This is a genomic window from Rhodoblastus sp. 17X3 (assembly GCF_030056575.1).
Taxonomy (GTDB): Bacteria; Pseudomonadota; Alphaproteobacteria; order Rhizobiales; family Beijerinckiaceae; genus Rhodoblastus.
This window is the reverse complement of sequence record NZ_JASHHX010000003.1, coordinates 1-223,478: the sequence shown is the minus strand read 5'-3', so window position 1 is coordinate 223,478 and position 223,478 is coordinate 1. Positions and strand designations below refer to the sequence as shown.

The following is a 223,478-nucleotide window of genomic DNA, read 5'->3' as shown; positions in this document are numbered from 1 at the left end:
TGCCCGGCAAGGCGAGGCCCAGCCGAAGCAGGCCCGGCGCGTCGCCCTCCTGCCGCCGCGCGACAACCAGAGGCCGCCCTTTCTCGCTCCAGCGCGCGAGCGCGTCTTCATCCTCCGCCGCGAGCGGCGCCGCCAGCCTGCGGCGCCAGTCGTCCGGCAGATAGACCCAGTCGTGGCGGCGGTAGAGGTCAGCCTGCCGCATGGCGCACCCTTTCGGCCACGCCGCGCGCCAGCCTGCGGCCGTCGCGCTCCTCGCCCCATTGGCGGCGGCTGTCGCCCTCCGGCGGAACGTCGAGCGCCTCGGCCAGGCGCTGGGACAGATCGCCTTCCCACAGAGCATTGACCGCGCCCATTTTCAGATAATTTCCGACGCCAGGCGCGAAAACCGGCGACGACTTGCTCAATTCTTCCAGCCGTTCGAGCGGGATCTTGGTGATGCGCGACATGGCCGGGAGATTCATCACGCGCACCTGCGACTCGGGCAGCGCGTAGCAGCGGTCGGCCAGCAGGCTGGAGGCGAGGAAGCCGCCGCTCACCGCCTCGGAATAGACGAGGCCGACGATCTTGTGGCCCTTGTTGCGCGCCAGTTGCAGGCATTTGGCGAGATGCGCCATATAGCCGTTGATGCCGAGCAATTCGTCGCGGCGGCTCAGCCGCTGGCCTTGCGTGTCCACCAGCAGCAGGATCGGGCGGGCGGGCAAATCTGGCCTGGCGGGATATTCGCGCACGATGCGCAGGACCTCGCCCGCCATGCGGAAGGCGAGTTCAACGCCGATCGGCGCCGCGTCGATCGAGCCGATGACCGCGACTTTTCCATTCGAGCTCTCGCCCGTTCCGGCAAAATAAAGGCCGTCGAAAGCGACCTCGCTGCCGTTGGGAAAAAGCTTTTCGAGCAGGGTTCTGGCGTCCATGTCAGGCTCTCCTTCCAGCAACCTTGGCTACAAAAGAATCGGCCTCCAGCAAGGGCAGGCCTTCCGGGGCTTCGATCCCCAGCGCCGACCAGATGTCGAGCGCGTCATGACAGGAGCCGAATTTTTCCAGCCGCGCGCCGAGTTTTTCGTGTTCTGTCGTCAGGGCCTCAATTGAGAGATCGGGCTTCGTGTCGAGCAGGCTGATCGCGGCCTTGCGGAAGGCGGCGATATTATCCGCGACGAGCGCGTCGGCCTCGCCAAGCAGATAGCGATGCTTGCCGCCGACCGTGCGCCAGACCAGTGCGCGGTCGCGCGAGTCGAATTCCTCGACGCCGCAGGTCGTCTCGATCACCTCAGGGCCGGAAAGGCCGAGCCGCCCCTCCTCGCTCATCACGATCGCGTCGCAGAGCCGCGCGACAATGCCCATGCCGCCGAAACAGCCGAACTGGCCGCCGTCCAGCACAAGCACGGGAACGCCCGCGCTGCGCAAGGCCAGCACCGCGCGCATGATTTCGGAAACCCCGATCAATCCGGCGTTGGCTTCATGCAGCCGCACGCCGCCGGATTCCACCAGCAGCAGCACCGCGGCGGGCTTTTCGTCGCGCGCCCGCTCCAGCAGGCCGACGAGCTTGGCGCCATGAACCTCGCCCACGGCGCCGCCCATGAAACCGCCCTCCTGCGCCGCCGCCAGTACGGGACGGCCATCGAGAGTCCCCCGGCCGACGATGACGCCATCGTCAAAAGCGGCGGGCGTTTCGAGCTGCACGAGATGCGGGCTGACGACGCGCTCGGTCGCCGGCAGGAATTCGTGGAAGCTGCCCGGATCAAGCAGATCCGCCAGGCGCTCGCGGGCGCTGGCCTCGTAATAGCTGGTCATTGCGCGCCCCCCAGAAAATTCTCCACGGCCTGGTCCAGCCGCAGTGAAACCACCGCCGGCGTCGCGCCAACGTCGTTGATCGAAATGCGCACGTCGGCCAGCTTGTGCCGCGCGAAAAAATCGTCGAGGACGGCCTCCCAGGTGGCGCCGAAACCACGCGCGGCGGTCAGGATCTCGACGGCGCAACGGCCGCCAAGTTTTTCGGGCTCGATCAGGATTTCGAGATTGCCCGAGCCGACGACGCCGACAAGGGCGGGCGCGCGCGTCGCATTCACAGGGGCGCCGCCAAGAAATTCAAAGGTCAGCTTTTCCATGTTGGGCCTACCAGTTGCGGAAACGTTTGGGCGGGTCGTAGAGACCGCCGGAAGCGCGCACGAGGTCTTTGACGGAGCGCGCGGCGAGCAGGTCGCGGGTGGCGTGACGCTTGTCGATGCCGAGGTCTTCGGGACGGCGGATGATGCCGCGGTCACGCAAATTTTCGACCATTCGCTTGTCGCGTCCGAGGCCCACGGGCGTATAGCCGGCGACGCCGCGAATGGCCTGCTCGCGCTCCTCGTCGGTGCGGCAGAGCAGCAGGTTGGCGATGCCTTCTTCCGTCAGGATATGGCTGACGTCCTCGCCGTAGATCATCACCGGCGGCAGATCCATATTGGCGGTTTCGGCCAGCTCCCAGGCGTCGAGCTTTTCCACGAAGGCGGGCTGCATATGCTCGCGGAAGGTCTCGACCATCTGCACGACCAGTTTCTGGCCGCGCGGGATGAGATTGCGGCCTTCGCGCGCCTCGCGACCCGCCTTTAGCCACGCATTGCTGGCATGACGTCTGCCGCGCGCGTCAGAACCCATGTTCGGCGCGCCGCCGAAGCCGGCGATGCGGCCGAGCGTGGCGGTGGAGGAATTGCCCGCGAGATCGACCTGCAAGGTCGAACCGATGAACATGTCGCAGGCGTAATGGCCCGCCGCCTGGCACATGGCGCGGTTGGAGCGCATCGAGCCATCGGCGCCGGTGAAGAAAATATCGGGCCGGGCGCGGATATAGGCCTCCATGCCAAGCTCGGAGCCGAAGGAATGCACGCTCTCGACAAAGCCGGCCTCGATGGCCGGGATCAGCGCCGGGTGCGGGTTGAGCGCCCAATGCTGGCAGATCTTTCCTTTCAGCCCGAGCGATTCCGCATAGGTCGGCAGAATCAGCTCGATCGCCGCGGTGTCGAAGCCGATGCCGTGGTTCAGGCGGTTCACGCCATATTCGGCGTAAATTCCCTTGATCGCCATCATGGCCATCAGGACCTGGATTTCGGAAATCTGGGCCGGATCGCGGGTGAACAGAGGCTCGATGAAATGCGGCTTCGGGCTTTGCACGACAAAGTCCACCCAGCCGCCGGGAATATCGACGCGCGGCAGCGTATCGACGATCTCGTTGACCTGGGCAATGACGATACCGCTCTTGAATGCGGTCGCCTCGACGATCACCGGCGTATCCTCGGTGTTCGGGCCGGTGTAGAGATTGCCTTGCCTGTCTGCGGCCTGGGCGCAGACGAGGCTGACGCGGGGCGTCAGATCGACGAAATAGCGCCCGAACAATTCGAGATAGGTGTGGATCGCGCCGATCCTGATCTGATTGGCGCCGACCAGCTTGGCGAGGCGGCCCGCCTGCGGGCCGGAAAAGGAGAAATCCAGCTTCGAGGCGACGCCGCGTTCGAACACGTCAATATGTTCGGGCAGAGCCAGGACGGACTGCACCATATGCAGGTCGTGGACCGTTTCGGAGTCCAGACCGGCAAGCGCGGCGGCGAGAAAATCCGCCTGCTTCTGATTGTTGCCTTCGAGGCAGACGCGGTCGCCGGGCTCCAGCACGGCTTCGAGCAAGGCGCCGATGTTGGCGGCGGCGACTTCCTTGCCTTTCGCCAGGGTAGCGGCGCGGGCGAGCCGCGCCTGCCGGTTGCGCGCCTGAGCGTTCCAGTCTCGCATGAACATGCCTTTCTGTGTTCGTCCCGTTCTCAGCCGAACAGGGCCTTGACCGCGAGGAAGAGAATGGAAGGGCCAAGCAGGCAGCCGAACCCGGTGTGGAAGGTCGCGACCAGCGCGCCATAAGGCACAAGGCGACGGTCGGTCGCGGCAAGTCCCGCGCTCACGCCGCTGACGGTTCCTGCGAGACCGCCGAAGACCATGGCCGCCTGCGGATTATTCAGCCGCATGAAGCGGGCGAACACCGGGGTGAAGATCATCACCAGGATCGCCTTGATCACGCCAGTGGCGATGCTGAGCGCAATGACGTCCGAGGAGGCGCCGATTGCGGCTCCGGTGATCGGCCCGACGATATAGGTGACGGCGCCCGCGCCGATGGTGGTGAGCGTCACCGGGTCGCGATGCCCAAAGGCGTAAGCCACGCCGACGCCGACGATGAAGGGCAGAACCGTGCCCAGCACCAGAGCGAGAAAGCCGAGCCAGCCGGCCTTTTTCGCCTCATCGACATGAACCTCGCTCGCGGTGGCGACGATGGTGAAATCCCGCATCATGGCGCCGCCCATCAAGGCGAGGCCGCCAAATTGGGCGACATCGGCGAGACCCTTGGCCTTTCCGGTGATCGCGCCGCCCCAATAAGCGAGCGCCAGTCCAGCGAGAACGGCGATGGCGGAGCCTGCGACGCGGCCACGGGTGAGATGGTGGGCCAACTGGTTCGAAACCCAGATCACAGCGCCGACGAAGGCGAAGGCGGTGATCAGCGGATTGTCGAGAATGGTTTTTTCGATCATGTGCAGCATGGCGACGGTCCTCAGCGATGGTCGGGGGCGACGGAGAGGTCGCTGGCGGGATCGTGATCGTCCGAGACCGGCTCGAGCGCCGCGCTGGCGATATGGGCGCGTTCGATGACCCGATTGATCAATGAGATGAACAATATGCAGATCGCGAAGGAGCCGGCGGCGGCGAGCAGGGCGATCGGGCCGCTCTTGAACGCGACGATCACGTTCTGCGTCGCCGCCATCGCGACGACCACGGGGATGTACATCATCGCCCAGAAAGTCACGCCTTTGGCGGTGTCGACAGCGAACAGACCGCGCTTTTGCAAATAATGCTGCGCCGCTATCAAAAGCAGCATCGCGATGCCGACGCCGCCGACATTCGCCTTGACGCCGATCAGCGCCGCAATTCCCTCGCCTATGATGACGCCTGCAAGATAGCAGGCCGCCAATAGCGCGGTGCCAAAAATCACCATCGCTTCCCTCCCCTGTGCTGGTTGGATTTCTGTATTCCAATTCCAATTTATGTATACAGAAAACATTGATGTGGACACAGTGTCAAGCATTTTGTATGAAGGATTCAGAAATCATTTTTTCCAGCGTCGACGCCATGGACCAATCGCCACACCGCCTGTCGGAACAATTGCTCGAAGCCATCGAGGAACGGATCGTCACCGGGGAATATCCGCCGGGCGCGCGCCTCGACGAAGTCGAGCTCGCCGAAGCCTTCGGCGTCTCGCGCACGCCGATCCGCGAGGCGTTGATCCGCCTCGGCTCGATCCACATGATCGAGAAAATGCCGCGCAAGGGCTGGGCCGTCGCCCCGGCCTCGCCGCGCCGGCTGTGTGAAATGTTTGAATTCATGGCCGAGCTGGAAGCGCTCTGCGGCAGTTTCGCCGCCAGGCGCGCGACGCCGTTCCAACTGCAGAAGCTGCTAGCGGCGCATGAGGCCTGCCGGGGCGTGAATGACCCGGACGAATATTACCGTTTGAACGAAATCTTCCACGTCGCGCTCTACCAGGCGAGCGGCAACGAATTCCTGATCGAGCAAACGCTGGAAATGCAGCGCCGCGCGCGGCCTTACCGGCGTCTGCAATTGCGCGTTCCCGCACGCATTGCGTCGTCCTTCGCCGAGCATGAGCAGATTGTCGCCACGATCCTCGCCAATAACGCCGATCTCGCGGCGGAAAAACTGCGCCAGCACGTCATGGTGCAGGGGGAACGCTTCGCCAATCTCATCCAGTCCGTCGAAAAATTATCGACCGCCGACGTCAAGCGGCGGGCCTGACCCCAGCCCGAGGAACAAAATGCAAAGCGCGATCCTTGTCGCGGGCGCCGGCTTGCTCGGCGGCGCCATGAACGCCATCGCCGGCGGAGGCTCCTTCGTGACGCTGCCGGCGCTGGTCGCCGCCGGCGTGCCCTCGCTTTTCGCCAATGCGACCAGCACGGTCGCGCTGGTGCCGAGCGCGCTCGCGACGGCCTTCGCCTATCGCCACGACTTCCGCGGCTTCGACGGCGTGAAGCTCTCGACCATGGCGGCGGTGAGCGTGATCGGCGGCGTGATCGGCGCGGTCCTGCTGCTCAAATCCTCGCAGAAATTTTTCGACAATATCTTCCCGTTCCTGCTGCTGTTTGGCGTCCTGGTCTTCGCCTTCGGCCGGAAGCTGGGCGAAGAACTGCGCAAACGCGTCAACATCCATCCGCACGCCCTTCCCGCGGTCCAGTTCGTCCTCGGCGTTTACGGCGGCTATTTCGGCGGCGCGGTCGGCGTCATGATGCTGGCGGCCTGGAGCGTCCTGACCAAGGCGACCATCAATTCCATGCAGGCGTCGCGTCACTTGCTCAACGCGTCGATGAACGCCACAGCGTCCCTGTTCTTCATTGTCGGCGGCTTGATCTACTGGAGGGAAATGGCGGTGCTGCTTGTCTCATCGACGGTGGGCGGCTATCTCGCCGGGCATTACGGGAGACGGCTGGATCCCGCGAAGGCGCGGATCGTGATCTCCTGCCTCAACGCCACAATCACCCTGCTCGTCTTCTGGCGCGCCTATCGCTAAAAGGCGAACCGCCGCGAGACGCGGCGGTTCGCCTCGGCGCCCGGCCAGTTAGGCCGAAAGATGCGCGAGCAGCAGTTCGTTCACGCGGCCAGCCTTTTCCATCTGGACCATGTGGCCGGCGCCGGCGAGCGTCTCCGATTTGGCGCCTGCGCCCAGAGCCGACGCATGCGCGGCCGGGATGATGCGATCCGTCTCGCCCCAGATCACCAGAGCGGGGATTCCGGACGCTTTCAGGCCTTCAGCGAGCACTGAAGTCTGACGCCCTTCGGGGAACACGCCCGCCGCGAGGCTCCGCAAGGCGGCTTCGACCCCATCGATGCGCTTGTATTTAAGAACCTCGTCGACCAGCTGGCGGTTGACGAGCGCCGGGTCGTCGAACAGTTGTTCAAGCAGAGGCTTGAGATCGCGCCGCGCGCCAGCCGCCACAAAGCCATCGAGGTAGGCTCCATTGATCTCGGGGCCGAGTCCCGCCGAACCGATCAACGCCAGCGATTTGACCCGCCCCGGCTGGTCCAGCGCCACGCGGGCGGCGACGGCGCCGCCCATGGAATGACCGACCAGATGCGCTGATGACTCGCCGACAGCGTCCATGAAGGCGATGACGGCCGACGCCAGCCAGCCAAGGCTCGCCTCGCCAAGCTTCTTGTCCGACTGGCCGTGGCCGGGCAGATCGAGAGCGTAAACCGTCCCTGCTCCGGCCAGTGCCTCGATATTGAAAAGCCAGTTGTCGAGGTCGCCGCCGAAGCCATGAACCAGAATGACGACCTCCGCGCCCTCGCCCCGCTTGGCGTAGCGTAGTCGGCCAAAGGGCGTGGCGACGAACTCATAGCGCGCACCGGAGTCCTCGTCGCCGCCCTCCTCGCTGGCGGGAGCGGAGTAACCGGCGACGAAAGCCTCGATCTCCTCGTCCGCGACGTCATCGCCGGCGATGACGCCAATGAGCGCCTTGACCGGATAGACGACGCCGTCTTCGCCAATGACGCGGCGCAAGGTTCCCGCAGCGTCCGCCTCGACGACATTGACGATCTTGTCGGTCTCGACCTCCATGATCTCGTCGCCGACAGCGATTTTGGCGCCGACCGGCTTCAGCCAGCCGGTCAGCTTTCCTTCCGACATCGACAGGCCCCATTTGGGCATGACGATCGGCGTGATATTCGCATTCATATGGCGCTCCTTCAGGCCGCTTTGGCGCGGGCGATGGTCTTGCCGACGGCGGCGACGATGGCGTCCGCCGAGGGGACATAGAGGTCTTCCAGCGAAGGCGAGAAGGGCGTCGGCGTATGCGGCGCCGTCACCATCTGCGGCGCGGACTTGAGCGCGCCGAAGGCGTGCTGCGCCACATAGGCCGCGACGTCGCTGGCGAGCGAGCAGCGCGGATTGGCCTCGTCCACCACGACGAGGCGTCCGGTGCTCTCGACGCTTTCAAGAACCGTGTCCCAATCGATCGGCGACAGGGTGCGCAGGTCGATCACCTCCGCCTCGACGCGATCCTTGCGGGCGAGTTTTTCCGCCGCTTCGAGCGCGCGGTTGACGGTCAGGCCATAGCTGACGATGGTGACGTCCTTGCCCTCGCGCGCGATATTCGCCTCGCCGAACGGAATAGCGTAGGACTCCTCCGGAACCTCGCATTCGAGGCCATAGAGGTTCTTGTGCTCGCAGAAAATGACCGGATCGTCGTCGCGGATGGCCTGAATGAGCAGGCCTTTCGCCTCATAGGCGTTCGACGGACAGACCACCTTCAGCCCCGGAATATGGGTGAAAAGCGGCGTGAGCATCTGCGAATGCTGGGCGGCGGCGCGGAAGCCCGCGCCGACCATGGCGCGGATGACCACGGGCGTCTTGGCCTTGCCGCCGAACATGTAGCGGAACTTGGCCGCCTGGTTGAAAATCTGGTCGAAACAGACGCCCATGAAATCGATAAACATTAGTTCTGCGACCGGGCGCATGCCGCAGGCGGCGGCGCCGATGGCCGCGCCGACATAGGCCGATTCCGACAGCGGCGTGTCGAGCAGGCGGCCGCCGTGCTTGGCGTAAAGCCCCTTGGTGACGCCCAGCACACCGCCCCAGGCGTCGGCTTCGCCGGGCGCGCCGGAGCCGCCGACAATATCCTCGCCGAGCAGGATGACATTTGGGTCGCGGGTCATTTCGAGGTCCAGCGCCTCGTTGATCGCCGTCTTGAAGCTGATCTTGCGTGTCATGATTTTTCTCCTTCGATCGTGGCGTCAGTAGGAAACGTAAACGTCGGTGAGCAATTCGCGCGCATGCGGCAGGGGCGCGTCCTTGGCCGATGAAACAGCGGCGTCGATCAACGCCGCGACCTCAACATCGATCAGGGCGAAGTCGCGCTCGCTCGCCAGTCCGGCGTCGCAAACGCGCGCGCGAAAGATCTTCAGGCAGTCGCGATTGGCGCGGTTGAACTCATTTTCGCCCTTGGCCTTATATGTCTGGGCGTCGCCTTCAAAATGGCCGTAGAAGCGCGTGACGCTGCATTCGAGCAAGGCCGGCCCGCCGCCCTCGCGCGCGCGATTGATAATCTCGCCCGCCGCCTCATAGACCGCGAAAAAGTCGGTCCCGTCGACGGTGACGCCCGGCATGCCGAAGCCCGAAGCGCGATCGACATAGGAATCAACCGCCGTAGCGTATTCGACCGACGTAGCTTCGGCGTAACCATTGTTCTCGACGACGAAGAGGACCGGAAGATTCCACACGGCGGCGAGATTCATGCTTTCCAGCACAGTGCCCTGATTGGCTGCGCCATCGCCGAAAAAGGTGACGCCTACACCGTGGTCGCCACGGAATTTCGAGGCGAGCGCGGCGCCGCAGATCAAGGGCGCGCCGGCGCCCAGAATGCCATTTGCGCCCATCATGCCCTTGGAGAGGTCTGCGATATGCATCGAGCCGCCCTTGCCCCGACACGAGCCCGTGGCCTTGCCATAGATCTCGGCCATCATTTCATGGACGTCGACGCCCTTGGCGATGCAATGGCCATGGCCGCGATGGGTCGAGGCGATGCGGTCGATGTCCGTGAGGTGCATCATGATGCCGGTCGCGCAGGCTTCCTCGCCGGCATAGAGATGGACGAAGCCGGGAATGTCGCCCTTGGCGAATTCGAAATGCAGCCGCTCCTCGAAATCGCGGATGGTGCGCATGGTGCGGTAGGCCCGCAACAGCTCGTCCCTCGACAAGGGAAATGGATTGCTGGACATCTGTCGTTTCCTCCTTCTTCTGGTTTTGGATTGGTTTTCTCAGGCGCAGGCGAGGCAGCCTTCGCGCAGCAGCCCTTTGGCCGCCGCGTAGCGCATGACGGCCGCGACATTGATGGTGGAGAAGGCGTTTTCGACCAGCTCGATCGAAACCTTCCGCTTCGGGCCGAAGGACAATTCGCGCTCGCCGTCGAGCGCGATCGACCCCGCCGCAAGCGCAGGGGTGAAAGCGCGACCGGCCGGGAGACGGCGCCAGTCTTCCACCCCGATCGACACGACCAGGCCGGGAGCGATCGGCGCCCGCACGATTGCCGCGGCTGCGTGCGCCGGCGCCAGCCGAAGCATCAGGCCGTCCGCCTCGTCCCGCCCCATCGGCTCGACCAGCCCGGCGATCGCGGACATGCCGATGACCTGCGGATCGGCGAAGGTCACGTAAAGTTCGCGGAAGGTGTCGGCCCGCCACAGCGCGCGGGCGCCGAGGTTCTGCTCGGTGACGACGGCGACATCGACCAAAGCGATTTCGGACGGCGCGCCTTCGATGCTCACCTTCAGCCATTTATTGGCCGCGATCGCCACGTCCTTCGGGACAGCGCCGCTCGCGGCAAGGCCGGTCGCGAAACCCGTGACGGTCGGCTCGCGATATTCTGGAAAGGCGTTATTGGTGCCGGTCGAAATGCCAGCGATGGGCGTGGCGCCGCATTCCGCCGCAACAGCCCGATGCGTGCCGTCGCCGCCGAGAACGATGATCGCGGCGACGCCCTCGCCGGCCAATTTTCGCGCGGCGAGGCGCGAGTCCTCGACCGTGCCGGTGACGGGCATTTCGAGGAACGACAGGCGCGGAAAGCGGGTCTCGCCGCGATTGGCTGACTGCGTAAGATGGCGCAGGACATGGCCGGCGACGCCGCCGCGTTCCAGCATCATCACGGCCTCGGCCACGCCGCAGGCGGCGAGGCCGGCGAGCGCGCGCAGAAGCATGTTGGCGCGATCCGCGACCTGCAGGCTGTTGGCCTGAGCGATGACGCGGCGGATGTCGCGACCAGAAACCGGATTGGCGATGACGCCGACTTTGAGCGGCATGGGTTTCCTCAAGATTTTTTTCTTGAGGAGTGCTCAGCAAGCGCGGCGCCAGCGCGGCAAAGGCCAGCATCTAATTGAAATAGTTATATTTCAATAAACGGCGCTCTGCGGTCCGGCGGGGCGCCGCGCCACAGCTGTGGCGTCCGGCGCCACAGGTCGGCGCGCTCAGCCGGGGTTCCTGAACGCCATCAAGCCGTGGCGGCGAATCTGCCGGTGGATCGTAGTGCGGTCCACGCCGCGAAGCCGCGCGACCTGGGAGACGTTCCAACGATTGCGGCGCAATTCGGCGAGGAGTTCTTCAGCCGAGCCGCTGACCTTCCGCTCGTCGGCGTCGCCGCAGGCGATCCGGTCCGGCAGATCGTCGAGCTGGATCAGATCGCCTTCCGCGATCGCGCAGGCGTAATCCAGCGCATTGATCAACTCGCGAATATTGCCCGGCCAGTCATATTGCCGCATCCGCGCGAGCGCCGCAGGCGACAGGGCGAAGGCGCGCGCGAATTGCGCCCGCCGCTCGGCCAGCATCTTCTCCACCAGCCATTCGAAATCCAGCCGCTCTCGTAGCGGCGGCAGTTTCAGCACCGCGCCGCTGAGGCGGAAATAGAGGTCCTCGCGGAAATTGCCGCTCTTTATCAGCTCGACCAGATCGCGATGGGTCGCGGCGATCACGCGGATATCCACCGGGATCGGGCGCGTCGCCCCGACTGGGGTCAGCTCGCGTTCCGCCAGCACGCGGAGCAGACGGGTCTGCGAGGCCAGCGGCATGTCGCCGATCTCGTCGAGGAAGAGGGTGCCGCCATTGGCCTCAAGCACCAGTCCCTTCTTGCCCTTGGCTTTTGCGCCCGTAAAGGCGCCGGACTCATGGCCGAACAATTCGCTCTCGATCAGGGCTTCAGGCAAAGCCGCGCAATTCACGGCGATGAAGGGCTTGCCCGCGCGCGGGCTGACGCTGTGCAGCGCCTTGGTCAGATGTTCCTTGCCGGTGCCGGTTTCGCCGTGGATCAGCAGCCCCATCTGCGTATTGACCAGCTTGGTCGCACGCGAAAGGACATTGCGCATCGCGTCGTCATCGCCCGCCAGCGCCGCGAGCGCCGCCGGCAGAGGACGCTCGCGCAGCGGCGCTCCCGTCGTCTTTTTTGGCGGCGGCGGCAGCGCCTGGCCGAACAGAGTCCGACCGCTTCGACGCAGCCGCAACCCGCGCTGTTCGCTCGGCCGCGAGTGAACGTAAAACGGAAAGTCATCGACGCTGCACTCGAAGATGTCTGAAATCGACACCCGGCGCGGCGGCCTGGACGGATCGGGCGCCGGCATTTCCTGCTGCAGCATGATGCGGGCCTGATTGTTCACGCCGATGATCCAGCCGGAACCGTCGACGGCGATGACCACATCCGGATCGACGTCGGCGAATTCCGGGCACACCGCGAGCCGCAGAATCCATTCGTTGCGGAAGCGGTTCAGGAGATTGGCCGTCTCGATCTTGTGCGCGAAGGATTTCACCAGTTGCTGGGCGAGCAATTGGCCCTCCTTCGGCTCGGGCGACCGCAGGGCGGAAATATCGAGCACAGCGGCCATATTGCCCGAGGGATCGTAAATCGGCGCGGCGGTGCAGGTCAGCGGAATGTGAGTGGCGTCGAAATGATCGGTCTGGTGAACGGTCAGCGCCTCGCCCGTCGTAATGCAGGTGCCGACGGCGCAGGTGCCGGCATAGCTCTCGTTCCAGTCGGCGCCAAGATAAAGCCCTGCCTTGCGGCAATTATTGGCGAAGGTCGGATCGCCCATGAAATCGACGGTGACGCCATTGGCGTCGGTCAGAAGCAGGACATAGCCGAGGCCTGACACCTGCCGATACAGCATCTCGACGCCGAAGCGCGCCGTGTGCAGGAACTCGTCCATCGCGTCGCGATGCTCGCGCAATTGCCCCGGCGTGACGATGCGCGCCTCGCGCAGCACGCTCGGGTCGAGCTTGTGCTCGGTCACGCAGCGCAGCCATGAATCATGGATGATCGCGTCGCGCCGCGAATTGCGCTCCGCCGCCGCGCGCACGAGTTCGTCGATATGGGCCGATTGCGCGCCGCGCATCACCACGTTCCTCCCGGATTCCGCTGTTTTTTTTCGCGGATGATTTTTTGGATTTGTTAATCGGGGAATTTCGCATGTAACGGCTCAACCTTCAACCTGAGGCGTCCCCGGCGCCACACATGTGGCGCCGCCGCCGCGCCTCCGGCTTTGCTGCAACCGCGTTAACTTATTGACTTATTTTCATATTTTTCGAATCCTCTCTCTGGCGCCGCCTTTGCTCTCCCTTTCCGCAGGTTCGGTCCCAAAACCGAATCCCAGAAAATGAAGATTCGCCGGCAATCGGCGACAGGGAGTTTGCAAATGCGAGACAAGGCGTCGGCGACAGCCGTTGCGACGGATGTTCTGAACCGGCTTGGCGAAGCGCTGGCGGCGGGCGATGTTCCTGCGGCGCTCGAATTGTTCCAGGCGGATTGCTATTGGCGCGACCTCGTGGCGTTCACCTGGAACCTCAAGACGCTGGAAGGCAAGGAGCAGATCGGCGACATGCTGCGCGCCCAGCTTGCCGAAGCGCGCCCGGAAAACTTGCGGATCGCCGACGGCGAAGTGGCGAGCGAGACCGGCGATGTCATCGAAAGCTGGATCGAATTCGAAACGGCGCTGGCGCGAGGCTATGGCCAGATCCGCATCAAGGAGGGGCGAATCTGGACCCTGCTCACCACGATGCAGGAGTTGAAGGGTTTCGAGGAGCCGATGGGCGTCCGGCGCCCCGCCGGCGCCAAGCATGGCATCGACGCCAGCCGCAAGACCTGGGCCGAGGAGCGCGCGCAGGAACAGGCGGAGCTAGGCGTGTCGCGCCAGCCCTATTGCCTCATCATCGGCGGCGGACAGGGCGGCATCGCCTTGGCGGCGCGCCTGCGCCAGCTCGACGTGCCGACCATCGTCATCGACAAGCACGCCCGCCCGGGCGACCAATGGCGCAAGCGGTACAAGTCTTTGTGCCTGCACGATCCCGTCTGGTACGACCACCTGCCCTATATGCCCTTCCCGGACAACTGGCCGGTTTTCGCGCCCAAGGACAAGATCGCCGACTGGCTCGAAATGTACGCCAAGGTCATGGAGATCAATTACTGGGCGTCGACCGAATGCGTGAAAGCGTCCTATGACGAGACCGCGAAGGAATGGACGGTCATCGTCCGCCGCGAAGGCCGCGAACTGGTTCTGAAGCCCAAGCAGCTCGTGCTCGCCACCGGCATGTCCGGCAAGCCGAACCTGCCGAAATTTCCCGGCATGGAGATCTTCAAGGGCGAGCAGCAGCACAGCTCGCAACACCCCGGCCCGGACGCCTATCGCGGCAAGAAGGTCGTGGTCGTCGGCGGCAATAATTCGGCGCATGACATCTGCGCGGCCCTTTGGGAAGGCGGCGCCGACGTGACCATGGTCCAGCGCTCGTCCACCCATATCGTCAAATCGGACTCCCTGATGGAGATCGGCCTTGGCGCCCTCTATTCCGAGCGCGCCGTCGCGTCCGGAATGACCACGAAGAAGGCGGACCTGACCTTCGCCTCCATGCCCTACAAGATCATGCACCAGTTCCAGATTCCGATCTACGACCGGATCCGCGAGCGCGACGCCGATTTCTACAAGCGGCTGGAGGACGCCGGCTTCATGCTTGATTTCGGCGACGACGGCTCCGGCCTGTTCATGAAATATCTGCGACGCGGCTCGGGCTATTACATCGACGTCGGCGCCTGCGATCTGGTCGCGGACGGCCGCATCAAGCTCAAGAGCGGCGTCAATGTCGCGCGCCTGACGGAGAACGCCGTCGTCCTCACCGACGGGACGGAGCTTCCCGCCGATCTGGTCGTCTACGCCACCGGCTTCAGCTCGATGAACGGCTGGGCCGCCGATCTGATCTCGCAGGAAGTCGCGGACAGGATCGGCAAGGTCTGGGGCCTCGGCTCGAACACCAGCAAGGACCCCGGCCCCTGGGAAGGCGAGCTTCGCAACATGTGGAAGCCGACCCAGCAGGAAGGGCTGTGGCTCCACGGCGGCAACCTGCATCAGTCGCGCCATTATTCGCTCTATCTGGCCCTGCAGCTGAAAGCCCGGAAGGAAGGACTTCCGATCCCCGTCTACGGACCGCAGCCCGTTCATCACCTGTCCTGAGTTCAGTGACGTCAAAGGCGTTCCAATCCTGCGCGAGCGATCGCGCAGGCAAGGCGCCGCAATGCCTAAACCAAACCAAAAAAGTCAAAGAGGAAGCGCTCAATGAAGTTTCAGTCCAATATCCGCCTGCGCCTGTTCGCCCTCGCCCTGCTCACGACCACGGCTCCTTTCGCGGCGCGCGCCGAGACGGTCCAAGCCATGGGCATGGCCTCGCCCAACGACTGGCCGCAATATCACCGCACCGGCGCCGCCTGGCGCTACAGCCCGCTCGACAAGATCAACAAAAGCAATATCAAGAATCTGAAAGTCGCGTGGATCGCCCAGCCGGGCGACATCACCTCAGGCCTGCAGGCCACGCCGATCGAAGTTGACGGGGTGCTCTATTACATCGGCCCGTATAATCACGTTTACGCCCTCAACGGCGAGACGGGCCAGATCATTTGGCAATACAAGCCCAAGCTCGCCCCGATTTCCAACGATTCATTTTACGCCGCCACAAGTCGCGGCGTGACAGTGGGACGGGGAAAGGTCTTCATCGGTTCGCTGGACGGTCGCTTCATTGCTCTGGACCAGAAGACCGGCAAGGAAGCCTGGTCGCAACAGCTGATCGACCAGAAGAACATGTATGCAGCGGTCTTCTCGTCGCCGCCGCAGCTCGCGGGCAATGTCTTGTATGGCGGCTCGACCGGCGGCGACCAGCCCACGCGCGGCAAGATCTGGGCGGTCAACGCCGACACCGGCGAACCTGTCTGGACCTTCGACACGATCGTACATGATCCGAAGAGCTGGCCCGGCAAATCGGGCGATGTCGGCGGCGGCGCCGCCTGGCTGCCCGGCAGCTATGACGAAACGACCGACACGATCTATATCGGCATCGGCAATGCGTCGCCGGACTTTTGGGGCGCGGACCGCGAGGGCGACAACAAATATACCAGCAGCCTGCTGGCGCTCGATCCCAAGACCGGCAAGCTGAAATGGGCCCGCCAGGAAATTCCGCATGACGTCTGGGATTATGGCGCTCCCTACGAGGCGGTGCTGCTGCCCACGGGCGACCAGAAGTCGCTCGTCCATCTCAACAAGAGCGGCCATGTCTTCGTCATGGACAAGGACAACGGCGATCTCAGGAACGTCTGGCAGCTTATCGACGCTCAAAACACGATCAAGGAGATCAATCCGAAGACAGGCGAACTGATCGGCCGCAACGAACCCTCAGCGACCGAGACGAAGCTGCTCTGTCCATGGCTGCTGGGCGGGCGCAGCTGGAACCACGGCGCATACAGCCCCAAGACCGGCTTCTGGTACACGAACACGATGGAAGCCTGCAATACGGCGATCGCGAAGAAGGACGATCCAAATTCCTTGAAAACGGTCACAGCCTTGTCTCTTGGCGCCGCCGAACTGGCGACCGTGGCGCCTCCCGGCGCCAAGCCGCTCGGTCGGCTGGTCGCGCGCGACCCGGTGACCGGCGCCAAGAAATGGAGCGTGGATTATCCCATTCCCGGACTGTCGAGCGTGCTCGCGACTGCGGGCGGCCTCGTGTTCAACGCGGATGTAGAGGGCAACATCTTCGCCTACGACGACGAAACCGGCAAGACCTTGTGGCATTTCAATGCGGGCTCGGGGGCGCGCGGCGGTCTGATCAGCTATTCGATCAAGGGCAAGCAATATATCGCCGTGCCCACCGGCCTCGGCTCGGCCGCCGTTGGCTTCATGGCCAACGCCTTCCCGAAAGTGAAGGAGCTGCCCGCGGGCGCCGCGCTCGTCGTTTTTTCCGTGGACTGAAGAAGGGTCGGGACGGCGCGCGAAAAGCGCCGTCCCGGTCTCCATCGGAGAATAAATATGGTTCGTAAATTGATTCAGGTCGTCTGTCTTTGCCTGGCTGGTTTTCCAGGCGTTGCATGGGCAGGCGAAACGCCGCCGTTCGATCTCAACGATCCCGCTCGGATAGAGGCTGGCCGAGTGCGCTTCAGCGGCTCCTGTACTGGATATTGTCATGGCAACGAGGGAAGGGGCGGAAGGGCCCCGGACTTCATCAATCGCAATGACTTCGACGCCGACTATTTCTTCCGCACGATAACGAACGGAAAACGGGACTCCGGTCTCATCATGCCGCGCTGGGGAGATACCTACTCGCCCGAAGAGATCTGGGAGTTGGTGGCCTATCTGCAATTCCTGAGCAAGAAGAAAACTTGACATTTTTGGAGGGAAACCGATGAGAACAAAATCGACGACAATTCAGAGCCTTGCATTGGGCGCGGCGATGCTGATCCCGCTTTGCGCAACTACGAACGCAATCGCGTCCGATATCACCTTCGCGGTGATCGGGCCGCAGGAATATAATCTTCCGGTCAATTTCAAGGACCCGTTCAACGTCTTCGTCCAATATGGCGAATTCAACAGCACGAACCAGGCCTGGAGCCCGTCGGGCGGACTGTACAAGACTCCCAACACGGACCTTTTCGTGGGCCTGTCCAAATATGTCCGGTTCTGGACCTTCGACAGCATACCGAACGTCGGCTTCGCCTATGAAGTGATCGTGCCGGAGGTGATGGTCACCGGTCCCTTCGACGCCGTCAAGGGCATTGGCGACCCGCTGACCGGCCCAGCGGTGTGGTTCAAGCCCACCAAGGACACAACCCTCGGCCTGCAGAGCTTCGTTCAGATCCCGATCGGCCAGACCGAAGTCAGCAATCACTATTGGGCGAATTATTCGTCCATCTTCTTTGACTGGCAATCGCCCCTGCTGGCATTTACCGGAAATGCGGGCGCGGTTTTCCGCTCGATTCAAAGCGCCCCCGGATCGCTCCGCGTCAATGAGGGCACGACGTTACATACCAACCTGCGTCTTAGCTGGAAGGCGACGACGTTCTGGGAGCCCTTCGTGGCCTTCGACTGGCAGACGACGGGCGGCGCCAATTACGCGTATGGCGGCGGCGTCGCTGCGCTGGCGAACCAGGAAACGGCGCTCGGCGCCGGCGTCATGGCTCATTTCTCCCCCGTTGCGTCGCTCACGTTGCGCTATTCGCGCGGCGTGGAAGGCTACAACACGGGCTTGACCAACGCGGGCTACCTGAAATTCGCCTATGTCTGGTGAGGTCGCCACTCCCCCGGCAGGTTGATGCGACGGCCCGGCGACTGCCTCCTCCCCCCTCCCCAGTCGTCGTGGCTGCGCATCGTGAAATCCCGGCTCAGGCCGGGATTTCTTCATTGAGGCCTCGAGGCCCTAAAACGTCTCGACCCAGGGCCGCAGCTCGACCTCGAACGACCAGGCGCTGCGCGGCTGGCGCAGCACATCGACATAGGCCTGCGCGATGGCGTCGGGATCGAGAAAGCTGTCGGGCCTGCCGGGCGGGTCGGCGCGTCCCGGTCCACGCACGGCGCCGTCGATGATGAAATGGGCGACATGGACGCCTTTCGGCCCAAGCTCGCGGGCCACGCTCTGGGCAAGGCCGCGCAAGGCGAATTTGCTCATCGCGAAACCGGCTGAGAGCGGAAAGCCTTTCACGCTCGCCGTCGCGCCAGTGAACAGGATCGCGCCGCCGCCGCGCGGGACCATCCGTTTCGCCGCCTGCTGCGCCACCAGAAAGCCGCCGAATGCGCCTATGGCGAGCGCCTTTTCGACCATCGCCGGATCAAGCTCCGCGATCCCGCCGCGCAGGCGGGCGCCGGCGTTGAAGATCACGACGTCGGGCGCGCCGAGCCGCGCTTCGACCGCGTCGAACAGGGCCGCGACCGATTGCGCGTCCGAGGCGTCCGCGCCAAAGGCGACGGCCCCCGTCTCGGCGCACAGGGCGTCGAGCTTGCTGATGTCGCGCGCGGCCAGCGCCACCTTGACGCCGAGCGCGGCGAGCTTGCGCGCGACGGAGGCGCTGACGCCGGGTCCGGCGCCCACGATCAGGGCCGTGCGATAAGGAAAGTCGCTCATTTTCGTTGCCTCGTTCAGTCGGCGTTCTGTCGGGTTTTACGCCTCCCGCTGGCGGCGCGCCTCATAGGCTTTGGCGTGGGCGTAGGCAATGCGCAGCAGCATAGGCTCGCCGGCCTTCCCATCGGCGCGGCGCAGCAGGTCGCCCAGAATCTGGTCAGCCTCGATGCGCGCGCCAGCCTCGATATCGCGTAGCATCGAGGCGGTCATCGGCGACCCGTGTTGCGTGAGGATCTGTCGCGTCATCTCGACATGGCCCTGCCGCGGCGGAAAGCCGTTGCTTTCCGCGATCAAAGCGCATTCGTCGAATAGACCTGCGGCGATATCGCCGGCGCCGGCGGCGACGATATCGCCGATCGCCGCGCGCATCAGGCAGGTTGCGCCCGCCAGCGCCGCGATGAAAATCCACTTCTCCCACATTTCCTGCCGGACGGACACGCTTTCCCGCGCATCGAAGCCGACGCCGGCAAAGAGTTCCGCCACCGCCGCGACGCGCGGCGAACGCGCGCCATCGAGATCCCCGAAGGTCAGGCCATGCGTCGTGTTGAGGTGCGAAATGACGCCATCGCCGCTGAGCGTCGCGGAAATCATGCAAAGGCCGCCGAGCACTTTTTCGGCGGAGAAACGCGCCGACAGGGCGTCGATATGCCTCATGCCGTTGAGAAGCGGCAGAATGGTGGTTTCGGGTCCGACCGCGGCGGCGAAGGACTCCATCGCGGCTTCGAGATCATAGGCCTTGCAGCTCAGTAGAATGAGGTCGTAAGTCCCGTCCAGGTTCTCCGCAGTCGCCAGTTGCGGCGCGGCGAGGCGCCAGTCGCCAAGCGGGCTCAGGATCGTCAGCCCGTTTTGCCGCAATTCGGCGGCGCGTCGGGGACGCACGAGAAAAGTGACGTCGCGCCCGGCCTGCGCCAGCCTGCCGCCGAAATAGCCGCCGACCGCGCCGGCGCCGATCACAAGAATCCGCATGCTGCGCGCCCTCAATTTTCAGCCGACGCGCCACGGCGCGGCGCAATCAGTTTCGCGGTCAGGATCTGCACGATTTCTCCACGCTGGTTGCGGGTTTCGCTGCGCACTGTGACCATGCCACGATCCGCCCGCGAGCGCGACGGGTTGATCTCGACCACCTCGCTTTCGACGGTCAGTATATCGCCGGGCCGGGTCGGCCTCGGCCAGGCGATCTCGCCGCCCGCCCCGATGATCCCATTGGCGATAAAGGCGCCGTCGCCGACGAGAAGCCTCATGGTGACCGCCGCGACATGCCAGCCCGACGCCGCCAGCCCGCCAAAGAACGTATCTTGCGCCGTCGCCTCGTCGGTATGAAACGGCTGGGGATCATATTGCCGGGCGAAGGCCTTGATGTCCTCGGCGGTCAGCTCGCAGGACGCGCTGACCACCCGCTGTCCGACAGACAGGTCTTCGAGAAAGGCGGGGGGCTGATGAGCGATCGTAGCGGACATGGCCAACCTCGGTCGGATAAACACTCGTAACTTGCATGATGATAGTGACGGACTAAATTAGAGCGGAATAAGCGCATCCTGCAAGCTCGGACAGATTTCAAATGAAGCGAAAGCCCTTTGGAGAAATGCAATGTCCAATTGCCCGCAGCCTTGAGCGCGTCGGCGAATGGTGGAGCATTCTCATCTTGCGAGACGCGCTGAACGGGCTGAAACGGTTCGACGAGTTCCAGCGCAGTCTCGACATCGCGCCCAATATGCTGACGCGGCGGCTGCGCGCTCTGGTGGACGCCGGCCTGCTGGAGCGCCGCCTCTATCAGGAGCGTCCTGCGCGCCATGAATATGTGCTGACCAATTGCGGACGCGACTTCCGACCGGTCGTCATCGCGCTGCTCGCCTGGGGTAACCGGCATTTCGCGCCCGAGGGGCGCGCGGTCAGCTTGGTCGACAGGGAGACGGGGCTCGAGGCCGATCCGATCCTGGTCGATGCGGTCAGCGGGCGCCCCATGAGCGACCCGATCTTCAAACTTGTCCGAAGTCCAAAGGAGGCGGCGCGCGGCCGCCAGTCGTCATGAAGAGCTCACGCGACCGTCAGCCGCCGGAACAGAAAAAGCTTCACATTGTCCAGAACCAGCGCAAAAGCGACGGCGGCAACAAACAGACCGGCGAGCACGGCGAAGGGCAGCGGGGCCATGAGGACGCCGTTCAGCGCGAGCCCGCCGATGAGCGTGAGATCGATGGCGGAGGACAGAATGAGCCAGCGGCCGGGGCGCGAACTCCAGAGGCGGCGCCTTTCGCGCGCGACGTAAAACACCGCCTGACTGCTCAACACAAGAGTCGCGACGGTAAAGGTGCGCAGCGCCAGAATGTCGAGGCCAAGCATATATTTGCCGGTTAGCAGGCAGGAGACGCAGAAAAGCAGGTCGACGAAGCCGAGAATGATTCCAGCGATCGTCAGATGGCGAATGCGCCAGACATTTGGAGTTGATGATGGCCGCACATTATCCGTGGAAGAGGACATGGCGAGGAAATCGCCGGTAATCATCATCAGCACCATCAGCATTGGCGTCAGGATGGCGTGACCGGTGATCATCAGCCCGGCGGTCAGAAACAGCACCTGCACGACCTTGTGGATGATCGAGCGGAGCGTATAGGTCAGGATGCGCTGGAAGGTCGTGCGTCCTTCCTTGACCAGGGCGACGACGCCGCCGAGGCCCGGCTCGGTCAGAACGGCGCCGGCTGCGGATTTGGCGACGTCGGTCGCCGCGGCGACAGCTATGCCCATCTGCGCCTGACGCAGGGCCGGCGCATCATTGGCGCCATCGCCGCACATGCCGACGATCCGCCCTTCCCGTTGCAGCGCCTTGGCGAGACGAAACTTGTCCTCCGGCAGCACGCCGGCGAAAATGGCGTATTTTTCCGCCGCAAATTGATCGGGCAGCGGCGTTTCCGCCCAGGTGGGGCCGACAATGCCGACGGCCGCCGCGACAAATTCCGCCGTCGTCCTGGCGTCGCCCGTCGCCATGACAGTGCGCACGCCCAGCGCGCACAATTCGGCGACCAGCGCTCCGGCGTCGTCGCGCGGCGCGTCGTTGAGCGCGACAAGCCCGGCCAGTTCGAGCCTGTCCGGCGCGCCGGACGCGACGGCGAGCACCCTGAACCCCTTGGCCTGCAAAGCATTGACGCGCGTTGCGGCGCCTATGACTGGCTGCGACAGTCCGGCGACGACCTCATAGGCGCCTTTGACAATGCCAATCGCGTCTCCATTGGCCAGACGCGCCGTGGCGCCGGAGCGTTTCAAAGCCGGATCGAAGGGCGAGAAAGCCTCCAGTTTCAGGCCATCGGCGATGGGTTGCCGGGAGGCGGCAAGGCGGATGGCGGCGTCCACCGGATCCTTGCCGCCATCGGAACTCGCCAGAGCCGCCAACGCCAGCACATGCGCGGCGTCATGTCCCGCCATGGTCTCGACCGAAGCCACGGCCAGTTCGTTGCGCGTTAGGGTCCCTGTCTTGTCCGCGCACAGGACGTCGATGCCGGCGGCCTCGTCGACCGCCGACAGCCGCGTCGGCAACACGCCCCGCGCCGCCAGCGACCGCGCGCCGATCGCCGAGGCGAGCGTGAACATGGATGGCAAAGCCACCGGGATCGACGCGAGCACGGCCACGAGCAGCAGTGGGATCACTTCCGCCAGAGGCAGCGGCAGCCAGAGCGCATAGGCGCCCAGCACGATCGTCACCGCGCCATTGAACATCACGAGATTGCGCACGATGCGCAGAATGGCTTTCTGCTGCGAGCTTTCGACCTTGGCCGTGCTGACAAGCTCCGCTGTGCGCCCGAACCTGGTGCGCGCTCCCGTCGCGGTGACTTCCGCCAGGGCTTCGCCGCGCCGCACCAGCGCGCCCGCATAGGCCTCGGCGCCCGCGCCCGCCTCGACCGGAATCGACTCGCCCGTCAGCATGGACTGGTCGAGCAGGATCGATCCTTCGATGATCCGCACATCGGCCGGCGCCACGGCGCCGAGCGACAGCTTGACCACATCTCCCGGCGCAAGTTCGGCGACGGGCAGATTGGTCCAGGCGCCATCGCGCTTGACCGGGGAGATCAAGGCGAGTCGCGCCTTGAGGGCTTCGAGCGTCGCCTGCGCCCGGCTTTCCTGAAAAAAGCCCAGCGCGGCGTTGAAGACGAGCAGGAAGGCGATGATCGCCGCCTCGACATAATCGCCAAGCGCCAGTTGCAGCAGGATGGCGGCTTCGAGCATCCAGGGAACCGGGGCCCAAAGCTTTGTGATCGCGCGGCGGAGCGGATGTTGCGCGACGTCGACAAGCGCGTTGGGGCCGCCCTCCGCCACGCGGCGGCGCGCCTCGTCCGTCGTCAAGCCAATCGACGGATCAACCATGAAACATTCCTTTGCCGATCGCCGGACGCCTTGCTGGCTCGCGCAACGGCCGCCGCGCGCGTGAAATTACGCAACGCGAGGGATGGCGCCAAGGCTATCTCTCGCGTCCGAACCAGGCGTTTTAATCCTCCCTCTTGACGCCGATCATTTCCATCCTATATCCATCCATATGGATGGTGGCAGGATGATTGTGATGACCGGAAATATTCAGGAGCTTCGCCCGCGAACGCCCGAAAGCGAGAAGATCACGATCAATTTGGGCTATGTCGATCTTGGCCATATCGACTTGCTGGTGGAGGAAGGCTTTTTTTCCAACCGCACCGATTTCATTCGCACCGCAATCCGCAATCATCTCGACCGCCATCAGGAGGCGGTGAAGCAATCCGTCAGCCGGCACAAGCTCGACCTCGGCTTGCGGCGATACAGCCGCGAGGACCTTGAGGCCGCCCGGGCGCGCGGCGAAAGGCTTCATATTCAGGTCCTCGGGCTGGCGGTGATCGCCAATGACGTCCCGCCTGACCTCGCGGCCGAAACCATCGCCTCCATTCACGTCCTTGGCGCCTTGCAGGCCAGCCCGGCGGTGAAAGCGGCGCTGTCCGGCCGCGTGACCTAGCCGCCCCATCTCGAAATCACAGCCCGCGCCTTCCCGCGCCGCTATTCCCGCTGACCGAGGAATTCAGATCATGAACGCTCCATCGAAGATCGACATGCTTGCCGCAGCCCGCCTCACCCGCGAGGGTCGACTCGAAGAGGCGATGAGCGTCTTGCGCCGCGCGCTCTCAAGCGCTCCGCCCTCCAACGCCACGCCGGATTTCGAGGCTCCCTCCCCGTCCCGAACGCTGGCAGGCCTGAGCTTGCCGCGGATCTCGATTCCCGAGGCCCTTGGCGGCCTCGTCGAGCGCCTCGGCCGCCTTCGTCCGGCGCCCGGACTCGACGAGGCTTTGGCGCCCGGCGCCGCCCCCGCGCCTACCCCTCATCCGGGCGGATCGCGTTTCGAACAGCGCAGCTTCGCCAATGCCGCCGGCGCTCGCGCCTACAAGCTCTATGTGCCGGGCGGCTATAATGGCCAGCCCCTGCCGCTTGTCGTGATGCTGCATGGCTGCGCCCAGTCGCCCGAGGATTTCGCCGCCGGCACACGGATGAATCATCTGGCAGAGGAGCAGACCTTCCTGGTCGCCTATCCGGCGCAACCGCAGTCGGCCAATGCCGGGAAATGCTGGAACTGGTTCAAATCCGGCGATCAGCAGCGCGATCGCGGCGAGCCCTCCCTGATCGCGGGAATCACGCGCCAGATCATGGAAGAATTTCCGGTCGAGCAAGGGCGCGTCTATATCGCCGGCCTGTCAGCCGGGGGCGCGGCGGCGGCGATCATGGGTTCGGCCTATCCTGACCTTTATGCGGCGATCGGCGTCCACTCCGGACTGGCCTGCGGCGCCGCCAGCGACATGCCGTCAGCCTTCACGGCGATGCAGAAAGGCGGGGCGCCAGCCGCAAGATCGTATAGGCCCGAAAGCGCTGTCCCGGCCATCGTGTTCCACGGCGACCGCGACACCACGGTCCATCCGCTCAATGGCCATGAGGTGATCGCGCAGGCAAAGGCCGGGGCGAAGCTTGAGCCGAAAGTCACCGGCGGCGTCTCGCCCAGCGGGCGCAAATACACCCAGACAGTTCATGCGGACGCGAGCGGGCGGCCAATGGCGGAGCATTGGGTTCTCCACGGATCCGGCCATGCCTGGTCCGGCGGAAGCGCCGCGGGGTCTTACACCGATCCGCATGGCCCGGACGCCAGCCGGGAAATGATGCGCTTTTTCGCGCATCATCGGATCAGATAAACGCGCTCAAGACCAGAGCCGGAGGCCGCCGCCGCCCCGGCTCTTCCTGCGTCTAGCCGGCCGACCCATGCCGTTCGGGATCCGGCGTCACGGCGGGGTGCAGACGCACCACATACCAGCACAGCAGCGCGACCGGGATGCCGATCAGCGAGGTCGCCACGAAGAACATCGTGAAACCCGTATGCGCGATGACAAAGCCCGACGAGCCCGCGAGCAGGCTGCCGGGAAAGGCGCAAAGCGAGGTGAGCAGGGCATATTGGCTCGCCGCAAGCTCGGTCGCCGTAAGCGACGACATGTAATTGATGAGAACTACCTGCGCGAAGGCGTAAGCGAAACCTTCGATGCTGACGGCGACGGCGAAGCTCCAGAAATCGCCGCCGCCATCGGCGGCAAGCCAGGCGAGGCTCAGATGCGCGGCCGATCCCGCCACCGTGCCAACCAGCAGACTCGGAATCAGGCCGATCCTGCGAATGACATAGGCGCTGAAGAATGTGGCGGCGAGCGCGATCCAGAAGCCGAATAATTTGGTCACCGTCGCAATCTCGGTATCCGAATAATGCAGGCTCTTGAACAGCGGAATGGCCATGGCGCTCGAAATATAGCCAGGCAAGCGAAAGCCCGCGATCATCAGGAAGATCGGCAGGGCCAGCGGCCCGAGCCGCGTGATCATTTCCTTGATCGGCGCGATGACCGTGGCGACAAATCCCGGATGCTTGTGGCTGACCGTAAAATCGGACTCGGGCTCCGGCGCGGTGAAGGCCGAGACCGCGCCGATCAGCATCAGGCCCGCCATGAAAAAATAGGCGGTGGACCAGCCATATCTGTCGGCAAGCAGCAAGGCGCCGGCGCCGGCGGCGAGATTGCCGAAGCGATATCCCATCTCGCTGATAGCCGTCATCACGGATTGCTTGGCGACGGGAACGGAAGTGATGCGCCAGCCGTCGATGGTCACGTCCTGCGTCGCTCCCGCGACCCCAAGCGCCAGCGAAAAAGCCACGGTGTAGCCCAGGAAATGCGCTGGATCGCCAAAGGCGACGCCCATCAGCGACAGCATCACAGCAATCTGCGAGAGGATAATCCACCCGCGCCGGCGCCCCAGCAGCGCGCTGAAAACCGGCGCGTCATATTTGTCGAGGAACGGCGCCCAGATGAATTTGAGCTTATAGGCGATGGTGAGTTCGCTCATCAGCCCGATGGTCTGGATCGGAACCTGCGCGTCCGACAGCCAGGCGGCCTGTGTCGGATAGACCAGCAGATAGGGCATGCCCGCGCTGAAACCGAGCCCCAGCATCGCCAGATAGCGCCGGTCCGCCGACAAATGGGCGAGAAGGGTGTCCTTTTCGGGAACGGTCGTCATACGCATTTCCTTCGCCAGCGGCCGAGGCCAGGGAAGGCTACACCGCCATGCGCGAACCGTCAGCCATGGCGTAACGCGACCAGAACAACTCCGGCGAACCGAAGCGCGTCAGGAGACGCGGTCGCGGTAAAAGCGCCCCTCAATTCTCGATTTTGCTTTAGAAGAAGTTTTTCAGAGCCTTTTTCAGCGAGCGCGGCGCCAACGAACATGACCAACTTTCCGCCCTCGTGGCGGCCAATGGCCGCCGCCGATCTTGAAACGGTCAGCCGGATCGCAGGCGAGGTTCACGCTTCACTGCTGGAGCGTCCTGACGTGCTCGCGGAAAAATTCCGCCTCTTCCCGCAAGGCTGTTTCATTTTTGAAAGCGACAAGGCCATCCTTGGCTATGCGATTTCCCATCCGTGGACGCTGCGCGCGATTCCGCCGCTGGATGGGTTTCTCAATGAACTGCCGAAGGCGCCCGAATGCCTGTACCTGCATGACGCCGCCCTGCTCCCGGAGGCTCGGGGACATTCCGCATCGCCTCGATTGATCGAAGAATTGCGACGAGTCGCAACATCGATCGATCTGCATTGGCTCGCGCTGGCGTCTGTCTATCAAACCTATCTTTTGTGGGGCCGTTTCGGATTTTCAACCGTCCAGGATCCGGCCCTGGCAGACAAACTGAGTTCTTACGGCCCAACCGCGAAATATATGACAGCGCCGGTCTGAGACATTTCCCGGACCAGACCAAGCGTCGCGACACAGGCCCGGATCTCGCAGCCGTGTCGAATGAGCGACAACAAAAGAAGAAAAAGAATGGTGGGAGAGGTAGGACCAGCATACGAAACGAACTTCAATAACTTACGCGTGGTGCGACAATCAGAAGGCGACCATATGACATGAATGGTTCCCATAGAGCGTTGTCGCACCTCTGGGAGGTCTGATCCGAGCAGGCGCGACGCTTGAAAAAGACATCAATGTCGGGGGGACCTTGCCCCTTGGAAGGCCCTCTTTCCGAGCTCGCCCCGTCGGGAGGAGATGGAGATGAGGAAGAGCCGTTTCAGAGACGAGCAGATCATTGCATTCCTGAAGGACCGTCTGGTGGGAATTGCTGTCGTGGGCGTCCGCCGCAAGCACGAGATCAGCGACCCGACTTTTTTTTATGGCTGGCGCTCGAAATACGGCGTCATGGAAGTGTCGGAGGCGGCGCCAATCGGTTGCCGGGCCGGCCTCTCGCGCGATAATTTTCGAGCGGGCGGCGGACCCTTGGCGGCGCCCTGGTTTGACGGGAGGCGATCATGCCGTTCAGAAACAGATCGGATGCGGGAAAGAAACTCGCGGTGGCCCTCAAGCGATATGACGGACAGAATCCTGTCATTCTCGCCTTGCCTCGCGGCGGCGTCCCCGTGGCGGCGGAAGTCGCCGCCGCGTTGCGCGCCCCTCTGGATCTGGTGCTCGTGCGCAAGATCGGCGTTCCGATGCAGCCGGAACTGGCCATGGGCGCAGTGGTCGACGGCGTCCCTCCCATCATCGTCCGCAACGAAGAAATAATTCGGGAGGCCATGATCAGCGAGAGCGAATTCAAGCAGGTTTGCGATGTGGAACTTGCTGAAATTGCCCGCCGGCGTCGCCTCTACCTCGGCGATCGCCTGCCCGTCGAGGTGAAGGACCGCATCGCGATCGTGGTGGATGACGGGATCGCCACCGGCGCGACGACAAGGGCGGCTCTCCGCGCGACCCGCATGCGCGCGCCGAAGAAACTTGTTCTGGCGGTCCCGGTCGCCGCCGCCGAGACTTTGAGAGAAATTCGCCGCGACGCGGACGACGTGATCTGTCTGGAGGATTACGATTTTCTCGGCGCGATCGGCCTGTATTATTCCGATTTCCGGCAGACGCGCGATGAGGAGGTGATCGACGCATTGGCGCGCTTACCCCCTGCATTGGGCCACGGTGGAACCAACAGCGCCCTCTGAACCAAAGGTGGGGCGCGCCTGCCCCCCAAAGTGTCGCGCCGTCTTTTCACCCGTTTCCGGTTTCGTCGTCCTCAAAGACGGGCGGACCCGACTGGTCGTTATTTTCGACGCTTTCAACCGGGACGTTTTCTTCCTCGGGCGTTTCCGTCTCGGCGTCGACGGGCTCGCTCTCGATCAGCTTCGCCGGCTCGTCGAGATTTTCGTCATGGGAATGGCGGCGTTTTGGTTCTCTGGGAGCGTTGGCTGCGCTCCTCTCGCCTGAAATGGTTTTCATGCGCTTTCTCCTTGGCTGTGGCGTGCGATGAGAGGGGCGCGCGTCCCGTCGGCGTTTGCGGCGAAGTTCAGACGGCTTCCGAAGAGCGGATCGCCTCCCTCCTGCAGGCAAAGGCAGTGATGAAGGCGGCGTAGCTCCACGCCAGGTTCTTCGCGGAGGTCGGGGCGCCGTCGATCTGGGAAAATTGCTCCGACAGTTCTCCCGACTCCGGCGCGTGGGCGCGCACCATGGCCATGAACATGTCGCCGTAAGCGACCAAGGCCTTGCAAAGCGACGGCCTGTAGCCCGTTTCGAGCGTCGCCGCGGCCAGCGCCTCCGGCGGCAGCCCTAGCCAGCCCGCCAAAATTGCGCGGTTTTCCGACGAAACCGCAACGGCCGCGCCAGTCCCTACGGCCTCAGCGAAGCAATAATAGAATTGTGCGGCGGCCAGCGTCGAAAAATAATAGGCGCCGCCGCTGAAATATTTGTCGTTGGCATAACGCCCGATGGCGGGAGCGCAATCCAGGGCCCGACGCCAGTTGATGGGATAGTCCATGGCGAAAAGCTGTTCGAGCGCGACCATTGTGGCCAAAACCTTCGGATCGAGCACGCTATGCGAACCGTCGCGGCGGTCGGCGTGGATCACGCCAAAAATCACCGCGATGTCGAGCCTCATGGCGAAGGGATGGCGCGGCTCGCCCGGATCTTCATTCGCGGGCGTGAGATAGACGCCGGCATCCGCGTCAAAATGATCGTCCAGGCCGCGGGCGATCGCCTCCGCCGCCTCGCGCCATTCTTGCGCGCGCTGCGCCTCGCCCAACTCTTGCGCCCATGCCGCCCCTTCCCGCAGCGCGGCGTGCTGAACGAGGCGGGTGTAATAGTGGCGCCCGTAATTCTCCTCCCAGAGATCGTAACAAGGCTCCCGCCAAACCGCGCAGGTAAAGGCGATATCGCGTTCGAGCAGCGCGCGCATTGACGCCGGACGCATGCGCGAACGCAAGGACTCAAGACGCCAGAAACGCAGAACGGCGAGCGCGCGCAGCGCGGGACCGTCGTTCTGCGGGCGCGACCATCGGAAGATGTCGAGCGTCCCGTCAGGGGTGAAGCGCACCTCGCCGAGAACGCGGTCGCCGACGACCGAGCTAAAATCTCCATCGTCGCGGACGAATTTCAGAACGTCCGGATCGACTTTTTGCCGAAAATCGTCAAGCCGCAGCAATGCGGGACCGTCAAGCTTATTGAGGGCGAGGCTGAATTCGACGAAATCGTTGAAATGGTCCAGCGCGCCCGGCCCCAGCGTCCGGTCCTCGATCAATTCGCGCAAGGCGTCGATGACGAGAGCGGAATCGCGCAGCCAATGGAAAAAATAGTCCGGATTGGGATCGTCTTCGCCGAGTTCGGGCGAGGCCAGCACCGAGCCGCGCGCGGGCCGGACCGTCTGTCCGAAAGCGAGGCGCTGCTTGACCAGATGCGTCGCCGAGACGGCGCGGAGCATGGCGGTCGCGCTGAATCGATATTGCCGCTGCATCCATTCGCCCAGAGACTCCTGTCCGTGCGCAGCGTGCATGATTGGCCTCAATTCAGGCGCGGGCTTTGAAAGCCGAGCCGGCGCAACGTGAAGGCTAGCCGTCGATCATGGCGACGTTGGGGCCTGAGGAGACGGGCCAGGCGTCGTCGCGAAATTTCGCGCCGCAGGAACGATCAGGCATTCGCCTTGCGGCTCCCGGTTCAAGTACAGAATTCGCGTGAAAAAGGCTTCGTCGGCTTGCGAACCGGAAATGCAGACGAGGCCCGCCGTCGCCAACTCGTGCCTGAAAATGTCGAACACGGCACGGCGCGCCACCGGCGAAAGCGCGTCGATCGCCTCGTCGACGAACACCCACGACGGCTTGTGCAGCAGCAGGCGCGCAAAGGCGAGGGCCTGTTGTTCGGGACCGGTCAGATCCGTGTCCCATCGTGCGGCGCGATCGAGCAAGGGGGCGAGATGACCCAAGCCGATGCGCGTCAGAACGGCGAGGAACTCCTGCGTCGTGAAGTTTTTCGCCGCTTCGGGATAAGCGAGGACATCGCGCAAGGTTCCGTCGGGAATATAGGCGCGCTTGGGCATGAACATGACGCCGTCGGTCGCCGGCAAGCGGATTTGGCCACTTCCCCAGGGCCATAGGCCGGCGATCGCGCGGAACAGGCTGGTCTTGCCGACGCCCGGCGATCCAACGATCAGCACATGCTCGCGGGCCGCGATTTCTATCCGCGGGTTATCCAGAATCGCGCAGCCGGATGGCGAAATCACTCTGAGATCGTCGAAATGAAGATCGCCGTCGGCGCTTTCGACAAGTTCGATGCGGCTTGCATGCTGGCCGAGCCGGTCCAACTCCTGCAGGGCCTGGCGAAAGCCGCCGACACGAAAAAGAGTGGCGCGCCAATCGGCGATGGCGCCGACATTGTCGACAAACCAGCGCAACGACTGCTGCACCTGATCGAAGGCGCCGACGGCCATCAGCAATCCGCCGAGCGATAGATTGCCGGCGAAATAGGCGGGCGAGGCGACGATGACCGGCGCAACGATCAAGAACCATCCATACCCCGCGGTGATCCAGGTCAGGCCGGTCGTCGCCCCGACGATCCCGCGCAAGATCACGAGAAGGCGCCCGAGTTCCTGCAGCAGCCGATTTCTTTCACCTGCCTCGCCGCGATAGACGGAGATGCCCTCGCTGTGCTCGTTAGCGTGCACGAGGGCGAAACGGAGATTGGATTCGCGGGCATAGCGTTCGGCGTTGAGAGCAACGAGCGGTCGGCCGGCGCGCCAGCCCGCCAGGGAGGCGGCGCCCGCCAAAAGAAACGCGCACCAGACCATGTAGCCTGGAACGCTGAAACTCAGGCCGTCGATTGAGAACACGACCCCGGACGACAGGAACCAGAGCACGCCGACGAAGCAAACCAGCAGCAGCAAGGCCTGAAACAGGCCGACGCCCAGATCCGTCGAAAGGTCCGCCAGGTGGCGGGCGTCCTCGTGGATGCGCTGGTCCGGATTGACGCCGATCTTGCCCGCGCCGGCAATAAGAAAGGCGCGTTTGGAGTTGAGCCATTGTTCAACGAGATCGCGCGTCAGCCCTTCCCGCAATTTCATTTTGGCCGTCAGGTTCAGCCACATCTGGCCGACGTTCAGAACGAGCAGGACGCCGGCGAGCGCCGCGAAGAATTCAAGCTGGACAACGAAAGCCGCAACGTCCTTGCGCGAAAGGGCGTCGTAGAACTCTCTGGTCCACCGATTGAGGCCGATCTGCGCGGCGGCGGTTGCGCCGACCACGACGACGAGCCCCGCGACCAGCCCCATCAGCTTCGTCCGCTCGGGCGAATGGCGAAAGAGCTCAAGCAACGACTTCAATTGCGAAGCGAGGCTTACGCGCGAGGTACGGCTATCGCCCGCGTCCTGAAGCGCCGTGTCGGGCTGTTCCACCATAAATCCTCGACCGGAATGCCTTCGTGGCCTATAACATCACCGACATGTCCCATCGGCAAGATCGATCGCCATGCCACGCTTTCTCGCCGCCTCCCGCCCCTTCGGATTTTCGCCGCTCTTGAAGACGAATGGTCGCGCCGGGTCGATACGGACGCCGCGATGAACCGGATCGACAAGCTGCTCGCCAGCATGACGCTCGACGAGAAGATCGGCCAGCTCAACATGGCGACAGCTGGTCAAGCCGTCACCGGACCCATCGTCGGCGCCCCGACGACCGAGGCCATTCGCGACGGCAAGGTCGGCTCCCTGCTCAACCTGTTTGGAAGCGAGGCCACGGCGCGCTACCAGAAGCTCGCGGTCGAGCAGACGCGACTGGCGATCCCGCTGCTTTTCTGCGCCGATGTCCTGCATGGTCACAGGACGACCTTCCCGATCCCGCTCGCCGAGGCGGGCCTGTTCGATCCCGAAACGTGGGAGCGCACGGCGCGCGCGGCGGCCGCCGAAGCCGCCGCCGAGGGAATCGCTCTCACCTTTGCGCCAATGCTGGACATAGCGCGCGATCCGCGCTGGGGGCGGATCGCCGAGGGACCGGGGGAAGATCCTCGGCTGGGCGCACGCTTCGCGACGGCGAAGGTCCGCGGCTTTCAAGGAGCCGATCTGGCCGCGCCGGAGTCGATCGCCGCGACCGCCAAACATTTCTGCGCCGGCGGGGCCGCGGCGGCGGGGCGCGAATACGCGGCTGTCGATGTTTCCGAACGCACGCTGCACGAAGTCTACATGCCGCCTTTCCGCGCGGCGGTGGAAGCCGGCTGCGCCGCGATCATGCCCGCCTTCAACAGCGTCGCCGGGGTTCCGATGACGTCGAACTTGCGGCTGCTGCGCGACTATCTCAGGCGGGAGCTGCGGTTCGATGGCGCCATCATCAGCGACTATGACGCCATCGCCGAACTGCTGATCCACGGCGTCGCCGCCGACCGCGCCGAAGCCGCGACGCTGGCGCTGAAGGCCGGCGTCGATATTGACATGGTCGGCGGGGTTTACCTTGCCCATCTGCCGGAGGCCCTGGCTCGGGGGCTGGTCGACATGGACGACATCGACGCCGCCGTGCGGCGCGTGCTGACGCTCAAGCAAAAGCTGGGCCTGTTCGACGATCCCTACCGGCGCGCAGCATCGGCGGCGCACCAAATGCATCCAGAGGACGAACTGTCGGCCGACGTCGCACGGCGGTCAATCACCCTGCTCGCCAATCACGACAATATTCTGCCGCTGGCTGCCGATCTGCGTCGCATCGCGGTCATAGGCCCGCTCGCCGACGCGCCCGCGGAAATGCTCGGGCCGTGGTCGCTCGCTGGCGACCCCAACCGTTGCGTCACGATCCTCCGGGGCTTGAGAGCCGCCCTGCCCCTGTGCGAGATTGCTTACGAGCCGGGCGTGAGCTCCAAAGGCGAAGAGGAAGGCGACATCGCCGCGGCCTGCGCTCTCTGCGCGCAAGCGGAGGTCGTCATCCTGTGCGTCGGCGAGACGGCGGACATGAGCGGCGAGGCGGCGAGCCGGGCGGCGCCGGGCCTGCCGGGCCGGCAGCGCGAGCTTGCCGAGGCTGTGCTCGCGACCGGCGTTCCGGTCGTCGCGCTGATTTCGTCCGGCCGTCCGCTGATGGTTTCCTGGCTACGGGACAAGGCGCGCGCGATGGTCGCGACCTGGTTCCTGGGCGATTTCGCGGGACATGCGGTCGCGGACGTTCTGACGGGGCGTTTCAATCCGACGGGACGGCTTGCCGTCACCTGGCCGCGCGAGGTCGGACAGATCCCGATCTATCATGCGGAAAAGCCGTCCAGCCGGCCCGCCAACCCGGCCGAGCCCTTTTCCAGCAAATATATCGATCTCCCGGTCGAGCCCTTGTTCCCCTTTGGCCACGGCCTCTCCTATACGCGGGTGACCTTGCGGAACCTGCGCGCCAGCCGCCACGAATTTTCACGAGGAGACAGCCTCGAATTCGAAATCGACGCGGTCAACGAATCCGCCATCGCCACCGAAGAAACGATCTTCCTGTTTGCGCATGACCTCGTGGCGAGCACGGCGCGCCCGCTGCTGGAACTGAAAACCTGGGCCAAAGTCACGCTCGCGGCGCGCCAGACGAAAACTGTCGCGCTGACGCTCTCCGCCGAAAGCCTCCGCTGCCTCGACGACGATTTCAGGCCGGTGCTCGAACCGGGCGAGTTCGACATTCTGGTTGGCCTGAACGCCGATCGCAGGACCTTGCTGACGACGCGTCTGCGCGCTCTTCCGCACGGCGCCCGGGAAAGCTGAGCGGGCCGCGAAACTTCCGTTCCCTCGCGCGCCAAACCACGGCCATCCGGAAGGCGCTCCGATCGCGGCGCGATCATTTATCCGCGAGACGAGTCTCAAGCGCAGCGTCAATGGCGTCGTCGACCCGCTCCAACCAGATGAACTCCAGTTTCCCGCGCGCTTCGTCCGGGATGTCATCGAAATCCCGACGATTGCGCGCGGGCAGCATCACCCGCCTGATGCCGGCGCGCGCCGCCGCCGTGACCTTCTCCTTGATGCCGCCGACAGGCAGCACCAGCCCGCGCAGGGAAATTTCGCCGGTCATCGCCGTATCGCTGCGAACCGTGCGATTGGCGAGGAGCGAGACCAAAGCGGTAAAGATCGCGACTCCCGCGCTCGGCCCGTCCTTCGGTGTGGCGCCGGCGGGCACATGAATGTGTATATCGCTCTTTTCAAGGACTTCCGGCTCAATCCCGAAGGACTCGGCCCGGCTCTTGACGAGAGTCATCGCCGCCTGCGCGCTTTCGCGCATCACCTCGCCCAGCTGGCCTGTGAGGACCAGAGCGCCACGGCCGGGCGAACGCGCGGCCTCGATAAACAAGATGTCGCCGCCAACCGGCGTCCACGCCAGCCCGGTCGCAACGCCCGGCACGCTGGTGCGCATCGCCAGCTCGTCCTCGAAACGCGGCGGCCCCATGATCGAAGCCAGGTCTCCGGCGCCGATGCGCACTTGAGCGACGCTGCCTTCGGCGATCTGCACCGCCGCATGGCGAAAGGCGCGCCCGATCTCGCGCTCAAGACCGCGCACGCCTGCCTCGCGGGTATAGTCGCGGATAATGCGCCGCAGGGCCTCGTCGTCGATCTCGACCTGCTCCGGCTTCAGGCCATTCGCCTCAAGCTGGCGGGGCGCCAGGTACCGGCGGGCGATCTCAAGCTTCTCCCCGTCGGTATAGCCGGCAAGGCTGATGATCTCCATGCGATCGCGCAGGGGACCCGGCACAGTGTCGAGCATATTGGCGGTGGCGATGAAGACGACGCGCGACAGATCAAACGGAACGCCCAGATAATTGTCGCGGAACGTGGCGTTCTGCTCGGGATCGAGAACCTCCAGCATGGCCGCCGCCGGATCGCCATGAGCGCCCTGCCCCATCTTGTCGATCTCGTCGAGCATCATCACGCAATCGCGCGCTCCCGCCTTGCGGATCGACTGGATGATATTCCCCGGCAGGGCGCCGACATAGGTGCGGCGATGGCCGCGAATTTCGGCCTCGTCATGCACGCCGCCGAGACTGACGCGGACGAAGGCCCGTCCCATCGCCCGGGCGATGGACTGGCCGAGCGACGTCTTGCCGACGCCGGGCGGCCCGGCGAAACAGAGGATGGGCGCCTTGCCGCCCGGCGCGAGCTTGCGCACGGCGAGATATTCGACGATCCGCTGCTTGATCTTTTCCAGCCCGAAATGGTCGGCGTCGAGAATTTTCCGCGCCAGGGCGATGTCGATCGGCTTCGGCTCCGGCAAGGCCCAGGGAAGTTCGATCAGCCAGTCGAGATAGGTCCGCGCCGGACCCGCCTCGCCGGCGCCTTCGGGCATTCGCTCGTAACGGCGCAATTCGCGCCGCGCCTGCTCCTCGATATCCGCCGGCATGCCAGCGCGCGGAATTTTTTCGGCCAGTTCGCGCACTTCCTCGCCGCGTCCGCCCTCTTCGCCAAGCTGACGCTGGATCGTCGCCATCTGTTCACGCAGCACCGCCTCGCGCTGGCGCTGATCGAAGGCGGCCTTGGTCTGCTGGCCGATTTCATGGGTCAGCCGCAACACGCCAAGCCGTTCCGCCAGGAATTTCGTCACCTTGTCGATGCGCGCGGCGAGATCGATGGTTTCGAGCAATTCCTGCCTGTCATTGGCGCCGATGTCGATATAGGCGGCGACGACATCGGCGAGCATTCCCGGCGCCTCGATCGCCTGCACCGTCTCGATCAGCTCGCCCGGCGCCTGCGGCATCAATTGCAGGGCTTCCAGCGCATGCCGCTTCAGATTGAGGAAGCGCGCCTCGACATCGGGCGTGCGGGTCTCCGGCTCGTCAATGCGCTGGATGCGCGCGACAAAGATGGGCCGCTCCTTTACGAAATCCGTCACGCGGAATCTTTGTTCGCCCTGCAGGACCAGATGGTGCGTTCCGTCGGGCGCGTTGATGTAGCGCAGCACATTGGCGACCGTGCCGGCGCGATGCAGATCGACGGCGGAGGGCTCCAGCGTTCCGGCGTCGCGCTGCATCAAGACCCCGATCTGGCGTTCTTCACGCACGGCCCGTTGCGCCGCCGCGATCGAGCGTTCGCGGCTGATGGCGATCGGCATCACCGTCCCAGGCATCAGCACCGTATCGCGCACCGGCAGAATGATCAGGCCGTCGGGCGGAACGGGTTCCGGGCCGCGCGCGGGCCCTGTTCCGGTTTCAGTGTCTTCGGCTACAGCCATCTCAGATTGCGAAACCATGCGAGCCTCCTCAGATGGCCTTGCGAAGGCTGATCAGCAGGCAGCCATTGCTGACCGCCCGGGCAAGCCCATCATAGCGGCCGGGCGGAAGGCGAACCCGCCGCTCGAAACAGCCTTGCGGGAGTTCAAGGCGATGAATGAAAGCCGTGCGCAACTGTGGCGGCAGGACCCGACGGCCTGCTATGACCAATTCTCCGTCCTCGATCGCGGCTTCGACATTTTCTTCGCCAACGCCAGGCAGGGCGATGAAGATCAGGACCTCTTCCTCGGTTTCCAGCACATCGACCGGAGGCTCCCAGACGTTTCGGCCCTGGGCGCGCCTGGGCGGAAAGGCGAGGCTGCGCAAACGCTCCGCACGGGCGAGCATTTCCATCGCCTCCGACCACATCCAACTCGTCGGATCGCCTGCAGCCATGATGACGAACTCCTCGGGTCCTGGCGCCAACGCGCGCCTGTCCGCAGCATATCGGACGGCGGCGTCAACGAATGCCGGCTCAATGTAAGGCCGCAATCACGTCGAGAAAACCGCGATGTTTCAACCCCTCGCCCTGCTGATATTATTCTGGCGCGGAATGGCCTTTTCTTGCCTTGATATGACGCAATCGAAGGCTGCGCGCTCCGACCGCGTTCGCACCGGCTTCGCGTCGGCGCGAGGTTTGACGGCGATCATTTCTCGCCGTCCGTCATTGGCCTATGAGATACAAGCACAGCCGGCCCGGCATCGGGAGGATTTCACCATGGATCTCGACAAGGCCATCCTCGGTCGCCGCTCGGTCCGGGAATATAAAGATCAGCCGCTCGACGCCGGGCTTATTTCCACCTTGCTGCTCGCCGCTGTGCAGGCGCCAAGCGCGGTCAACGAACAGCCGTGGACATTTACGGTCGTGCGCGACCAAAGCTTGCTGAACCGTATCTCGCAAGGCGCAAAGGCTCATCTGCTTGCGACAATGTCCGAGGCCCCCCACGAAGACCATTTTCGTGCGCTTCTGGACAATCCCGATTTCCAGATCTTCTACCATGCGCCCGCGCTCATCCTGATTTCAGCGGCCGCTCAGGGACCATGGATCGTCGAGGATTGCGCTCTGGCCGCCGAAAATCTCATGCTGGCCGCTTACGCCGCCGGCCTCGGCTCATGCTGGATCGGCTTTGCCCAGGGTTTCCTCAACACGCCCGAGGGCAAGGAAATGCTCGGCCTTCCGGAGCCATGGGCGCCGGTGGCGCCGATCATCCTCGGCCATCCCAAAGCGGCGCCGGCGCCGATTCCGCGCAAGCCGCCGGAGATTCGCTGGGTCGGCTGACGCCAAGGTCGGCGCGTCAGGGCGCCGAGAAATTCGCGTTGCCTTCGACGCATTGGCGCACCGCTTCGCCAATCGCCGTCAACTCGTCTCCGGCGAGCGTTTCCTTCTCGAGCAGCCGCTGCGCGGCCTCGCGATGCACGGGCTCGCACAAGGTCAGGATCGTCGTGGCGCGCGAAAATGCGCTGTCGATGAGGCCGCTCACTGCCTTGTCGATCGCCGCGCTGGTTTCCTCGCTCATCGCCGCAGGATTGGCGCTCGTCCCCGGCAGTTCGAGAAAGCGCGGGCGTTCGGCGGCAAATGACGCCTGCCCGACCTCCGTCGTCATGCCGTATCGGGAGACCATGGCGTGGGCGATTTCGGTCGCCCGTTGCAAATCGTCCGCGGCGCCGGTGGTCGGCTGGTGGACGACGGCCACTTCCGCCGCCCTCCCCCCAAGCAGAACCGTCATCCGGTCGATCAATTCGGAGCGGGTCATCAGGTAACGATCGTCGGCCGGCATCTGCATCGTATAGCCGAGAACGCCGATTCCTCTCGGAATGATCGAGATTTTCTTCACCACATCAGTGCCGGGCAGCGCCATGGCGACGATGGCGTGGCCCATTTCGTGATTGGCGACAATCGTGCGTTCCTGCGGGTTGAGCAGGCGCTTGCGCTTTTCCGGACCTGCGACGACCCGCTCTACCGCGGCGGTGAAATCGTCGCTCGAAACCGTTCTGGCGCCGCGCCGTGTCGCCAATGTCGCGGCCTCGTTGACGAGATTGGCGAGGTCCGCCCCGGTGAATCCCGGGGTCAATGCGGCGATCCGGTCCGGCTCGACATCCGCGTCCAGCTTGACCTTCTTGAGATGCACGTTGAGAATTTCAACCCGACCGCCCCGGTCCGGCCGGTCGACCGCGATCTGCCTGTCGAAACGGCCGGCGCGCAGCAATGCCGGGTCGAGCACTTCCGGCCGATTGGTCGCCGCCAGCAACACCACGCCGACGCTCGGATCGAACCCGTCCAGTTCGCTCAACAACTGATTGAGCGTCTGCTCCTTTTCGTCATTGCCGAAGGGGGTCAGGCCGCGCGCTCGCCCCAGCGCATCAAGTTCGTCGATGAAAATGATGCAGGGCGCGCTCGCGCGCGCCTGAATGAACAGGTCGCGCACCCGCGCCGCGCCGACGCCGACGAACATTTCAACAAATTCCGATCCATTGATCGAAAAGAACGGCACGCCGGCCTCCCCGGCCACCGCCCGCGCGAGCAGCGTCTTGCCGGTTCCGGGCGGGCCGACCAGCAGAATGCCTTTGGGAATTCGCGCGCCGAGGCGGCCATAGGTCGCCGGGTCTTTCAGGAAGGCGACGATCTCCTTGAGTTCGTCTTTCGCTTCATCGACGCCCGCCACGTCGGCGAAGCCGATCTTGATGTCCTTTTCGACAAAGACCTTGGCCTTGCTCTGGCCGATGGACATGGCGGCCCCAAATCCCTGGCCCATCCTGCGGCTGAGAAAACTCCAGAAGGCAAAGAAAATCGCGACGGGCACGATCCATGACAGCAAGGTCGCGAGCCAACTGGTGTCGGGCGCGCCAGAAAATTTGACCTTGGCCGCCTCGAGGTCCCGCGCCATGGTTGGATCGACCCGCAGGACGAAAAGGCTCTTGCGTCCATTGGGACGAGCTTCCTTCAAGGTCGCCGTCAACGACCGGTCGGCGACCTCGACGCTCTCGATCCTGTCCTGCCGCAGCAGATCGACGAACTCGCTATAAGGCGCGATTTCAACCTGTTGCGCGGCGGTCCACCATTGCTGCAGCAACAGCAGGACGATCCAGGCGAAGAGCAAATAGCCGATGTTGAAATGCCATTTGTTGTCCATGGGCTCCCTGCGCCCTGCCATTCAAGCGTCGGGCGCGGCGGCCCGACAGCCCGTCACCCGGGAGAAGGGCCTTCCGCATCGCATTCTTGGCGCTAATCGAAGTGATGCTTGCCGATCATGCGCACCGTGCTCGCCTGTGCGCCCTTTTCGCCGGCCTCCTCGACGAACCGGACATCCGAGCCGACAGTAAGGCGGTCAAAGTCTCCGTCGAGCACCGCGTTGCGATGAAAGAAGATCTCGCGGCCATCTGGCGTCTCAATAAAGCCGCAATCTTCGCCGGCCAGGAAGCGCGCCACGCGGCCATGTTCAGGCTCGGCATGCTGCTTCACCTCGTCGCGTAATTCACGGACAACGTCTTCGACCTGCCGGATCGCCGCATCGAAGGCGTCTCTGATCGCAACCGCCGCATGTTCGTGTTCTGGCGCATCGCCATGCGACCTATCGACAATGACATCGTTGTGTCCCGGCATGGCGATGCGCACGTCAATCCGGAAAAGATCGCCGTGCCTGTGTCCCACCGACGATTTGGTCACCGCGACATGGCAACTCGTGATCCGGGAGCTGAATTTTTCCAGACGTTGCGTCTGCTTTGCGATCTCAGCGCGAATAGCCTCCGAGGGTTCGCAATGTTGGAAGGCGATTTCCGTTGGCGTTTGCATGGCCTTGCCCTTCCGCGCTGAATATTGTCTTGATATCGTCTTGGACAGAAGACTCGGATGCGGGCGGGAATGTTCCCGATCCTGGAGCGATCACCGAGGTCGAAGAGGCTCATTGCCAGCTGGGCGAAACATTTCCCGCCTCCAGTCGCCCCCGCCAGAAATCAAAATGATGACGAGATGTCCCGCAAAGCGCATTGACCTGTCGCAACTGCGATTGAGGCGCTCGGTTTCGTGCGGGGCAATGGCTCAATGCGCCGTGCGCACGCCCGCCCCTGTCAGTTCGTTCAGCGCCGCCGCTCCCCCCGCGGCGTTTACTGGCTTGGTCGCAGCGGTGACCAGAACCGTGGAGAACCCCGCCGCCACGCTTTCAAGCGCCGTCGCCCTCACACAAACGTCGAGAGCCAGACCGCAAAGCCAAACTCGGCGGATGCCGCGCCTTCGCAATTCGTCGGCCAGCCCCGTTCGGTCAAAGGCTGAATATTGATCTGAATCGGACCTGTCCCCCTTGCTGACGATGATGGCTCCCAGCGGCAGATGCAGAGCCGGATGAAAATCGGCGCCAGCCTGGCCCTGCACGCAATGGGCGGGCCACGGACCGCCCTGCCCCGCAAAGCTCAGGTGGTCTCGCGGATGCCAGTCCCGCGAAGCGAAGATCGGGGCGCCGGCGCTGGCCGCCTCCTCGATCAAGGCGTTGATGCGCGGAAAAATCGTTTCGCTTCCTTCGACGGGAAGCGCGCCGCCGCTGCAAAAGTCCTTCTGCACATCGACGATGAGCAGCGCATCGCCACTTGAAATATGGTCGCTGGCGTTCATGAAAAATCCTTTTGCCCGCCATTGGGAGGCGGCCCTGGCGTCCGCGAAGCGTCTCACGCCATCGAGGGTCAACGCTGATAGGTGGCGACCAGAACGGCTTCAGCGATCAAATTCTTGTGCGCCTGACGTTCGACGTCGACACAGGACGCCCTCGCGCTGACGACAAGGCGATCGATCGAAAGCGCAAGCAGACGGAAACGATAATGGTGACGCCCATGGCCGTGCGGCGGGCACGGCCCGCCATAGGCCGCCTCGCCGAAATCATTGACGGCCTGGCGCAACCCCTTTCCGTCGCCGCGTCGTCCCGCGCCCTCCGCGAGATCGGTTCTATCGGCGGGAATGTCATAGACCGCCCAGTGGCGCCATACGCCAGCCGGGGCGTCGGGATCGTCGCAGAGAAGGACGAAGCTTCTTGTTCCTGGCGGCGCTTCGCTCCAGTAAAGCGGCGGCGACAGGTTTTCGCCGTCGCATGTGAAGCGTCTGGGAATGACGCCGCCTTCGGAAAAGGCGCTTGAACTGAGCCGCATGGGCCGCCTCCGTCGTGCCTCGACAAACCATAACACCGTCGCCATCAGCTAGCGCGCTCAGGAAACGAGCCTCAAGGATCGCGGGCAAGGATCGCGGGCAAGGATCGCGGGACTGACAGGCGCTGGCGCTAATCCATCGGCGGAGGCTCTTCCTCGTCTGTGGCGAGAAGTTCGACGATGGCGCTGGCCGCGCTCGTCAGCGCGCGTCCGTCCCTCGCAAGAACGTCCCTGTTCCCGATCAGCCAGGCCGCAGCCTCTTCGAGATCGTCCAAACTTGGGTTGAGGGCAAGTATCTCTACGACCTTGACATCGTCAATGTCGCCCAAAATACGCGTCAGTTCCGCTCGCCCGATGACGGACATCTGCGCCTCCAAATTGAACTCTCGCATGAAAACCAATTTCCGGCGTTGATCTGGCGCATGCGCAATTGAGCTCCCTTGCCGCCATGGCGCTCGCGGTTGAGAATGAATCCTCATCGCAGAGGGATTTCAGGTTTGGCGCCATCGTCTTCAAACGGCCTCGCAGGCTTGCCGCCTGCCAGCGGCGCGAGCGTCGCCTTCGCGGACAAGGTGCGGTTTCTGTCGAGTCCGTCCGCCTATGGCGACGCCGCCGTCTCGGTCGAACGCGTCGAGACCCATATGTCCATGATCTTTCTCGCCGGCGACCGCGCCTACAAGATCAAAAAGCCCGTCCGCCTGCCCTTTGCCGACTATTCAACCCTCGAAGCCAGAAAGGCGAATTGCGAGACTGAGGTCAGGCTCAATCGGCGCCTCGCGCCGGAAACTTATCTACGCATTGCGCCGTTGACGCTCACGCCGACCGGCGCGCTTTCGCTCGACGGCGTCGGCCCGGCGGTCGAATGGGTCGTCGTCATGCAGCGCCTGCCGAACGGGCTCATGCTCGACCAATTGCTCGCGACCGGCGCCTTGAAGCCAGAGAACGTCAATCGTCTCGCCAGGTTTCTTGCCGAATTCTACCAGCGGGCGGACCGCCCGGATGTCTCGCCGCCCGATTATTTCGCAAGGCTTCTGGCTGAACAGGACGTCAATCGCGAGATCCTGACACGCCGCTCCTTCGCGGTAGACCATGGGCGGCTGCCCCTCGTTCTCGACCGCCTGGACGCCGCCTTGCGTCTATATCGGCCGTTGCTGGAGGGTCGCGCGGCCGGCCAGTGTCTTGTTGACGGCCACGGCGACCTGCGGCCGGAACATATATGCCTCACGGCGCGCATCGTCATTTTCGATTGCCTGGAGTTCGATGCGCGGTTGCGCCTGGTCGACCCCGCCGACGAACTCGCCTTCCTCGGCATGGAGTGCGAATTGCTCGGCGCGCCATGGCTCGGACGGGCCCTGTGGGACTCCATTTCGTCCGAACTTGGCGACGAAGCGCCCGCCAGTTTGTTTCATCTGCACTTCGCACGCCGGGCGATGCTGCGCGCGCGGCTCACTCTCGCGCATTTGCTTGACCCGTCTCCACGCCAACCGGAAAAATGGGAGCCGCTGGCGAAACGCTATCTCGCTTTGGCGGAACAGGCGCTCGACCGTCTCGGATAAGGCTAAGAGGCCGCCTTGCCTGAAAGGAGACTGTCGCGCAGCGCCTGCGTCTTTTCCCGAAGCCGATCCGACACGACGACGGGATAGGCTCGGCCCGCAGCGGCAAATGCGCGAAATTCAGGCGGCATCTTGCCGATCAGCCGCATGGCCTGGTCTCGAACCGCAGACAGACTCGCCGCCGGCGGGCTCAGGCGCGCTCCCCGGCGCATCACCGGCTGCAAAAGAGGCGTCCCGGCGCAGGACTCGTCGGCGCTCGCAAGCACGTCTCGAACGGCGACTCCGTCCACTTCCTGACGGAAAACCTGCTTGCGGCCGGGCATGGTGCTTTTCAGGCTTGAGAGCTTCATTCTGCCTGCGCCCGCATATTCGGTCAGTTTGTAAACGATATCGAGACTGGGCGCGTCGCCCGACACGCTCATGTCGGTTCCGACCCCAAAAATATCGATTGGCGCGCCGGCTCTGACCAAAGCGTCGATGCGGAATTCGGTCAGCCCGCCGCTGGCGATGATCTTCAGGCGTCCAAGGCCTGCATCATCCAATATGGATCGCGCGCCGCGCGAGAGCGCATCGAGATCCCCGGAATCCAGACGAACGCCGGTCAACCGGCAGTCCGAGCCAAGGCTTTTGGCCAAAGCGACGACGTTCCGCACGCCCTGCAAACTGTCATATGTGTCGACGAGCAGGACCGTGCGCGGGTAAATCCGCATCATGGCGGCAAGGGCTTCAGCCTCGCTGGCGAAGGCCTCCACGAAACTATGCGCCATTGTTCCAGTGACGGGAATTCCATACCGCTCGCCAGCCGCGAGCAGAGACGTTCCGCCGACGCCTGCGATCGCGAAGGCGCGCGCCCCCTTGAGCGCGGCGTCGAAGCCCTGCGCCCGCCTCGCGCCGAAATCCATCACCTGCCGGCCGGACGCCGCTGCCACGACGCGGTGGGCTTTCGACGCTAAAATGCTTTGCAGGCCGATCTGGTTTAGGATGAGCGTCTCAAGAATCTGGCCCTGCCCGATCGGCGCCGCCACCTCCAGTATTGGCTCGTCCGGGAAGAAGGGCGTCCCCTCCGCCATGGCGTAAACGTCTCCGCGAAACCGGAATTCCCGCATCCCGTCGAGGAACTCTCGCGAAAACATCCCCAGAGAGCGAAGATAGTCGATGTCTCCGCGCGAAAAACGGAAGCGCTCGATCTCGGCAAGGACGTCATCCAACCCGCAGGCGATCAACAGGTTGCGGTCCGCGGGCATGTTTCGGACGAAGAGGCTGAACACGGCCTCTTCCGTCATGCCGCACTCCCCAAAGGCGCGCAGCATCGTCAGTTCATAAAGATCCGCGAAGAGGCCGCTGCCCGCCGTTGCGGCTTCCGATCCGTCAAAATCCATTGGCTCCTGCCTTCAGCCGCTGATCCCCGCCATCGGGCTCAGTTCATGTTCGAGCAGTTCATTGATCGAGCCGCCGGAATGGCAGGCGCGAATGACGCCGGCGAGCAGCTTGCCGAGAGGCGCGACTTTCATCCGGCCGCTCCGCACACGGGCTTCTAACGCAGCCCCAGGCATGACGCTGTCGGTGATCCAGATTTCATCGATCGAGGGATCACCGAACAAATTTTCCGCCCCCCCGGTAAACAGCCCATGCGTCGCAACTGCGAGGACCTCGCGTGCGCCGGCCTGCCGGCAGGCCTGCGCCGCCCGCGTCATCGTTCCGCCGCCGACAATCATGTCGTCGAAAATGATTGCGACGCGTCCGGCGACATCCCCGGCGAACAAGTCGCCCGTAACCTTGCCCATGCTGCGTTTCTTGTCGACAAGTCCCTTCGTGACCGGCCTGTTGAGAATGCGTTCGAGCATTTCCCGGAACAGCTCCGCGCGTTTCTCGCCGCCCGGATCGGGCGAAACGACCGCGACCTCCCGCCCCGACAGACGCTCCGCCAACGCATGAGCGAACAGGGCGTTGGCGTCCAGATGTTCGGCGCCGCAACGGAATGCGTTCTGGAACGCCGCCAGATCATGCGCCGTCATGGTGATGACGCAATCGACGCCGACCGCCTCGAACATCTGGGCGAGATAGCGCGTCACGACCGGATCGCGCGGCTTGGTCTGGCGCTCCTTGCGCGCATAGCAAAGGTAAGGCGCCACGACCGTGACCCGCTGCGCCGCCGATTGCTTCAACGCCCCGACGAAGAACAGCAATTTGCAAAGCTTGTCGTTGACGCTCTCGCCCGCGGAAGCGGCCAGGTCGGCAAACACATAGACTTCTCGTCCGCGAACGCCGACCAGCGGCCTGATCTTGCATTCCCCGTCCTCGAATTTTCGCTCTTCATGCGCCGCGACGGCGCATTCGAGCTGCGCTGCAACGGACTCAGCCAGCGCGCGAGAATTGGACAGCGCAAAAATCACGGGACCGCTTTGCGCCGCCCTATGGCTCGGGCGCCGCGCCTCTCCGCCCAGCTCCGGGCGCATTGCATAACCGCCGAGAACGCCGACGATCCGGCCTTGTTCGTCAGCCAGAGGCGTCGCCAGCAAATCAACCACCGAAGCGGGCTCGTCATGGCCCTCGATGGAAAACTCCGCCAGAACCGGCTCTCCCGTCTGGATGACCGTGTCGAACAGCCGACGCAGCCGCGCCGCCTGCCGTTGTCTCGGCGCAAGGCTCAATCTGTCCCCGGCTTTTCCTGTTCCCAGAAGCGCATTGAGGCAGGAGCAGGGACGCTGCAAAATAAAGTCATGTTCAAGGTCGATCCGAACAAGCATGAAGGCGTCCGGCGGGACCGCTCCCTCTTCCAGCGGCATTGTCGGCGCAACCCGGCCATCCCGTAGGGCCTCCCATCGCTCGAAGAGGCCGAGCAATTTTTCCTGGCTCGGCCGAGGGGCGAAGTCGAGGCGCGTGAACAGCCGCCTCAGCGGCGGATCGGCGAAAGCCAGCGTTGTCATGTCACGCCTCCATTCCTTGTCTGGCGCCCGGCGGCAAGCAGCGCCTTCGATCCGGGGATCAGCCGCGTATTGATGTTATCGTCCGCCTCAAGCCAGCCGCGCCGCGCCTGATCGGTTCCAAACGCCAGAGTGGCGAAATCCCCGATCCGGTGTGCGTCAGAGCCAAGGCTCAGCTTGGCGCCTTCTTCCCGGGCCATTCGGCAACACACGTCGGAAAGATCACGGCGATCGGGCTGCGCGTTGATCTCCAGAAAGCATCCGCGCGCTCGCGCCGCGCGAAAAACGCGACCGAGGCCGATGTCGAAGGCGTCGCGCTCGAGCAGCAATCGCCCCGTGGGACGGGCGAGAATGCTGACGTATTTGCTGTCCAGCGCGCGCAAGATGCGTTTGGTCTGCTTTTCGCGCGGCAATCCGAATTCCGAGTGGATGGCGGCCACGACCAGGTCGAGCCGCCTGAGCGCGTCGTCGTCGAGATCGAGCATTCCGTCGCTGAGAATATCGACGCGAAGCCTGTCGAGTTTCGTCATCGCAGCCATCCTGGCGCGCGGTCCTTCGGCATGGCCCCTGTTGGTCCGTGCGATCAACCATTCAATACATTCCCCCGAGGTCGTCCATGATCAGGATCAGGCCGGCGACGGGCGGGCCGAAATATTTCCATAAAAATCGCGCAGACACACGACTTTCACCCAATGATATGTTTCTCGATTTCCCAAACAGGATGTTTGGTGAAGTCCTTGTCGATTTCAGCGACGATCCGCGCCTTCACATCCGCATGAAGCGCGTCCCGCAAACTGGCCAGCGCGCGCGGCGGCGCGACAATGACCAACTCCCGCATGTCACGCTTTCGCACCAGCTCTTCCAGCGCGGCCGACACAATCTGCACGAAATGGCGCTCCTCGAGCTCATGCCAATCCGTCGTCTCCATGGCGCTGCGGCTGCTCGAACCGACGCCCCTGAAGGCCCGGCCAGGACGGTCGCTCCCTTGCTCATGCGTCGCAGGGTTCTCGTCCCTGAAGACGCGCTCGGTCACCAGATTGACGAATTTCTCATCGCCGTCATTGCGAAGAAACAGAGCCTTGCGGCCATCGCCGACGAAAACGAAAGCGTCATGCGCTATTGCGAGCTTGCTCATTTCGCTCTCCTTCGAGAAACCATAGCATCAAGCTGCGAAGGCGCTTTTCGTTCCTTCGCCATCGAAAGCCGCTCTCGCGCGGAATGCAGGGTGATCCCCGTCCGGCTCACAATCCGAACGGATAGACGTCCGGAGCGCCTCCGGCGCGACCGCCGGGAATGCTGTGGCGCCGAACGTTCTGGATCGCCAGTTTGTCGCCGAACGGCCGAACCAGACCCGAAGGGCCGTGAAGCGAATTGGATCGCCGACTTCACCTACATCTGGACGGCCGAGGGCTGGTTGTATGTCTCTGCCGTGATCGAGCTGTTCTCGCAGCGTGCCGTTGGCTGCTCGATGAAGGCGGAAATGACCGCCCAAATGGTCGCCGATGCGCTGGTCATGGCGATCTGGCGGCGCGGAAAACCTGACGCCTTGCTGCATCATTCCGATCAGGGCAGCCAATACACGAGCGATCAGTTCCAGCGCCTCATGACCGACAATGGCGTCACCCGTTCGATGAGCCGGTAGGGGAACGTCTGGGACAATGCGGCGATGGAGTCGTTCTTCTCGTCCGTGAAAACCGAGCGCATCGGCAAAAAAGTCTACCGGCCCCGCGACGAAGCCAGGGCCGATGTGTTCGATTATATCGAGCGCTTCTAAAACACGGTTCGTCGTCACTCGACCATCGGCTATCTCAGCCCGGTTGAGTTCGAGCGGAAGGTGGGATTAGCTTAACCGGGTGTCCACGAAACCGGCAGCCGCTCAATATCCTTCAGCCGGCCCTCGCGGGGACGAGCTTATTTTTGATCGCGCGTTTCCGCTTGATCGTTTCCGCGAACACAGGGCCAAGCCAACGATCGCCCCAAGCTTCGAGGTCGGCCTGTGGATGGGGGCGCTCGAACGGCACGGTGTTGAGCACTTGGCCGTCGTCTTCGACCAACCAGTCACGCAAAATGAGCCGCTCCAGACACGCCTCGGCGTCGACCGGGCGATAGCGACGGTCTCGCCCGACGAGATGGACGAGCGTCGAAACCTGCTGCGGTCTATCGCAAAGCACCATGATCGCGCTTTCTAACGGGGTGAGCGTCGAGACTCCGAATTGGGAATCTCGGATTTCGAGAAAGCCGGGACCCAAGCGGGCGCTGACTCGGCGATCGGACGCAAGCCAGTCACGGACCGCCTCGTTGATTAGATCGAGGTGATCCGCGAAGGCTTGGACCGCGGACGGGCGATCGAAGAAATAGGCGTATCGGTCGGGCGAGAGGACTGCTGGCGGGATCAGATGACGATAGCTCCATGCCGGTTGGAACTCGCCGACGCCAACGCCTTCAGGGTCGTCATGAAAAGGCGAGAATCGGTGAACTTGCGCAAGAGCGGCGAGACCAGACGGCCGCGGCAAATGAAAGATTCGTCGAATAAGCGCGCCGATGCGGTCATAATCCGCCATGGTTTCGCCGGGAAATCCAACAAGCAGGTTATAGGACGCCCGGATGCCAAATTCCTGGCACAGACGAAGGCACATCACGTTTTGAAGGCTGGAGACGCCTTTCCGCATCAGCCTGAGGATGGGCGTTGAGAAGCTCTCAATTCCCGGCTGAACCCAGCGAATCCCTGCCGCCGCCAGCCGTTCGGCCTGGTCCCGGGAGAGGTTGGATTTGATTTCATAGAAGAGGCTCAGGTCGAGGGTCTTCTCGATGAGTTTGTCGCATAATCCGTTCCATGACGCGTGCGGCAGGATGTTGTCGGCCGCCATCAATTCGGTCGTGCGGTAACGCCTGGCGAGACATTCGATTTCCGCCACTATTCGATCCTCGGATTTGCGTCGGTAGCCGATCCCTTCGTTGTTCAGACCACAGAACGTGCAGTGGTGCTTCTCGCCCCACCAGCATCCGCGCGATGACTCGAATGGGATCGCCTTGACGATCCCAGGCTCGAGCCCAAACGCGTTCAGCTGGCGGAAATAGTCATCGTAATTCGGAATGGCCAGCGCTTCGATATCCAGCGTCATTGGCGGATTTGACGTCGATTCCCCCCCGACCGTTATGCCGCGCACATTCTTGGGATCTTCGTGATCGCGTAGCGCGACGATCAGGTCGATCAAGGTCGTGTCGGCTTCTCCAAGGAATACATGGTCGACATAGGCGCGAAACGCTTCTGCGAGCGCCGCCCCCATGGGTCCATGGACGCTGCCGCCGCCGAACAGGATCGTGAGCTGTGGATCCCGCGCCTTGAGCTGCCTGGCGACAAAAAGCGACGCCATGGTCTGGTTGAACGTGCAGCCGAAACCGACAATGCGCGGACGTCGTTCGAGAATTGCGTTCACCGTGCGCTCGACGAACGGAGCGACGTGAGTCGCGAGGATCTGTTTGAACGGGTTCTCGCCGGTCGAGGTCGTGTAGAATTTCAAGAACTCGTCGGACGCCAGCTCATCGGCCGTAAAAATCTGCCGGGCGAAAACATGCTCGCACGCTGCGAAAAGACCGGGAGCGTCGCTCAGCTGCTCGTAGGCCTCAACGCCGATCGATGTGGCCAGATCCATGCAGGGATAGATCACTTCGCAAGGAAACCCGGCCTTCGACACCTGGCTCGACAAGGTCGAAAGACCGAGATTTGGTATCCGGATCGACGCCCAGGGCATCGACACGAGAACGGTTCGCATCGAACCAGCGCCACATGGCGCCTCATCGCCAAGGTCTTGCGCCGGACTAAACAAGGCCGAACGCCTCCAACGGAGCGTCATCCTCGGCCCATATCCGATCGTCCCCTTCGACACGCCGCTGCGCCTCGTCTTTGATCTGGTCTTCGAGCCACGGCTCACGAAAATCTCGCTGAAGCGCGATGGCCAGGAGGATGCGATGGTCGAGCCGGTTTGCTCGCCTGTTCAAGCGATCGACCAGGACAGGATCGGTCAGCATGGCGACGCATTCGTCGCATGTCTGACGGCGCCAGAAGCGCTCCGATCGCTCACCCCATTCGTTCAGCCAGGCCTCCAGGGGCGCAAACCCCCAGAGCCGAATGGTCTGGATCAGGGGGTGTACGCGCCAACGCGACACCATGTCGCTCAGGCTTTCCGTGAAAGCATTGCCGACAAACATCGGCGACCTGATCGATTCATGGCTCAGCGGCGCACAGCATGGCGCACCCGCGCCGTTATTCTGAATCAGCAATCCTGTCGAAGCGCAGGCCGTGCGGTCACGCTCGCTCTCATCGACCTGCGGCGAAACGACCAGAGCCTTGCCGCGCCCAACGGGCCCGATTGGCTGAAAACCGATCCTGCGTCCCGCGAAGCGGTGCACGAAGTCGATCAGCGTCGCTTCCTCAAACGACATCTCGTCGTGATGGGCGACGCGAATGCGCGCGGAGCGGCCCCGGCTCTCAAGCGCAAGAAAAGCTGTCCTGACATTTTCGGCGGGCACAAAGGGAAGGTGGTAAATGTCGGCGGAGATGTCCCAATTTTCGATATTGGGAAATTTGTCGATCAAGGCGTGCGCTTTCGCCGTGTCGCCTGCCCAATGCGCGGCCGTTACAAGGCCGCAAGTCATTCCGGCATTGACAGCCGCTTCGCTGACGATCCTCACGAAGGAATGCGCGAGAACAGGCTCTCCGCCGGTGAAATCAATGAATCGCACGCCGATTTTCGCGAGGTCCGGCATCTGCTCGGCGACATGGTGCGCAAATGCTGTGGTGAAGGTTGTTTTAGCGAACTCCGGCGCTGCGTTCACGCTGCAGTGCTGGCATCTCAATGGGCAGGCGCGCGTGACGCTAAAGCCGAGTCGTTTCGACGCCACCCTTTGCGCGTCGAGAAAAGATCGTGCATGGCGTGGTGACGGTTCGATGTCGTTCATTGGCGTCCTCCGTATTCCGCGCGACGCGTCGGGGATGAATGCCGTTCGACTCTCGATGCGCCGACGTTGAGCGTATCGGCGCCCTCTTTCACTCGCGCCCGGCGGGATACAGCGTCATCCGGAGCGCTTCGGAACGGCGGGGATGACAAGTCGCCCCCGCCTTTTTGATCAAGAACTCTATCAACCGCCGCCAGTCTTGGCTTGGATAGCCGCTTGGGCGCCGCTTGCGAGGACGGTGGAGACGCGATGCAAAGTGGCCTCGTCGAACGCCTGATCGCCGGTGATAATGGAGGTAATATAGGCGCCCGCGGCCTGCTGGCCCGGAGCCGTAGCCGCCGCTGCGGCCGAAGTGACCGCAGAGTTCACCGCGCTCACGCCATGCTGCGCAATGAGCGCAGCTACACTGTCTTTCAAATTGGCTGGCATGGGTTCCTCCTCCTAGAAATGGTGTGTCCGACCAACTTCACGGATGGCGTCGCATATGCCTTGCTTGGATTTATGAAAGGGGCAATCTGCTCCGCCTCATTCATCGGGAATACGATATTTTTTGGCATCGCTCCCATCATCAGACAGATATCCACTCAATAGGCGCTTCGACCTATTGTTTAATAATTCTAAATTCTCTGGATATAAGCTGAAATGACGATATTTATATTTCATTAATTCCCGTTTCTGTCAATAAATATGGTTATATCATAACAGATACGGTTATCGCACCTTAATACAAAACGATAAATATTTATGAACACACCCATCCGGGCGACTCGCGAGCCACTGTCCACTATTGAGCCGCCTCTCACGCTTGAACTCATCGCGCAGGATCGGAGCCACTTATGGGAGCGTTTGGCGTCCAGAGCATCGCTCATCCTCGCGGCGAGGTCGGCCAACAGACCGTATGAAAGCAACCGCGTTTGATGATCGAAGACAGCCGAAGCGATGATGAGTTCGTCGACCTCTGTCCGATCGACAAAGTCCCTCAACTTCGCTTCGACGGTTGTGGGCGACCCGACAAAAGAACAGGACAGCATATTGGCCGCCTGCTCCCGTTCCGCCGCCGAGGCATAATCGAGCAAAACGATGAATGGGCTGTGCAGCGCGCTCGCTACATGACGCTTGAGGCAATGGAGCCCTTAAGCGACGATCCACTCGTCAGCCTGCCCGTCCCGGCCGCCTGACCCATCCCGGCTCAGCCAGGAAAACGACGGCGCCACCGTCAGCTACACCACCATTTGGGACACGATCGCGCGTCTTGCGGAAAACGCCCACCGGCGTGCGCGGTATTCGAACCTCGGCGACGATCAAACGTGGCGCCCGGGCAACCTATGCTGCATTGCGAGATACACTGCGGCCGCGCAAAGTCATTTTGATCCATATCGCGTCTTCCGAAGATGAGTTCGGAACGCGGTCATTGAGACTGAACGCAGGAAAAGAATTGGGCCTATTGGCGGACCGGCATCTCATCATCAGGAGACTCCGCTCGCAAATCGCTGCGATCCCGCAACTGGTTGTCGCTTCATTGTAAGAAATTCGTCATTTTCTTTTCGTCTTCATATTCTTCGCAAAGCAATAACTGCCGCAAATACGCGGCTTTCCGCGCCTCTAATGCCCTTTACCGCATTTTGCTGCTCTTTGGCCGGCATGACGTGTTTAACAAAAGTCAAGATGCATTCCCCGCAAGGCTCCTATGTTTGAAACGGCGAGCCAAACTTGCCGCTGTCAACAACAACTATCGGGGAAAATGCGATGAATTGGATCGAACCCGCCTATTGCGACGTCCGTCTCGGCTTTGAAGTGACCGCCTACGTCTTCGTGCGCTGACCAAAGTTGGAGAGGCTGCAAGGTCTCTCCTTCCCGCCCAACGAGGAGCCGATGGACATCGAAAAGCCTTTGCGTCTGGAAGACGTGGTCGAACTCAATCCCACGCATCATTTCCGTTGGGAGGAGCCGCAGCAGGCGCATGTCCTGCTCTATCCGGAAGGGATCGTAAAACTCAACGAAACGGCCGCCGCCATCATCGAATGCGTCATGGGATCGACGTCGATCGCCGCAGCGGCGGGCGTGATCGAGGCGCGTTACGGCCGTGCTGATCTCATGCCGAAAATTCTTGCATTTCTGGAGGATGCGCGTGCCAAAGGATGGATCAGGATTAAGTCTTGATGGTTTGGGCATGCCTTTGTGGCTTGTCGTCGAACTGACTTACAAATGCCCGCTCAAATGTCCCTGGTGCAGCAATCCGGTGGAGTTCGAGCGCTATCGCAACGAGCTCTCCACCGAGGAATGGAAAACCGTGTTGCGAGACGGCCGCAAGCTCGGCGCCCTGCAACTCGGCTTCACCGGCGGCGAACCGATGCTGCGGCGCGATCTCGAGGAACTGGTCGAGGAAGCCGATCGGCTCGGCTACTACACCAATTTGATCACCTCCGGCGTGGGGCTGACGGTCGATCGCCTGCGCGCCCTCAAGGCCGCCGGTCTCAAGCAGGTCCAGCTGAGCTTGCAGGCGCCCGACCGGCAACTCAACGAGGCGCTGGTCGGTCTCGACGTCTTCGACCACAAGATCGCCATTGCGCACGCCATCAAGGCGGAAGGCCTGCCGATGGTGCTGAACATTCCGATCAGCCGCTACAACATCGAACGAACGAAGGAATTCATCGAACTCGCCGAGGATCTCGGCGTCGAATATGTCGAGTTCGCCAATCTTCAATATTACAATTGGGCGCTGTTGAACCGTGCTGAGCTGCTGCCCACGCGAGAGCAGATCGAACGGTCGGAGCGGCTGGTTCAGGAGGCGCGGCAACGTCTCGGCAAGAAGCTGACGATCTATTTCGTCGTCCCCGATTATTACGACGATCGCCCCAAAGCCTGCATGAACGGATGGGGCGCCATTCACCTGACAATCGCCCCGGATGGAACGGCGCTGCCATGCCAGGAAGCCCGCTTGATCGAGACCATCGATTTTCCAAACGTGCGCGAACGCGATCTGGCGTGGATCTGGCGGGAATCCCCGGCGTTCCAGACGTTTCGCGGCGATTCCTGGATGAAGGATCCGTGCCGCAGTTGCCCGGAGAAGGAAAGGGACTTTGGCGGCTGTCGTTGCCAGGCGTTCCTGCTGACGGGAGACGCAGCGAACACGGATCCGGTCTGCGCGAAATCGCCCAATCGCAGCATTATCGACAAGCTGGTGGGTTGTGCAAAACACGAAAAGCCGGACGGCTCCAACCGTCTGATCATGCGCGACATTCGCAAGCGGCAGTCTCACGCCGATGTCGAGTGATGACACTTCGCAAAATTGAATCGTGAGAAGCAAATGCAATTGGCGATCGTCGATATGGCGGCGCGATGGCTGCATATAGCCGGAGTTCTCGTCTGGGTCGGGCATAACTGGGCCAATGTCGTGAACCATCCGGTCTACCGGCGCATCCTGCCGCAAGATCCGCCCGACGCCGCGCGCGAGGTCTTCCTTGCCGCGTCGAAACGCGAACACGGCGTGTTCCGCCATGCATCGCTCCTGGTCTGGGCGACCGGCCTGCTCATGTTGTGGAATCGCGGCGAGATCGTCGATGCCTATATGCTCTCGGGCGCGTCGCTGTGGATTGGTATAGGCGTGTGGTGCGGCACGATCATGGTCCTGAACTTGTGGCTGATCCTGTGGCCGCACCAGAAGAAGGTGTTGGGCTACATCGAAGCGACAGTCGAAGAACGGCTTCGCTGCACGCGTGTCACCTTTCTCTCGTCGCGAACGAACAGCTTTCTGTCTCTGGCGACGCTGTTTTTCATGGTGACAGCCGCGCATGGGGCATGAGGGCGCGTGCGAAAGGGTGTGGCGATGACCTCCTTCAGTTTCGCCTCGGCTCAGGCCTCTCTCCCGCCTGACGTTCGTGAGGAACTGGAGCAGGAAATCCGTCAATGGCGCGGCAGCGGTCTTTCGCTGCTCGAACTGCCTTTTTCCGATCATGATTTCGAGGCGATTCGAGCCGGGGCGGAACAGGACCTTCGCGAATTGCTCGGCCTGAGCGCCGAGCATCATGTTCTTTTCCTGCAAGGCGGCGCCACCGCACAATTTTCGCTGGCGCCGCTGAATCTGCTTCGCGACGGCGACTGCGCCGATTACGTCGAAACCGGATTATGGTCGCGTCGCGCCCGGGACGCAGCCTCCCCCTGGGGCGCAATCCATGTCGCCGCGACGGGCGACGGACGATCGCTCCCGCATCCGCAGAACTGGCGGCTTTCTCCCAGCGCCATCTATTGCCACGTCACGTCCAACGAAACGGTCGAAGGATTGCAGTTCGAGACATTCCCGGACCTCGGCAGGATTCCGCTGGTCGCCGACATGACCTCCGACTTTCTCACTCGGCCGATCCCGCTGGGCCCGTTCGGATTGATCTACGCAAGCGCGCAAAAAAACCTGGGAATTGCGGGACTGACCATTGTCGTGGTTCACGGAAAAATGCTCCGAAGCAGACGCCAAGCTGTTCCCGGGCCATTCGATTATGCGCTCCAGGCGGCGGCGCGCAGCAGGGTCAACACGCCGCCGACCTTTGCCGTCGCCGTCGCCGGCAAGATGATGCGTTGGCTGATCGGCGCCGGGGGGCTCCCGGCGGCTGAGGCGCGGGCCGCCCAAAGATCCGCCTCGCTCTATTCCATCATCGATCAGGACAGTTTCTATTCCTGTCCAGCGTCCGCGCCAGATCGTTCGCGCGTCAGCGTCCGCTTTCATCTGGCGGAGCCCAGCCTGGACGCGACGTTTGCGGCCGAGGCCGAGGCCAATGGCCTTCTGAATCTGCGCGGGCATCCGACTGTCGGGGGATTTCGCGCTTCGCTGTACAATTCCGCGCCGCAGAAAGCGGCCCAGGCGCTGGCGGAGTTCATGGACGATTTCAGGTGTCGCAAGGGCTAGAGGTGATGGCGCAAACACGGTCCCGGGACGTCCCCATATCGGCCATGGGCCTGTTGTTTTCCAGTCCGCTGGGCGTGGCCGCAGGCGTCGATCGCAACGGCGAAAAACTCGCCGCGCTCGATCTCGCCGGATTTGGCCATATCGAACTCGGAACCATAGCGATCGGCGAGACGCTGACGATTGGATTGCGGCCGCAAGGCCTGCGCATTGGAGTGAATTTCGGCAGTTTGCGGCCGGGAATGGACGAAGCCGTCATCACTGACTACAGCGCCGCGCTGCGACAGGTTTATGGCAGCTCCGATTACCTCTGCGCCAATCTGACCTCGCCCCGCCATGGTCGCGACGGGAATAGCGATGGCGTGGATGCCTTGATTTGCAGACTGCGAGACGTGCGCGACCTTTGCGCCTCCGAGACCGGACGACGCGCGCCGCTCCTGATCAAGGTGGACGGCGGCTCGCCCGGCGATCCGTTGCCAAAGGCGATCCTTGAGGCGCGGCGCCAGACTCTGGACGGCCTCGTCCTTGTCTGCGAATCTGCGCCGCGGATCGCTGCGATCAAACGCCATGTCGGGACGATGACGCTGATCTCGGTCGGTGGCGTCAGGACTGCGAGACAGGCGAGGGAACGGATCGACGCGGGCGCCGCTCTGGTTCAGGCGCACAAGGCCTTCGTGGACGGCAAACTGCGCTCCGTAAGTGGAAACGGTCGCATGTTTGACGACAGGCGGATACGAGCAAAGCGCGTCCCTCGAGGAAAGCCGGAGGACGGCGACGCCTTGTCGCCCTTCGCACCCAGGACCGGCTCCGACCCCTCCTCCGTTCTTGACGGAGTTTTGGAATCGGCGGCCTTCCAGGAAGTCGGATCACGACCCGCCATGACGACAAGCACTCTCTCGACGATCACCTGCCCGTCCTGCGGCCATCGCGCGACGGAAATGATGCCAGTGGACGCATGCCAAACGTCCTATGAGTGCAAAGGATGCGGGATCGTTCTTCGGCCAAAGCCGGGGCGTGATTGCATCTTCTGCTCCTATGGCGACGTTGCCTGCCCGCCCGTTCAGGCGCGGCGCGCCGCCAGCGCCGAGGCAGGAACATGTTGTGGCGCCTGCGGCGGCTGAGCCGTTCTGACGATTTGCGCCAGCGTTTGCGGCGGCGCAAAGAGGACAATCGCGCCCTGCCTCATGTTGACCGCCTGCCGCCGGCGGATGTCAGACCGCCGCGAAACGCGTGCGTCGCGGGACAGCGCGGCATGCAACGGAACCGCCCGTTCGATGGGGAGACCGCGAATTGGAACAAGGTTCCAAATTGACGCCCGCCGATGACAAAGCCGGCGCCTGCGCGATGGATGACAACGCAATCCTGTCGCGATCGCCCCTGCTTCGCGCCATGGGCGCCGACCTCATGCGCTCGATTGTGCAAAGCCGCCCGGCCCGGCGCTATGCCCGTGGAGAGTCGATTTTTCAGCAGGGCGATCCGGCGGAATCCTTTTTCGTGGTGATCGAGGGCTGGGTCAAACTCTATCGCGAGCGCGAAAACGGCGATCAGGTCGTGGTCACGATTTTCGCGGCGGGTGAGTCCTTTGCGGAAGCAGCGATGTTCCTCGGCGGCCGCTATCCGGCCTCCGCCGAGGCGGTCTCGCCCGCGCGGGTCGCCAGGATCGATGGAAGCGCCCTTCGTCGCGAGATCATCGCGCAACCGCAGCTTGCCTTTGACATGCTCGCCGCCGCCTCACAGCACCTCAAGAAACTGGTCTTGCAAATCGAGCAACTGAAGACGCAGTCTGCGCCGCAGCGCATCGCTGAATTTTTTCTCGATCAGATCACGACGGCGAGCGGTGCTGCGGTTATCGCGCTTCCCTATGAAAAGGCCTTGATCGCCAATCGCCTGGGCATGAAACCGGAAAGCTTTTCGCGCGCCTTGTCGAAATTGAGCGAAGTCGGCGTGACCGTCTACCGCGACACGATTCGCGTCAAGGACGTCGCGCACCTTGCATCGTTTTGCGAACGATCACCGAAGCCTGATCCAATCTGATGGCGGCTTGAACCAGCGCGGAACCCGCGCCGGCCGGCACTTGGCGTTCGATCGAGCCTTCAGAATTGGCGGCAGCCTTGCGAAGCGGCTCGCTACCCGAAAATGCTCCCGTCGCGCGCAGCGCGCGCGCTGTCGCGCAGACGGTCCAGCAACGCCGGTTCGGCGGACTGGTCGCCCCATTGCTCGAAGTGAACGAGGGATTCCAGCGGAAGGCGCGAGCGCCAGCCCGCCGTCTCCAGTTCAGGTCGCGGATGATAGCCTTTCACCTTGCCGATGCAGAGATAGGCCACCGGGACAACTCGCTTTGGAATGTTGAGAATGCGCTGAACCGTTCCGTTGTCGAAGATGCTGACCCAGCCGACGCCGAGCCCTTCAGCGCGGGCGGCAAGCCACAGATTCTGCACCGCACAGACGGAACTGAAGAGATCCATGGCGCGGATATGCGTCCGCCCGATCACCGCCGGTCCCGCCCGGTCGCGATCGCAGGTCACGCAAATATTGATTGGCGCCTCCATGATCCCCTCGAGCTTCAGCGACCGGTAGACGTCGCGCTTGTCCTCGGGGAACATCAGCGCCGCCTCGCCATGCGCTTTCAGAAAGGCGTCGTGAACCCGGCGTCGAACGCCCCTGTCGCGTATGACAAGAAAGCTCCAGGGCTGCATATAGCCGACCGACGGAGCATGATGCGCCGCGACGAGGACGCGGCTGAGCGTTTCGTCGGAAACCGCATCGGGCAGGAATTCGCCTCTGGTGTCGCGGCGCGTCAAGATCGCGCGATAGAGCCCGGCGCGTTCGGCGTCGGGCAGTGGCAAAGCAGGAAGCAAAGCAGACTCGTCCATCGTCATTCCCCTTGATGGCGCTTTCGTCCCGCTGTCCATGCGCGACGAAATGGTGCTTGCCGGCCGGTCTTCTGACTTGGGCTCCCCCCGACGAAACGCCTTCCCGGCAACGCCAGTGGCTCGTGCTCCGTCAGTCCCCCTTACAGCGCTGGGCGCGTCGCGGATTGTCACCGCGTTCCCGATTCTCCCGCGCGATTTTTTTTCGTACGAGCACCGGCAAGATGCGCTCTCCTATCAAGTCCCCGCGTCGCCGCCAATGGCGAATGAGGAGGAGTCCGAGCGCATTCCCGGCCCCACCCGGCGCATGACGTCCGGCGACATGACGCCCTTGAACACGAAATCCGCGGTCCGGCGCGCCAGCGAAGGCGCAAGCAGGAAACCATGACGGAACAGGCCGTTGATGAAGATCGTGCGTTCACGCACCATGATCCGCGGCAGGTTGTCGTCGAAGGCGGGACGCAAATCCGATCCGATCTCGACGACCTCAGCCTCTGCGAAAGCGGGATGGATGGCGTAGGCGGCATTGGCCAGCTCCACGATCGAACGGGCGGTGACGCGGGCGCGTTCCTCGTTTTCGATCTGGGTGGCGCCGATCATGTACCGCTTCTCGTCGCGCGGCACGACATAGACCTGATGGCGCGGATGCAGCAACCGGATCGGACGCGAGAACGACAGGTCCTGCGCATCGAGAACGAACATTTCCCCCTTCACGCCGCGCAGCCCCGACAGGTTCTCGCGCGCGGCAAAGCCGCGGCAGTCGATGGTCCAGTCGGGCTGGCCTTCGGCGTCGGCCGCATCCACCCCCAGCCGAAGGCGCACATTCGCCATGCCGACCAGCCGCCGGGCCAGAACGTCGAGCGCGATGCGCGGATCGAGATGAGCCTCGCGCGGAAAATACAGTGCGCGCGCAAAGCGTCCGGCAAGATCAGGCTCCAATTCGGCGATGCGATTGGCGCCGATCTCCTCGAAATCCTCCGTGCGCCGGGCAAACTGGATGAGGTCGGCGCGGTCACGTGCGGTCGCGACGACGAGGCTGCCGCGCGTCTGGGCGACGGGAACGGTTTGCGTCCAGTATGCCAGCGCCTCCATGCCCAGCCGCGCGACCAGAGGCTCGGTCGATTCCATCTCGCACCATGGCGCGACCATCCCGCCCGCATACCAGGAGCAGCCGCGTCCCGGCGCCTCTTCGCGCTCGATGATTTCAACCTCCGCGCCGCGTCGCGCAAATTCATAGGCGGCTGTCAGTCCGGCGACGCCGGCTCCGATGATTCTGATTTCCATTCGAGCGCCCCTCCGGCTGATGTGGCCAGTTGCGTAACGCGAGAAGGCTCGTGAATGGCGCGCAACTCTCTGCCGCCGCAAGCGCCATCCCTCCGCCAGCATGAACTGGATCAGGTTCTAAGGATCGCCGAGCCGCACGAGCGCCATCGGCCTCTCAGCTTCTTGTCGAAGCTCTCCTTGGCCATCAGACCATGTGCGAACGCCACCAAACGCGCGTCAAGGACGCAGCCGCGCGCCGCGCCGGAAATTCGTGCGGCAATTTGCGCTGTCGCAAGCATCCCCGGAAAACAGCGCTGCCCGAGCGCCGCTCGTGGCATAGACCGGGACGCGTCATCGGCCTTCCAAATGTGGCTTCAGAATGAAACATCCAGGCGCTCCGCCAGAGCAGGTCCCGGCGCAGCCCTTCGCTCCCTTTTTCTCATTCGCGGCGATCGACGCCATGATCGGAGCTGGCGCCTGGCTGCTGGCGCTCCAGCCAGGAGGAGCGTCGTGGCCGTTGCCGGACGATCTTGCAGTCTGGCATGCGCGCGAAATGCTGTTGGGATACCTCGGCGCCGCTCTCGCCGGTTTTTTCCTGACCGCCTTGCCCCGATGGACCCGAAAAGCCGCCCCCGCCTGGGCGCCCGGCTGTGTTCTGGCGACGTGGCTGGTCGCGCGTTTCGCGCCTCTTGCGCCGCATCCCTTCGCCTTCCTCGCCGCCCTGCCCTGCGTCGTCCTTGCGGTTGCCGCCGGCTTTCAGGTCGCCGCCGCGAGAGACGCGCGCAACGTCAAGACCGTCGTTTTGCTGGCGCTCTACGCAGCAGCGGGGATGGGATTTGCAACCTCCACCGACAGCGCCGCGCAGGACGCGGCGCTGCGACTGGCTGTCGCAGCCCTGATCGGCCTGGTCATGCTCATAGGCGGCCGTGTCCTGCCTGAACTGACATCCCGTTTCGACGCTCTGTGCGGCGAAGCGCCGTCCCCGGTCCGCGACGAGGCCGTCGAGTTTTTCACGGCGCTGTCAGCGGGATTGGCGCTGATCTGCTGGCTGGGACAAATGAGCGGCCGAGCCGCCGCTTTCGCGTTCGTGTGCGCCGCCGCGGCGCAGGTCTGGCGCATGGCCGTTTGGCTTGGACGACGAACCGCGTCGTCGGCGCCGCTGCGCGCCCTGTATGGCGCCTACGCCTCGCTGCCCGCCGGCTTCGCCCTGCTCGGCGGCCACGCGCTGGCCCCGGAGGCGATTCCGGAAAGCGCCGGACTGCATCTTTGGATGGCCGGAGCTTTCGGCGGCATGACGCTGGCGATCATGTCGAGCATGATCCGGCGACGTAACGGCCTTGCTTTCGTCGCCTCGCGCGCCGGCAACGCCACGGCGCTGTTCTGGCTCGTCGCGGTCCTGTGCCGAACCATCGCGACGTTCGTTCCCGCACGAGGCTATTGGTTGACTGCGGCCGCCTGCGCCTGGTCGGCAGCTTTCGCAACGTTCCTTTTCGATTTCCGCGCCCCCTTGCTGCGCGGATTATTCAGGCGCCAGCAAGCGGCGCTGCGCCAAAGTCGCCGAACAGGAAGCCATCGGAAAACGCCGCTTCCGGCGCCGCCCGCCGCACCCGTAAGAGCCCCTCCCGAGGCGAGACGGCCCCCGACGCCGCATCGGCGAACGCGCGGCACACCCCAGTGAAATCGCCGCTGTGGGGAGAAAGACGCAAACCGGTCACGCCGGCTTTGGCAAGCCGGTCGAGATCGCCGATCAGGTTGCAATATTTGTGCGACAGGGTCTGGACGCCGTTGATCGCCAGAAAATCGACGCCGTCGAGCGTGCGCGTCGTCAGCCCATCGGCGTCGCGCGCGCAGACAAACTGGCAGGAATCCTTGGTCAGCCCATGCGCCCGCGCATGATAGCATCGTCCGGATATGGCGAGCGGAATTCGGCCATAGGCCCAAAGTTCCGACGCGGCGCCGCATTTGGCCGCCGCTGCGGCCAGAACTTCGACCGATGCGAACGGCAACTCCGGCGGCAGGCAAAAGCGACGCGCGCCTTTTCCCGCCAGGAACGCCAGCGTGGCCTCGTTATAGACATTGACCATCGGCCCGATCGAAAAGACCGTTTCCGGCTTGACGTAATTCATCAGGGTGAGATCGTCGATTTCGACCTCATGCTCTGCCTGAGCGAACAAGTCCCGCGCCGCGCGCCGTTCCCGCTCCAGCGTCACCAGGATGAGTGAAGACAACACCACGCTCTTGCCGCCACGCTGCAGTCGTTCGATAGCGTCCGGAATGCGGTTGGCGTAAAAGGGCGCCCGCTTCGAGCATACGCTCTCACCGATGACAACCCGATCTACCGGCGCCTCGTCCGCGACACGCGCATAGAAATCGGAGAAAGCGTCCGCAGGCCAGTTGAATTGCAGCGGGCCGACGGTCAGCGTGAATTTTTTCTGCTCCAAATGTCGGGCTCCTTATCCAGAGGACCTTAGCGCCAGGTCTTGCGATAGGCGCCCGAGGTGGTTTGCTGTCCCTCGGTCAGGTCACGCAGTTCGCTGGCGGGGATCGGCCTTCCCTCGGCATGGGCGTCGAGCGCCCGACGAAAACTGCGCACAACCGCCTCGGTATAGGCCCGGCTTCTTTGCCGCCCTTCGATTTTCAACGCCGTGACGCCGGCCTTGGCAAGCGCCGGAATCAGGGAGGCTGCATCGAGACTCGCTGGATCCTCGAAGACATGGCCGCGATAATCGCCAGCTTGAAAGCATCCCTTGCAAAGCGTCGGATAGGGCGCCGCCTGCCCCGCCGCGACACGATGAATGGCGAAACCGCCGAGACGCGACACCAGTTCGCCGCCTTCCTCGCGATAGACGACATGGCTGGCCGGCGAACAGGCGCCGTTCATGTTGGGAGATTTTCCGGTGGCGTAGGACGACAGGGAGCATCGCCCCTCGGCCATCACGCACAGGCCGCCGAAAATGAAGACCTCGGTCTCGATCTCGATATCGCGATTGATCGCTGCGATTTCCTGCACCGTCAGCACGCGAGGCAGCACGACGCGCTTGACGCCGAACGAACGCGCGTAAAAGGCGATCGCGTCGGCGTTGGCCGCCGCCGCCTGGACGGAAAGATGCAGCCGCAGCGCCGGATGGCGTCGCGACGCATAATCGAGCAGCCCGAGATCGGCGAGGATGACGGCGTCAGCGCCCAGGCGCATGGCGTCGTCGACAGCGGAACTCCAGAGCCTTGAAGCTCCGGCGCGCGGAAACGTGTTGATGGCGATCAGGGTTTTCGCGCCATGACGGCCAGCGTATTTGATTGCCTCGGCCATTTCATCGCGCGAAAAATTCAGGCCGGGAAAGTTGCGCGCATTGGTTTCATCGTCGAAACCGCAATAGACCGCATGGGCGCCCGCGTCGATTGCCGCGCGAAAGGCGGCCGGCGTCCCGGCCGGGCAAATGAGTTCGAGTGTCCGGCCAGCGCTCATTCCGGCCACTCGCGCTCGATGCGGGTCACGGCGACGCCGCTCCACCGGCCGACAAGCGCGGCCAGTTGACGCACAGGATTCGCGGCCATGGACTCCAGCGGCCCCAGCATGGCCACCGCCTCGCGCGTCAGATCGATCTCTTCGTTGTCGATGGCGTTCCGCAGGGCGAGCACGGCCCCGGTGTCGCCCTCGATGATCAGATCGCGCGAGAAGAAGAGCGCGTCGCCGTCGAAAACGCCGTGCACCATTCCGAGCATGGCGGCAAGCGGGCCGGCGATGCGCGCGTCCCAGACGCCAGCCTCGCCCCGGCGGAGGGCCCGCAGGCCAGGCGAGCCGGTTCGAGGCGCGAGCAGAAAGACGAATGGCAGATCAATCGGATCGATCAGGAATTTTTTCCCCGCCTGTTCGCCGAGACGCGAAAACAGCCGAGGATGCCGCCGCCCGAGGCTCGCGGCCAGACTCGCGCCGGCCAGAGACAGCGGCGCCAGCGGCGCAAAGCGCAGCACCAACGCCCCCACGCGCGGGAAATGTGGAATCGTTCGTTCATTCGACATGACCCCATAAACCAGATGTCTTTTTCACACGCCTTAACAATGGTTAAGGCGCGAGGGCGTGTTTCGGGGCACGAGACGCCATGAGCTTTCGAGATTTGCCCACGTTTCGCGATTTACGCGCCTTTGCCAGCTTCCTCGAACAGCGGAAACTCTTGACGCACATCGGTGAGCCGATCGGCCTGGTCCACGAAATGACCGAGGTTCACCGCCGCGTCCTCGTGGCGGGCGGCCCGGCGCTCTGGTTCGACAACCCGGTTTCGGAGCGCGGCGCCGGTGGGATGCCGGCGCTCGCCAACCTTTTCGGAACGCCGGAACGTGTCGCCGCGGGCTTTGGCGTTCGCCTTTCGCGCATCGCCGAACTCGGCGAGATGCTGGCCGCACTTCGCGAGCCTGCGCCGGTCGACGGCTTTCGAGACGCGATGAACCGCTGGCCGATGCTGCGCGCGGCGCTGAGCACGCGCTCGCAAAATGTCGCGCGGCCGGATTGCCAAGCGGAAAGCTGGCGTGGCGACGATGTCGATCTCGGCAGACTGCCGATCCAGACCTGCTGGCCGGGCGAGCCGGCGCCGCTGATCACGTGGCCCCTTGTCATCACGCGACCGCCGGACAGCCATGCCGACGAAACGGCGCGCATGAATATCGGCGTCTATCGAATGCAGGCCCTGGGAAGGGATCGGGCGATCCTGCGCTGGCTGGCGCATCGGGGTGGCGCGGCGCACCATCGCGCCTGGCGGCGACGCGGCGACGACATGCCTGTCGCTGTGGCGATCGGCGCGGATCCGGCGACGATCCTTTCGGCGGTCCTGCCGCTACCCGAAACCATCTCGGAATTGCGTTTCTCCGGCGTGCTTCGTGGCGAGCGTCCGCGCGTCTCGCCCGCCCTGACCATCCCCATGCTGGTCCCGGCCGACGCGGAAATCATCCTGGAAGGCTACGTGTCCGCGACCGAAACCGCGCCGGAAGGCCCCTATGGCGACCATACCGGCTATTACAACAGCGTGGAGTCGTTTCCGGTCATGCGGATCACCGCCATCACCATGCGGCGCGATCCCGTCTATCTGACGACCTTTACCGGGCGGCCGCCGGACGAACCTTCGATTATCGGCGCCGTCCTCAACGATCTGGCGTTGCCAACCATGCGTCGGCAGATGCCGGAAATCGTCGATGTCTGGCTGCCGCCGGAAGCGTGCTCCTATCGCATGGCGATCGTTTCGATCCGCAAATCCTACCCGGGGCAGGCCCGGCGCGTGATGATGGGGCTATGGGGCATGCTGCCGCAATTCAACTACACCAAGACGATCATCGTGGTCGACGAGGATATCGATGTTCGCAAATGGCAGGACGTTGCGTGGGCGATGGCGACGCGGATGGATCCCTCGCGCGATCTGACCGTTCTTGCGGGCACACCCATCGACTATCTCGATTTCGCCTCGCCCGAATCCGGCCTGGGCGGAAAGCTCGGCATCGACGCGACCAACAAGATTGGCGGCGAAACGCACCGGGAATGGGGACAAACGCTGAAAATGTCTGAAGCCGTCCGGCAGCGGATCGACGCGATATGGCCACGCATCGCCGGCAGTTTTGCGCCCGGAGACCCACGATGACTCATGTCGTGGTCGGGATAAGCGGCGCCTCCGGCGCGGCAATCGGATTGCGGATCGTCGAAATTCTCGACGATCTAGGCGCCGAAACCCATCTGGTCGTTTCGCGCGCGGCGAAGCGCACGCTGGCGGAGGAAGTCGGCCCGGGAGCCCTGTCCCGATTGCGCGCCCGTGCACGCCACTGGCACGGCGTCGACGACATTGGCGCAAGCGTTGCCTCCGGCTCGTTCCCGACGCGCGGGATGATCGTCGCGCCCTGTTCGATGCGAACGCTGGCGGCGATCGCGCATTGCCTCGCCGATAACCTGCTGGTGCGGGCGGCGGACGTTCATCTGAAGGAACGACGCAAGCTTGTGCTGGTGGCGCGCGAAACGCCGCTCCACCTTGGCCATTTGCGCGCCATGACGGCGGCGACCGAAGCGGGCGCGATCGTCATGCCGCCGGTTCCGGCCTTTTATCTGAAACCCGCCAGCATCGACGATATCGTCGACCAGATCGCGCGGCGCGCCATCGACCTGCTGCAGGTGTTCGAACCGGTTGCGGCGCAATGGCATGGCGGTCTGGAACGATCCGAAGCCGACGACGTTATCGAGGCCTTGGCATCCACGACCGAGCAGATCATTCGCATGGAGCGCGGCCAATGACGCCCGGTCATCGCCTCATCGGCGTTCGAATCCGAAATGACCTCTCGATCAGGGTCGAAGCCGTTCTGGTCAGGAAGGAAAGAGAAGACTCTTGGCGCGCGCGGCTTCATCCCGCGGACCTGATCGAATCGGGCGATCGTTTGAGATTCGGAGACGCGACCGAGAACCCGACATGCCTTTTGGCTTTCCTGGATGCGGATGTCATCGAAAAGAACGGCGAAACCGTCCTGCTGTCATTTCACTTCACGGGAGCCGCGCTTGACGACGCGCTCGACAGGCTTGGCCAGATCAAGCCTTGATCTTCGCTGCAACTTCTTGCAGAGCGCCGACGGTTAGCGGCATTGGCGAGCATGACATTTCGTGGACGACGATCACTTGCTCCTGAAGCAATCCCGCAAGGACGCTCTAATCGCATCAAGCAATTCACGATCACGGCGCGCCGCATAGACGACATAAACCGAATGCGAGAATTCAGGCGCGTCCGCCACGCGGCGCAACCGCCCCTCGGCCAGATGCGCCTGGACGCTTCCGAGCCGGAAATAGCCGGCTCCCCCGACCGCCATCATGTACGAGCGCGCGAGCGGCCCGAAATTGACCGAGAGCGGCGCGTTCGCGGGGGTTCCCGCCGCTGCGCGAACATTCACCATGAAGGCTGGCCCCCAATCAACGAGAAAATAATCGTCGGGGTTGAGCTTTCCGTCTTCTGCCGTCGTGACGAGAACCAGCTTCTCTTCGCAGAGTAGTTCGACGACAAGATCCTGCTGTTGTGGCGGATTGTGCAAGACCGCAATATCGAGCGATCCGTCCCGGATTGCGTCGAGCAGCCGCAGGGCAGAATCGACTTCAACGCGAACGGCGACATCCGGGCGCTGATGATGCATCCAGACGAGCCAATTCGTCATGGCAGGCTCCCATAGACTGAGCTCTGCCCCAACGCTGACGCCTTCTGCACGGCCTGACGGCAGCTTTATCTGCTGACGCGCCGTTTCCCAGGTCTGCACCAAATTCGTCGCGTGTCGGAGAAAACGTTCGCCCGCGACCGTGAGCCGCGCTCCGCTCTTGTTGCGGACGAACAACGGGCGCCCGAGTTGGTCCTCGAGGGCTTTGATGCGGGCGCCAACCGCCGTCTGGGTAACGAACAGCTTGTCTGCCGCAGCGACGAAGCTCCCCGTCGATACAACGGCGAGGAATGTTCGAGCGAGATTGACATCCATCGCCTTGAGCTTTCTGTTCCCCAAATTCTGGCGCGGTGGTTGACTCACCTGACGACAAAATTCTCCAAGACCACATAGGAGCGCCCGCTTTCATCGCGCGCCACGAAGCGCAGGCGAGCATCGTTCGATCGCGTACTCGTCACTGTGGCCCGCAGAATTCGGGACTCACCGGCAGGGATGTCAATTTTCTCGTTCGCGCGCCCCCCGACGATTTCGAACTTGCCGTCATCGATTCCCTCGACGGCGAGAGAATAGGCGTGCAACCTTCCGCTGTGGTTCACGATCTTGACGTCGAACGAATTGCGAATATCGCCCTCCGCAAGCATGACAAAACGCGGATTGCGATCATGCTCGACAAAGAGCGCGCCCGTCGATCGCGTGGCGAACGCATATCCCATGACGCTCGTGAGAACGATGCAGGTCGCGGCCAACGCAAGCGTTTTCGGTCTAACCAGCCGGCTCAAACGGGGTTCGTTGCTGCGCCCACGTTCGATGTTGGTCCAGGCTTCGTAATCGATCAGTCCGCGCGGTCGATTGAGCTTCTTCATGACGCCATCGCAGGCGTCCACGCACAGACCGCAATTGATGCAAGCGATATTGGGGCCTTGCCTGATGTCGATCCCGATGGGACAGACGGCGGCGCATTGGCCGCAATCCACGCAATCGCCAACCTGTTCGCCTCGCGCCCGTAAATCGGCCGCCTTTTTCGCGGACATGCGCTTTTCGCCACGATAATCCCGGTAATTCACGCTCAGAGCTTCCGGGTCCCAAATCGCGCCTTGCAGGCGCGGCCATGGACACATGAATACGCAGACCTGTTCACGTGCAAAACCTGCCAGGCAATAGGTTGTCCCCGCGAAAATCAAAATCCACGACCAGACCAGAAGCGACGCCTCCCCATGCGCGATTTGATGGACGAGCATCGGCGCATCGACGAAGTAGAAAACGAGCGCGCCGCCAGTGGCGACGGATATCGAAATCCATGCCAGATGTTTGGCCGTGATTTCCGCCACGCGCCGCAGCGTGATCGAAGCCTTTTGCTTCAGAAGCCGTTCGCGACGGTCACCTTCGATTTTTCGCTCGACCAGAAGGAAAAGATCGGTCCAGATCGTCTGGGGGCACAAGAAGCCACACCAGATTCGTCCGGCGACTGCGTTCATCAGGACGAGAAGGGTCGCCGCCAACACCAGCAATCCGGTGAGATAGTAGAGCTCCTGAGGCCAGATTTCGACGAAGAACGCGTAAAGGCGACCGTGCTCGAAATCGAGCAATACCGCCTGCGTCGGTTCGCCCGGGCCGCGATTCCAGCGCAAAAACGGCGTGAGGTAGTAGACGCTCAGACACAGGCAGAGCATCGCCCATTTGATGCGCCGTATTCTTCCCGAAACGGATTGCGGCACGACCCGTTTCTGGCCGAGCGCTCCGGTTTTCAGACGGATGCGAGAAGCATGGCTAATATCGAGAGCGACCATTCGAGCGCGCCATCCGGGATTGAGAGGATTGACCGTCGATCGATAGCCGTTGTTCGACATGACCTTGTTGCGCAAACGCAACCGAAATTGCAGTCAATTAATCACATTTCGCCGATGCCGGGGGTCACGCGCGAGGCAGCGCCGCATTGCCATTTTCTTTTTATTGACTTTTTTCTCCAGACGACAAATTCCGACGGAAACTTTGACAACAATTTTTTTGCGCCATTCCTCCGAAATTATTCGGTTGCGCAGCGCTGCTACGTCGCAAAATATCCCTCAATCATTCGACGCAACGTTCGAAGAGGAACAAAGCCATGACCATCCATGACGAAGGCCGCGCGCAAGCGATGCCGGATTCAAGCACGCGACTGCCGTCCCACCCCACGAACGTACAAGCGATGCAGCAGAAATGGTCACGCCGTCGCTGGGCGGGCGTGCTTGTCATATCCGTCAGCGTCCTTTTGGGACTGTGCATGGACGAAATCAGCGCCCGCACCGCCCTTATGCTCGGGGGGATGCTTCTTGCCTTCGCGCTGTCCGCCGATCGCCTGGACCATCCCGAAACCTGAGAGGCGTCTGGACAGGGCTCGCCGATCGCAAACCGTGACGCCGGCCCAGCCGCGACTTTGCTGGAGGCCGACGACGAGTCGTAACACCGGTTCAGAACCCGCGCCCCGGACACGCTCGGTTCGCAACAGACTTCAAGCGCCTCGCAGTCGCCAAGAATCAAAGTATCTTTGATCTTCGACTCAAGCCGCCAGCGGCGCGGAACGCCATGCAAACTGCCAGTAAGCCATCTTGATTGACGATCTCATCCTGGCGCGCGCCCTCCACGTTCTCGCCATTGTCCACTGGATCGGCGGAGTTGGATTCGTGACGCTCGTTATCTTGCCTTAGCCATGCCTTGGAATATGCATCAGGCGCAACGGAGATTTTCTACGGGCCAGCGACCACGACGAACTTGCGGCGCGAGTCGAAGCAACACAAATCAGAGCGCAGGAAAGGGCGGCGCTCGTGCGTCAGTTCATCTGGGTCGCGCCGCATGCGGGACAGTGGGACGCCGCCCGTAGCGCCTTTCAGTTAAAGGCGCTCGAACTGCTGAAGTCCTGTCCGCCCGCTCAGGAGGCGGCTAAGGACATCACCCCGGCCGTGACCTGAGCGGGGATAGAGGGAGATGCAAGCGCGCTCTCACAGATTCGTCACTTGCCGCCCGCGACCAGCAGACTATTGCTCCGCGCGCCGCCAGCTATCGCGAGACGCGCGATGACTGTGCTCGCGAGATTTTGCGCTTCCGCGACCAGCGCTTCATCATCCGATCGCTCGGCGATCGACGCATAGCGATCAAAACATTCTTCAAGGATTCGCAATCCGTCGGCGGCGCTTCGAAGGACCGACGCCAGGTCAGCATGGACGCCTGCCGCGCAGCGCAACTCGTCTTCCGCCAGTCGCTGAAAAGTGGCGGCGTCCTCCTCCTCGCCATTGGTGCGAAGAGCGTCGGCCAGCCCCGCATGCGCGACCGCCGCTTCCGCATCCCAGCGTCGCGCGAGCGCTCTCAGCTCATCGACATTGGTGGGAATTTCGAAGGTCGCAGGCCGTTTCGCATGAAAGGCGCGGCGGCGATGTTGACGAAGCAACGCCGCGTGCTGCAGTTCGTCACGCGCGAAATTTTCCGCCATGCCGCGGATTTCGTCGCTTTCCGCTTCGGCCGACAGATAGCTGTAAAAGGCGAAGGCGCGCTCCTCGTTGCGGACCGCGAAGGCCAGCGCTTCGTAAGCTCCCAATTCGGCGCCGCGCGCTTCGTCCTCATCATAACCGGGCGGCGTCTCCCATTTTACCTGTGCGATATCCGGCCGGTGGCCGAGAAGCTCCAAACTGCGATCGCCGATCTGGCTCGCATGCCGATCCTCCATTCCGGCAAGAGTGTCGAACAGGGCGGTCATTTCCATATCGCCTTGCCGCGCCATCCGCGCCGACAAACTGCGATAACGGGCTGCGGCCTCGAGTTCCAATGCCTCCGCCACGGCAAGGAGATCATCGGTTGAGCGCACTCGCACGTTGATTTGCCCCGTGTCGCCCATTGTTTGTCCTTCCGAAATTTACGCAGCTGGGCCAGCCCGTTATCGCGACTGTGCGTTTACGCTCTCTGCACGAAGCGAGAGCCATCGGGGCGGACAAAATGAGCGACCAGTCCGAGTTTGCGAACAATGGGCGCCGTCGCCTCTTCCGGCATCAGGGCGAAGGCGGTCGAAAGCGCGTCCGCCTCGGTCGTCGTCGCGGCCTCGACCGAAACCGATAGCCAGCGCCAGCTGGTGCGGCCGGTTCGCGGCTCGAACAGATGATTGAATCGTCCGGCCGGATCGAACATTGTGCCGTAGCCGCCCGACGTCGCCACCGCGCGATCGGCGAGCGGAATTCGCTGGTCCATATGCTCGGGGGCGCGAGGGTCCTCGAGTCCGACGGACCAGGGCTCCCCCCTCGGATGAGTCCCCAGCGCATAGATTTCGCCCATATTGACCATCGCGTGCTCGACGCCGCCCGCGCGCAGCAGGTCCACGACGCGGTCGGTGACATAGCCCTCGCCGATGCCGTTCAGGGTGACGCTCATCGCCGGCCGCGTCAGACGGACGCTTTCGGCGTCCACCACCAGCGCGTCCTGTCCGATGCGCGCAACAGCGGCGGCGATCGCCTCGGCGGAAGGACCTCCCGGCGAGGCCCCAGGCCGCGAAAAATGCGCCGTGTAGAGATCCCAGAGAGGCTGCACCGTCACGTCAAAGGCGCCGGTCGTCAATTCGCCATAGCGACGGCTTTCGGAAAGAACCCTGACCAGATCGAACGGCGGATTATCAACGAATCCGTCGCGATTGAGACGCGACAACGCGCTGTCCGGACGATAGAGGCTCATCACCTGCTCCAGCCGCTCGACTTCCGCCAGGCTCGCCGCGATCAGCCGGTCGGCGATCGCCGGGTCGGGATGGTGAATCTGCATGGTGGCGTCGGCGCCCAGCGCCGCGCCCGACCAGACGCGGAGGAGAGAGTTTGTCGCGGGCGCGGCGCCGGCGGCCGCGAATGGAAGGAGAGGCAGTCCGCCAGCAGCGGCCGTGATGGCGATGAAGCGCCTGCGCGTGGCTTGCATCATTGTTCTCCCGAGTTTGAAGCCAGAATGTAATCCCGCGGCATATCGTCGAACCCGACGATCCTGCCCCCCTCCGCCTCGACGAATTTGCGCGCGGCGTCCGCGCTCCCGAATGGAATAGCCTCGTCGGTGTTCATCCCGCTGCGGCGGCGGCTGCCGATCACGAAAAAGGCCATCCTCGCCTCGACCCACATTCCGGGTTCCGGCTGCTCCCAGCTTTTTGCCCGCGCCATGTCGTTGACATAGACCGCTTCGATCGCCTTCGGCATCTCCGGCAGCATGACAAACGCAAACGCGTCGCGAACTGTGGCGAACCAATAGGGGGCCGCCAGACCCCGAATGAAAATCTGGGCTTTGGGCCCGGCGTGTTCGCTTAACGACATGCCGCAGAACTGCGCGACCGACGCGTCGGAGATTTCACGAGGCGGCGGCGCGTTGGCCGCGTCCCGATTCTGCTTGCAGGAAGCAAGCAACGGCGCAGCCAGCAACGCGAGCAAGAGCGTGCGGCGTTTCATACCTGTCTCCGTGCGAACAAGGCGACGGATGCGACCAGCGGCGCGACCATCCATGCCGCAAGGGCTCCCATAAGCGTCCACGAGCCGAGGCCGGCGCCGGCGCCAAGGCCAGCGACGCCCGCAAAGCCGCTTACATCATTGCTCGTCGTCAGATTGAGCAGCCGATAAACATCGGCCGGGTTGAGAAGCAGCAAAACGTTCAACATTTGGGGCGTCACATTGCGGCCCTGATCGACGACAAGTCCGCCCAACAACGCCATATCGTAGAGCAGCACAAAGAACAGCCAGACGCCGATGGCGATGCCGCCGGCCGTCCCGCGATCACGGACCAGGGTGCTGATGAAATAGCCGATGGCGACGAACACGCCGCCGAGCAGAGCAGAGGTCCCGATCATGAACATGAAGGCCGACCAGGCGCCGGAATTGTCGCTTCCTGCCAATTGCAGGGCCAACCCGGCAAAGCCATAGCCGATTACGGTCGCGAAACCCAAAATTGCGAGATGTCCGAAGAATTTGCCGAACACCACCTGCCAGCGCGCAACCGGATAGGAGAGCAGCAAGGCCATTGTGCCGCGATCGATCTCGCCGACAATGGCGTCATAAGAAAGCAGCAAGGCGATCAAGGGGATCAGGAAAATCGTCAGGCTCGACAGGCTGACGATCGTCACGGCGAGGGCGCCGGTCTTGACCGCGCCAGTGGGAGCCGAACCCAGGAACGCCAAGGTAAGCGCCAGCGCCGCGAGCAAAGCCGTTGTCGCCAGCACCCAACGGTTTCGCATCCCGTCGCGCCATTCCTTGCCCATGATGATGAAAACCTGCCTCACTCCGCCCCCTTCTGGAATTGCGCATAGAGTTCATCGAGCGTCGGGCGCAGAATCTCGATCTGGCGCGCGGATTTGGGAAGCTCGCGCAAAATGGCGGCGACTTCGTCCTCGGCGCAGGCCCGCTCCAACCGTCCGTCGAGCATCGTCGTCCAACCAGCAAATTTATCGATCTCGACGCCATCCGCACGAAATCGAATTCGCGGTGGGATTGCGGCGAGGCTGCGCAGCTCGGGGATGCCGCCGTCGGCGACCTTCCGTCCTCGATTCATCACCACGACGCGATCGACCTGCCCCTCCAGTTCCGCGAGGGCATGCGACGACAAAAGAATCGTCGCGCCATCCCGGCGGAGCTCGCCGATGATCTCGTAGAAACTTTGCCGCAGCGCGGGATCGAGGCCAGTCGTCGGTTCGTCAAGCAACAAGGCGCGCGGATTTCCGAGCAGAGCCTGAGCCAGTCCGAGACGTTGCCGCATTCCCTTCGAATAGGTTCCGACGCGCCGATCCGCCGCCGCCGCAATGCCGACCCGTTCCAGCAACGCCTCGTTTCCGGCGGCCGGCTGGCCTTTCAGGCGCGCATAGAAGGCCAAGGTTTCGGCGCCCGTCAGCGACGGATGCAACGCGACGTTTTCCGGTAAATAGCCCAGCTCGCGCCGGGCCTTCGCGGCCGCCCCGGCGGACGGATCTTCTCCAAAAACCTGAACGCTGCCGCGCGTCGGGCGGATGAGTCCGAGCATCATCTTGATCATCGTGCTTTTGCCCGCGCCATTATGGCCGACAAGCCCGATGCATTCCCCGGCCCGCAGGTTCAAATCCACGGCGTCGACGGCGAGTTGCCGCCCATAAGTCCTGCTGACCGCCCGCAGAACCACCGTGTCCCGGTTCACGAATTCATGTTTCATGGCGTCAGCCGTTCCAGGGACGATGGCTGAACCGGCGTCATCAACGGCGCAGAATCGATCACGCCGCCAGGGTGGATCGCCGGAAACCGCGCCTGCGCCCAACGCACGATCTGGACGGCCGGGCTGTTCAGCAAAAGCTTGGCGGCGGGCGCGCGCCAGATCACCTGGTCCATAAGGTTGTTCGGTCGGTAGGCTGTATCGGCGATTCCGTCGCCATTCAGGTCGAAGGCCGGATTGTCGCTGTAATAATTGCCGCGCCCGCGCACCGACCAATCGAGCAGCCGCGTGCCGACATACATTACCTGGGTGCGATTGTTGACGAAAGCGTTTCCGCTAATTTCATTGCGTTCAGAGCCTGCGGTGAAGTGGATGCCGATGTTGCATCCCTCGAACCAGTTGCCGGTGAAACGATTCTTGTTCGCATTGTAGATAAAGACGCATTTGTCGCTTCCGCGCGCGACATTGTCCTCAACGCCCGACAAGTTGGCGTAGTTGAAAAGCAGGCCGTGATCGCGGTCCCGATCAGAGACGTTTTCACGAACTTCCAGGCGATCCGAAAACATCAGGACATAGCCGACTTCGTTGCCGGCGGAGAAGTTGCCGACGACTTCGCTGTCGTTGGTGTACATGAAGTGCACGGCGAAACGGAGATCGTGAAACGTGTTGCCGCGCACGATATTGTGACTGCTGGACACCGAAAAAACGCCGTCGCGGCCGGAGCGGATGTCATTGTCGATGATCGCCGAGCCCGGCGTGTTCCATAAGGAAATGGCTGGGCCGCGTTCGGTCCTCCGCAACTGTCGCAAGCCGGCAATCTCGTTGCGCCTGACCATCGCGTCATGCGGCCCGTCGAGATAGATCGCGATCAGATTATCGGAAAACCGATTGCCCTCGATATGCGCACGGTCGCCCGTGCGGTCGACAAAGACGCCGGAGTTCTTGTCGATCAGCGTCTGGCCGGAGCGTTGAATGGTCAGGCCGCGAAGGATCGTATCCGGCGCATTGATGGTGACGACGTTTCCGACCTGGGCGCCGTCGAGAATTGCGCCGGGCTCGCCCTCGATCGTCACGCCAGGCCGGTCGATGACAAGGCCTCCCTTGAAGAGGCCCTTCGCCAGATGAAGCGTGTCACCGGGCGCAGCGCGGGAGAGCGCCTCTGCAACGCTCTCTCCCTGGGCCACAGGAATGACGGCCGCCCGCGCATCCGCCGCCGCCAAAGCGGCTGCGACGACGAGCGCCGCAAAAGCGGGAATGCGCGGGCGGAGCATAATCAGCCCTGCTTCGGATGAACCAGCATTCGCCCGGACATTTCCATATGCAGAGCATGGCAGAACCACTGACAATACCACCAATGCACGCCGGGACGGTCCGCTTTGAACGTCACCGAGGCCGTCATTTGCGGGCTGACCTCCATCGCGATCCCGTAGCGCACGATGGTGAAGCCATGCGTCAGATTTTCGATGTCGTCCATATTGGTCAGGAAGACCGTGACCTCGTCGCCCTCGTTCACGTCGAATTTGTCGAGACTGTATTTCGGCGCATTGGAGTGCATGTAGACGCGAACCTTGTTGCCGTCACGAATGACGTTCGCCGCCTCTTCGAGCTTGACGCCGTCCTTTTCGGCCCATTTGCGCGCGTCCGCGAACATCGGATCGTCACGCTTGTAGATGGAGATCGGATTGATTTTCGAACGATGGACGATGCAAAGGTCGTGCGGCTCCGCGAAGGCTGGCCCATCATGAACGATCTTCATTTCATCGCCGGAAATGTCGATGAGCTGGTCATTGTTCGGCTTCAGGGGGCCGACGTTCAGGAACCGGTCCTTCGAGAATTTATTCAGCGACAGAAGCCATTTGCCATCGGCTTCCTTCGTCTCGCCCATCGAGGTGTGATTATGGCCCGGCTGATAATGCACGTCCATTTTCTGGACGATTGGATCGACCTTCTGGCCCGCAAAAGCCTTTTTCGCCTTGTCGATGTTCCATTTCACCATCTGACTGTCGATGAACAGCGTCGTATAGGCGTTGCCGTTGCCGTCGAAAGCGGTGTGCAACGGCCCAAGGCCCAGTTCCGGCTCAGCGACAATGACATCGCGCTCCTTGATCTTGCCATCGAACAGATCATCGAGCTTGCGCACGTCGATCACGCTGACGGTCGGCGAAAGCTTGCCGTTGATGACCACATGGATGCCGTCAGGCGCCGTATTGACGCCATGCGGCGAATTGGGGATCGGAATGTAGCGGGTATATTTCGAGCCATGCCGTCCGTCGACGATCTTGACGCCATTGGTGGTCTTGAAATCGCCGTCCTTGATCGCCTGTTCGATGCGCTTGATGTTGAAAACGACGGCCCAGGCTTGCTCATGGTTGGTCATCTCCTCCAGGGTCGTGCCCTTGGTCGGATTGTAGCAACTTGAGAACGCATACTTCCCCTGATAGTCGCAGTCGGTATTGTCGAGATTGCCATCGACCAGCACCTGCCAGGCGATTTCCATCTTGTCGCCATCGATTGCCGTAAACACCGACCAGTAGTTCTTCGGATCGTCGAGGATGGCGCCATCGTTGGGAATTGGGATGATGTGTTCGCTATTGGCGAAGACATAGCCCGTGCGAGGATATTTCTGCGGACGCAAGCCGTGGATATCGGAAGCGTTGGGAACTTCAATGATCTTGTCGGTCTTGAAAATATCCAACCTGATGCGCGCCACCTGACAATTCGCCTTGTCGTTCACGAACAAATAGCGCCCGTCGTAGGTTCCGTCAGTAAAGGAGACGTGCGGGTGGTGCAGGTCGCCATTATGGTAGACGCCTTCTCGCGTCTCCAGGAACTTCTTGGTGGCCGGCGTCAGCCCTTCCGTCAGGATCTTCCGGCTTTCATTGGTGATGCCCCACCCCGTCGCGCTGTCGCGATTGAAGACGGGGATGCGCACCAGTTCGCGCATCGACGGCATGCCGAAGACACGCACTTCGCCGGTCTGCCCCGAACTGCCGAAGCCGTAATATTCGTCGAGATCGCCAGGCTTGACCTCGGCGCTCTGTGACTCGCCTTTGGCCGCTCGCGCCTCCTGCACGAAGTTCAGATAAGCGCCGCCTCCCGACAATGCGGCGGCGCCGGCCACTGCCGTTCCTCCCAGCAGGCCGCGACGGCTGACGCTCGTCTTGGGCGCCTCGTCCTTCGGATCGTTATGCTGTTCGGTCATGATTTCCTCCCTGGGTATCGGTTCTGCGAGAACCAAATTGAAAAAGCGTCGCGGCGACTGCCGTGTCGCTCACGACGGCGCCCTCTGGTCGGCGCCTTGCGCCGAGACTTTCGGTTTTGGTGGAAGAGAAGCATGCGGAACGCCCGCGCCTGATGAGGCCGAATGCCTTTCGCGCTTGAGACGACGCTGGATCATCACCGGGCATTTCTGGTCGTGGTGATAAAGCATCTGGCAATGCAGGCATTGGATGCATTCGTTGGGATTGATGTGCCCTTCCGGATGGATCGCCTGGACGGGACATTCGTTGCCGCATCTTTGGCAGGGGTTGCCGCATTCCCGATAGCGGCGGAGCCAGTCGAACAGGCGCAGACGCGCCGGAATGGCGAGCGCCGCGCCCATTGGGCAGACGTATCGGCAGAAGGCGCGCTCGACGAAAAGGCTCGATGCGACCATTGCTCCCGCGTAGAGCACAAACGGCCATTGGCGGGCGAACTTCAGGATGATCGCGGTCTTGAAAGGCTCAACTTCCGACATGCGTTCGGCAAGCCCGAGATCGCTCAGCGAAATGCCGAACAGCACCAGGAAGATGATGTATTTGAGGGCCGTGAGCCTTTGGTGGACTCCAAAGGAAATTTTCAGCTGCGGAATGTTCAGCCGGCGCGCAATTCGATTGGTCAGTTCCTGCAAGGCGCCGAACGGGCATAGCCAGCCACAATAAGCGCCACGGTTCCAGAACAGCAGTGAGGCGGCAGCCGCGAACCACAAGATGAAGATCAACGGGGCCATCAAGAAATAGTCCCAGCGAAAATCGGTCCGCAGTGCGCTCAGAAAGGCAAGGACGTTGACGATGGACAGTTGCGCCTGCGCAATCCATCCGATCCAGACCAAAGTGAACACCAGAAAGCCCAGGCGAAGGCGGTCATAGAACACCGGGCGCCGCACGAGCCAATCCTGGAAGAAAAAGATCAGCGTGAGCAAGACGAGCGCCCCGACCAGCACGCTGATCTGGCCGGTCTTGGCTCTCCACATGGCGTGCCACATCGGCGGTTCGGATGATTGCGCGCCTGTCGCTGCGGATGGCGCCGGCGGGTTGGCCGCGGCGGCGGCCGGAGGGGGAGGCACGGGCTTGAGATAAGCTTCCGGCAGCTGATAATTCACATCGAAAGTCAGGAACGCCTTGTCCCGGGACCCATAGGCGCGCTGCGCCAGCAATTGGAGCCGCCATGGCTGCGCGGGGTCGAGCGTCGTTCCCGGCGGCACGCGGAAAAGATCGACATCGCGGAAATTGGGGGCGCCGACGGCATGAACATCGCCGATCCGCGTGTGGTCGCGATCCCGGAAGCGGATGCTGCTGTCGCCCTGCAAAACCTCGAAACGATCGAATATACCGCCGCGCACATAGCCGGAGCCCTTGAAGGAATAGGCGCCGTTCGACGCGACCAGGATCGCCTGCTGGCCCGGCGCGAGCGTCTTTTGCAATGACGCAAAGCCGTCCGCGCCGAGCAGGCTCTTTCCGATCGCGGGAATGGAAACGGGTGCGACATACAGATCAATGAAGGACGTCGCCGGATCGGCGTCCTCGGGGTGTTCGACGCCATTTTCGTTGCCGATGCGTCGGAATGCTTCCGTGACATCTCCCACGGACAGGCTCAACCTGCGCACCGCGCCCTCGCTCACGAGCGCATTCCAGTCGGCGGGAGCCGCATGTGACGGATCCAGTTCGCGAACCGCTGCAACGGCTCCAACCGGGCCGCCCATGCCTTCCGCATTCGCTACCTTGATTGCCGCCCGCACCATGCTTTCAGCGATCACAGCGACGGTCACTGTCGCGCCGCTGACAATATCCACGGCCGGGCGATCCGACGGCGCCGAAGAGCTGATGGCCAGCACGTCCCGACCGACGTAACCGCGAATGAAGGTTTCGATACGCTCCAGAGGAATGCCAATCAGCACGATCGGCTCGTGATGCGCCATCAGCCGCGCGCCGGAAATCTTTCCATCCGTCGACAAGCCTTGGAGGATTTGGATCGGCTGGCCAGAATAGCCGGTCGAGTTGACCCAATCCGCATTGACGAAAGCGTAGCCGAGCAGCTTGTCGCCCGCGAAGATTTTCGCGGTCGGCGGGCTACCCTGAACTGGTCCATAACGATCCGCGCCCGGTACGAGTTCGCCCGCGGAAACCTGACCGATAAACTGTTGAAGTTGACTGTCGAGAGCGAAACATGGACCCGCCGCCGCCAGCCACGACAGCACGCCCAGAACTGCTCCGAAGAGCCTTGCGATTGTCAGCACGGTCCATTCCGCCTAATCGATGCCACACGCGCGAAGACACCCCTCGCGCACAGGATGCGCGCGTGAACTCGCGTGACAGTCCCCGAATGAAATGACGGTCGCGCGCGTCGAGCGCACGCGACCGGTTTCGCGGGTTATTTAAGAGTCGCGAGATAAGCGATTACATTCGCGCGATCGTCCGGATTGGGAAGACCGGCGAACGCCATCTTGTTGCCAGGGATCGCCGCTTTGGGATCGGTCAGATATGCGGTCAGCGTCGCCTCGTCCCAGGTCTTGTTGGCGGCCTTCATCGCATCGGAATAATTGTACCCGGCGACTGTCGCCGAAGGACGGCCGACGACGCCGAACAACGACGGACCCAGCCCGTTTTTGCCTGCGACCGCCGTGTGGCACACTGCACATTTGCTGAACACTTTTTTTCCCGCGTCAGCATCGCCGGCTGCCCGCGCGGCAGTGGCGAGGCCGAGACTAGCGAAGGTGACGGCGGCGGCGATGACGAGCTTCATTTCCATGGCTTCCCTGTTGTTATAGCGGCCAAATCGTCGCTTCAATCGGCCCTCGGCAAAAGAGCGCAGCCGCGACGGCTGTCGCGCGACCGACCGTGATTTCGCTCCGTTTTAGACGCTATGGCAAGCGCGCCGCGGGGGCGGACGCAGCGAAATTCTCGTGTTTTTTGCGCTGGAACAAACAAATAATCCGACGGTTGATTTCTGTGGAAATGGAGTTGATCTATGCGATACAGCGAAAGGCAATCGACGCAATCTGACTTGATAAAGATCAATCGAAAATTGCAGGACGATTTTCCGAATTCGAGCCGAGGAAACGAGTCGAACGATGCGGCAAGAAGAAAGGAGGGAGCTCGAAAACCACAAGTTTTTCTTGGCTGGCGCCCGCAAGCCGTGGAGCTTTTGCTCGGCGCCGCGTTCCTGCAAAAATTTCCGGCCCATCTTGAACTGGCCGGGGAAGGAGGCCGCGGGATTTCCTCCATGTCGTGACGAACGGATCGGTCAAGATCTTCGCGACCCATGCTGAACGAGAGACGACACTTGAAATTGTAAGGCCGCCAAACACGTTCATCGTCGCGAGCGTCGTACTCAAGCACATTTATCTCAAATCGGCGCGCATTCTCGAACCAGCCAAAATCTTGACGATTCCGGCCATCTTGATCCGAAAGGCCATGGTTCACCAAGCCGTATGAGAAGAATGTCCTTGCGGCCTATATGGGGCCGGGCCGTAAGGCGAAATATAATGTCGTGAGCATTGGCGTCGAAATTGAAATCCGCGAACCCGACGCTTTGGAACGGCTCGCCAGGTTCAACCCTCTTGTCGACGATCCGGGCGCGTGAGAATGAGGCGCGGCCGCGCGCACAAAACGGGGGATCGTTTTGCGCCAAGCGTAAATTCTAAGGGTTCATTCCGGTTGTCTGTCTGCGTGCATGCCGCTCACGCCTTGAATCCGTTGGTGAGAACGTCGCGAAGGACGACGGCCTGGTTATGACATTCGTCGCGGGCGGCAAAGACCAGAGTCAAACTGCCCCGACGCGCAATGGCCCGAAGTTCGTCCAGTAGCGCCGTTTTGCCTGCGAGTTCAGACTGATATCGACGCCGGAACTCGTCCCAACGGCCGGGATCGTGACCGAACCATTGACGAAGCTTCGTGCTCGGCGCCAGCTCTTTGAGCCAAAGATCGATGGCGACGTCCGATTTGAGCACGCCACGTGGCCAGAGGCGGTCCACAAGAACACGGACGCCGTCGTCGCGGGACGGCGTCACGTAGGCGCGCTTCAGGCGGATATCCAGACGCGACACAACCCCCTCCCCGCGAGCCTCCGGCACGGGCGCGCCGGCGTCCGGTCATATGCTGGCGCCTGAACTTTCTACTTCATCCATGGCGCTCAACGAGATGGCGGAATGCGCATAGGCGCCCCCCGCCCGCATTTCCGCCGCAACCCAGATGGCCTCCATGAGTTCCTGCTGAGTCGCCCCATGGCGGAGCGCCGCTTTGGTATGCCCTTTGATGCAATAGGGGCATTGCGTGACGTGCGCCACCGCGACCGCGATCAACTGCTTGAGCTTTGCCGGAAGCGCGCCATCAGCGAAGACCTGCCGGCTAAAGGCCTGAAAGGCCTTCTCGGTGTCGGGGGCGAGAGCCCGCCGCTTATGGGAGAGCTCTCGCGATATCGGCGGGTAAAGGGATTCTGGCATTTTCGACACTCCTTGTCGCTGCGGCCTCGAAATGGAGCCGCCTATCGGCCATTGGCGCGCTCACAATTCAAACCGCCTGGCTGCCGGTTCGCGCATTTGCGCTTAGATAAGCATCGAAAGCCGACGCGACCGTCCGAACAAGAAAACGTGAATTCTCCGCGATCCGAACCAAATCGCCGTCGATGTGAACGATGCCGTCGGCGACCAGCGCCTGAAGCCGCGGCGCGGATTTCTTGATCGGCTCGGGACTCCTCTGATGAAGAGCGCCAACTCGCGCAAGGTCGACCTCGAAATCACACATCAGTCGCTCGATCAGATCTGCGCGCAACCGATCGTCCGCCGTCAGCTGGTATCCCTTCGCCCCCGGGAGTTCTCCGCCGAGCACGCGCTCAGCATGACGTCCCAGGACAATTTCATTTTGCACATAGCCTTGCGGGAAGCGGCTGATGGCCGACGCGCCGAAACCGATCAGAACATCCGCCGGATCGGTGGTGTAGCCTTGAAAGTTTCGATGGAGGAGCCCGGCGGATTGCGCTCGCGCCAGGCTGTCGCCCGGCAAAGCGAAATGATCTAGGCCAATTCGCTCATATCCGGCGGCGACCAGCGCTTGCGCGATCGCCTCGGCCTGTTCGAGCCGCTCAGCGGTGTCGGGAAGGGCCGCCTCGTCGATCTTTCGCTGATGTTTCTTGAAAGTCGGGACGTGGGCGTAACCGAATACCGCAAATCGATCTGGCCGCAGGTCCACACATCTTGCGACGGTTTCGACGCAAGATCGGATTGTTTGGTGGGGAAGCCCGTAGATCAGATCGAAATTGACGCCCCCCACGCCGGCGGCGCGCAGGCCAGCCGTCGCCATTGCCGTCTGCTCTATGCTCTGAAGACGGTTGATCGCTTTCTGCACAATCGGGTCGAAGCTTTGGACGCCAAGACTCGCGCGATTGACGCCGGCTCTACCCAGCGCGGCGGTCATGGCGCTGGTCAACCTTCTGGGATCAATTTCGACAGCGATTTCGGCGCTCGCATCGACGAGGAACTTTTCGCGCAGCAGGTCGATAAGGCCGCTGAATTCCTCGGGGGCCATGATGGTCGGCGTTCCTCCGCCGAAATGCACGTGCCGCACATCAAGCCTGGGCGAAATTCTCGTCGTAACCAACTCTATTTCCCGGCGCAGCACGGCCAGGTAATCAGCGATGGGAGCGTCACGCTGGGCAATCGTCGTGTGACAACCGCAATACCAACACATGGATCGGCAGAATGGAACATGCAGGTACAGTGAAGCCGTCGCGGTTTTTTCGATCGACGAAAGCCAGTCGCCGTGGAGCGCGGTGGTGACAGCGCCAGTGAAGTTTGGCGCGGTGGGATAGCTTGTGTAGCGCGGCAGCCGTTCCTCGCGGTAATGCTCGCTCAATCCCGTTTTCAAATCTAATCCCTCCCGCATTTGCGAGGCCGGTCACTCTGGATCGTCGAGAGCGCGCAGGTTCGCCAATAGCCGAGCGCACACTAGATCCAGCGCCCTCGTCCATCTTTGCGACGCGTCAATCAAACAAGCATTTAAAATATTGCTTTTTGCAGAGATGGATTTAACATGCATTTATAATGCCTGATAACCCGTCTGCGAGGCAGCCGAAGAGACCGCCGACGGCGCTGCGAAGGATCCGAAATGACCCATGTCGTGACCGATAATTGCATCAAGTGCAAATATATGGACTGCGTCGAGGTGTGCCCCGTCGACTGCTTCTACGTGGGCGAAAACATGCTCGTGATTCATCCGGATGAATGTATCGACTGCGGCGTCTGCGTTCCTGAATGTCCGGCTGAAGCGATCTTTCCGGATACCGACCCCATGGCGGAAGGTGGCTGGCTCGACCTGAATCGGAAATTTTCCGAACAATGGCCAAATGTCCTGGCCAAGGGCGAACCACCCGCCGACGCTGACGGTTGGAACGGAATTCTGAATAAATTCGCGCAATATTTCAGCGAAAAGCCAGGTGCGGACTGACGCGGAAAGCAGGCCGCCGGTCGGTGGAATCCTGCGCTTTGGCCGCCGGAAGCGAACTTTTTCCCATACTGGGCCCCAATGTTATTTCGTTACAGGTCGATAGCTCCGCCGCCCTTCATTTCAGGCGGAGCCGAAGCGCTCAAAAATTGAATAAGATGCAAATCCAATATATGTTTTGCAGGAAAATGATTGCCGCCGCCCGGGCTTGCGGGCCATGACTGCGGGAGGGCAGGAATGAGGCTTACGAATTTTTCCGATTACGCCTTGCGACTATTGATGTTTGCCGCCGCCCAGAACCGACAGGTCACCATCGAAGAGGTCGCCGAGGTATTCGATATTTCGCGGAATCATCTCATGAAGATTGCGACCGTATTGACCCGGTCAGGCTATCTAAAAGCCATTCGCGGAAGATCGGGCGGATTGATCCTGGGAAAACTTCCGGAGAAGATCCGCCTCGGCGACGTCGTCCGCACGACCGAGCCGGACTTCGCTCTCGTCGAATGTCTTTCGTCCAGCGATCACTGCGTCATTACTCGCCGCTGTTGTCTCAAGGGCGTTATCCACGAGGCGCTCGACGCATTTTCGGCGACGCTCGATCGCTACACACTCGCCGACGTCATGCTCCGGCCAGGTGATTTTGGCGTCGCACCCGCGGCATAGCCGAGTTGAATCGAAAGCGGCGCGACATGATCCTCGCTTTCTGTTCAATGTGCGCCATGACGACCGCGACCGCCGGGGCGATCGCCGGTCCCCGCCTCTTATTTACAACCCGTCGGCGTCTACGATGTCGGCGACCAGATCGCGCGGCGCCCCATCAACCTCCCACACGCGTTCGAACCGGCCGCGGCTCAACGGCATGCCGAGTGAATAGCCCCCCGATTCATAGACGCCTTCTTCCCTAAATTTGAGGCAAGGCGGCCATATGGTCCTTGGCCCGAAACATTTGCTCGACCTCGAACGCAACGATCCGAGCCTTCCGGATGGCTTCACGATAATCAGACGTTCGAAGAGATCGGCTCACGAATTCCCGTCCGACCGCGCCAACAAATTCGCGTGGCGCCCTCATTCGAAATTGCCACACCGTTGCCCGGAGCCGTAGTCGGGTTGCGCGATGTTTTCCACGATATGCGACAGGCTTGTGTCACAGTCGGCGCGGCTGTTTCCGCCACGGTTACAATCACTTATGGCCGATTCAGCGGCCACAGCGTGCGACACCGTTGTGCGACAGCCTGGCCCGACTGTTGCTGAAAGTGTTTTTAAATCAGTGTGTTGAAGAAAAATGGTGGGAGAGGTAGCGCCACCATATTTTAAATAAATCAAATAGTTATAGCGAAGTGGGTCACAAGTCAGTTGACGTAATTTATCAATGGCTTAGGCCGGGCGCTGACCCACCTTTCCGGCTATCTTTGACGACATGCCATATGAACAGCCCCTTCGCATCCGCCAGGTCGCCGAGGCCTTCGTCATCGAGGACCCCGGCGGCATGCGGCTGGCCTATGTATATTATGACGATCGACGCGACGGATCGCGGATCAGGACGCTGCCTATGAAAGCCGAGGCGATGGAAATAGCCCAGAGGATCGCACGCGCGCTGACTTTTCCACAACCTTCACACAATGGCTAATTGACGATTCGAATGAATGATTTCTGCCGGCGCAAGGGGGTAATGGCGTTGTACACGTTATCCCCAAAATAGTTGTAAAACCGTGACTTATCTAAAAATTGATCGACTTAGATCAACGAATCGCGTCCCCTGCATTCGTCGATGCACATCCCCGTGATCGATGCACGAAAAAAGGGTGGCCAGATGAAATGGCACACCCCTTCTCGTGGTCACTGAAACGCTGTCTCGATTGCTCGAAGAACATCGCAAACAATGCCGCCTAGACAACGGAACATTGGCATGTGGTGCGTCTTAGGGCAAGCGGAACCGCCTGATTTCTCGAAGGGAAATCATCCATGCCAGCCAGCAAGAATCAAATGGAGCTGACGCACATTAACCCGTTGCGGCGGCGCCGGCGCGCGCCTAACTGTTCGGCAAAATTGACCGCCGAATTGGCGTCAAAAGTGAAGACCATGGTGCTTGAGATGGGAATGGCGCAGCACACGGCGGCTGCCAAGCTCAATCTCAACCCCGGTCGGGTCAACGAGGTCGTCCACGGGAATAGGTTCCAGGACGCACCGTTTGCACCAGTTCAGGACGTCATCGCTCTTTGACGGCTTGCGCCGACAAAATTTGGGGTCGCCTCTTTGGCGGCCCCTCCGTCATACTACATCCCGTCGCACCAGCCCATCCAGCGCCGCCCTGAATTCGTCTGGATCGCCGCTGTTCACGATTCGCGCGTCATAATGCAGCGCCTGGTTCTCGCTGGCGTGCGCCGCGCAAGCGGCCGAGGCCGGCGCGGCGGCGCGATCGATGCGGATCAGGACGCCCTTGCGCCTCCAGATCGCGGCGGCCTCATTGGCGAAGCGGACGTCGTCCACCACCACCGGCAGCCCTTGAAGCAGGTAATGCGCCGATGCGTGGGCCCAGGCGTTGATCCACAGTTCCGAACTGATCAGCTGGCGTCCCCACTCGGTGCCCAAAGCCTGCATGGCGTGGCGCGGCGTGCGGCCTCCGAGCAAGGCGCAGGCCTGCTCCTTCAGCTCACCGTCGACCTCAGCCTCGGTCAAACCGAGCGCCCGTAGCATCGCCTTGAGCGGGCCGGCGAACCGCACGCGCGAATAGCCATAATGGGATGCGAGATGATTGGCAGCGAAGGTCTTGCCCGCGCCGGCCGGCCCGCAAAAGCCGATCAGCCGCGGCCGCATCTTCCGCGCGTCCGCTAGCATGGCGTCAAAGTCGAAAGTATCGCCGCCCATATCACAAGGACCCCGCGACATCTTGCGGGGCGGCGACGGGCGCTGGCCGGCCCTTCGGGCGCTTCAGCTTCGCGATCGTGCGCAGCTGCGCCGCGACGCGTTCGATCGTATTGGCCGAGATATCGTCGAGCCGACCCGCGACCCTCAGGATGTCGCGCGCGGCCCGGTCCAGCACGCGGGCGGCGTCCTCGGCCGCGGCGGCGCGGACCAGATTTTCATGATCGATCATGCCTGCGCCCTGCCCTGATAGATCGAGCCTTCCTCGGGTCGCCCGAGGTAGATCTTCCAGCGCCGCGCCACGCCGCGCACCGGATGGAAGGTCAGGAACCATTGCGAGGCGGGATGAGACCGCATGCGGCCCTGCATCGAATATTCCGACGGACCCGGCACGGAACCGTTGCAGAAGCCATATTCCAGCTCGATCGGCGTGTGGAAATGGCCGGTGACGACATAGTCGATCACGGTCCCGATCGCGGCGTAATCCTGAATCACCCGCTGCATGCCGCGCGAGATGGTCGCGGCCGGGCCGACCATGCCCATGCCGCCGCGCGAGCCGATATTGTTGCCGTGGGTGAACAGCACATTCCAGCCGCAGATCGAGATCAGGGCGTCGCCGGAGAGCGGCGCGGAGAAGGACAGGCGCTTTTCGCCCTTGGCGCGATACCAGGACTCGATTTGCCAGGCGACGAGCGTGTCATAGGAATTGATCGCGTGGCCCTTGGCCTCCGGCTTCCGGGTCGTGCGGCCATGATTGCCCGGCAGCGCGACGACGCGGATTTCGCAGGAAAAGCTCTTGAGCAGCAGGTCGAGCCCGGAAATGAGCAGGCCGGACAATTCCCGCACCGCGGGAATCGAGAGCAGATCATTGGTTTTCGCCAGCTCGTCGTGGATCTCGCCGGTGATCAGATCGCCGAGCAGCACGACATAGATCACCGCCGGCGCCGGGCCCTCCCAGTGCGTCGTCCCGAGCTTGACGGCGGACTGGAACAGCCGCTCGAGCCGTCGCGCGGCGATGCTTCGATTGTAACTATTGCGGCCGCCCATCTGGTCGAGGTCGATCACCTCGCCCATATGGACGTCGGAGATCGGCAACACGATGGCCTCGCGGTGCTTGCCCTCCGGCGATTTGTCGGGCGCCCAGGCGAGAGGCGTCGGCGGCATCGCCGCCAGCTTGAACACGCCCTCGCGCAGGGCTGCCCCGGAAACCGCGGCGCGCTCGGCTGAGGCGCGCAGATTCTTTTCGCGCGTGAGCTGGTCGGCGATGCGGCGCAGCGTCAAGGGCTCGACCGGCGCTTCGGACGGCTTCTCGGGCGCGGGCGCCGGTTTCTGTGGCGGCGGCGGCGGCGACTTGTAGAGCGACCAGTCCGGCTTCAGGTCATAAAGCCGATCGGCGGTTGCGATGGAATCGCGCAGGCTTTGCGGGTCGACGCCGAGTTTTTCCGCCGCGACGCGAAAGGCGCCGGGCTTTCGGCTGCCGAGGCTGACGCCGGGCGGCGGCGCGCCGGCGCGCAAGGCGGCGTTGACCGCGGCGACGCGGCGGCGGGCTTCTTTTTTCGGGAGTTTCATGACTTTGCCCGCCCTTCGATGATGCGATCAAGGCGCTCGGCGATCCCTCGCAATGAAGCGTCGGACCGTTCGTCCTGCGCGTCCATCCGTTTCAGGATGCGGTTTTCCATCTGGTCGAGATGCTCGCGCGGCACGAATTTCTCGACCGCCGTGACCTTGTAGGCGGCGAGGTCGTCCGCGACGGCTTTCGCATCGGCCTTGGCCTCTTTCGCTTTTTCCGCGTTTTCTTCCGCGCTCCGCGTCTGGCGCCCATGCAAGTGGAATAGCCCTCCGACCGTAATCAGGAATGTCCCCCATCCGCCGATGGAACTCAGGTCCGCTATCGTCCAGCCGCCATCCGCCGCCATGATTCCATTCCTTCCGGCGGGACAGCCGCCCGCTCTTGCAGAAAAACCGGGGCGCATTGGCCCCGGCGTCAGTCTTATTCGTTCGGCCATTCCTCGATCTTCGGCCCATCGCTCCGGTCCAGAATAACCGGCCGGGGCGCCTCCCCCTGCGGGATGATCGCGCGTGGAATATCCAGCACATCGCCGCGCGCGATCAGGATCTGATCGATCGCCTCGTGCAACTGCGCCGCCTCGCGCGCGGAAACTGCGCTCAGCAGGCCGACCCGCTGCAGCACCGCCGAGAGCGTGTGAAAGCGCGCGCTCACTTGCCGCCTTCCCCTTCGATCAGCGCACCGATCGATCGAAGTTTCTGGCGGCAGTCGCGGCCCGCACGCTTGAGGTCGAGGACGTAAGTCGCCACCTGGCGATTGGTCGCGACCTTGGCCCCGTCCGGTTCAGGCAGGCAGGTCCGCAGGCTTTGCGGGATTGTATCGCGCAACATGGGCCGGGAGACTTGCGGCGGGGCGGTGAGAACCGCGGGCGAGCTGGCGCAGCCGGTCAGGGCCAGCGCGACGAGAAGGAGAAAAGCGCGCATTATTTCCCCCGGATGGCGTCGAGAATGACGGAATGCGCCGGGGCGTCCGGGCCGTCCGGCTTGGCGTCCGGCGGCGCGGCGTCGATCAGGGCTTGCGCGGCGGCGAGATCGGCGTCGCTCGCCGCCTTCTGCCGGGCGAGATCGTCAAGTTGGGCTTTCAGATTGGCGGCGTTGGCGGCGGCTTCGGCCCGCGCCTTCTGCTCGGCGGCGATTACGGCTTTTTCGTTTTCGTCGTTGATCGCGGCGATCTGCCGATCGTATTTTGCCTGCCATCCAGCGTCAGCGTTATGATAGCCCTCGGCATAGATCTGGCTGGCGAGCGCGGCGCAGAGGCAGGCCGCAACCGCGTAATGCTTAAGCGGGGAAGGCACATAGACCAAAGCCGCCACAGCCGTCGCCATGGCCAGGAGTGAAACAATCGTGCCCGCATGGCCGATCACGTCGAAAAGAGAGAGCATGGCTTAATCCTGGAGGCAGAGCGCGCGTTCTTTTTCGCGCCGGCGTGTGAGGCCCGGCATGACGAAGCCAGCAGCCCGGTTGAAATGCAGCAGCGCGTCGCAGCCGCCGCGGATGTCGCCCGCGTTAAGCCTGGCGACGACGGACGAACGGCAGACGCCGCCGACGCCGATGTTGTGCGCGAGGCTCAGGACAGCGACATATTGCCCATCTGTCAGCGTGACATGGATACAGCGTTCGATGCCGTCAGCTTCCTTGTCGAGATCGGCCAGTAAGATCGCTTTGCATTGCGCCACGCTTTCACGAACGCCGGGTTTTACATCCGGCCCCGTGTGCCCATAGCAATCGGTCCAAGGCGCGCCCCGCGTCGCCGGATCTGGATAGGCACTCTGTCGCAGCCCCTCGAACCCGCCGACGACCGAGACGGCCAGCGCCGCCGCGACGCCGCTCTTGTGCAGGCGGTTGCGTTTCTTCGGCGCGTCAGCCATTGGCGTCGGCCCCCGGCTGCTTGGTCAGCCGCGCGCCGACAATCGCCGCCGACATGATCGCGGAAACGGCGGCGAAGACCGGCGCCGGGATGACATCCTGAAACGAAGGCCATGCGGCATAGAGGCCGGACACGGTGCCCCAGAACAAGGCGACGCGGATCGACCACAGTCGTTTGAACGCGCTGCGCCAGTCGTCGATCATGCGGGCGTTGGCCGCAGCCAGAAGTTTCGTCAGCGCGAGCATGGGCGCCCCTTTTCAGTTTCGGATGGCGGAGAGGAGGATCCAGAGCGCGCCGCCAAAGAGCGCCGCGAGCAGGCCGCCTGAACGGGCGAAGGACGAGCGCACGAACTCCAGCGCGAGGCCGCCGAGGGCCTCAAGCGCGAGCATCAGGACCGTGAAGATGATCCCGGCGCCGCAGGTCAGGGCGATCAGGAAGATGCCGAGGCCCTTGACGGCGACCAGGGCGGCTTTGCCGATCATGGCGCGAAGATCGCCCAGATGGTGCAGGCGGCGGCGAGACAGGCAAAGGCGGCGAGGCCTTGTTCGGGCGTGATATGCATGGGCTCAGACTTTGGCGTCGTCAGGCGTGACGCATTCCGCGACCTTGAAGGTCAGGTCCGGATGTTTCGTCGCCCATTCGGTCACGACGCCCATCAGCATCATGGCGCAGAGGCCGGTCTGCGCCGGCAGCCGGTCCTCGCTGAGACAGCGCGACGGTTCGTCCGTGTGGCAGGCGGTGATGCGGATTTTGCAATTGTGATCGCAGGGCGAGGCCCAGACTGGCGACGCGCAAAGGAGCAATGCGGCGAGCAAGACGCGCATGGAAGTCTTCCTGAATATTTTAGGAGAGGAGGCGGCCGGCTTAGGGGGCCGGCGTGGCGAGTATCTTGAGCGTTCCGGTCATGGCGTGCGCGGGCTTCGCGCCGGCTTCGATGATCACGGTCTCGTGGTAATAGCTGACAGAGAGCGCCGTGCCGGACGGCTGCTGCGCGCGCGTTTCTGTCCCCGTGAGCGGCGCGTCGACAAACCATTGGCCGGTCGAGGAATCCTGCCGCCAAGTCGCCGAGCTGTCGCCGGTTGACTTGGTCAACAGGATGTCGGCGCCGGTGGAATATTGGGTCTTGGCGACGCGATAGATCCCCGTCGCGCCGGTCGGATCGAAGGTCGATCCATCCGCGACCTCAATTGAAGTCGAGATAATGATCGCGTCGCCGGCCGGAACTTCTTCGTTCTGATTCTTGTTCATGAGCCGCTATTCCTTCGGTGGCAGGACGCCAGTCATCACTTTTATCCGGTCGATCACGCCCTCGATGGCGTTCGACCGCATTATGACGCCCGTGGCGGTCTTCGACCGTTCGATGACGCCGCGCAGGACAGCGACGCGGAGCACGGTCTTGTTGACGAGGGATGCAGACGCGGCGCCCGCCGATGCGCTAAAGGCCCGCGCCGCCGCGCCGATGCCTGCGACGCCAGACGAGAGCCCCTGCGCGACGGCCGAACCGAGCGCCGCGCCAAAAGTCGCGAGGCTTCCAGACGCCCTCGCGGCCGATTTCGCCTCGGCTCGCGCCGAAAGGTTGATCAGAACGACGCCGGACGACCACGCCATGGTTCTGACTGCGCCGCGGGCCGCGCCGGCCAGGCTGGCGAAGCCGTTTCCAATCGCGCGCCCTTGCGCCGCTGTCTTGCCGAGCGCAGAACCGGTGATCGCGAGCAGCCCGGAGGCGGACGTTCGCGAGAATGCGGCGGTCTTTGCCCCTGCCGAGACGAAAGCCGTTCCGGCCAGCCGCGCGGCCGCGCGGCTCGAACCAAGCGCCGAGGCGGCGATAGCGGCGCGCGCGGCGGCGGACGCCAAGGCGCTTGCTTTGGCCCGCCCGCTAGCGAAGGTTTGCAGGACGCCCGTCAGCCGCGCCAGAGTTGCCGCCCGCGCGGACGCCGCGCCAGAGATCGCGGCAAGCGGGGATGCCTGGCCCTTCGAAAGGGATTCAGTCGTCGCGCCGCCGAACACGGTTCCAAAGCCGATTGTCCTGGCTGAAGAGACAACGGCGGTTTTCGCCGCGCCGATGATGGTCGCAACGCCGGCCGTCGGGTCGCGCAACCGAATATTGGTTGCGGTCGCCTCACCCGTGCGGAGATAGACGTTAACCACGGATCAGACGCCGGTCAGCGTGTTAACAGTCGTGCCGGCTACGTCAGGGCTGCCCGGTTCGTAAGCCACGACGAAGCACGCGACGCCGTTCGGGTCGGAAAGCTGGTAATTGCCGCCCGCGTCCGACACCTGCGTATCGACCAGAAGCCCCGTCGCCGTGTTGAACAATTGCACCGTTGCGCCGGCCAATGGAGCGCCGGATGAATCGAGCGTCTGACCGATGACCTTCTTTTCCACATGGCCGCCGGTTGCGGGAAAGTTCCACTCCCAAACCTGGTGCATTCCCTCGATGACGTAAGGGCAAGGGGAATTGGCGTCGATCCCTCCGGTAAACGACGCGCGCGGCCAAAGCACGTCGCTAAACCGCAAATTTGCGGAGACTGGCGACGAATATCCTGGCGGCGAAACGCGATAGTCATTCGGCTGCAGTGAATCATCATTGCCGCCATAGCCTGGAGAGCCAAGAACAGGACATCGTGAAAAGAGCGAGGGAGGAAACAAAATCGCGCTCATCCATCGATCTCCATCGATACCGTGAATTGCTGAGGCGCCGTTGTGACGCCGCCGGCTATCACCCATAGACTCAAAGCTGAATTTTTCGCGATCTTGATGCCTTCTGGAAACAACAGTCTGGCGCTTGCGTTTTCGAGGTTGCTTCCGATCGTGAACCGTCTGAAAAAGGCAGCCGGCATTGTCGGGACGACTGACCAATTCGTGGCGATCGAGATGTTTGGCGCCGTTGCGGCGTCTTCTCCGATCATAGGAATTCCGCTGGGCAACGCCGCTCCAAGAGCGGAGGGCGTAGCCAGGCCGAAAGAGATGGCCGCGGTGCCGCTAGCAGCATCGATCTCAAGTTCAAGCATTTTAAGGATGGCGTAATCGGTCGCGCTTGTCCTGATGTCGAACAAGGGAACGGAATTATATTGGACGGATGCCGGTTTGAAGGTCGTATGGTATTTAGGCATGGAGACGCCCCTCCTGCGCTAAATCATTCGTCCAAAACTACCCACACGTCAGCCGCCGCCACTGCGGACAGGTTCCACAATACCAGAGACGTATTTTTCGGAACCATGATGCCACGCGGAAAAGTCCAGATGATGCCTGCGCCAATGGTCGCCGGGAGGCTCACGCGGCGGAAGAAAGCAGCCGGAACCGTGGGAGCGGTTCCCCATGCCAGCGCGGTCTGGGTGTTGCCCGCCGTGGTGTTGTTCTGGTCTTCCGCCAGCACCGTCACGGGCGAGGTCGGCGTAATGCCCTTGGCGGCGGGAACGCCGAGGCCGAAGGCCGAAGCGGTGGCCGCATTGATCGTGATGCCGACCTCGAGCAGGCGGAACCCAACGCCGGACGCCGCGATGATTTCGAGATTGGCGGCGCCGGTCGTAGTGACGGTGGTGCGATTGGCAAGCGAATAGATGGCCATGGGAAACGATCCTTATGGAATTCTGGTCAAACTGCGATCGTCACGCCGCGGTCATGATCAAATTGCCCGACGCGAAGGTGTAGACCGTATTGATCGGGATCGGCTGCTGGATCAGCTTGCGCACCATGCCGGAGCCGGTCGAAGAGGTATTGACCGCCGTGCTGGCGTTGGTGACGGTGAAGGTGTCGGTCGCCGGCGAAACCACGGCGAGAATGCCGGTGAGATTCGATTGCGAGAACGACGGCGCCGTGCCGCCATATTCTGTCGAGAACATCACGCTGTCGGCCGCCGCATAGCCATGCGCCTTGGCGGTGATGACGCCGGGCGAGGCGGAGGAGATTTCGGCCGGCAGCCACGAATAATTGCCGAGATAATCCCAATAGAGCAGGTTTCCGGAAGTCGCTGCATCATAGACGCCCCAGGCGATGACAGTGCCCCAGGACGCGGTCGATTGCGGGAAGGAGATGGCCGAACCCGACGCGATCTGCGACGGCGCGGAGCCGGTTGCGGTCGAATAAGCCGAAAACAGGATGACGTCGGTTCCGCCGACGCCGGCGCCGGTGGCGTTGGCCGACATGACGACCGTCGTGCCAGTCACCGAAAGCACCGTCGTCCCGGCCGGGATCACCGACGAGGCGGTCTTGTCATAGATCGTCATGCCCGCCACGATCCACGCCGGCGTCGAGGCGAAATGCAGCGTGGCGTTGCCGGCGGCGGTGGCGCCATTGGTGGTGGCCTGGCCGGAGATCTGGGCGCGGGCGTAGGCGCCGCCGGAGACTTCGGTAAAGCCGGTGTTGGCGTCGGTCCCGACGGCGGTGAACAGCGCGAGATAAGTGCCGCCAGTCAGGTCGGGAGGCGCGCCCGCTCCCGCGAGATAGTTCAGATCGTTTTTGGCGGTGTAGTCGGATTTTCCAGTCATAGAGACGGCTCCCTGAAGGGCGTGGAATTTTGCGATGCGAGGAAAAATGGCGCGGCTTGCGGCTGCCGATCAGAGGGGGTCAGAACGCGTAGAGCCCATTGGCCGTGCCGTCCGCGTAGAACAGCTTGATCGTTCCGGCGGCGATCGTGAACGAGGCGGTCCCGATCTTGAAGCTGAACGATTGCGTGTTGGCGGCAGCCGACTGCACCGCGATCAGGCGCTTGGACGCCACGCCCGTCACGGTGCGCCCGGCTGTCGTCGCTCCGGTGACGGAGACGACCTGCGCGCCGGTCCATTGCGCCGCCGTCAAGGTCACATTGCCGGCAGAAACATCGACGCTGGCGAGTTCGCTGATCGCCGCGTCATATTGGCCAAGCGCGCTGTTGATCGCGCCTTCCTTGTCGGTCATCGACGAGACGACCGGCGTGATTCCGATATTATTCGACATGTCGGCCTCAGAGGGTGATGGTCGCCGTCGCCTTGAACCCGCGTCCGACGATCGCCGACTTCTGGTAGACGTTGAACGACAGTTGAGACCCCGCCGTCAGCATCGATCCGAAATCCGCAACGATATTGGCGTTCGTGTAGGTGTAGGACACGGCGCTTTGCGACGGCGTCGGCGAAGGCGTCCAATCGGTGATGGTGCGAAGCACCGACATTCCCGCCGCATTCAAAATTTCGACGTCATATTTCTCAGCCGCCTCGGAAAGCGGCACGGTTCCCGTGCCCGCGACGATACCGAGATCAAGGCGATCACGGCGGTTCCATCCGAGGTGAATATCGGAGCCGGAAACCGCGGCCGTCAGATGGGCCGGCGCCAGCGGTTGCTCAGCGCGGCCATATTCAGTGTAAGTCGAGACCGCCGTCACATCGGAGAGCGTTTGTCCGGCGCCGAGCGCCTTGAGATAGATCGTGTGATTATATGCCGCCAACGGGATCGACGCCGCCAGCAGACCGGCGCCGTTAAGCAGGACGAAATCATCGCCGACCGCGTGCGTCCCGGTCATCGGCTCGGAACCTTTCAGCCCGCGCACCAGCCCGGTGATCGCGAAGGAGCCATCGCTGTTTTGCGCGATCGTGGTGAAGGAAATGATCTCCCATCGGCCTGGCGCTCCGATCGCCGCCAGATTGCCGCCGGAGAACGCCGCCTGCCGCGTGATATTCGACAGCGCGGTCGGATCGCCGCAGATGAAGGAGACATTCAGAACGCTTGTCGCGTCGAAGCGATAAGGATCGGCGTCCGGCAACGCCGAGAGGCACGCGCCGATCGTCGGCTTGAGGCTGGCGCCATTGGCCAATGTGAAAGTCACGTTGTCGGTCGAATAATAAAGCGAACCGCCAGGCCATGAATAAACCGGCCGCGTCGGCCACAGCACGAAATAGGTGCGTAATGCGGCTTGCGCCAGATCGTCGCCGACGAACAGCAGCGGGCAGTCGATCACGATCGCCCGCGCGGTGTAATCGATCGTCGAGATGAATGGCGGCGGCAAGGACGGGGTGTCGACCGGGATTGTCAGGCCTTCATCGGTCCAGAGATTGGCGAGCGTAACCGCTATTGATAAGTCGGCGCCAATGGTGGTCGACGTCACCTTGCCCTTGAAATCGAAATCGATGAAGGCGAGGTCGACGACGTCATTGGGATCGAGCACCAGCCATTTGCGCGTGAGAACAAGGCTCTGCGAAACCGATTGCGACCATGCCCGATAAAGCGCCTTCGCGGCGTAGCCCGCGGCCTGCGATCCCGACAGGATCAGCGGCAGCTGCACCGAGGAAATCCCGACCGATTCCGTCGAGCGGATCGGAAAGGCCGGACGCTTCGCCGATTGGGTCGAATACTGGTAGTCGCGCTGGGCGTCGATATAGTTGATCTGGAACGCATAAGGCACTTCGAGCTGCGAGGCGCGGCTCAGGGTGACGCCGGCAAAGGCCGTGGACGTGACCGACCGATTGTTCTGGACGATGCCAAGCGAGCCCGCGCCACCGGCCACATTGGCCTGCTGGTCGATGATGTCGCCATTGGCGATGGTGGCGTTTATGACCAGCGACGGCCCGGTGACGACGCGCTTGCAGACGAGATTGGTCGGCGTCTGGACGATGTCGAAGCCGGTCCCGGCGCTGACGCTCGACAGGAAAGAGCGAAAATCCGACGCGTCATACAGGATCGCGCCGACGACCGTATCGTCGATGTTTTCGCACACAATGTCTGTCGGGCTGTAGCCACAGATCATCGAGGCGTCCTTGATGATCTCCTGAAGCGCTATTCCGCTCGAGCCCGACGCCGCGCCGGCGAAGGGAAGATAAACCGGGCCTTGCAGATAGCCCCTGGCGGCGTCCCCTCCATAATCGCTATAGAGGGTATTGTCGGCATCGATGAACGCCCAGTCCCAATAAGTGCCGCTTGTATTCTGGATAACACGCATTTCTCCGGACTGATTGCCAATCGTCAGGATGTTGTGACTTGACGATGCTTGCGCGGCATAATAATCGCACCGCAAATTGTCATATAAGCCATTGCCGAACGGCGAATTTGCGATCATCCCGCACGGGCTGGAGAAATCAGTAAAACTCGACGGAAGCGCAGCGCTCCATCTGATCGATCCGGAGACGGCGTTGATCTTGTCGGCGTAATGCTGGCTGCCGCTCGTGCCGTAGATCAGCATGATCTCGTTGCGCGCGCCGTCATACATCATCGACACTGGCGCGTCAGAGGTCGCGCGCAGATAGATTATGTTGACCTGACACCCAACGCCATTTGGCAAGAACGTGACGCGCCAGACGCGAATTGCGCCATCGTCGCAATAATTGGCGATGAAAATATCGCAGCCGCCGCGGTAGGACGCCCCGCGAACCACTTTCGGGCCGCCGTAATTGGCGACACCTGCGCCTTGCCAGCCGTTCGTCGGCCATTCGGGCAACGAACTGATCACGATCGCCGGAGACGATGAAAGCGCTTTGGCGACCGGATCGAAAATGCCGGCGACGATCACCGGGCTGAACAGCGACCAGACATAAATGGTTTGATTTCCCGCCGTATCATAAGCGATGTGGTGCGACGCGCACATCAATCCGTCGCCGTTCACATTGTTGTTCAATTGCGGATATTGCCTGGCGTCCAGAACGGTCCCGACGCTGTCCCTGACGGTCAATTCCGCCTGGTAGCCGAGGCCGCTGGCGTAAAAGCTGGTCGTCAGCACGAAGCCATTGAACGCCGAGCAAATGTCGAAACTCTGATAACCGCCATTGACGCAGAGGTTGCGTGAAATGATCGACTTGGCGTCAAGCGACCACGCCGTCAGATATTTCGGCGCAGTCCCTCCTGAGCCAGTGCTCGAAAGCGTCGTGTAAAGCGTCCTCGACGACCAGTCGATCTGAAGGCCGTAAAGGCCATAGGTGTTTTCGAGATCGCCGACGCCGGAGAATTGTTTTAACGTCCCGACCTCGCCAGACCTTCCTTCCAGGATCTCGGCGGTGATCGTCGGCACTTTCTGGCCGTAGACATCGACCTGCAAAGCTTCGATGACGCAATAGATCAGACCGCGATAGGCCGGGCAATAAATGCCCTTGTCCGCCTGCATCACCGGATCCGGCAATTGATCTTCCGACCCGTCGTAAAGCCTGAAGCTCCCGCTCCCGGCCAGCCAGCCGATCTCGATATCGTAGATCAGCGTGCCATCGGCCCAAAGTTTCGAGATATATTGCGACGGGACCGATCCCGTGCTGCTGAGAATGGTCGTCGTGCTGGTCGCCGAGCCGGACGGCGACGCGAAGGGATCGTCCGGGCTGACGCCGCCGACGAGAATTTTCGTCCGATAGGCGGTCTGCGCCGCGCTGGCCCCGGGGCGGCCGAAGGCCACGGCGAAAGTGGCGTAGGTCCGGTAGATGATCTGCGACACCGAATCGCCATTGTAGAATTTTCCGGCGACCCCGCTCGGACCATCGGGGTTGATGGTGACGATCGTGTCCCATTCGCCCTTGGCGTCGGTGAAAACCGACGTCGTCGATTGAATCAGCGGCTTGGCCCAGATGACCGCGCCCACGATCCGGCGCGCGCCAAAACTCACCGGGATGACGGTCCCGTAAGTATTGGCCGAGACCGACGCGTCCTGCAGCAGCTTGCCATAGACGACCGGATTGGACTGCGCGTCGCCGGCCGGGTTCCAGCCCTTGCCCGTGACGGTCGGCGTGATCGTCTGCCGGCCGAACAGCGCGCCATTGAGAAAAAAGCCGTCGGTCGTCACGTCATGCGCCTATCGACTGCGGCGTCGGCACATGCGGCTCGCCACGATAATTGTTGATGTTGTTGAAGCGCCCGACGCAGGTCGACGGCTGCAGGTCGCAGCCGGCGTAAATCTCGCATTCGTCGCCGATGGCGACTGCGCCGGGCGCCGGCAACATGATCGTGACCACGCCGCCGGAGGCCTGCCAGGCGCGCGTCTCGACCATGGTTCCGGCATTCGCGCCGGAGCGCCAGATGACGCCGCCAAAGGCGAACCAGCCGTCGACCGCGCGCGGCTCGAAGACGTTCAGGGCGATGGTGAACGTCCCCGTGATCGCCGCGACCGTCGCATAACGCAGCCAGGCGTCTTTAGCGACGAATTGAGCGTCGCCGTCCGTCGTGACCGAGCCGACCGTCGTTCCGTAAGCCGGAGCGGTCGCGGCGGTCGCGCCGGTCGAGGCCGTGCATGTGTAGTAGAGGTTATTGTAGTTCGCCCAGCCGGTCCCGCCGCTCTGCGCGCGCACGTTATCGCCGACATTGTAGGTGGTCGAACGCTGGACGTCCGGCGGCAGGATCGGGATCTTGCAGCGCGGGTCGCCGAGATCGGCGCGGCAGGCCGGCTGATATTTCTCGGTGATCTGGCGCATCGCATTGACGATATTGCCACGCAGCTGCATTTGCGCGACGCCGCGGTCCGTCAAGGTGATCTGGCCGACGCGGCCCTTGAAAATAATGCCGACGCCGCCGGCCGGATTGGCGTAATCGATGACGCCGACCGCGAAAAAGGCCTGATCGAACTGGCCGGACGCCACGGCGTTGAAATCGATCGTCCCGCCGATGATCGACGAGACCGTGAGGGAGCAATTGGCCGCCGTGCCGTCGTTGCGCGACTGGATCGCCGAAATTTCGACGCCGCGGCCGGGGACATAGGTATTGGTGTTCAAGACAAGCGGCAATTGCGCATCGGTGAAGCGCACGGCGAAGCCGCTCTTGCTGATCAGGATGGCGACGCGCGCCAGCGTGGTGGTGGTCCCGCCGATCGCCGTCAGCAGCGCGCTCGGGAACGCCTTCACTCCAGCACCTCGACCAGTTTGATCGCGCTGATCGCGCCGGCCTGTCCGGTCTGCATCGCGACCGGCAGATTGTCCTGGTCGAAGCGGACGGGAACGAAGAATTCGAAATAGGTCGCCATGACGACGACGCCGGACCCTGGCGCCGTGGCGAAGCGGATCACGCCGCCGGGCTGGAGCGACCAGGCCGACGACGACACGCCATTGAGCGTGATCGCGATCGTGCCGGTCTTCGGCTGGGTGATGTTGCGGGTATAGGTGCGCCCGGAGGTGTTGGAATAGACCTTGATCAGCTGGAAATCGGTCGTCGCGCCGTCGCCGAGGCCGAGCGTCTGGCTGGTCGCGAAATAATCGGACCAGTCCTTGAACAGGAAGGCGTAGGCGCGGCCCCGTTGCGCGATGAAGAAATCGCGCACGATCTGCCAGTTGCCATTGTCCTGCAGGCCATAGCCGATGGTGTATTGCGCGCGGCGCAAGGCCCAGTCGACATTGCGCTGCTCGACGCCGGACAGCCCGGACAGGATCGTGGTCTGGAACAAAGGGCCGCCTTGGGCGCCTTTCTCGACCTCGTCGGGGAGTTGGGCCTGATCGACCATTACATGCCCGCCACGGCGTGCTGCATCGCATAAGCCAGGCCGGCCATGATCTGCTCCTGCGAGGCGTTGAAGGAATTGGGATCGGAGACGCCATTGACGGTCATGTTGACGGTGACGTTCGACCCGGCGCTCTGCTTCGACGTGTCCCTGGTCGACGCCTTGACCGCGTTGGCGGAGACGAGCTGGACGACATTGCTGGAGGCGATGTTTTGCGGCGCGCCGCCCCATTGGTTGACGTCGGCGGGAACCGCGCCGGTATATTGGCCGGAATAGCCGAAGGCGCTGATATGGCCGAAGGAGTCGGTCGCGGTGCGCAGCACGCCGGTATTCGCCATCAGGGCGTCGACCAGGTTCTGCATCGGCTGCTTCCACGGGCCGTCCGGGATCGAATCGAGATAGCCCTGCAGCGTGTTGATCTGGCCGCCGAAGGAATTCAGCGTCTGGATCATCGCAATGGTTTGCGGGTTCGCCTCCTGTTTGGAGGCCAGCAATTGCTGGAACAATTGCTGATTGGCGCCCGGAATTTCCTCGAGCGCCTTGAGCAGCGCGGAAAACTGCGGCGCGTTCTGAAGATCGATCCCCTGCTGGGTGATGTCGAGCGCGGCCTGAACCGGCGAGGCCAGGCCGCCCTGATAGGCCTGGTTGGCCTGCTGGGCGGCGTAGAGATGGCCCTGCGGCAGGACATCCCCGGCGTAAGGGTTCTTCGAATAATTATAGCCCGTCATCTGGGCGGACAGCAGCCCGACGTCTGTCTCCAGCGGCACATAGCCGGAGCCATAGAGACGCTGCTGATTTTCATTTGTGATCTTGTTTTGAGCCGCCGCCCTGGTCGCCTGCAGCCCTGCCGTGGTGACGAACGAGCCGCCGCCGGACGGCTGGTCCTTGGCGTTATAGGAATCCAGGCTCATCTTCTGGCTGTTGGCGATGTCGCCGAGATAATTATTCGCCTGCGACGCGTCGCTGCTCATTGACTTCGTGCTGGCGGAGATGTCGCGCAGCAAACCGTTTTGGGTGTTCAGTTCCGGCGAAATATCCGACGCCGAACCGCTCGAACCTTGGTCAAGGCTCATGCCCGGGATGGTCTGGACCGCTTTATAGACGTCGTTCTGGCTCGTGAGGCTCGCGCTGATTTGATCGAGCATTGCGGCCCGACCATTATCGTTATTCTGCCGCACCATCAGATCGGTGTTGCGGGCAATGGTCGTTAGCGGATCGTTCGTCCCCGCCGAAGCGAACAGGCCGAGGCCGGAATTGTCATTGGCGACGCCGAGATTGGCGACGCCCTGCGGCGTCACGCTGCGCTCGAGCTGCGCCTGCCGCCACAGCGAGGCGTTGTCATTGCTCGCCGGAGGATAGAGCTGCGCGCCAGCCGTATAGGTCGTGAAGGGAGCGGAGCCGACAGTCAGCGCCGCGCCCCCGGTCGGGTTCTGAAACAGGCCCGACGCGAATAATTTGGCCGATTCATAGGCCTGGTTGACCTGATCGGCGGCGCGATCAAGGAAGGGCGCGCCGGCCGACGCCTTGTTGGGCTCGCTCACGCCTTGGGACGCCCGCTGCGCCGCCTGGCTGGACCGCTGGCCGACTTGATCGAACAGGCCGAGCAAACCGTTCAAGGCCTGACCGATGACGCCGGAGACACCCCAATCGTCGGCGACCTTTCTGGCGGAGGCTGCGGCCTGATCGACGGCGGGCGCCATCATGCCGGCGAATTTGTGGGACATTTCGCCGAGGGCGACGCCGATCGGACCTCCGGATCCGAGTTCGGAAGCAAGCCGCAACGCCGTCGTTCCGGCCTCGGCCGCCATCTCGGAAAGGCTTTGCTTCGTCGTCGCGAGTTTGGCGCCGAACCAGCCCATCGCCGCGCCGGCGATCCCGCCCTGGCTGTAGCCGGCGAAAGTCGCGACCGAGACCGCTTCCTCGCGCTGCATGTCGTTGAGGCCGTGCGAAATGTCCTTGGTCAGTTCATTGATATGGGTCAGGCCCTCGGCGGCGTTCGACGCCAGAACCAGTTTGATCGGATCAAAGGAGCCCGTCGCCAGCATGGCGAACATCTGGATCTTGATCTTGTCCCACCACGACGCGACCTGTTCGCTCTTGGCTTTGACGTCGTCCAGCGGCCTGGACAGGCTCGCCGCGGCTTGCGCCGTCCCGCCAAAGGCCGAGGTCAGGTCAGAGACTTTGGCTTTGGCGTCCGAGATTGCAGCGCCGGCGGCCAGCGCCACGAAGTCGCGAGCATTCGAAGGCAGTCCCTGCAAAGCCGCCTTGCGATCCCTGAGCGTCGCAGCGGCTTTATCCGCAATCGACGATCCTTCGCCTTCGTCCTCGCCGGCCGACGGCCGATCGGAGCGCGAGCCGAGATGGATCGTCTCGTTCTTGCTGTAATAGTCCGCCAGGCTGTCCGCCATGGCGCTCCGGCTGGCGGCGTGCGCGGCAGATTTGGCGGCGGCGAGTTTGGACGCCTCGCTTTCGATGCTGGCGCTCGCCTGCTTGGCCGCCGGGGCCGCGCTTTCCATCAGACCAGAGACGGAGTCCCGGGCGGATTTCGCCGCTTCTCCCAGCTTTTCATAGCCGCCGGCGTTGCGCATAGTCAGGTCGAACAATTGCGCCAGCGCCGCGCCCTGGGTCGGAGACAGTCCCAGCATTTCGCCGATCTTGGCGCCAGCCAAGGTAACGCCGATGCCGCGGATCATGTCCTGAAGGAAGTCCGGCAGTTTGCTCCAGGTCTCGGTAACGAAGGTCCAGCCGTCAAGCGCGGCCTGCTTGATTTTTTTGAAGACAGAGCCGACCGTATCCAAGGCGCCCGAAAACGCGGTTTCAAGCGACTGGCCGGCCGCATTCGCCTGGCCGGAGACATAGGAAAAGAACCCGGATGCCTTGGCGCGGGCGACATCGAACAGGCCGCCGAGGCCATCGATCTGGCCGCCGGAAACCGACGCGATCCATTGATCGACCGCGTCGCGATTGGTGACGATCAGGGCGGTCAAGCCGCCGATCACGCCGCCGACCGGCCCCAGCGCATTCCAGCCGGCGAGCGCCGAGCCCAAAACCAGCGCCGCCTTGCTGGCCGTATCGGTCGTTTCACCGAATTGCAGCAGCGCCGCAGCCATGCCGAGAACGCCGGCCAAGTCCGAGCCGCCGACGAAAGGCGCGAAATAGCCGGTCAGCGCGACGGCGCCGATATTGGCCAGCCGCGTCACCGTGTCGATATTCTGGATCAGCAGCGTGAACGCCTGCTGTCCCAGACTATTGGCGTCGCCGCCGCCGCCGAAGATCGAGCTCGCGATCGCGCTTTCGGCGTTGAGAAAACTCTGCTTCAGCCGCGCCGCCATCTGGTCGCCGGTCAGCGCGGTTTTTTCCGCCGCTGCGGCGATATTGCCGGACATGTCCTGCGCCCACTGGCCGAAGGTCGCGGCGATGTCCTTGTTGGCCAGGGCCAACTGGTCTTCGACGTCCGAAATCTGCTTTTTGATCTGGTCCGTGCGGAAGCGCTCGACCGGAGTATCGCCGCCGCGCGCGCTCATGAGCGCGAGCCGCGCCTGCAAGCCGCTCAACTGCTTTTCCAGCGCGCCGGAATCCTGCTGCGCCGCCTGCAAAAAGGTCTTGAGGCTATCGCCGCTCTTGTGGAAGGCGTTCTCCATCGCCAAAGCGATGCCCGGCGCCTGGTTCAGCGCCTTGTCATAGACCTCGGACCAGCCCGAGCCGTCTTTCATCGCCCTGGCGAGGTCGCGGATCACCTCCGCGCCTTCCTTCGGCCCGGTCAGATAGACCGTGTTGAGGTCCTGCAAGGTCGTGAGCAGCGATTTCGCGCCTTCGGTCCCGTCGGCGGCCGAGGAATTATAGATATCGGCATAGGCGCGCTTGAGATCGCCGACGCTCGATCCGGAACGCCCGGAAAGCTCGACGAGGTCAGTCATAGCCTGTTTGGCGTCTTCGGCGGAATGCAGCAGGACTTGCAGCGAGCCTTCGGTCTGGCGCAAGCTGTCCTGATAGGAGCCCAGCGACGCGACCAGCGAGCCGGTCGCCGCCGTCGCCACGCTTTTCAGCGCCAGCGCCACGCCATTGCCGACGCTCGAAAGCTGCGCCATCTGCTGCTGCAGGAAGGACAGATTGGAGCCGGAGGCTTGCGCCGCCGCCCCGGTTTCTTTCAGCGCCGAAGACGCGCCGGCCTGCGACGCGGAAAGCTTGTCTGTCGATCCGGCCGCCTGGTCCGCCGCATCCGCGACGCGGCCGATGCCGGACGCGGCTTGGTCCGCGCCCTGCTGCTCGACCGATATGACGACGTGTTCTTCTTCCGCCATCAGATCGTCACCTCACTATCGGCGGCCATCGGATAGATTTCAACGATCCGGTTCAAACGCTGGCGTCCGTAACGTTCCGTCTGAATTTTAAAACCGACGTGCGGATATTTCTTGCCTTTTTCAGTAGCGCAGAAATCAGGCAACGCATCCCCTGTGATGATAAAACGGATTGTGCCGTAACAACCGTTATGTGGGGAATCGAGACTGCACAAAATTTTAAGACCACCGTCATCGATGATCTGCGAAATATCTGGCAATAACTCGATAGTTACATCGATAATGGCACATTTTTCAACCATCACGCCACCTTAACGCCAATGCTTTTGGACGATTGCTGCTGCATGCCGCGCGCCACGCCGCGCTTGACCGCCTCCTCGACCCAGCCGGGAGGCGCCTGCCGGCTCTCGCCATGCAAAAGCTTCAAGATGTAAGGCACGGCGTTGTCGATATAGATCGCGCCGCCCTGCCCGGGGCCGGGCTGAATGCCGAGATCGCGCAATCCGGACCGGATGATGCGCGCGGCCGCCTTGCGATGTTCCTCGGCTGCGGACCGAAGACGCTTGCCGGGCGTCGCGTCGAAGCGGTCGGCCGGCGCGCCGATGGCGACATGCCAGTTTTCCTGCGCGCGTCCGGTCAGGACCGGCGTCGCGCTTTCCAGTTCGTTGAGAATGGCCTCGGCGATATCGATCTGCACTTGCGTCACGGCGGACGAAACAGCGGCCGCGCGCTGACGCAGGGACGAGGCGAGCATGCGGAAATCAGCCATCGCCCGTCCCCTTGTTCATATGTTCGAGATAGACGCCGTCGAGCGCGCGGATCATCGCCAGGAAATAATCGGCGTCTTCGTCGTCAAGCTCGCGGTCCTGCGCGAAGGCGCGGATCGCGAGCCAGGGGATCTGGCCGACAACGCCGAACCCGATCGAACGGCAGGAGGACAGTTCCAGAAACGCGGACCAGAAGAAGGCGAGGCCTTCCCCGAGTTTGGGGCGCGTCAGGGCGGGAGGCAGCTCAACGCCCTGTTCCTCGAGGCTCCGGATATGATCGCCGTGGATCAGATCGAAGTCGAGGAAGTCTCGGAGTTTTTTGCGTCGGCCTCGCGCTGCTCCGCGATGAAATTGTCAAGCCGCGCGGCCTCGGCCTGGACATGGCGCTGCAGGTCGGGCAGATCGGCCAGCATCTTTTCGCAGGCGTCCTGCGAGAACGGAACCGCGGCGCCGTCCTCGCCCTCGATGAGGTGGTCGCCGAGCTCGGAGCGCCAGTCAGTGACGATGGCCGCCGCCAGGATGCGGGCGATGATCGGGCCCGACACGCTGTCGTCGAGCGTGCCGGCGTTGACCGCGCGGGCGTAGGGCTTGAGCAGCAGCTTTTCCATCAGATTGGCGTAAGCCTTGTTCGACGGATTGGCGCGTTTCAGTTTCAGCTCGAAGCCGCCGAAATCGACCCAGGTTCCTTCCGTCTCCTTGGCCTTGTCGGTCTTGAAGCGCGCATAGGGTGACGACATGCTGTTTTCCTTTTTCGGAGCAATCGCGTGTTTTGCGGAGACGCCTTACGGCGCGATCACGGTCGGCAAATAGGGGAACTGGACCGCCAGCATCGAGTGCAGATAGGTCGGGTTTTCCGCGCTATCGAGTTTCAGCGGCAGCGTAATCGGCTTGTTGAGCTCGACCTTGATGGTGGCGTCGGAGCCGACGGCGGTCGGAAGATCGAAGATCCAGCCGGCGTTTTTCGCCGCCATGCCAAAACTGGTCGAGAAATCGACATTGTTGATGATCGCGGTCAGCGCGGCCTCGGTGGTGTAATAGGCCGTGGTCTGGGCCCCCGCCTCGAAGAAGCCGGCGGTCTGGTCGATCGAGCCGAGCACGCCGACCGCCTTGACCGGGGTCAGGTTGTTTTTGACGCTCAGCGTGGTGTCGGTGATATAGGCGAAGATCGGCGCATTGGTGTCGTTGCGCACCATTTGCACCAGCGAGGCGTTCGAGGTGGCGTTGAACGCCGATTCGACCACCAGCGGCACGCGCGTGCCGGAAGCGGCGGAAGCTGACGTCGTGCGGGTCTTGCCGGCCCATTGCAGGTTGAAGGTGATCTTCTGGCCGGCGCTGATCTTGATGTCGGCGCCCGAGATGAACATGCCGGTCAGGGTTTCATAATCGCCGGAGGCGATCTGGCGCTCGAGCGCATAGGACTGCTTGGTGATGAGCGCCGCAGTCGGCTCATTGCGGATGACGTTGCCGAAGAAGATCTGAACGGTCTTGGACGATCCGGTGTCGGTCGCCATGACGGTCGAGGCCATGATGCCGGGCCAGCGGTCGAGCGTCAACGCATGCGCGGCGATGGCCGAAACGCGCGCCCAGCCGTTGTTGGCGGCGTTGGCGAATTGCATCGGGGCGGAATCGCCGCCGATATAGATCCATTCGCCGGGGAGCAGCCCGAGCGTGGTGAAATCCAGCGTGGTCGAAGTGATCTGGGGCAGTGAGCCAGCGGCGTTGATCTGCAGATCGCCGGACACGCCCTGGACGCCGCAGACCGAGAGCAGCGCGGTCGAAGGCGGCGTTTCGACGGCGAGGCCGGAACAAGCGATGGTCGTGCCGGTCACGGCGGTGACGAGTTTCAGGCCATTGTTGCCCGCGACGCCGAACCCCGTTCCGACCACCAGCGAATTGGTGACGGCGCCGGTCGCCGAGGCGACGGTATAGACCGTCGACGACACCGCCGAGGGGACGTTGACGCACTTGTTGCGCCAGGCCGCGAAGAACAGGCCGGGCATGAAGGGAATGAAGGCGTTCTGGCTGAAATCCACCTCGAACGAGCCGGCGGCGTCGAGATCGACCAGCGGGCCCTTCAGGCGCTGGCGCCCTTGCGTGATCGGCATGCGCGGCGCGGTTTTGATCTTGGCGCCGAAATCGGAATAATTGTTCGGCTGCAGCACATACCAGACCGGCGTCCCGGGCAGCGTGCCGGGCGAGCCGAGGACTTCGGCGGCGCCGGAGAGCTGGGTTGAATTGGAGTCGAGTGTGATGGTCATGAGCTGCGTCCTTTAGGCGAGCGAGGTGTATTGGCCGTAAGCCGCGACATCGATTTCCCAGTAATTGGCGTAGGCGCCGGCTTCCTTCGGATAGACGCCGGTGAAAAAGGCGTCGCCGCCCTGAAGCGCGACGCCCTCGAAGGCGGCGACGGCGATTTGCGCCAGCTCGTCCGCGACCCGTCGGCCGCGGCCGCGGGGGACGTAGATTTCGACGGAAACCGCGAAATTATTGGTGAAGCGCCGGCCGCCCGGCGGCCCGAACGAGGTCTGGCGCCCGGAGAGCGTCAGGAATTTCACCCGGGCGAAGGCGTCGTCCTTGTCCTTGAGATCGGCGTCGCCGACAGCGTCCCATTCGACGCGGGCGACGGCGCCGCCGTTCAAGGCCGGGCTCCCAGCCTGCCACGCCGTCCAAAACAGGGCGTTCGCCGCGTCCTGGGTTTGTTGCGCCGTCATCGGCATCGGTCGGTGACGCCTATGGTTTCTCCATGGGTGAAATCCATGACTTCACCATTGTCGGCAAAGATTATTTGCGCGACCGGCCGGAATTTTCCGGTATTCAGATCGCGGACGACAACATTTACTTCGGCATGAATGCTCGCATTGAGGAGCTCAATTCCGATTTCCGCGCGGTTCGGCTCATTTGGGCGCAATGCGATATTTACGTGGCTTGCAGCCAGAAATTCATTGCCACCTTCGTCAATGATTTTGACGGTGTTAGCCGTTCCGTCTGTCGAACTTATCGTGACATATTTCATGGCGTCAGGCCCGGATCACAAGGCGCCACAGCTGCGCATTGAGCGGAACCACGGGCGTCGATTGCAGGATGGAATATTTCACGCCATTGGCGTCGGTCAGCATGTCGCCCGGGGCCGGGGTAAAATCGGGCGCTGTTTCGAAGGCGATCAGAGCGCCGCCCTGCCCCGAGAGATCGGCGCCTTCCTTGAAAAAGGCGATGTCCAGCGGCTGCAGGATGACCTTGGCCGGGGCTTCATTGACCTGCGTCTGGGTCTTCCATGGCGTCGAAGGGTCCGCCGCGACCTGGGCGTTGCGGGTCAAGGTCATGTCGCCGCCGCCGGCGACCACCGCCTCGACCGCCATCGCCTGCATTTGCGCCATGCCGCCGGCGATATCCATCAGCCGACCACCGGGACGCGATAATTCAGCAAGGTCGGGGCAAGCATATCCATGACGTTCATCGCGCCTTTCGCCGGGTCGCCCCAATATTGCGCCTGGAACACGCCGGTCAGCGTCTGGGACCGGACCGTGAGGTCGCGGCCGCGCGCCTTGTAGCGCGAGAGAACATGCATTTCGCAGGCCTCGACGACGTCATTCGGGATCGGCGCATAGCCCGCGGAATAGGTCACTGCGATCGGCTGGGCGCGCCAGCGCGTCGGATAACCATTGGCGTCAAGCCGGATCAGCCTGGCGTTTTCCGGGTCGGACAGGAAATCGACGCCCTCGACCAGCGTGACGCCGTCCTCGACGACCGAGACGACCGCCGGGGCGGCGGATGTGGCCGGCGGCACAATGGGCAGCTGGCACAAGGGCCAGCGGGCGAGCTGAAGCGGCTCCTCGCCGCCGATCGACGCGCGCGGCCAGGAATCGCGTTCCGGGAAGAATTGATCGAGATAGGTCTGCGGCACGAGATCGCGGTTGCAGAATTGCACGATCGCCGCCGAGGCCCGAGAAATGAGCCGGTTCAGAAAGGCGTCATCGTCCTTGATCTTGACGCCAAGATCGCTCTTCAACGTCGTCAGGTCGATCAGTCCGAAGCTGGACGCCGGCGTGACGATCGTGGTGAGCGGCTTCTGAAAGCCCGTCATGATCAGAGCACCGGCCGCACGACGAGAATGATCGCCGCCAGCGCGCCCTGGTTGACGGGCGCGCCGGACGTGCCGGAGCGCAGCTTGAGCGAATTGACGCCGCGCCAGAGCGCGGGATCGACGGCGATATATTGGCTGGCCGCGACGGTGAAATTGGTCGCGGCTCCGGCGCTGTTGGTGTGCTCAATGAAAGTCGCGCCGCCATCCGGCGAGACCTGAAAGGTGAGGCCTGCGGCGGTCCACGCCGCCGGCATGATGATACCGACAAGGGTCTTGTCGCCGAGATCGATCTGGCCCGACAGCGCCTGCCCGCTGGCGATCGGCGCGGGGATCAAAGTGGGGAAGCTCATGACTGTCTCCGATCCTGCGACGGCCGTCCGGCGCGCGTGGCGTCATGGCGCGGCGGCTGTTCCGCCTGCGCGGGGCCTTCGACGGCGCCGCCATTGGGCGCCTTGCGGTTCTCCGCCCCGGGCGGAACGCGGCCTTGTTCAGGCCGCGCCATCCGGTTTATCGTTCTTGGCTGCATCAGCGGCCGGCCCAGACGTCGACCTTGTCGATCAGCGCCGTCGCTAGCCCCGTGCCCGAGGGTTTGTAGACCGAGACATAGGGCTGCAGGATCGCGTTGGCGCCGGTGGCGGCGAAGGCGACCGACTTGGCGGCGTTGACGCGGGCGCCATCGAAGTAGAAACCGACATCGGTCGCGTCCGAGGCGTCGATGCGGAACAGGTGGAACGCCGTATCGAGAGCGACCGCCGCGCCAGCGTTCGACGCGGCGAGCGAATTGGTCGTCACGCCATCCTTGGAGCGCACCAGAAGGCTGTTGTTGGCCGTCGCGCCAAACTCGACATAATAGGAGTTATTGTCCGGCCCATCGATCCAGCTCGAGGCCAGGCCAAGCACGAACTGCACGCCGGCGGCCGAGGGCGGAACGGTCAGGGCGGCGCGGATCTCGACCACAGCCTTCTTGGTCATGTCGATCGCCAGCGAATCATTCCAGTAGAGCGTCGCCTCCTGCTTTTCCGAGGTCGCCGTCAGGGCCGACTGCACCTGGCCGCCCGCCGCATTGGCGACGAGCGCCAGCGTCGGCGGCGCCGCGCCGACGATTTTCTTGACCCAGGGATAGCCGACTGACGGCGACCCCGAGGCAGGAATTCCGCCGTGGCCGGCGCCGATAAAATCTTCCTGGAAGAACAGCGCCGCCATCGAAAGCGAGGTTTCGAAACTGGCGTCGTCGAAGAAGCGAAGAACCCCGGCTTCGTAGCGCGAACGAGTGCCCATGATTGTCAGTCTCCAGAACCGGCCGTTGAACCGGCCGCCGCAAAGGCGATTCCGTGAAAGGGGACCGGAGCGGCGAAAGGCCGCTCCAGCGAGGTCAGGCGTAGGTCGAAGGAGCCGAGGCGCCCTGATATTGCTCGAGCACGATCAGCGTCGCCTCGGTGATGTTGGCGGCGTTGGACGCGCCCGTGGTGAGGGCGATGGTCTTGAAGCCATTGGCGACGTCGAGCACGGCCTCGGGCACGATTTCGAAGATGACGATCTTGTCCTTGGTCGTGGCGTCGGTGGTGAAGCTCGCCGCGGCGGTCTGGACGGCGTTGGCGTCGGAGACGGACGTGTCGGCCTGCAGCCAGATCGGCATGGCCGTGCTGATGGCCTTGGCGCCCGTACCGGCGACGTCCTTGGCCTGCGTCAGCGTCAGGGCGACAGTGGCGGCGTTGCCCTGATTGACGTGGGCGATGACGTAGGCCTTGTGGGCGTTCTTGAGGTTGCGATAGGCGCTGGTGCGCCCCGCGGCGTCGGCGGCCGGCGCAAGCAGCGCGACCGGCGGGAACTGATAGGGAAGCGAAGTCTGGCGAGCCATGTCGGCGTCTCCGAAAGTTTGAATTGGGAGGAAGCGCCCCGGGCGTCAGGCCCGGGGCGAGCAGCTGGACGCCAGGATCAGCGCGCGGCGAGCGCGACGAAGGGCGATTTGGTCAGCGAGCCCTTGAACGGCGTGACCGGCGCGGCCCACATGGGCTTGCCATCGACGCGGTAGGTGATGCGGAAGCGCATTTCATCGGTATCGAACGCGACATGCATCGAGGTCGCCATCTGCACGCCGCCCTTGTCGACGATCGTGTATTGGCTGAGATCGACCAGCGCGATGTCGCCGACTGCGCCGAGCGCCGAGTTATATTCGGTCGCGACCAGCTCGCGGCCGTAGAGGGTGGCGTTCGGGGCGTTGGCGATGCCGCCCGGCGGCAGATAGACCAGCTGGCCGCCAGTGCCGACCGCCTGGTTCATCTGGTTGAGCTGCGGCTCGATATCCTGGTTGATGAGCCAGATGGCGTTCTTGCGCGAGCGCGGCGCCATGCGCGACCACATGGCGTCGATGTTTTCCTTGACGATCGTGGCGGCGGCCTGGCCGGTCTGCTTCGCGACGGTCACGAGCGCGCCGGAATTGATGATGCCGAGCGGCTGGCCGGCGCCGGTGCCCTCGAAGATGGCGTCCTCAGTCATGAACATGATTTCTTCCGAGAAGGCCTGCGAGGCGATCGCGGTCAAAGCGGTCGAGTCCTGCAGGAGCTCGTCCGTCATGGTCATCTTGGAGATGAGCTTCTTCAGATCGAATTCGATCAGGCGGAATTTCGGACGGCTTTCCGTTCCCGCGATGCCTTCGGCCGCCCAGTTCGACTGCACGCCGCCCCAGCGCGAGCCGGTGGCGCGGCTGGTTTCGTCGACGCCCGGGATCTTCAGCCCGTTGGCGTTGGCGGAGATCGGGATCTTGTTCACGCGCGAAAGGATTTCGCCCATGTTATGCGCGATCATGAAGACGGCGGCGGCGAAATCGACCTGGACGAGGAAGCCGCCGCCGGTCGGATCGACCTCGCCGGCGCCGGTGGGGGCGCGCACCAGGCGGCCATCGGTGTTCGAACCGCGGCTGGTGTAATAATTGGCGATGGCCTGCAGCTGTTCGCCGAAGCTGCGGAAGTGCCGGGACGTATCGAGGCCGAAATTGAGGCCGCGGCGAGCGACCGAAATGGCGTCGGAGAAATCGGGCTTCTGGCCGGAGCGGCGCGGCAGCGCGGCGAGCTCATTGGCCATGGCCGACATGGTGCGCGCGCCGGCGTCGGCGGCGGCCTCGGCGCCGGATGCGGCGGCGCCATGAACGCCGATGGCCGGCTTGGCGAGTGCGGCGGCGCGCTGCTGGGCGGTTTCCAGACGCGCGATGGCTTCGGTCGTCGCGCGGATTTCGGCCTCCTTGGCGTCGAACAGGGCGGCGTCGGAGATGATGGCGTCGGAATTCAGTTCATCGGTCAGCGCGCCGAGTTTACGGCGCAGCTCAGCGAGCTTATCCATGTGATGTCCTTGTCAGGTCTAGAGAGCCCGCTCGGGCGAGCAGGATGGCCCTCGTTGAAGCGAGGGATTGGCGAAAAAGGTTTTCTAAGTCTCAGGCCGCCGTGAAGGCGTGGCGGCGGGCGCGGGCGCGGCGGGCGCGCAGCGCGCGGGCCTCGGCGTCGTCGGCGTTCGTGTCGTCTGTATCCTGGGTGTCGTCCTGCGGGGCGCCGCACGCTTCGTCGATGAAGGCGCGCAGCATGGCGCGGCAGCTTTCCGCCGCCCCATGGATCTCTTCCAGCCTGGACGCGCTTTCGGACGACAGCACCTTGCCGGCGCGCTTGAACGCAACCGGCGCGGCTTTGGCGCGCGAGAAAGCGACGGTCTCGCCGCGCAAATGGGCGGCCATGGCGCTATTGACTGCGGAAAGTGCGGCGGGATCGAGCCGGCGCAGGCGGCGGAATGCGGCGCGGCGCAGGCCCGCGGCGCGCATTTCGACCGTCTCTTCGGCGCCCTCCTGGCCCGGCGCGTCAAAACTGGCGAGCAGTTCGGCGACTTCCTCCTCGGTCATCGCGACGAGCGCCGCGCCAAGCTGCTTGAGAGCCTCCTGCAGCATGGCCGGCACTTTCGAGCCGTCGCCTTCCCATGCGGCCTCGTCATCGGTCCAAGCCTTGACATAGCCGAGCTCGGACAGGATCGAGGCCAGCCAGGAGACTTCGTAAAGCCCGCGCTTCGGCAGTTTCGCCGCGCCCGCCGAGCCATTGGCGGCAATATTTCGCTTCCCGGCCATTGCCGCTTTCCTTCCATTCGATCCGCCATCGCCGAACCCGAACGCATCGGCGACGCGCTGTTCCATATTTTGGCCCGCTTCGAACGCCCACTGCTTGAATGCATCCTTGTGCGCGCCGGGATCGATGAAATGGTCGATCGCGACATGCGCGATATCGGTGCAGGCGCTGACCATTGTCGTGGCGCCGGAGAACAGGGCCATTCCGACAACCGCGCCAACCGGGCCTCCTACAACGGCGCCCTCCGCAGTTCCTGCCGCAGCCCGTGCGATGGCCAAGGCAATATGGCCCGCCATCACCAAGGCGGTTCCTTTGGCGAGCTTGTCGACCGCCTTTTGCATCCGCTGTTGCTTTGTCAGCGGCTCAGAAGAACTTTCGGAATCTCCTGACGAACTAGACGATCCGCCTCCGGACGCAAATTTTCCATTTTCGTCGCGCGGCTGGTCTTCGTTGAACCGCTTCCTGTTCTGCTGAATTTCCGTTTCGGAATAAGCAGCCTTGGCGATTTCACCGACCGTCTTGACGGCTGCGATCGCATCGATGCGCTGGTCGGCGTCATAATGGTCGTCATTTTCGATATCGTCGCAAAGATGGCCGATGATCGCATCCACGCCATCGACGACCTGTTGTTTCACCGCATCGAATTCGGCTTGATCATTCGCAACGGCGTCATCCGCGCCGCGCTTGTTCCGAAAGACCGGCATTTTGGCGGCGCGGCGCAGCTGCTCGACTTCGCTGCGCGGGATCAGGATCCTGTCGCCGCCATCGAGGACGCGTTCAGCCCATTCATAGAGCGGGCCGGTGTCGATCCCGGCGGTGCGCGCCGTCGCCAGCGCCGTCGGCGCGGCCGGAACCGGGACGGCGGAGATTTCGAGCATTTCCTGCCGTTTGAAATCGATGCCGCCGGCGCGCGCCTTGTCCGAGGAATAGGCCCAGGAGATCGGCAGCCAGGACACCGAGCAGGCGTTGAGGAAGCCGCCCTTGTAGAGGCGGAAGATGGTGTCGGCGAAGGGATAGGTTTCCGCGTCGGCGAATTCGACATCCCCGCACAGGCGCGAGCCCTGCGCGCCAATCGAGACGACCTTGCCGACGGGCGGATTGCTCGACTCGTGACACCAGAGAAAGACCGGATTGGCCAGAAAATTGGCCAAATCCCATCCGTCCGTCGCGATAGTGTGGCCGTCGCGCGCGACGGACTGGTCCGAGAACTGGAAGCTGATGAGGCGGCTGTCCGGAGCGGCGGAACGAGCGACCGAAGCGCCGACCGTGCGGACCTTTACGTCGCGCTGTCCTGTGCCGCCGGCGGACTGCGCAGCCAGCCATTTGCTGAAATCATCCGGCATCAGACATTCCCCAATCCATCGGCGGTCGCGCCGTCCGGCCTGCCGCCGCCATCGGCTTTGGTTCCGGTCGATTGCGACCCGCCGGCGCCCATGTTCGTCGGCTTTTGCAGCTTTGCGGCGTCCCCGCCCATTGGCATGAGGCCGTCATCGATGCGCGCTTCATCCGGCGTCAGGAACATCGACATGATGCCGGTGCGATAGGCGTTGTAGCGGCTGGCGAGATCGGCGCGAGTCAGGGCCGCGTAATCCCAATCCATGACGAGGCCTTCTTCCTCAAGGTCGAAGGTCACGTCGAATTTCGACGTCCAGCGGGCGGTGAACCCGGACAAGGTATAGTTGGCGTATTCCTGGCTCTGCTGCGCGATATTGTTGTTCGTCGATTTCGCCAGATCGCCGATCATATGCAGCGGCACGCGGAAGATGCGGGCGATTTCCTGCACCTGGAATTGGCGCGAGGAAATAAATTCGAGATCCGACGCGGACAGGCTGATCTGCTGGAACTTGAGACCCTGTTCCAGCACGGCGATCTTGCCGGCGTTCATCAAGCCGCCATGCAGTTTTTTCCAATCGTCGCTGATGCGCTTGGCCGCCGGTTCGGTCAGCTTCGCATCGGTCGTCAGGATGCCGGAAGGGCGCGAGCCATTGCCCATCCAGCGGGCGGCCTGCTGCTCGTAGCCCATAGCAAGGCCGATGGCGTCGCTGGCGAGGGCGATGCGCGACGAGCCGACCAGGCCGTTCATCGAGAAGCCGCGAATATGCAGCATATCCGAGGCCGGGATCAGGAACGGCTGGCCCTCCAGCATCGCCAGTTCATGCAACCCCATCGGCGTGACGCGGTAGAAAATTTCGCCGGTCGGCGCTTCCCAGAGACAACAGCGGTCGGCGTTGATCGGCACGAGGCGGATGGGATCGCCGCGCCGGTTGCGGATGATCAGCGCATAGGCGTTGCCGCGCAGGACGAGGCTCACCTGCATCATCTCGCGGAATTCGAAGCCACTCTGCCAATCGTTCGGGCGGCGCAACAGCCTGGCGATCGGATGATCGACGACCTTGGTGCGACCGCCGTCGTCACGCAGACGGAACAGGCGCGGCGTCAGCTTGGCAAGGTCTTCGGCCAGCATGGTGACGCACGCCATCACGGCGGTGACGCAAAGCGCCGTCTGCTGGTTGATCGCGACGCCGGCGAGCGACGTCGTCGACATGCCGAAACTCGACCAGGCCGACTCATCGTCGGTCGCATCGGAGCGCTGAAGGCTCTCGCCGCGGAATGGACCGCCGCGCGCCATGGCGGTCATGAACCCCATCGGTCAGGCCTCAGCGCGACAGGCGGAAGGCGAAGGCGAACAGCCCGGCGCCCGCGACGGCGACGGCCAGGCCCCAATGGATCGTCGCCGCGCCGACAAGGATGAGCAGGAGCCCGGCGCCGCCGGCGAGATCGCGGACATCGATGCGGATGTGCCAGTTTCTGGCCTGCGGCTGCGGCGCTTCGGTCATGGAATTTCCTTGAGAAACGGAGGGTCAGCCAAAAACGACGAGGCCGCGATCTTCCGAATAAATGCTTTCGTTGGCGGCGCCGTCGGCTGGCATCAGATGCGCGGCGTCAAAAAGCGCCATCACCGGGTCGATTTTGGCCGTGCCGCTGGCCTGCTTCGTGACCATCGTCGCGTTATCGGAGCCCTTGAGCATGCAATTACCGACACACCACGCCATCAGCTCCTGGCCGCAATGGGTCAGGTCGCCATCGGCCAGCTTGTTGGCGACGGTCTTGATGGTGCCTTGCAGTGTGTAGCCCTGCTTGACGCCCTCGACCTGCCCGCTCTCCTGGGAAATTCCGCGCCGGGCGATCCGATCGATGATTTCCTTGACCCCTACCGGGTCGAAGCCGAGTTTGGCGAGTTTTCCGGACTGGTTGATCTCGTCGATGAGATCCGCGACCTCTTCGAAAGCATCGTCCATCGCGTCGACAATGGTAAGGTCGCCAGTCGCCTCAAGTTCGAGGAACTTCGGCGCCACGTCCTTTTGCTGCTCGAGCGCGCCGCGATGCAACCAGGCGCAGCCCCAATGCAGCCAGCGGGTTTTTTGCCTGACCTCATAATCGCCGGAGCCCGGCTCAACCGGAACGAGAGCGTCGTAAATTTCTCGGCCGAGCAGCGAGAAGCCAAGCAGATCGTAAAGGCCGCCGCCGTCGACGCCGATCGTCAGCAGGTCGCAGCGTTCGATGATCTCGGCGAGCGTGAGGCTCTTGTCGCCGTTTCGCTGCCAGTATTGCGCGCCGGGCCAGTTATCGGTCTTGAGCCCGACGCCGATCTGGATGTTCAGATGCTGCGAGGCCCAGCGGATGATTTCCTCGCGCCCCTTGGTCTCGGCTTCGGCCCGCGATTCCTGCATGCGCGCCACGGTGATCGAGCGCCCGTTATTGGGCATCACCATTGGCCAGTTCTTAGGATCGCTCCATTGCGATTCGTCTCGGGCGATGGCGTCCGGAAACTCGTAGAGCACCGGGAGCGTCTTGCTCGTCTTGATACGCCCGTCGCGGATGCCGCGAGCCGCGTTGAGATCCGACTTGAAAATGCCCGTCGGCGCTTCGTCCGATTGCGTCGAGATGATGATCCCGAACGCTTCCGGGATCGACACCATGCCGCCGCGCAGCTGGCCGACCGCGGAAGCTGCTTTCGCTTTCTTGCCGATAACGTGAAGCTCGTCTAGCAGCCAGAATGCGGCTTTCTGCCCGGTAAGCACATTCGAATCGAAGGTGAAGATCTCGAGCGTCGCACCCGTCATCCGGTTGGTGATCTTCTTGAGATGGTTTTGAACATGCAGCCGGACGTCGCGCAGGCTCGGGTTGAGCTGGATCATGCCCTGCGCGGCTTCGAAGGCGATGTCGGCGATGTCCTGCGTCGGCGCCACGATGATGCCCGATGCTTTCGGGCGCTTGTTGAGCAGCAGCCAGGTGAGGCCGAGGCCCGCGCTATAGGTGGTCTTGCTGTTTTTCTTGCCGACGAGAGCGAAGAGCTCGCGGATGTGACGGATCTGAGCCTGTTCGTCCCACGAGCCGAAGATGGCGCGGACGATGTCGCGGAACCATTCGCCCGCGGCGTCGGCCAGCAGCGGGTTGCCCTGGACGTCGGGCAGCCGAAGTAGGTTGAAGACCTGCACCGCGCGCTCGGCCGCAGCGTGATCGAGCGGAAGATCAGGAACGAGGGAGCGACCTTCGCGAAGGCGCTGCTCCCAATCCCGGCAAGAGAGATCCCAGCCGCTCAATGCAGGAACTTGTCGAACTCATCAGGAGCGTTATTTTCCGCTGCCGGTTGCGTCGCCTGCGGGCCGAATAGGTCGCTCTGGACGACCTGTTCGGCGTGGCGCTTGGCCGGCTCCTGCGTTGCGGTGAATTTCTGATGGACATACGGCGCGGCCCGCTGAGCGATCATCGCCGCCTCCGCGAATTTCTCTTCCTTAAACAGCTGGCGCATCGACGCCAGCATGATGTCCAGCGGCGTGTCGCCAGCTGCTATGACCTTGGCCGATGTCACGCGCGAGCGCTTGTTCACCGATCCCGGTTTCCGCCCCGCGCCAAGACGTTTGCCGCCTCGCGCCATTGATAACGCTCGCTTTGATTGATGTTTGATTGTTTATCGAAGGCAAACCAGACGGTGAAAAATCTCCGGCTGGGATTGAATGCGGTCGCGTGCTTGCCTTCGCTTGGGGAATTAAACCCCCTACCCCTCCACCGAGAAAGGACGCGCCAGACGCTTGGCCTTCTCTTGGTTGGTCTTCAAGGTATGACAGGAGCCACACAGGCATTGGCCATTGGCAAGGTCAAGCTTCGCGCCGCCGTCTTTCACCTCGATGATATGGTCCGCGAACATACGCCGCTCGGCGCGCCCGCATTTCTCACATCTCCGCCCTGCCCGTCCGATGACGATCTCACGCCAGGCCTTGAACTCTGGCGTAATATAAAAGCTGTCCCGCACCTTTGGGGGAACGCGCGCCGCCGACCTGTCGGCGCAAGCCAATATCGGCGGCCTGCACTTTAGCGCCATGACTGGCCCAAGCCTGTCACGCCGCCGGCGGAGCGGGGTTCGCCGCGACAGCCTGATTGATCGCGTCGGTCGCAGCCTGCACTTGAGCGGCGAAGTTGGCGAGTTGCGCGGGATCTACGGAAACCGCGGCATGCGCCGAAATCACATTCACCGCAGACTGCGAAGCCGCCGAGAGGTTGGCGACGGCCTGGGCGAGAGCTTCAAGCTGAGGGGAAGCCATGTCGGGTAATCCTTCGATATATCGGAGAAGTTCGAGCTCAAGCCGAACGCGGCGGCGAATGAAGGCGAGCGCGTCTTTCACTTCCTCGCCCTTGGTCGCCTCTGCGCACGATTTTCGGCGCTGCGACGCATGACGGAAGCCTCAGGTGGCGATGAACGTTCTACCCAGGGAGGGTGAACCGTTTTCCAAAAGCAAAACCCGCCTCGTTGCCGAAGCGGGTTTTCTAAACCTGTTTGTCTGTGACTGAGACTGCACCAAATATCTGTCGCAAGTCAAGCGACGCTTGTAATCTTTTTTTGGCCGCCGCGCACTTTTCCCGAATCGCGAGCGACGCGCCGCGTCAGATCAGGCAGCACCCGCCCCAGCTGCGGCGCAGGCTCCTCCCACGGGCGCATCGACCGAGGGCTTGCCACCACGTCAAACCGCTCCAGCCGGCCATCGAGATCGGCGACCAGCGCGTCAAGCGCATAGCGCCAAACCTCATATTCGGCCCGCGCCACGCAGCCGTCGGTCGGATCGGGCGAAAGTTCGGTCTTGCGATAGGCGAAGGGCTTGGGCATGCGCCGGACATGGTCGAAGCCGTCGAGCTCGACCTCGAACCGCGATGATCCGAAAGCGCCATCCGTCACGATCACCTCACGCACAAACCACTTGTCGGCGCCATATTCCTGCACGAAGCGCACCTCCGGCGGCTCGATCTCCCAATCCGGCGCGCCTCCGAGAATGGCGTGGCGCATCAGCAGGCGGCGCGGCGTGCGGCGCAGGCGGCGCTGGCCCTTGTCGTCGATCGACGTGAGCCGATCCAGCGCCTTGGCCGCCACAGCGCCGGCATGGCCGCCCAGATCGCCCAGATCCTCCAGCGGCGACCAGTCGTCGGGCAGGCTCAGGCAGAAGGCGTCAAGCGCGCAGACCGCATCGTGGACGATCAGCGCGTCGTTATGCGGCAGATCCTGCGCAAAGAAATCAGGCACGACGCCGAAGCGATTATCGTCGAGGCCAGCCAGCGACAATTCCTCGCCCATCTGGCTCACCTTGTCCCAGGCGCGGCGAAACTCCTCCGGCGCATTGGGAATGCGCGGCACTTTCGGCAGCTCGCGCAGATAGGCCCAGGCGAGCAGCGCTTCGATATCGATCCGCTGCTTCGGCGTGGCCACGACCGCCGCCCGCATCGCCCCGCCCCATTTCCGGGCCAACTCGATCACCGCCATCCGCTTCAGTTTTTCGCCGCTCATGGTCAGCCCCTCAGGATTTCGGCCATTTGGTTTCGCCGGACACGGAGATGTAGGCGTTGAGCGACCCGGCGATCGGCTCGACGACAAACCCGAGATGCAGCGCGGCGGCGATCAGCGCGCCGTTGCTGACATAGCCGCCCGCCCAATGCTCGGCGGCGTGTTTAAGCCGATAACTGTCGAAGTCGCGGTTGACCGTCAGGCGCGGCGGAACGCATTGCAGCCAGTCCAGTGCGCGGCTGAACTCTCCGATGTGATCAGGCCACGCCTTCCGCAGATTCTGAAATTCCGCACCGGCCGCGCCCGTCTCAAATCCGCGCCACGTCAGAAACGCGTGCCCGTTCACGACCTGCAAAAGCGCCTTTTCCATTTCGCCCATCGCTCGCCCCTTTTGGTCCAACCTATCCAACCTATGACTTTTCAAAACACCAAAGGTTGGACCAGAATAAGCACTTGTTTTCGTTTGCTTTTTTTATATCTGGTCCAACCTGTCCAACCTGTCCAACCTATAAAGCAACTTTCTGGAATTTTTCTTCGCCGGGTTTCGCGCCCGCCTGCGCGCGCGCACACATGAGGCAAAAAGGTTGGACAGGTTGGACAGGTTGGACCAAGCATTGAAATAAAAGAGTTATTTTGGTCCAACCTTGTTTTTGAGGTTGGACCAAACCGGCAAAGGTTGGACCAAACCCCGAGAAAAAGCGTTTTACCCCTCCCAGTCCGGTCTCTCGCGGCCCTCGTCTTCGCCCGCGCCATCGTCGTCCGGCCATGTCACGTCCTGACAAAGCGCCTCGGCGAAGGCCTCGCGGCAGTGGCTGAGCGAGGGCAGCAGGTAGCACCAGGCGCGGCGTCGGACGGAAATGCCGGTCTTGTCCTCGATATCGACCCAGGGCCGCTTTTTCTCCAGCCCCGCCACCAGCTTGGCCAGCTTCATCCCGAAAACGGTCTGCTCCTGTTTGCGCTTGACGCCGATGCGTTCGGACGCCGCGATATAATCGTCGAACAGACTCTCGCACGGCATTTCCTGCCGCCATTGGCCGCCGCCGCGCGTCGTCGTCCCGGCCATCAGGCGTTCGAACCACCAGCTCTCGACGGAATCGAGCGAGCGTATTTTCTGTTCCAGCAGCGCCTCGGTGCGCGGGATCTGGCGCAGATTGACGCTCGAAAGGTCGAAATCGAGCAAATCGCGCAACAGCGCCTCTCGCCCGCCGTTCGCCAGTTCGAGATCCATTTCAGCGAAATACTCATGGTTCTGGGAGCAGCGCGGGTCGATATCGAGGACGCAGAAGCGCCGCTCGTCCTTGCCGGCGGGCACGACCCATTCCTCGTTTGATGTCATGATCAGCCGGACGTAGTTTTTCAGCCGGATCGGATCGACGCCCTTGGCCTCGATCTGCTGGATCGGCGAGGTCACAAGGCCCTTCAGCCGCCCTTCAGCCGCCTTGTCGCCCGCCCAGACCGCTTCATCGGCCTGCAACAGCAGGCACGTCGCCATATGGGCGTTGAACTGCCCGGTGACGTAGCGCGGGTCGTCGACAAGGAAATAGTGGCGCGGCGCCAGCGAGCCGAACACTTCGCCGACCTTGGTCTTGCCGGAGCCCATCTTGCCGCGCATCACCAGCGCCACGCCGAGCCGCTCGCGCGGCCGCTGGATCATGTGAGCGAAAAAGCCGAACACCCATTTGTAGAGCCCAGGATCGCCGCGACAGACGTTGTTCAGAAGATGGTCGGCGAAGGTGCCATAGGCGCGCGGGTCGCTCCTGGGCAGCGGCAGGCAGACCAGCCCGCTCCACAGGTTCAGATAATCCTTGGTGCCCGGCGCATTGTTTGGGTCCGGGAAGAATTCGACCCCGCGATAGGAGCGACGCAGCTTCGACGACAACCACGCCTTGGCCCAGGTGACGGCCTTGATCTTGCCGTCGGAGCCGCAGATTTCGGTAAAGCGATTGGCAAACCACGCATTAAAGGCCTCGATCGTCAGGATGCGCTGCTGGTCCTCCACCATGGCGTCCGGCTGCTCAAGAAAGACGACCGCCTTGGACCCCATCAGGACGAGCGCGAACTCCCGGTTGAGGCTGTCGATATCGAACCCAAACTGGCGCGGGGCGAGAGCCGGCTCATCTTCGGCCGGGCGAGCGGGAGACTTCGGCGCAAAATTGTCAGCCATGTCCTCTGCGCATAGCGCGCCGGAGACGACAGCCGCGCCTTCGACCATATCCGCGATCAATTTGGAGGGATCGGTCAAGGCGCGACCTCATCGAATTTTGTCGCCTCATTGCCCCAATTGGTCCAGCCCGGGCGGTTCTGACGCGAGAACAGGTCGAGCCGGAAAGCGTCGGGCGCGAAACCCTCGATCAGCGAAAAGAACTCATCCGGCTTGCGCGAGTGCTCGCGTGCGACGCCGTCGAACAGCGAGTTGAGCGCCTTGGCGCGGCGCGGATCGCCAATCTTCCCGATCAGAATGTCCTCGTGGAGCGTCCGAACGACATAGCCGGGGCCGAGCCGCTTCTTCCCGTTCACGGTCTTCTTCGCCCAGGAAAAACGCGAGCAATAGGTGAAGCGCCAGGCGCGCAGAACGTCGAATGCGCGATCGAGCGAGGGCGCGCAGGTCCAGAGAAACAACCAGCAGTCGCCACGCGCGAGATCGCCGACAGGCATCGCGGCGATATCTTCGATCGACATGCAATCATAATGCGCCTGAGGCGATTTGCCCTCGCCGTTCTCCGAGCGCAGATCGAACAACCATGGCGGATCGGCGACGATCACGTCGAAAGAGAACGGGCGCAGCGGATCGAAAGGCCAAATCTCACGCATTCCCGACCGCGCCTTCCTCGGCCGCGCAGATCGCGGCATGGCGCGTCGCGATGTCGCACACCAACTGCAGCGCCCGGTCTGACGGCAGAGGCGTCGCCTCAGCGACGTCGAAGGCGCAGGCGACGAGGATCGACAGCAGCGTCGCGCAGACATCTTCCGGCTCCGTTCCCTCGGCTCCGGCTTTGGCGCACAGATCGGCCACAGCGCCGCGCACGGCCTGGTCAGCCTGTGTGAAAAAATCATCCGCGCTCATTGATGGCTCTCCGCGCAAAGCCCGGCGGGCGAGGACAGATAGCTGGCGCTGGCGCCCGCCTGGCGCATCAGCCGGCGCGTGTTCATCACCGCCTGCCCGATGTCGCAGGGCTCGATGTTCAGCTCGCCGGCGCCATAGGCGTGCTCGCGCTCCAGATCGCGCAAATGCCGCACATTGGCCTCGATGCAGGGCCGCGACTCGTCGTCGTCCAGCTCGAAGGGCGTGGCGGCGCTGACCTCGACCAGATCGAGCGGCCAGCGGCCCGCGCGCCGCATCTCGTGAATGATGGTGGCGATCGAATTGCGCTGGACCCCGAGCGCCTCTGCGGCCGCCGCCCGGGTCTTGCCGTCGCGCAGCAACTCGACCAGCGCGCGCTCGGTCTCCCGCCGTGTTCTCGATTTCGTCATGCCGCGTGCTCCTTGCTTTGGGCGCTCGCCGCGCTCACCAATAAATCGTTGAAATCCAGCCCCGCCGGAGCCATCACGATCCGGATCGACAGCCCGGGCCGGGCATAGCGCGCCGCCGCCCGCTGCATCGCCAGCCCGGTGGTGAAGGCGTCGGAATCGCCGTCGCCGAGCAGGACCAGCTCGGTCACGCAGGGGGGAAGAGCGATCCCCGGCGCGGAAAAATCCGGCTCCGCGCCGGGAACCCGCTGCGCCTTCCCGCCGGGCGTCTTCAGCGTCGGATGCGCCACGCTCGAAACAGCCTTGCCGCCGAGATTGCCGAGATCGACCGCAGACCAGAACGCGTCCGAGCCGCGCATCCGGCCCTCGCGCTTCAGGGCCGTGGCGACCGAAAGCACCGTCTCGATCCCCTCGCCCAAGAACAGCCTTTTGGGATCTTCCGGCAGGCGAAGCACGATATGGCCGCCCGCCTTGGCGCCGCGCACCTTTTTCGCCGGCAGCGCCTCGCCGCCGTCCGGGTCGCTCACCTTGGCTTTCCGCGTCAGCGAGGCGTCGAGATAGGTCACATGGACGGCGCAGAAGGCGCCGTCATTGTCGCGCACTGCGGACACCATGGCCGGACCGCGCATCAGCACGCGCGGCGAGCGCCGCCCGAGCTCGTCAACCGTCTCGCCATGGAAATAAGGCACGGCGCGCGCGCCGCGAATGTCGGCCGTCCCGGGCAGCAGGCAGCCCCGCCCCCGCAAATAGCTTTCGACGCCCTCGCGGCCGAACAGTTCGGCGTGATCCCAGAGCTTTTGCGCCCGCGCGATTTCCTGCGCGCGAAAGAAGGCGGCGGCCTTTTCGCGCTTCTCCTGCTCGGCGGCGCGTTTGCGTGCCAGCCGCGCCTCGTCCTCGGCCGAGAGCGACGCCGCGCCGCCCAGGAATTCGACCGCCGCGCGGAAATCGCCGCCGCGCGCCTTCTGGACGAGCGCCAGGGCGTCGCCGCCCTCGGCGCAGACCGCGCACAGCCAAAGCGCGCCATTGTCCTTGATCTCGAACCGCGTCGCGCGCTTGCCGCCGCCGCACAGCGGGCAGGAGCCGATCAGGTTGCGGCCGGATTTCCGCAACGTCGCGCCAAATTGAGCGGCCAGCGCGCCGAGATCGGCGCGGGCGTTGAGCTCCTCGATCTGGGCGTCGCTCAGGCGCATGCTGCGGCCTCCCTGCCGACGCCACGGAAGGAAGCTTCGTCCTCGGTCAGAAAGTCATGTGCGCGCGCCCGCGCGATCACGGCCAGCGCAACTTCGGCGTCGCATGTCTGCCGCGCGCAGATCGCTTCGAAAGAAAATCCGGCGCGGACGTCGTTGACAATACGATCCTCAAAGGACGGGAGGATCCAGCCAAAGAGCGGCTGCGGCCGGCCAACTGGCTCGAATTGAACTTCCTGCCCCGCATCCATCAGGAAGCCCTCCGCGCGGCCTGAACCATCTTCTCCGCCAGCACCGCGCGGATTTCATCGGCGAGCGAAAAGCCATCGCGACGTTTCGCCTCCGTCACCACGGACGGAAAATCGACGCGCCGGAAAAAGACGCGGATCACGTCGATCCCGAGCGGCTTGGCCGCGAACAGCGCGCACAGCCCCCGCAGGACAGGGGGCGAGACATAGCCGCGAATCTCGCCGCCCGAGGCGGACAAAGCCACAAAGGCGCGCAACAGGTCGGCGGGACCGAAGCGGCGGAACAGCGAACGCAGCTCCTGGGGACAGGTGCAGTCGCCGCGCTTCATCTGAGCCGCCGCGAGCGGATAGCCGAGGACGCGAATGCCGGCCTCGCGCGCCAGCCGGTCGATCTCGACCGCTTCCGGCTCGCCGCCGGCCAGCGCGGCGCGGAACGTCGCCAGCGCCGACATCCGCGTCACCGCGCCATTGATCGCGGAAAAGGCGATCGCCTGCTTGCGGGCGTCGGCGATGACGATCTGGCAGGGAACCTCCTGCTTGCCGGCCAGCAGCGCCCCGGTGGAGCGGTGCTGGCCGTCGATGATGGCGTAAAGGCCGCCCTCGATCGGAGCGACGATCACCGGCGCGAAGCAGGCCCAGTCGAACGCCGCCGCGATGCGGGCGATCTGCCTTTGGCCATTGCGGAGGATATCGCGCTGATAGGCGCGATCGACCCGCAGCAGGGCCAGCTTGATCCATTGCAGCTGCGGCGCGGGGCCGGACTCCGGCGGCGCGGGCGGCGTGAAGCCGTCGATGGACAGTTCGGTCAGTTCGCTCACGCCACCCTCCGAAACTCGATTTGAATGGCGCGCCAGATCCCGTCGGGATTTCTCCGGCGCCGCAGCGAAAACACCGCCACGCGCCGGCCGCCTTTGAGATAGATCCAGCGCAGGAAGATCATGGGTTGGCGCCCGGCTCTTGCGAGCGCTCCAGCATGCGCCGGGCGCGGCGCCGCTCCGCCCGCGCGTCGTGATCCTTGGCGCGGGCAAAGCAGAATTCGGCGACGTCGAAGGCGCGATTGGTCGTGGCGCGAAAAAGCGCGGAGAGCCAGCGATGCGCGAGCTCGCGGAAACCGGACATGAAGAACCTCGGGCCAGGCGCGCCTAGTCGTCGCGCCGCAATCTGGATTTCAGAACGGCGCGACGCCGCTCCAGTTCGGCAAATTCTTCGCGCGCCACAGCCTCGCGCGCCCATCCGGGCGGCGAAGACATGACGGCGACAAGGAATTCCGCGCCCCAGCGGTCGATCATCGCGCCCGTGGTCAGAAAACCGGGCGAGGCGCGCAGCGCCAGCCAGTTCTCGACATTGCGGGGCGAGATGTTCAGCGCCGCAGCCACGCTCTTGGCGGTGTCATGCGGGAATTTCTCGCGCAGGAAGACCACCAATTTTGCGGGATCGAACCCGCAAAAATGCGTAGCGGAACACGTAGATTTGCTCATCCGATTGCCCGATTGTTGGGTCGTCGAATGGCTCTTTCGAAAGGATGAAGACGACAATGCAGAGGACGTCATCACACGCTCCCCTGCGGAATGAGGCCAAAGGCGGCTGGGAAGACGCCGAAGGCTTGGAGAGAGACAGACAGACACAGACACAAAAGCTGAACGAACGAAGCGAACTTGAGCGCAAAGCCCGGCTTGGCAAGGCCCGGGCGGCGCTCGCTCTCGCGCTGGCGAGATTGGCGAGAGCCCAACAAAGACGGGAGAGCTGACGCGCGAACCATCAAGCCGCCCCCGCGCCTTCCTTCGAAGGCCGATCGACCCCCTCCGGCCAAACAGCCCCCTCCGGCCAATGATTGGAAAAAGCCTGCAAAGCCTTGGCGATGGTCCGGGCGCCCATGTCGCCGCCGGCCCGCAACTCGCTCATGCGGTTGCCGCGTCCGAGGAATTTGGTCGCAACGGTCGCCTCCGCCTGCCGCGAGAAGGCGGCATAGGCGTCGAACACGGCGATGAGGCTTTCAATCGAAGTCATGTCGCTGACTATAGCGTACAACTGTCCGCTGTCAACAGACGTATTCCGGCTCGCATCGCGTACGCAATTCCGCAAGAATTGCGCATGCCCTTGCCCAAAGACCCCGTCATGAACAAGCTGATCGGCCTCGCGCAGGAGCGCGGAATGACGCTGAGCGCCTTCGCGACCGCAGCTGGCCTAAACAAGGACACGTTGACGCGTACGATCGGGCGCGGCGGCACGCCCAGCATGGAGACCCTGCGCAAGATCGCGGCGTGGCTTGGCGTCCCGGTCAATGATTTGCTGGCGTCTGGCGGCCCCTTCGGCGAAACGACAGCCAAAAACTGGAGAAACCGCGAGATTGCGCCGGCGCCTGTCAAACGCCCCGCCGCCGAATCAATGCGCCGCGATCTCCCGGTGCGCGGCACGGCGGCCGGCTCAGCCGTCAACGGCTTCGAAATTTCGCCGAACATCATCGAATATGTGCGCCGGCCGCCGGCGCTCGAAAGCGTGCTGGACGCCTACGCCATCCAGGTCGTCGGCGAATCCATGTCGCCGCTGCACCGCCCTGGCGATCTTTGCTTCCTTCATCCCCATCGGTTCCACCGCCGCGGCGATTCGGTGGTCATCCAACTCAAGGCCCATGACGGCGCGCCGATCGAGGCCTACATCAAAACCTTCAAGCGCGAGACCCAAGACGAGATCATCGTCGAACAACTCAATCCGAAGGCTGAAATCCGCTATAAGAAAAACACTATCCTCAGCGTCCATAAGGTTCTGACGATGAGTGAACTATTCGGCATATAAAAAACCACTAAGTTTAATTGGCGTTTCCGTAGTGGCGCGGCGAATTCAATCGGCGAAGCTCGGCGGCTCAAAATGCCATCGGACAAGCGTGGCGCCATCTATCAGAACAACCTTGTCAGTTAGCGCCGCCGCGCTGATCGCGTCCGTAGTGAAGGACGAGGTGGTGACGATATAGCCGCGAAACGCCCCGCTTGCTTCGATTGATCCCCAAAATTCGCGAATAGCTGGTCCGCCAACCTTATTGTCCATTGCATAGCGCTTGCACTGGGTGGCGATGAGGCCTTTGGGATGCTTCGCAAAGCCATCGACGCCATAGTCATTGGCCTTGCGCGTGACCCAGGCGACGAGGCCGGCATTTTGGAAGAATGCGACGACATGGCTCTCGAACTGGAATGGATCCATCGCGAGCAAAAAGGCCCGCAACTCGGCCTCCTCAGGCGGGACGGGAGTAAAAGCGGGCGCCGCGGGCTCCGCCTTCATAGCCGCTTTCATTTTCGCATTCAGGCGGCGTGAAAATTCATCCTCCGTGATTTTGGCGATGATCGCGGCGATCTGGCTTCGTGTTTCCGGAGATTTGACGGCGCCTTCAATGATCGAGGTGACGCCAGCCGCGCCGATGAATAGCAAAAGCAGAACCGGAAGACCGATCGCACCGCCAAACGCCGCTAACCCCGCCGCCTGCCCTCCAACAAAAGGCGCCGCAGCCAGCGTCGCCGGGATTGCGAGTTTGACAGGAAGCGGGAGATTCGACTGTTTGTAGTTCCGGACGGTCGTCGCGACACTGTTGGCGACGATCTTTGCTGTCGCGCGATATTCGATGCTGGCGTTGAGAGCCTTCGCCTTTTCGATCATTGTCGCCTGCGAGCTCAGCGTATCTCGCGCATTTTCAAGCCACTCGATGGCCGCGCGCCTGTCGGCTGCGTCCGTCAAATGCTGAATCGCCAGAACGAACTGATTGATGATCCATTTCCGGATCGAATCGCCAACGCTCTTGATGGCGGTGGTATGGAACATCATGGGAATAATCCCCAAAGACTAAACAGGAAAAGGGCTTTTGGCATTGGGAGGCCTCCCCAATGCAGGCAGATTATCGCGCGGGGACGGCCTGCCAAGACCCAGTCAACGCAAAAACGCCCAGCAGCGTACGCGTGTCAGATATGACTTGACAGCGTACATCTGTCCGCTATTCTCTCCTCCATCGGCCTTCCCACCGATGGAGCCTTGCCTTGTCCCAGCTTTACGCCCTCGACGGCGCGCGATCGCATTTGACCGATCCGCGCGAAATCACTGCGCTGATGGCGCAGGACCTGAACGACCTTCGCCGCGAATGCGGCTCGGTCACCCAGCCCCAGCTGCTCGATCGCGGCTGGACGGCGCGCCAGGTCAAAGACCATTTTCTCCACGCGATGGAAGAGGCCTTCCGCACCTATTGCGAGACATCGACCCCGCCGCATGAAGCCGCCCAGGCCGCGCCTCTCCTCGAATTCGACCGCGAGATGCGGGCCCAGCTCGCGCGCATCGAGGCGCCCTTGTGCGAGCGGTCGGCGCATGCCGGAGCGAGCGCCAACCTATGCCAGAGCGGAGGCAAATAATGGCGTTCTTCCATGTCACCCTCAACGTCCGCGAAGCCGGGCGCTCCCTCAAACTGATCGTCGAGGTGCCCGGCGCCGACGTCGACCAGCTGTTCTCCTTCCTCGACGGCGACGACAAATGGCTGTTCGGCCTTGAATGGCGCACCGTCCGCGATGGCGACCGCCGCCGCTGGATCAACCACGAAACCGCGATCAACCTCGCCAATGTGGCACGGGTCAACCTGATCCAGTCGCCAATCGACCGCGAGCAGGAGAGTGATCAGCCGGAAGCCGCGCCGGAGATCTCTATCCATGCGTCCGGCGCCCAAAGCCTCGCCTCTGGCGATTTCGCCTCGCTCGTCACGCTGACGAAGGCGCGCGCGGAGTCCGGCCAATGACCGGGACCTTCGCGCCGCGCTCTGGCGTTCGCCAACCGCTTGGCGAGACCAGGCCCACCACCGCCGCCGCGGAAAGCATCCTGCGCCATGCCGACGACGCGCTCGCCCAGGGCGAGAAAAGCGCCGCCCGCCTCGCGCTGGCCCTGCTGGAGGAAAGCGCCACTTTCGGCGCCATCGCCGCCGCGCAGATCCTGCGCGAGCGCCTCAGCCCCGCCCGCCCCGCCTGCCGCGATCGCGGCGTCACCGGAACCGGCCAGCACAGGAGGGCTGCATGAGTCCTGAACAACGCGAACTTGCGCGCCATGCGCTCGGCTTGCCGAACCCGCGCCGCAAATCCTATCGCAACCACTTCGTGACCGGACCCGGCGGCGATGACTACGCGATATGGATGGCGATGGTTGGAGAAGGATACGCCAGACGCCGTGCGGGCAACGAACTCACTGGCGGCGACGACCTTTTCACATTGACGCAGACAGGCGCAGAGGCCGCACTTAACGCCCACGAAAAACTAGACGCTGAAGATTTTCCGGCGAAAGCGGCGGAGGCGCATTCATGAGCCGCGCCCTCGCCGTCCTTGAGGAAGCCGCCGCCGCGCTCTGCGTCACGGCCTATGTCCTCGCCGTCATCATCTGCTGCCTCGCCGCCGATCCGGCGCCAGATCGGGCCGCGCCGACCTCCCCGGCCGCCCGCCACTCCGCTGCTTCCGGGCCTGTTTCGCGGCCCGGAAGCAGCGGCTTTTACAACCCGAGCCGCGATCCCATCGGCAAGCTGCTCGCCCGCCTCGAGGAGACGCGCCCATGAAACCGACTTCCCCCATGCCGGAAAGCCGCATGAGATATGCTGCGACTTCCCTCATCCGCGCGATTCACGATCTCGAGCGCCTCAAGGAGCGGATCGAGAACGCGGATTTCATCGCGTCCGACAATGTAGTGGGTCTCGACGGATTGGCCGGCGCCGCCTTGCTCGCCAAGCACCACGCCGAGCGCGTGGTCGAGATGAGCGAGGCGTTTTTTCATGAAACGCGCCACTTCGTGCACGTCGCCTATGAACAGGCCGAGCAGGAGCCCAGCCCGTGATCTGGACCCAGACCCTGCGCGGCAAGGCCTTCGACCTGCTCAACCCCGACCCGAAGCTGGTCGATTTCAAGGAAATCGCCGACCAGCTGTCGACGATCCACCGCTACGCCGGCGCGGCGGAAAAGCCGGTCTCGGTCGCCCGGCACACCCTGATCGCCTTCGACGCGGCCCAGCCGCAAGACCGCGCCGTCGTGCTGCTGCATGACGCGCATGAGGCCTATATCGGCGACCTGACCACGCCGGCCGCTCGCGCGCTTGCCGCCAGAATCAAGCGGCAATCGGGAACGAAAGCCGCCGAGTCCTTCGAACTCGGCCTTTATTCTCTCAAGCTCGAACTCGACGCGGTTATTTACGCCGCCGCCGGGCTGGCGATGCCCCTCCCCGCCCAGCGCGCGCGCATCAAACGCGCCGATTTGATCGCCCTGCGCACCGAGCGCCGCGACTTTCTCGCCAAGCCTCCGCAGCCCTGGGCGGCGGAGATCGAGGCGCTCGCGCCGCTGCCAAAGAAATACAAGCTGCGCCCGGCGCCAGACCTCGCCGAAGAGCTGTTCGAAAAGTTCAAAACCTACCTCCCCGCCCTGCGCCAGAGCGCGGCGTAACCACACGGCCGGCGAGCGGTTGGCGCACGCCAGCGCAACCAGGCGACAAGAAAGGACTCACAATGGCCAAGATACGCGATGCTTCCACGCTGCTCGGAATGATTGACGGCGGCGATATCGCCGCCGACCTCACCACCGAGATCACCGACACGCTGGCCGCGATCGAAGCCAGCCGCGCCGGCCGCAAGAAGACGTCCGTCTCCGGCAGTGTCACGCTGAAAATCAAGTTCAAGGCCGAGAACGGCGGCGTGACCATCGACGCCGATATCGATTCCAACCGCCCCAAGAAGGTGCGCGGATCGACCTATCTCTTCGTCGACAGCGACGGCTCGCTTTCGACCGAACACCCGCAACAGACCGACATGTTCAATGGCCCGCGCGATCTCTCGCGCGCGGTCTGACCCTTTTTTGACGGAGCCCGCCCAACATGAGCAATGAAATTCCCAACGCCGAAGCGCTAACCAAACTGACGCAACTCGCCGCCGAAGCGCGCGGCGGCGAAATCGTCCACCTCTCCGCGCCGGATGGCGTCAAGGGCGTGCCGTCCACGATCCCGGCTCTCAAGATCGCGGGCGCGACGCCGCAGCTGGTCAATGTTCAGGGCTTGTTCGAACATTGGCGCACCAAGCCTTCGGCCAAGCGCGGCGTCGCCCGCGCGCTGACGCTCGACAGCTTCATCGCCCTGACCGTCCGCCACAAGACCGGCCATTCCGCCCTGTTCGCCGATACGACCTGGACGAAGCCGGGCCTCACCGCCGTGATCGATTATCACGAGGCGGTCAATGGCGGCGAGCCGGACAATGGCAAGCACCGCGTGGCCTATGAATTCCCGCTGTCCGAGGAATGGAAGGCGTGGGTCCAGACCAATGGCGAGCCCTTCAAGCAGATCGATTTCGCCGCCTTCATCGAGGACCGCATCGCCGAACTGACGGCGCCGACACCCGACGAGGCCAGCTTTTACGAGGACCTGTTCGCGACCAGGATCGCGACGCCGGCGGAACTCGTCACCCTCTCGCGCGGCCTCCAGGTCAATGTCGATTCCCGCGTCAAGAACGCCAGCGTGCTGCAGACCGGCGCGGCGCAGATCGTGTTCGAGGAAGAGCACCGCGACGCCAATGGCAATGTGCTGAAAGTGCCGGGCCTGTTCATGCTGGCGGTCGCGCCCTTCTTCATGGGCGAAAAGGCGCGCATCCCCGTGCGCCTGCGCTACCGCGTCTCGGGCGGCTCGATCCTGTGGTTCTACCAGATCTATCGCCCCGATCTCGCCGTGACCCAGCGCGTGCGCGAAGACCTCCCCCGCGCCGCCGAACAGACCGAGCTGCCGGCCTTCGAGGCCGCGCCGGAAATGTCCGCCTGACGCAAAGGCCGGGCCCCGCGCCCGGCCGCCCCTTCTCCGAGGCGACACATGAAACTCACCCTCCCCCGCAACGCCCTGCTCAAGGCGCTCGATTTCGTCACCCGCGCCGCGGCGCGCAAATCGACCATTCCGATTCTTGGCCATGTCCGGCTGGAGGCGACATCTGCCGGCTTGACGCTCTGCGCCACCAATCTCGACCTGGAGGCGCAGACCCGGATCGACGCCGAGGTCGCCGCGTCCGGCGCGCTTACCGTCGCGGCGACGACCCTGCACGACATCGCCCGCAAGCTTGCTGACGGCGCCGCCGTCTCGCTCGACGCCGCGGGCGAAAATCCGCGCCTCGCCGTCAAATCGGGCCGCGCGCGCTTCGCCCTGCAGACCCTGCCCGTGACCGACTGGCCTGACCTCCAGGCCGGCGAACTGCCGCACCGCTTCGCGCTCGACTCCAAGATCCTGCTGCGCGCCCTGCAGAAGACCGCCTTCGCCATTTCGACCGAAGAGACGCGCTATTACCTCAACGGCGTCTATCTCCATGTCGCGCAGACTGACGCCGGCCCCGAACTGCGCTTTGTGGCGACCGACGGCCATCGCCTCGCCCGATTCGGCATGCCCGCCCCGAAAGCGGCCCAACAGATGCCCGGCGTGATCGTGCCGCGCCAGACCTGCGCCGAAATCGCGCGCCTCGCCCAGGCCGCGCCCGGCGGCGCCGTCGCGCTGGCGCTCAGCGAGAGCAAGATCGCCGCCGAGGCCGGCGACATGCGCCTGCTGTCCAAGCTGATCGATGGCACGTTCCCGGATTACGAGCGCGTCATCCCGCGCCAGAACGACAAGACGGCCATTCTCGACCGCGCCGGCCTCGCCGCCGCGATCGACCGCGTCTCGGTCCTTTCCAGCGAACGCGGCCGCGCCGTGAAGCTGGATTTCGCCGACGCGGCGCTAAAGCTTTCGGTCGTCAACGCCGACATCGGCGACGGCAGCGAGGAGCTGGAGGCCGATTACGACACCGATCCGCTCACCACCGGCTTCAACGCCAAATATGTCAACGAGGCGCTGGCGGCGCTGGACGGCAAAAAAGCCCTGTTCGAACTCGGCGGCGCCGGCGATCCGGCCCTGCTGCGCGACCCTGCCGCGCCGGACCTGCTGATTGTGCTCATGCCGATGAGGGTGTCGTGATGGCAGATATCAAACGCGGGCGCTTGTCGCAGGAGGAGCGCGGCAAGATCGAATCGCTGGCGCTCAGAAATCTCAGAGCCAGCCAGATCGCGGCGCGCCTCAATCGTCACCCAGCGACGGTCAACTTCGCCATGCACAGCATGGGGATGAAGGCGCCCAAGGACCGTCGGCCGATCTCCTACACGCGCAGAAACGGGACGCAGGTCCACTCCTTCACGCCGGACGAAGACGTGCTGATCGAGGACATGCGCGCCGCGGGCGCGGTCTGCCGCGAGGTCGCCGAAACGTGCCTGGCGCGGTTCGGGCGCAAGCGGAGCCCGGCGACGATCATCACGCGGCTGAGAATGCTGGCGAACAGGGACGATGCGCAATGAGCGCGGTTTTGAAAGGATTGACCATGCAGCCAGCCTTTGACGACGCCGTCACCACCCGCCTGCACTCCCCGCTGCCGGCCACGGGCGATTTCAACCGCGTGGACGATCCGCCGCTCAACACGAAGTTGCGCCTCCTGGTCGAAGACAGCTACCGCGAATATTCGATCCCGTGGCCCTATGAATTCCGCGCGGACGAGTCCGGCAATCTGGACTTCTACGCCTGCGCCACCGGCCTCGCGCCGCACGATTCTATCGCCGTGCGCGGCTGGCTCCTTTGGGACCGGGAGGCGCATTGATGGCGCCGCCCCTCACCCGCGAAGCCGCCCGCGAGCAGATGCTCGAACTTGGCGCGGCGCTTTCCACGGCTTACCTGCTGCTCAAGCCCTTTGAGCCTCTGGTCCTGCAATTTCAGCGCGAAAGCCGCGACATAGAGTCCGTGGGCCGCATTCTGAACCCGACCCTGTTCATCAGCTCCGAACGGCGCGCGACCGAAGCAATTCTGAAGCCGATCTACGACGAAGCGCTGCGCTTTATCCGGATCTACGAAGCTCAGCGCGCTCGCGGCGCCGCGGCGCTCGACGAAATCGGTAGAGGCGATCATGGCCGATAAAATCCGACAAATGGTCGTCGCCGCGCTCCAATGCGCGGAGGAAAACGGCGCGGACTTCGCTGGCTGGACCCCCGAGCAGATCGCCGACGATATGCTTGATTATGACGCGGACCTCGCGGCGCTTACCGCCGCCGACGAAGGGTTCGACCCTTCCGCGCGAGCGAAGATCGTTGAAGCGATCAAGGCGGAAAGGCCCGGGCGATGATCCCAGCCTTTCCTCTCCAGTGGCCCGAAGGCCTCCCCCGCGCCAGAGCGCGCGAGTCCGGAAAATTCAAAATGTCGCTCGCTGGCGCGCTGAAAAACGTCTACAGCTCGCTCGTTTCGTTCGGGCGCGATAGCGGGCGTAAGCTCGAGCACATCGTCCTGTCGTCCAACGTCACGCTCGGCGCCGAGCGGCCGTCAGATCCCGGCGTCGCGGCCTGGTTCCATTGGGACGGGCTGCAGGTTTGCATTGCGGTGGACCGCTACGCGACCGTCGAGGCGAACCTTCAGGCGATCCACCACATCATCGAGGCGCGGCGCGTCGAGCTCCGTCACGGCACGCTCGCGCTGGTCCACGCGACCATGAAGGGCTTCATCTCCATTCCGGCGCCTGCTGGAAAGAAGCCGTGGCGCGAGGTCTTCGTCTTCTCCCCCAGCTTTTCCGGAGATCGCTTGCAGATCGAGGCGCGCTATCGCGAGCTCGCCAAGCAGCGCCACCCCGACGCCGGCGGATCGGTCGAGGCGATGGCGGAATTGAACGCGGCGCGGGCCGAAGCTTTGAGGGAAATCTGATGAGCGCGCACGAAATCATTCTCGATTCCTTCGCCGGCGGCGGCGGCGCGAGCCTCGGAATCGAGATGGCCTTCGGCCGCTCGCCCGACGTCGCCATCAATCACGACGCCGACGCCCTCGCCATGCACGAGGTCAACCATCCGGCGACGCAGCATCTCAACTCCAACATCTGGCAGGTCAATCCCGACGAGGTCATGCCCGGCCGGCCGATCGGGCTGATGTGGGCCTCGCCCGATTGCAAGCACCACTCGAAAGCCAAGGGCGGCAAACCGCTCTCGCGCAACATCCGCGATCTGGCGTGGGTGGTCGTGCTATGGGCCCAGAGGCGCCGGCCGCGCGTGATCTGTTTGGAGAACGTCGAGGAATTTCGCGATTGGGGCCCGCTCTGCGAAAACGATAGGCCGATCCCCGAACGCAAGGGCGAAACCTTCGCCAAATGGACCGGCGAACTTAAAAAGCTCGGCTACAAGGTCGAGTGGCGCGAGCTGCGCGCCTGCGACTATGGCGCGCCGACGATCCGCAAGCGCCTGTTTCTGGTCGCGCGCTGCGATGGCCGCCCGATTGTCTGGCCGGAGCCGACGCACGGCAATCCGAAATCGGACGAGGTCAAGCGCGGCAAGCTCCTGCCCTGGCGCACGGCGGCGGAGATCATCGACTGGTCGCTGCCCTGCCATTCGATCTTCCTGACCAAAGAGGAAGGCCGCGCCGTCGGCGTCAACCGGCCCTTGGCCGAAGCGACGATGGCGCGCATCGCCAAGGGCGTGCAGCGCTATGTGATCGACGCGGCGGAGCCGTTTATCGTCACCTGCAATCATGGCGGCGACCATTTTCGCGGCCAGGGCCTCGACGACCCGTTCAATACCGTCACGGCGGCGCGCGATGCCCATGGGTTGGTCGTTCCGGTCGTCACCTATGCCCAGCAGGGCGGCGCGACTCGTCCGGCCGACCCGCCTTTGCACACAGTCACTGCCTCGAAGAAGGATCAGAATGCGATCATCGTCCCGGTCATTGCCGGATGCGGCGGCAGGGCTGGACAATCGCGACCGCGTCCGGGCGACGAACCCTTGCAGACGATCACGGCGAAGGCCGATTCTGTCCTCGCCGCTGTCCATCTGACCAAGTTCAGCGAAAACAGCACCGGCCATCTGCCCGCCGAGCCGCTCCATACCGTCATGGCCGGCGCGCCGCGCCATGGCGTCGTCGCCGCCTTTCTCGCCCAGCACAATGGCGGAACCTGCCCCGGCTCGCGCGCGGCGGACGAGCCGGTTTCGACCGTCACGGCGACCGGCGCGCAGCAGGCCGTCGTCTCCGCCGGGCTGCTCAGCCTCAAAGGCTCCGACCGCCGCGCCAGCGATATCGAAGCGCCGCACCCGACCGTGACGGCGCAGGGAATGCATAGCGCCGAGGTCCGCGCCTTCCTGGTCAAATATTACGGCAACGACAAGGACGGCGTCTCGCCGGCCGAGCCGATGCACACCGTTCCGACCCGCGACCGCTTCGGCCTGGTGATGGTCAAGGGCGAGCCTTACGAGATCGTCGATATCGGCATGCGGATGCTGCGCCCGCGCGAACTGTTCCGCGCCCAGGGCTTTCCGGACTCCTACGTGATCGACCGCCGCCCCGACGGGTCGAAACTGACCGGGACGTCATCAGTCCGCATGTGCGGCAATTCGGTTTCGCCGGTGATGGCGCGAGCCCTTGTCGCGGCGAATTTCATCCTGGACGAAGTCGAGATTGCTCGCGGGAAAGCGAAACCAACCACCTCCAGCGCCGATTTGTTCGTGGAGGCCGCAGAATGAACGCCGTGCGCAAGATCCGCCCATGCCCCCGCGATCCGATCGGGCTCGGCGCGGAAGAGGCCGCCGCGTTCATCGGCGTTTCAGCCAGCACCTTCGCCAAGGCCGTCGAAAACGGCCTTATGCCCGCGCCGTTCGAACTGTTCGGTCGCAAGATATGGTCGGCCGGCGAGATCGAGACCGCGCTAAACCGCTTGCCACGTCGTGGGGCCGGGAGGCAGGATGACGCCGACGGCTCCGACATTTGGAGCGACGTCTCAGCATGAGCGCCGCCATGGCCGAAATCGACCTGAAATATATCTTCCGCGACCAAAGCCGCCACGGCCAGACGCGAACTTATGTCCGCGTCAGCGGCAAGAAAAAGCGCCTGCGCGCGCCGGAAGGCTCGGTCGAATTCTTGCAGGAATACAGCGCCGCGCTCGAAGAACTTCGCTGCGAAAAGCCAGAAAAGCCGGCGGGCCTCGAAAAGGTCAGGCAGAACACGCTGGAATGGCTGGGTGAGGAATACATGCGCTCGGTCGAATTCCGGCGCCTCGACGCGAAGTCGCAGCGGGTCCGCCGCTCCATCCTGGAAGGGTGTTTCGCCGAGCCGCGCAAGCCTGGCGCGCCAGAGCGCATAGGGCAATGCCCATTGGCGCAGCTTGAGGCCAAGCATGTCCGTGTCCTGCGCGATCTCAAGGCCATCGCGACGCCCGGGGCCGCGAACAACCGCATCAAATATCTGTCGGCCATGTTCACATGGGCCGTCGAAAACAATCACCTTAAGGCGAACGTCGCCCGCGACGTGAAGCCGGTCCATTATAACAGCGACGGCTTTCACGCATGGGAGCCGGAAGAGGTCGCGCAATTCGAGGCTTATTGGCCGGTCGGATCGAAGCAGCGCCTCGCTCTCGCGCTGTTCCTCTTCACCGGCGCCCGGCGCGGCGACGTCGTCCAGTTCGGGCGCCAGCACATCAGGCCGACCGAGATCGAAGACGAGGACGGGAATCGCGTCACTGAGGACTGGCTGAAGTTCACGCCGAAAAAAACGGCGAAGTCGAGCGGCGTGACCTTGGAGCTGCCCGTGCTCGACGAACTCGCGGCCGTGATCGAAGCGACCAAAACCGGCCACCTGACCTTCCTCACGACGGACAAAGGGAAACCCTTCACATCGAACGGCTTCGGCAATTGGTGGCGCGAGCAATGCGATGCGGCCGGTCTGCCGCAATGCGCCGCGCACGGCTTGCGCAAGGCCGGCGCGACCATCGCCGCCAACCGCGGCGCGACGACGAAACAGCTCATGGCGATTTACGGCTGGTCAGACCCCAAGATGGCCGAAATCTACGTCAAGAAAGCCGACCAGAAACGCCTCGCCGGAAATGCGCGAAAACTGCTCGCGCGAGGCGAAAAGCAGAACAAGGTCTGACCCACCGTTCGCCGGGTGGCTGACCCACCTTAAGCAAACCATTGATTTTTAAAGGGAACAAAAGTGGTTTGGTGGGAGAGGTAGGACTCGAACCTACGAAGGCATAGCCAGGGGATTTACAGTCCCCCCCCTTTGCCGCTCGGGACACTCTCCCATCCGGGAAGGCGCAGGGCCTTCCGGCGACGAAAAAGCCCCGTGACAACGGGGCCGTTCGACAGGGGGGCTTATGCTTATATCCGTCCTTTGTGTCAACTCCAAAAAAGAGCGCGCCAGTCGCGGCCGATTGTCAAAGCGGCGCGCGCATGAGAGGACAGGGCCCAGAGGGTCGGCTGCGACCGGTCCCGGCGGAGGCGTGCATGAAGAAACAAGGCGGGAGGCGAACGGATCGGCCTTTTGGCGAGGCGCGGGGCGAGAAGCCCCCGCGCAGGTCGCCGAAAATCGCGCCCGGCCCGGCGGCGAAAAACGCGCAGAAGGCGGAAATGCGCAGCTTTCGGCGGCCTTCCGCCGAACTCGCCACACTCTATGGCTATCACGCCGTACGCGAGGCCCTGCGCAACCCGGACCGCGCCTGCCTCGACCTCTTCGCCACCCCCGCAGCCGCCGAAAAGCTTGCCGGGGAGATCGAGGCGCGCGGCGTCCCGCTGCATCTGGTCGATGGCGAAACGTTGTCGTCGCGCCTCGGAGCCGAATCGGTGCATCAGGGCGTGTTGCTCGAAGCTCGCCCTCTGCCCACGCTCGACGTCAGCGAGATCGAGAACACGTCCGGCCTGGTGCTGGCGCTCGACCAGATCACCGACCCGCATAATGTCGGCGCCATTCTTCGCACCGCCGCCGCCTTCGCCGTGGACGCAGTGATCGTGACCGAGCGCAATGCGCCCGAACTCTCGGGCGTACTGGCCAAGACGGCCTCCGGCGGGCTGGAGCATGCGCCGCTTGTCGAAGTCGTCAATCTCGCCCGCGCGCTCGATCGGCTCGGCGCGGCGGGCTATCTGCGGGTCGGCCTTGATTCGGAAGGCCCCGAAAGCCTTGAAAAGACGCCGCTCAGCCGTCCGGTCGCGCTGGTTCTGGGCGCCGAGGGCAAGGGCCTGCGCCGCCTCACGCGCGAGAAATGCGACGTTCTGGCGCGGCTCGACATGCCCGGCGCGATCAAAAGCCTCAATGTCTCAAACGCCTGTGCGGTCGCGCTGGCGCTGACGCGCTCCCGGCTCTCCGAATAGGATACATACTTAATACCGAATATAACTGGTGCGAATCCAGGAACGAAGGCTTGCCCTCGTCCGCGCGAGGACGGCATATTGACCTGAATCAATAAGAAGAAATTCAGGATATGAACATGATCGCGGGAGGAGAATTCAAACCATGACACAGGCCGCTCTGGCGCAGGCGGACGACCGCAGCCGCCCCATGACCGCGCAGGAAAAGCGCGTCGTCTTCGCCGCCTCGGCGGGGACGATCTTTGAATGGTATGATTTCTTCCTTTACGGATCGCTGGCCGCGATTATCGCCAAGCATTTCTTTTCCAATGTGAATCCGACCGCGGGCTATATTTTCGCCCTGCTCGCCTTCGCGGCAGGTTTCGCGGTGCGCCCGCTCGGCGCTGTTCTGTTCGGCAGGCTCGGCGACCTCGTCGGGCGCAAATACACCTTCCTCATCACCATTCTTATCATGGGCGTTTCGACCTTTCTGGTTGGCCTGCTGCCCACATTCGCCGCCATCGGCTTCACCGCGCCAATCCTGCTGATCATCCTGCGCCTCCTGCAAGGCCTGGCGCTCGGCGGCGAATATGGCGGCGCGGCGATCTTTGTCGGCGAACATGCGCCCCAGCGCCGCCGCGGCTATTACACCTCCTGGATTCAGACCACGGCGACCCTCGGGCTACTGCTGTCGATCCTGGTCATCGTGGCGATGCGCGCGATCATCGGAGAAGAGAATTTCGAGCTTTACGGCTGGCGCTTCCCCTTCCTGCTGTCTTTCGTCCTGCTGGTCGCCTCGGTCTGGATGCGCCTCCAGCTCAACGAGACGCCGGCCTTCCGCCAGATGAAGGCGCAGGGTCGCGGCTCGCGCGCGCCGGTCTCGGAAGCCTTCGGCAAATGGGGCAACGCCAAGATCGCGCTGATCGCATTGCTCGGCGGCACCGCCGGACAGGCGGCGGTCTGGTACACCGGGCAGTTCTACGCCCTGTTCTTCCTCACCCGCATCCTGAAGGTTGACGGCGCCACCGCCAATATGCTGATCGCGGGATCACTGGTTCTCGGCGCGCCCTTCTTCCTGTTCTTCGGCTGGCTGTCGGACAAGGTCGGCCGCAAGCCGATCATCCTGGGCGGCTGCCTGCTCGCCGCCCTGCTCTATTTCCCGATCTTCCACGGCCTGACGGTCATGGCCAATCCGGCTCTGGCCCATGCGCAGGACACCGCGCCTGTCACGGTTATCGCCGATCCGGCCCAATGTTCGTTCCAGTTCGATCCCATCGAAAACGCCGCCTTCACCAGCTCTTGCGACATCGTCAAGAACGTGCTCGCCAATTCCGCCGTGAGCTATTCCAACGTCAAGGCGCCGGCGGGTTCGATCGCGCGGATCTCCATCGGCGGCAAGGAGATCGCCTCTTTCGACGGAACCAACTTGCCCAAGGATCAATTGGCGCAGAAGCGCGCCGCCTTCGAGGCCGAAGTGCTGTCGGCGATCGAGGCCGCGGGCTATCCGGCTTCGGCCGATCCGGGGCGGATCAACAAGCCCGGCGTGCTTGGGCTGCTGACCCTGCTCGTGATCCTCGTCGCCATGGTCTATGGGCCGATCGCGGCGCAACTGGTCGAATTGTTCCCGACCCGCATCCGTTACACCTCGGTGTCGCTGCCCTATCACATCGGCAACGGCTGGTTCGGCGGCTTCCTGCCGCCCCTCGCCTTCGCCATGGTCGCGGCCAGCGGCAATATCTATTTCGGCCTGTGGTATCCGGTCTGCGTCGCGCTGATGACCGTCGTCGTCGGCCTGGTGCTGGTGCCGGAAACCAAGGATCGCAACATCTACGCCAGCGACTGATCCCTCTGGCCGAAGGGGCGGCAGTCCGCCGCCCCTTGCGCCTGCGGCGGCGGACTGCTAGCAGATCGCCGTTCCGCCCAATGCGGAAAGCCGGATTAGCACAGCGGTAGTGCAGCGGTTTTGTAAACCGAAGGTCGGGGGTTCGATCCCCTCATCCGGCACCAAATCCCCATCCCAGACAATCCAGAAACGTCTAGAAGTTACTGAAAAGCAAGAGCCTTACTTAGATTTTCAGTCCCGGCGGGTCCAACGGGGTCCGTTGGTATCCGCCGAATTTGTTGGTATAAATATTGGTATGCACCAGATACCAACAATTGAGATACCAACATGGCTCTAACCGAGTTTCAAATCCGCAACGCCAGACCGGCCACGAAAATCGTCAAGCTTTCCGATGGTGGCGGGCTGCAATTGTGGATTTCGCCCGATGGCGCGAAGCGTTGGCGACTGGCGTATCGGTTCAACGAGGCGCAAAAGACGTTGGCAATCGGCGTCTACCCCGCAACCGGCCTCAAGGAAGCGCGCGTGGCCCGCGAGGAGGCCAAACGACGCCTAGCCAATGGGCAAGACCCGTCCCTGGCGAAAAAGCTGGAAAAAGCCGCCAAGGCCGCAGCATCGGCCAACACCTTCGAAACGATAGCCGCCGAATTCTTGGACAAGAAGCGGCGTGAGGGAAAAGCGGAATCGACCGTTTCCAAACTGGAATGGCAGTTGCGCTTTGTCCCGCCGGCCATTGGCGCCCGTCCGATTGCCGAATTGACCGCCCCTGAAGTTCTGGCGGTCCTGCGTCCGGTTGAGGCGCGTGGGCGAAGGGACACGGCGCACCGCCTTCGCGGTACGATTGGCCAGGTCTTCCGTTATGCTGTTGCAACAGGCCGCGCCGAAAACGACCCGACGAGCGCGCTCAAGGGCGCATTGGCCGCGCCAATCGTCAAGCATCGTGCCGCAATCATCGAACCGAAAGGGTTCGGCGGGCTTTTGCGCGCCATCCAAACCTATGAAGGAACGCCAGAGACACTTGCAGCCTTGGAATTGTTGGCATTGACCTTTGTCCGTCCCGGCGAGCTTCGCGCGGCGGAATGGGTGGAATTTGATCTGGAGGCTGCTACTTGGGCCATCCCGGGCGAACGTATGAAAATGAAGCGCCCGCACCGCGTCCCACTGGCGCCGCAAGCACTCGAAATTCTGGGCGCCTTACGCGAAATAACCGGCCAGGGAAAATTCCTGTTCCCTTCCATCCGGTCGGCGAGCCGTTGCATGAGCGAAAACACCATCAACGCCGCCCTGCGCCGCCTCGGCTTCGGCAAGGACGAAATGACGGGACACGGTTTTCGATCAGCCGCGTCGTCGATCCTCAATGAAAGCAGCCTCTGGAATCCCGACGCCATCGAAGCGCAATTGGCCCATGTCGAGAGCAACAAAATCCGCAAAGCCTATGCCCGCGCTGAATATTGGGATGAGCGCGTAAGAATGATGGACTGGTGGGCCGACCGTTGCGAGGAAATGCGGCGCGGCGGCCTTGTTCTCAAATTTAATGCATCGGTTTGAAAATTCGGCCTGGCGCAAGTCCAAAAAGAAGAACGCACGAAGAACATAAGAGGGGCTGTGGAAAACAGATTTTGACAGACGCGACCGACGATAGTGAACTAAAGTACAAACATGAACCGCGCTGGTTCATGCCGTGCCTCACGGGATTGAGGCGGACGAGAACAAGAGAGCCGCACCAACCCCTGCCAGGGTCGATACGGCTCGTAGGGTTTTAACCCGCGCTCAGTTAGGAGCGGGTCAACCTTACCCGGCATTGCGAAAGGCGTAAAGATTTTCGGATGCCGGCTCGTCGTCGAATGCGATGAGAAAATAGAATGGTTGAAACCAACGGTGGCGCAAACAAGCGCCCCGAAACGAAAATGCAAACTCTCCCCCAAACTGGATTTGTTCGCCTAAGCGCCATTCTCGCGCCGAATGGCCCCATCCCCGTTGGTCGGTCGACCTGGTGGGCGGGCGTCAAGGAAGGGCGCTTCCCGAAGCCTGTGAAGCTTGGCGCGCGCATTACCGCGTGGCGGGTCGAAGACATTCGCGCTTTCATCGAAAACGGCGGCTGACGCATGGCGAGGCGGCACAATGTCCGCCGCGTCAAGATCCATCGGAGCTATTCAGTCTCGGAGGCCGCGAAGCTTCTGGGCGTGAGCAAGCACACCCTAAGCCGATGGATCGACGCCGGCCTTCCGCTCATTGAGCCAAAACGTCCGTTCCTGATTCTCGGGAGCGAATTGCGCGCCTTCGTGAAAGCGCGCCAGCCGCGCAAGCAGCCTTGCCGCCCTGGTGAAATCTATTGTGTGCGATGCCGGGCGCCGAAGCGTCCGGCTTTCGACGAGGCGGATTACATCCCCAAGACCCCGACGACGGGACAACTCGCTGGACTCTGCCCGACCTGCGGGTCGCTGATCTATCGCCTGACGAAAACCGCCACGCTCGCCGTAGCAAGCGGCGATCTGAAGGTTACGCGCCGCCCTGCACAGGAACGCCTAAGCGATAGCGCCCACCCCTCCCTGAATGTTCACTTCCGAAGGAATGAAAAATGACCGCGAAAAGACACCCCGCAAACGAGCGTGTGAAGCGTCGTTACCTGCAATTCCTCGCCGACGTCAAAGGGCGGGACGAGACTTCGCTCGACGCCGTGGCCAAAGCCCTGGAGCGTTTTGACGACTACAATCGCCGCCGCGATTTCAAGAAATTCCACATCGAACAGGCGCGCGGATTTAAGGCGCATCTAATGGAGCAGCGCAACGTGCGGACGGGCGCGCCGCTCTCGGCGTCCACCATCAATTCGACTCTCGCCATTCTCAAGGCGTTCTTCATCTGGCTGGCCGGGGAATCCGAATATCGCTCGTCCTTGAAATACGCGGACGCCGAATATTTCAACCCGCCCGAAAATTTGGCGCGCATCGCCTCGGCCCATCGCCACCGGCCTTGCCCGACGCTGGACCAAATCCGCATCGTTCTCGACGCTATGCCGACCGAAACGGAAATCCAGCGCCGCGACCGTGCGCTGGTCGCCTTCGCCATCCTGACGGGCGCCCGCGACAGCGCCATCGTTTCTTTCAAGCTCAAACACATTGATCTTGAGCATGAATTGCTGGAGCAGGACGCGAGGGACGTACAAACTAAACGCGCCAAGACCTTTTCGACATGGTTCTTTCCAGTCGGCGACGACGTCAAACAGATTGTCGTCGATTGGGTCTGCTATCTGCGGCAGGAAAAGCAATTCGGCCCCGCCGATCCGATTTTCCCGAAATCTCGCGTTGAACCTGGCCCAAACCTTCACTTTGTCGCCAGCGGTCTTGATCGCGCCCATTGGGCCAATGCGCATCCCGTCCGCGCGCTTTTCAAAGACGCCTTTGCCCAAGTCGGGCTGCCCTACTTCAATCCGCACAGTTTTCGCAACACGCTGGTTCAACTGGCCTATGAACTCAAACTCGACGCCGAGCAATTCAAAGCATGGTCGCAGAACCTTGGCCATGAACATTGCCTGACGACTTTTTCCAGCTACGGTCACCTTCCGCCGCATCGGCAGGCGGAAATCATTCGCGGCCTCGCGAAGCCCGCTAATTCCGGGCCGGGGGAATCGACTTCCGCCATCTTGCGGCAGTTGGCCGACGAATTGGAGCGAGGCAAGAAATCGAGCTAAATCTGAAAGCCCCCTGCGTTTTGGGACTATTGTCACTATTTAGCGCCCGCCGGCAGAAGACCGCTCGCGGCGGCACGCGGTCGTAGACCGAAGGGCTGGAGACGGCCGAAAAGCGGATGCTCGCTCGGTTTGGCTCTTGGCTGTTGTCCGCCAACTGGGCCGCGCTTGCTGCGCCGACAAGCGGTTTGCAATCTTGGCCCCCCGAGCGGGTTGCTGAGTCAGGGGTGAACTTTGCAATCGCGTTAACACTCTTTACCATTCCTGCTTTTACGTTATGGGGCGCTACGAAAATTGCTGAGGCGCATGCGCCGGTATCTACCGGGCGCCTTCGGCAAATTAGAGGAAGAAAAATGATGCAGCGCCCGGACGGAGGGCACGGCATGACGAATGGCCAGGCATGCATGAGAGAACACGAAGCTCGCTCCGCCATCCTTGCCGAACTTCACGCGCGCCCTTTCCTTCCCGTTGAGGCGCCCCGGCGGGTCTATCATTTTGCTTTTGCAACCAATGACGCGGAAGTGCGCGCGGACCGCCGGGCACTTATCGCGCTATGCGAAGCGAGTGGAGCAGAAAGCCCCCCGGAGGATGCCAAATTTTGCCACTTGGCAGTGGGCGATTGGGAGCTGCGCTGGGAGCAGCATACCGAGTTCACAACGTACACCTGGTCCACCTCGCAGGACGCAGCCGACCCCTTTGCGCATCCCGATCCGCTCGGCGAAGGCGAGATCGCGTTTCTGGCGCCGGGCCGTCTTGTGGTGGCAGCGCATCTGGCGATCATTGCGGGCGGCCCTTCGCCCGAATCCCTAGCGCCGCTGTTCAAGCCAGAAAGCCTGTGCGTCGTCCGCGTATCGAACGCTGCAGCGCACATGCTGACCGATTTTGTTGCCGGCCCCTATAAATTCACGCGGCTGCTCATCAGAATGGATAGGGGCGACGCGCTCCGAGCCGGCCGGGTCGTCCAGCGGCTCCTCGATATAGAAACGTACCGCACCATGGCGCTGCTCGGGCTCCCGGAAGCGCGGCGCGCCAGCCCTGAACTCGCGCGTATGGAGTGTGAAATTGCGGAGATTAACTACGCGCTCAGCCAAACCGAGGGAGCGCGCACCAGCCAGCACTTGCTGAAACGGCTGAGCGATCTGCTGGCATCGAGCGAAGCGCTTTCGACGCGCACGGCATTCCGCTTCGGCGCCAGCCGCGCTTACCACGCCGTCGTCAAGAACCGCCTCGAACTCATCCGTGAGGAAAAGGAAGGTTCCTACACCACCGTCTCCGGCTTTTTCAGCACCCGGCTCGACCCCGCGATTGAGACCTGCAACGCTGTGGAGATGCGGCTCGCGCGCTTGTCCACTCAAGTGCAGCGCGCCATCGATCTCATGCGCACCGGCATCACCTTTGAACTGGAACAGCAAAACCGCGACTTGCTGGAAGATATGAACCGCCGCGCACGCTTGCAGATGCGCCTGCAAGGCATAGTCCAGGGCATCTCCATCGCGGCGCTGGCCTATTATCTCTCGGGCCTGACGACCTATCTTGCCAAGGGCCTCAAGGATGCCGGCTGGCTGCCGAAAGGCATCACCGCTGACATGATGGTGGCGGCGGCGCTACCCCTTACGATTCTCGCATCCTGGGCTTTCATGGAGCGCGTCCGGCGTCTCAGCATCAGGGCGCGAGAAGAGGAAAAGGTAAAGTGAAGCCAAATCTATCGCCAGAGCCGGCGCTAGTTATGAACTCTGGGGAGGTTGTTCATCTGGCGGCTCAGTTTTGAGCGTTTTCCACGCGTTTGGGCGCCGGCGTTCTCTATGAGTTCATTCGGCACCTAATTGGGTCCGCTGGATGTGAAGCGGCTTGGTTGGAATCGCAGCCGGTCTGCGACCAAATGCTACAGAATTTGCCCCGCCTTTCACTCCCTCACTCGGGCGTCGCTCCCGCTCGGGAGCTCGGTTCGGCCTCCTTTCTGGGAGTCGCTGGCGGTTTGGTTGGCCTACGTCCCGTCGACTTGTAATACGCAATGCAAACCACGGCGCGGCGGCTTTTTTGGCGCCGCGCCGCTCGAGAAACCAGGACGACTTTTTACTTGATCAGTGGCCGCCGCTTCGCTTGCACTTTTCGCGGAAGGTCTTGCGAGCCTTGCCGTGCAAGCCCTGCGCATCAGCCTGCTGCGAGCAGCTTTTCGAAACCGCCTGCCTGGTCGCGTCTGCCGCGGGAGCCTGGGCAGCAGCTGGCCGGGCGGCGGGCCGGGGATTTACCGCGCCGCCAACGGCGGAGCCTGGCGCCGGCCGATAGGCGCCCGCGCCGGCGCCAGCCGGAATGTTAGCCTGACCGAAGGCCGCACCGGCCAGCACGGTCAGAACGCCGGCGAGGGGAAGAATTCGATTCAATTTCATTTTTTGCTCCTTCGTTAAACAGAATTCCGCTCCTCGCGCCCGGCGTGTCCGCGAGCGAGGCGACACTCGCAGGCTCAGAAACGGATTCCAGCGGAGAAGTTCACGAATTGACGGTCGGACGTATTGTCGTAAGTGGCAATCTGAAGCGCCGGAGCCCACACGACTTCGGCAAAATATTTCTTGCCATATTCCGCTCTGACCCTGAGCGGCATCACCATGCGGCCCTGATTGAAGACGCCGTCGTAGGACCAGCCGCTGACATCCTGGATCAGTCCGATCGCCGGCATCACGCTCAGGCCCGGCGTCAGGACATTGTCATACCGGAGCTCGGCGGTCAGGCGATAGCCTGTGGCGTTCGCCGTGACGTAACCCGCCTGGGTGCACTGGACTGCGGGGCCTTTGCACAGATGGCCCGGGAGTGGGCCTTGTCCGAACGCTTCCGAACGACCAAAGCGCAAACCCGGCGGCAGATCGTAAACCTGCTTGAGACCGAATTCGGCGCCGAGCGTCAGCGTCGAGGCGTAAAGGATCGGCGGCAAAATCTGGCGCACGCCAAGGCCAAGATTGCCGACCTCAAGTCGATGGTAGCCGTCAAAAACTCCGCCTGGAGGCACAGAATTGTATATATTGCGCAAAGGCGTCGGATACTGAGGCCCGACTAGCGGATAGACGAGGTCCGCGGCGTTATAATTGACGGGCTTGTTCGGGCTAAAAACATATTCGCCGTAGAGTGTCGTGGCCTTGATTTGCGTCGTGAAGTTGATCGTTCCCGAATCAACTGCGCCAAGATATGCGACATTGTACGCAGAATTGAGTCCGCCCGGATTGCTCGGAAGCCAATAATTGGGGCCGGGACGCAAGGTCTTGACGCCATTGCCGACCGGGGTGGGTTGATCGACGTGAGCGTAATAGAGCCCGAACTTGGTCAGCAGCGAATCGGCTGTATACGTGCCGCCGGCGCCAAAATTGATGTCGTTGGGCTGCGCCGCTGCTTTGCGATTGAGCGCGTAATCGGTTCGGTAGGACGTCGGATCGGCGAACAACGGGTTGAAAAAGACATTGTTGCAACCGGGCGCGGCCCAGTCGGCGTATGAGAAGAATGTGCCGCAGCCCGCCACCACGCTTCTGGGTCCCTGGAAGAGCAGAAAGCTTTCAAAAATGGCCTTGTCCTGCAGGAAGCCCATGCGTGTGAAGACGCCGGGCGTCGGGATCGTTAATTCCGCGGCCTGCGCGCCGGGCCGGACGACCGCCGAATAATCGACGGCGTTGACGGCGTAGAACAAGCCGCCCGGGATCGCGGTCGACAAGCCCCATGGGACGTTGATTTCGCCGATACGGCCTTCGACGCTCACGCCCTCGACCTTCTGCTTGGTATAGGCGTAGGCTTGCTGAATCGCGAATCCGGCAAATTTTTCTCGCGGATCGAAGCCCATCTGGCCGAGCGGCGTCCCCGCCGCGTATCCGTTAGCGTAGTTGCCCCACGGGACATCCTGGTAGAGTTGGGTAGCGTCGCCCCAGATCTTTCCGGTCACGAAGACGCCGAAATTCTGATTATGCGCATCGATCGTGGCGTAGGCCTTGGCGACGCTCGAAACGGCTTGCCCCTGCCCATAGTTCAGGTTGCCGTCATCCTGGTTCGGACCGCTGATCGCCGTCGCGGGAACGCCCATTCTCCGGCCGTTTGCCGGAAAGATCAGCGCCGGATCGCGCGGGGCCGTCCTGATTTCGGAGCCCATGGTCGCGGCGCCGGAAACATTGACGTCGATGTCGCCGACCTTGAATTCCTCGGCGCGCGCTTGCGGCGCCAGGATCGCGAGAACCGTGCAAGCGACGCCCGAAAGCAGCGCTGCGCGCAGATTCGCCGCGACCCAATCATTTTGAATCCCGCCCCTCTTCATTTTTCCACCCTGAACTATTTTTTGCTTATTTTCGGCGCGCGGCGCGTCTTGAAGCATCTTGCGATTTCCTCAATGTCCGGCGACGGCTTTGGCGAAATTTTCCGTGCCCAAAGGCGACGAGGCGTTCCGCTCCTTATCCTGCGCGGCGATCTGCTCGCGAACATGTCTCACGTCGTCCTCGTAGGTTTGGACGGCCAACAGGAACATGACGGCCGCGACGATGCAGAACGACGGCATGAACATCATCGCCGTCTCCAGACCCCAGCGGTCGGACAAAGCGCCGGCGATGAACGGACCAGCGGCAAGGCCGAAGAGGTTCTGGAATAGCGACAACACGGACGCCCCGGTTGCGCGCACCGAGGGGTGCATCACATTGAGGACGACGGCGGCGACCGGGCCAACCGTGGAAGCGGCCATGAAACCGCCCAGCACGATGAAGACAAGCTGCGCGTTGGCGGTCGTCACGATGCCCCAACGTGGAGCGGCGAAGGCGAACACCAGCGTAACCATCGTCGCGAGGCTGATTCCTGCAACGACGTGCAGCTTGCTGGTCAAGGCTCTCCGACCGGCGCGGTCGGCGACATTGCCCCAGATCACGCTGCCGAACGCACCGGCGAGGACGACGAGGGCCGCCTTCATGCCCGCCTGATCGGCCGGCATGCCGTAAGTCCTGTTCAGGTAGCTCGGAAGCCAGGCCCAGAGCGTGGCGACGACGATCAACTGCGCGGCACCGCCGAGGCAGACCCACAACATGGTCTTCGGCCGGAAAATGGCGTGCGCGATCTGTTTGGCGGTCGCAACCGCGTCGCGACGCGCCGATCCTTCATGGGCGACAAGTCTGACCGTTCGGTAGTCCTTCACCGCCAGATACAGGAGAGCAAGCGCGAGGCCGGGAATGCCGACGACCCCGAACGCCGCCTTCCAGCCCCAGCGGGCGGCGATAAAGCCGCCGAGAACGACGCCAAGTACAGATCCAACCGAGGCCGACGCGAAGAAGCCGCCCAGCAACGAGGCATGCATGCGCCGCGGGAAATGACCCGCGATCACCGCGGCGCCGACGGATCCATAGCCGGCCTCGCCAAATCCAACCATAGCCCGCGCAGCGAACAGCTGAGTGTAGCTTCCCGAGAACATGCAGGAGATGGAGGCCAGGCTCCACACGATGGCCATGCCCGCGATCGACTTGACCCGGCTGAAGCGGTCGGCGACGAGAGCCGCCGGAGTTCCGAAGATGGCCACGGACACAGCAACAATCGAGACGAGCCCGCCAAGCTGGGCGTCGGACAGCCCCCACTCCGCCTTGAGGTGCGGAAAGATCGTGACGATCACCTGCCGGTCGACATAGTCGAAGATCATGAGGCTGATGGTCATCGCATAGGCGAACCAGGCCTGGCGCGGTCCGAACAAATAGCTGTCCGGCTCCGCGCGACCGGAGTCTGCGGATTGAATATGCATGGCGTTCCTCCCGAACGTTATTTCTTGTCCGAATGTCAGGGCGTCAGAACTGTGGCGCCGATCGTCTTGCGCGATTCCAGCACGCGATGCGCTTCAGCCGCCTCCGCCAGAGAAAGCAACAGGCCCGGCTCGCGGGTTATTTTGCCTGCTGCGACCAGAAGGCCCCCCGCCGGACTTATCGGCGGGGACTTTGCTGTTGCGCTTTTAGGCGGCGACCGCTCGCACGGGGAACCCTCGCTGGCCTGGCGCGCGGTTCGGAACCATGCCGAGCTTGGCGAGCGTCTCCTCGGTCGAATTGTACTGCACGCCGATCTGGTAGATGTCGCGCGCTTCAGGCCCGGTCGCGACATCGCGCCCGAGTTCGCGAGAGATGCGCACCATCTGTTCGATCTGCTGCACGGAGGTCATTTTCTCGCCCTTGCGGCGCCAGAGATTGTCCTCGATACCTACGCGCACGTGCAGGCCGAGCGCGATCGCGATCGTGTTCATTGGAACCACGTTACGCATGATCCCCTCGATCGTCAGGACGGCGCCGTCCGGTGTGCGTCGAGCAAATTCCAGGAGATCGGCCGGATGCGTTCCGGCCATGCCGCCGCCGATGGCGACGTAGTTCAGGATAAGGGGGCCCTTGTAAACGCCGCGGCGTATCAAACGCTCGACCGTTTCAAGCTGCGCGATGTGCCCGAGCATGAAATGCGGCTGGATGCCGCTCTCCTGAAGACGCTTGAGGTGCTCGAGATAGAATTTCGGCCCCGCCTCCAAATGCATGTCGCGATAAGCCATGTAATACGCCGCGTTGGCGATTGAGGTGCCGGCGACATCGTCATCGGTCAGAAGTTCGGTGATGTTCATCTGCGACGTATTGATCGCGATCGTCACCTGGTCGGGCTTCGGCGTCAGCTCGGTCAACATATGCCGGGTGTCGTCGCCGAGCCACTTGGCTTCCTTGCCTTCGCCCTCGGGCGCGAATGAGATCGAACCGCCGACCTGCAGCACCATTTTCGGAACCGCCGTGCGCAGGCGGTCGAGCAACTCGTTAAACATGCTTATGCGCTTTGACCCCTTGCCGTCTGCTTCTCGACAGTGGACATGGAGCACGGTCGCGCCGGCGTTATAGCAGTCGACCGCCTTCTGTACGTGCTCGGCCATGTTGACGGGAATGTCTTCGGGAAAATCGCTCGGAAGCCATTCGGGGCCGTAGGGCGCAACCTGGATCACGAGCTTCTGCTGGTTCTCCGGCAGGAGTGAATCGTCGAGAAAATGCATAACGTGGTTCTCCGCTGAGTTGAGTGTCGCAGTGGTCAGGCTTTGCCTTTGGGGGCGTTCTTGGCGGCGAGTTCGTCAAGGAGGATCGGTGCGCCGAGGCTCATCGAATGGATGCCGAGGACGCTCGCCGCCTGCAGGACGGCGAGGATTTCCTCTTTCGTGACGCCGAGTTCGAGCGCCTTGGCGATGTGACGTCGGACCCCCGGCGCGTACATATGTGTGCAGGACGCGTCGACAGCGATGGCGATCAATTCGAAGGTCTTGGCGTCGAGCGCGCCGCGTGCGACTGGCGTCATCGCCATGTCCATGAATTTCTCGGTCCAGATCGCGTCAAGCTCGGCGAACGGATCCCAGTTCGGGTTCCATGCGCCTGTCGCCCGCAGGTGGTCGGTGATGGGCGTATGGGGTTTGGTCTGCTGATCCGACATAATTATCTCCAATTCCTGGGCGCAGGCCACCGCGGCCGCGGTGTCGACGATGTTCGCGCGAACTCGGACGCATCTATGCGATCCTTGGTTGGCGTGATTCCTGTCGACCTTCGTTATCTGGGTGCGACAATCTGTCTCGTGATCGCCAAACTATCCCGCTTTCGGCGAAACTTTTTGACGGATTAGGACATTATTTTTACAATTTGGGACGTCGTCTAAATTATTCCGGCATGGCGTAGTCTGCTGTGTCGCTTAAATCATTCCGCCGTTCGGGCTGATCGTCTGCCCGACGAGATAATGGCCATCGCAAGCGAGATAGAGAGCGAGTGACGCATACTCATCCGGCGTTCCGAGCCGACCGAGCGGAATCATCTGAGACAGCTGGTTGCGTCCCTGTTCGCCAATACTGTTCAAATAGGCGTCGAAAATTTCGGTGTGCACGCCGCCGGGGGCTATAGCGTTGACAAATATGTTCGCGCCGGCGACTTCCGCGGCTACCGCTCGCGTGAAAGCAATCACCGCCCCTTTGGTCGCAGAATAGTGAGGACTGTGGGCGCTAAAGGCCGACAGGCCCGCAATCGAGGCGATGTTGATGATCTTACCGTCTTTCTGTGGCTCCATGCGCCGCAGCGCTTCGCGCGTGCAGTAGAAGACTCCGTGAACGTTGACGTCCCAAAAGCGATGCCAGTCCTCGTCGGTCATCGCGCTCGTGAATCCTAGCGACCGTCGTGGCAGCGGCGTTGTCAGATATGCGTAGTGCATATTGCGCCGCGCCTCATCTTCGGGCCGCGCGGGGATCGTGGCGGCATTGTTGACGAGAACGTGCACCGTTCCAAATTGGGTGCAGACCTGTTCGAACATTGAAGCGACCGCTCCGCTTGATGACACGTCGCAATGGACCGAAAGGCATTCCGCGCCGAGCGCTTTCACGGCCGTCGTGGTTTCGTCCAGCGCGTGGTCATTGATGTCGCATACGACGAGACGAGCGCCAGCCCGCGCATAGGCCAGCGTGATCGCGCGGCCCAAACCAGCGCCGCCGCCTGTGACTATGGCTGTCTTGCCATTGAGGTTCATCGTCGTCTCCCGTCGATTTGCAAAGCGCGACAACTTGCGCTCGACTCCGCGAGATATACCGATTATGACAAGAGCTGTTTGACGGATCGGGACATAATTTTTACAATTTGAGACGCGAGGATGGATTTTGCGACATGACTGATCTAATCCGCAGCGGTTGTCTCACGCATTTTGCCGACGTGGCGCGCTCTGTAGGCATCGATCCGGCGCTGATGCTGCGTAATGCGGGGTTGCCACCGACGAGCCTTCAGGCCCCTGATATCAAGATCGCTGCTGGCGGCGTGGGCCGCCTGCTCGAAGCTTCCGCCGCTGCGGCTGCAATCGATGATTTCGGATTAAGGCTCGCAGAGCGCGGAGGTCTCTCGAATCTTGGGCCGGTCGCGCTCGTTGTCCGAGAGCAGCCAACCGTTGGCGCCGCGATGGAGGCGATCGCCCGTTACATTCATATCCATAATGAATCCCTCAATATTCGCATCGAAGATCACGGCGATTTTGTCGCGATCACACCTACGATGCTATTCGGTCAAGCCGCGCCTGCGCGCCAAGCGATCGAACTCACTCTTGGTGTCTTGTATCGCATCCTCAGCGCTTTTCTCGGTCCGGGCTGGCGACCGCTAGACGTGCAATTCACCCATCCGCCGCCCAGGAACCGAGAGACGTACCGACGATTTTTTGCCTGCAACGTCGCCTTCGGCGCGGAGTACGACGCGATTGTGTGCCCCATTTCGGACATGGATCGGCCGATGCAGGCCGCCGACGCATTGATGGCGCGTTACGCGCAGAACTATGTAGAGGCCATCGCCGCGGGTTCGCCCGACATGGCGGGCAAGGTGCGCGAACTTGTCGCCGCGCTCTTGCCGACCGGGCGCTGCTCGGCGGAGATTATCGCCGGGCACTTGGGCTGTGACCGGCGTACGGTCCACCGGCGGTTAGCAGCTTGCGGCACAACGTTTTCGGACATTCTCGACGAGCAGCGCGCGGCGCTAGTGCTTCGATTGATCGAGGACTGCGGCCGCTCCCTGCAGGCCGTGGCTGAGATTCTTGGCTTTTCTGCGCAAAGTGCATTAGCGCGATGGTTTAAAGAGCGCTTCGGCTGCTCCATGACGCAATGGCGCGCCGCGCACTTTCAAATCCCGCGACCGGAGACACTGAACCACCCGGCAAGCAATGAACTATCGGAACGTCCGCTGAGTGTGCGATAGCCGCCGCCGGCACCTGCATGTCCTAAGACCGAAACGAGCCGAGAGGCGACTTTGCTTTGGCGGTCGAGATCAGGCTGAAATCGGCGGGAAGCGGACCGATGCCGATGTCGCCGGCAAGGTCCCTGCCGGGCGGAAAGCGGCCGCAGGCCAAAGGGAAGAAATGAGCCGGAAAGCGGTCGGTGCGCCAATAAATTCGGAATTTCATATTATGTCGCCGGAATTGGAACGAAGGATAACAGGGATTGGATCGAATTGCGCGGCGGCCGCGTTGCTGATTGTGCGCGGCAACTGTTGGGCAGTTGGTTCCTACCCGCTAGTTTTCCGGGCGAGGAGAGCGACAAGCTGGGCGGGGCGTGAATTAAAAAATTGTATCACGTCATTGTAATTCGAGTTTTCATCTCGGCGTTCCCCCGGATGCCTATCGAGCCGCCAGAAATCGTTAGCGTCAAAAAACTGATTGGAAGCCTGTTCGTTCTGGCCGACTGCGCTGTCACTTATGGATGGGGGCTGGAGCGGAGCAATTACTCATCGAAATCCGACGGCTAATTTCACGGGAAATTGATCCGTCGCGACCCTGCAATCGTCGACATTCGCTGCCGTGGCCGACGGGTCAGGTTTAAAATCGCGCCAGTCCGACAGGCAACCATTCTCGTCGATCGGTCGCACATGGAGTTTGCGATACGATCTATTGAGTGGGAGGATCACATGGCCATCGACGCCTATATGTATTTCACCGGCCTGAACTTCTCGGTTGACGATGGTTTGGATACACCGATCGGCCTTGCGCAAGAGGCGGCGGTCCCGTTCACGATCACCGGGCTTGATCCGACCTATGCGGGTGTGGTGACCTTCACTGACATCAACAACCAGAGCGTGACAGTCGATATCACGGGCGGCCAGACCGGATACGTTGTCGATCTGTCTTCGCTCGCAGACGGCGCCATCATCTCAAGCTTGCAGCTCAATCCCAATGCCCAAGGCGCCTTTGCTCCGGTCGCCGGAAATATTGTGGTCCTGGACACTCGCACGAACGAAAGCGCAATATCGGACATCGCGGTGATGACCGGGACAGACGGCCAGAACTACCTCAACGCCGCCAATTTTAACAATGGGACGAACACGCTGACGGGCGCGGCGGAAGCTGGCGACACCGTCGTGGTCAGCGTCAACGGGGGCGCGGCTCAGGCGGCGACGGTGGCGGAGGACGGAACTTGGGCCTTCGTGCTGACAGGTCTGACCAACGGGCAGACCGTTTCCGCGGCAGCCACCGCGACTGACCTTGCCGGAAACACGGCGACGAGCGACACGTTCAGCTTCACCGTCGACACTACTCCGCCGACCGAGAGCGCGATCTCCGACAGCGCGGTGACAACGGGCGCGGACGGCCGGAACTACATCAGCGCCGCCCATTTCAGCGACGGCTCGACAACCCTGACCGGCCATGCCGATCCGGGTGATATTGTCGAGCTCATCACACCGATAGGTTCGTCCAGCAGTGGCGCCGGCGCGGGCAAAGCGTTGCCGGTCTATCCAATTGTCGCCGGGGACGGATCCTGGAGCTATACATTGGCGGGCCTCGCCGACGGCCAGTCCTATACATTGGTTGCAGTCGCGACCGACACCGCCGGCAATGTCGCGGCGAGCGACCCCTTCAGCTTCACCGTCGACACGACGACGAGCGAGAGCGCGATCTCGGACAGCGCAGTGACGGTGGGGACGGACGGGCAGAACTACATCAACGCCAACCATTTCAACAACGGCTCGACCACTCTGACCGGCCAGGCCGAGGCTGGCGACATTGTAGAACTCAATTTGCCGACCAATATCGGATCGTCGAGTTCGGGCGCGGGAGCGGGCAAGGCGGCTTTTGCCACGGTCGCGCCAGATGGATCCTGGAGCTACACTTTGGCGGGCCTGGTCAATGGCCAGTCCTACACGGCGACGGCGACCGCGATCGACCCGGCGGGAAATATTGCGACGAGCGCCGCATTCAGCTTCACCGTCGACACAACCCCGCCGACCGAGAGCGCGATCTCCGACAGCGCGATCGTCGTCGGCCCCGACGGCGTCAACTACATCAACGCCGCACATTTCAGCGACGGCTCGACCGTTCTCACCGGCCAGGCCGATCCAGGCGACGAGGTTTGGCTTTCCGGCCCGCCGGGCTGGAATCTATCCGAAGGCGGGGGCAACACGTTTAGGTTCTATCCAGTGGTCGCCGCGGACGGATCCTGGAGCTATACGTTGACGGGCCTCGCCGACGGCCAGTCCTACACGCTGACAGCGGTCGCGATCGACGCCGCCGGCAATGTCGCGGCGAGCGACCCCTTCAGCTTCACCGTCGACACGACGACGAGCGAGAGCGCGATCTCGGACAGCGCAGTGACGGTGGGGACGGACGGGCAGAACTACATCAACGCCAACCATTTCAACAACGGCTCGACCACTCTGACCGGCCAGGCCGAGGCTGGCGACATTGTAGAACTCAATTTGCCGACCAATATCGGATCGTCGAGTTCGGGCGCGGGAGCGGGCAAGGCGGCTTTTGCCACGGTCGCGCCAGATGGATCCTGGAGCTACACTTTGGCGGGCCTGGTCAATGGCCAGTCCTACACGGCGACGGCGACCGCGATCGACCCGGCGGGAAATATTGCGACGAGCGCCGCATTCAGCTTCACCGTCGACACAACCCCGCCGACCGAGAGCGCGATCTCCGACAGCGCGATCGTCGTCGGCCCCGACGGCGTCAACTACATCAACGCCGCACATTTCAGCGACGGCTCGACCGTTCTCACCGGCCAGGCCGATCCAGGCGATATTGTCGAGCTCACGCTACCGACCAATATCGGGGCGTCGAGCTCTGGGGCGGGAGCAGGCGAGCCGGTTCCCGTCATGGTCGCGCCCGACGGGTCCTGGAGTTATAAGATGGCAGGTCTGGTCAATGGCCAGTCCTATACGATATCGGCGATCGCGATCGATCCGGCCGGCAACACAACGACGAGCGAGCCTTTCAGCTTCACCGTCGACGCGTCTCAACCGCCTCAGCCGTCGATCACCAGCGCGGCCTACGCCGGCAACGTCTGGAGCCTGACCGGAAACGCCGAGGCGGGCAGCACGGTCACGGTCTACGACGGCGGAGCCAAACTCAATACGACATTAGCAGGCCAAAACGGCGTCTGGACCTTTGCGACCGGCGAGAACAACAGCCTCGTCCGCAATTACCAGGTCACGGCCACCGACGCGGCCGGCAACACCAGCGTTCTCTCCGCGCCTTATTACGAGGGAACGCCGGGCAATGACGTTTTCAGCTTCGCCACGGAGTCGGCTCTCGCGGCTGCTGCCGCGATCACCGGCAACGGCGGGACGGACACGATCATGCTTGCAGCGCCGGCGACGCTTACCGACGCCGACTTCGCCCGGGTCTATAATGTGCAGGATCTGGCGCTAACCGGCGCCAGCAATGTGACGCTCGGTGCGAACGCGGCCGGCTTGGCCGCTGTGATCGTCGGCAATGGAGCGACGAGCGTCAACGATGGCAATGCCGGAACCCTGACGGTCAACGCCGCCGCCATGGGGATGAACATTGCCCTGACGCTTGTCGGCAGCGCGAATTTTGTCGTCACTGGTCTGCGCAGCAATCTCGCGGCCACGGCGGTCTCGGGCGGCTTGAACGTCACTACGGGCGTCGTCGCCGCGCTGTCGATCGCCACCGGAAGCGGCGCCAACACGATCAACGCTGGCGCGATGACGCAGGGCGAAATCCTGACGCTGACCGGCGGCGCCGCCGCCGTCACCATTGGCGGCGATCTCGCCGCGGGAAGCGACAGCGGCGCCCTGAAGGTGACCGCCGCAGGAACGGGACGGCATGTCATCACGACGGGCGGCGGCAATGACACCATCGTCGCCCTGCAGGGCGACGACACCATCGCCGCTGGCGGCGGCGCCGACGCAATGAATGTCCTGGGGCATACAGTCGCCGACACATTCGTTTATCGGGCGCCAGGCGACTCGACGCCGGCTGGCTACGACACGATTGCGGGGTTCAGCGCCACGGGCCAGCATGGCTCGGTCAACGATCTGCTCGATTTTTCACAGATTGCGGGGGTGACTGGCGTGTACGGCGGGCTGAGCAGCGCCAGCCAACTGGTGCCCGCTCACGACGTCGCCTGGCTTTATGACCCACACTCCAACCAGACGTTGGTGTTCGCCAACGCCACCAGCGGGGCGCTCAGCCAAACGAGCGCCAGCTTGTTGGCAGTCGACCTTATCGGCGGCAACTACCATCTCTTTGCCGGGATCAACATCAAGGCCTGAAGGAACCGACCCCGAGTTTCGTTCTTAAGCGGCCATGAAGTAATGTCGGGCGCGGAACGCCGTCGCCCATCATGAGTCGATGGCTACGCGCGCAGCACGGCCTCTACTGACGTTCATCCCAAGCCATTGACGGTCCGAAAAGGGTCGTGATGAGACGGTCGTCAATTTGATCGCGACGGGCCGGTATGAGCCGAATGCCGCCGCCGCTTAGCCGAAGCCAACCGGCTGCCACACAGGCTCAGCACTGCAAATTGTTGGTATATTTGTTGGTATAAAATTATTTTCTTTACAGATAATCATAATATTTCAATAAATTATGCGCGCTTTTCGATCCCCTCATCCGCACCACTTAAATCAACAAGTTAGCGATATTTTCGGGTAACAAGAACCGACGCTCTCGATCAGGGGTATCGTCTGGGGCAACGAAAAACGCCTGTCTTGGATTGGCGTCACCGTGAACCCGACCGCCCCTACGACCCCATGACGATTGAGAACGCCATCGAGCTAGGCCTGGCGGGGGTGATTCTCTACTGCCGGAAATGTCATCGCGAGGGCGCCGTCAGCTTTGACGCCCTGGCGCTGCCGCGGGCGACGCCGGTCCCGGAGATTGCCCGCGCTCGGCGGCTTGTCTGCTCAGGCTGCGGAGGGCGCTCCGTGGCGTCGCTGCCAGATTGGGCGGCCTATACGGCGCCGGGCGCGGGGCAGGAATAGGGAGCGCCCGCGAATCCCGCGTCATTGAAATACTGTCTGGCAATGGAAGCTTCTCGGCCGGGCGCAGGGGAGACTTATCGTTGAGGACAGTACGGCGGGCACCACAAGCCCGGTCTTGTGTCCAGGTAACAAAAATCCCACGTCGTTCGATAAAACCATTCGCCGGGGCCTGCCCGCTGCGCAGCCAGTTCCGCAGGCGTTGCCGGACGGCATTCCCGGCGGACCCAGGCCGGAACTCCCGCGCCAGAGGTCGGCCTTTCCGATGGCAGAGGATTATTACCGGCATTGGCGCTCGTTGATATTGCGATCGCAAGCAGTATTGCCAACGCTTCCGCCTTTATGACGCGGCGCCGACACATATATCGTGGCTTAGCTAAGCGTAACATTGGCTTATTCCTGAGTCTTTCGGGCTTCGTCAGGCTTAAGCGTGTCGGAAACGTCGACGTCGCCGTCAGGCAGGCGATGATGTTACCTGAAAAAGGGTTGCGCCTCAGTTTTAAGTTGGCTGGCCTTCGATCACTGGTTCGCGCGTAGGAACAGAAACGCCCGCCAGTGCATCCGTGGCGGGCGTTTCATTTCCTCAGGCCCTCGGGAGGACGCTGAATTATGATCAAGATGCGGGGCGCCTGTGACCTTTTCAAGTCAGAGCTAAGGCTCCTTTGCAGGAACGCTGTGGCCACTCTCGTCGCATCGCCCCATAATCGGGCGCTGGTCCATTTCGAACGGCGGCCCATAATCCGGAAGGCCACAATGGCCCTCTTCGCCCGGATCGCTGTCCTCGTTATCCGGCCCGGCCTCAAGGTCGGCGTCGCCGTCGCCGTCGATCTCGTCGAGCGGGAGGATCAGCGCCTCGATGGCGTCGGCTATCAGCGTCCGCATGGCTGGCGTGAAGCCGCCGAAAGCCGTGAAATATGAAGCCATCACCGGAATTCTGAAAGAATGCGACGAGGTCGTTGAGGATTTCGGCGACAGCACCGCCCTTGACGCTGGGATGATCGCGGCGGCCCAAACAGTCGAGCGTTATGAAATGGCCAGCTACGGCGCGCTCAGGACATGGGCCGAAGAGCTCGGAATGAACGACGCCGCGAAGTTGCTGGAAGAAACCCTTCTGGAAGAGCGCGGCGCGGACCAGCTTCTCACCAGGCTCGCGGAAGCGAAGGTCAACCTGAAGGCGGCATGAGGCCGAGACTCTTCATTGCGGCGGAAGCGCGAGTTGGAACAGCTCATCCCGAAGCTGCCGCTGACCGAACGATCTCGCCAAACCCTCAAATCTTTAGACGGGATCGTCGGATGCGGCTTTTGCGACCCTTCGCCGTGATCCGCGAGAGAAGCGGTTTGAGGCGAATGTCGCCTCAGGCCGGTTCCGTCTAGTCGAAAAGAAATTTGAGATGGTGCGGCTGCGACCGCAAATATTGATTGGGCGCCCGAACATGGGCGCCAAAATGGGCGGCGGCGTGCCAGGGCCAGCGCGGATTGTAGAGCATGGCCCGCGCCAGGGCGATCAGGTCGGCGTCGCCGGCCTTGAGGATGTCCTCGGCGTGATCGAACTCAGTGATGAGGCCGACGGCGACGACCGGAATTCCAACAGCCGCCTTGACCACCCGCGCAAGCGCCACCTGGTAGCCCGGCCCCAGCGGGATTTGCGCCGGAAGCAGGCCGCCACTCGAGACGTGAATGGCGCCGCAGCCGCGCTGTTCCAACGCCCGCGCGAAGACGACAGTCTCCTCGATCGACCAGCCGCCTTCGATCCAGTCCGTGCCCGAAACGCGCATCGTCACCGAGCGTCCCGCCGGGAACGCCTCGCGCACCGCGTCGAAGACCTCCAGCGGGAACCGCATGCGGTTTTCGAGCGGGCCGCCATATTCGTCGTCGCGTCTGTTGGAAAGCGGCGAAAGAAACTGATGCAGGAGATAGCCGTGGGCGCCATGCAATTGCACGGCGTCGAGGCCCAGACGGGCGGCGCGGCGCGCGGCGGCGACGAAATCGCCGCGAATCCGGGTCATTTCCTCCCGGCTCAGCGCGGTTGGCGCGGCGTCGTCCGCCGCGACGGCGAGCGAGGATGGCGCGACGGTGCGCCAGCCTTGGGGCGATTCAGGCGGAATTTGCGCGCCGCCCTTCCACGGCAGGTCACAGGACGCCTTGCGCCCCGCATGGGCGAGCTGGATCGCAACGGGAATCGGCGACCACTGCCGGACGCTGTCAAGCACGCGGGCCATGGCGACCTCGTTGGCGTCGGAATAGAGCCCGACGTCGGCGTAGGTGATGCGGCCCTCCGGCGCCACCGCTGTCGCTTCGATCGTCAGCAGGCCCGCCCCGGACAGGGCGAGCTGCCCGTAATGGAGAAGATGCCAATCCGTCATGCAGCCGTCGGCGGCGGAATATTGGCACATCGGCGCGATGACGATGCGATTGTCGAGCTTCAGGTCTCCGACCTGAAAAGGAGAGAAAAGCATGGTTTCGGACATGATGGCGTTCCGGGTGGCGGGGCCTTCAGCATAACGCAAGCCGTGGCGCGGCGTATCCCCGCGAGTCATGCGGAAATGCAATGGACCGCTGGCGGGCGGGAACAATTCGGCCCGCCGGGGATCATGTGGACGCACGCCGAATTTCCGGGACAATCTCGTCGGCGTCATTCAAACTGCGTTCTCGGACGGTAGCTTGAGAACTTCGATTTCGGAGGAGCGCGCCATGTCGGATTGGGTTGTCATTTATCGGACCTCGCCGGGCACAAGGGAAACGCGCTCGCCGAGCGCGCCCACCGAGCGACGCGCCCTGGCCCATGCACGAGCCCTGCATATGCAGGGCTGTGAGGTCATCCGCATCAACGGGCCGGATAATAAAACCGTCTCGGACACGCGCATCGACAACTGGATCGTCAATGGACGGGACAGGCTCGACCGCGCCGATTGACCGCGAATCACGGCGATGAAGGCGAGGCGCCCTCCGGCGCCCGCAAGGAGGCCGGCATGCGTCATCTGACGAAAAAGAACCCCTTCATGAGCCTTTGGCTGAGCGGCGCCAACAAGGTCGCCGGCACGGGGCGAGCCCTCTGGCAGGCCGCCGCGCGCAAGCAGCAGACGGCCATGATCCAGGAGGCCGGCAAGATGTCGACCAATTTCGGGACCGCTGCGCTCAAGACCCCCAAAAAGCTCAAGCGGCGCAAAAGCGGGAAATAATGGCGCGCAGCTCGAAGCAGATTCGGCGGGCCATGAAGGGCGCGGCGGCGTTCTGGACGGCGGCCTGGCTGCCGCTCGTGAAGGCCATTCCCGCGCCCAGCCCCGCAGGACGCGTGGTCGAAGTCGAAGCGTTCGGCTCCAATCCCGGCGCCCTGCGCATGTTCGTCTATGCGCCGCCGAAAAAGCAGCTCGCAGGCGCGCCGCTGATCGTGGTGCTGCATGGCTGCGGGCAGAGCGCTTCTTCCTTCGCCCGCAATTCCGGCTGGATCGCTCTGGCCCAGCGCATCGGCGCCGCCCTGCTGCTGCCTGAGCAGACCTCAAAGAACAGCCATGGGCGCTGCTTCAATTGGTATCAACCCGGCGACGTCCGCAGGGGCGGCGGCGAAGCGATGTCGATCCGCCAGATGGTGCGCGCCGCGACCATCCGTTTCAAATCCGACCCACGCCGGGTCTTCATCGTCGGGCTTTCCGCCGGCGGCGCCATGGCCGCGGCGATGCTGGCGGCCTATCCCGCTGTTTTCGCGGCGGGAGCGGTGGTCGCGGGCATGCCGGTCGGCGCCGCCTACAACAGCGCCTCGGCCTTGTTGCGCATGCGCCGCGCCGACGGCCTGATGAACCGGCGGACGCTGGCGGATTCCGTCCGGCGGGCGGCGCCACCGACGGTCAAGCCGCGCGCATGGCCGCGTCTATCAATCTGGCAGGGCGGGCGCGATCAACTGGTCGATCCGCATAACGCCGAGGCCCTCGCCATCCAGTGGAGCGAGGTCCATGGTTTCGGCGGACCGCCGAACGCCGACACGACGCCGCGGCCGGGGGTGCGGCGCCGCGTCTGGAGCACGCCGAAGCGCGCCGCGGTCGAATTCTGGACCGTCGCCGAGATGGGCCATGGATTTCCCGTCGATTCCGCCGCCGCCGACGGCGGGCGGGAAGGGTTCGGCGTGGTGAACGCCGGCCTGCCCGCCGCGCGGCTCATCGCCGACTTCTGGGGGATCGGGGCCTGAGCGCGGCTTTCTCTTAGAAACGCCATAGCTCCCCTTGGGGCCAAACTTTAGCGACCTTCGATGCGTTAAAGAGATTGGGAGAAGGCGGCAATGAAACGAAGCACACGCATGGAACTCGCGCTGGCCTGCGCGCTCGCGTTCGCCGCGCCTTCAGGGCAGGTCCTCGCGCAAGGCATGCTGGCTGGCGTCGATCTGTCGTCGCCCGCCTTCACCAAGGCCGAGTTGACGCGCGCCGATGTCGAGGCGCTGATCGCGGGGCGCGGCGTCGGCGAGGCGCTGGACCTTGCCGACAAGAGCCTGAACGGGCTCGATTTGTCCGTTTTGGACCTCTCTGGCGCCAATCTGCGCGGCGCGCGGCTCAACCGCGCCAATCTCCGCGGCGCCGACCTCAGAGGCGCCGTGCTCGATCAGGTCTGGGCGCTCAACGCCGATTTCAGCGACGCCCGCCTGTCCGACGCCCATCTGTTCGGCACGCAATTGCAGGGCGCGAAAATGGATCGCGTCAATCTCGCCGGCGCGCGTCTGGCTGGCGATTTTTCCGGCGTCAGCATGGTGGCCGCCAATCTATCCGGCTCTGACGCCTCAGCCGACATGAAGAACCAATCGATGGGGCTGATGCACGCGATCATGCGCGGCGCCGACCTCCGGCAGGCCGATATCTCCCGCGCCGATTTTTCCCGGGCCGACCTCGAATTCGCCAAGCTGAACGACGCGAACTTTTCCGGAACCGATCTCTCCGGCGCCGACGCCGCGGGCGCCGATCTTCGCGGCGCGAATCTGGCCGGCGCGAAACTCACGGGCATGGACGTCGCTTCGGCGCGGATCAGCGAGGAGCAGGCCTCCCTCCTCAGCCAAGCGCTCAATCTCGACCGCGCGGTGAAGGAATGATCCGCGCCGATCCCGCACTCGTTCACGAATCCATATCTGACGATCAGATGGGGCCTTGGAAAACGTCGGGGGGCGCCTCCAACATCGGCTGCGTTCGGATCTAACGCGTCACCCGTCGGCAACGTGAACGACGGCTCGGCGCCGTTCTCGGAAATTCGGTGACGGCGGATCGAACTCGCCATCCCGGCCGAAACACTGCGCGGCTCGCTCGACAATCTTACGGTGAGCCGCGCCCGCCAAGCGTTGCGCCTGCCAAGCGTTCCGCCTGGCAGGCGTTTACCGCGAACGAATTCGGCGACGCTAACCAATCCCTTGGATGATTATCCCCGTTCCGTCGCAGCGTTCGCAAGTCTTGTCGGTCGGCTTGCCCGTTTCCTTGTCGAGCTTCTTGCCTGTCCCCTGGCATTCGGGGCAGACGTCGTCCCCGGTGCCGGGTGTGCCCTGCTCCGGATCGTCGTCGGGTGTGTGATGTCGGAATGGGTTCTTGGACTGCATGGTCTCCGCCCCTTCTTGCGTCGAAGGATTGCGGTCGATGAAATTCAGCGACGGCATTCATAAGCGACGCCTTCGACGACAGCGGCGCCCGGTCACAATAGCAAATTCGAGCCTACCGAACCATTCCGCACTTGATGCTGTCCTCGCGATGGGCGGACGATGTCGATGATGGAAGGAATGGCCAGCGCTTCGAAGAGGGCGCCAACATCACAATGATAATGGTAGCTTTGGCGCCGGGCCTCTCAGGGTCAGAACCGCCCGCACGGGCATTGGCCGCAATCCGCCTGCTGGTGGGAGTGGCGCGAGATCAAGGTCTGAGCCTGACCTCGGGATATTCCGCCGACGGCGCCAAGCGGATCGGCAAGATCGATCCTCACCGTCGCGCCAGCACGACAATCAGCGCCACCGCGAGCAGAGCGCAGAGCGCCTGCCAGAACAGCAGCGGATTACGCTGGTAGAGCGCGGTCTTCTTCGGCGCCTCGGGGCGTCCGGTACGTGCGCCATTTTCGATCTCGAAGGCGAATTCCAGCACGTCGCCGTAACGTTGCGCGGGATCGACCGCGATGGCCTTGGCGATCGCGCCTTCCAGCCAGGCGGGCAGGTCCGGGCGGCGAGCGGCGAGCGAGGCGGGCGCGCCGAAGCGCGGCTTGGTGAAAGGCTCGATCTCGCCATAAGGATAAGCGCGCGAAAAAAGGCGATAGACCGTGACGCCCAGAGCGAACAGGTCGGACATTTCATCGCCCGCCGCGCCTGCGAAAAGTTCCGGCGCCATGAAGGACGGCGTGCCCGGAATGTCTTGCGGCGCGAAATCCTCCAGCTGCGGCAGGCGCGCGACGCCAAGGTCGATCAGGCGCAAGCCGCCGTCCTTCAGCAGCAGGATATTGTCCGGCTTGATGTCCCGGTGGATGATCCCGGCGCGATGCAAAGCGACGACGGCGCGCGCGATGCGGGTGGCGAGCTGGGCGCCTTCGGCATAGGAGACGCGCGGCTCTCGGTTCAATCGCTGTTCGAGCGTTTCGCCGTCATAAAAGGGCATGACCGAATAGAGCCGGGTCTGGCGCTCCACCGGCTGTTCGATGACTTCGCCGATCCACGGGCTGCGGACGCGGCTGGCGACGAAGGCCTCGTTGACGAAAGCGTGGCGATAGGCGGCGTCCTCGGTCACGCGCGGCTGCGGAAATTTGATCACGACCTGGGCGCCCGTGCGCAAATCTTCCGCGCGCATCAGCCGGCTGTAGCGGCCTTCGGCCAGAAGCGAGTCGAGGCGGTAATCATCGACCAGCACGCCCGGCGCAGGCGGCGGCAGGATCGGCAGATCGTGGAAGAAATCGCGCAATTCGCCCGCTTCGGCGGGCGGCGTGTCGAGGATATCGACGACCATCGCAGTGCAGTTGTCGGCGCTTCCGGCGTCGAGCGCGGCGGCGACGAGGTCTTGCGCGGTCTGCTCGGGCGCGGCGCGACGGGCGAGGATTTCACGCAATTTCGCATCGCTCAAGGCGCCATGCACGCCGTCGCTGCACAGCAGGTAACGTTCGAGTGGACGCAGCGAAAAGGCGCTGTGGTCCATCCGCACGGATTCATCCATCCCGACGGCGCGGCGCAGCATATGTTTGAAATCGCCGCGCCCCATCACATGGTCGTCTGTCAGCTGCTCCAGCGCATCCTCGCGGAATCGATAGAGCCGGCTGTCGCCGACATGAACGCAATGGCCGGAGCGGCCAGAGAGGATGAGCGCGGTAAAGGTGGTCGCCATGCCGGCGAGTTCGGGATCGACCCTACCCTGCGCCACGATCCAGGCATTGATGGAATCGAGCGCGCGCGACGCGGCCTGCCTGACGCCCAATGATCCCGGCAAGGAGAAGAAGCCGTCTAGAAAGCTGCGGACGGTGAGCTCCGACGCCTGGCGCCCGCCCTTGTGGCCGCCGACGCCATCCGCCACGGCGACGACCACCCCCGTGCGGGAATCGACGCGCGGCCGTCCGATCCGCGCGGCGCCATAATCCTGATTGTCGGCGCGGCGCCCGCATTCGCTGGCGAAGCCGATCTCGTAGCGCAGATCATGATCGAAGCGGTCGAGGCGGGTCATTCGGCAGACTCAAGAGGAGGGACGGCTTGTCAGATTAGCCCATTTCTCGCCTATCGTGGCTCGCCACGACAGGCGAATCCGTCGCATCAGCTCGGCGTCGCATTCGCTCCTGAGAGCCGTTTCCTCCTCAAGTGAAGCGGAAACTGCTCGAGCCCCTCCCCGCCTTCGCGGGGAGAGGGAATGTTGCGGATCAGATGCGGGCGCCGGAAACCGCGCCCCAAGTGGTGCGCCAGCGGTGCTTGACGAGACTGAGGCCGCCCACGCCGAGCAAAGCGAGGAAGCCGAAGAACAGGAAGCCGGCCATGAAGCCACCGGTCATGCCCTTGGAGGTCGCGAGCGCCTTGGCGAGGAAGAAGCCGCCGAGGCCGCCGGCGAAACCGACCAGACCGGTCATCACGCCGACTTCATTGCGGAAGCGCTGCGGCAGCAGCTGGAACACCGCGCCATTGCCCATGCCGAGGCAAAGGGTGCCGACCGAGAATAGCGCCACGGCGACCCAGCCCATCATCGGCAGTTCGGTGAGCATCCAGCCCGCCGCGCCGACCGGGGCCGGGCCCTCGGGCAGCTGCGACACGGTGAAATAGCAGGCCGCCACGACCAGGAACATCACGGTCAGAGACTTGATGCCGCCAACCCTGTCCGCAATCGCGCCGCCGACAGGCCGGAAGGTCGAGCCGAAGAACACGATCAGCGACACCATCAGGCCCGCCGCCACCGGGGTGACGTGGAACTGCGCGGTAAAATAGAGCGGCAGCGCCGAAGCGAGGCCGACGAAGCCGCCGAAGGTGATGAAATAGAAGAACATGAACCAGCGGCTGTCGGTGTCGAGCAGCAGCTTGCCATAGGCCGCAAGCGGGATGCGCTTGACCGAACCGGGCGCGTCCTTCACCGTCAGCATGTAAATGGCGAGGATGATGACCATCGGGATCAGCAGTGCGGCATAGACGCCCTGCCAGCCGAAATGTTCGGCGATGGTCGGCGCGAACAGGGTGTCGAGCACCACGCCCATGTTGCCGGCGCCGGCGATGCCCATGACAATGCCCTGCAAATGGGGCGGATACCAGCGGCTCGCCTGCGGCAAGGCAACGGCGAAGGAGGCGCCGCCAAGGCCGAGAATGGCGCCGAAGATCGCCACCGATTGGGGGCCGCTGAGGCCAAACATCCAGACATAGGCGCAGGCGATGATCATGACGATCTGAGCGATTGTGCCGGTGAGCTTGGAGCCGATCGTATCGGCGAGAATGCCCAGCGGAATGCGCAGGATCGCGCCCGACAGCACCGGAATGGCGACCAGCGTCAGCTTCTGCTCAACCGGAATATTCATGGCCTTGGCGATATAGACCATGAGCGGGCCAAGCGAGACCCAGGCCATGAAGCTGATGTCGAAGTAGAGGAAGGCGGAAAGCAGCGTCGGCCAATGGCCGGATTGCTTCAGGTCGGACAGTTTCATGCGTTCACCCTTTCAGTTCAATATCACGATTTGACAGCGACAGCCGCCCGCTGCTGGCCGAGCAGGCGTTCGATTTCAGGCTTGCAGGAGCCGCAGCCGGAGCCGGCGCCCGTGGCGTCGGAAATGGCCGCGACATTGCCGAGGTTCTTCTCGGAAATGGCGTCGAGAATGATGTTGGCGCCGACATTCATGCACACGCAGACCTTGCGGCCCGGGTCGCGGCAGGCGCGCGGCGGGCGCCCGGCGAGCAAGGCCAGCGGCTCGACCTCGACCTGCGCGAATTGCTCGCAGGCCCAGGATCGGGCGATGCCGACCGGCGTTTTCGCCACAAAAATCGCGCCGACGATTTCTTGCGCGCGCTCCGGCGTGCGCCGACCGCTTGCGCTTGTCGAGCCTTCACGGGTCGCGACGCAGCTGTAAGAGCCGGAGCGCGCATCGCGCAGGACGGTCAACTCGCCCTCCCCCGCGCCAAGGCCGAACAGGCTGCGCGCGAAAAGCTCCCAGTCGTCGGGATCGTTCAGCCCCGCGAGTTCGAGCCGCCAGCCGCCCGCGATCCGCGCCCGCGCCCAATAGGCGCAGTCGAGATGTTCGGGCTTCTCGCGGCTCAGGGCGAAGGCGTACCAGGCGGGATCGACCGGCTCGACCTCAACTGGCGTTCCCTTGGATTCTGGCTGGCCGGAGATGGCGTCGACCACCGGCGCAACCAGAACATCCACCCGCGCGGCGGAGGCGAATTGTTCTGTCCAGTGGATCGGCGCAAACACGCTGCCGCGCCGCTGCCGAGCCGTGATCTGCGCGCGCAGCAGCACGGCGCCGCGCGCGTTGGAAAGCCGGACGAGGCCCGCAGGCCCCACGCCGAGAAGCGCGGCGTCGAGCGGATTCAGTTCGGCGAAAGGCTCCGCGATATGCTGCGACAATTGCTCGGCGCGGCCGGTGCGGGTCATCGTGTGCCATTGGTCGCGCACGCGGCCAGTATTCAGCACATATTCACCCCGCGCCGCCTTTTGCGCGAGGCCGCGATAAGGCGTCGCCACGAAATTCGCGCGGCCGTCGGGCGTGAAGAATTTGCCATCGGCGAAGAAGCGCTTCGGCGCGTCGCCGCCTTTTTCGCCCTTGCGCAGAGGCCATTGGAACGGCGCCAGGGCCTCGTAGGCGGCGTCGGAAAGTTCGGCGCAGCCGGAAATGTCGAAATCGCGCGTTCCGTCATTGCCCGCGCCAGACAGCGCGGCGTGCTCGCGGAAAATCTGCGCCGGGCCGTCATAGGCGAAAGACTCACCGAAACCCATGCGCCGCGCGACGTCGCAAACGATGTCCCAGTCGGCGCGCGCGTCGCCCGGCGCCGCGCGCAAGGCGCGCTGCCGCGAGATGCGGCGCTCGGAATTGGTCACCGTGCCGTCTTTCTCGCCCCAGGCGAGCGCCGGCAGCAGGACATGGGCGAGCGCGCCGGTATCGGTGTTTTCCGCGACGTCGGACACGACGACGAAGGGGCATTTCTTCAGCGCGGCGCGGACGAAATCGGCGTCGGGCAGGCTGTCCACCGGATTGGTCGCCATGATCCAGACCGCCTTGACGCGGCCGTCGTCGATGGCCTGGAACAGCTCGACCGCCTTGAGGCCGGGCTTTTCCGCCAGCGTGGGCGCGCCCCAGAAATTCCGCACCAGCGCGCGATGGGCGGGATTGTCCAGCTCCATATGGGCCGCGAGCATGTTGGCGAGGCCGCCGACCTCGCGTCCGCCCATGGCGTTGGGCTGGCCGGTGACCGAGAAAGGCCCGCAGCCCGGCTTGCCGATGCGGCCGGTCAGCAGGTGCATATTGATGATGGCGTTGACCTTGTCGGTCCCCGCCGCCGACTGGTTGACGCCCTGCGAATAGACCGTGACGGTCTTCTCGTTTTCGATGACGAGATCGAAGAAGCGTTGCAGGTCGGCGCGGCTGAGGCCCGTCTCGGCGGCGACCTTGTCGAGCGTCCACGGCCTGGCGGCGGCGAGCGCCTCGTCCAACCCATTGGTGTGCGCAGCGACGAATTTTTTCGCGCGCTTTCCGACGCGGTTCAGTTCGCCCAGCAGGCCGGAAAACAGCGCGACGTCGGAGCCCGGCGCGAGCGAAAGATGAAGATCGGCGATCTCGCTGGTCGCGGTGCGGCGGGGGTCGATATTGACCACGCGCGGCAGGCCGCCGCGCCTTTCGCGCGCCGCGACGAGCCGCTGGTAGAGGATCGGGTGGCACCAGGCGAGATTGGAGCCGACAAGCACGACGAGATCGGCGTCTTCGAGATCCTCGTAGCAGCCGGGCACGGTGTCGGCGCCGAAGGCGCGCTTGTGGCCCGCCACCGAGGACGACATGCACAGGCGCGAATTGGTGTCGATATTGGCCGAACCGACAAAGCCCTTCATCAGCTTGTTGGCGACGTAATAATCCTCGGTCAGCAACTGGCCGGAGACATAAAGGGCGACCGAATCCGGCCCATGCTCCGCGATGGTCTGGCCGAACACGCGGGCGACCGTCTCCAGCGCCTCGTCCCAGCTCGCGCGGGCGCCGCCGATGCGCGGATGGAGCAGCCGCTCCTCCAGCGTCAGCACCTGCGCCAGAGACGCGCCCTTGACGCACAGCCGGCCGAAATTGGCCGGATGCGCCTTGTCGCCCGCCACGAGCGCTTTTGCGCCGGATGCTTCTGCGCTGACGCCGCAGCCGACGCCGCAATAGGGACAGGTGGTTGAGATCGTCTTGGTCATTTCGGGCTCATTGCGCGGGACGGTCAAGGTCAGGCCTGGGCGGCGACATCCATGTCGAGATAGATGCGGCCGCGCTCGATCTTGACCGGAAAGCTCCGCGCGCAGCCCTGATCGGCGCCGGTGGCTGCGCCGCTTTCGAGATCGATGATCCAGTTGTGCAGCGGACAGGCGACTTTGCGCCCGTGGACGATGCCTTCGCTCAAGGGCCCGCCCTTGTGGGGGCATTTGTTTTCCAGCGCGAAGATCTCGTTGGTCGCGGTGCGGAACACGGCGATCTCGCGGCGCGGCGTGCGCAAGGTGCGCGCACCGCGCAAGGGAATGGCGTCGACCGGGCCGCAGTCGAACCAGAAGGTCTTGTTTTCTTCCATGGCGAAATCCTCGGAAATGGTCATTCGGCTGCCGCGCGGGAAATCGGCGACAGCACGGCGAGCGGCATGAATTCGTGGAGATCCTTGCCCGCGGCGCGCTCCGCCCAAGGGTCGCGGCGCGCATAGCGCTGCGAGAGCATGAAGCGCTCGTAGAGCGCCTTTCGGGCGGCGTGATCCTCGAAGATCGTGGCGCGAAGTCGCTCCAGCCCGGTCTTGTCGACCCATTTGTAGAGACGGTCGAGATAGGCGCCTTCCTCGCGATACATCTGCATGATCGCGGCGCAATATTCGAGCGCCTCCTCCTCGGTGGCGACATGGCCGAGCAGGTCGGTGGCGCGCACGTGCAGGCCCGCCGCGCCCCCCACGTGGATATCGTAGCCAGAATCGACGCAGATCACGCCGATATCCTTCACTGTGGATTCGGCGCAATTGCGCGGACACCCGGAGACGGCGAGCTTCACTTTCGCCGGGGTCCACGAGCCGCACAGCAGCTTTTCGAGCTTGACGCCCAGTCCGGTGGAGTCTTGCGTGCCAAAGCGGCACCAGTCCGTGCCGACACAGGTCTTCACGGTGCGCAGGCCCTTGGCGTAGGCGAAGCCCGAGACGAGGCCCGCCGAATTGAGCTGCGCCCAGACGGCGGGAAGGTCTTGCTTTTTAACGCCGAGCAGGTCGATGCGCTGGCCGCCGGTGACCTTCACCGTCGGGATGCTGAAGCGGTCCGCGACATCGGCGATGGCGCGCAATTCGTCCGGCGTGGTCACGCCGCCCCACATGCGCGGCACCACCGAGAAGGTGCCGTCCTTCTGGATATTCGCGTGGACGCGCTCGTTGATGTAACGGGCCTGATAATCGTCGGTATATTCGCCCGGCCAGTCGCAGACGAGGTAGTAGTTCAGCGCCGGCTGGCAGGACGGGCAGCCGCCCGAGGACTTCCAGCCCAATTCCTGCATCACGGCGGGAAGCGACTTGAGCTGCTTGGACTTGATGAAGCCGCGCACTTCCTCATGCGTCAGGTCCGTGCATTTGCACATCGCCTTGCGGCCAGATTTTTCATAACCGTCGCCGAGCGTCGCTGCGAGCAGCAGCTCCACCTTGCCCGCGCATTGACCGCAAGAGGCCGAAGCCTTCGTTTTGGCGCGCACGTCCTCGAGCGTCGTGAGGCCGTCCCCCGTGATCGCCGAGACGATCGAACCCTTGCATACGCCGTTGCAGCCGCAGATTTCCGCATCATCCGGCAAGGCTGCAACGGCCGCCGTAGGGTCCAGCGGGGACCCTCCCTGATAGGCCTGGCCAAAGATGAGCGTGTCGCGGATCGCGCCGACGTCCTCGCCCTTTTTGAGCAGGTCGAAATACCAGGCGCCGTCCGCCGTGTCGCCGTAAAGCACGGCGCCGACAATCTTGTCGTCGCGCAGCACGACGCGCTTGTAAATTCCGCGCGCAGGGTCGCGCAGCACGACTTCGTTGTTCTCATCGTCGTCGGAAAAATCGCCCGCCGAGAACAGGTCGATGCCGGTGACTTTCAACTTGGTCGAGGTGACAGCAGGAACGAAGCCCCCCGGATTCTCGCCCGCGAGCTCGCTCGCCAGCACCTTGGCCATTTCGTAAAGCGGCGCGACCAGGCCATAGCACTGGCCGCGATGCTCGACGCATTCGCCGACCGCGAAGATATCGGGATCGCTGGTGAGGAGCTGGTCATCGACGACGATGCCGCGGTTGCATTCGAGGCCCGCCGCCTTGCCGAGGCCGAAATTGGGCCGGATGCCGACGGCCATCACGACGAGATCGGCCGGCAGGACGGTGCCGTCCTTCAGCCTGACGCCGGTGACGCATTGGTCGCCGAGGATGGCTTCGGTATTGGCCTTGGTATAGACGTCGATGCCGCGCGCCTTGATCGCCTTTTCGAGCAGGTAGCCGGCGCTGGGGTCGAGCTGGCGCTCCATCAGGGTCGGCATGAGATGCACGACCGAAACCTTCATTCCCTTCAGGGCGAGGCCCGCCGCCGCTTCGAGGCCGAGCAGGCCGCCGCCGATCACCACCGCGCTGCCGCCCTTGTCAGCCGCGCCGTGCATCTTCTCGACGTCGTCGAGATCGCGGAAGGTGACGACGCCTTCGAGATTCGCGCCCGGAACCGGAATGACGAAGGGCATCGAACCCGTCGCGATGATCAGCTTGTCATAGGGGACTTTCTCGCCGGACGCCGTCTCGACGGTTTTGGCCGCGCGATCGATCCCGACCACAGGTTCGCCTGAACGAAGCTCGACCCCATGCTTCGCATACCAGGCGTGGTCATGAATGATGATGTCGTCAAAAGTCTTTTCGCCGGAGAGCACAGGCGAAAGCATGATCCGGTTATAGTTCACGCGCGGCTCGGCGCCGAACACCGTGACCTTCATCGGCGCGTGCTGTTTGGCGAAAAGCTCTTCCATGGCGCGGCCCGCGGCCATGCCATTGCCGATGACGACGAGCTTGGTCGGCTGCGGAAATTTCTCGATCTGTCCCATGACGGACCCTTTGCTGCGACGAATCCGAGCAGAGGTTCACGAGTGAGACTGACGAGGGAGAGTTTGCCTGACAACGCCCGCGCTTCCGGCGCCTTGTCCAGTTGGAAAGGCGCCAGTCAGTCTCACGCAAGAGCCAGCGTTGGCTCCGCGAACCGATGATCGGGGTCGTCATTGACCTGACGCTCTATAGGCAATTCCGGCGCCAGAGGACCGTCATCGATTTAATATACTGTTTTTAAAAGCGCTTTATCGCATTTCAGTCATTGCTCAATTTTGTCGCAATGTATATTTGAGCGGCAAAAGGCGCCGTGAAAAAAGATATTGCGCCGCAAAAGAAGGCAGCGGGCCGCCGTTTCAGAACATGCGCCGGTTGAAGGCCGCGAGCCATTCGCGCCATTGCGCGGGGTTGAATGGACCCTCGAAAAAGGCGGGCGCGGAGGGCGGCGGCGAGGCGCCGTCCTGCGGCCAGAACGCCCGCTGAGCCAGCTCGGCTTGAGCGTCCGACGCCTCGGTCTGGCCGCAGGCGGCGATCAGCACATAGAGCCAGAGCGCCTGCGGCGCGGAAAGCGCGGTGGATTCAGCGTCGAGCCGCAGCCAGGGCGAAGATTTGCCATTCTTGCCCAGCACGGCGACGACCATGTCCGGCGTGACCGCGCCGCCCAATCCCTCCGCGATCAGCCGGCAGAATTCCTGCGCATTTTCCGGCTGCTCGCCCCAGAGCGCGGCGCGGCGCACGGCGCGGGCGGCGGCGCGCGGCCGCTCCGGCTCATCGCGCGCGGACTCGCTGAGGAAGGCCAGCACCTTTTCGGGGCAATCCGGCGTCAGAGCGCGGCAGGGGTGGAGAATTTCCGCAGCGCCCGATTGCCGCGCCAGCGAATTCCACGGCTCGCCGACGCAAAAACCGTTGACGAAGCCGCCGCGCAGGCTCTCCTCCATCAGCGGCGGCGGCGTCACGGTGAGCCGCACGCCCTCGGGGTCCACCCCGCCTGAGCGCATCCACAGCTTCAGTTGATAATGATGGGCGGAATAGGGAAAGACATGGGCGAAGCGCAGCGCCGGCAAGCCTTTGCCGCGCCGAAAAGCGACCAGCGCGGCCAGCGCGCGCGCCGTAACGACGGGATCCGCGGCGTCGCCGTAGATTTTTTCCCGCAGGGCGTCGGCGAGAGCCGGCGCGACGGAAATGGCGTTGCCGTCGAGTCCCAGCGCGACGGCGCCGATCATCGGCGCGGCGAAACCGTCGAGGCCGAGCGTCGAAGCGACGACAGCCGGCGCGAGCATATGGGCGGCGTCGTAAATGCCAAGCGCCAGCTTGTCGCGCAGATTCGCCCAGGAGGTCTCCGGGCAAAGCTCAAAAGCGAGCCCTTCGTCCCGGTCGAAGCCTTTCGCGGCGGCGACGAGGAGCAGGCCGGCGTCCGTGAGCGGCATGAAGCCGATGCGCAGGGTCTGGGTCATTTCAGCAATTCCGCGGCGGTGATGATGGAGCGGGCGATATCGACGATCTTCTTGCCTTCATTCATGGCGACCTTGCGCATCATCGCATAGGCCTGCTCCTCGGAAATGGACTTTGCCTTCATCACCAGCCCCTTGGCCTGGTCGATGGCCTTGCGGTCGGCAAGCTGGCTGCGGGCCTGCGCCAACTCCTCGCGCAGCCGCGCGAAGGCGTTGAAACGCGAGACGCAGAGATCGACGATGCTCTTCACGCGCTCCTTCTTGAGCCCATCCACGACATAGGCCGAGACGCCGGCGTCGATGGCCGCCGCGATCATGCTGGTGTCGGAGCTGTCGGCGAACATGGCCACCGCCCGCGCCTCGGCTCCGCTGATGCGGATCATTTGTTCGAGCACGTCACGATTCGGGTTTTCCAGATCGATCAGGACGATATCGGCGTCGATGGCGCGCAGGCGCTGTTCGAGGTCGAGCGAGGATTCCAGCACCGTGACCTGATGATGGCCCGCCTCGCGCAGGCCGTCGCGAAGGATCGCTGTGCGCACGGGGTTCTGGTCGACGATGACGATGCGGAAGTCTTTGTCCGGCACGAGGATCCTGAATCTGTTAGGCCCGGATTATAGCCGCCGCGCCAGCTAACGCCAATCGCGGCTTGCGCCGGTCAGGAAGGATGCGCCGCCTGCCGCTCGGCCAGCGCCCAGTCTTCCTCGGCGAGGCGACGCAGCGCCTGAGCCTCGCGCAGCACTTCGTCGCAGCGCTGGCGCAGGCCGGCGAAGGCGGTTTCGTCAACTCCCCCACCCGGTTCGTCGGGAGCGCAGGGCGCCGGGGCGGGAAGCGCGAGATCCAGCGCGGCCATCGCCGCACGGCGGGTTTGGTCGAGCAGTTGCTGGCTCGCCAGCGGATCGAGATCGTCGCGGCGGTTGCGGATCAACAGGCGCACGGTGACGATCTGCGCCGCCGCGACATAAGCGGCGGCGATCAACTTGCTATATCCCGGCCAGAGATCGCGCCGCGCCGCCGGGTCCGCGCGCATCCGGCCCGCTGATTCGCCCAATGCGGAAAAAGCCTCCATCAGATTCTTGCGCGCCAGCCGGTAATCCTGTTCCGGCGCGTCCCAGCGCAGGGCGCGGTCGGCATAGCGATGCAGCGCCCGCAAAAAGCCCTTGGCGACGCCGGGCGCGGTCTGGCTCTCCCATTGCGGCAGCAGGAAATTGAACAGGAAGGCGACGCCTGCGCCGACCAGCGTGTCGACGAGGCGCGCGGCCACAGGCGGAGCCTCGACCGGATCGATCAGATGCAGGCCGAGCAGCGCCATCACCGTCGCGGCGACGGAGGTCACACGGTAATCGACCTTCACATAGGCGTGCGCGACGGCCACCGCGAATAATTGCACTGCGAGCAGCAGCGGAGAAGAACCGATCCACAGCAGGACGCCGGCGAGCCCACAGCCCAGGATCGAGCCGAACAAGCGCTCATCACGCCGCTGCCGGGTCGCGCTGTAGCTCGCGCGCATGATCACCGCGATGGTGAGAAGGATCCAGTTGCCATGTTTCAGACCCGGGACAAGCTCAATCAGCGCATAGCCGAACCCCAGCGCGAGCGCGAGGCGCAGGGCGTGGCGGAAAATCGGCGAGGACCAGCGCCATTGCAAGGCGATCGCCTGCAGCGAGACGCGCAGCGGCGGCGCGAAGGCGCGCATGTCGAGCCCGGCCATCGCCTGCTCTGCGAGATCCTGGCGATTGAGCAGGCACGGCAGACGGGCGAGGTGCGAGAGCGCCAAAGCGACGCGGGCGCGGGTGAGCCGCGCCGCACGCAGCACCTCCGGATCGGCGCCATGCGTCGTTTCCAGCGCCGCGATCTGGCGCGAGAAGGAATCGAGCGCCGCCGCGCGGTCGGGGAAGGTCAGATTGTCGCCGCCCACGACCAGATCGAGCGCCAGCGCGTCCAGATCGTCGGCGAGCCGCAGCAGGAACAGCTCCATCTGCGCGGCGAGGCCGTTGGGAGAATCGGCGAGGCGCAGCGGCGCGTGGTCGGCCAGCGTCGAGACGACGCCGTCGAACGCCTCCAGCACCGCCGCGAGCGCCGCGATGAGGCGCGTCGCCTCGGCGCGGTCGGCGGCGGAGACGATAAGGCTGCGCGCGGTCTGCAAATGATCCGAGAAGGAGGCCTGGAGCTCCACGACTTTGAGACAGATTTCGCCCTCGTCGGCGTCCTTGCGATAGAACCCGGCGACGCCGCGCAGGAAGGACGCGAATTCGCGCAAGACCTCGGCGAGCGTCAGCCTTCGGCCGGACGTGTCGGAAACCCGCGTCAGCGCCAGCGCGACAGGCACATAGAGCGCCCCGCCGAACGCCGACATCGCCGCGTAATGAAGCCGCCCGACGAGATCGGCGGCAGGGGCGCCGAGGGTGAACACCATCGACAGCAGGGTCAGCACGGAAAGGGGAATAGCCCAGCGGCCAAGCGCGATCAGCAGCCCGCCGGCGAAGCCGGTCAGGACCACGACCGCGCCCTCCAGCAGCGGATCGCCGCCGGCCAGCGCCGTCGCGAGCGCCGCCGCCGCCGCGCAGATCCAGGCGAATGGCAGGATGCGCAGCTTGGCCGCGAAGGGCGTCGAGGTGTCGGCGATGGAGACGCAGAGCGCGCCCGAGGCCGCCGCCATGCCGGGCAGGAAGCCGAAGGCGGTCGTCGCGATCAGGCCGACGAGAAAGACGCCGACCGCGACGACGAGCCCATTCAGGATGTGATGCCCGAACAGATATTTGAGGAGCCTGGACCTTAAGCGCATCGGCGTTCCAACCTCGATGCGGCGGTCAAGCCTTCTGGTCGATCAGCTTCGCCAGCCGCAGCAGGGCCAGTTCGTAACCCTGCGCGCCGCAGCCCGCGATGACGCCGTCCGCCCGCAGCGAGACATAGGAATGATGGCGGAATTCCTCGCGCTTGTGGATGTTGGAGACGTGCACTTCGATCACCGGCCCCTCGAAGGCGTTGAGCGCGTCGAGCAGCGCCACGGAGGTATGGGTGTAGGCCGCGGGATTGATAACGATGCCGCCCGCCCTGCCGCGCGCCTCGTGGATCCAGTCGATCAGCTCATATTCGCGGTTGCTCTGGTAAAAATGCAGCTCGAGACGCAGCTCGTTCGCGCGGGCGCGGCAGGCGCGCTCGACGTCAGCGAGGGTCTCGACGCCATAAATATGCGGCTCGCGTTTGCCGAGCAGGTTGAGATTGGGTCCGTTCAGCACATAGACGAGGCGGCTCATCCGCAAACCCTCCCTGCGCCGCGCGTCCAGCCGCGCGACATTGATTTCCGACCGGCGCAAATTCTTCCGAATGAGTCGTCGCGGCTGGCGCAGTCTATAAATATTTGTCCCGAAACCAAAGGCGTTCGGCCGTCCGGCGCTGCCGCGGCGGATCATTTGTCGCCCAGCGGGAAGGCTGAAGCGAAGCGCTCACGCGGCGCTGGAGGCGCCCCGCGCGAACGCAAGCTTTGCAATAATCGCCGACGTCTCGCTCCAGCAAAGCTTACGCAAGTAATATTCGCTGAATTTGTTGCGCAGTTTAATTACAAATAAACCATATTTTATGGCGGGAGTCCAAATTAACTATCGGTTATGACAAATGGTCAACCTTAAATAAAATCAAACAATTGGGAGGCATGCGATGTATTTGGCCCTGAATATTCTATTTGGAATGCTTGTCGTCGGCTGTTCCGCGATGACGACTTATCTTATCAGCATCTCGCGCGAGCGGCTGTGGCTCAGAAGCAAGAAATCCGAAGAACTCTACCACAAGGCGGAAGAAGCCTATTTCGACCTCAGCGCTTTTTTCAGGGAGCGCTACGAACTCAGCCAGATGATCGTGAATCCGCATGATGCGCGCGAGATCACCGCGATCAATCGTCACATTGTCGATCTGAAAATTCTGGTCGGCCTCTACTTTCCCGCGCTCGGACATCATCTTTCAGGCGTCGTTGCAGCAACCGCAACGGGATTCGACCAATTGCGGCTGGCCGAAGCCAGCGATGAATCGAACCGCGCCAACGCAATGCAGATGCTGGACTATGCCGTCAGCGGCCTCAAGGATTCGTTCGATCACTTCAAAGAGGAAATCCTGCGCGCCGGTCAAACCGACGGCGTCGGCAAGATTTCCGATGTGCTGTTCAACAGGAGCCACCGCCGCATGTCCGAACGGGTCTTGTCCGGCGCGGCATAGCGTTTTCGTTTCTTGGAATTGAGCAAAATCGGAAACGACTGCAGAAAAACTCGCCGGCCGCCGCAGGTTGCGGCCGGCGAGAAAGACGTTCGCAGCACCCCCGCCCGATCAGGCCGGCGCGCCCTCGCCTTCAAAGGCGCGCACCCACATGGCGCAAAGGCCGGAGCGCACGATGTCGTCGAGTTCGAACTCGATCACCGGCACCGGCAAGCCATGCGCGCGGATCAGGTCGATCATCCGGCGCAGGCCGGAAGCCTGCTGGATGTCGGTTTGATTGACGTCGCCATTGACGACGCTCACGCAGTTCTCGCCGACGCGGGTCAGGAAGGTCTTGATCTCGGCGACGGAGGTGTTCTGCGCCTCGTCGAGCAGGATGAAGGCGTTCTTCCATGAGCGCCCGCGCATGACTTCGAAGGGCACCATTTCGATATCGCCGCGCTTCAGCGCGATGTCGAAGGGCGCGTCGCCGATCCGCTCCTTGATGGCGTCCGCGATCGGGACGGCCCAAGGCGCAAATTTGTCCTGCAGGGAGCCAGGGAAGAAGCCGAGCGAGCGGCCGCAGGGCACATTGGGACGGGTGAGGATGATTTTTTCGATCTGGCCGGCGCGGTAGAGGTCGGCGGCGTGGGTGGCGGCGATCCAGGTTTTTCCTGTTCCGGCCGGGCCCAGCACCACGATCTGCTGGCTGGACCTGAGGGCGGCGAGATATTGCGCCTGCGTGGGGTTGAGGGCCTTGATGGGAGGAAGAACGCGAGTGTTCTGGAACTTGTTTCCTTTGAACTCGATGATTTCAGCATCTCCGTATTGACGGGAATTGCGGCTTCTCTTTCGGTCCAGTTGCTTGCCCACGCGCTGACTCCTCAAGATGTGAATCGACGGGCGCGCAATCCGCTCAAGGCGGACTGCACGATGGAGGGATATGCGACACGACTGGGAATAAAGCGGGAGCGACTAGTGCGCTGATATTGTTGAGTGACGCCATCGTCTTCTCCTCGCCAAGATCAGGATATGCGATTCGCTCACAATACAAAGTAAATATTTCATGGATTTTTCGAACGCCGCCGCACTGTGGCGGCGGAGTCTCATACCATTTCTCCTCGACCGCGACCCATCGCGGTCGAGGAGCCCCTCGCGTAAGCCAAAAGGGCGTCGGAAGACGCCCGTCTTTCGACGGGCTATCGGGCGCAGCCGCGCCTAACCAAGACTCACAGGTCCTCACCTGTGAGTCTTGGCATCAGGCGTTGGGAAGGTTGCGCGCCAGCGCCTCCAGCACCGCCATGCGGACGGCGACGCCCATCTCGACCTGCTCGCGGATCAGGCTGTGATCGCCATCGGCGACGCTGGAATCAATCTCGACGCCGCGATTCATCGGGCCGGGATGCATCACCAGGGCGTCCGGCTTCGCATAGGCCAGCTTGTCCTCGTCGAGGCCGAAGAAATGGAAATATTCGCGCGTCGAGGGAATGAAGGCGCCCTGCATGCGTTCGCGCTGCAGGCGCAGCATCATCACGATATCGGCGTCGCGCAGCCCGTCGCGCATATTATTATAGACCTCTACGCCGAGCTGGCCGATCCCGGTCGGCATCAGCGTCGAAGGCCCCACCACCCGCACCCGCGCGCCAAGCGCCGAGAGCAGGATGATGTTGGAGCGCGCCACGCGCGAATGCAGCACGTCGCCGCAGATGGCCACGACCAGCCCTTCGACGCCGCCCTTGGCGCGGCGCATGGTGAGGGCGTCGAGCAGCGCTTGCGTCGGATGTTCATGGGCGCCGTCGCCGGCGTTGACCACGGCGCAATCGACCTTGCGCGCGAGCAGATGCGCCGCGCCGGCCTGATGATGCCGCACCACGATGATGTCGGGATGCATGGCGTTGAGCGTGATCGCGGTGTCGATCAGCGTCTCGCCCTTTTTCACCGACGAGGTCGCGACCGACATGTTCATGACGTCGGCGCCGAGGCGCTTGCCCGCGAGTTCGAACGAGCTTTGCGTCCGGGTCGAGGACTCGAAGAACAGGTTGATCTGCGTGCGGCCGGAAAGCGTGGCCTTCTTCTTCTCGACCTGACGCGAAACCGAGACCGCCTCCTCCGCCAGATCGAGCAGATGGACGATGTCGAGCCGGGACATGCCCTCGATGCCCAGGAGGTGTTTATGGGAAAAGGAATAGCCGGGGATGAACATTTTTCAGGCTCTATCCGAGGAAAAGGCCGGCTGCAAGCGCCGCCCAAGTCCTGCGCAAATTTGAGGCGCGCCGCAAGGACCATTTGACAGATCAAGCCCGCTCGCCCATTTTCCGGGCCATTCCGGCTGCCGGGGGGGTAGCCCGAGAAGAATTGCGGGCCAGTCGCCCGCCCCTTGGGGTCACAGCATGGACGTCGTCATCGTCGAATCGCCCGCCAAGGCCAAGACGATCAACAAATATCTCGGCAAGAATTTCGAGGTCATCGCCTCGTTCGGCCATGTCCGCGATCTGCCGGCCAAGGACGGATCGGTCGATCCCGCCGACGATTTCAAAATGCTGTGGGAAGTGGACGGCAAGGCGGGCAAACGCCTGTCCGACATCGCCGCCCTGGTGAAAAGCGCCGACCGAATCGTCCTCGCGACCGACCCTGACCGCGAGGGTGAAGCAATTTCCTGGCATGTGCTGGAGGTGTTGCGCGGAAAACGCGTGCTGAAGGACAAGCCGGTCGAGCGCGTCGTCTTCAACGCCATCACCAAGGACGCCATCCTTGAGGCGATGAAACACCCCCGCCAGATCGACGAAAGCCTGGTTGAGGCCTATCTTGCCCGCCGCGCGCTGGATTATCTGGTCGGCTTCAATCTCTCGCCGGTGCTTTGGCGCAAGCTGCCGGGCGCGAAATCCGCCGGCCGCGTGCAATCGGTCGCGCTGCGGCTGGTCTGCGACCGCGAGCTGGAGATCGAGAAATTCGTCGCCCGCGAATATTGGTCGCTGGCAGCGCATCTGCGCAATCAGGCCGACGCCCCCTTCATCGCCCGTCTCGTCGGCGCGGACGGCAAGAAGATCACCCGCCTCGACATTGGCGCGGGCGCCGAGGCCGAGGCCTTCAAGCGCGATCTGGACAATGCGGCCTTCAGCGTGGTTTCCGTCGAGGCGAAGCCCGCCAAGCGACATCCCTACGCCCCCTTCACGACCTCGACGCTACAGCAGGAAGCCTCGCGCAAGCTCGGCATGGCGCCGGAAATCACGATGCGGGTGGCGCAAAAGCTCTATGAAGGCGTGGATATCGGCGGCGAGACCGTCGGCCTCATCACCTATATGCGCACCGACGGCGTCGATGTCGCGCCCGAGGCCGTCGCCGCGGCCCGCGCCGTGATCGGCCGCGAATTCGGCGACAAATATGTGCCCGGCGTTCCGCGCAAATATCAGGTCAAGGCCAAGAACGCTCAGGAAGCGCATGAGGCGGTCCGCCCCACCGACATGTCCCGGCTGCCCAAGGACATGGCGCGCCATCTCCAGAGCGATCAGGCCAGGCTTTACGAGCTGATCTGGACCCGCATGGTGGCGAGCCAAATGGAATCAGCCGTGCTGGAGCGCACCACGGCTGAGATTCAGGCGAAAGCCGGAGCGCGGACGCTCGACCTGCGCGCCACGGGACAGGTCGTGCGCTTCGACGGCTTCCTGAAGCTTTATCAGGAAGGCAAGGACGACGAGGAGGACGAGGAGTCCGGCCGCCTGCCCGCCCTGTCGCAGGGCGAGGCGCTGAAAAAGGACCAGATCGACGCCACCCAGCATTTCACCGAGCCGCCGCCGCGCTATACCGAGGCGACCTTGGTCAAGCGCATGGAAGAATTGAGCATCGGCCGTCCCTCGACCTATGCCTCGACGCTGGCCGTGCTGCGCGAGCGCGACTATGTGAAGCTCGACAAGAAGCGCCTCGTCCCCGAAGACAAGGGCCGGCTGGTCACGGCCTTTCTGGAAAGCTTTTTCGGCCGCTACGTCCAATATGACTTCACCGCCGCGCTGGAAGAACAGCTCGACCGCGTTTCCAATAGCGAGGTCGACTGGAAGGATGTGCTGCGCGATTTCTGGCGCGACTTCTCCGCCGCTCTCGACGGCACCAAGGACCTGCGCACGACGCAGGTGCTGGACAGCCTCAACGACCTGCTCGGGCCGCATATTTTCCCGGCCAAGGAAGATGGCTCCAGCCCCCGCGCCTGCCCGTCCTGCGAGAACGGACAGCTGTCGCTGAAGCTTGGCAAGTTCGGCGCCTTCATCGGCTGCTCGAACTATCCCGAATGCAAATTCACCCGCACCCTGTCGGATCGCGGCGAAGCCGCCAAGGGCGCCGAAGGCGACCGGCCGGGCGTAAAGGTCCTGGGCGAAGACCCGAAGACGGGGCAGGAAATCTCGCTGCGCGACGGCCGTTTCGGGACCTATGTACAAGAGGGCGAAGGCGAGAAGCCCAAGCGCTCCTCCCTGCCCAAGGGCCTCAAGCCCGAGGACATCTCGCTCGAAAAGGCGATCGCCCTGCTCTCGCTGCCGCGCGAAGTGGCGAAACATCCAGAGAGCGGCGAGCCGATCCTCGCCGGCATCGGCCGCTACGGCGCCTATGTGCAGCACAAGAAGACCTACGCCAATCTGGGCAAGGACGACGACGTGCTGGAGATCGGCGGCAATCGCGCCATCGATCTCATCGTGACCAAGGAAGCCGGCGGTGGTTTGCGCGGCGGGGGCGGCGGCGATATCCGCACCCTCGGCGACCATCCCGAGGGCGGCGCCATTTCCCTCAAAGCCGGGCGGTTCGGACCCTATCTCGCCTGGGGCAAGGTCAACGCCACTTTACCGCGCGGCACGGACATGACCGGCCTGACGCTCGACGCGGCGGTCGAAATCATCAAGGCCAAGGCCGCAGGCGCCCCCTCCGACGGCCGGATCCTCGGCGACCATCCAGAAGGCGGCAAGATCGCCGCGCGCGCTGGACGTTTCGGCCCCTATGTCTCGTGGGAAAAGCTCAATGCGACCCTGCCAAAGTCCGTGACGCTGGATGACGTCACGCTGGAGCAGGCGATCCGCTTCATCGAGGACAGGATCGCGCAGGGCGGCGGCAAAGCCCCGAAAAAGCCGGCGAAAAAGGCGCCCGCCAAGACGGCGGCCAAGAAGACGGCGGCCAAGAAGCCCGCCGCGAAAGGCGCGAAGACCAAGCCGGACATCATCGATTCCGACGAACCACCCTTCGAGGCGGACGAGCCGGCGAAAAAACCAGCAACGAAAAAGGCGGCGGCGAAGAAATAAGCCGCCGCGTTCAGCCGCTCGTCCGCCCTTTCAGCTCGCTTCCGCGCTTTCCGCCTCGGTTGGGTGGGCGCGGAAATGATCGCGGGCTTCGTCCTCGTCCAGGCTGAAATGAACCAGGCGGCTGTTAACGCCATGGGCGACGAGCACGCGCCGCACCTCGCGCGAGGCCCCGCTGACGTAAAGCCGGACGCCGCGCCGGCGCTCGCGCTCGACGAAGCCGTGCAGGGCGTGAGCCGCAGCGCCATCGGCGAGCGGCACGCGAGTGAGATCGAGCACGAAGGCCTTGGGGCGGCGCCCGATCTGGTCGAGCGCGGCGGCGACCATGCTGACGGCGCCGAAGAAAAACGGACCCGAAATCCGATAGACGACGAAATCCGGGTCGCGGACGCGCTCCGACGTCTCGGTTTCGACCTCATCGACCATGTCGTCGTCGAGGATCGCCTCCTGCTTCTCGACCGCCACAATGCGCGCCATGCGGTGCATGAAGATCAGCGAGCCGAGCGTCACGCCCGCCGCGATGCCGAGCGTGATGTCATGGGCCACGGTCAGGATGGCGGTGGTGAAGAGCACGACCGTCTCGCCGGAATCATATTTGATGATGGTCGCGATCTGGTCGCGCTCGATCATGTTCCAGGAGACGATGACCAGCACCGCCGCAAGCGCCGCCAGCGGAATATAGCCCGCCAGCGGCGCCGCCAGCAGCATGAAGCCCAGCAGGAAGAGCGAGTGCAGAACGCCCGCGATCGGACTGCGCGCCCCGGCGCGAATATTGGTCGCGGTGCGGGCGATGGCCCCGGTGACGCAGAGGCCGCCGAACAGGGCGGAGGCGATATTGGCCCAGCCTTGCGCGGTCAGCTCGCAATTGGAGCGATGGCGCCGGCCGGTCATGCCGTCGGCCACCACTGCGGAGAGCAGCGACTCGATGCCGCCGAGCACGGCGATGGCCATGGCGGCGGGAACGAGGGCCAGCCAGTCGCTCACATTGACACTGGGCAGGCTCGGCGCAGGCAGCATGCGCGGCACGCCGCCGAAGCGCGTGCCCACCGTCTCGACAGGCAGGCTGAAAAAGTAAGTCGCCGCCGCGGCCAGCGCCACCGCGATGAGAAAGCCCGGCAGGCGCGGCGCGACCATGCGCAGGCCGATGATGAGCGTCAGACAGACTCCGGCGACGACCATGGCCTGAACATTGGCGCTGTCCCGCGCCGCCCATAAGGCCTGAACCTTCGGAACGAATTCCGCCGGCTCGTGGGCGAGCTTCAGGCCGAACAATTCATGCAGCTGGCTGGCGAAAATGATCAGCGCGATGCTGGCGGTGAAGCCGACCGCGACCGAATGCGGGATATATTTGATATAGGTCCCGAGCCGCAGATAGCCGATCAGCAGCAGGAAGGCGCCGGCCATGATGGTGGCGGCGAGAAAGCCGGAATAGCCGAATTTCTCGATCGTGCTGGCGACGAGAACGATGAAGGCGCCCGCCGGCCCGCCGATCTGGTAACGGCTGCCGCCCAATACCGAGACGACGATGCCGCCGACGGCGGCGGCGAAAAGCCCGGCCTGCGGCGGCGCGCCGGAGGCGATGGCGATGGCCATCGACAGCGGCAGCGCGACGATGGCGACGGTCAGGCCGGCGATGACGTCGGCGCGGAAATCCTTGCCGCGGTAACCCTCTCGGAAAACGGTGACCAGTTTCGGCGTGAACAAATCGGCGAAAGATTCCGCGGCGACGATCCTCCGCGCGGACGAGGGAGACATGGCGTTCATGGGGCGACTCAATGGGAGTGGCGCCATGTTCGCGCCTGCGAAGCAAAATTGCCAGAAAAAGAATGCTCTCGCCCACCGCGCTCAAGGCTGCGCGCGCCCGGCGGCGGGCGATCACGATGATCTGTGCGCTTGCGGCTGGAACCCCGCCGCCGCTGCGCCGTTGATCGAAGTGGCCGGCTGGCCGGGGGGAAAACCCATGCGCACGCGCGTCATTCACCTCATCAATCCCAAAACCGATTCGCTGACGACCAGACCTATCTATTTGAATCGGGCGCTTTATTCGCCGCTCGCGGGATTGCTCGCGGTCGCCGCCTGCATTCCGCGCGATCAATATGAGGTCGTGCTGACGGACGAGAATATCGAGCCCATCGACTTCGACCTGAAGGCGGATCTCGTCGGCATTTCCGCGATGACCAGCTATGTCAATCGCGGCTATGAGATCGCCGATTCCTTTCGCGCCAGGGGCGTTCCGGTGGCGATGGGGGGCGTGCATCCCAGTTTCATGGCCAGCGAGGCCCTGACCCATTGCGACGCCGTGGTCGTCGGCGAGGCCGAACTGGTCATGGACAAGCTGCTCGACGACCTCGGGCGCGGCGCGATGCGGGGGCTCTACAAGTCTGCGACGCTGCACCCGATGTCCGGCATGGCCCTGCCCCGTTACGACCTGCTCAAAAAAAACCGTTACGTGAACAAGACCTTCGTGCAGACGTCGCGCGGCTGCCATACCGGCTGCACCTTTTGCGCGGAGCCGCTGATGAACGGTCTGAAGTTCCGCTACCGTCCCGTCGACGAGGTGATCGCGGAAATCGAAAATTGCGGATCGCGCACGATCTCCATCAATGACGCCGATTTTTTCGGCACGCCGGAGCGGCCCAAGGAACTGATGCGCGCCATGAAAGGGCGCGGCCTTCACTGGCAGGCCGGCGTCACGTCGAAACTGGCCGAGGACGACCGCATGCTGGAGCTCGCCGCGGAAAGCGGCTGCACAATGCTCAGCATCGGCTTCGAGTCGATCAATCGCGAAACGCTGAAAAGCGTGCACAAGATGGTCAACCGGCCCGATCATTTCGCCGCGCTGGTGCGGAAGATCCAGTCCTACGGGATCTCTGTGTTCGGCCTGTTCATGTTCGGCTTCGACGGCGACGACGCGAGCGTCTTCGACGAAACCGTCAAGTTCAACATCGGCGCCGGATATGACGCCTGCGCATTTTCGGCTTTGACGCCCTATCCCGGAACGCTGACCTGGTATGAGTTGAAGAAAGCCGGGCGCATCGTTTCCTACGACTGGACGATGTATGACCAGGGCCATGTCGTCTATCGCCCCGCGGGCATGGCGGCGGACGAATTGCGCCTCGGCCTCAGCGGCGCCTACAAGGACTTCTATTCCGCACGATCCATCGCCAGCCGCTTTCCCCTGTCGGGCAGGCGCAGCCGCGCGCAATGGATGATCTACAATCTCTTCATGCGCAAAGCCTCGCGGACCGAAAACATTCAGTCGATCGCCCCCGCGACGCCAGAACCCGATCTTGCTCCGAATCCGCCGATTCTGCCGGTCAAGCGGGAATGGCGGCAGGCCGTGCTCGAGGCGATCGAGCCCGAGGCGGCGGCCCGGCATCTGGCGGCTGAATGAGGCCGGCGGAACCGCCAGCCCTCGCCCAACGAAAAACGCCGCGATCAGGGATCGCGGCGCCTTTTTTTTAGCGGAGGTCGAAGGCGTCAGTAGATCGGGAAACGATTGGTCAGCGCCTCGACGCGCGCGCGCACCGAAGCCTCGACTTCCGCATTGCCCGCATCGCCATTCTTCGCGACGCCGTCGAGCGTCTCAACGATCAATTCGCCGACCTGCCTGAATTCGGCGATTCCGAAGCCGCGCGAGGTCGCGGCGGGGGCGCCGAGACGGATGCCCGAGGTGATCCAGGGCTTTTCCGGATCGAACGGCACGCCGTTCTTGTTGCAGGTGATTTCCGCGCGGCCGAGCGCGATTTCCGCCGCCTTGCCGGTGAGCTTCTTGGGGCGCAGATCGACCAGCATGAGATGGTTGTCGGTGCCGCCGGTGACGAGGTCGAGCCCACCCGCGAGCAAGGTGTCGGCCAGAGCCTTGGCGTTGGCGACCACCTGATGGGCGTAGGTCTTGAACTCGGGGCGCAGGGCCTCGCCGAAAGCGACAGCCTTGCCGGCGATGACATGCATCAGCGGGCCGCCTTGCAGGCCGGGGAAGATGGCCGAGTTGATCTTCTTGGCGATCTCTTCGTCATCCGTCAGCACGAGGCCGCCGCGCGGGCCGCGCAGGGTCTTGTGCGTGGTGGAGGTCACGACATGGGCGTGCGGGAACGGCGAGGGATGCGCGCCGCCCGCGACGAGGCCGGCGAAATGGGCCATGTCTACGAAAAGATAGGCCCCGATGGCGTCGGCGATGGCGCGGAAGCGCGCGAAATCCCAATGACGGGCATAGGCCGAGCCGCCGGCGATGATCAGCTTCGGATGATGCTCATGGGCGAGCCTCTCGACTTCGTCCATATCGAGGCGGCCGGTTTCGCGGCTGACGCCATAGGAGATTGGCTTGAACCAGCGGCCGGACATATTGACCGGCGAGCCGTGGGTGAGGTGGCCGCCCGCGGCGAGATCAAGGCCCATGAAGACGTCGCCCGGCTGCAGCAGCGCGAGGAACACAGCCTGATTGGCCTGGCTGCCGGAATTGGGCTGCACATTGGCGAAGCGGCAGCCGAACAGCCGGGTGACGCGCTCGATGGCGAGATTTTCGGCGATATCCACGAACTGGCAGCCGCCGTAATAGCGCTTACCGGGATAACCCTCGGCATATTTATTGGTGAGAACCGAGCCCTGCGCCTCCAGCACGGCGCGCGAAACGATGTTTTCGGAGGCGATCAGCTCGATTTCCTTGCGCTGGCGACCAAGCTCCAGCTCGACGGCGCGGGCGATTTCGGGATCGGATTCGGCCAGCGAGGCGCTGAAAAAGCTGTTCGAAAGGTTTTTCGCCGCGGCGGCGGTGGACTGGCTCATTTCGGGCTCCTTCGAAAAACAGTCTATTTCCGCGAAAAGCAGGAAATTTCGGGCGGCTTATCACGCGCGCGCCGCTGAAGAAAGGCCGGAAAAGCAAGGCCTAAAAAACAAGACCCCGGCGGAGGGTCCGCCGGGGCGCAAAAAGCGTGAAAACTCGCCTTATTGCTCGTCGGGCGCGGCGTCCGCGGGAATGCCCCGGCCGGCCTGCTGGGCCACCGGCTGGATCGTCGGCGCGCCGCCGGCGGCGGTCGAGAAGCCGTCGCGCTTGTAGATGTCCTCCCGGAACTGGACCACGCCCTCGGGCGTGCCCCAGGCGGTGATATAGACCCAATAGACATTCACCGGCGGCTCGATCTTCACGTCCAGGCGCTCGCCCGAGGCGATGGCCTGGTCGATCCGGTCGCGGTCCCAACCGGGATTGTTCTTGAGCAGCCAGGCGACATAGTCGCGCACGTTCTGCATGCGCATGCAGCCCGAGGAGACGAAGCGGAAATCGTCGCCGAACACGCCCTTGGCCGGCGTGTCATGCATATAGACGCCGTAGGGATTGTTGATGTTGATGCGCACGACGCCGAGCGAGTTCTCGGTGCTGGGATCTTCGCGGAAGCGGTAATTTGTCGCCTCCAGCGTATTCCAGTTGATCGAGCTCGACGGGACTTCGTTGTTGTTCTTGTCGAAGATGCGGATGTGATTGTCTTTAAGATAATTCGGATCGGCCTGCATCTTCGGGATCAGGTCCTTGCGGATGATCGAGGCGGGCACGGTCCAGTAGGGATTGAAATCGATATCGAGCGCGCGGGTCTGCATGACCGGCGACTGGCGGTCGATCTTGCCGACGCCCGCCGCGTGGCGGGTCGCGATGGTGTCATTCTCCACCGTGTCGACCATGGCCGCCGGAATATTGGCCTCGACGAAGCGGTCGCCGAGATTGGTCGAGAACGAGCGCAGCCGCACGATATTGGTTTCGAGCTGGCGCAGGCGGTAGTCCGCCGGCACGTTCATCGCGTCGATGGTCTGGGGCGAGGCGACGCCGGTCTCGATCAGGCCGTGGCGGGCCTGGAAGCGCTTGACGCCCGCTTCGACGTAGGAATCGTAAACGCCGGAGCTGGAGGCCGCCGAATCGAGGTCGCCGGTGACGATCAGGCGCTTGCGCAGCGCCAGCACCGCCGGGCCGGTGGAGCCGATCTTGAGAGTCGCCCCGGTCGGAACCTTGCTCCAGCCGCCATTGGCGACGATGGTGCGATATTGCTCGATCGCCTGTTCGGTCGCGGCGAGCGTGCGCGGCGACAGCAGCGGGGTGGTGCTGCGGGAAACGGTCAGGCGGGTGTCGGAATCATAGCGCTGCGCCCATTCCGCCTGGCCCCAGCCATCCGCGGCGAGGGCGGGAGCGGCGCAAAGCAGGGCGCCCAGGGCCAAACACGCGACCGCATCCTTGCGGCGCGGCAGGAAAGCGTGGCGCAGCCAAAGGGCGCCGCGATGAAACGACAGGCGGCTTCGCGTCAAATCGGCGGTAATCAACGGCAAAACTCCCAATGGGAAAACTCCGGGTCTCTTCTGCGCCCACTCCGCGCGCGGGCGCGTGAGAGGCGCAATTCGAACCGGAGCATCAATGACGAGAGTTAACAAGGACCGAATAGCGCGGCGATTTTAAGGCGCGGGAGGCAGGAATGCAAAAAAGCCGAGCCTTTCGGCCCGGCTGAATCTCTGGAAAATCGAGGAAGGCGCGTCGGTCGCAACGAAGCGCAGCGATCTCAGAGGCGATATTTGATCTGGTCGGTCCAGAAACGCTCCAGACGACCGAGAGCGTTGTTGATGACCTTGAACTCATCCGCCGAGACGCCGCCGATCTGTTCGACCGTCACGACATGCTTTTCATAGAGGTTGGCGATGATGTCGCGGACTTCCTTGCCCTGGGGGGTCAGGCTGATGCGCACCGAGCGGCGATCGATCCGGGAGCGGGCATGATGGAGATACTCCATTTCGACCAGCTTCTTGACGTTATAGGACACGTTCGAGCCGAGATAATAGCCGCGGGTGCGCAGCTCGCCGGCGGTCAGCTCGGAGTCGCCAATGTTATAGAGCAGCAGGGCCTGGACGGCGTTGATGTCGGAACGGCCGCGGCGGTCGAATTCGTCCTTGATCACGTCCAGCAGGCGGCGATGAAGCCGCTCGACCAGGGTCAGAGCCTCAAGATAGACCGGGCGGACTTCGGCGCAACGCTCGGCCCTCGGCGCGGACATTTCGGTCTTCATGACTTTGGACATTTTCGTTTTCCCTGCGATCTGTTTGCCCGCCGATTATTGCCCGGCGGCCTCGATGTATCGCAATCTAAACAATGCGAATGAAAACCGGTTTAAATAAGAAGCTGAATCCCGGGTTACCGCGGTTTGCGGCAATTGAAGTGAATCTTGCGTGAATTAAATCAAGTATTTACGTTGACGTTTGTTAAGGCTCTCGCGCAGGGGTCTGCATCTCGCGCAAACAGCGGCGGCGCGGGCGGGGCGTCAGCCGCGGCGCAAAAATCCAAGCGCCAGTTCGCGCAGCCGGGCGATGGTCCGATCGACCGTCGAGCCTCCTTCGGAAACGGAATTCGCGCGCCAGGATAGAAAAAGGTAAAGCGCCAGCAGCACGCCATCGGCGATTTTCAGCGTCCCGCCAAAGGGGAAAAAGGACGGCTTGGCGACGATCACGAAAACCTGCGCGAACAGCGTCAGCAGCCAGACCACGCCGCCCCAGGGCGCGACCAGCCACAGCCCAACCGCCGCGATGGGGTTCAGCACGGCGAAGAAGATCGTGGCGGACATGGCCGCGGGCGAGAGATCGAGAAAGGAGCCGGTCGCGGGCGCGACGATGCGCCGCCATTGCTCCAGCCCCTCGATGATCCACAGCAGCGAGACGGTGCGGAAGAAGAAGGTCAGCGCCAGCGCCCAGCGCGCCTCGGCGGCCTCCGGGCCGGGTTTCCCGCCGACCCTGATGATTCCGGACGAATCGTTTTCCAAGCTGTTTCGTTCCAAGCTGTTTGGCGTGACGCCAGACCGGCGACCCTGCAGCAGCGATAGTCCATTTCACCTTTCCCGGCAAAATTTTTCGCCCGCCCCGCGCGATATGATATGGGAGGCGAAACCTCCGGATCCCGACAATGACTGATGCGCCCCGCCTCCCGCTCGACCTCTCCCTCAACCTCACCCATCGGCCCCGCCGCAATCGCAAGGCGGACTGGGCCCGGCGGCTGGTGCGCGAAAACGTTCTGACGACGAACGACCTGATCTGGCCGATCTTCGTGGTCGAGGGCGAGAACGTCCGCACGCCGGTCGCCTCCATGCCCGACGTCGAGCGCCTGTCGGTCGATCAGGCGGTCGTCGCCGCGCAGCGCGCGGTCGAGCTGTCGATCCCCGCGCTCGCGCTGTTTCCCTTTACGGACCCGTCGCTGCGCGACCCCAATGGCTCCGAGGCGCTCAACCCGGAAAATCTGGTCTGCCGCGCCACCCGCGCGATCAAGCAGGCCTTTCCCCAGATCGGCGTCATCACGGATGTCGCGCTCGATCCCTACACCAGCCACGGCCATGACGGCGTGATGGAAGGCGAGACCATCCTCAATGACGAGAGCGTCGCCATTCTGGTCGAGCAGTCGCTCAACCAGGCGCGCGCGGGCGCCGACGTCATCGCGCCCTCCGACATGATGGACGGCCGCGTGGCGGCGATCCGCGCCGCCCTCGACGGCGAAGGCTTTCTGGACGTCCAGATCATGGCCTATGCGGCCAAATACGCCTCGGCCTTCTATGGGCCCTTCCGCGACGCCATCGGCACGAAGGCGGTTCTGGTCGGCGACAAGCGCACTTATCAGATGGACCCGGCCAATTCCGACGAGGCGCTGCGCGAAGTCGCCGACGATCTCGACCAGGGCGCGGATATGGTCATGGTCAAGCCCGGCCTGCCCTATCTCGACATTATCTATCGCGTAAAAGACCGCTTCGCCGCACCCACCTTCGCCTACCAAGTTTCCGGAGAATATGCGATGATCATGGCCGCGGCGCGGAACGGGTGGCTGGACGGCGAAAAGGCGATGATGGAAAGCCTTCTCGCATTCAAAAGGGCGGGAGCCGACGGCATACTCACCTATTTCGCGCCCAAGGCGGCGGAAATGCTGAAAAAGGGCGTATAAGCCATGTGACGATCGCCGCGACGGGGTCCGGTCCCGCGCCGCAGGTCTCGCGCCAGACATTTCCGCCTGTTCGTGGAGGGGATGGACATGGGCGCGCCAAAAATAGAAAATTTTTGCGAGAGGCTCTTCCCGCAGGGTCAATTCGCGACCGAGCGCCTGGTCCTCAAGCCGCTCCAGCCCGCCGACGCCTTCCAGCTTGTCGTCCTGACCAACGATCCCCTCGGCGCCGCCGGCTTGTCGCGTCTGCCGCAGCCCTTCACGCTCGCCGACGCCCAGGATCTGATTGACCTGCCCCGCGCCAGGAAGGGGTGCTTCGCGGCGGTCCGCGCCGGCGCCGACGGCCCTGTCGTCGGCTGCGTCGGGGCGCTCGCGCATGGCCCATCGGACATCGAACTGGGCTTCTGGATCGGCGTTCCCTATCACGGCAAGCATTACGGCGCTGAGGCTGCGCGCGCCATGCTCGGCCTGGTGCGCGAAGCCTTTCCCGACTGGCGGATCGTGGCGGAATGCCCCCGCGAGAATTCCGCCACCTGGCGCCTGCTGCACAGGCTCGGCTTCTGCCCCAGCGGATCGGCCGGCGCGCGCCGGGGCGCGCAGCTTCTGTTTTTCGATGCTCCGGCGACGGTCGATTGATCGGCTTTCGATTAATGCCTGTTCCGCGCCGGGCGCCCCTCATTCCGCGCCAGGCGCCCCTTGCGCGCCGCCATGGGAGCCGCCAAATTAGTTTCTCGCGGCAAGTTCGCAACGCGAGTCCGGTTTCGGAGCAGGAGACTATGAGCAACGCCAACAGCTGGAGCGGAACCGCGCGGCCCGCCGTCTATCCTCTCGCCCCCCTGCCCGCGAGCGCCTTGGCTGGCGTGCGTCGGCGGCGCATCGTCGCCGTCCTGCTCGACTTGATCCTGGTGACGATTCTCTCCGGCGTCCTCTTCATCGTGCTGGGCCTGCTGACCTTTGGAATCGCCTGGCTGTTCCTTCCGTCGCTGTTTCCCTTCGTGGCCTTTTTCTACAATGGCCTCACCATTTCCGGCTGGCGCAGGGCCACCCCCGGCATGATGGTGATGGACCTCGAAATGCGTCTTGTGGACGGGTCGCCCGTGCCCTTCCTCTATGCCGCGGTCCATGCTGTACTGTTCTACATCAGCTGGATGTTCCCGCCGATTTTCCTGTTCTCGCTGCTCTCCAGCGACAAGAGATGCCTGCACGACGTTCTCGCCGGAATTATCGTGCTGCGCCGCGCCTGATAGGGGAAGGACTTGACCAGCGAGCCGCGCGACCCGCCGCAATTCTACCTGACCTCGCCCGCGCCCTGCCCTTATCTTCCCGGCAAGGAAGAGCGCAAGGTCTTCACGCATCTGGTCGGGCGTCGCGCCTCGCATCTCAACGACGCCCTGACCCACTCCGGCTTCCGCCGCTCCCAGACCATCGCCTACCGCCCCGCCTGCGAGAACTGCAAAGCCTGCGTCTCGGTGCGCATCCTGTGCGAGGAATTCGAGCCGGGCCGCACGCAGAAGCGCATCATCGCGCGCAACAGCGACATCGTCTCCGCAGTCTGCCCCGCGCGTGCCGATTCCGAGCAGTTCTCCCTGTTTCGGACCTATCTCGACTCGCGCCACAGCGACGGCGGCATGGCGGACATGGCCATGCTGGATTACGCCATGATGGTCGAGGACAGCCATGTCGAAAGCCGGCTGGCGACCTATCGCCTGCGCTCGGAGGATGGCCGGAGCCGGCTCGTGGGCGCCTGTCTCACCGACGTGCTCGATGATGGCCTGTCGATGGTCTATTCCTTCTATGATCCGTCGGAACCGCAGCGCTCGCTCGGCGCCTATATGATCCTCGATCATATATTTCGCGCCCGCGCGCTCGGCCTGCCGCATCTCTATCTCGGCTATTGGGTCCAGGGATCGAAGAAGATGGATTACAAGGCGCAATACATGCCGCAGCAGCGCCTTGGCATGGACGGCTGGAATCGCGTGGGCTAGGGCCGGATTCGGCTCGAAGCCGACCATTATAAACCGGCAGCGGCCGTCCCAAGCCGACCCGAAGGGGCCACAGAGCAGCGCGGTGGAGCCTCTCCCATGACCGTCGAAGCGGCCGGTTTCCAGAAAATCGCGCCGGCAGCCCGATCCGGGGAACGCCAAGTATTTTCTGGTGTTCCGCACTGAATAAACTTACCTATTCCACTTTCCTTTGGCGTAACTGTCGAGAACCCCCCCTGCGTCAATCCGCGGGAAAAACGTTGGACCTTTGCTGATTTCATGAAGCACAGGGATCGCCAGCTCGGGGCTAACCTTGAGAAGAAAGGCGGCGGCGAGAACCCGTACCCCTTGGTCGGCATCGTCAAGGAAGGGTATCAAAGCGAGGCGGCCTTGGGTCCCAAAAGCATCGAGTTTCCGGACGATCTCACGTCTACGGTCGACGACTTTTTTTTGCTTCGCGAAATTATCGTCGTCACACGCCGAATAATAGTCAATCGCAGATTGCTTGAAATTTTCAGCCAGGTCCTGAATAGGCTGCTGATAGCCTTTCTCTACCATATGGATCCTTCCCCTTTAAGAATTCCGATTTCCCGCATGACATTTATCCCTGCGTCCCACCTTTCGCCAAAGCTTGCGTCACTGAGGCTCGTCCGTAGGGAACTGTCGAATTTGTCTTGCCACCGAGAATATTCGCCGTTGATTTCCTCATGCAAAAGCCTAGGGATACGCACAATATTTGCTGTCGATTGCAGTTCGCTTTCTGGAATGTCTCCACTCGAGCTCTGCTCGACGATGTGGTGATATTCGTAGCCGTCGCCGGCCGGACCAAAATATTTGGCAAGATCGATCTTTTTGAATTCACTGAATGACAAAAACGATTTGTCGTCGGGACTAACGCGCAATTGCTCGAGGCTATAGGGGCCTTTTTTGGACAAATTCGATCGCGGCGGCGGCATCCCGTTTCAGCGTCGCATTTTCCTGGGCCATGGCGGCAAAATCGGCGATCGTCGCAGCGCCGGCGAAGGCATCCAGGCCGGGAACGGCGTCGCCTGCCACTTCGACGGCAAGACTTGCCGCGTGATGCAACAGCATGTGAACGAGCGCCCGGCGAAGCTGTCGCCGCACCGCCAGACGCGCAAGCTTCTCGGCTGGCGTCGTTTCCGCAGACACACCATTCTTCGGCCGGAATTGCCCGCCCTTGCCACCCTCCGTCCCCTTGGGCCATCCTGGATGTTCCGGATCGTCGGGCGACGCCTTGACCAGTCTTATCGCCGCTGCCGCGCGCAGAGCTTGATCTTCTGACAGGGAAGGAAGATGCATGAACAATGTGGCGAATACCGCCCGGGCGGGCTCCCCTTCGTTTAAGGCTGTCGCGACGCCCTTCAATTTCTCGACGAGATCGGAACAATCGACCGGGCTTTTCATGACATGGGCGAAAAGTCTGTTCAATTCCTCGACCGGACGCGGCATGAAACCGCTCGCTGTCTTGGTCAGGAGTCGGATTGGGCCGACGGCAGGACCGTGCCGGTCGCAAGAAACGCCCCTCGCGTCTCCGGGAGGCGCAAGACAATGAAACGATGTTCCAGGAAAAGCTTCAGCAATCATCAAAACGAATTCCCGCAGCGACAATTCACACGAAAGAAGAACATAACGCGAACATTATGTCAAGATCGCGAACCATCAAGCGAACCATGATCGATTAAAACTCTCGTCCGCGCGGTGCTTGGCTCCAGTGGTTTTTTTGCGCATTGCGGACGTTCGGCAAATGGCCGCTTTCCCGCCCTTTGCCGTCATTCACCGCTCGAAACGAAGCATCGGGTTGGCGCGGCTAGGCGTCTAGGCCAGGCTCATCTGGCGCCCCCGGCTTCGCTGCGTCCGCCTTGGGCTGCCTGACCCTTTTACGCGTCTGCGGCGTCTCGCGCGGTCCTTCCACCAGACGCACGATCGCGCCCCAGAGCGTACGGACGTCCTGCTGGGTCAGGTCCATCCGGTGGAACATGTTGCGCATGTTGCGCTGCATGACCGGACGCTTGGAGACGGGCCGGAAGAAGCCCGCCTCTTCGAGCTTGCCTTCGACGAATTCGAAAAAGGACAGGATCATCTCGCGCTGGGCCGGCGGCGAACGCTCCTCGCGCTCGTAAGGCAGGACGCCGCCCTCGCGCGCCTTGAAAAATTCATAGCCGCACAGCAGCACGGCCTGGGCGAGATTGAGCGAACCATAGGCGGGATTGACCGGAAAGGTCAGGATCGCGTTGGCGAGGGCGATTTCGTCATTGTCCATCCCTGTGCGCTCGGGGCCGAACAGGATGCCGCGCCGCTCGCCGGCCGCGATCGCCGCCGCCGTCTCGGCCATGGCGACCGCCGGAACCTCAACCCGCTTGAACTGGCCGCGCTCGCGCGCCGTGGTCGCCCAGACGAAATGGAGATCGGCCACGGCCTCGGCGACGCTGTCGAACACCCGCGCGCTTTCCAGCAGATGCGCGGCGCCGGCGGCGGCGGCATAGGCGGTTTCGCGGTGTTCGCCGGTGCGCGGCCAGCCCTCGCGCGGGCTGACCAGACGCAGGTCCGACAGGCCGAAATTGGCCATGGCGCGCGCGCACATGCCAATGTTCACGGCGAGTTGCGGGCGCACCAGAATGATCGCGGGGCCGCCCTCGAACAACGTCTTCGTTTTATCAGTTCCGGCCCCGACCACTGCGCCTTCCCCTCTTGTCCAGCAAGGCGCCCTTTTCGCGTGATTGCAGGCGAAAATGCAAGGGAATTGGCGAAGCCCGGTTCAGGCGCCGGCTGGCGCGCCGGACGGAACGCCCATGTCGAGGATCCGGCGGGCGATCTCGACCAGTTCTTCCTGCGTGTTCGGCTTGCAGAACACGGCGTCGGCGCCCGATGCAAGCGCCTTGGCGTGAACCGGCTTCTCGGTCGAGGTGGTGAGCACCGCGGCGGGCGTCCCGCCGAGCTGCAGATCCTCGCGCAAGGCGCTGAGGAAGCGGTCGCCGTCGACCAGGGGCATGTTCAGATCGACGATGATGACGTGGGGCAGCCGGTTCAGGACGTCGCTACGCGCCACGCTGCCAAGGGCGTCGAGCCCATTGACCGCATGGGTCACGCCGAGCGTGAGGTTGCGCTCCGCCGCAGCGGCGTTAAGGGCGCGTCGGATCAGAAAAGCGTCGTCCTGATCATCCTCGATGATCAGGACCTGACAGATTTTTTCGCCGCCATCCGCCTGCTCGACCATCACAACAACCTCTCCTGGCCCGTGGACCAAATAGAATGCCTGAAAATTCATCATATTACGCCGCTGTCTTTTGCTGCGTCGCAGCACAATTACTCTCTTTTCAAGACTTTCGATCCACGTAAACTGTAACATATCTTTCTCGCCAATGGCAAAAGGCGTCGAGTCTGACATGAGCGAAGCAAGTCGGATGAACAGCGAGCTTTTGCGCCTTGCTTTCGAAGCGAGTCCGGCGGCCATGTTCATGGTCGATCCCGAAGGCGTGATCGAGCTGGCCAACGAACAATGCGAGCAGATCTTCGGCTATGCGCCGGGAGATATGAACGGCCTGCGCGTCGAGCGCCTTGTTCCCGCCGGCATTCGCGGCAAGCATCGCCACCTGCGCGAAGAATATGGCGAGGCCCCGAGCAAAAGGCAGATGGGCGCCGGACGGGATCTCCGGGCGATCCGACGGGACGGAAGCGAATTTCCCGTCGAGATCGGCCTCACGCCTGTCGCCACGCCGGAGGGCATGCGCGTTGTCGGCTTCGCCATCGACATTTCCGCGCGGCTGGAGAGCGAAGCGCGCCTGAAACACTCGCTCGCCGAGCTGGAGCGCGCCAACGAAAGCCTGTCGCGCTTCGCCTATGTCGCCTCTCATGACATTCAGGAGCCGCTGCGCAAGATCGCGGCCTTCGGCGACATCCTCCGCGCCGCCACCGCGCAAGGAAACGTCGAGGAAATGCGCTATGCCGCCGAAGTGATGACGGCATCGGCCCAGCGCGCGCGCGTTCTCGTCGCGGACCTGCTCTCGCTGGCGCGCTCGCTCAATAACGCCTATCGGCTGGAGACCTTTTCCCTGCGCGAGACTGTCACCTTCGTGCTCGAGACGTTCTCGCACGTCATTCAGGAGCAAGGCGCGCAGGTTGAATGTTCAGGCGAGGATTTCCGCGTCGACGGCGACCTCTCCCAGACCGCCCAGATGGTGCAGAACCTCGTCTCCAACGCGCTCAAATATCACAAGCCGGGCGAGCCGCCGCGCATCCGAATCAAGCTCGCGCCGGGGGACGCGGAGCATCGCCTCAGCGTCGAGGACGACGGCATCGGCTTCGCGTCCGCGCAGAGCGATGAAATCTTCGAACCCTTCCGCCGCCTGCACAGAAACGCCGATATTCCGGGCAGCGGCATAGGACTCGCCATCTGCAAGACCACGGCGGCCCGCCACGGCTGGCGTATTTCCGCCGCCTCGACCCCGACGGTGGGTTCGACCTTCGAAATCGTCTTCCCGCGCAAAGGCGCCTAGCGCGCTTTTTGAGGGCGCCCAGCCGAAAAACTCGCCAAAAGCCTCACTAGGCGCGCGCGCGGGCCGATGCTATAGGGCGGCGGATTTGGCGGCGGACCGCTCGCCAAGGACGCCATTGTCTAGGGAAAGGTTCACCGCATGAACAAGATCAAGGTCGCCAATCCGGTCGTCGAAATGGACGGCGACGAAATGACCCGGATCATCTGGCATTTCATCAAGGAAAAGCTGATCCATCCCTATCTCGACATCGATTTGAAATATTATGACCTTTCGGTCGAGAACCGCGACGCCACCAATGACCAGGTGACCATCGATTCCGCCGAGGCGACCAAGAAATATGGCGTCGCCGTGAAATGCGCGACCATCACCCCCGATGAAGCCCGCGTGAAGGAATTCAACCTCAAGGAAATGTGGAAGTCGCCGAATGGCACGATCCGCAACATCCTTGGCGGCACCATCTTCCGCGAGCCGATCATCTGCAAGAACGTGCCGCGCCTCGTTCCCGGCTGGACCCAGCCGATCGTCGTCGGCCGTCACGCCTATGGCGACCAGTATCGCGCCACCGATTTCAAGGTTCCCGGCAAGGGCCGCCTGACCATCAAGTTCGAGGGCGAGGACGGCACGACCTTCGAGAAGGAAGTCTTCAAATTCCCGAGCGCCGGCGTGGCCCAGGCCATGTACAATCTCGACGATTCGATCCGCGATTTCGCCCGCGCCTCGCTGAACTACGGCCTGCTGCGCAAATGGCCGGTCTATCTCTCGACCAAGAACACCATCCTCAAGGCCTATGACGGCCGCTTCAAGGACCTGTTCCAGGAAGTGTACGACGCCGAGTTCCATGACAAGTTCGTAGAGGCCAGGATCACCTACGAGCATCGCCTGATCGACGACATGGTCGCCTCGGCGCTCAAATGGTCGGGCGGCTATGTCTGGGCCTGCAAGAACTATGACGGCGACGTGCAGTCCGACACCGTGGCGCAGGGTTTTGGCTCGCTCGGCCTGATGACCTCGGTGCTGATGACCCCCGACGGCCAGACGGTGGAAGCGGAAGCCGCCCACGGCACCGTCACCCGCCATTACCGCGAGCATCAAAAGGGCAAGGAGACCTCGACCAACTCCATCGCCTCAATCTTCGCCTGGACGCGTGGCCTCGCCCATCGCGCCAAGCTCGACGACAACGCCGAATTGCTGAAGTTCTCGCTCACGCTGGAAAAGGTCTGCGTCGACACCGTCGAAAGCGGCTTCATGACCAAGGATCTGGCCCTGCTGGTCGGCCCGGACCAGAAGTGGCTGACCACCGTCGGCTTCCTCGACAAGATCGACGAGAACCTCAAGAAGGCGATGGCCTGATCCGCCACGCGTTCCGGAAAATAGAAGCGGGCCGAAGGGCCCGCTTTTTTGTTGGCCACAGCCCGGATAAAATCAATAATTCAGGAGTCTCGATTCGCCGTTATTCGCCGTTTGCCGGGTTTCTTGGGAAAATGCGAACACGGGCGAACGCAAGGAATACCCAGGTGGCTCAGACGCAGGCGCTACAGCCGAAACCTTTCCGCTTTTCCTCGCCGCTCGTGGCCGTGATCTCCCATTTGCGCTTCGGATTGCAGAACCTATTCCTGCTCGTGATCCTCGCCGGCCTCCTGCTCGGCGGCCATTGGATCTGGATCGCATTCCTGATCGTGGTGGCGACGATCAATGTCGGAAACGCCCTCCTTCCCTGCGACCTCGACGAGCCGGAAAACCCGCCCCACGCCCTGCACGACTTCTTTGCGCGCGCGGGACTGCCGCTCATGCTCGCAAACGGCCTGCTGCTGGTCCATTATTTCACGGACGGCGATCCGCTCCACATCGTCGCAGGGCTGAAACATTTCGGAATCGGCCTCGACGTCGCGCGGGCGTCCAGTTCCGTCTTTGACAAAGCCGTCGCCATCGTCGCCGTCAGCCTCATGTGGGTCCTCGGCCAAAGCAACGCCCACGAATTATCCCACCGCATTCATTCGAAGCTCGATCTGTCGGTTTCCAGATGGATGAACGCGCTGGCGCTGGACCCGGCCCACGCCCTCCATCATCCGTACTGCCATCATCGCCTGGCCGGCCTCCCGCACGACCCGGGAACCGCAAGGCGCGGCGAAAGCCTTTACGCCTTCACGCGACGCAGCTTCGTTGAAATCAACGAATTCGCCGCAAAGGCGGAGGCCGCGCGACTGAAACGCCGCGGCCTCCGCTGGCTCTCCGTCAGGAACAGGTTCCTCACGGCCTGGGCGATTCCGGTCTTCTATGTCGCCGTCGCCTTCGCGATCGGCGGGCTGCCCTCCGTAGCCGCATTTCTGGCCGCCGCCGGCTATGCTCACCTGACCTTCGAGGGCATCACCTATATCCAGCATTACGGACTATTCCGTCTGGAGAGCGAACGCATCGACGAGCGCATCAGCTGGGACGTGTATGGCGCGATAAGTTCTGCCGCGACCTATAACGTGAACCGCCACAGCGACCACCATCTTCATCCAATGCGTCACTGCGCCGATCTGAAAGTGTCGCCGGGCGCGCCCAATCTGCCCTATGCCTATAGCGCGCTTACGACGATGGCGATGATCCCCCCGCTTTACAGGCGGATCATGCAGCCATATCTCGACAACTGGGATCGCAATTTCGCAACGCCCGCGGAGCTTGCCTACATGCGCGAACACAGCATTCCGCACGCGGAGCCGGCGACAATCTTGCGGGCCGCCTGACCGCCCGAAGTGAAGCCCCAGGGCCGATGATTACCCGCCGGCCTTTTTGGCGAAAGCCCGGGCGGCTTCGACGAATTCGCTCGGCATCATCACGATCGTCATGGAGTTCTGTTCGGCGCCGACTTCGGTCAGCATCTGCATGCGGCGCAGTTCGAGCGCAGCGGGCGAGGTCATCATCTGCTCTGCGGCCTGACGCAGTTTTTCCGCAGCTTCCGTTTCCGCCTCGGCCTTGATGAGGCGCGCGCGCTTCTCGCGCAAGGCTTCGGCCTCCTGAGCCATGGCGCGCTGCATGGTCGGCGGAATTTCGACGCTCTTCATCGCGACGCGCTCGACTTTGACGCCCCACGGTTCGGTGACGGTGTCGATGGCGTTCTGCAGCACGCCCGCCAGAGCCGATTGCTCCTTGAGAATATCGTCGAGCGTGTGCCGGCCGATCACGTCGCGCAAGGTGGTGATCGCCACCTGGGTCACCGCGTCCTCGACATTGCGGACTTCGAATACCGATAGCTCGGCCTTGACGATGCGCCGCCAGATCACCGCGTCGATCTTGATCGGCACATTGTCGCGGCTGATCGCCTCCTGCCCCGCAACTGCAGTGGTCACGACGCGCAGATCGACCCGGATCGCGACATCGACCAACGGAATGATCCAGAACAGGCCGGGACCGCGCGTTCCGACATAACGGCCGAAGCGCAGCACCACGCAACGCTCATATTGCCGCGCGATGCGCAGGCCGGCGAACAGAACGGCCAAAGCTAGAATGACAATCGGGATAAGAAAGTCCATCGGCGCGGCCTCCGGAGATTTGGACGCATCCTGCGCTCTTCGCGCCAGAACGGAAAGAAAGCCGGCGCCTCACACCGCCTGGCGGCGCGCGCGCTCCATGGTCGAGAGCGCATAAAAACCCCGTGCGGTTGAAACCAGCCGCCCCGCCTTGAGCATGCGGTGTAATTTTACAGAGAGATTGCCCTTTGTAATTTCGAAGCCCATTTCGATCAAAAGCTCGAAAATGGCGTCGACATGCATGCCGCCCGGCTCGCCTTCGAGCATTTCGACGATCATCGGCTCGATTTCACTGGCGCGTTCGCTCGGCGGGCGCCCCACCACCGACAGATAAGTCTCGCCTCGCCGCGCCTGGCCGTCGCCCGCCGCAGCCAGGAACTCGACGGTCGACCGGCGCAACTCCAGCCCCGCCGCGGGGTCCTTGGCGGAAAGGCCCGCGATGACGATCTCAAGCCGCGACAGCAGGCGCCGCGTCTCGTCGCGCGCCTCGCGCGCCGCCAAGGCGAGGAACTCCGCATTCTGTTCGAAAGTCGCGCTCATGCTGACATCCTTGCCGTCAAACGGGCCGTTCGCGGATTGCAAGCGGGCAGTCCGGAACATACAGAAAACATCCACAGTTCCGATAAAATTCTAGCGAAGCGCGCCGGAAATTACGAATGAAATCTTTACATTTCATTTCCTATGATTAACATGAATAACTGTAAATTAATTGTTCTTATTGAAAAGTTTACACACTCCGCCTGCCGCCCGAACCAGAAGGAAAAAAAATGAAAAAAAGACGATGGTTCCGTACCCCGGGCGCCGCCAGCGCGAGCGATCCTTTTGTCGCCACCCTGCTCCGCCTGCTCGTTGGAACGGTCGCCGAAAGGCCTGTGGCTTCGACGCTGGCGAAACCGCGCCCGAACGCCTCGGACTCGCTGGATTCCGGCGCCGACGCCTGCTGGACGGCCAGCCTGCGCCGCGGCGACGATCTGCCGCCCTGCCGCCTGTCGATCCTCATCGCGTCAGGCGCCAGCTCGGCCATGCGGCTGGAGCCCTTCCGGCGCGAGGCCGAGACCGCTTCGCGCATCGTGGAGCTTTGACCGGCTCAAAGGCTGCGCCGGCCACCGGGCCAAGGCGGCCAAGCCCGTCCTGCCCCGCCGTTTGGAGGCCTCCGCTCTATTTTCAGGGATTCTCAAACGCCGGATTGTGGAGTTCTGCGCCGCGCTATATATAGGCCGCGCAATTCGTTGGGGAGATTTGAACTCATGGCCCCGGCCAATGAAACGGACACATACCGCCCGACTGACGACGAACCGTTCATGAACGAGCGGCAGAGAGAATATTTCCGCCGTAAATTATTGAACTGGAAAGATGAAATCCTTCAGGAGGCGCGCGAAACCCTCGCTGCCCTCCAGGCCGAAAGCGAGAATCACGCCGACATCGCCGACCGCGCCTCGTCGGAAACGGACCGCGCCATCGAATTGCGGGCCCGCGACCGCCAGCGCAAGCTGATCTCGAAGATCGACGCCGCCATCGGCCGGATCGACGACGGCACCTATGGCTATTGCGAGGAAACCGGCGACCAGATTTCGCTGAAACGTCTCGACGCCCGCCCGATCGCGACCCTGTCGATCGAAGCGCAGGAACGCCACGAACGTCGCGAACGCGTCTATCGCGACGATTGAAATCGCCCGGACTCCGGTTCGAGCCCAAAGCCGCGCTTCCACAGGAGCGCGGCTTTTTTGTTGCGCCCGGACCTTATCGCCGGGCGCCCCAAAGAATTGCGGCGCGGATGGCTTCTGGCGCCTTCTCGCGCCGTTTTTCTCAATAACAGGCCTGATTATTTTTTCAGCGGACGGCCCAGCAGCTTGGCCATTTCCTCTTCGAGCGAGTCGAGCGGCTCGAAGTCCAGATCGGTCTTCGATTCCGGTTTGGCTTCGGCAGCGGAGTCCACGTAAGCCTCCGGCTCACGCTCCGGCTTGACGTCCACGGGAGACGACGGCGGAGTGAAGGGCGGCAAGGGCGGAAGCGGCGGCATATTGGCCAGAGGCGAAGAAGGCGGCGGCGCGCCCGGCGTTGCCGCAGGCGGCGCCGAGGAGGCCGTCTCGGACGGCGGCAGATCTGACGGCGGAGGCGGCGGAGCGCGACGGGCCAGCGGCGGCATGACAAAGCGCGGCTTCCCGCCCGGTTCGCCGCCCGCCGGATTCGGCGGCGTGAAGCGCGGGGCCGGCGTGAAGGACGGCGGCCGCGAGGGGCCGACGCGCGGCGGAAGAGGGAAACGCGACGGCGGACGCTCGGGCTGCGACGGGATGGGCGCGGGAGCCGGCGCGGGCGGAACGAAGGGCGCCAGCGGCGGGGGCGCAGGCTCCGGCGCTGGCGGAGGGGCGGGCTCCAGCTCGGCGACGAATTCGGGCGCGGGAGCCGGCGGGGTCTCCGGCTCCGGAGCGCGCGGCATGGAAAGCGCCGGATCGAGCAGCGGATGCGGCGGCAGCGACGGCGCCGGCGAAGGGGCCAGATGCGGTGGCAAGGGCGCAAAAGACGGCGCGGGCGATGGTGCGGAAACGACCGGCTCGGCGGGCGGCGGCGGCTCGACCGGCGCCGCATGATGCGGGATCGTGGGCGGCGGCGCTGGCGGAGCCGCGACGCCTCCGGCGGCCTCGGCGACGCGCGGCTGACGCGCCTCGCGCGGCTCGACCCGGACGATGCCCGACTCGACCAGAACGTCGTTCGGGCCGCCGATCATCAGCAGATGTTCGAGATTGTCGCGGCGCACCAGCAGCAACTGGCGCTCGCCATCAAGATCGAAGGATTCGACGAAGCCGAGCCGCAATTGGCGCGAACGCGACCCACCCGGCAGGCGCCGGCGCAGATCGACCACGATCTCCACGATCTTGAGGATCAGAACGAACGCAACGAGGAATGCGACGCCCGCCAAAATCCAGGCCAGCATGCGATTGTCTTGAAAAAATGTCGGCATGGCCGCCGCCTACTCCTGAAACTCCGACCAATTCACATGCATCTATATCGCAGGGGCCGCGCCGCTGCGCAAGAAAGGTTAAAATTTGGTTAATCGCCATGATGTTCGCGCCTTGGGCTGCGACATTCTCCTTTCAACCCAACCACGAATCCTTCAGATTATCGGCGCATAAGGTCGGGAGCGGCGCGCCTTCCCCAGGGCCGCCGCCCGGCGAAGGATCGCCGGATTGCGGATTGTCCTCAATCGCGAAAAATTCGCGGGCGCCGGACGCGGTTGTTGCACAGGATTACATGAGCCAGACAAATCCCCATTCCAGCGTCGACCGTTCGGAGCGCGCGGGAAGCCCCGGCATGGTGCTGCTGCTCGCCGTGGCGCTGGTCGCGGTCATGGCGGGCTTTTCCTTTCTGCCGCACGAACACGCGACGCGGCTCATCCTGGCGCTGCTGGCCTTTCTCGCCTTCATCGGCATTTCCGCCCTGCTCGCCTATGCGGTCGGCTTCCTGCAGATCGCCGGGGCGCAATCGCGCAACGACGTCACCAAGATCATCGCGGATTCAAGCCCCGACGGCCTCCTCGTGACCGAGGGCGAAAGCCGGATCATCTACGCCAACGAGACCTATATGGCTTTGTCCGGGGCGGCCGATGGCCCGGGCCTGCGCACTGTTGACCGGCTGTTTTCCGGCGCGCCGGAAGTGGCGGAGCCGCTCTACCGGCTCGCCCAGGCGGCGCGCGAAGGCAAGCGCGGCGCCGAGGAATTGCGCCTCACGCCGCCCCTGCTCGGCGAAGGCGAATTCGGCTGGTATCGCATCCGCGTCCGGCCCATCGACCGCGCGTCCGGCCCGCCGGCGGCCCTGTGGACCATTTCGGACGTCACCCGCGAGCGCGAGCGCCACGAGAACATCTTCCAGGAGCTGCAGCACGCGATCGACTTCCTCGATCACGCCCCCGCCGGCTTTTTCTCGACCGACCCCAACGGCAACATCTCCTATATGAACGCCACGCTGGCGGGCTGGCTCGACTTCGACCTCGCCCAGGTCGGCTCGGGCGGCCTCGCCTTGCGCGACATCGTCGCCGGCGACGCCGCCGCCCTGCTGGACCCCGGCAAGGGGCCGCCCTCCGCTGTGCGCACCGAGCAGATCGACCTCGACCTGCGCCGCCGCGACGGGCTGCGCCTGCCCGTGCGCCTGCTGCACCGCGTCGCCTATGGCCATGACGGCCTGCCCGGCGCCTCGCGCACGCTGGCGCTCAACCGCGCGCCCGGCGAGGAGCCCGCCGAGGAGGCGCGCGCGGCCGAGGTGCGCTTTGCGCGATTCTTCAATTCCACGCCCATGGCCATCGCGACGGTGGACCGCGACGGCGCAATCCAGCGCTCCAACGCCGCCTTCGCCAAACTGCTGCCGGGCGCGCTACAGGACGTTTCCGGCGGCAAGAGGCTGATCGCCAACGGCATCGCCGAGCCGCACCGCGAGGCGCTGCTGGCGGCCATCGCGGCGGCGGCCAGCGGCAGCGAAAGCAACGATCCCATTGACGCCGCGCTGCAAAACTCCCCCCGCTCGGCGCGGCTGTTCGTCAACCCCAATGACGAGGCCAACCAGCGCGGCGCCGTGGTCTTCGCCCTCGACACGACCGAAGAGCGCAACCGCGAGGAGCAGCTGCACCAGTCGCAGAAGATGCAGGCGGTGGGGCAGCTCGCGGGCGGCATCGCCCATGACTTCAACAATGTCCTGACCGCGATCATCGGCTATTCCGAACTTCTGCTGGCCAATCACCGCCCGACCGATCCGTCCTTTCAGGACATCATGCAGATCAAGCAGAACGCCAATCGCGCGGCGGGCCTCGTGCGCCAGCTTTTGGCCTTCTCGCGCCGGCAGACTCTTCGCCCGCAAGTGCTCCAGCTTGGCGACGTCCTGTCCGAATTGCAGATGCTGACGCGCCGTCTCGTCGGAGAGAAGATCGAGGTCGATCTGCGTCAGGGCCGCGATCTCTGGCTGGTCAAGGCCGATCTCAACCAGTTCGAGCAGGTCGTCGTCAATCTGATCGTCAACGCCCGCGACGCCATGCCGGACGGCGGCAAGATCTTCCTGCGCACCAAGAATGTGGCGGCGTCCGAATGCGCAGCCTATGGCGAGAAGCTGCTGCCCCCCGCCGATTACGTGGCGGTGGAGGTCGAGGACACCGGCACAGGCATTCCCGCCGACATTCGCGACAAGATCTTCGACCCGTTCTTCACCACCAAGGAATTCGGCAAGGGCACCGGCCTAGGCCTGTCGATGGTCTATGGCATCGTCAAGCAGACCGGCGGCTTCATCTTCTGCGATTCGCAGGTCGGGCGCGGCACCACCTTCCGCATCTTCCTGACCCGCCATATCCCGGTCGAGGCGCCGGTGGAGGCGCCCAAGGTCGAGGAAGAGAAGAAGGGCTCCGCCGACCATACCGGGCGCGGCGTGGTGCTGCTGGTCGAGGACGAGGAAGCGGTGCGCGCCTTCGGCGCCCGCGCGCTGACCTCGCGCGGCTATACCGTGCTCGAGGCGGAAAACGGCGCCGACGCCCTGCGCGTGGTCGATCAGGCGCAGGACAGCATTGATCTCGTCGTTTCAGACGTGGTCATGCCGGAAATGGACGGCCCGACCATGTTCGGCGAATTGCGCAAGCGTGGCGTCAAATGCCGCGTGGTCTTCGTCTCGGGCTATGCCGAGGACGCCTTCGCCAAGAACCTGCCCGAAGGCGAGGATTTTGGTTTCATGCCCAAGCCCTTCACCCTGAAACAGCTGATCGAGACGGTGAAGGAGAATATGGGGACGTAAGCCGCGGGTAGATGAAACGGATGCGGACACCGCGCCAAAGGTCAAGCGGCAGCAAGGATTGGCTGGGCCGCATCACCACAATGGGCGACCGCTACTTGCGCATGGCCGAGCGCGCCCAATGATGCGCCGAGCTACAGGCCTCCATGCCGATGAGGCATTGACGAAGCGACGAGAAAAAAGCCGGCAATTGGCCGCGCCGGACCGATTTGGCGACGATGACAGCGCCTTGCGCGTCAATGGCGTGAACCTGAAAAACATTCTTGGCGAGATCCAGACCAACCTGCGTGACCGACGACAGATTCCTGATCGACTCGCCCATGGACGGCGCTCCATTCGATGGATGTTTGCAACGACGGCCATCTGGGCGCATCGATGCCCCTGCGGGGCCCTGTTCACCCCATCACCGTAACTACCCAAGCACCCGCAATCCGGCGAAAAGCATGATGATCCACTTCGGATCGACGGTCCTCCTTCTCAACCTTGCTCTCCTTCGGAGCAGGATTTTATCGCACTCAACCTCGGGGCCAGACGATTCGGAAAATTTTCCTCAAGTCAAAGGCCGTTATGAATAGCTATTTCATCACGGCCTTTGATGGGGTTTCATCAAAATTCAGAAGGCCATTTCGAACTTTCCCTTCACGGCGTTGTCATTGGCGCCCCCGCCGATCAATGAGGAGTAGGACAGGCCCAGCACCATGGAGCGGGCGAACTGCCAGTCGACGCCAAGTTCTGTGGCGAGGGCGCTACGCGCGATCCGCGCGCCATAGACCGTGAATTGCGTCATCGGCGCGTTGGCGAAAGCCACAATTGCGGCGGGGTTCAGGGCGCCGAACACATAACGCCAGCCCAATGTGCCGCGCAGGGTAAGCCCATCGAACACAGTCGTCTCCGCGCGCGCGCCGAGCGTCGAGGCGCCATAGCCGAAATCGTCCGCCGCGCCCCGGAGCGCCGCCGCCTGCCCGGTTTCCGAAAAGCTGTCCGAATGAACCTGCACGCCGAGCAATCCGGCAAAGGGTTCGACCCAGCTCGCATGGCCATAGCCTTCGGGTAGCGCAATCCGCCAGCCGACCTCGCCGAAGGCTTGCAGGGTCTGTCCGTTATAACCCACGCTATCGTTCGAGAACAATTCGGCGAAGGCGGCATTGGTGTTGAAGCGATTAAAGGTGTAGAAGCCGCCGCCACGCAATTGCAGCGCCTGCTGGCTCATACCGCCGTAAAGGCCGATTGACGTGCTGTCGATGCGTCCGCTTGCGCTGCGCTGCGGATCGCTGAGGGACGAATGGGTGTAGCTGGTCGCGACGCCGAGGCGATAGACGCTGTCGATTGTCTCGTCGGCGCCGAAGATGAAGCCGCCCAGGCCGTTGTTGATATAAGCGGCGTTGCCGTCGCCGGATCTGTGGCTGCTCGATGCGAATCCCTGGCCCCAGGTCGTCCAGACATGGGTCATGTCCCCGAGCTTGAGATTGGCGGTAGCCATGAAGGGATTGGCGGACAGCGCGCCATAAGGGCTGGCAAGCCGGTCGAGCACGGCTTCGCGCGGCAAGTGGGTGTCGTCAAGCGCCGAGGCAAGGGCGCTGGCGTGGATCTCGCCCGACAGCGGGCCGAACGCCTGGCGCGCGGCGGCCGGCGTCATTCCAATGAGGGCGTTATAGAGCGGCGAGCCGACCGGCTGCGCCTGCAACGCGGTCGCCGTGTTGAACTGGTTGACCGTCTGCGCCGCCGAGGCAAACGGTTTGACCGCGAAAGCCAGATAGACGTCGTTGGCGTCGTAGCTCAGCTTCGGGTCGATGAAGGCGAAGCTCGCGGTGGTCGAAACCGAGGAGAAGGTCCCGGAGACGCCTCCTTCCGCGGTGAGGATCGCGTAGCGCGTCGTGGGCGAAAAACTGCTGCTCGCGAGGGCGACCGCGACTGTTCCGCCGGAAATCGTCGTCGATCCCGTGGTGACGAGCTTGTCGTTCTGGCCAGCGGAGCCGACTTTGACCGCCAAGAACGAGCCGGCCGCGAAGGAGGCTGCGCCGGCGACCGTGAATGTCGTATAAGGCGTGAGCACGCCGGGTGCGATGATCGCCCCGCTGTTGGCGATGAGCCCGCCGATTGTCCCCGATCCGCCAAGGGCTGCGCCCGATTCCACCGTGACGGTCGAGGCGAGCGAGCCGGTTACGGCGAGCGTCCCGGCCTGAACGTCGGTTGCGCCCGTATAGGTGTTCGCTCCGGACAGTATAAGCGTTCCCGAGCCGATCTTGTTGAGCGAGCCCGGGCCCTGGATGACGCCCGAGATTGCGTCCGTGTTCGATCCCGTGTCGAAGTTCGGATCGGCATCCAGGTAGATCCCGTTCGCGATGTTGAGCCAGCTCGCCTCGAATTGCAGTGTCGTGCCGGACGCCATGAATAGAGGGCCCGTGCCGAGCGCGCCGCTCGAGCCGACTCCGAGCGTGCCGGCCGCGAGGAACGTGCCGGCCGCATAAGTGTTCGCGCCAGTCAGGATCAGGGTCCCGGCCCCGCCCTTGACCAGGGCGCCATCGCCTGAGATCGCGCCGCTCCAGGTCAGCGTATCGCCGTTCGTGTCGAAGAGCCCGCCGCGGATGGTCAGCGTCACGGGGTTGCTGAAGGTGAGATTGTCGGCGCCGGCCTTCACGATTCCCGAGTCCAGCGTGAGGCTGCCCGTACCGATCGAGGACGAGACTCCCGGGTTCGAGTTCGTGACCAGGACGGTCGTGCCGTCGTTGATCGTCGTGCCGCCAGAATAGGTGTTTTGCCCGGACAGAATCGCCGTTCCGCCGCCGGTGACCGTGAGCATCGAGGAGGCGGTCGGCCCGACGAGCAAGTTCGGATATGTGGCCGTGTTTGCTGTCAAGACCGTGATGACCCAGGCGCTGGGAATGGGCGTGAGGACCCCGTCGTCCATGATGGTCAAGGTGACGGTCGTGTTTGCGTCGAGACCCACCAAAGTATTCGAGATCCGGTCCGTGTAGGCAAAGCCATAGGCGTCCGTCACCACGGTGCCGTTGCCGCCATTCAGATATGCGGCGTATTGGTTGTAAAAGCCGAGGCCCGGCGCCGCGGCGGCAAAGGCGTCGGCAACAGTCAGTTTCGCGCCCTGTCCGGTTTGAGTATTGCCATACCATGTATAGGATGGCGAATCGCCAATCGTCGATCCGCTATTGTTTCTATTAGCCACTTTACTGCCGATGAAGCCGAAGTTCAGTCCGGACAAATAGTCGGCAACCACCTCGTTGAGGATGTCTAAATATGGGTCTTTTTTCGTCGGGTCTCTATCGACTGGTATGTTGGTTTCCCAATTGGAATTGGCGCCATAGACTTTGTATGAGGTCAGGTCCGCCTTTTTAACCACGATGGTCGTATTCAAGCCGTTCACCGTGCCGGTCATCACAAGATCGCCGGCGCTGATCGTCTGGCCGTTGCTCGACGCCGCGGCCGTCGCGATATAGGATTCCATTTTATAGGCCCAGGATCCCGTATGGTATTGGGATAGGTTATAGCCCTCGATGTCGGTGTGGATTGCGTTCGTCTGGATATAGGTCAGGTAGGGGACGAAGCTTGGGAAATACGAGTCCCCGGCAGCGTTGCTATTGGTGGTGCTTGGCGAGATGATGCGAACCACCCCCTTCAAATTCGGGCTGACGTCGACGCCATATGTGCCGCCGGTGACGATGGCGCCCATAGTGTCATTTACTGTGTCGGTCTTGTAGCCTTCGAGTTTGCCGAGGTTCGCGAACACCGTGGCCGTGTTGATGCCGAGCGCGGCGTAGTTCCAGGTTTTTTTCGCAGGATTTAAGCCTCCCGTCGTCTGCAACTGCATAGGGATGCCAAAGTAATCGGCCGTTGTCAGATTGGCGGCGCCGTTTCCGGCTGTTGCGCCCGCCGGGGCATTATAGGTGAGTTCCATTTTATCCAGCCGCATCGTGAAATACGTGCTGGTCGGAGCCGCGAAGGCGATATCATTAATGGTAATGGGTTGCGCTACGGTGCCGCCCATTGTTTGGCCGATAGAAACATAAACATGGCCTGACACGATGTTTTGGATATCCACGCCGCTGGCGAGGTCGGAAAGGCGGTAGCTGACCCCCGCCACGATGGGGGTCGCGGCGCCGATATTCGTTGCGCTTATATTATTGCCGAAGAACACGACCCACACCGGCACGGTCGCCTTGTCCGTGCGGTTATTGTCAATAATGAGAGTCGGATCGGCCCAGGCGAACGTAGCGACCAAAGGGCTGCAGATCTGGGCGAGCGCGACCGCAAACACGAGGGGAAAACGAGACTTTTTCATTTCCGGTCCATTCGCGAAAAATAAGTTTATGGCAATTTCAAGACGGCGGTCGCGTTTACGCTATTGTCTAGTTTACGCAATATGAATTGAACATTTTTTTGGTTAACAAACGGTTGTGAGAGGTTGTGGTCGCCGACTGCGAATTCCTTTGTTTCCTAGTCCGGCGTCCCTGACCATGGCGCGTGCCAGCTGGGCCTTTGCGACGCCCGCTTCCTCGGTTAAATCGAGCCAAACGCTCCGGAAATTCGAGAAGAGGCTTACGGCGCTCCTGTTTTCATGGCGCAACCAGCACGGGGGCGATCTCGCCTGCCTCCTTCACCCTCAACGCCCCGCTCAGCACCTCGCCCAATTGCCTGAACATCGCCTTGCGGCTCGATGAAAGGCGCCAGGCCAGCGCGATGATGCGCGGGGGGCTGTCATCCACCAGCGGCGCGGCTACGAGGTTCAGCCCGCGCAGAATGCCGGCGTCGATCGCCATTTCCGGCACGAGGGTCACGCCAAGGCCATTGGCGGCCATCTGCACAAGAGTATGCAGACTGGTGCCCTGGAAGCCGCTGTTGCGCCGCGCGCCTTCCAGCGAACAGGCGGCGAGTGCGTGTTCGCGCAGGCAATGGCCGTCCTCCAGCAGCAGCAGGTCCTCCGCCGCCATGTCCTGCGGGCGGATTTTCTTGCGCCCCGCGAGGCGATGATCCGGCGGGAACACCACATAGAATCGGTCGCGCGCCAGCTCCATCGTTTCCAGCCCGTCGCATGGATAAGGCAGCGCGATGATCGCGGCGTCGGCCTGCCCGCTTTCGAGCCGGGTCAGAATGGGCGCCGACTGCTCCTCGCGGATGTAGATCTTCAGTTTCGGGAAGGCCTCGCGCAAAACCGGCATGATGCGCGGGATCAGGAATGGCCCGATGGTCGGGATCACGCCCAGCTGCAGCGCGCCGGAGAGCGGATCGCGCGCGTCCTGCGCCGCCTCAACCAGCTCCTCGGCCCCGCGCAACAGGTTTTTCGCGCGCTCGGCGAGATCGAGCCCCACGGCGGTCGGAATGACGACGCGCTTGGTGCGCTCCAGCAGCTTGACGCCAAGCAGCTCCTCGAGCTCCTGGATCGCGGCGCTAAGCGCCGACTGGCTGACGAGGCAGTCTTCCGCCGCCGCGCCGAAATGGCGGCGCTCGACCACAGCGACCAGGAAACGCAATTGGCGAAGAGTGGGAAGCGGTTTCATGGAACCGACATTAATCGGAAAAACAGATCAATAAAAATTATTTTTTGAATTTTACTCGATCAAACGAGCCGTCTAGGTTCCGTTCGTCGAGGAATTGACGCGCCGCAATAACGGACCGGCGGGTCTTACACCGGAGAAAAAAATGTCGCTCATCAATACCGAGATCAAGCCCTTCGCCGCCACGGCGTTGAAGCAGGGCAAATTCATCCCGGTCACCGAAGCCGATCTCAAGGGCAAGTGGTCGGTGGTGTTCTTCTATCCGGCCGACTTCACCTTCGTCTGCCCGACCGAACTCGAAGACCTCGCCGAAAATTACGCCGCCTTCCAGAAGCTCGGCGTCGAAATCTACGCCGTCTCGACCGACACCCATTTCTGCCACAAGGCCTGGCATGACACCTCGCCGGCCATCGGCAAGATCGAATACACCATGGTTGGCGACCCGACCCATGCGATTTCGCGCAATTTTGAAGTCCTGATCGAAGAGGCCGGCCTCGCCGATCGCGGCACCTTCATCATCGATCCGGCCGGCAAGATCCAGACCGTCGAAGTCAGCGCCGGCGGCGTCGGCCGCGACGCTCTCGAACTCCTGCGCAAGATCAAGGCCGTGCAATATGTCGCCAGCCACCCGGGCGAAGTCTGCCCGGCCAAGTGGAAGGAAGGCGAGAAGACCCTCGCCCCGTCGCTCGACCTCGTCGGCAAGATTTAATCCCGCCCAAAGCCCTCTGCGGCGGCAAGGCCCCGGACCTTCGGCCCGGGGCCACCCCTTCGGAGCGGCCCCTCCTCGGGCGCTTTTCCTCCCTCTTAACCGGAGCCCTTTCGCCATGCTGGACGCCGCCATCAAGACGCAGCTGCAAACCTATTTCGAACGCATCGTCCACCCGATCCAACTGGTCGCCTCGCTCGACGACGGAGAAAAGTCGCGCGAGATGCTGGCCCTGCTGGAAGATATCGCCGCGCAATCGCCCAAGATCACACTGACGCGAAACGGGACCGACGCGCGCAAGCCCTCCTTCGCCATCGAGCGCGCGGGCACGGACGTCAGCGTGAGCTTCGCCGGCCTGCCGATGGGCCATGAATTCACGTCGCTGATCCTGGCCCTGCTGCAAGTCGGCGGCAATCCGCCCAAGGAATCCGCCGAGACCATCAAGCAAATCGAGGCGATCGAAGGCGAATATCATTTCGAGACCTATTTCTCGCTCTCCTGCCAGAACTGCCCGGACGTGGTGCAGGCGCTGAACCTGATGAGCGTGATCAATCCGCGCATCCACCATATCGCCATCGACGGCGCCCTGTTCCAGGATGAGGTCGAGGCGCGCAAGGTCATGGCCGTGCCCGCCGTCTTTCTGAACGGCGAATTATTCGCGCAGGGCCGCCTGGGGCTGGAGCAGCTGCTGGCCAAGATCGACACGGGCGCCTCCGTGCGCGCCGCCGAAAAGCTGAAGGACAAGCCCCCCTTCGACGTGCTCGTCGTCGGCGGCGGCCCGGCCGGCGCGGCGGCCGCGATCTATGCGGCCCGCAAGGGCATCAACACCGGCGTCGTGGCCGAGCGTTTCGGCGGCCAGGTGCTGGACACGATGGCCATCGAAAATTTCATCTCCGTCAAGCATACCGAAGGCCCGAAAATGGCCGCCGCGCTGGAGCAGCACGTCAAGGAATATGACGTCGACATCATGAACCTGCAGACTGCGGTGGAGCTGATCCCCGCTTCGCAGCCCAATGGACTGGCGCAGGTGCGGCTGGCCAGCGGCGTGACGCTTTCCGCGCGCACGGTCGTCCTCTCCACCGGCGCCCGCTGGCGGCAGATGAACGTGCCCGGCGAGGACCAATATCGCAACAAGGGCGTGGCCTATTGCCCGCATTGCGACGGCCCGCTGTTCAAGGGCAAGCGCGTCGCGGTGATTGGCGGCGGCAATTCCGGCGTCGAGGCGGCGATCGACCTCGCCGGCATCGTCGCCCATGTGACGCTGATCGAGTTCGACAGCCAGCTGCGCGCCGACGCCGTGCTGCAGGACAAGCTGCGCTCCCTGCCCAATGTCCGGATCATCGTCTCGGCGCTGACAACTGAGGTGCATGGCGACGGCGACAAGGTGACCGCCCTCTCTTACAACGACCGGACGAACGACACGACGCATCGCGTCGACCTCGAAGGCGTGTTCGTCCAGATCGGCCTCCTGCCCAATACGGAATGGCTGAAGGGCGCAATCAAGCTCAGCCCGCGCGGCGAGATCGAGATCGACCGCCGCGGCGAGACCTCGGCTCATGGCGTGTTCGCGGCCGGCGACGCGACCATCTCGCCCTACAAGCAGATCGTCATCGCCATGGGCGACGGCGCCACCGCAGCGCTGTCGGCCTTCGATTGCCTGATCCGTCAGGCTCCTCCCGCCGCCTCGCAAGCAGCCTGAAGCCGGGCCCGGCGGATTTTATCCGCCGGGCTCCCCCTCGCCGGGGAAGCCTTTCGCCTCTATGGTGTCGGCGCCGCCACGGGAGGCCCCGCCTTGGACGAAAATCCGCGCCGCAAGACCATATTGATGTGCCCGCCGGACCATTTCGGCGTCGCCTATGTCATCAATCCGTGGATGGAAGGGCAAACCGCCCGCACGGATCCCTCCGAAGCCCGCAAACAATGGCTCGCCCTCAAGGCCCTGATCGAGCCGCTCGCCGAGGTCGCCGTGCTGGCGCCCCAGCCGGCCCTGCCCGATCTCGTCTTCACCGCCAACGCCGGATTTGCCATCGACCGCCAAGTGGTCGTCAGCCGTTTCCGCTGCCCGGAGCGGCGCGGCGAGGAGCCTTTCTTTCGCGCCTTTTTCGCGGCGCGCGGCTTCGACGTCATCGACCCGCCAGACGACCTCCATTTCGAGGGAGCTGGAGACGCGCTCCATGACGCGGCGCGCGACCTGATCTGGGTGGGGCACGGCTTTCGCTCGCATGAGGACATCGCGCCCTTTCTCGAAGCGCGTTTCTCGACGCGCGCCGTTTCGCTCGCCCTCGCCGACCCGCGCTTCTACCATCTCGATACCTGCCTCTGCCCCCTGCCCGGCGGATATCTGATGTATTTCCCCGGCGCCTTCGACCCGGCGTCGCGCGCGCGCATCGAGGCGATCGTCCCGGAAGGCAAGCGGATCCGCGTGGAGGCCGCCGACGCAGAAGCCTTCTGCTGCAACGCCGTCGCGCTGGATGGAACGGTCATCCTCAATCAAGCCTCGCCCGCCTTGCAGGAGCGTCTGCGCGAGGCCGGGCTGACGCCTCTCCTCACGCCCCTGACCCAGTTCATCAAGGCTGGCGGCGCCGCAAAATGCCTGACGCTGGAAATCCAATAGGTCAGAACAAAAAGGGGTACAGCGAAGTCACGAAAAAATACCAAAACACTCAAAGAACGTCCGAGAAGGAGCCTCCGCGAAACTCCGTCGATAGCGGATCGTTCGCCTCTTGATTCAAACAAACGCTGATTCGGGAATTCCCCGCCGAGTCATGATTTTGAAGACTTCGTATAAGCCCTGTTTCCACGGACATCATCGAGCTAAGGTGCAGGAACAACTCGCAACGCGGTTAACAATTTGAGCGAATAACTCAATTTGTCTTGTATCGCTCAACCTGATAGCAACACTTTGCGTAATAAGCTTTCGTTAGCCAAATTAGAGAATGTCGGTCAAGGTCGTTGCGATGCCTAAGCTCGGGATAGGCCTGGATGCAAATTTCTTCCGCGATCACCAACGCCCCGTGGGGGGCGTTCGTAGCCAGGCGTCGCGAATAGTGGCGGGTCTGGAAGGTCCGATTCTCATTTTTATCGCCCTGTGGGCGATTAGCATGGTTCTGCACGTTCGTGGATTCACTTCATCTATGAGTTGGACTCATTAGAACTTTGGCAAGCGAAGTGGATACTGGTTGGCGTGAAGAAAATGCGTAAAAACAAAAAACTAGAGCCCCGATTCGATTCTAAGATGAACAAAATCTGAGGCGCGGGTTTCAACCTTCGCCGTGAGTCCGGGACCGCCAGCTTCGGTTGTACGTCATCGATCGCGCCCGTAGGCGTTGGTCGAGAAAGAGGGATAAAGCCAGCGATTTTTCTTGCCGCACGGGCTCGGCTCATGCGTCCGTTTTTTGCTCTCGTTGACGAAGCCCGAGCGCGGCGTGGTCAACGCTGTGGCGCGACGCGCTGCCGATGACGTGCTGATCCCCTCTTTTCAGGGTGTCCTCCGATGGTTGCGTCGTTTGTCAACAAAACTTTGAACGGCATTTCCGACGCGGGCAATTATCCGCCGCAGAACGCATTAGCGGTCGGGCTATCCTACTTGGTCACCGCCGAAAGCTCGGAGCTGGAATGGACAAATTTGTCCACCGGCGTCACATCGCCGCCCTTGAGCTTCTATTCTCCCGCCTTGTTCGGAAGCACGGGCGTCACCTCGATTTATGACGCTCGTCTCGCCTATGACAGCTCCACGGGATATTATGTGTTGAGCGCGATCGTGTTGAAAAGCGATGGCAGTTACGCCCTTGATTTCGCCGTCGCAACGAATCCGAGCGCCGGCTGGGCTGTCGCCAATCTCGCGCTCAGCCCGAACGTGGCTGGAACCCCAAGTTCCCCCGACACGCCGGATATTTCGGTCGGCGGCGGCAATATTTATGTGACGACGGCGCAGGATGCACTTGGCCTGGTGGCCACGGCGCAGTGGGTTATCCCGGAAATCCGCGTCGCTGCCGGCGGCTCGATCAATGGTCTCACGGCGAACGTCGATCCTGGCGCCGACGGCATCATGCGCCCGGTCACCGGCTTCTCGGGATTGACCTACACGACATACTATTTCGGCGCCTATTCGACCGGCTCGCAGGTGGTGCTAACCTATCAAACCTTTGACGCCACCCATGGCTACAGCGCCGTTCAGACCCTTTTCCCCGGCAACGCCAATGTGGGCAACAACGGCAATAATTTCGCCGCGTCGCAGAATGGGACGGCGCTGCAAATCGACGCGCTGGACTCGCGCATCCAAAGCCTGGCCTATGGCACAATCAACGGAAAGAATTACGTCTTCGGCGTCAGCGAAGTGCAGCCTTCGCCCACGTCGCAACCGGCCGTAGAATGGTTTCGATATGACGTCAGCAATCCCTCGTCGCCGGTGCTTGCCGGGCATGGCGAAATCACCGGCTCATCGACCGGGCTTGGCGCAAGCGTGGCGATCTTCAATCCTTCCATCGCCGTCAATGCCGCCGGCGATGTGCTGATCAATTTCACCGCCTCGTCGAGAACGACGTTTCCGAGTGACTATTACGTGGTCGCCGGGCCGGACCTGACCTTCGGCGCGCCGACGCTGTATCAGGCCAGCACGTCTTTTTTCGAATCGTCGGCGACCGCGACCGGCCTGCAGCGCTGGGGAACCTATTCGTCAGCGGTCGCGGATCCGAACAATCCGGACGGGTTCTGGATCTCCAACGAATATGTCAGCAACGACCCGAATCTGGTTAATATTCCAACCGGCTCCGGTTTGAACGCCTGGTGGGGTACGACGACTGCGCAAGTCATCGTCGCTACGCCGCCGAGCGTCACCGGGGTCGCCGACTTCAATGGCGATGGCAAGACTGACGTACTTTGGCGCAACACCAACGGCGCGCTCTACGACTGGGCCATGAACGGTTCGCAAATCGCGTCCGCTCAGCCAATCACCTACCAGGGCGCGGCGGTTAACCTCGCCGCTTCCTGGGGCGTCGCCGGGGTCGCCGACTTCAATGGCGATGGCAAGGCTGACGTACTTTGGCGCAACACCAACGGCGCGCTCTACGACTGGGCCATGAACGGTTCGCAAATCGGGTCCGCTCAACCAATCACCTACCAAGGCGCGGCGGTTAACCTCGACGCTTCCTGGAGCGTCGCCGGGGTTGGCGACTTCAATGGCGATGGCAAGGCTGACGTTCTTTGGCGCAACACCAATGGCGCGCTCTACGACTGGACCATGATCGGTTCGCAAATCGCGTCCGCTCAGCCAATCACCTACCAGGGCGCGGCGGTTAACCTCGACGCTTCCTGGAGCGTCGCCGGGGTCGCCGACTTCAATGGCGATGGCAAGGCTGACGTAA

Annotated in this window: 229 protein-coding genes, 2 tRNA genes, 5 pseudogenes and 2 riboswitches (1 of these 238 running past the window's edge); of the genes and pseudogenes, 90 read left to right on the top strand and 146 right to left on the bottom strand. The window is 63.2% G+C overall.

What is annotated here, in order from left to right:
• The 7 genes in view from mdcG to madL are tightly spaced (at most 29 nt apart) and all read right to left on the bottom strand, a layout consistent with a single transcriptional unit that may run on beyond the window.
• Window positions 1–202: the start of a malonate decarboxylase holo-[acyl-carrier-protein] synthase gene (gene mdcG, locus QM467_RS05320; protein ID WP_283365261.1), read on the bottom strand. 473 nt of this gene lie to the left of the window's left edge; the window shows 202 of its 675 coding nt (coding positions 1–202); its start codon is at window positions 200–202; its stop codon lies beyond the left edge, outside the window.
• A complete protein-coding gene (mdcE, locus tag QM467_RS05315; protein ID WP_283365260.1) occupies window positions 189–911 on the bottom strand; it encodes a biotin-independent malonate decarboxylase subunit gamma in 723 nt (240 codons plus the stop codon). The genes mdcG and mdcE overlap by 14 nt, the downstream gene beginning before the upstream one ends.
• Window position 912: 1 nt before the next feature.
• On the bottom strand, window positions 913–1,788 hold the full coding sequence (locus tag QM467_RS05310) for a biotin-independent malonate decarboxylase subunit beta (protein ID WP_283365259.1): 876 nt from the start codon (window positions 1,786–1,788) through the stop codon (window positions 913–915).
• The gene (gene mdcC / locus QM467_RS05305; protein ID WP_283365258.1) at window positions 1,785–2,102 is read right to left on the bottom strand and encodes a malonate decarboxylase acyl carrier protein; all 318 of its coding nucleotides are present in this window, start codon (window positions 2,100–2,102) and stop codon (window positions 1,785–1,787) included. The genes QM467_RS05310 and mdcC overlap by 4 nt, the downstream gene beginning before the upstream one ends.
• A gap of 7 nt (window positions 2,103–2,109) precedes the next feature.
• On the bottom strand, window positions 2,110–3,753 hold the full coding sequence (gene mdcA / locus QM467_RS05300; protein WP_283365257.1) for a malonate decarboxylase subunit alpha: 1,644 nt from the start codon (window positions 3,751–3,753) through the stop codon (window positions 2,110–2,112).
• Between the two features lie 29 nt (window positions 3,754–3,782).
• Window positions 3,783–4,547: a malonate transporter subunit MadM gene (madM, locus tag QM467_RS05295; protein ID WP_283365256.1), complete on the bottom strand. Its 765-nt coding sequence runs from the start codon at window positions 4,545–4,547 to the stop codon at window positions 3,783–3,785.
• Window positions 4,548–4,558: 11 nt separating this feature from the next.
• Entirely contained in the window at window positions 4,559–4,999 is a 441-nt protein-coding gene (gene madL / locus QM467_RS05290; RefSeq protein WP_283365255.1) for a malonate transporter subunit MadL, read from the bottom strand.
• A 95-nt stretch (window positions 5,000–5,094) separates the two neighbouring features.
• Between madL and QM467_RS05285 the strand changes: the two genes are divergently transcribed.
• Both QM467_RS05285 and QM467_RS05280 read left to right on the top strand, forming a co-directional pair.
• Window positions 5,095–5,811 carry a GntR family transcriptional regulator gene (locus QM467_RS05285; protein WP_446737734.1) on the top strand — a complete coding sequence of 239 codons (717 nt, stop codon included), beginning with the start codon at window positions 5,095–5,097 and terminating at the stop codon, window positions 5,809–5,811.
• Between the two features lie 19 nt (window positions 5,812–5,830).
• Window positions 5,831–6,580, top strand: coding sequence for a sulfite exporter TauE/SafE family protein (locus QM467_RS05280; protein WP_283365254.1), 750 nt, complete (start codon window positions 5,831–5,833; stop codon window positions 6,578–6,580).
• A 48-nt stretch (window positions 6,581–6,628) separates the two neighbouring features.
• Here QM467_RS05280 and QM467_RS05275 read toward each other — a convergent pair whose 3' ends face one another.
• The 5 genes from QM467_RS05275 to QM467_RS05255 all read right to left on the bottom strand — a co-directional run bounded on the left by QM467_RS05275 (window position 6,629) and on the right by QM467_RS05255 (window position 12,936).
• On the bottom strand, window positions 6,629–7,744 hold the full coding sequence (locus QM467_RS05275) for an acetoin dehydrogenase dihydrolipoyllysine-residue acetyltransferase subunit (protein WP_283365253.1): 1,116 nt from the start codon (window positions 7,742–7,744) through the stop codon (window positions 6,629–6,631).
• Window positions 7,745–7,755: 11 nt separating this feature from the next.
• Window positions 7,756–8,778, bottom strand: a complete 1,023-nt coding sequence (locus tag QM467_RS05270) for an alpha-ketoacid dehydrogenase subunit beta (RefSeq protein WP_283365252.1) — start codon at window positions 8,776–8,778, stop codon at window positions 7,756–7,758.
• Window positions 8,779–8,802: 24 nt separating this feature from the next.
• Window positions 8,803–9,786 carry a thiamine pyrophosphate-dependent dehydrogenase E1 component subunit alpha gene (locus QM467_RS05265; RefSeq protein WP_283365251.1) on the bottom strand — a complete coding sequence of 328 codons (984 nt, stop codon included), beginning with the start codon at window positions 9,784–9,786 and terminating at the stop codon, window positions 8,803–8,805.
• 39 nt (window positions 9,787–9,825) lie between these two features.
• The gene (locus QM467_RS05260; protein ID WP_283365250.1) at window positions 9,826–10,860 is read right to left on the bottom strand and encodes an NAD(+)/NADH kinase; all 1,035 of its coding nucleotides are present in this window, start codon (window positions 10,858–10,860) and stop codon (window positions 9,826–9,828) included.
• Window positions 10,861–11,025: 165 nt separating this feature from the next.
• Window positions 11,026–12,936, bottom strand: coding sequence for a sigma-54-dependent Fis family transcriptional regulator (locus tag QM467_RS05255; RefSeq protein ID WP_283365249.1), 1,911 nt, complete (start codon window positions 12,934–12,936; stop codon window positions 11,026–11,028).
• 300 nt (window positions 12,937–13,236) lie between these two features.
• Between QM467_RS05255 and QM467_RS05250 the strand changes: the two genes are divergently transcribed.
• From QM467_RS05250 to QM467_RS05235, 4 genes are all read left to right on the top strand, one after another.
• Entirely contained in the window at window positions 13,237–15,042 is a 1,806-nt protein-coding gene (locus tag QM467_RS05250) for an NAD(P)/FAD-dependent oxidoreductase (protein ID WP_283365248.1), read from the top strand.
• 102 nt (window positions 15,043–15,144) lie between these two features.
• Window positions 15,145–16,824, top strand: coding sequence for a pyrroloquinoline quinone-dependent dehydrogenase (locus QM467_RS05245; RefSeq protein ID WP_283365247.1), 1,680 nt, complete (start codon window positions 15,145–15,147; stop codon window positions 16,822–16,824).
• A gap of 57 nt (window positions 16,825–16,881) precedes the next feature.
• Complete coding sequence (locus tag QM467_RS05240; protein ID WP_283365246.1) at window positions 16,882–17,235, top strand: c-type cytochrome; 354 nt, start codon at window positions 16,882–16,884, stop codon at window positions 17,233–17,235.
• Between the two features lie 19 nt (window positions 17,236–17,254).
• The gene (locus tag QM467_RS05235) at window positions 17,255–18,136 is read left to right on the top strand and encodes a transporter (protein WP_283365245.1); all 882 of its coding nucleotides are present in this window, start codon (window positions 17,255–17,257) and stop codon (window positions 18,134–18,136) included.
• A 129-nt stretch (window positions 18,137–18,265) separates the two neighbouring features.
• Here the strand turns inward: QM467_RS05235 and QM467_RS05230 are convergent, their stop codons facing one another.
• Genes QM467_RS05230 through QM467_RS05220 form a run of 3 tightly spaced genes read right to left on the bottom strand, consistent with a single transcriptional unit; the run spans window position 18,266 to window position 20,421 of the window.
• A complete protein-coding gene (locus QM467_RS05230; RefSeq protein WP_283365244.1) occupies window positions 18,266–18,967 on the bottom strand; it encodes an SDR family NAD(P)-dependent oxidoreductase in 702 nt (233 codons plus the stop codon).
• A 36-nt stretch (window positions 18,968–19,003) separates the two neighbouring features.
• Window positions 19,004–19,930: a 2-dehydropantoate 2-reductase gene (panE, locus tag QM467_RS05225; protein ID WP_283365243.1), complete on the bottom strand. Its 927-nt coding sequence runs from the start codon at window positions 19,928–19,930 to the stop codon at window positions 19,004–19,006.
• 11 nt (window positions 19,931–19,941) lie between these two features.
• Window positions 19,942–20,421 carry a MaoC family dehydratase gene (locus QM467_RS05220; RefSeq protein ID WP_283365242.1) on the bottom strand — a complete coding sequence of 160 codons (480 nt, stop codon included), beginning with the start codon at window positions 20,419–20,421 and terminating at the stop codon, window positions 19,942–19,944.
• Between the two features lie 125 nt (window positions 20,422–20,546).
• Between QM467_RS05220 and QM467_RS05215 the strand changes: the two genes are divergently transcribed.
• A complete protein-coding gene (locus QM467_RS05215) occupies window positions 20,547–20,993 on the top strand; it encodes a winged helix-turn-helix transcriptional regulator (protein ID WP_283365241.1) in 447 nt (148 codons plus the stop codon).
• Window positions 20,994–20,998: 5 nt separating this feature from the next.
• Here the strand turns inward: QM467_RS05215 and QM467_RS05210 are convergent, their stop codons facing one another.
• On the bottom strand, window positions 20,999–23,314 hold the full coding sequence (locus tag QM467_RS05210) for an HAD-IC family P-type ATPase (RefSeq protein ID WP_283365240.1): 2,316 nt from the start codon (window positions 23,312–23,314) through the stop codon (window positions 20,999–21,001).
• A gap of 193 nt (window positions 23,315–23,507) precedes the next feature.
• On the opposite strand from QM467_RS05210, the gene QM467_RS05205 reads away from it, so the two are divergent.
• Both QM467_RS05205 and QM467_RS05200 read left to right on the top strand, forming a co-directional pair.
• Complete coding sequence (locus QM467_RS05205) at window positions 23,508–23,927, top strand: CopG family transcriptional regulator (protein WP_283365239.1); 420 nt, start codon at window positions 23,508–23,510, stop codon at window positions 23,925–23,927.
• Between the two features lie 70 nt (window positions 23,928–23,997).
• On the top strand, window positions 23,998–25,146 hold the full coding sequence (locus QM467_RS05200) for an extracellular catalytic domain type 1 short-chain-length polyhydroxyalkanoate depolymerase (RefSeq protein WP_283365238.1): 1,149 nt from the start codon (window positions 23,998–24,000) through the stop codon (window positions 25,144–25,146).
• Between the two features lie 52 nt (window positions 25,147–25,198).
• Here QM467_RS05200 and QM467_RS05195 read toward each other — a convergent pair whose 3' ends face one another.
• Window positions 25,199–26,503, bottom strand: a complete 1,305-nt coding sequence (locus tag QM467_RS05195; RefSeq protein ID WP_283365237.1) for an AmpG family muropeptide MFS transporter — start codon at window positions 26,501–26,503, stop codon at window positions 25,199–25,201.
• A 237-nt stretch (window positions 26,504–26,740) separates the two neighbouring features.
• On the opposite strand from QM467_RS05195, the gene QM467_RS05190 reads away from it, so the two are divergent.
• From QM467_RS05190 to QM467_RS05185, 3 genes and pseudogenes are all read left to right on the top strand, one after another.
• Window positions 26,741–27,214 (top strand): GNAT family N-acetyltransferase, encoded by a 474-nt coding sequence (locus tag QM467_RS05190; protein WP_283365236.1) that lies wholly within the window; start codon window positions 26,741–26,743, stop codon window positions 27,212–27,214.
• Between the two features lie 309 nt (window positions 27,215–27,523).
• A pseudogene (locus QM467_RS19900) lies at window positions 27,524–27,682 on the top strand (transposase); the annotation flags it as partial.
• Window positions 27,683–27,783: 101 nt separating this feature from the next.
• Window positions 27,784–28,458 carry a phosphoribosyltransferase gene (locus QM467_RS05185; RefSeq protein ID WP_283365235.1) on the top strand — a complete coding sequence of 225 codons (675 nt, stop codon included), beginning with the start codon at window positions 27,784–27,786 and terminating at the stop codon, window positions 28,456–28,458.
• Window positions 28,459–28,504: 46 nt separating this feature from the next.
• Here QM467_RS05185 and QM467_RS05180 read toward each other — a convergent pair whose 3' ends face one another.
• The 3 genes from QM467_RS05180 to QM467_RS05170 form a co-directional block, all read right to left on the bottom strand.
• Window positions 28,505–28,732 carry a hypothetical protein gene (locus tag QM467_RS05180; protein ID WP_283365234.1) on the bottom strand — a complete coding sequence of 76 codons (228 nt, stop codon included), beginning with the start codon at window positions 28,730–28,732 and terminating at the stop codon, window positions 28,505–28,507.
• 67 nt (window positions 28,733–28,799) lie between these two features.
• Entirely contained in the window at window positions 28,800–30,278 is a 1,479-nt protein-coding gene (locus QM467_RS05175; protein WP_283365233.1) for a glycoside hydrolase family 15 protein, read from the bottom strand.
• Between the two features lie 66 nt (window positions 30,279–30,344).
• Window positions 30,345–32,171 carry an ABC transporter ATP-binding protein/permease gene (locus tag QM467_RS05170; protein WP_446737733.1) on the bottom strand — a complete coding sequence of 609 codons (1,827 nt, stop codon included), beginning with the start codon at window positions 32,169–32,171 and terminating at the stop codon, window positions 30,345–30,347.
• 159 nt (window positions 32,172–32,330) lie between these two features.
• Here QM467_RS05170 and QM467_RS05165 point away from each other — a divergent pair, with 159 nt between their 5' ends.
• Entirely contained in the window at window positions 32,331–34,478 is a 2,148-nt protein-coding gene (locus tag QM467_RS05165) for a glycoside hydrolase family 3 N-terminal domain-containing protein (protein ID WP_283365231.1), read from the top strand.
• Between the two features lie 73 nt (window positions 34,479–34,551).
• Here the strand turns inward: QM467_RS05165 and lon are convergent, their stop codons facing one another.
• Both lon and QM467_RS05155 read right to left on the bottom strand, forming a co-directional pair.
• Window positions 34,552–36,930, bottom strand: a complete 2,379-nt coding sequence (gene lon / locus QM467_RS05160; protein WP_283365327.1) for an endopeptidase La — start codon at window positions 36,928–36,930, stop codon at window positions 34,552–34,554.
• 28 nt (window positions 36,931–36,958) lie between these two features.
• On the bottom strand, window positions 36,959–37,363 hold the full coding sequence (locus tag QM467_RS05155; RefSeq protein WP_283365230.1) for an Hsp20/alpha crystallin family protein: 405 nt from the start codon (window positions 37,361–37,363) through the stop codon (window positions 36,959–36,961).
• A gap of 322 nt (window positions 37,364–37,685) precedes the next feature.
• Here QM467_RS05155 and QM467_RS05150 point away from each other — a divergent pair, with 322 nt between their 5' ends.
• Window positions 37,686–38,246 (top strand): nitroreductase family protein, encoded by a 561-nt coding sequence (locus QM467_RS05150; RefSeq protein ID WP_283365229.1) that lies wholly within the window; start codon window positions 37,686–37,688, stop codon window positions 38,244–38,246.
• 16 nt (window positions 38,247–38,262) lie between these two features.
• Here the strand turns inward: QM467_RS05150 and ftsH are convergent, their stop codons facing one another.
• The 5 genes from ftsH to QM467_RS05125 all read right to left on the bottom strand — a co-directional run bounded on the left by ftsH (window position 38,263) and on the right by QM467_RS05125 (window position 42,459).
• Window positions 38,263–40,098, bottom strand: a complete 1,836-nt coding sequence (ftsH, locus tag QM467_RS05145) for an ATP-dependent zinc metalloprotease FtsH (RefSeq protein ID WP_283365228.1) — start codon at window positions 40,096–40,098, stop codon at window positions 38,263–38,265.
• Window positions 40,099–40,190: 92 nt separating this feature from the next.
• Window positions 40,191–40,757: an HPF/RaiA family ribosome-associated protein gene (locus QM467_RS05140; RefSeq protein WP_283365227.1), complete on the bottom strand. Its 567-nt coding sequence runs from the start codon at window positions 40,755–40,757 to the stop codon at window positions 40,191–40,193.
• A gap of 246 nt (window positions 40,758–41,003) precedes the next feature.
• Window positions 41,004–41,570 carry an isochorismatase family protein gene (locus tag QM467_RS05135; protein ID WP_283365226.1) on the bottom strand — a complete coding sequence of 189 codons (567 nt, stop codon included), beginning with the start codon at window positions 41,568–41,570 and terminating at the stop codon, window positions 41,004–41,006.
• A gap of 68 nt (window positions 41,571–41,638) precedes the next feature.
• Window positions 41,639–42,097, bottom strand: coding sequence for a YbhB/YbcL family Raf kinase inhibitor-like protein (locus tag QM467_RS05130; RefSeq protein WP_283365225.1), 459 nt, complete (start codon window positions 42,095–42,097; stop codon window positions 41,639–41,641).
• A gap of 128 nt (window positions 42,098–42,225) precedes the next feature.
• Window positions 42,226–42,459: a hypothetical protein gene (locus tag QM467_RS05125; RefSeq protein ID WP_283365224.1), complete on the bottom strand. Its 234-nt coding sequence runs from the start codon at window positions 42,457–42,459 to the stop codon at window positions 42,226–42,228.
• 165 nt (window positions 42,460–42,624) lie between these two features.
• Between QM467_RS05125 and QM467_RS05120 the strand changes: the two genes are divergently transcribed.
• On the top strand, window positions 42,625–43,650 hold the full coding sequence (locus QM467_RS05120) for a hypothetical protein (protein WP_283365223.1): 1,026 nt from the start codon (window positions 42,625–42,627) through the stop codon (window positions 43,648–43,650).
• 2 nt (window positions 43,651–43,652) lie between these two features.
• Here QM467_RS05120 and QM467_RS05115 read toward each other — a convergent pair whose 3' ends face one another.
• The 4 genes from QM467_RS05115 to QM467_RS05100 all read right to left on the bottom strand — a co-directional run bounded on the left by QM467_RS05115 (window position 43,653) and on the right by QM467_RS05100 (window position 47,706).
• Complete coding sequence (locus QM467_RS05115) at window positions 43,653–45,026, bottom strand: nicotinate phosphoribosyltransferase (protein WP_283365222.1); 1,374 nt, start codon at window positions 45,024–45,026, stop codon at window positions 43,653–43,655.
• Window positions 45,027–45,038: 12 nt separating this feature from the next.
• Entirely contained in the window at window positions 45,039–46,574 is a 1,536-nt protein-coding gene (gene prs / locus QM467_RS05110) for a ribose-phosphate diphosphokinase (protein WP_283365221.1), read from the bottom strand.
• Window positions 46,571–47,101 (bottom strand): hypothetical protein, encoded by a 531-nt coding sequence (locus tag QM467_RS05105; protein WP_283365220.1) that lies wholly within the window; start codon window positions 47,099–47,101, stop codon window positions 46,571–46,573. Before QM467_RS05105 ends, prs begins: the two co-directional genes overlap by 4 nt.
• 155 nt (window positions 47,102–47,256) lie before the next feature.
• The gene (locus QM467_RS05100; protein ID WP_283365219.1) at window positions 47,257–47,706 is read right to left on the bottom strand and encodes a host attachment family protein; all 450 of its coding nucleotides are present in this window, start codon (window positions 47,704–47,706) and stop codon (window positions 47,257–47,259) included.
• A gap of 160 nt (window positions 47,707–47,866) precedes the next feature.
• Between QM467_RS05100 and QM467_RS05095 the strand changes: the two are divergent.
• Window positions 47,867–48,420 (top strand): annotated as a pseudogene (locus QM467_RS05095) (IS3 family transposase); the annotation flags it as partial.
• A gap of 37 nt (window positions 48,421–48,457) precedes the next feature.
• Here the strand turns inward: QM467_RS05095 and QM467_RS05090 are convergent.
• The 3 genes from QM467_RS05090 to QM467_RS05080 all read right to left on the bottom strand — a co-directional run bounded on the left by QM467_RS05090 (window position 48,458) and on the right by QM467_RS05080 (window position 51,956).
• The gene (locus tag QM467_RS05090) at window positions 48,458–50,323 is read right to left on the bottom strand and encodes a RiPP maturation radical SAM C-methyltransferase (protein ID WP_283365326.1); all 1,866 of its coding nucleotides are present in this window, start codon (window positions 50,321–50,323) and stop codon (window positions 48,458–48,460) included.
• A 67-nt stretch (window positions 50,324–50,390) separates the two neighbouring features.
• Complete coding sequence (locus tag QM467_RS05085) at window positions 50,391–51,530, bottom strand: radical SAM protein (protein ID WP_283365218.1); 1,140 nt, start codon at window positions 51,528–51,530, stop codon at window positions 50,391–50,393.
• A 180-nt stretch (window positions 51,531–51,710) separates the two neighbouring features.
• Window positions 51,711–51,956 (bottom strand): hypothetical protein, encoded by a 246-nt coding sequence (locus QM467_RS05080; RefSeq protein WP_283365217.1) that lies wholly within the window; start codon window positions 51,954–51,956, stop codon window positions 51,711–51,713.
• Between the two features lie 488 nt (window positions 51,957–52,444).
• Here QM467_RS05080 and QM467_RS05075 point away from each other — a divergent pair, with 488 nt between their 5' ends.
• From QM467_RS05075 to QM467_RS05040, 8 genes are all read left to right on the top strand, one after another.
• The gene (locus QM467_RS05075; RefSeq protein ID WP_283365334.1) at window positions 52,445–52,705 is read left to right on the top strand and encodes a hypothetical protein; all 261 of its coding nucleotides are present in this window, start codon (window positions 52,445–52,447) and stop codon (window positions 52,703–52,705) included.
• A 568-nt stretch (window positions 52,706–53,273) separates the two neighbouring features.
• Entirely contained in the window at window positions 53,274–53,348 is a 75-nt protein-coding gene (gene pqqA, locus QM467_RS19895) for a pyrroloquinoline quinone precursor peptide PqqA (RefSeq protein ID WP_298421461.1), read from the top strand.
• A gap of 51 nt (window positions 53,349–53,399) precedes the next feature.
• Window positions 53,400–53,687, top strand: coding sequence for a pyrroloquinoline quinone biosynthesis peptide chaperone PqqD (gene pqqD / locus QM467_RS05070; RefSeq protein WP_283365216.1), 288 nt, complete (start codon window positions 53,400–53,402; stop codon window positions 53,685–53,687).
• Between the two features lie 10 nt (window positions 53,688–53,697).
• Window positions 53,698–54,801: a pyrroloquinoline quinone biosynthesis protein PqqE gene (pqqE, locus tag QM467_RS05065; protein ID WP_283365215.1), complete on the top strand. Its 1,104-nt coding sequence runs from the start codon at window positions 53,698–53,700 to the stop codon at window positions 54,799–54,801.
• Window positions 54,802–54,834: 33 nt separating this feature from the next.
• Window positions 54,835–55,329 carry a urate hydroxylase PuuD gene (locus tag QM467_RS05060; RefSeq protein ID WP_283365214.1) on the top strand — a complete coding sequence of 165 codons (495 nt, stop codon included), beginning with the start codon at window positions 54,835–54,837 and terminating at the stop codon, window positions 55,327–55,329.
• A 24-nt stretch (window positions 55,330–55,353) separates the two neighbouring features.
• On the top strand, window positions 55,354–56,424 hold the full coding sequence (gene serC, locus QM467_RS05055) for a 3-phosphoserine/phosphohydroxythreonine transaminase (protein WP_283365213.1): 1,071 nt from the start codon (window positions 55,354–55,356) through the stop codon (window positions 56,422–56,424).
• Between the two features lie 5 nt (window positions 56,425–56,429).
• On the top strand, window positions 56,430–57,542 hold the full coding sequence (locus QM467_RS19890; protein ID WP_446737732.1) for a GDCCVxC domain-containing (seleno)protein: 1,113 nt from the start codon (window positions 56,430–56,432) through the stop codon (window positions 57,540–57,542).
• 223 nt (window positions 57,543–57,765) lie between these two features.
• Entirely contained in the window at window positions 57,766–58,455 is a 690-nt protein-coding gene (locus tag QM467_RS05040) for a Crp/Fnr family transcriptional regulator (RefSeq protein ID WP_283365212.1), read from the top strand.
• Between the two features lie 92 nt (window positions 58,456–58,547).
• On the opposite strand, the gene bluB is transcribed toward QM467_RS05040, so the two are convergent.
• Together bluB and QM467_RS05030 are read right to left on the bottom strand one after the other, a co-directional pair.
• A complete protein-coding gene (gene bluB / locus QM467_RS05035) occupies window positions 58,548–59,294 on the bottom strand; it encodes a 5,6-dimethylbenzimidazole synthase (RefSeq protein WP_283365211.1) in 747 nt (248 codons plus the stop codon).
• A 44-nt stretch (window positions 59,295–59,338) separates the two neighbouring features.
• Window positions 59,339–59,527: riboswitch (cobalamin riboswitch) on the bottom strand.
• Between the two features lies 1 nt (window position 59,528).
• Window positions 59,529–60,575, bottom strand: coding sequence for an FAD-dependent oxidoreductase (locus QM467_RS05030; RefSeq protein WP_283365210.1), 1,047 nt, complete (start codon window positions 60,573–60,575; stop codon window positions 59,529–59,531).
• 70 nt (window positions 60,576–60,645) lie between these two features.
• A riboswitch (TPP riboswitch) is annotated at window positions 60,646–60,763 on the bottom strand.
• 170 nt (window positions 60,764–60,933) lie between these two features.
• On the opposite strand from QM467_RS05030, the pseudogene QM467_RS05025 reads away from it, so the two are divergent.
• Window positions 60,934–62,055 (top strand): annotated as a pseudogene (locus QM467_RS05025) (NnrS family protein); the annotation flags it as partial.
• 22 nt (window positions 62,056–62,077) lie between these two features.
• Here the strand turns inward: QM467_RS05025 and ubiV are convergent.
• Genes ubiV through ubiT form a run of 3 tightly spaced genes read right to left on the bottom strand, consistent with a single transcriptional unit; the run spans window position 62,078 to window position 64,571 of the window.
• Window positions 62,078–62,995, bottom strand: a complete 918-nt coding sequence (gene ubiV / locus QM467_RS05020; RefSeq protein WP_283365209.1) for a ubiquinone anaerobic biosynthesis protein UbiV — start codon at window positions 62,993–62,995, stop codon at window positions 62,078–62,080.
• Window positions 62,996–63,021: 26 nt separating this feature from the next.
• Window positions 63,022–64,017 (bottom strand): ubiquinone anaerobic biosynthesis protein UbiU, encoded by a 996-nt coding sequence (gene ubiU / locus QM467_RS05015; RefSeq protein WP_283365208.1) that lies wholly within the window; start codon window positions 64,015–64,017, stop codon window positions 63,022–63,024.
• Window positions 64,014–64,571 carry a ubiquinone anaerobic biosynthesis accessory factor UbiT gene (ubiT, locus tag QM467_RS05010; protein WP_283365207.1) on the bottom strand — a complete coding sequence of 186 codons (558 nt, stop codon included), beginning with the start codon at window positions 64,569–64,571 and terminating at the stop codon, window positions 64,014–64,016. The genes ubiU and ubiT overlap by 4 nt, the downstream gene beginning before the upstream one ends.
• Before the next feature lie 80 nt (window positions 64,572–64,651).
• On the opposite strand from ubiT, the gene QM467_RS05005 reads away from it, so the two are divergent.
• Genes QM467_RS05005 through QM467_RS04995 form a run of 3 tightly spaced genes read left to right on the top strand, consistent with a single transcriptional unit; the run spans window position 64,652 to window position 67,115 of the window.
• Complete coding sequence (locus QM467_RS05005; protein WP_283365206.1) at window positions 64,652–66,175, top strand: UbiD family decarboxylase; 1,524 nt, start codon at window positions 64,652–64,654, stop codon at window positions 66,173–66,175.
• The gene (locus tag QM467_RS05000) at window positions 66,172–66,816 is read left to right on the top strand and encodes a UbiX family flavin prenyltransferase (RefSeq protein WP_283365205.1); all 645 of its coding nucleotides are present in this window, start codon (window positions 66,172–66,174) and stop codon (window positions 66,814–66,816) included. The genes QM467_RS05005 and QM467_RS05000 overlap by 4 nt, the downstream gene beginning before the upstream one ends.
• Complete coding sequence (locus tag QM467_RS04995) at window positions 66,813–67,115, top strand: hypothetical protein (protein ID WP_283365204.1); 303 nt, start codon at window positions 66,813–66,815, stop codon at window positions 67,113–67,115. Before QM467_RS05000 ends, QM467_RS04995 begins: the two co-directional genes overlap by 4 nt.
• 72 nt (window positions 67,116–67,187) lie before the next feature.
• Here QM467_RS04995 and QM467_RS04990 read toward each other — a convergent pair whose 3' ends face one another.
• Window positions 67,188–68,030, bottom strand: a complete 843-nt coding sequence (locus QM467_RS04990) for a LysR family transcriptional regulator (RefSeq protein ID WP_283365203.1) — start codon at window positions 68,028–68,030, stop codon at window positions 67,188–67,190.
• A 44-nt stretch (window positions 68,031–68,074) separates the two neighbouring features.
• Window positions 68,075–69,385, bottom strand: a complete 1,311-nt coding sequence (gene ccoG / locus QM467_RS04985; RefSeq protein ID WP_283365324.1) for a cytochrome c oxidase accessory protein CcoG — start codon at window positions 69,383–69,385, stop codon at window positions 68,075–68,077.
• A 431-nt stretch (window positions 69,386–69,816) separates the two neighbouring features.
• Between ccoG and QM467_RS04980 the strand changes: the two genes are divergently transcribed.
• Both QM467_RS04980 and QM467_RS04975 read left to right on the top strand, forming a co-directional pair.
• Window positions 69,817–70,071, top strand: coding sequence for a hypothetical protein (locus tag QM467_RS04980; protein WP_283365202.1), 255 nt, complete (start codon window positions 69,817–69,819; stop codon window positions 70,069–70,071).
• Window positions 70,072–70,516: 445 nt separating this feature from the next.
• Window positions 70,517–70,660, top strand: coding sequence for a hypothetical protein (locus QM467_RS04975; protein ID WP_283365201.1), 144 nt, complete (start codon window positions 70,517–70,519; stop codon window positions 70,658–70,660).
• Between the two features lie 41 nt (window positions 70,661–70,701).
• On the opposite strand, the gene QM467_RS19885 is transcribed toward QM467_RS04975, so the two are convergent.
• The 9 genes from QM467_RS19885 to QM467_RS04930 all read right to left on the bottom strand — a co-directional run bounded on the left by QM467_RS19885 (window position 70,702) and on the right by QM467_RS04930 (window position 80,870).
• The gene (locus tag QM467_RS19885; protein ID WP_446737741.1) at window positions 70,702–71,466 is read right to left on the bottom strand and encodes a ferritin family protein; all 765 of its coding nucleotides are present in this window, start codon (window positions 71,464–71,466) and stop codon (window positions 70,702–70,704) included.
• Between the two features lie 170 nt (window positions 71,467–71,636).
• The gene (locus tag QM467_RS04965; RefSeq protein ID WP_283365199.1) at window positions 71,637–72,635 is read right to left on the bottom strand and encodes an FAD:protein FMN transferase; all 999 of its coding nucleotides are present in this window, start codon (window positions 72,633–72,635) and stop codon (window positions 71,637–71,639) included.
• Window positions 72,635–73,150, bottom strand: coding sequence for a nitrous oxide reductase accessory protein NosL (locus QM467_RS04960; protein ID WP_283365198.1), 516 nt, complete (start codon window positions 73,148–73,150; stop codon window positions 72,635–72,637). Before QM467_RS04960 ends, QM467_RS04965 begins: the two co-directional genes overlap by 1 nt.
• Window positions 73,147–73,974 (bottom strand): ABC transporter permease, encoded by an 828-nt coding sequence (locus QM467_RS04955; protein ID WP_283365197.1) that lies wholly within the window; start codon window positions 73,972–73,974, stop codon window positions 73,147–73,149. The genes QM467_RS04960 and QM467_RS04955 overlap by 4 nt, the downstream gene beginning before the upstream one ends.
• Window positions 73,971–74,873, bottom strand: coding sequence for an ABC transporter ATP-binding protein (locus tag QM467_RS04950; protein WP_283365196.1), 903 nt, complete (start codon window positions 74,871–74,873; stop codon window positions 73,971–73,973). Before QM467_RS04950 ends, QM467_RS04955 begins: the two co-directional genes overlap by 4 nt.
• Window positions 74,870–76,141 (bottom strand): nitrous oxide reductase family maturation protein NosD, encoded by a 1,272-nt coding sequence (locus tag QM467_RS04945; protein ID WP_283365195.1) that lies wholly within the window; start codon window positions 76,139–76,141, stop codon window positions 74,870–74,872. The genes QM467_RS04950 and QM467_RS04945 overlap by 4 nt, the downstream gene beginning before the upstream one ends.
• Window positions 76,142–76,143: 2 nt before the next feature.
• Entirely contained in the window at window positions 76,144–78,072 is a 1,929-nt protein-coding gene (gene nosZ, locus QM467_RS04940) for a TAT-dependent nitrous-oxide reductase (protein ID WP_283365194.1), read from the bottom strand.
• Window positions 78,073–78,141: 69 nt separating this feature from the next.
• Window positions 78,142–80,364 carry a NosR/NirI family protein gene (locus tag QM467_RS04935; RefSeq protein ID WP_283365193.1) on the bottom strand — a complete coding sequence of 741 codons (2,223 nt, stop codon included), beginning with the start codon at window positions 80,362–80,364 and terminating at the stop codon, window positions 78,142–78,144.
• A gap of 134 nt (window positions 80,365–80,498) precedes the next feature.
• Window positions 80,499–80,870 carry a c-type cytochrome gene (locus tag QM467_RS04930; protein ID WP_283365192.1) on the bottom strand — a complete coding sequence of 124 codons (372 nt, stop codon included), beginning with the start codon at window positions 80,868–80,870 and terminating at the stop codon, window positions 80,499–80,501.
• A gap of 225 nt (window positions 80,871–81,095) precedes the next feature.
• Between QM467_RS04930 and QM467_RS04925 the strand changes: the two genes are divergently transcribed.
• Window positions 81,096–81,359: a hypothetical protein gene (locus QM467_RS04925; protein WP_283365191.1), complete on the top strand. Its 264-nt coding sequence runs from the start codon at window positions 81,096–81,098 to the stop codon at window positions 81,357–81,359.
• Window positions 81,356–81,562: a hypothetical protein gene (locus tag QM467_RS19880; protein WP_446737731.1), complete on the top strand. Its 207-nt coding sequence runs from the start codon at window positions 81,356–81,358 to the stop codon at window positions 81,560–81,562. Before QM467_RS04925 ends, QM467_RS19880 begins: the two co-directional genes overlap by 4 nt.
• Before the next feature lie 245 nt (window positions 81,563–81,807).
• On the opposite strand, the gene QM467_RS04920 is transcribed toward QM467_RS19880, so the two are convergent.
• From QM467_RS04920 to hemN, 3 genes are all read right to left on the bottom strand, one after another.
• Window positions 81,808–82,173: a DUF488 domain-containing protein gene (locus QM467_RS04920; RefSeq protein WP_283365190.1), complete on the bottom strand. Its 366-nt coding sequence runs from the start codon at window positions 82,171–82,173 to the stop codon at window positions 81,808–81,810.
• Between the two features lie 45 nt (window positions 82,174–82,218).
• Window positions 82,219–82,569 carry a carboxymuconolactone decarboxylase family protein gene (locus tag QM467_RS04915; RefSeq protein ID WP_283365189.1) on the bottom strand — a complete coding sequence of 117 codons (351 nt, stop codon included), beginning with the start codon at window positions 82,567–82,569 and terminating at the stop codon, window positions 82,219–82,221.
• A gap of 67 nt (window positions 82,570–82,636) precedes the next feature.
• The gene (gene hemN / locus QM467_RS04910; protein ID WP_446737730.1) at window positions 82,637–83,989 is read right to left on the bottom strand and encodes an oxygen-independent coproporphyrinogen III oxidase; all 1,353 of its coding nucleotides are present in this window, start codon (window positions 83,987–83,989) and stop codon (window positions 82,637–82,639) included.
• Window positions 83,990–84,229: 240 nt separating this feature from the next.
• Here hemN and fdxA point away from each other — a divergent pair, with 240 nt between their 5' ends.
• Window positions 84,230–84,568: a ferredoxin FdxA gene (gene fdxA / locus QM467_RS04905; RefSeq protein ID WP_283365187.1), complete on the top strand. Its 339-nt coding sequence runs from the start codon at window positions 84,230–84,232 to the stop codon at window positions 84,566–84,568.
• A 234-nt stretch (window positions 84,569–84,802) separates the two neighbouring features.
• Window positions 84,803–85,228 (top strand): Rrf2 family transcriptional regulator, encoded by a 426-nt coding sequence (locus tag QM467_RS04900; protein WP_283365323.1) that lies wholly within the window; start codon window positions 84,803–84,805, stop codon window positions 85,226–85,228.
• A gap of 238 nt (window positions 85,229–85,466) precedes the next feature.
• Here QM467_RS04900 and QM467_RS19875 read toward each other — a convergent pair.
• Window positions 85,467–85,655, bottom strand: a pseudogene (locus QM467_RS19875) (DUF6538 domain-containing protein); the annotation flags it as partial.
• 872 nt (window positions 85,656–86,527) lie between these two features.
• Between QM467_RS19875 and QM467_RS04895 the strand changes: the two are divergent.
• Window positions 86,528–86,785 (top strand): hypothetical protein, encoded by a 258-nt coding sequence (locus tag QM467_RS04895; protein WP_283365186.1) that lies wholly within the window; start codon window positions 86,528–86,530, stop codon window positions 86,783–86,785.
• A gap of 48 nt (window positions 86,786–86,833) precedes the next feature.
• On the opposite strand, the gene QM467_RS04890 is transcribed toward QM467_RS04895, so the two are convergent.
• The 50 genes from QM467_RS04890 to QM467_RS04650 all read right to left on the bottom strand — a co-directional run bounded on the left by QM467_RS04890 (window position 86,834) and on the right by QM467_RS04650 (window position 125,962).
• Window positions 86,834–87,379 (bottom strand): deoxynucleotide monophosphate kinase, encoded by a 546-nt coding sequence (locus tag QM467_RS04890; RefSeq protein ID WP_283365185.1) that lies wholly within the window; start codon window positions 87,377–87,379, stop codon window positions 86,834–86,836.
• Window positions 87,380–87,431: 52 nt separating this feature from the next.
• The gene (locus tag QM467_RS04885; protein WP_283365184.1) at window positions 87,432–87,659 is read right to left on the bottom strand and encodes a hypothetical protein; all 228 of its coding nucleotides are present in this window, start codon (window positions 87,657–87,659) and stop codon (window positions 87,432–87,434) included.
• Window positions 87,656–88,996: a metallophosphoesterase gene (locus QM467_RS04880; protein WP_283365183.1), complete on the bottom strand. Its 1,341-nt coding sequence runs from the start codon at window positions 88,994–88,996 to the stop codon at window positions 87,656–87,658. The genes QM467_RS04885 and QM467_RS04880 overlap by 4 nt, the downstream gene beginning before the upstream one ends.
• Window positions 88,993–89,343 carry a hypothetical protein gene (locus QM467_RS04875; protein ID WP_283365182.1) on the bottom strand — a complete coding sequence of 117 codons (351 nt, stop codon included), beginning with the start codon at window positions 89,341–89,343 and terminating at the stop codon, window positions 88,993–88,995. The genes QM467_RS04880 and QM467_RS04875 overlap by 4 nt, the downstream gene beginning before the upstream one ends.
• 74 nt (window positions 89,344–89,417) lie before the next feature.
• Window positions 89,418–89,648 carry a hypothetical protein gene (locus QM467_RS04870; RefSeq protein WP_283365181.1) on the bottom strand — a complete coding sequence of 77 codons (231 nt, stop codon included), beginning with the start codon at window positions 89,646–89,648 and terminating at the stop codon, window positions 89,418–89,420.
• Window positions 89,645–89,917, bottom strand: coding sequence for an Rz1-like lysis system protein LysC (lysC, locus tag QM467_RS04865; protein ID WP_283365180.1), 273 nt, complete (start codon window positions 89,915–89,917; stop codon window positions 89,645–89,647). Before lysC ends, QM467_RS04870 begins: the two co-directional genes overlap by 4 nt.
• The gene (locus tag QM467_RS04860; protein WP_283365179.1) at window positions 89,917–90,375 is read right to left on the bottom strand and encodes a hypothetical protein; all 459 of its coding nucleotides are present in this window, start codon (window positions 90,373–90,375) and stop codon (window positions 89,917–89,919) included. Before QM467_RS04860 ends, lysC begins: the two co-directional genes overlap by 1 nt.
• A 3-nt stretch (window positions 90,376–90,378) precedes the next feature.
• A complete protein-coding gene (locus QM467_RS04855) occupies window positions 90,379–90,861 on the bottom strand; it encodes a lysozyme (protein ID WP_283365178.1) in 483 nt (160 codons plus the stop codon).
• The gene (locus QM467_RS04850; RefSeq protein WP_283365177.1) at window positions 90,854–91,105 is read right to left on the bottom strand and encodes a DUF7940 domain-containing protein; all 252 of its coding nucleotides are present in this window, start codon (window positions 91,103–91,105) and stop codon (window positions 90,854–90,856) included. The genes QM467_RS04855 and QM467_RS04850 overlap by 8 nt, the downstream gene beginning before the upstream one ends.
• A 12-nt stretch (window positions 91,106–91,117) precedes the next feature.
• Entirely contained in the window at window positions 91,118–91,342 is a 225-nt protein-coding gene (locus tag QM467_RS04845) for a hypothetical protein (RefSeq protein WP_283365176.1), read from the bottom strand.
• A gap of 84 nt (window positions 91,343–91,426) precedes the next feature.
• Entirely contained in the window at window positions 91,427–91,684 is a 258-nt protein-coding gene (locus QM467_RS04840; protein WP_283365175.1) for a hypothetical protein, read from the bottom strand.
• Between the two features lie 40 nt (window positions 91,685–91,724).
• Window positions 91,725–92,108, bottom strand: coding sequence for a hypothetical protein (locus QM467_RS04835; RefSeq protein ID WP_283365174.1), 384 nt, complete (start codon window positions 92,106–92,108; stop codon window positions 91,725–91,727).
• A 6-nt stretch (window positions 92,109–92,114) separates the two neighbouring features.
• Window positions 92,115–93,008, bottom strand: coding sequence for a hypothetical protein (locus QM467_RS04830; RefSeq protein ID WP_283365173.1), 894 nt, complete (start codon window positions 93,006–93,008; stop codon window positions 92,115–92,117).
• A gap of 3 nt (window positions 93,009–93,011) precedes the next feature.
• Window positions 93,012–93,521, bottom strand: coding sequence for a carboxypeptidase-like regulatory domain-containing protein (locus QM467_RS04825; protein WP_283365172.1), 510 nt, complete (start codon window positions 93,519–93,521; stop codon window positions 93,012–93,014).
• Entirely contained in the window at window positions 93,518–93,973 is a 456-nt protein-coding gene (locus QM467_RS04820) for a hypothetical protein (protein WP_283365171.1), read from the bottom strand. Before QM467_RS04820 ends, QM467_RS04825 begins: the two co-directional genes overlap by 4 nt.
• A gap of 23 nt (window positions 93,974–93,996) precedes the next feature.
• Window positions 93,997–94,428 carry a hypothetical protein gene (locus QM467_RS04815; protein WP_283365170.1) on the bottom strand — a complete coding sequence of 144 codons (432 nt, stop codon included), beginning with the start codon at window positions 94,426–94,428 and terminating at the stop codon, window positions 93,997–93,999.
• Between the two features lie 40 nt (window positions 94,429–94,468).
• Window positions 94,469–95,347, bottom strand: a complete 879-nt coding sequence (locus QM467_RS04810; RefSeq protein ID WP_283365169.1) for a phage tail fiber protein — start codon at window positions 95,345–95,347, stop codon at window positions 94,469–94,471.
• A 79-nt stretch (window positions 95,348–95,426) separates the two neighbouring features.
• Window positions 95,427–95,795, bottom strand: a complete 369-nt coding sequence (locus QM467_RS04805) for a hypothetical protein (RefSeq protein WP_283365168.1) — start codon at window positions 95,793–95,795, stop codon at window positions 95,427–95,429.
• Between the two features lie 7 nt (window positions 95,796–95,802).
• A complete protein-coding gene (locus tag QM467_RS04800; protein ID WP_283365167.1) occupies window positions 95,803–99,585 on the bottom strand; it encodes a phage tail protein in 3,783 nt (1,260 codons plus the stop codon).
• A 1-nt stretch (window position 99,586) separates the two neighbouring features.
• Window positions 99,587–100,636, bottom strand: coding sequence for a DUF2163 domain-containing protein (locus QM467_RS04795; protein ID WP_283365166.1), 1,050 nt, complete (start codon window positions 100,634–100,636; stop codon window positions 99,587–99,589).
• Entirely contained in the window at window positions 100,633–101,229 is a 597-nt protein-coding gene (locus tag QM467_RS04790) for a DUF2460 domain-containing protein (RefSeq protein ID WP_283365165.1), read from the bottom strand. The genes QM467_RS04795 and QM467_RS04790 overlap by 4 nt, the downstream gene beginning before the upstream one ends.
• Window positions 101,229–105,527 (bottom strand): hypothetical protein, encoded by a 4,299-nt coding sequence (locus QM467_RS04785; RefSeq protein WP_283365164.1) that lies wholly within the window; start codon window positions 105,525–105,527, stop codon window positions 101,229–101,231. The genes QM467_RS04790 and QM467_RS04785 overlap by 1 nt, the downstream gene beginning before the upstream one ends.
• On the bottom strand, window positions 105,527–105,826 hold the full coding sequence (locus QM467_RS04780) for a hypothetical protein (RefSeq protein WP_283365163.1): 300 nt from the start codon (window positions 105,824–105,826) through the stop codon (window positions 105,527–105,529). Before QM467_RS04780 ends, QM467_RS04785 begins: the two co-directional genes overlap by 1 nt.
• Window positions 105,826–106,293 carry a hypothetical protein gene (locus QM467_RS04775; RefSeq protein ID WP_283365162.1) on the bottom strand — a complete coding sequence of 156 codons (468 nt, stop codon included), beginning with the start codon at window positions 106,291–106,293 and terminating at the stop codon, window positions 105,826–105,828. Before QM467_RS04775 ends, QM467_RS04780 begins: the two co-directional genes overlap by 1 nt.
• Entirely contained in the window at window positions 106,286–106,564 is a 279-nt protein-coding gene (locus tag QM467_RS19870; protein ID WP_446737740.1) for a phage tail assembly chaperone, read from the bottom strand. Before QM467_RS19870 ends, QM467_RS04775 begins: the two co-directional genes overlap by 8 nt.
• A 14-nt stretch (window positions 106,565–106,578) precedes the next feature.
• Entirely contained in the window at window positions 106,579–107,028 is a 450-nt protein-coding gene (locus tag QM467_RS04770; protein WP_283365161.1) for a hypothetical protein, read from the bottom strand.
• A 45-nt stretch (window positions 107,029–107,073) separates the two neighbouring features.
• The gene (locus tag QM467_RS04765; RefSeq protein ID WP_283365160.1) at window positions 107,074–108,549 is read right to left on the bottom strand and encodes a phage tail tube protein; all 1,476 of its coding nucleotides are present in this window, start codon (window positions 108,547–108,549) and stop codon (window positions 107,074–107,076) included.
• A gap of 12 nt (window positions 108,550–108,561) precedes the next feature.
• On the bottom strand, window positions 108,562–108,930 hold the full coding sequence (locus QM467_RS04760) for a hypothetical protein (protein WP_283365158.1): 369 nt from the start codon (window positions 108,928–108,930) through the stop codon (window positions 108,562–108,564).
• Window positions 108,931–108,998: 68 nt separating this feature from the next.
• Window positions 108,999–109,304 carry a hypothetical protein gene (locus QM467_RS04755; protein WP_283365157.1) on the bottom strand — a complete coding sequence of 102 codons (306 nt, stop codon included), beginning with the start codon at window positions 109,302–109,304 and terminating at the stop codon, window positions 108,999–109,001.
• A gap of 4 nt (window positions 109,305–109,308) precedes the next feature.
• Entirely contained in the window at window positions 109,309–109,683 is a 375-nt protein-coding gene (locus tag QM467_RS04750; protein WP_283365156.1) for a hypothetical protein, read from the bottom strand.
• The gene (locus tag QM467_RS04745) at window positions 109,683–110,372 is read right to left on the bottom strand and encodes a phage head-tail connector protein (protein ID WP_283365155.1); all 690 of its coding nucleotides are present in this window, start codon (window positions 110,370–110,372) and stop codon (window positions 109,683–109,685) included. The genes QM467_RS04750 and QM467_RS04745 overlap by 1 nt, the downstream gene beginning before the upstream one ends.
• 2 nt (window positions 110,373–110,374) lie before the next feature.
• The gene (locus QM467_RS04740; RefSeq protein WP_283365154.1) at window positions 110,375–110,722 is read right to left on the bottom strand and encodes a hypothetical protein; all 348 of its coding nucleotides are present in this window, start codon (window positions 110,720–110,722) and stop codon (window positions 110,375–110,377) included.
• On the bottom strand, window positions 110,719–110,874 hold the full coding sequence (locus QM467_RS04735) for a hypothetical protein (RefSeq protein WP_283365153.1): 156 nt from the start codon (window positions 110,872–110,874) through the stop codon (window positions 110,719–110,721). Before QM467_RS04735 ends, QM467_RS04740 begins: the two co-directional genes overlap by 4 nt.
• Before the next feature lie 23 nt (window positions 110,875–110,897).
• Entirely contained in the window at window positions 110,898–111,650 is a 753-nt protein-coding gene (locus tag QM467_RS04730) for a hypothetical protein (RefSeq protein ID WP_283365152.1), read from the bottom strand.
• Between the two features lie 94 nt (window positions 111,651–111,744).
• Window positions 111,745–112,230, bottom strand: coding sequence for a hypothetical protein (locus QM467_RS04725; RefSeq protein ID WP_283365151.1), 486 nt, complete (start codon window positions 112,228–112,230; stop codon window positions 111,745–111,747).
• A 77-nt stretch (window positions 112,231–112,307) separates the two neighbouring features.
• Entirely contained in the window at window positions 112,308–113,708 is a 1,401-nt protein-coding gene (locus QM467_RS04720; protein ID WP_283365150.1) for a phage major capsid protein, read from the bottom strand.
• A gap of 91 nt (window positions 113,709–113,799) precedes the next feature.
• On the bottom strand, window positions 113,800–115,815 hold the full coding sequence (locus tag QM467_RS04715) for a hypothetical protein (protein ID WP_283365149.1): 2,016 nt from the start codon (window positions 115,813–115,815) through the stop codon (window positions 113,800–113,802).
• Window positions 115,815–117,119, bottom strand: a complete 1,305-nt coding sequence (locus QM467_RS04710) for a phage portal protein (protein ID WP_283365148.1) — start codon at window positions 117,117–117,119, stop codon at window positions 115,815–115,817. The genes QM467_RS04715 and QM467_RS04710 overlap by 1 nt, the downstream gene beginning before the upstream one ends.
• Before the next feature lie 10 nt (window positions 117,120–117,129).
• Window positions 117,130–117,309 (bottom strand): hypothetical protein, encoded by a 180-nt coding sequence (locus tag QM467_RS04705; protein ID WP_283365147.1) that lies wholly within the window; start codon window positions 117,307–117,309, stop codon window positions 117,130–117,132.
• 24 nt (window positions 117,310–117,333) lie between these two features.
• Window positions 117,334–119,076: a terminase large subunit gene (locus QM467_RS04700; protein ID WP_283365146.1), complete on the bottom strand. Its 1,743-nt coding sequence runs from the start codon at window positions 119,074–119,076 to the stop codon at window positions 117,334–117,336.
• Window positions 119,073–119,363, bottom strand: coding sequence for a hypothetical protein (locus QM467_RS04695; RefSeq protein WP_283365145.1), 291 nt, complete (start codon window positions 119,361–119,363; stop codon window positions 119,073–119,075). Before QM467_RS04695 ends, QM467_RS04700 begins: the two co-directional genes overlap by 4 nt.
• Window positions 119,364–119,531: 168 nt before the next feature.
• Window positions 119,532–119,855, bottom strand: a complete 324-nt coding sequence (locus tag QM467_RS04690; protein ID WP_283365144.1) for an HNH endonuclease — start codon at window positions 119,853–119,855, stop codon at window positions 119,532–119,534.
• 16 nt (window positions 119,856–119,871) lie between these two features.
• On the bottom strand, window positions 119,872–120,075 hold the full coding sequence (locus QM467_RS04685; RefSeq protein ID WP_283365143.1) for a hypothetical protein: 204 nt from the start codon (window positions 120,073–120,075) through the stop codon (window positions 119,872–119,874).
• A gap of 272 nt (window positions 120,076–120,347) precedes the next feature.
• Window positions 120,348–121,307 carry a hypothetical protein gene (locus QM467_RS04680; RefSeq protein ID WP_283365142.1) on the bottom strand — a complete coding sequence of 320 codons (960 nt, stop codon included), beginning with the start codon at window positions 121,305–121,307 and terminating at the stop codon, window positions 120,348–120,350.
• Window positions 121,308–121,317: 10 nt separating this feature from the next.
• A complete protein-coding gene (locus QM467_RS04675; RefSeq protein WP_283365141.1) occupies window positions 121,318–121,683 on the bottom strand; it encodes a hypothetical protein in 366 nt (121 codons plus the stop codon).
• A gap of 324 nt (window positions 121,684–122,007) precedes the next feature.
• Window positions 122,008–123,546: a primase-helicase family protein gene (locus QM467_RS04670; protein ID WP_283365140.1), complete on the bottom strand. Its 1,539-nt coding sequence runs from the start codon at window positions 123,544–123,546 to the stop codon at window positions 122,008–122,010.
• The gene (locus QM467_RS04665) at window positions 123,543–124,115 is read right to left on the bottom strand and encodes an MT-A70 family methyltransferase (RefSeq protein ID WP_283365139.1); all 573 of its coding nucleotides are present in this window, start codon (window positions 124,113–124,115) and stop codon (window positions 123,543–123,545) included. The genes QM467_RS04670 and QM467_RS04665 overlap by 4 nt, the downstream gene beginning before the upstream one ends.
• Window positions 124,108–124,368: a hypothetical protein gene (locus tag QM467_RS04660; RefSeq protein ID WP_283365138.1), complete on the bottom strand. Its 261-nt coding sequence runs from the start codon at window positions 124,366–124,368 to the stop codon at window positions 124,108–124,110. The genes QM467_RS04665 and QM467_RS04660 overlap by 8 nt, the downstream gene beginning before the upstream one ends.
• Window positions 124,365–124,775 carry a helix-turn-helix domain-containing protein gene (locus tag QM467_RS04655; RefSeq protein ID WP_283365137.1) on the bottom strand — a complete coding sequence of 137 codons (411 nt, stop codon included), beginning with the start codon at window positions 124,773–124,775 and terminating at the stop codon, window positions 124,365–124,367. The genes QM467_RS04660 and QM467_RS04655 overlap by 4 nt, the downstream gene beginning before the upstream one ends.
• Window positions 124,772–125,962: a DUF7146 domain-containing protein gene (locus QM467_RS04650; RefSeq protein WP_283365136.1), complete on the bottom strand. Its 1,191-nt coding sequence runs from the start codon at window positions 125,960–125,962 to the stop codon at window positions 124,772–124,774. Before QM467_RS04650 ends, QM467_RS04655 begins: the two co-directional genes overlap by 4 nt.
• A gap of 56 nt (window positions 125,963–126,018) precedes the next feature.
• On the opposite strand from QM467_RS04650, the gene QM467_RS04645 reads away from it, so the two are divergent.
• Window positions 126,019–126,234 carry a hypothetical protein gene (locus QM467_RS04645; RefSeq protein WP_283365135.1) on the top strand — a complete coding sequence of 72 codons (216 nt, stop codon included), beginning with the start codon at window positions 126,019–126,021 and terminating at the stop codon, window positions 126,232–126,234.
• Here the strand turns inward: QM467_RS04645 and QM467_RS04640 are convergent.
• The 5 genes from QM467_RS04640 to QM467_RS04620 form a co-directional block, all read right to left on the bottom strand.
• Window positions 126,210–127,025, bottom strand: coding sequence for a ParB/RepB/Spo0J family partition protein (locus tag QM467_RS04640; RefSeq protein WP_283365134.1), 816 nt, complete (start codon window positions 127,023–127,025; stop codon window positions 126,210–126,212). The genes QM467_RS04645 and QM467_RS04640 overlap by 25 nt on opposite strands.
• Window positions 127,022–127,147 (bottom strand): hypothetical protein, encoded by a 126-nt coding sequence (locus tag QM467_RS04635; RefSeq protein ID WP_283365133.1) that lies wholly within the window; start codon window positions 127,145–127,147, stop codon window positions 127,022–127,024. The genes QM467_RS04640 and QM467_RS04635 overlap by 4 nt, the downstream gene beginning before the upstream one ends.
• Window positions 127,144–127,326 carry a hypothetical protein gene (locus QM467_RS04630; RefSeq protein ID WP_283365132.1) on the bottom strand — a complete coding sequence of 61 codons (183 nt, stop codon included), beginning with the start codon at window positions 127,324–127,326 and terminating at the stop codon, window positions 127,144–127,146. Before QM467_RS04630 ends, QM467_RS04635 begins: the two co-directional genes overlap by 4 nt.
• 23 nt (window positions 127,327–127,349) lie before the next feature.
• A complete protein-coding gene (locus QM467_RS04625) occupies window positions 127,350–127,685 on the bottom strand; it encodes a hypothetical protein (protein ID WP_283365131.1) in 336 nt (111 codons plus the stop codon).
• 280 nt (window positions 127,686–127,965) lie between these two features.
• A complete protein-coding gene (locus QM467_RS04620; protein ID WP_283365130.1) occupies window positions 127,966–128,214 on the bottom strand; it encodes a hypothetical protein in 249 nt (82 codons plus the stop codon).
• A gap of 84 nt (window positions 128,215–128,298) precedes the next feature.
• Here QM467_RS04620 and QM467_RS04615 point away from each other — a divergent pair, with 84 nt between their 5' ends.
• Complete coding sequence (locus QM467_RS04615; RefSeq protein WP_283365129.1) at window positions 128,299–129,000, top strand: XRE family transcriptional regulator; 702 nt, start codon at window positions 128,299–128,301, stop codon at window positions 128,998–129,000.
• A gap of 45 nt (window positions 129,001–129,045) precedes the next feature.
• Here QM467_RS04615 and QM467_RS04610 read toward each other — a convergent pair whose 3' ends face one another.
• Window positions 129,046–130,017, bottom strand: coding sequence for a restriction endonuclease (locus tag QM467_RS04610; protein ID WP_283365128.1), 972 nt, complete (start codon window positions 130,015–130,017; stop codon window positions 129,046–129,048).
• A 209-nt stretch (window positions 130,018–130,226) separates the two neighbouring features.
• Here QM467_RS04610 and QM467_RS04605 point away from each other — a divergent pair, with 209 nt between their 5' ends.
• From QM467_RS04605 to QM467_RS04520, 18 genes are all read left to right on the top strand, one after another.
• Window positions 130,227–130,592: a hypothetical protein gene (locus QM467_RS04605; protein ID WP_283365127.1), complete on the top strand. Its 366-nt coding sequence runs from the start codon at window positions 130,227–130,229 to the stop codon at window positions 130,590–130,592.
• Window positions 130,592–130,969, top strand: coding sequence for a hypothetical protein (locus QM467_RS04600; protein WP_283365126.1), 378 nt, complete (start codon window positions 130,592–130,594; stop codon window positions 130,967–130,969). Before QM467_RS04605 ends, QM467_RS04600 begins: the two co-directional genes overlap by 1 nt.
• Window positions 130,966–131,244, top strand: a complete 279-nt coding sequence (locus tag QM467_RS04595) for a hypothetical protein (protein ID WP_283365125.1) — start codon at window positions 130,966–130,968, stop codon at window positions 131,242–131,244. The genes QM467_RS04600 and QM467_RS04595 overlap by 4 nt, the downstream gene beginning before the upstream one ends.
• Window positions 131,241–131,525 carry a hypothetical protein gene (locus QM467_RS04590; protein WP_283365124.1) on the top strand — a complete coding sequence of 95 codons (285 nt, stop codon included), beginning with the start codon at window positions 131,241–131,243 and terminating at the stop codon, window positions 131,523–131,525. Before QM467_RS04595 ends, QM467_RS04590 begins: the two co-directional genes overlap by 4 nt.
• Window positions 131,522–131,770: a hypothetical protein gene (locus tag QM467_RS04585; RefSeq protein ID WP_283365123.1), complete on the top strand. Its 249-nt coding sequence runs from the start codon at window positions 131,522–131,524 to the stop codon at window positions 131,768–131,770. Before QM467_RS04590 ends, QM467_RS04585 begins: the two co-directional genes overlap by 4 nt.
• A complete protein-coding gene (locus tag QM467_RS04580; protein ID WP_283365122.1) occupies window positions 131,767–132,045 on the top strand; it encodes a hypothetical protein in 279 nt (92 codons plus the stop codon). The genes QM467_RS04585 and QM467_RS04580 overlap by 4 nt, the downstream gene beginning before the upstream one ends.
• A complete protein-coding gene (locus QM467_RS04575; protein WP_283365121.1) occupies window positions 132,042–132,644 on the top strand; it encodes a hypothetical protein in 603 nt (200 codons plus the stop codon). The genes QM467_RS04580 and QM467_RS04575 overlap by 4 nt, the downstream gene beginning before the upstream one ends.
• A gap of 62 nt (window positions 132,645–132,706) precedes the next feature.
• Window positions 132,707–133,045, top strand: a complete 339-nt coding sequence (locus QM467_RS04570; RefSeq protein ID WP_283365120.1) for a hypothetical protein — start codon at window positions 132,707–132,709, stop codon at window positions 133,043–133,045.
• Window positions 133,046–133,071: 26 nt separating this feature from the next.
• The gene (locus tag QM467_RS04565) at window positions 133,072–134,001 is read left to right on the top strand and encodes a DUF2303 family protein (RefSeq protein WP_283365119.1); all 930 of its coding nucleotides are present in this window, start codon (window positions 133,072–133,074) and stop codon (window positions 133,999–134,001) included.
• Between the two features lie 48 nt (window positions 134,002–134,049).
• Window positions 134,050–135,174: a DNA polymerase III subunit beta gene (gene dnaN, locus QM467_RS04560; RefSeq protein ID WP_283365118.1), complete on the top strand. Its 1,125-nt coding sequence runs from the start codon at window positions 134,050–134,052 to the stop codon at window positions 135,172–135,174.
• Window positions 135,174–135,548 (top strand): helix-turn-helix domain-containing protein, encoded by a 375-nt coding sequence (locus QM467_RS04555; RefSeq protein ID WP_283365117.1) that lies wholly within the window; start codon window positions 135,174–135,176, stop codon window positions 135,546–135,548. The genes dnaN and QM467_RS04555 overlap by 1 nt, the downstream gene beginning before the upstream one ends.
• The gene (locus QM467_RS04550; RefSeq protein WP_283365116.1) at window positions 135,545–135,844 is read left to right on the top strand and encodes a hypothetical protein; all 300 of its coding nucleotides are present in this window, start codon (window positions 135,545–135,547) and stop codon (window positions 135,842–135,844) included. The genes QM467_RS04555 and QM467_RS04550 overlap by 4 nt, the downstream gene beginning before the upstream one ends.
• Window positions 135,844–136,158, top strand: a complete 315-nt coding sequence (locus tag QM467_RS04545; RefSeq protein ID WP_283365115.1) for a hypothetical protein — start codon at window positions 135,844–135,846, stop codon at window positions 136,156–136,158. Before QM467_RS04550 ends, QM467_RS04545 begins: the two co-directional genes overlap by 1 nt.
• Window positions 136,148–136,363 (top strand): hypothetical protein, encoded by a 216-nt coding sequence (locus tag QM467_RS04540; protein WP_283365114.1) that lies wholly within the window; start codon window positions 136,148–136,150, stop codon window positions 136,361–136,363. Before QM467_RS04545 ends, QM467_RS04540 begins: the two co-directional genes overlap by 11 nt.
• Before the next feature lie 71 nt (window positions 136,364–136,434).
• Window positions 136,435–136,932: a J domain-containing protein gene (locus QM467_RS04535; protein WP_342395096.1), complete on the top strand. Its 498-nt coding sequence runs from the start codon at window positions 136,435–136,437 to the stop codon at window positions 136,930–136,932.
• Window positions 136,932–138,731, top strand: a complete 1,800-nt coding sequence (locus QM467_RS04530) for a DNA cytosine methyltransferase (RefSeq protein WP_283365112.1) — start codon at window positions 136,932–136,934, stop codon at window positions 138,729–138,731. Before QM467_RS04535 ends, QM467_RS04530 begins: the two co-directional genes overlap by 1 nt.
• On the top strand, window positions 138,728–138,994 hold the full coding sequence (locus tag QM467_RS04525; protein WP_283365111.1) for a helix-turn-helix transcriptional regulator: 267 nt from the start codon (window positions 138,728–138,730) through the stop codon (window positions 138,992–138,994). The genes QM467_RS04530 and QM467_RS04525 overlap by 4 nt, the downstream gene beginning before the upstream one ends.
• Complete coding sequence (locus QM467_RS04520; RefSeq protein ID WP_283365110.1) at window positions 138,991–140,133, top strand: tyrosine-type recombinase/integrase; 1,143 nt, start codon at window positions 138,991–138,993, stop codon at window positions 140,131–140,133. Before QM467_RS04525 ends, QM467_RS04520 begins: the two co-directional genes overlap by 4 nt.
• A gap of 69 nt (window positions 140,134–140,202) precedes the next feature.
• On the opposite strand, the gene QM467_RS04515 is transcribed toward QM467_RS04520, so the two are convergent.
• Window positions 140,203–140,287, bottom strand: a tRNA-Tyr gene (locus QM467_RS04515).
• Window positions 140,288–140,489: 202 nt separating this feature from the next.
• On the opposite strand from QM467_RS04515, the gene rlmB reads away from it, so the two are divergent.
• From rlmB to QM467_RS04475, 8 genes are all read left to right on the top strand, one after another.
• Window positions 140,490–141,350, top strand: a complete 861-nt coding sequence (gene rlmB / locus QM467_RS04510) for a 23S rRNA (guanosine(2251)-2'-O)-methyltransferase RlmB (RefSeq protein ID WP_283365109.1) — start codon at window positions 140,490–140,492, stop codon at window positions 141,348–141,350.
• A gap of 142 nt (window positions 141,351–141,492) precedes the next feature.
• Window positions 141,493–143,169, top strand: a complete 1,677-nt coding sequence (locus QM467_RS04505; protein ID WP_283365108.1) for an MFS transporter — start codon at window positions 141,493–141,495, stop codon at window positions 143,167–143,169.
• A gap of 89 nt (window positions 143,170–143,258) precedes the next feature.
• Window positions 143,259–143,333: transfer RNA gene (locus tag QM467_RS04500), tRNA-Thr, on the top strand.
• A gap of 163 nt (window positions 143,334–143,496) precedes the next feature.
• Complete coding sequence (locus tag QM467_RS04495) at window positions 143,497–144,714, top strand: tyrosine-type recombinase/integrase (RefSeq protein WP_283365107.1); 1,218 nt, start codon at window positions 143,497–143,499, stop codon at window positions 144,712–144,714.
• Window positions 144,715–145,028: 314 nt separating this feature from the next.
• Window positions 145,029–145,268: a helix-turn-helix transcriptional regulator gene (locus tag QM467_RS04490; RefSeq protein WP_342395095.1), complete on the top strand. Its 240-nt coding sequence runs from the start codon at window positions 145,029–145,031 to the stop codon at window positions 145,266–145,268.
• Between the two features lie 3 nt (window positions 145,269–145,271).
• Window positions 145,272–145,748, top strand: coding sequence for a helix-turn-helix domain-containing protein (locus QM467_RS04485; protein ID WP_283365105.1), 477 nt, complete (start codon window positions 145,272–145,274; stop codon window positions 145,746–145,748).
• A complete protein-coding gene (locus QM467_RS04480) occupies window positions 145,745–146,854 on the top strand; it encodes a tyrosine-type recombinase/integrase (RefSeq protein WP_283365104.1) in 1,110 nt (369 codons plus the stop codon). The genes QM467_RS04485 and QM467_RS04480 overlap by 4 nt, the downstream gene beginning before the upstream one ends.
• 350 nt (window positions 146,855–147,204) lie before the next feature.
• A complete protein-coding gene (locus QM467_RS04475; protein WP_283365103.1) occupies window positions 147,205–148,545 on the top strand; it encodes a DUF3422 family protein in 1,341 nt (446 codons plus the stop codon).
• A gap of 387 nt (window positions 148,546–148,932) precedes the next feature.
• On the opposite strand, the gene QM467_RS04470 is transcribed toward QM467_RS04475, so the two are convergent.
• The 6 genes from QM467_RS04470 to QM467_RS04445 form a co-directional block, all read right to left on the bottom strand.
• Window positions 148,933–149,238: a PsiF family protein gene (locus tag QM467_RS04470; protein ID WP_283365102.1), complete on the bottom strand. Its 306-nt coding sequence runs from the start codon at window positions 149,236–149,238 to the stop codon at window positions 148,933–148,935.
• A gap of 74 nt (window positions 149,239–149,312) precedes the next feature.
• Window positions 149,313–151,136, bottom strand: coding sequence for a DUF1302 domain-containing protein (locus QM467_RS04465; RefSeq protein ID WP_283365101.1), 1,824 nt, complete (start codon window positions 151,134–151,136; stop codon window positions 149,313–149,315).
• 69 nt (window positions 151,137–151,205) lie between these two features.
• The gene (locus QM467_RS04460; protein ID WP_283365100.1) at window positions 151,206–152,591 is read right to left on the bottom strand and encodes an MFS transporter; all 1,386 of its coding nucleotides are present in this window, start codon (window positions 152,589–152,591) and stop codon (window positions 151,206–151,208) included.
• A gap of 204 nt (window positions 152,592–152,795) precedes the next feature.
• The gene (locus QM467_RS04455) at window positions 152,796–153,857 is read right to left on the bottom strand and encodes a 3-keto-5-aminohexanoate cleavage protein (RefSeq protein ID WP_283365099.1); all 1,062 of its coding nucleotides are present in this window, start codon (window positions 153,855–153,857) and stop codon (window positions 152,796–152,798) included.
• A 35-nt stretch (window positions 153,858–153,892) separates the two neighbouring features.
• Entirely contained in the window at window positions 153,893–154,285 is a 393-nt protein-coding gene (locus QM467_RS04450; protein WP_283365098.1) for a carboxymuconolactone decarboxylase family protein, read from the bottom strand.
• Window positions 154,286–154,537: 252 nt separating this feature from the next.
• Window positions 154,538–155,359 (bottom strand): SDR family NAD(P)-dependent oxidoreductase, encoded by an 822-nt coding sequence (locus QM467_RS04445; RefSeq protein WP_283365097.1) that lies wholly within the window; start codon window positions 155,357–155,359, stop codon window positions 154,538–154,540.
• A gap of 134 nt (window positions 155,360–155,493) precedes the next feature.
• Here QM467_RS04445 and QM467_RS04440 point away from each other — a divergent pair, with 134 nt between their 5' ends.
• The 5 genes from QM467_RS04440 (at window position 155,494) to QM467_RS04420 (ending at window position 162,766) form a co-directional block, all read left to right on the top strand.
• A complete protein-coding gene (locus QM467_RS04440) occupies window positions 155,494–156,561 on the top strand; it encodes an AraC family transcriptional regulator (RefSeq protein ID WP_283365096.1) in 1,068 nt (355 codons plus the stop codon).
• Window positions 156,562–157,266: 705 nt separating this feature from the next.
• Window positions 157,267–160,875, top strand: a complete 3,609-nt coding sequence (locus QM467_RS04435; protein WP_283365095.1) for a beta strand repeat-containing protein — start codon at window positions 157,267–157,269, stop codon at window positions 160,873–160,875.
• A gap of 480 nt (window positions 160,876–161,355) precedes the next feature.
• On the top strand, window positions 161,356–161,586 hold the full coding sequence (locus QM467_RS04430) for a hypothetical protein (protein ID WP_283365094.1): 231 nt from the start codon (window positions 161,356–161,358) through the stop codon (window positions 161,584–161,586).
• 750 nt (window positions 161,587–162,336) lie between these two features.
• Complete coding sequence (locus QM467_RS04425; protein WP_283365093.1) at window positions 162,337–162,501, top strand: hypothetical protein; 165 nt, start codon at window positions 162,337–162,339, stop codon at window positions 162,499–162,501.
• Window positions 162,491–162,766: a YciE/YciF ferroxidase family protein gene (locus tag QM467_RS04420; RefSeq protein WP_283365092.1), complete on the top strand. Its 276-nt coding sequence runs from the start codon at window positions 162,491–162,493 to the stop codon at window positions 162,764–162,766. Before QM467_RS04425 ends, QM467_RS04420 begins: the two co-directional genes overlap by 11 nt.
• 187 nt (window positions 162,767–162,953) lie before the next feature.
• On the opposite strand, the gene QM467_RS04415 is transcribed toward QM467_RS04420, so the two are convergent.
• On the bottom strand, window positions 162,954–164,051 hold the full coding sequence (locus tag QM467_RS04415; RefSeq protein ID WP_283365091.1) for an NADH:flavin oxidoreductase/NADH oxidase: 1,098 nt from the start codon (window positions 164,049–164,051) through the stop codon (window positions 162,954–162,956).
• Window positions 164,052–164,274: 223 nt separating this feature from the next.
• Here QM467_RS04415 and QM467_RS04410 point away from each other — a divergent pair, with 223 nt between their 5' ends.
• From QM467_RS04410 to QM467_RS04395, 4 genes are all read left to right on the top strand, one after another.
• A complete protein-coding gene (locus QM467_RS04410) occupies window positions 164,275–164,496 on the top strand; it encodes a hypothetical protein (RefSeq protein WP_283365090.1) in 222 nt (73 codons plus the stop codon).
• Window positions 164,493–164,762 (top strand): hypothetical protein, encoded by a 270-nt coding sequence (locus tag QM467_RS04405; protein ID WP_283365089.1) that lies wholly within the window; start codon window positions 164,493–164,495, stop codon window positions 164,760–164,762. Before QM467_RS04410 ends, QM467_RS04405 begins: the two co-directional genes overlap by 4 nt.
• Window positions 164,762–165,763, top strand: a complete 1,002-nt coding sequence (locus tag QM467_RS04400) for an extracellular catalytic domain type 1 short-chain-length polyhydroxyalkanoate depolymerase (RefSeq protein ID WP_283365088.1) — start codon at window positions 164,762–164,764, stop codon at window positions 165,761–165,763. Before QM467_RS04405 ends, QM467_RS04400 begins: the two co-directional genes overlap by 1 nt.
• 90 nt (window positions 165,764–165,853) lie before the next feature.
• A complete protein-coding gene (locus QM467_RS04395) occupies window positions 165,854–166,651 on the top strand; it encodes a pentapeptide repeat-containing protein (RefSeq protein WP_283365087.1) in 798 nt (265 codons plus the stop codon).
• A 300-nt stretch (window positions 166,652–166,951) separates the two neighbouring features.
• On the opposite strand, the gene QM467_RS04390 is transcribed toward QM467_RS04395, so the two are convergent.
• The 10 genes from QM467_RS04390 to aroQ all read right to left on the bottom strand — a co-directional run bounded on the left by QM467_RS04390 (window position 166,952) and on the right by aroQ (window position 180,989).
• On the bottom strand, window positions 166,952–167,203 hold the full coding sequence (locus QM467_RS04390) for a hypothetical protein (protein WP_283365086.1): 252 nt from the start codon (window positions 167,201–167,203) through the stop codon (window positions 166,952–166,954).
• A gap of 316 nt (window positions 167,204–167,519) precedes the next feature.
• On the bottom strand, window positions 167,520–169,232 hold the full coding sequence (locus tag QM467_RS04385; RefSeq protein WP_283365085.1) for a bifunctional protein-serine/threonine kinase/phosphatase: 1,713 nt from the start codon (window positions 169,230–169,232) through the stop codon (window positions 167,520–167,522).
• 190 nt (window positions 169,233–169,422) lie between these two features.
• Complete coding sequence (locus tag QM467_RS04380) at window positions 169,423–170,682, bottom strand: MFS transporter (protein ID WP_283365084.1); 1,260 nt, start codon at window positions 170,680–170,682, stop codon at window positions 169,423–169,425.
• Window positions 170,683–170,705: 23 nt separating this feature from the next.
• Window positions 170,706–173,414, bottom strand: coding sequence for a nitrate reductase (locus tag QM467_RS04375; RefSeq protein WP_283365083.1), 2,709 nt, complete (start codon window positions 173,412–173,414; stop codon window positions 170,706–170,708).
• A 29-nt stretch (window positions 173,415–173,443) separates the two neighbouring features.
• Window positions 173,444–173,806, bottom strand: a complete 363-nt coding sequence (gene nirD / locus QM467_RS04370; protein WP_446737729.1) for a nitrite reductase small subunit NirD — start codon at window positions 173,804–173,806, stop codon at window positions 173,444–173,446.
• Window positions 173,803–176,283 carry a nitrite reductase large subunit NirB gene (gene nirB / locus QM467_RS04365; protein ID WP_283365082.1) on the bottom strand — a complete coding sequence of 827 codons (2,481 nt, stop codon included), beginning with the start codon at window positions 176,281–176,283 and terminating at the stop codon, window positions 173,803–173,805. The genes nirD and nirB overlap by 4 nt, the downstream gene beginning before the upstream one ends.
• Window positions 176,284–176,637: 354 nt before the next feature.
• Window positions 176,638–177,735: a CmpA/NrtA family ABC transporter substrate-binding protein gene (locus QM467_RS04360; protein ID WP_283365081.1), complete on the bottom strand. Its 1,098-nt coding sequence runs from the start codon at window positions 177,733–177,735 to the stop codon at window positions 176,638–176,640.
• A complete protein-coding gene (locus QM467_RS04355; RefSeq protein ID WP_283365080.1) occupies window positions 177,732–178,319 on the bottom strand; it encodes an ANTAR domain-containing response regulator in 588 nt (195 codons plus the stop codon). The genes QM467_RS04360 and QM467_RS04355 overlap by 4 nt, the downstream gene beginning before the upstream one ends.
• 71 nt (window positions 178,320–178,390) lie before the next feature.
• On the bottom strand, window positions 178,391–180,517 hold the full coding sequence (locus tag QM467_RS04350) for an FUSC family protein (RefSeq protein WP_283365079.1): 2,127 nt from the start codon (window positions 180,515–180,517) through the stop codon (window positions 178,391–178,393).
• A gap of 25 nt (window positions 180,518–180,542) precedes the next feature.
• Complete coding sequence (aroQ, locus tag QM467_RS04345) at window positions 180,543–180,989, bottom strand: type II 3-dehydroquinate dehydratase (protein WP_283365078.1); 447 nt, start codon at window positions 180,987–180,989, stop codon at window positions 180,543–180,545.
• A gap of 454 nt (window positions 180,990–181,443) precedes the next feature.
• On the opposite strand from aroQ, the gene QM467_RS04340 reads away from it, so the two are divergent.
• Window positions 181,444–181,941, top strand: coding sequence for a hypothetical protein (locus tag QM467_RS04340; protein WP_283365077.1), 498 nt, complete (start codon window positions 181,444–181,446; stop codon window positions 181,939–181,941).
• A 108-nt stretch (window positions 181,942–182,049) separates the two neighbouring features.
• Here QM467_RS04340 and QM467_RS04335 read toward each other — a convergent pair whose 3' ends face one another.
• Window positions 182,050–182,727, bottom strand: a complete 678-nt coding sequence (locus QM467_RS04335) for a PhoH family protein (protein ID WP_446737739.1) — start codon at window positions 182,725–182,727, stop codon at window positions 182,050–182,052.
• A 448-nt stretch (window positions 182,728–183,175) separates the two neighbouring features.
• The gene (locus QM467_RS04330) at window positions 183,176–184,120 is read right to left on the bottom strand and encodes an aspartate carbamoyltransferase catalytic subunit (RefSeq protein ID WP_283365076.1); all 945 of its coding nucleotides are present in this window, start codon (window positions 184,118–184,120) and stop codon (window positions 183,176–183,178) included.
• A 187-nt stretch (window positions 184,121–184,307) separates the two neighbouring features.
• Here QM467_RS04330 and topA point away from each other — a divergent pair, with 187 nt between their 5' ends.
• Window positions 184,308–187,193, top strand: coding sequence for a type I DNA topoisomerase (topA, locus tag QM467_RS04325; protein WP_283365075.1), 2,886 nt, complete (start codon window positions 184,308–184,310; stop codon window positions 187,191–187,193).
• 30 nt (window positions 187,194–187,223) lie between these two features.
• Here the strand turns inward: topA and QM467_RS04320 are convergent, their stop codons facing one another.
• Window positions 187,224–188,954 carry a SulP family inorganic anion transporter gene (locus QM467_RS04320; RefSeq protein ID WP_283365074.1) on the bottom strand — a complete coding sequence of 577 codons (1,731 nt, stop codon included), beginning with the start codon at window positions 188,952–188,954 and terminating at the stop codon, window positions 187,224–187,226.
• Window positions 188,955–188,979: 25 nt separating this feature from the next.
• Here QM467_RS04320 and QM467_RS04315 point away from each other — a divergent pair, with 25 nt between their 5' ends.
• Window positions 188,980–190,584: a B12-binding domain-containing radical SAM protein gene (locus QM467_RS04315; protein WP_283365073.1), complete on the top strand. Its 1,605-nt coding sequence runs from the start codon at window positions 188,980–188,982 to the stop codon at window positions 190,582–190,584.
• A gap of 86 nt (window positions 190,585–190,670) precedes the next feature.
• Here the strand turns inward: QM467_RS04315 and glyA are convergent, their stop codons facing one another.
• The 4 genes from glyA to QM467_RS04295 form a co-directional block, all read right to left on the bottom strand.
• Complete coding sequence (gene glyA / locus QM467_RS04310; protein WP_283365072.1) at window positions 190,671–191,975, bottom strand: serine hydroxymethyltransferase; 1,305 nt, start codon at window positions 191,973–191,975, stop codon at window positions 190,671–190,673.
• A gap of 159 nt (window positions 191,976–192,134) precedes the next feature.
• Window positions 192,135–193,436, bottom strand: a complete 1,302-nt coding sequence (locus tag QM467_RS04305) for a L,D-transpeptidase family protein (protein WP_446737738.1) — start codon at window positions 193,434–193,436, stop codon at window positions 192,135–192,137.
• 290 nt (window positions 193,437–193,726) lie between these two features.
• Window positions 193,727–194,239, bottom strand: a complete 513-nt coding sequence (gene ldtR, locus QM467_RS04300; RefSeq protein ID WP_283365071.1) for a transcriptional regulator LdtR — start codon at window positions 194,237–194,239, stop codon at window positions 193,727–193,729.
• 240 nt (window positions 194,240–194,479) lie between these two features.
• Window positions 194,480–194,974 (bottom strand): hypothetical protein, encoded by a 495-nt coding sequence (locus QM467_RS04295; protein ID WP_283365070.1) that lies wholly within the window; start codon window positions 194,972–194,974, stop codon window positions 194,480–194,482.
• Window positions 194,975–195,114: 140 nt separating this feature from the next.
• Between QM467_RS04295 and hemB the strand changes: the two genes are divergently transcribed.
• The 4 genes from hemB to QM467_RS04275 all read left to right on the top strand — a co-directional run bounded on the left by hemB (window position 195,115) and on the right by QM467_RS04275 (window position 198,119).
• The gene (gene hemB, locus QM467_RS04290) at window positions 195,115–196,137 is read left to right on the top strand and encodes a porphobilinogen synthase (RefSeq protein ID WP_283365069.1); all 1,023 of its coding nucleotides are present in this window, start codon (window positions 195,115–195,117) and stop codon (window positions 196,135–196,137) included.
• Window positions 196,138–196,224: 87 nt separating this feature from the next.
• Window positions 196,225–196,770, top strand: a complete 546-nt coding sequence (locus tag QM467_RS04285; protein WP_283365068.1) for a GNAT family N-acetyltransferase — start codon at window positions 196,225–196,227, stop codon at window positions 196,768–196,770.
• Between the two features lie 140 nt (window positions 196,771–196,910).
• On the top strand, window positions 196,911–197,378 hold the full coding sequence (locus QM467_RS04280; protein ID WP_283365067.1) for an RDD family protein: 468 nt from the start codon (window positions 196,911–196,913) through the stop codon (window positions 197,376–197,378).
• Window positions 197,379–197,390: 12 nt separating this feature from the next.
• The gene (locus QM467_RS04275; protein ID WP_283365066.1) at window positions 197,391–198,119 is read left to right on the top strand and encodes an arginyltransferase; all 729 of its coding nucleotides are present in this window, start codon (window positions 197,391–197,393) and stop codon (window positions 198,117–198,119) included.
• A 189-nt stretch (window positions 198,120–198,308) separates the two neighbouring features.
• On the opposite strand, the gene QM467_RS04270 is transcribed toward QM467_RS04275, so the two are convergent.
• From QM467_RS04270 to QM467_RS04250, 5 genes are all read right to left on the bottom strand, one after another.
• The gene (locus QM467_RS04270) at window positions 198,309–198,674 is read right to left on the bottom strand and encodes a DUF2019 domain-containing protein (protein ID WP_283365065.1); all 366 of its coding nucleotides are present in this window, start codon (window positions 198,672–198,674) and stop codon (window positions 198,309–198,311) included.
• Window positions 198,668–199,051, bottom strand: coding sequence for a hypothetical protein (locus QM467_RS04265; RefSeq protein ID WP_283365064.1), 384 nt, complete (start codon window positions 199,049–199,051; stop codon window positions 198,668–198,670). The genes QM467_RS04270 and QM467_RS04265 overlap by 7 nt, the downstream gene beginning before the upstream one ends.
• Entirely contained in the window at window positions 199,029–199,586 is a 558-nt protein-coding gene (locus QM467_RS04260) for a hypothetical protein (protein WP_283365063.1), read from the bottom strand. Before QM467_RS04260 ends, QM467_RS04265 begins: the two co-directional genes overlap by 23 nt.
• Before the next feature lie 358 nt (window positions 199,587–199,944).
• Window positions 199,945–200,811: an RNA methyltransferase gene (locus tag QM467_RS04255; protein WP_283365062.1), complete on the bottom strand. Its 867-nt coding sequence runs from the start codon at window positions 200,809–200,811 to the stop codon at window positions 199,945–199,947.
• 81 nt (window positions 200,812–200,892) lie between these two features.
• Window positions 200,893–201,351 carry a response regulator gene (locus QM467_RS04250; protein WP_283365061.1) on the bottom strand — a complete coding sequence of 153 codons (459 nt, stop codon included), beginning with the start codon at window positions 201,349–201,351 and terminating at the stop codon, window positions 200,893–200,895.
• Window positions 201,352–201,520: 169 nt separating this feature from the next.
• Between QM467_RS04250 and QM467_RS04245 the strand changes: the two genes are divergently transcribed.
• The 3 genes from QM467_RS04245 to QM467_RS04235 all read left to right on the top strand — a co-directional run bounded on the left by QM467_RS04245 (window position 201,521) and on the right by QM467_RS04235 (window position 205,359).
• The gene (locus tag QM467_RS04245; protein WP_283365060.1) at window positions 201,521–202,630 is read left to right on the top strand and encodes a sensor histidine kinase; all 1,110 of its coding nucleotides are present in this window, start codon (window positions 201,521–201,523) and stop codon (window positions 202,628–202,630) included.
• A gap of 138 nt (window positions 202,631–202,768) precedes the next feature.
• On the top strand, window positions 202,769–203,980 hold the full coding sequence (locus QM467_RS04240; RefSeq protein WP_283365059.1) for an NADP-dependent isocitrate dehydrogenase: 1,212 nt from the start codon (window positions 202,769–202,771) through the stop codon (window positions 203,978–203,980).
• Between the two features lie 164 nt (window positions 203,981–204,144).
• On the top strand, window positions 204,145–205,359 hold the full coding sequence (locus tag QM467_RS04235; RefSeq protein WP_283365058.1) for a fatty acid desaturase: 1,215 nt from the start codon (window positions 204,145–204,147) through the stop codon (window positions 205,357–205,359).
• A gap of 30 nt (window positions 205,360–205,389) precedes the next feature.
• Here QM467_RS04235 and QM467_RS04230 read toward each other — a convergent pair whose 3' ends face one another.
• Window positions 205,390–206,145, bottom strand: coding sequence for an SPFH domain-containing protein (locus QM467_RS04230; RefSeq protein ID WP_283365057.1), 756 nt, complete (start codon window positions 206,143–206,145; stop codon window positions 205,390–205,392).
• Window positions 206,146–206,214: 69 nt separating this feature from the next.
• The gene (locus QM467_RS04225) at window positions 206,215–206,682 is read right to left on the bottom strand and encodes a hypothetical protein (RefSeq protein ID WP_283365056.1); all 468 of its coding nucleotides are present in this window, start codon (window positions 206,680–206,682) and stop codon (window positions 206,215–206,217) included.
• 227 nt (window positions 206,683–206,909) lie between these two features.
• Between QM467_RS04225 and QM467_RS04220 the strand changes: the two genes are divergently transcribed.
• Together QM467_RS04220 and dksA are read left to right on the top strand one after the other, a co-directional pair.
• The gene (locus tag QM467_RS04220; protein WP_283365055.1) at window positions 206,910–207,224 is read left to right on the top strand and encodes a hypothetical protein; all 315 of its coding nucleotides are present in this window, start codon (window positions 206,910–206,912) and stop codon (window positions 207,222–207,224) included.
• Between the two features lie 165 nt (window positions 207,225–207,389).
• The gene (dksA, locus tag QM467_RS04215; protein WP_283365054.1) at window positions 207,390–207,809 is read left to right on the top strand and encodes an RNA polymerase-binding protein DksA; all 420 of its coding nucleotides are present in this window, start codon (window positions 207,390–207,392) and stop codon (window positions 207,807–207,809) included.
• A 155-nt stretch (window positions 207,810–207,964) separates the two neighbouring features.
• On the opposite strand, the gene QM467_RS04210 is transcribed toward dksA, so the two are convergent.
• The gene (locus tag QM467_RS04210; protein WP_283365053.1) at window positions 207,965–209,101 is read right to left on the bottom strand and encodes a hypothetical protein; all 1,137 of its coding nucleotides are present in this window, start codon (window positions 209,099–209,101) and stop codon (window positions 207,965–207,967) included.
• A 290-nt stretch (window positions 209,102–209,391) separates the two neighbouring features.
• Between QM467_RS04210 and cckA the strand changes: the two genes are divergently transcribed.
• Window positions 209,392–211,905, top strand: a complete 2,514-nt coding sequence (cckA, locus tag QM467_RS04205) for a cell cycle histidine kinase CckA (protein WP_283365052.1) — start codon at window positions 209,392–209,394, stop codon at window positions 211,903–211,905.
• An 11-nt stretch (window positions 211,906–211,916) separates the two neighbouring features.
• Window positions 211,917–212,027, top strand: a complete 111-nt coding sequence (locus tag QM467_RS19865) for a transposase (protein WP_446737728.1) — start codon at window positions 211,917–211,919, stop codon at window positions 212,025–212,027.
• Here the strand turns inward: QM467_RS19865 and QM467_RS04200 are convergent.
• The 3 genes and pseudogenes from QM467_RS04200 to QM467_RS04190 form a co-directional block, all read right to left on the bottom strand.
• Window positions 212,015–212,224 (bottom strand): annotated as a pseudogene (locus QM467_RS04200) (IS110 family transposase); the annotation flags it as partial. The gene QM467_RS19865 and the pseudogene QM467_RS04200 overlap by 13 nt on opposite strands.
• Before the next feature lie 291 nt (window positions 212,225–212,515).
• Window positions 212,516–216,196 (bottom strand): autotransporter domain-containing protein, encoded by a 3,681-nt coding sequence (locus QM467_RS04195; RefSeq protein ID WP_283365051.1) that lies wholly within the window; start codon window positions 216,194–216,196, stop codon window positions 212,516–212,518.
• A 274-nt stretch (window positions 216,197–216,470) separates the two neighbouring features.
• Window positions 216,471–217,412 (bottom strand): hydrogen peroxide-inducible genes activator, encoded by a 942-nt coding sequence (locus QM467_RS04190; protein ID WP_283365050.1) that lies wholly within the window; start codon window positions 217,410–217,412, stop codon window positions 216,471–216,473.
• Window positions 217,413–217,554: 142 nt separating this feature from the next.
• On the opposite strand from QM467_RS04190, the gene ahpC reads away from it, so the two are divergent.
• The 4 genes from ahpC to QM467_RS04170 all read left to right on the top strand — a co-directional run.
• Window positions 217,555–218,118: an alkyl hydroperoxide reductase subunit C gene (ahpC, locus tag QM467_RS04185; protein ID WP_283365049.1), complete on the top strand. Its 564-nt coding sequence runs from the start codon at window positions 217,555–217,557 to the stop codon at window positions 218,116–218,118.
• Window positions 218,119–218,233: 115 nt separating this feature from the next.
• Complete coding sequence (ahpF, locus tag QM467_RS04180; RefSeq protein ID WP_283365048.1) at window positions 218,234–219,814, top strand: alkyl hydroperoxide reductase subunit F; 1,581 nt, start codon at window positions 218,234–218,236, stop codon at window positions 219,812–219,814.
• Between the two features lie 93 nt (window positions 219,815–219,907).
• Window positions 219,908–220,729, top strand: coding sequence for a dimethylarginine dimethylaminohydrolase family protein (locus QM467_RS04175; RefSeq protein ID WP_283365047.1), 822 nt, complete (start codon window positions 219,908–219,910; stop codon window positions 220,727–220,729).
• A 1,305-nt stretch (window positions 220,730–222,034) separates the two neighbouring features.
• Window positions 222,035–223,478, top strand: a 1,444-nt coding sequence (locus QM467_RS04170) for an FG-GAP repeat domain-containing protein (protein WP_283365046.1), incomplete at its 3' end; no start/stop codon positions are given.

Bases quoted from the DNA above. Each gene is read 5' to 3' on its own strand.
- mdcE (WP_283365260.1), bottom strand. From the start codon at position 911: ATGGACGCCAGAACCCTGCTCGAAAAGCTTTTTCCCAACGGCAGCGAG.
- QM467_RS05310 (WP_283365259.1), bottom strand. From the start codon at position 1,788: ATGACCAGCTATTACGAGGCCAGCGCCCGCGAGCGCCTGGCGGATCTG.
- mdcC (WP_283365258.1), bottom strand. From the start codon at position 2,102: ATGGAAAAGCTGACCTTTGAATTTCTTGGCGGCGCCCCTGTGAATGCG.
- mdcA (WP_283365257.1), bottom strand. From the start codon at position 3,753: ATGCGAGACTGGAACGCTCAGGCGCGCAACCGGCAGGCGCGGCTCGCC.
- madM (WP_283365256.1), bottom strand. From the start codon at position 4,547: ATGCTGCACATGATCGAAAAAACCATTCTCGACAATCCGCTGATCACC.
- madL (WP_283365255.1), bottom strand. From the start codon at position 4,999: ATGGTGATTTTTGGCACCGCGCTATTGGCGGCCTGCTATCTTGCAGGC.
- QM467_RS05285 (WP_446737734.1), top strand. From the start codon at position 5,095: ATGAAGGATTCAGAAATCATTTTTTCCAGCGTCGACGCCATGGACCAA.
- QM467_RS05280 (WP_283365254.1), top strand. From the start codon at position 5,831: ATGCAAAGCGCGATCCTTGTCGCGGGCGCCGGCTTGCTCGGCGGCGCC.
- QM467_RS05275 (WP_283365253.1), bottom strand. From the start codon at position 7,744: ATGAATGCGAATATCACGCCGATCGTCATGCCCAAATGGGGCCTGTCG.
- QM467_RS05270 (WP_283365252.1), bottom strand. From the start codon at position 8,778: ATGACACGCAAGATCAGCTTCAAGACGGCGATCAACGAGGCGCTGGAC.
- QM467_RS05265 (WP_283365251.1), bottom strand. From the start codon at position 9,786: ATGTCCAGCAATCCATTTCCCTTGTCGAGGGACGAGCTGTTGCGGGCC.
- QM467_RS05260 (WP_283365250.1), bottom strand. From the start codon at position 10,860: ATGCCGCTCAAAGTCGGCGTCATCGCCAATCCGGTTTCTGGTCGCGAC.
- QM467_RS05255 (WP_283365249.1), bottom strand. From the start codon at position 12,936: ATGCGCGGCGCGCAATCGGCCCATATCGACGAACTCGTGCGCGCGGCG.
- QM467_RS05250 (WP_283365248.1), top strand. From the start codon at position 13,237: ATGCGAGACAAGGCGTCGGCGACAGCCGTTGCGACGGATGTTCTGAAC.
- QM467_RS05245 (WP_283365247.1), top strand. From the start codon at position 15,145: ATGAAGTTTCAGTCCAATATCCGCCTGCGCCTGTTCGCCCTCGCCCTG.
- QM467_RS05240 (WP_283365246.1), top strand. From the start codon at position 16,882: ATGGTTCGTAAATTGATTCAGGTCGTCTGTCTTTGCCTGGCTGGTTTT.
- QM467_RS05235 (WP_283365245.1), top strand. From the start codon at position 17,255: ATGAGAACAAAATCGACGACAATTCAGAGCCTTGCATTGGGCGCGGCG.
- QM467_RS05230 (WP_283365244.1), bottom strand. From the start codon at position 18,967: ATGAGCGACTTTCCTTATCGCACGGCCCTGATCGTGGGCGCCGGACCC.
- panE (WP_283365243.1), bottom strand. From the start codon at position 19,930: ATGCGGATTCTTGTGATCGGCGCCGGCGCGGTCGGCGGCTATTTCGGC.
- QM467_RS05220 (WP_283365242.1), bottom strand. From the start codon at position 20,421: ATGTCCGCTACGATCGCTCATCAGCCCCCCGCCTTTCTCGAAGACCTG.
- QM467_RS05215 (WP_283365241.1), top strand. From the start codon at position 20,547: ATGCAATGTCCAATTGCCCGCAGCCTTGAGCGCGTCGGCGAATGGTGG.
- QM467_RS05210 (WP_283365240.1), bottom strand. From the start codon at position 23,314: ATGGTTGATCCGTCGATTGGCTTGACGACGGACGAGGCGCGCCGCCGC.
- QM467_RS05205 (WP_283365239.1), top strand. From the start codon at position 23,508: ATGACCGGAAATATTCAGGAGCTTCGCCCGCGAACGCCCGAAAGCGAG.
- QM467_RS05200 (WP_283365238.1), top strand. From the start codon at position 23,998: ATGAACGCTCCATCGAAGATCGACATGCTTGCCGCAGCCCGCCTCACC.
- QM467_RS05195 (WP_283365237.1), bottom strand. From the start codon at position 26,503: ATGACGACCGTTCCCGAAAAGGACACCCTTCTCGCCCATTTGTCGGCG.
- QM467_RS05190 (WP_283365236.1), top strand. From the start codon at position 26,741: ATGGCCGCCGCCGATCTTGAAACGGTCAGCCGGATCGCAGGCGAGGTT.
- QM467_RS05185 (WP_283365235.1), top strand. From the start codon at position 27,784: ATGCCGTTCAGAAACAGATCGGATGCGGGAAAGAAACTCGCGGTGGCC.
- QM467_RS05180 (WP_283365234.1), bottom strand. From the start codon at position 28,732: ATGAAAACCATTTCAGGCGAGAGGAGCGCAGCCAACGCTCCCAGAGAA.
- QM467_RS05175 (WP_283365233.1), bottom strand. From the start codon at position 30,278: ATGCACGCTGCGCACGGACAGGAGTCTCTGGGCGAATGGATGCAGCGG.
- QM467_RS05170 (WP_446737733.1), bottom strand. From the start codon at position 32,171: ATGGTGGAACAGCCCGACACGGCGCTTCAGGACGCGGGCGATAGCCGT.
- QM467_RS05165 (WP_283365231.1), top strand. From the start codon at position 32,331: ATGAACCGGATCGACAAGCTGCTCGCCAGCATGACGCTCGACGAGAAG.
- lon (WP_283365327.1), bottom strand. From the start codon at position 36,930: ATGGCTGTAGCCGAAGACACTGAAACCGGAACAGGGCCCGCGCGCGGC.
- QM467_RS05155 (WP_283365230.1), bottom strand. From the start codon at position 37,363: ATGGCTGCAGGCGATCCGACGAGTTGGATGTGGTCGGAGGCGATGGAA.
- QM467_RS05150 (WP_283365229.1), top strand. From the start codon at position 37,686: ATGGATCTCGACAAGGCCATCCTCGGTCGCCGCTCGGTCCGGGAATAT.
- ftsH (WP_283365228.1), bottom strand. From the start codon at position 40,098: ATGGACAACAAATGGCATTTCAACATCGGCTATTTGCTCTTCGCCTGG.
- QM467_RS05140 (WP_283365227.1), bottom strand. From the start codon at position 40,757: ATGCAAACGCCAACGGAAATCGCCTTCCAACATTGCGAACCCTCGGAG.
- QM467_RS05135 (WP_283365226.1), bottom strand. From the start codon at position 41,570: ATGAACGCCAGCGACCATATTTCAAGTGGCGATGCGCTGCTCATCGTC.
- QM467_RS05130 (WP_283365225.1), bottom strand. From the start codon at position 42,097: ATGCGGCTCAGTTCAAGCGCCTTTTCCGAAGGCGGCGTCATTCCCAGA.
- QM467_RS05125 (WP_283365224.1), bottom strand. From the start codon at position 42,459: ATGTCCGTCATCGGGCGAGCGGAACTGACGCGTATTTTGGGCGACATT.
- QM467_RS05115 (WP_283365222.1), bottom strand. From the start codon at position 45,026: ATGGATTTTGACGGATCGGAAGCCGCAACGGCGGGCAGCGGCCTCTTC.
- prs (WP_283365221.1), bottom strand. From the start codon at position 46,574: ATGACAACGCTGGCTTTCGCCGATCCGCCGCTGAGGCGGCTGTTCACG.
- QM467_RS05105 (WP_283365220.1), bottom strand. From the start codon at position 47,101: ATGACGAAACTCGACAGGCTTCGCGTCGATATTCTCAGCGACGGAATG.
- QM467_RS05100 (WP_283365219.1), bottom strand. From the start codon at position 47,706: ATGAGCAAGCTCGCAATAGCGCATGACGCTTTCGTTTTCGTCGGCGAT.
- QM467_RS05090 (WP_283365326.1), bottom strand. From the start codon at position 50,323: ATGCCCTGGGCGTCGATCCGGATACCAAATCTCGGTCTTTCGACCTTG.
- QM467_RS05085 (WP_283365218.1), bottom strand. From the start codon at position 51,530: ATGAACGACATCGAACCGTCACCACGCCATGCACGATCTTTTCTCGAC.
- QM467_RS05080 (WP_283365217.1), bottom strand. From the start codon at position 51,956: ATGCCAGCCAATTTGAAAGACAGTGTAGCTGCGCTCATTGCGCAGCAT.
- QM467_RS05075 (WP_283365334.1), top strand. From the start codon at position 52,445: ATGATCGAAGACAGCCGAAGCGATGATGAGTTCGTCGACCTCTGTCCG.
- pqqD (WP_283365216.1), top strand. From the start codon at position 53,400: ATGGACATCGAAAAGCCTTTGCGTCTGGAAGACGTGGTCGAACTCAAT.
- pqqE (WP_283365215.1), top strand. From the start codon at position 53,698: ATGCCTTTGTGGCTTGTCGTCGAACTGACTTACAAATGCCCGCTCAAA.
- QM467_RS05060 (WP_283365214.1), top strand. From the start codon at position 54,835: ATGCAATTGGCGATCGTCGATATGGCGGCGCGATGGCTGCATATAGCC.
- serC (WP_283365213.1), top strand. From the start codon at position 55,354: ATGACCTCCTTCAGTTTCGCCTCGGCTCAGGCCTCTCTCCCGCCTGAC.
- QM467_RS19890 (WP_446737732.1), top strand. From the start codon at position 56,430: ATGGCGCAAACACGGTCCCGGGACGTCCCCATATCGGCCATGGGCCTG.
- QM467_RS05040 (WP_283365212.1), top strand. From the start codon at position 57,766: ATGGATGACAACGCAATCCTGTCGCGATCGCCCCTGCTTCGCGCCATG.
- bluB (WP_283365211.1), bottom strand. From the start codon at position 59,294: ATGGACGAGTCTGCTTTGCTTCCTGCTTTGCCACTGCCCGACGCCGAA.
- QM467_RS05030 (WP_283365210.1), bottom strand. From the start codon at position 60,575: ATGGAAATCAGAATCATCGGAGCCGGCGTCGCCGGACTGACAGCCGCC.
- ubiU (WP_283365208.1), bottom strand. From the start codon at position 64,017: ATGAGCGCTGGCCGGACACTCGAACTCATTTGCCCGGCCGGGACGCCG.
- ubiT (WP_283365207.1), bottom strand. From the start codon at position 64,571: ATGTCGAATGAACGAACGATTCCACATTTCCCGCGCGTGGGGGCGTTG.
- QM467_RS05005 (WP_283365206.1), top strand. From the start codon at position 64,652: ATGAGCTTTCGAGATTTGCCCACGTTTCGCGATTTACGCGCCTTTGCC.
- QM467_RS05000 (WP_283365205.1), top strand. From the start codon at position 66,172: ATGACTCATGTCGTGGTCGGGATAAGCGGCGCCTCCGGCGCGGCAATC.
- QM467_RS04995 (WP_283365204.1), top strand. From the start codon at position 66,813: ATGACGCCCGGTCATCGCCTCATCGGCGTTCGAATCCGAAATGACCTC.
- QM467_RS04990 (WP_283365203.1), bottom strand. From the start codon at position 68,030: ATGGATGTCAATCTCGCTCGAACATTCCTCGCCGTTGTATCGACGGGG.
- ccoG (WP_283365324.1), bottom strand. From the start codon at position 69,385: ATGCTCTGCCTGTGTCTGAGCGTCTACTACCTCACGCCGTTTTTGCGC.
- QM467_RS04980 (WP_283365202.1), top strand. From the start codon at position 69,817: ATGACCATCCATGACGAAGGCCGCGCGCAAGCGATGCCGGATTCAAGC.
- QM467_RS19885 (WP_446737741.1), bottom strand. From the start codon at position 71,466: ATGGCGCGGCAAGGCGATATGGAAATGACCGCCCTGTTCGACACTCTT.
- QM467_RS04965 (WP_283365199.1), bottom strand. From the start codon at position 72,635: ATGCAAGCCACGCGCAGGCGCTTCATCGCCATCACGGCCGCTGCTGGC.
- QM467_RS04960 (WP_283365198.1), bottom strand. From the start codon at position 73,150: ATGAAACGCCGCACGCTCTTGCTCGCGTTGCTGGCTGCGCCGTTGCTT.
- QM467_RS04950 (WP_283365196.1), bottom strand. From the start codon at position 74,873: ATGAAACATGAATTCGTGAACCGGGACACGGTGGTTCTGCGGGCGGTC.
- QM467_RS04945 (WP_283365195.1), bottom strand. From the start codon at position 76,141: ATGCTCCGCCCGCGCATTCCCGCTTTTGCGGCGCTCGTCGTCGCAGCC.
- nosZ (WP_283365194.1), bottom strand. From the start codon at position 78,072: ATGACCGAACAGCATAACGATCCGAAGGACGAGGCGCCCAAGACGAGC.
- QM467_RS04930 (WP_283365192.1), bottom strand. From the start codon at position 80,870: ATGAAGCTCGTCATCGCCGCCGCCGTCACCTTCGCTAGTCTCGGCCTC.
- QM467_RS04925 (WP_283365191.1), top strand. From the start codon at position 81,096: ATGCGATACAGCGAAAGGCAATCGACGCAATCTGACTTGATAAAGATC.
- QM467_RS04915 (WP_283365189.1), bottom strand. From the start codon at position 82,569: ATGCCAGAATCCCTTTACCCGCCGATATCGCGAGAGCTCTCCCATAAG.
- fdxA (WP_283365187.1), top strand. From the start codon at position 84,230: ATGACCCATGTCGTGACCGATAATTGCATCAAGTGCAAATATATGGAC.
- QM467_RS04900 (WP_283365323.1), top strand. From the start codon at position 84,803: ATGAGGCTTACGAATTTTTCCGATTACGCCTTGCGACTATTGATGTTT.
- QM467_RS04895 (WP_283365186.1), top strand. From the start codon at position 86,528: ATGCCAGCCAGCAAGAATCAAATGGAGCTGACGCACATTAACCCGTTG.
- QM467_RS04890 (WP_283365185.1), bottom strand. From the start codon at position 87,379: ATGCGGCCGCGGCTGATCGGCTTTTGCGGGCCGGCCGGCGCGGGCAAG.
- QM467_RS04885 (WP_283365184.1), bottom strand. From the start codon at position 87,659: ATGATCGATCATGAAAATCTGGTCCGCGCCGCCGCGGCCGAGGACGCC.
- QM467_RS04880 (WP_283365183.1), bottom strand. From the start codon at position 88,996: ATGAAACTCCCGAAAAAAGAAGCCCGCCGCCGCGTCGCCGCGGTCAAC.
- QM467_RS04875 (WP_283365182.1), bottom strand. From the start codon at position 89,343: ATGGCGGCGGATGGCGGCTGGACGATAGCGGACCTGAGTTCCATCGGC.
- lysC (WP_283365180.1), bottom strand. From the start codon at position 89,917: ATGCGCGCTTTTCTCCTTCTCGTCGCGCTGGCCCTGACCGGCTGCGCC.
- QM467_RS04860 (WP_283365179.1), bottom strand. From the start codon at position 90,375: ATGCTCTCTCTTTTCGACGTGATCGGCCATGCGGGCACGATTGTTTCA.
- QM467_RS04855 (WP_283365178.1), bottom strand. From the start codon at position 90,861: ATGGCTGACGCGCCGAAGAAACGCAACCGCCTGCACAAGAGCGGCGTC.
- QM467_RS04850 (WP_283365177.1), bottom strand. From the start codon at position 91,105: ATGCTCGCGCTGACGAAACTTCTGGCTGCGGCCAACGCCCGCATGATC.
- QM467_RS04845 (WP_283365176.1), bottom strand. From the start codon at position 91,342: ATGATCGGCAAAGCCGCCCTGGTCGCCGTCAAGGGCCTCGGCATCTTC.
- QM467_RS04840 (WP_283365175.1), bottom strand. From the start codon at position 91,684: ATGCGCGTCTTGCTCGCCGCATTGCTCCTTTGCGCGTCGCCAGTCTGG.
- QM467_RS04835 (WP_283365174.1), bottom strand. From the start codon at position 92,108: ATGAACAAGAATCAGAACGAAGAAGTTCCGGCCGGCGACGCGATCATT.
- QM467_RS04825 (WP_283365172.1), bottom strand. From the start codon at position 93,521: ATGAGCGCGATTTTGTTTCCTCCCTCGCTCTTTTCACGATGTCCTGTT.
- QM467_RS04820 (WP_283365171.1), bottom strand. From the start codon at position 93,973: ATGCCTAAATACCATACGACCTTCAAACCGGCATCCGTCCAATATAAT.
- QM467_RS04815 (WP_283365170.1), bottom strand. From the start codon at position 94,428: ATGGCCATCTATTCGCTTGCCAATCGCACCACCGTCACTACGACCGGC.
- QM467_RS04810 (WP_283365169.1), bottom strand. From the start codon at position 95,347: ATGACTGGAAAATCCGACTACACCGCCAAAAACGATCTGAACTATCTC.
- QM467_RS04805 (WP_283365168.1), bottom strand. From the start codon at position 95,795: ATGTCGAATAATATCGGAATCACGCCGGTCGTCTCGTCGATGACCGAC.
- QM467_RS04790 (WP_283365165.1), bottom strand. From the start codon at position 101,229: ATGGTCGATCAGGCCCAACTCCCCGACGAGGTCGAGAAAGGCGCCCAA.
- QM467_RS04785 (WP_283365164.1), bottom strand. From the start codon at position 105,527: ATGGCGGAAGAAGAACACGTCGTCATATCGGTCGAGCAGCAGGGCGCG.
- QM467_RS04780 (WP_283365163.1), bottom strand. From the start codon at position 105,826: ATGGTTGAAAAATGTGCCATTATCGATGTAACTATCGAGTTATTGCCA.
- QM467_RS04775 (WP_283365162.1), bottom strand. From the start codon at position 106,293: ATGGCTGATTTCCGCATGCTCGCCTCGTCCCTGCGTCAGCGCGCGGCC.
- QM467_RS04770 (WP_283365161.1), bottom strand. From the start codon at position 107,028: ATGTCGTCACCCTATGCGCGCTTCAAGACCGACAAGGCCAAGGAGACG.
- QM467_RS04765 (WP_283365160.1), bottom strand. From the start codon at position 108,549: ATGACCATCACACTCGACTCCAATTCAACCCAGCTCTCCGGCGCCGCC.
- QM467_RS04755 (WP_283365157.1), bottom strand. From the start codon at position 109,304: ATGAAATATGTCACGATAAGTTCGACAGACGGAACGGCTAACACCGTC.
- QM467_RS04750 (WP_283365156.1), bottom strand. From the start codon at position 109,683: ATGGATATCGCCGGCGGCATGGCGCAAATGCAGGCGATGGCGGTCGAG.
- QM467_RS04745 (WP_283365155.1), bottom strand. From the start codon at position 110,372: ATGACGGGCTTTCAGAAGCCGCTCACCACGATCGTCACGCCGGCGTCC.
- QM467_RS04740 (WP_283365154.1), bottom strand. From the start codon at position 110,722: ATGAGCTTCCCCACTTTGATCCCCGCGCCGATCGCCAGCGGGCAGGCG.
- QM467_RS04735 (WP_283365153.1), bottom strand. From the start codon at position 110,874: ATGGCGCGGCCTGAACAAGGCCGCGTTCCGCCCGGGGCGGAGAACCGC.
- QM467_RS04730 (WP_283365152.1), bottom strand. From the start codon at position 111,650: ATGGGCACTCGTTCGCGCTACGAAGCCGGGGTTCTTCGCTTCTTCGAC.
- QM467_RS04725 (WP_283365151.1), bottom strand. From the start codon at position 112,230: ATGGCTCGCCAGACTTCGCTTCCCTATCAGTTCCCGCCGGTCGCGCTG.
- QM467_RS04720 (WP_283365150.1), bottom strand. From the start codon at position 113,708: ATGGATAAGCTCGCTGAGCTGCGCCGTAAACTCGGCGCGCTGACCGAT.
- QM467_RS04715 (WP_283365149.1), bottom strand. From the start codon at position 115,815: ATGCCGGATGATTTCAGCAAATGGCTGGCTGCGCAGTCCGCCGGCGGC.
- QM467_RS04710 (WP_283365148.1), bottom strand. From the start codon at position 117,119: ATGGGGTTCATGACCGCCATGGCGCGCGGCGGTCCATTCCGCGGCGAG.
- QM467_RS04705 (WP_283365147.1), bottom strand. From the start codon at position 117,309: ATGACCGAAGCGCCGCAGCCGCAGGCCAGAAACTGGCACATCCGCATC.
- QM467_RS04690 (WP_283365144.1), bottom strand. From the start codon at position 119,855: ATGGCGCTAAAGTGCAGGCCGCCGATATTGGCTTGCGCCGACAGGTCG.
- QM467_RS04685 (WP_283365143.1), bottom strand. From the start codon at position 120,075: ATGGCTTCCCCTCAGCTTGAAGCTCTCGCCCAGGCCGTCGCCAACCTC.
- QM467_RS04680 (WP_283365142.1), bottom strand. From the start codon at position 121,307: ATGAGCGGCGAAAAACTGAAGCGGATGGCGGTGATCGAGTTGGCCCGG.
- QM467_RS04675 (WP_283365141.1), bottom strand. From the start codon at position 121,683: ATGGGCGAAATGGAAAAGGCGCTTTTGCAGGTCGTGAACGGGCACGCG.
- QM467_RS04665 (WP_283365139.1), bottom strand. From the start codon at position 124,115: ATGCGTGAGATTTGGCCTTTCGATCCGCTGCGCCCGTTCTCTTTCGAC.
- QM467_RS04660 (WP_283365138.1), bottom strand. From the start codon at position 124,368: ATGAGCGCGGATGATTTTTTCACACAGGCTGACCAGGCCGTGCGCGGC.
- QM467_RS04655 (WP_283365137.1), bottom strand. From the start codon at position 124,775: ATGACGAAATCGAGAACACGGCGGGAGACCGAGCGCGCGCTGGTCGAG.
- QM467_RS04650 (WP_283365136.1), bottom strand. From the start codon at position 125,962: ATGCGCCTGAGCGACGCCCAGATCGAGGAGCTCAACGCCCGCGCCGAT.
- QM467_RS04645 (WP_283365135.1), top strand. From the start codon at position 126,019: ATGTGCGCGCGCCCGCGCGATCACGGCCAGCGCAACTTCGGCGTCGCA.
- QM467_RS04635 (WP_283365133.1), bottom strand. From the start codon at position 127,147: ATGATCTTCCTGCGCTGGATCTATCTCAAAGGCGGCCGGCGCGTGGCG.
- QM467_RS04630 (WP_283365132.1), bottom strand. From the start codon at position 127,326: ATGTCCGGTTTCCGCGAGCTCGCGCATCGCTGGCTCTCCGCGCTTTTT.
- QM467_RS04625 (WP_283365131.1), bottom strand. From the start codon at position 127,685: ATGAGCAAATCTACGTGTTCCGCTACGCATTTTTGCGGGTTCGATCCC.
- QM467_RS04620 (WP_283365130.1), bottom strand. From the start codon at position 128,214: ATGACTTCGATTGAAAGCCTCATCGCCGTGTTCGACGCCTATGCCGCC.
- QM467_RS04615 (WP_283365129.1), top strand. From the start codon at position 128,299: ATGCCCTTGCCCAAAGACCCCGTCATGAACAAGCTGATCGGCCTCGCG.
- QM467_RS04610 (WP_283365128.1), bottom strand. From the start codon at position 130,017: ATGATGTTCCATACCACCGCCATCAAGAGCGTTGGCGATTCGATCCGG.
- QM467_RS04600 (WP_283365126.1), top strand. From the start codon at position 130,592: ATGGCGTTCTTCCATGTCACCCTCAACGTCCGCGAAGCCGGGCGCTCC.
- QM467_RS04595 (WP_283365125.1), top strand. From the start codon at position 130,966: ATGACCGGGACCTTCGCGCCGCGCTCTGGCGTTCGCCAACCGCTTGGC.
- QM467_RS04590 (WP_283365124.1), top strand. From the start codon at position 131,241: ATGAGTCCTGAACAACGCGAACTTGCGCGCCATGCGCTCGGCTTGCCG.
- QM467_RS04585 (WP_283365123.1), top strand. From the start codon at position 131,522: ATGAGCCGCGCCCTCGCCGTCCTTGAGGAAGCCGCCGCCGCGCTCTGC.
- QM467_RS04580 (WP_283365122.1), top strand. From the start codon at position 131,767: ATGAAACCGACTTCCCCCATGCCGGAAAGCCGCATGAGATATGCTGCG.
- QM467_RS04570 (WP_283365120.1), top strand. From the start codon at position 132,707: ATGGCCAAGATACGCGATGCTTCCACGCTGCTCGGAATGATTGACGGC.
- QM467_RS04565 (WP_283365119.1), top strand. From the start codon at position 133,072: ATGAGCAATGAAATTCCCAACGCCGAAGCGCTAACCAAACTGACGCAA.
- dnaN (WP_283365118.1), top strand. From the start codon at position 134,050: ATGAAACTCACCCTCCCCCGCAACGCCCTGCTCAAGGCGCTCGATTTC.
- QM467_RS04555 (WP_283365117.1), top strand. From the start codon at position 135,174: ATGGCAGATATCAAACGCGGGCGCTTGTCGCAGGAGGAGCGCGGCAAG.
- QM467_RS04550 (WP_283365116.1), top strand. From the start codon at position 135,545: ATGAGCGCGGTTTTGAAAGGATTGACCATGCAGCCAGCCTTTGACGAC.
- QM467_RS04545 (WP_283365115.1), top strand. From the start codon at position 135,844: ATGGCGCCGCCCCTCACCCGCGAAGCCGCCCGCGAGCAGATGCTCGAA.
- QM467_RS04540 (WP_283365114.1), top strand. From the start codon at position 136,148: ATGGCCGATAAAATCCGACAAATGGTCGTCGCCGCGCTCCAATGCGCG.
- QM467_RS04535 (WP_342395096.1), top strand. From the start codon at position 136,435: ATGTCGCTCGCTGGCGCGCTGAAAAACGTCTACAGCTCGCTCGTTTCG.
- QM467_RS04530 (WP_283365112.1), top strand. From the start codon at position 136,932: ATGAGCGCGCACGAAATCATTCTCGATTCCTTCGCCGGCGGCGGCGGC.
- QM467_RS04525 (WP_283365111.1), top strand. From the start codon at position 138,728: ATGAACGCCGTGCGCAAGATCCGCCCATGCCCCCGCGATCCGATCGGG.
- QM467_RS04520 (WP_283365110.1), top strand. From the start codon at position 138,991: ATGAGCGCCGCCATGGCCGAAATCGACCTGAAATATATCTTCCGCGAC.
- rlmB (WP_283365109.1), top strand. From the start codon at position 140,490: ATGAAGAAACAAGGCGGGAGGCGAACGGATCGGCCTTTTGGCGAGGCG.
- QM467_RS04505 (WP_283365108.1), top strand. From the start codon at position 141,493: ATGACACAGGCCGCTCTGGCGCAGGCGGACGACCGCAGCCGCCCCATG.
- QM467_RS04495 (WP_283365107.1), top strand. From the start codon at position 143,497: ATGGCTCTAACCGAGTTTCAAATCCGCAACGCCAGACCGGCCACGAAA.
- QM467_RS04490 (WP_342395095.1), top strand. From the start codon at position 145,029: ATGGTTGAAACCAACGGTGGCGCAAACAAGCGCCCCGAAACGAAAATG.
- QM467_RS04485 (WP_283365105.1), top strand. From the start codon at position 145,272: ATGGCGAGGCGGCACAATGTCCGCCGCGTCAAGATCCATCGGAGCTAT.
- QM467_RS04480 (WP_283365104.1), top strand. From the start codon at position 145,745: ATGACCGCGAAAAGACACCCCGCAAACGAGCGTGTGAAGCGTCGTTAC.
- QM467_RS04475 (WP_283365103.1), top strand. From the start codon at position 147,205: ATGATGCAGCGCCCGGACGGAGGGCACGGCATGACGAATGGCCAGGCA.
- QM467_RS04470 (WP_283365102.1), bottom strand. From the start codon at position 149,238: ATGAAATTGAATCGAATTCTTCCCCTCGCCGGCGTTCTGACCGTGCTG.
- QM467_RS04465 (WP_283365101.1), bottom strand. From the start codon at position 151,136: ATGAAGAGGGGCGGGATTCAAAATGATTGGGTCGCGGCGAATCTGCGC.
- QM467_RS04460 (WP_283365100.1), bottom strand. From the start codon at position 152,591: ATGCATATTCAATCCGCAGACTCCGGTCGCGCGGAGCCGGACAGCTAT.
- QM467_RS04455 (WP_283365099.1), bottom strand. From the start codon at position 153,857: ATGCATTTTCTCGACGATTCACTCCTGCCGGAGAACCAGCAGAAGCTC.
- QM467_RS04450 (WP_283365098.1), bottom strand. From the start codon at position 154,285: ATGTCGGATCAGCAGACCAAACCCCATACGCCCATCACCGACCACCTG.
- QM467_RS04445 (WP_283365097.1), bottom strand. From the start codon at position 155,359: ATGAACCTCAATGGCAAGACAGCCATAGTCACAGGCGGCGGCGCTGGT.
- QM467_RS04440 (WP_283365096.1), top strand. From the start codon at position 155,494: ATGACTGATCTAATCCGCAGCGGTTGTCTCACGCATTTTGCCGACGTG.
- QM467_RS04435 (WP_283365095.1), top strand. From the start codon at position 157,267: ATGGCCATCGACGCCTATATGTATTTCACCGGCCTGAACTTCTCGGTT.
- QM467_RS04430 (WP_283365094.1), top strand. From the start codon at position 161,356: ATGACGATTGAGAACGCCATCGAGCTAGGCCTGGCGGGGGTGATTCTC.
- QM467_RS04425 (WP_283365093.1), top strand. From the start codon at position 162,337: ATGGCCCTCTTCGCCCGGATCGCTGTCCTCGTTATCCGGCCCGGCCTC.
- QM467_RS04415 (WP_283365091.1), bottom strand. From the start codon at position 164,051: ATGTCCGAAACCATGCTTTTCTCTCCTTTTCAGGTCGGAGACCTGAAG.
- QM467_RS04410 (WP_283365090.1), top strand. From the start codon at position 164,275: ATGTCGGATTGGGTTGTCATTTATCGGACCTCGCCGGGCACAAGGGAA.
- QM467_RS04400 (WP_283365088.1), top strand. From the start codon at position 164,762: ATGGCGCGCAGCTCGAAGCAGATTCGGCGGGCCATGAAGGGCGCGGCG.
- QM467_RS04395 (WP_283365087.1), top strand. From the start codon at position 165,854: ATGAAACGAAGCACACGCATGGAACTCGCGCTGGCCTGCGCGCTCGCG.
- QM467_RS04390 (WP_283365086.1), bottom strand. From the start codon at position 167,203: ATGCCGTCGCTGAATTTCATCGACCGCAATCCTTCGACGCAAGAAGGG.
- QM467_RS04385 (WP_283365085.1), bottom strand. From the start codon at position 169,232: ATGACCCGCCTCGACCGCTTCGATCATGATCTGCGCTACGAGATCGGC.
- QM467_RS04380 (WP_283365084.1), bottom strand. From the start codon at position 170,682: ATGAAACTGTCCGACCTGAAGCAATCCGGCCATTGGCCGACGCTGCTT.
- QM467_RS04375 (WP_283365083.1), bottom strand. From the start codon at position 173,414: ATGACCAAGACGATCTCAACCACCTGTCCCTATTGCGGCGTCGGCTGC.
- nirD (WP_446737729.1), bottom strand. From the start codon at position 173,806: ATGACCATTTCCGAGGATTTCGCCATGGAAGAAAACAAGACCTTCTGG.
- nirB (WP_283365082.1), bottom strand. From the start codon at position 176,283: ATGGGACAGATCGAGAAATTTCCGCAGCCGACCAAGCTCGTCGTCATC.
- QM467_RS04360 (WP_283365081.1), bottom strand. From the start codon at position 177,735: ATGACCCAGACCCTGCGCATCGGCTTCATGCCGCTCACGGACGCCGGC.
- QM467_RS04350 (WP_283365079.1), bottom strand. From the start codon at position 180,517: ATGCGCTTAAGGTCCAGGCTCCTCAAATATCTGTTCGGGCATCACATC.
- aroQ (WP_283365078.1), bottom strand. From the start codon at position 180,989: ATGAGCCGCCTCGTCTATGTGCTGAACGGACCCAATCTCAACCTGCTC.
- QM467_RS04340 (WP_283365077.1), top strand. From the start codon at position 181,444: ATGACGACTTATCTTATCAGCATCTCGCGCGAGCGGCTGTGGCTCAGA.
- QM467_RS04330 (WP_283365076.1), bottom strand. From the start codon at position 184,120: ATGTTCATCCCCGGCTATTCCTTTTCCCATAAACACCTCCTGGGCATC.
- topA (WP_283365075.1), top strand. From the start codon at position 184,308: ATGGACGTCGTCATCGTCGAATCGCCCGCCAAGGCCAAGACGATCAAC.
- QM467_RS04320 (WP_283365074.1), bottom strand. From the start codon at position 188,954: ATGAACGCCATGTCTCCCTCGTCCGCGCGGAGGATCGTCGCCGCGGAA.
- QM467_RS04315 (WP_283365073.1), top strand. From the start codon at position 188,980: ATGTTCGCGCCTGCGAAGCAAAATTGCCAGAAAAAGAATGCTCTCGCC.
- glyA (WP_283365072.1), bottom strand. From the start codon at position 191,975: ATGAGCCAGTCCACCGCCGCCGCGGCGAAAAACCTTTCGAACAGCTTT.
- ldtR (WP_283365071.1), bottom strand. From the start codon at position 194,239: ATGTCCAAAGTCATGAAGACCGAAATGTCCGCGCCGAGGGCCGAGCGT.
- hemB (WP_283365069.1), top strand. From the start codon at position 195,115: ATGACTGATGCGCCCCGCCTCCCGCTCGACCTCTCCCTCAACCTCACC.
- QM467_RS04285 (WP_283365068.1), top strand. From the start codon at position 196,225: ATGGGCGCGCCAAAAATAGAAAATTTTTGCGAGAGGCTCTTCCCGCAG.
- QM467_RS04280 (WP_283365067.1), top strand. From the start codon at position 196,911: ATGAGCAACGCCAACAGCTGGAGCGGAACCGCGCGGCCCGCCGTCTAT.
- QM467_RS04270 (WP_283365065.1), bottom strand. From the start codon at position 198,674: ATGGTAGAGAAAGGCTATCAGCAGCCTATTCAGGACCTGGCTGAAAAT.
- QM467_RS04260 (WP_283365063.1), bottom strand. From the start codon at position 199,586: ATGCCGCGTCCGGTCGAGGAATTGAACAGACTTTTCGCCCATGTCATG.
- QM467_RS04250 (WP_283365061.1), bottom strand. From the start codon at position 201,351: ATGGTCGAGCAGGCGGATGGCGGCGAAAAAATCTGTCAGGTCCTGATC.
- QM467_RS04245 (WP_283365060.1), top strand. From the start codon at position 201,521: ATGAGCGAAGCAAGTCGGATGAACAGCGAGCTTTTGCGCCTTGCTTTC.
- QM467_RS04240 (WP_283365059.1), top strand. From the start codon at position 202,769: ATGAACAAGATCAAGGTCGCCAATCCGGTCGTCGAAATGGACGGCGAC.
- QM467_RS04230 (WP_283365057.1), bottom strand. From the start codon at position 206,145: ATGGACTTTCTTATCCCGATTGTCATTCTAGCTTTGGCCGTTCTGTTC.
- QM467_RS04225 (WP_283365056.1), bottom strand. From the start codon at position 206,682: ATGAGCGCGACTTTCGAACAGAATGCGGAGTTCCTCGCCTTGGCGGCG.
- QM467_RS04220 (WP_283365055.1), top strand. From the start codon at position 206,910: ATGAAAAAAAGACGATGGTTCCGTACCCCGGGCGCCGCCAGCGCGAGC.
- dksA (WP_283365054.1), top strand. From the start codon at position 207,390: ATGGCCCCGGCCAATGAAACGGACACATACCGCCCGACTGACGACGAA.
- QM467_RS04210 (WP_283365053.1), bottom strand. From the start codon at position 209,101: ATGCCGACATTTTTTCAAGACAATCGCATGCTGGCCTGGATTTTGGCG.
- cckA (WP_283365052.1), top strand. From the start codon at position 209,392: ATGAGCCAGACAAATCCCCATTCCAGCGTCGACCGTTCGGAGCGCGCG.
- QM467_RS19865 (WP_446737728.1), top strand. From the start codon at position 211,917: ATGAAACGGATGCGGACACCGCGCCAAAGGTCAAGCGGCAGCAAGGAT.
- QM467_RS04195 (WP_283365051.1), bottom strand. From the start codon at position 216,196: ATGAAAAAGTCTCGTTTTCCCCTCGTGTTTGCGGTCGCGCTCGCCCAG.
- QM467_RS04190 (WP_283365050.1), bottom strand. From the start codon at position 217,412: ATGAAACCGCTTCCCACTCTTCGCCAATTGCGTTTCCTGGTCGCTGTG.
- ahpC (WP_283365049.1), top strand. From the start codon at position 217,555: ATGTCGCTCATCAATACCGAGATCAAGCCCTTCGCCGCCACGGCGTTG.
- ahpF (WP_283365048.1), top strand. From the start codon at position 218,234: ATGCTGGACGCCGCCATCAAGACGCAGCTGCAAACCTATTTCGAACGC.